Source organism: Roseovarius bejariae, assembly GCF_009669325.1.
In the GTDB taxonomy this organism is placed as follows: Bacteria; Pseudomonadota; Alphaproteobacteria; order Rhodobacterales; family Rhodobacteraceae; genus Roseovarius; species Roseovarius bejariae.
In genome coordinates, this window is record NZ_SZWE01000001.1 from 679,851 (window position 1) to 904,367 (window position 224,517).

Genomic DNA, 224,517 nt, shown 5'->3' on the forward strand with positions numbered 1-224,517 from the left:
CGCCATCTTTTTCCTCGGCCTGCGTCAGGATATTGTTGGCCCGCTTGAACCCCTGAACAAGGTTTTCCCCGTCCTCGGTCTTCAAAATCTCGCTGAGGGCTTTCGCCCGGGTGGCAATGAGCCACAGATCATCGCCGCCATCCAGCATCAGGCAAGCGTCGATCACATCATACTTAAGCCCTTGATCTTTAAGGTAAACCTTCAACCGATCATGGAAGAAGGCCAGCAAATCGGTACTCAGATCCGGCACCAGGTCGCCCACGGTGCGCAGCAGACTCCCGTCGCTGGTGTCCGGCGCGCCATCACCGTCTTGCAGCTTGTCCACCACGGCCCGGAACGCCGCCCCGAAAACGCCAAATTCTCCAATCTGATCAAGTACTTCTTCCAAAGTGTCGATCTCGCCTTCGCTGGCTTTTTTGCGGTTCAGGCTGATCTTGTGGCGCAGTAATTGGCTATCGATAAAGCGGTCCAGATGCACCCGAAGGCCATTGTCCAACACGATGCGGATCACCCCCAAGGCCGCACGACGCAGGGCAAAGGGGTCTTTCGATCCCGTAGGCTTTTGATTTATCGCCCAAAATCCGGTCAGCGTGTCGATCTTGTCGGCCAGAGCAACGGTCAGGGAAACCGGCGCCTCGGGCACCGCATCGGACGGCCCGAGCGGCGAATAATGCTCCTCGCAAGCGGCAGCAACTTCGGCGGGCAGACCCGCCGCCTCGGCATAGTAACGCCCCATAAGTCCTTGTAATTCCGGGAATTCATAGACCATCTCGGAACTCAGGTCGGCCTTGGCAACCCGTGCGGCCTGCTCGGCCAGATCGGCATCGGCCCCCACCTTCGGCGCAATCTCCCGCGCCAGTGCCGCGATCCGCGAAATCCGTGCCGCTTGGGTGCCCAACTGCCGCTCGAAGGTGACGTTATCAAGCTGGTCGATCCAAGCCTGCATACCGGCCTTGGCTTCGCGTAAGTCATTCTCCCAAAAGAATTTTGCATCCGCCAGACGCGCCGACAGAACCTTCTGATTGCCCGCCAGAATGGTCGCGCCGTGATCTTCGGTTTCGATATTGGCGACCGTGACAAAACGTTCGATCCGGCCCGTTTTGGGGTTCCTGACCGAGAAAAACTTCTGATGCTCTTTCATCGAGGTTTGCAGCACCTCTGGCGGAAGTTCCAGAAACTCCTCGCCAATCTCGCCCATCAGGACCACGGGCCATTCCACCAGCCCCGCCACTTCGGCCAAAAGCCCTTTGTCTTCAACAACTTCCAACCCGGCGGCGAAGGCCTGATTGGTCGCGTCCTGCCAGATGTGATCGGCCCGTTCCTGCGGGTCAAGGATCACGAAGTCACGCTTCAACTTGGCTTGATAATCCTCGAACCCGGTGACGGCAAAGCGCCCCTTGCCCATGAACCGGTGGCCTTGGGTGGTGTTGCTGGCTTTGATGCCATCAATATCAAGGTCCACCACCGTCGCCTCGCCCGCGTCATCAGTGAGAATGCACAGGATCGAATGCAAGGGCCGCACCCACCGCAGGCTGCCCGCGCCCCAACGCATGGACTTGGGCCATGGGAAATTGCGCACCGTGTCTTCCAGCACTTGGGCCACGATCTCACCTGCCGGGCGGCCCGGTTTGGTGATCTTGGCGAAATAGACCTGACCCTTCTTTTCATCCCTGATTTCAAGGTCTTCACGGGAAACTCCGGCCCCGCGGAGGAAGCCTTCAATCGCCTTTTCCGGCGCATCGACACGGGGGCCCTTGCGCTCCTCGGTGACGGTCGGGCTTTCTGCCAAAACCCCTTCAAGCGCCAGCGTCAGACGCCGCGGGGTCGAGAAGGCCTGTGCATGGGCATAGGTCAGCCCCGCCTCGACCAGCCCGTTGGTCATCTTGGTCTTGAGGTCCTCTGCCGCGCGATGCTGCATGCGGGCGGGGATTTCCTCGGAGAAAAGTTCGATCAGAAGATCAGGCATAGGTCAGTACCCTTCGGGTGGTTCGGGGCAGTTTTCGGGGGCGGGTTCACCATCGAAGACGACTTCGCCGCAGTCGTTGATCTGGTGCCAGACATAACCGCGCCCATCTTCGGTGACGGCGACGATCCGGTCGATACCGTACTGGATATTTTTCTGTCCGAGAAAGGCCAGTGCTCGGCCTTCTTCAAGGGCGGTGCCGACGTCCACGGCATCAAAACAGTCAAACCAGCCGGGGGCGACCAGCGGTTCGGCCCCGTCATAAAGCTCATAGGTTTCGCTGAGCATGGCGTGGCTCATGGTGGTGGTGAAGCAGGCGCGATAGCGGATCGGGGAACTCTCGGCATCGATGGCTTCAAAGTTGTCATAAAGCACGGGTTCCGGCGCGCCGGAGACGAGCGACGTCATCTGCACGTCATCGGTTCCGGTGGCCTTCACCGGTTCGTAATAGGCGTATATCTGTTGGTAATAGAGGAACACGCCCGCGACAATTGCCACAACCACGATCGATCCTCCCAAAATTTTCCCCATCACGCCGCGTGCCCTCCGGCTTCGGTCTGCACGAAGGCATCGGCGCATTTCTTGGCAAGCGCGCGCACCCGCCCGATATAGGCCTGCCGTTCGGTGACCGAGATCACCCCGCGCGCGTCCAGCAAGTTGAACAGATGGCTGGCCTTGATACATTGATCATAGGCCGGGTGTGCCATGACGATGCGTTTGCCGGTTTTAGGGTCTTCATGTTCTTGGCTCAAGATCGCCTCGCACTCCGCCTCGGCCTCCTCGAACTGTTTGAACAGAACATCCGTGTTGGCCACGTCGAAGTTCCAGCGGCTATATTCCTGTTCGGTCTGGCGGAAAACATCGCCATACGACAGGGCAATCGGCGCGTCAGGATCGTTGAAGGGCATGTCCATCACGTGGTCGATGCCCAGAACATACATGGCCAAGCGCTCCAAGCCATAGGTCAGTTCGCCCGACACGGGGTGGCAATCATGCCCGCCGACCTGCTGAAAATAGGTGAACTGGCTGACTTCCATACCGTCGCACCAAACCTCCCAACCAAGACCCCAGGCGCCGAGCGTCGGGCTTTCCCAGTCATCCTCGACAAACCGGATGTCATGCAGGGCGATGTCGATGCCGATGGCCTTGAGGCTGCCAAGGTAAAGCTCTTGCAGGTTCGGCGGGCTGGGTTTGATCAATACTTGGTATTGATAGTAGTGCTGCAACCGGTTGGGGTTTTCGCCGTAACGCCCGTCGGTGGGGCGGCGCGAGGGCTGCACATAGGCCGCGGCCCAAGGTTTCGAGCCCAAGGAACGAAGGGTGGTGGCCGGGTGAAAGGTGCCTGCCCCCACTTCCATGTCATAGGGCTGCATCATGGCGCAGCCCTGTTCGGACCAGTAGGTTTGCAGCCGCAGGATGATCTCCTGAAAGCTGCGGGGTTTTCCGGTTTGTTGTACCATGGGTGTCTCCGGGGCTGGCGCCTGAAATCGCCGCTCTTACCTACGGCCCAGACCCGGCAGGGTCAATTGCACGACGAATGATAATTTGGGTGCATGCAGCCGCAGATTTGCTAAAAGATTCCGAAACAAGTCACATTCATCACAAAGGTACGGGCAATTGGGTCATATGACGCGCATACTAACCGCACTAACACTGGCACTTCTCATGTTGGCCCCTGCGGCACGGGCCCAGGACGATGGGCTTGCCTGGGTGCAGATCGAGGCGCAACCGAGCCTTGCGCAGGCCCGGGAAAGCATTCGTGGCTACGCTGCCGAATTGCAGGACGTGAACGGCTTTTCGCTTGGCGGGAACTGGTATGCCATCGCCCTTGGTCCATATACGCGGCAGGATGCCGAGCAGGTCTTGCGCGTGTTGCGCGCCGAAGGGGTGATCCCGCGCGACAGCTATATCGCCGAAAGCGGGGATTACCGGCAGCAGTTCTGGCCGGTCGGGGCATCGACACTGGCCGATGCCGCGCCCGAGGCGACCGAACCCGCGCCCGAGCCGCAAGAACAACCTGACGAAACGACCGAGATTGCGCCAGCACCCGAACCACAGGCCGTGGAACCGGACGAGACCCCGCGCGAGGCACGGGCAAGTGAGCGCGCATTAAGCCGTGACCAGAGGGCGGAGTTGCAAGAGGCCCTGAAGTGGGCGGGCTTTTACGGTGGGGCCATCGATGCAGCCTTTGGCCGGGGGACCCGTGGGGCCATGGCCCGCTGGCAAGAGGCGAACGCCTATGAGGCCACCGGCATACTGACCACCCGGCAACGTGCCGATTTGCTGCGCCAGTACAACGAAATCCTTGAAGGATTGAATTTGCAACTGGTCAGCGATGTGGATGCAGGCATCGAAATGATCCTGCCCACCGGAGTTGTCAGCTTTGACAAATACGAACCGCCCTTTGCCCACTACAATGCCTCCGGCGACATTGACGCCAAAGTGCTGTTGATCAGCCAGGAAGGCGATGAGGACACGCTGGCCGGTCTTTACGACATCATGCAAACGCTTGAGATCGTGCCGGAAACCGGGCCGCGCACCCTGAACCGCCGGGCCTTTACCCTGATTGGCGAGGGCGCTTTGACGATTTCGCATACGCAGGCGTGGTTGAAAGATGGGCGGGTCAAGGGCTTTACCCTGATCTGGCCCGCAGGCGACGAGGAACGTCGCACGCGCCTTCTGGGGGAAATGCAGGAAAGCTTTACCCGGCTTGACGGGGTGCTTGATCCCTCGGCTGGCCCGGAAACAGAACCCAGCATCGACCTTGTGTCAGGGTTGGAGGTGCGCAAGCCCAAGCTTTCGCGCTCGGGCTTTTATGTGGACGGTTCGGGCACGGTTGTGACGACCGCCGAGGCGACGCAGGGTTGTGGGAAAATCACCATAGACGAAGAATACGAGGCCCAAGTGGCCACGGTAAACGAAGACCTCGGCATCGCCGTCTTGCGCCCCACGGAAACACTGGCACCGATGAGTGTGGCCGCATTCCAGCAGGTCATCCCGCGTCTACAGGCCGATGTGGCCGTAGCGGGCTATTCCTATGGTGGCGTATTGGGGGCGCCGACATTGACCTTCGGCCAATTGGCCGAGTTGCAAGGCCTGAACGGAGAGGACACCCTGAAACGTCTGGCCCTTGCCGCGCTTGAAGGTGACGCGGGCGGTCCGGTGGTGGATGCTGGGGGGGCCGTATTGGGTATGCTGCTGCCCAATCGCGCAAAAGGTCGCCAATTGCCGGAGGGGGTCAGCTTTGCCGCCGATGCCGAGGCCGTGCAGCAGGTTTTGCAGGAAGCCGGCGTTTCGCCCTCGGCCACCAGTGAACAGGATCAGATCGCCCCCGAAGTCCTGACCAATCGCGCCGCGAACATGACGGTGCTGGTCAGTTGCTGGGAGTGACGGTGCGCCGTTAACAATTTGCTAAAACCCGATCCATAAACGGCCCCGCTCGATGCGGGGCCGTTAACATTTTGGCAAGACTTTATAGCCACTTTGAAAACCGTCGCCAGAACGGCAAATCCAACAGAACGTTATGGCCCAGATGTGTTCAGCATAGCGAGGGGCCGCCTTGCCTGCCCCGGGCCGAATGCCTTGAAGAAGGTATAATCCAGTTTCGCAAACAGCGTGGGGGCGCTGCCGGGTGACCGGCCTGTAAACGGAGTTTCATCATGCTCAAATCACCCCGACTCGCCCTTGGACTTGCGGCCATCCTGCTGACCGGTGGTGCAAACGCGCAAAACTATATCACCCCGAAGGGATTTCAGAGCCAAACCGCGGCACGCACCACAGCGACACGACCAGCTGCGGATCATCAGGGACAGTGGTGGACGCATCCCTTGGGCTGCGAATACTCCCGTGCCGGTTTGCCGGGAGAAACCGTTTGGTACATCATCGTCAACACGATGCGGAACGGCTGCCCCCACCGGATCGTGATCGAAAGTCACAGCGGTGTCTACTGACCCTCAGTGCAAGCCCGGCGTCATGTGAATAAGCGTCGGGCGGTCCGCCTTGAAGGCCTGCGCCACCACCTGTGCCAACTCTTCAAGCGAAGACGGGCGCGCGGCATGTGCCCCGTAGGCCCGCGCGACGGCCCCGAAATCAGGATTGCGGGCGATCACGGCATTGGGCGCGATCTGCGCGCCGGTCATGCTGTCTTCGATCGCGCCGAGTTTGCCGTTGTCCCAAAGCAGGATCGGCAAGGACAGCCCCAGCTCGACCGCCGCGCCAAGCTCGGCAATGGTGTACTGGATGCCGTAATCGCCGATGATGCAACAGGTCGGCAAATCGGGCCGCGCCGTGGCCCCGCCAATGGCCGCAGGAAGGCTATAGCCCAAGGTGCCGAAGCCCGTCGGGTGATGCCATTCCCCCGGCCGGTCCAACGGCCAGCTCTCCAAGGCGACATAAGCGAACTGCGTCATGTCGGAATAGACCACGGTCCGCTCTGGCAGGCATTGGCGCAACGTATCGGCCACAGGCAGGACATTGGGCGTTTCGGCATCGACCTGCGCGCGCCAACGGGTTTTCGCGGCGCGGACCTTTTCCGCATCCCATCCGTTTGTCGGCACATGCCCATCGAGCGCGGCGAGAAGGTGTGCGAAGAAGTCAGAGGCGGAAGACAAAACCGGCCATTCGCACTCTGGCAGGAAACCACCCGGATCGATATCAACCTGGATCAAGCGCCCACGAATGCCAGCATCCTCGCGCAGCAGGTCGGATTCGCTCAGTTCGGTTCCCACCAGAACAACGACATCGGCCTGCTCGACAACCGCCTGTGCCTCGGGCCGCGCAAGGTAGCTGCCATAGTTCAAGGCATAGGGCCCGGAAATTCCGCGCCCTGTCTGGGTTTCGAAGCTCGCCGCGCCAAGCGCCGTCAGGGCCTCACGTGCCGAGGTCGCGCAATCCCGCGCGCCTCCACCCAGAATAAAAAGCGGGCGCTTGGCCGACAAGATCGCCTCGGTGACGGCAAAATTCGGCGCGCCCTTGCGCTCAGACGACAGTACCGGGCAAGGACCGGGCGGCGGTGCGAGGGCTTCCAGAACCGAGATCGGGATCTGGATATGCCGGGGGCGCGGTCGCCCGGTGGCCATCTCGGTCAAAGCGCGGTCGATGAGAATATAGGCCGCCTCGGCGGTGCGGGCCTCTTCGGACCACTCACAAACCGTATCTGCCGCCGCGCGTTGATCCAGCATCTGGTGCAACTGGCCGCGGGCGCCCGCCGTTTCATCAAGGCAGGAGGAAATCACCAGCATCGGCACGCTATCGGAATAGGCCTGCCCCATGGGTGTCATGATATTGCACAGGCCAGGACCGGTGATCACATAAGCGACCCCCGGTTTGCCGGTGGCGCGGGCATAGCCATCGGCCATGAAACCGGCCCCCTGTTCGTGACGGGCAAGGACATGGGTGATGCCGGCCTCTTCGATCCCGCGATAGAGTTCCTGGTTGTGAACACCGGGGATGCCAAAGATCACGTCAACGCCCCGATCTTTCAGCATATGCGATATTTGCGCGCCAAGTGGTCTTTGAGTCATCATGCCCTCCAGAAGCTGATGGTGAAAATCGCGTAGACGGCAAGAAGCTCCAGCCGCCCGAGAAGCATCGCCCCGACCAACACCCATTTGGCAGTATCGTTGAGCGAGGCGAAGTTCCCCGCAGGTCCGATAATTTCGCCCAACCCGGGGCCGATATTTCCAAGCGCCGTGGCTGCCCCCGAGACCGAGGTGACGAAGTCGAGGCCCGTAAACCCAAGAACCACACTGATCACGCCAAGGGTAACGATGAAGAGAACGAAGAACGACATAACCGAGTTCAGGACATCATCGGCAATCGGGCGTCCATCGTAACGTGGCGTGAAAACGCCATGCGGTGAATAGATACGTCGCAGTTGTGAGCGGATCGAGGCAAATAGAATTTGATATCGGAAGATCTTGACGGAACAGGCCGTAGACCCCGCGCAACCGCCAATCAGCCCGATAAAGAAGAACAGGGTCACAGGCAGCGACCCCCACCCCATGTAATCGACACTCGCATACCCCGTTCCGGAGATGATCGACGTGATGTTGAAAAGCGCCTCACGAAAGGCCTGCTCGGGATGGTGCGGAAAGACATGAACGAGAAACGCCGCCATACCGAAAACCAACACAAAAATCGTCAGCAAGAAGCCATGAATTTGCGTGTCTTTCCAAAGCGGTTTTGCATTGCCGTTCAAAAGCTGGACATACCGCACGAAGGGAAGTGCCGCGAGCGTCATGAAAATGGATGCAACATATTCCGGCGGGCCACTAAAAGTACCGAAAGAGGCGTCGTAATTTGAGAATCCCCCGGTTGAGACCGTGGTCAGCGCGTGAACAGTCGCATCGAAGGCATGCATGCCGAGCACCATGTAACAAGCAACGCAAGCCAGCGTTATGCCGAGGTAGATAACTGAAATCTGCGATGCGATCGCACTGGCGCGGGGCAGAATTTTACCCATGGTATCAAAAGCCTCAGAGCGGAATATCTGCATCCCACCGACGCGCAGTTCGGGCAAAAACACCATGGCCACAACGATGATACCCACACCGCCGAGCCATTGCAGGATACCGCGCCAGAGCAAGATACCTTTAGGTAATTGCTCCAAGCCCGAAAAGACGGTGGACCCCGTGGTCGTCAGGCCCGACATGGCCTCGAACACGGCGTCGACCATACGCGCCTCGGTGGCCCCCAGAAGAAATGGGATCGCTCCGAAAAACGGCAGCGCAACCCAAACGCCTGTGGTCAACAAGAAGGTCTGCTGGATGGTCAGCCCTTCGCGAACCCCGTTGCGACAGGCAAGCGCGACCAGACCACCGATAAGGGTTGTGATGACCGCGCTTTCGGCAAAAACCGGCCAGTGACCTCGCGCTTCGGCGATGTCCACCAGCATCGGCAACACCATGGCCACCCCGAGGGCCAGCACCATGAGGCCGATCACATATCCCACGGGGCGCAGATCGATCATGGATGGCAGAGTTGGCCCGAGGTCAGCCGGGTGTCAAGCGACAGGCGCGACTTGGGACAGAATGGCCATGCAATGTGCTTTTTCCAAGATCGCCTCTCGCAGCGCCGGGCGTCATGCGGGCAGCGTGTCCCCCATGACATAGGGGATAATCTCTTGGCGGGAGATCCCCAGCAGGGCCAATTCCGGGTCTGTCATGGCATGGAGCCGCATGAGCCGCTCAAAATGCATCCGGCTGAGCATATAACCGTTCATGCCGTGGGCGTGTTCAGCCATGTACAGGTCAAGCGCCTTGCGCCATGTATCGGGGACGAATTCGATCTCGATACCTTGTGTCATCAGGAACCCCTTCCTTATCGAGGGTGGGCTCCTCCCATGTCGAAACAGTAGCACGAATCGTGCGTAAAATCATGGGGCACGACCCGGGCGGCACATGCTGTTGCACTCATGCCGCCCGTAGCGCATGGGATCAGGCGTAAAACAGATCGCGATAGACGTAGTGAACGATCTGTTCGCGCTTCACACCGATTTCGGCAAGTTCCGCGTCGGACTTCGCTTCGAGCGCTTCGATCTGGTCGCGGCGCGAAGCGAAATGTGCGTGCGCTTCGAGCGCGCGGGACAGCGATGTCAGGAAGCTCGCAAAACGGGTGCGCAAACCACGGTCAGTGGTGTGAATGTCTGTGGTCAGTGTCGTCATTGGAAACCTCGTTGCCTTTGGCTGCTACGGTTTGGTTTCCTCCCTGACCTCAAACTAGGTCAGCTAGACTGACATGACCATCGTTCATTCGGCAAAGCCGGGTTGCACCAAGTGCATCCCGGCTTGCAAGGCCCTCAATTCACTGGGGTTTTCGACTTCGGCGCGACGGCCTTGGAGGGGCCCTCCGGCATCGCCGGGGGCTTGGACGGGGCGCGTGGGCGTTTGACTTTTTCGGTGGGCTCTTGTGAATCCTCGACGGTGGGCGTTGTCGATTTGGACTTGTGGGCCGCCGGTTCGGTTGTCTTGGCCATCATACCGGGCTTTTCATTGGCTTCGGCTGAAGGTGTCGTCTTTACCTTGGCCTTGGCGGACTTGGGTGCCTTTGCTTTGGTGACGGGTTTGGCCTTGGCTTTCGGTGCCGGCACCTTTTCCGGGGTTTGGACTTGGGCCTTGAGGCCAGTTCCAACGGAAAAAGGATTGGTCTCAATCGCGGCCTGACCGATGACCTGCGCCACGCGCAGATTGGTTTCCATCATGTACCCGGCCACGCGCCATGCGGCGGCGGATAATTCAAGAGGCGTCGTGACATGTTGCATGAAAAGCTCCTTTCGCAATGCCTATGCTGCGGTAGCAAAGCAGTGTAACAAAGGCATAACTAGCGGCCTAATGGACATCCGCACTGTCTTATCACAGAGACAGCACGTCGCCCAACCCGCACGCGAATTCAGGCAACCTGCCGAAAAAAGAGGCGTTAGACAGAGGCCAAGGCCTATCCTACGTGGAACAATGTTGAGAACAACCGGGGGTCGATGCTGTCCGAGGCGAAGGTTTCACCTTCGGTCAGAATGCTAACGGCATCGTGGCTGTGCAAGCTTTCCTGATGGCTGGCCACCACGCTGAAATCACCCACCCGTGCGTCTTTCTGAAGGTGCTCACAGAAAAGCCGGGCCGCATCCTCCACGAAGATCGGATTGGCGGCATTCAATTCCGCAAAGGCTTGCTCATCCTCGCGCTTGACCATGACTTGAGTTTCCGTGGGAACGGCCCCCCGGGCCATATCGATGAGATCTTCGAACCACAGGACATCACCTTCAACCACCTCCACCGACAGCCGGGCCACCGAGCGTTGCGAATGCGGTGTCGCCAATTGGCCGCGTGCCTGACGCGCGTGTTCGCTTAGTTCAAGCGAGCAGGGGCAGGTCGAGGAGTAGACATAATCGATATGCATGTACTTGCGGCGCACACCGTTCTTCTCGACCAGTTCAAGCGCGATGTCATAATATTGGAACCCTTCCAGCCCCGAGCGCAGGGATTTCACCTTCATCGGGTAGGAAAAACGCATTTGAATCCGGGCATCGATACTATCGAGGTCGGTCATGTAATCGTTGAGCGCGGCCTCGATCACCTCGAAGCTGAAAGTCTTCTCGGCGTGTTTGTAGAAACTGCGCATGATGCGCGACATGTTGATGCCTTTCTTGTCGGCATCAAGGCTGACCGTCCCCGTGACCGAGGTTTCCAGCGTCAGATCGCCATTGTCACGGGTGTGAAAACTGATCGGCAGACGGAAATTGGAGATTCCGACATGCTGCAAGTGCCGTCGCGCCCCCCGGATGAGCGAACTGGGGCCGTTTTGCAGGTCAGGCATCGTGGCCTTATAGGCCGCATCCACCTCGAAATCATGCGGATACTCGCGAGAGAGCGCAGGGTAATTCGATGCCCCCTGCCCCGGCAAAAGACGTGCCACGGCGGGGTCCAGATCGGCCACCTCTTCAGGGCTGGCCGATTTCGCCCAATTGCGCAGCACGTCAAGCGCCGCCTCGGCCTCGTCCCGGTCGGGCGATTGCTCAAGATCGGTCGGTCGGATGTTCATGGCATGCTCCCTCGTCCGTGCTGCCGCACCTATACATAATGCACGCGGCGCAGAATTGCTATTCTCGGTATTGTTTACGCCGAAACCGACGCGACGGATCACTTATTGAGGCTTTCGCGCCGACCATCCCCAAAACCGGGCCATCATGAAAAGGGCTGCAAGGGCAAGGCCCGTGGCCAGCCCGAGCCAGACACCGACGCCGCCCATCTCGAATGTGAACCCCAAGAGGTAACTCGACGGGATACCAATCCCCCAATAAGTTATCGCGGCAATCACCATGGGCACGCGGGTGTCTTGCACCCCGCGTAGAAGCCCAAGGGCGATCACCTGTCCGGCATCGACCAGTTGGAACAAGGCGGCCGCGGCCAAAAGCCCCGTTCCAAGGGCCAAAACAGCGGCGCGGTCCGGCTCGTCGGGGCGCATAAAGGCGCTGATGATCGGTTCGGGCAACACGATGAAAACCAAAACGGTGACAAGGGCCGCCATGGTGGACAAAGCGATCACCACGCTGGCACCTGCGCGCAGGCCCTGCAAATCACCGCGCCCATGGGCATGGCCTGCCCGCACCGTCGCCGCGTTGCTTAGCCCCAGATGCATCATGAAGGCGACCGAGGCCGCCTGAAGCGCGATACCATGGGCCGCCAAGGGTAAGGTGCCAAGCCAGCCCATCATCACCGAGGAGGCGGCGAAAAGGCCCACCTCGGCCAGGTTCGTGACCCCGATAGGCCAACCAAGGCGGAAGACACGACCGAAGGCCTCCGCGTCCGGACGCCAAAGCCTTTGGAACAAGGCGTGTTCCGGGGTCGCGCGGACAACGTAGATGACAAGCGCCACAAGGGAAACAAGATGCACCGTGACCGAGGCCACGGCAGCCCCTCGAATGCCCATCTCGGGCGCGCCGAAGTTGCCGAAGATCAGCATATAGTTAACCAAGGCGTTCACCCCGGCGGCCAAAACCGTGATCCAAAGAACGATGCGCGTTCGCTCCAGTGCGGCCAGGTACGATTTAAGCACCATCACCAGAAGGGCGGGCCAGATGGCCCAGCCGTTGATCAGGTTATACGCGCCTGCAAGGCGTGCGACCTCCTCGGTCTGGCCAAGGGCGCGCAGAATATCATCGGTGAACAGCAATAAAGGCAAAGCGAAGCAGCCAAACAGAACCGAGGCCCAAAGCCCCATGCGGGTGACCCGCCGCACCTGCGCCCCCTCGCCTGCGCCTTGGGCCGCGGCCACCATCGGCATCACGGCCCATGCAAAGCCCGATCCCATGATGAAGAAGACGAAGAACATCTCACCGCCCAAAACACCGGCAGCCAAAGACTCCACGTTGTACCAACCCAGCATCGCCGCATCGGTCAGGGTGATCGCGAACTGCGCCAAATGGCTGCCCACCAAAGGCAATCCAAGGCCAAGGACGGCACGGGCGTGTTGGCGATATGTCAGGGCGTATTGCATGGCTTCGCCATAGGCGGACATGCTGAGCAGGGCAATCGAAATGATGTCAGAGTGCGGCGAGCATGAGTTGCCCCGCGATCAGCGCCACCAGGGCACCTACGGCAACCTCAACGAGAGGCAGGGCCCGGGCGGCCACCCCACCCTGCCCCGCGATCATACGGGCCAGCAGCCCTTCGCGCAGGGTGACGGCGGCAATGGCAACGGCAACAGTCACACTGGCCGTCCCAAGGCCCATGGCAAAGGCCCCCATGATCCCCGCCATATCGACCCCCATGCGCCATGTCAGGATCAGCAGGAACAAGGCCCCGGTGCAGGGCCGAATGGCAACGGCTGCGATAATGGCCAGCCCGTCGCGGACAGAGGTCACTTGGCTGGCCTCGTCTATACTGGGACCATGCTTGTGTCCGCAGCTTGAGCAAACACCATCTTCGGCATGAGGGTGGTCATGCAGGCCCACACGCCGAAAGCGCCGAAAACCACGCATCAACAACCATAGCCCAACAAGTGCGATGGCCCCATAACTGGCAGGGGCCATGATCTTGTCGGCCACCCCTTGCATGGCCTGCCGCGTCAGCCCCAACAGGAAGACACCGGCATAGACAAGCACCACCGCCGTTGCCGCCTGTGCGAGGCTTGAGGCCAAGGCCAGCACCGAGAGGCGCAACACGGGAACACGCGCCCCGACGCCATATCCGCCAATCAGGATCTTGCCATGTCCGGGCCCCGCCGCGTGAAAGAAACCATAGGCGAAACACAAGCCCAGAAGCCCGAGCAACGCCCCAGCCTCGCCTGCACGCAAGCCGCGCAGGTAGCCCGCCATGGATTGCTGTACCTCGCGTTGCCCCTCGGTGGCCCAACGAGCAACGTCAGCAGCCCCGCCAAAGCCCCAAAGCCAGACGGCAAGCGCCAGAATGCCGACCCCGGCGATCAGGAGGATGGCGCGCATGTGACCCTCAATTCGTCTGCATAATAGATGCCCACCTGCACCTCGTCGTAAACGGCTTCCATCCCCACGCCGCCGAGTGTCTCGACCTTTTGATCGGCGGCATCCGTATCGGGTTGGATAAGTTCGGTTTCACAGATCTCTGGCAGCCCTGTGACCTCGACCAGGTCAAGCGCCGCATAGTAGGAAGGATCATAGGGGCGCACCGTAAGGTGCATTGGGGCCAAGGCTTCAACCGGGCGAATATGGCGGGTCACGATCCGCCCGCCTTCCATGGTGGCATGGGTGGCCTTGGGTCCGCCCAAGGCCACTTTTTCACCCTCGTCATAGAGGAATAAAGCCCCTTCGAAACCCGGCTCCCAATACTCAAGATCAAACCCCATAAGAGCCGCCTGTTCCTTTTCGGTCAGTTGCATGTCGCCATCAGGGTCAAGCCCCCGATCTTCCAGAACCAGAAGCGAAAAGAAGTCATCATAGCTCCAGGTCACTTCAACCCCGGTAAGACGCCCTTTCGTATCACTCAAGAACCGCAGGCTTACATCCACAAATACATGCGGGTGCGCGCTTGCTATGGTCGCGGGGATGAGAGCCAAAAGAATGAGAAGTTTACGCAGCATGGCAAATGTTTAGGGCCGCCCTGCCCATTCGGCAAGACGGCCCCGAAACCGTGCGCGATTCCCCGCGCGTCAGCCTTTGCGAACGTCCGGATGCAGGGACTTTCCAAGAATATGATCTGTCTGGTGCAGCACGTGCTGTGCCGTTGACACGATGAGCGGATCAGGCGCCTGCGCGATTTCCGGGTCCTTGCCGGGATAATCCAGCGTGCTCAGGAAATGCTTCATACAATTAAGGCGCGCGCGTTTCTTGTCGTTCGACTTGATCACCGTCCAAGGTGCATCGGCAGTGTCAGTATAAAAGAACATCGCCTCTTTCGCCTCGGTATAGTCATCCCACTTGCCAAGGCTTTCCTTGTCAATCGGGCTAAGCTTCCATTGCTTGAGAGGGTCATTCGCGCGACTGTCGAAGCGGCGCTTTTGTTCTTCCTGGGTGACCGAGAACCAATACTTGTAAAGACGAATGCCAGAGCGCACCAGCATCTGCTCCAAGTCCGGCGTTTGGCGCATGAATTCGAGATATTCCCAAGGCTCGCAGAACCCCATGACGCGCTCGACACCCGCGCGGTTGTACCAAGAGCGGTCGTAAAAGACCATCTCGCCAACGGTCGGCAGATGTTCGATATACCGCTGGAAGAACCACTGGCCTTTCTCTTCCCACGTCGGCTTGTTGAGCGCGACGACACGGGCCTGCCGCGGGTTCAGATGTTCGGTAAAACGCTTGATCGTACCGCCCTTGCCCGCCGCATCGCGGCCTTCGAAGATCAAAACGAATTTCTCACCAGTCTCCTGCGCCCAATGCTGGACTTTCAAAAGCTCGGCCTGAAGCTTGGCCTTTTCTTCCTCGTATGGCTTCTTCTTCAGTTTTTCCTTGTAGGGATATTCACCGTTTTCAAAGGATTTGCGGAGATCCGCGATCTTGTCTTTGGCCTTTACATCCGGCTCGGCCTCGCGTTCGGCCATGGCTGCGGTCGCATGTGTCGAGGTCGTGGCTTTAGAGGCTTGTTGCTTTACTGCACTGGTACGGGTCGTCATGTTTCGCGTCTCCTTCACTGACAATGCGCGAAGGATAACCATTTCGTGAAAATTTCACCTTGATGCGGATCAAAACAGCCCTTGATCCAAGGGGGTTTCGGCCTCGGTGTCACAACACAGACACGGCCAATGCCATGCGTGTTCAAACACCTTCCACAGGTCGCGGATGAAAGATAATTGTGACGATGCCGTCTGGGGTGGTCAGTGGGTCCATGCCCCACGACGACTGGCGGCGAAATTCTCTCCATAGCCACCGGCCCGGATGTTCGGCTTGCGCTTGTGGGGATCCTGCACAACAGCGTCGATACCATGCTCCTGCGCATACTCAAGCGCGGCTTCCTTGCTGGAGAACCGAAGCTTCACCTGAGCCTGCGTATCGCTGGACGATGTCCAACCCATAAGCGGGTCAACATCGCGGGCCGTTTCGGAGACGAATTCCAGAACCCAGTGCTTTGTCTTGGCTGTTCCGGATTGCATGGCGTTCCGCGCGGGCTTGTAAATACGTGCAGGCATCAGGGTCTCCTTACTGACGAGGGTGTTATTCCAAATCTGCGCACCGGGGGCAAGTCGGCAATTGCGCGCGGGTCATTCCACCAGCCCCGGTTGCGCCCCAAGCACCATGTAATCGCCGAAGGCCGAGGCGCGTTCCCCCGCCTGATTGATCATCCCGCGCAAGACATTCACGGCCGCAGGCGAGGTGACCGGCACGAAATGGTTATACCCCTCGCCATCGGCAAGCGCCGTGAAATCAACGACCTTGACGTTCAGCCCTTTCACCTTGTCCGGCCCATCGATCAGGCCCAATCGCTGTTTGCGGCCAGTTATGAAGCCCGCGATCGACAACGCCCTGTCCTGCCGTGAGGTAAAGATGAGGAATGGTTGCGGCAAGGGGCCTATGGCCTCGGCCTGGCGGCGGAACAGGTCGGGGTCGATATCGGGCGACATAAGGACAACGCCACTGATCCGTGACAGAATCTCGGTGTCCCCTTGCAAAGCGGCCTGTCGCAACGCTTCCATCACCAGATGAGACCCCATGGAATGCGCCAGAAGGAACACCCGCTCCCCGGGTCGGGACGTCAGCCCATCCAGCATTTCAACGAAATCATCGCGCGAGAAAAGAACACTGTCGCGGTCATAGGCATAGCCACGCGGATCACCCGCCGAGAGCCATGAAAACAGGATCGTCGGCATTGTGATCTCGAAATCGGATCTGATCTGAGCCAGCCGGTACATGCTGTCCGAAAGGGTGTTGTTGTAGCCGTGCACGAATACAAGCGTTTCCTTGCCGGAATGGGCCCCGCGGACCGAGCGTAACAGCCCGGCCTGCCCCTTCAGAACCTGCGTGTCGGCCACCACGAAATCGGTGGCAGCGTCAGGCGTTTCGTCGGGCCATTCGATCTTGCCTGTCTCGTGCGTCGGCGGAACCGAGATACCGGCGCGAAAAAAGTTCATCCTGCGCGGGCGCTGTTCACCAAAGGCCTGCCCGGTCGAAGAAAGCGATCGCGGCGTGGCCACGAATATCTCTTCGATCTCGGCCGCCGGAACGGGCGCCGCGCGCTTTGCGGTCTGATGCGGGGCACAGGCCGTCAAAAGACCAACACCAACAAACAACGCCACCCGGCCAAGGCGAAACGTCAGGATTCCAATCGCGGCACTCACGGCACTCTCCATAAAAAAACTTCCCCCGGATTTGCGGGGAAAGTTACTTTCATTTTCCGTGATGTCCAAGATCAGGCTGGCGCAAGCATGCCTTTTTCTTGTGCAAGGGTGCGCATCCGTTTTTGCAGCTTCTCGAAGGCGCGCACCTCGATTTGCCGGATACGCTCGCGGCTGACGTCATATTGCCCGCTCAGATCTTCAAGCGTTATGGGCTTATCACTCAGGCGGCGTTGCGTCAGGATGTCCTTTTCACGGTCGTTGAGAACGTCCATGGCCTCGGCCAGAAGCTCACGCCGCGCGTCCAGTTCGTCGCGCTTTTCGTAATCGGCGGCCTGATCGGCGGTTTCATCCTCCAACCAATCCTGCCATTCCATGCTGCCCTCGCCTTCGGTGCCCACCTGGGCATTGAGCGAGGCATCGCCGCCCGACATGCGGCGGTTCATGGAAATGACCTCGTCCTCGGTCACACCCAGATCGTGCGCGATCTGCTTGACGTTCTCGGGGCGCAAGTCGCCATCCTCAAGCGCGCCGATGCGCGCCTTGGCCTTGCGCAGGTTGAAAAACAGCTTTTTCTGTGCGCTCGTGGTGCCCAGTTTCACCATCGACCAGCTACGCAGGATGTATTCCTGAATGCTGGCGCGGATCCACCACATGGCATAGGTCGCAAGACGGAACCCTTTTTCGGGGTCAAACCGCTTGACCGCCTGCATCAGGCCCACGTTGGCCTCGGAAATCACCTCGGCCTGCGGCAGGCCATAGCCGCGATAGCCCATGGCGATCTTGGCCGCGAGGCGCAGGTGGCTGGTGACCATCTTGTGTGCGGCCTCGGTGTCTTGTTCCTCGGCCCAGCGTTTGGCCAGCATGTATTCCTCTTCCGGTTCCAGAAGAGGAAACTTGCGGATTTCCTGCAAATAACGATTAAGCCCGCCTTCGGGTGACGGTGCCGGAAGATTTGCGTAGTTGCTCAAGCCTCTGTCCCTCCAATGTTTAGGGGCTTAACATCAATATGGGCCCGGATTTAAAGGATTCAAGGGTGATGCACCCCTAACCTTAACGCAATATGAAGATGGATCCGTTGTTTTACGACAATTGTGTCAGCGCGCTCACGCACCTGTGCTGTGCATGTCAATCAAGCGCGCAAAACTGTTATCAAATCCGCCATATCTGCGGGCATTGGCGACTCGAAGCGTAAATTTTCACCGCTGACCGGATGCGTGAATCCCAATGTGGCGGCGTGCAGGGCCTGTCGTGGAAAGGCGCGCAGGGCCTCGGCTGCCGCCTCGGAAACCACCCGTGCCGGCAGTTTTCGACGTCCGCCATAGACCGGATCGCCGATAAGCCCATGCCCCGCATGCGCCATGTGCACGCGGATTTGGTGGGTTCTGCCGGTTTCCAGCCAGCATTCGACCAGGGCCACGGCGGGAGGCCGACCATAGGATTCGACGATGCGGGCGCGCGTGACGGCGTGACGCCCCCCTTGGAACACAACCGCCTGTTTCTGGCGGTCGGTCTTGTGACGGGCCAGTTGCGTCGTGATCCGCATGATATTTCCGCTTTCGAAACTCACGCCTTTCACCCCGCGCAGGCGCGGATCGCCCGCATCCGGCACACCATGCACAAGTGCGCGGTAGTGCCGTTCGACGGTGTGTTTCTCGAACTGCGCGGCAAGCCCGTGATGCGCCCGATCGGTCTTGGCGACAACAAGTAACCCACTGGTATCTTTATCAATTCTGTGAACGATACCGGGGCGCTTTTCACCGCCCACCCCCGAAAGGGTCTCACCGCAATGCGCCAGAAGCGCGTTGACCAATGTGCCATCGGGCGTCCCCGGCGCGGGATGCACGACCATGCCAGCGGGCTTGTCGATCACGATCAGGTCGTCATCCTCGAAGATCACCGAAAGGGGGATGTCCTGTGCCACGATATGGCTTTCGTTGGCCTGTGGCACGGTGATTTCGATCAGGTCGCCCTCGGCCACCTTGCCTTTCGGATCTTGCACGGTTGTACCGTTCACGGTCACCGCCCCGTCCGATAGTAACCGCCCCAGGCGCGTGCGCGACAGGCTGGCGGCCTCTGGCGCATCGCGCGTCAAAGCCTTATCAAGGCGCGCAGGCGGATCGGCGGCGATCCGGAAGGACAATTGAGTGGATGACATGAGCGACAGCCCCGAGCCTCAGCCGATTGACGATGGCCTGTTACGTTTCCTGAAACTGCTGGTCACGGTGCTGACCGGCGTGATGATCGTGGGCGTTGTAGTGGTGATCTTTCTGCTTGTCACGCGCTTCACCGCCGAGGCCCCTGCCCTGCCCGACGAAATCGCCCTGCCAGACGGGGCCAAGGCAACGGCATTTACCCAAGGGGATCAATGGTTTGCCATCGTCACCAATGATAACCGCATACTTCTCTATGACCGCGTCACAGGCCAACTGAAGCAGACCATTACCATTGAATAAGGGGCTTTGAGAGAGATGGTACCGCCTCCCCGGCTCGAACGGGGGACCTCTTGATCCACAATCAAGCGCTCTAACCTACTGAGCTAAGGCGGCACTGGAGGGCCGTTTAACTAGGCGGGGCCGCGAATGCAAGCCTCTTCGCATGCGAAAATAGTGCTTTCTTACGCGCAAATGAAGGGGGTGGCCCGGTGGGGTTTCCGGCTTTGCGGCTTGCACTTGAAGGGGGAAAGCGTTACCTGCTTCTTTCGGTTTTCAGGAGGCCAAAATGGGCATCAACGACGAACGCGACATCGAAGCGAACCTGCAAATTGGCCCCACGGACCAGGGCATGGTGCGCCTGTTCGTTGCGGCGGAAGGTATTGAAATTCCAATGGATTTCGAGCCCGACGAAGCGCGCGAGATTGCCGAGGAAATGATGGCGGCGGCCAAGGCAGCCGAGATCAAGAAGGGCTGAGACCTAACGGTGTCTCTCGCCCGGGCCGATGAGTTCGAATTCGGTGATTTCGAATTCGTAATAGCCTGACAAATCACCTTTTTCCGCGCGTGCGATAAGCTTGCCGTCTTTGTCGTGAAACACGGCATGGACCGTTTGAATGGCCCGGTAACACCAATCGCCATCGGGGTAGTAAAACTTCACCATCATGATTTTTTCCTTTTCTTTCTATACCTTGGGGTCACGCCAGCCCTGAAGGCGCAGGGCGGCGTGGCGGGCGAAACGGCGGGTAAGGGCCGTTCGACGTGCGGCGGGTAACCGGGTTTCGGGCCCCATGCGCAGGATTTCGGCGTCATAGGCATCGGCAAGGATCAACCCCGTTCCCTCGGGCAGGATATCGACCGGGAACGCCGCATCCACGGCCCAGAAATAGCGATCACACCAGTCCAGATAGCCCTCCCATTTCGCGTCCGCGCGGAAATCGGCCAGCCCGGATTTGCATTCGATCACCCAGATTTCACCCTTGGGGCCAAGCGCCATGACATCGACACGCTTGCCGCGTTCAGGGGTAAATTCTTCAATGGAAACAAAGTCATGGCTTAGAAGGTGGCGGCAAACGCCGCGCGCCAGACGTTGACCGGGCTGTAGGGTATCGAGGGGTTTCGGCTCCATATCCACGATTATGAACAAAAGGTGAACTCATGCAACCCCCGCCTGCCCCCTTGTCGGATGGGCGCAAAAGGCCTAGGTGCGAGGGTGTGGCGGGTGCTGCCCTTCTCGTGAACGGTTGCATTCCGGTGGCCTTAAGCAATTCCGAGGGAGCTGGCTCTGTCCTGGTCCTGGCCTGGTTACCTGGCGCCCACCTGTACAAACAGGTCCTCGGGAATGAGAGAACCAAACGGTTGCGTGCGGGCCCGTCACACCCTTTGCCAAAACGTACGAGTCGTACGTTTTGTACGCGAGTTTCGTACAAAAATCAGCGCCCCGCCGAAGCGGGGCGTACGAGTTGTACGAAATTCCGGGATGTCGATCCGCTCAGAGGATCACTTTTTCGACCAGAACCCGCGGGCGCCGTCATCCGCCGGAACGGGGATGGTGGCATGTTCGCGCCGCATGACATGCTGACCCAGACCGCCGTGGTGATCGTCGTCATCGTCATCCTTGAGGCGCATGACCGCGATGCCGAATTGAACCCCGGCGAAAATGATCCCGTTGGAGATCCAGAGGATCAGTACGGCAAGCCAGCCCTTGTCCGAACTGGAAACCAGATGCCAGAGATTCGCGATATTGAACCAGAGCAGAAGCCCGACGAAGACCGCGGCGAGTCCGAAGCCGATGGCGACGTTCACGATATAAAGGCGGATCAGTTTGGGCATGGGAGACTCCCTTCTGCATCAACATGCCAAGTGTAACACAATTGAGATGCCTCTCAAGGGTGTGGACTGACATTGGTCGAAAGGTCGCGGCGGACAACCAGCCGGGCCAAGCCTGATTTCTCCGGGATTTCGTGCTATACTTTCCTATATCGGAGGTCCGTAAATGTTCGATAAAGACGAATTCATTTCTGACTGCCTTGATGCGGTCAAGCGGGAAACAACGCACAAGGCCGCAGCTGACGTCATGCGACGGGCCATGTCCGACCCGTCGGCGATTCTTGCAGCACTGGGTGAGCCGACGGAACCCGGGATTACCCCGCTCTACCAGTCTTCCGAACTGACGATCGTTAATCTCGCCTGGAAACCTTCAACGACGATCCCCCCTCACAACCACGAAATGTGGGCTGTCATAGGTATCTATGGCGGTCGGGAGGACAATATTTTCTGGCGGCGCGTCAAGGATCACCCGGACGGCTTGATCGAAGCCGCTGGCGCGAAGGCGTTGTCAACCGGCGATGTCTGCCCCATGGGGCCGGACATCATCCATTCGGTGACCAATCCCATCCCTCGCCTGACAGCGGCATTGCATATCTATGGAGGAGACTTCTTTGATACCGAAAGAAGCGAATGGGAGCCTGAGCGTCTAACCGAACATACACTCGATATCGAGGATCTGCGCGCGCGGTTTTCGGACTGAGGTCCAGGCGGTCACCGTCCTGTCCTGCTCCGCATCCCTGCCACGTCCTGCAATGTGTAGAGGTGTGGCGTACTGTCCATGTCTTTGCGCGCCACCGCACCAAAGCACCCTACCCTGCCACCATATCGCCTCTGGTCAAGGCAAGCGGGCTGCGCTATCCCGCCGCGTGAACGATGAAGGGAACGCCCGATGTCCGAAAGTCAGCCATTCGAAAAGCCCGGCCCCGTGGAAGAGGGGCTTCGCGCCGCGATTTCCCCCACCGAGGAGATCATCGCCGCGGCACGCGCCGGCGAGATGTTCATCCTGGTGGATCACGAGGATCGCGAGAACGAAGGCGACCTGGTGATCGCGGCGGAGTTTGCCACGCCGGAGGCGGTGAACTTCATGGCGACCCATGGCCGGGGCCTGATTTGCCTGCCGATGACGGCCGAGCGGATCGGGCAACTGGGCCTGCCGATGATGGCGGTGAACAACTCGTCGCGGATGGAGACCGCCTTTACCGTCTCGATCGAGGCGCGCGAGGGGGTGACCACGGGCATTTCCGCAGGCGACCGGGCGCGCACCATCGAGGTGGCGATCAACGAACAGAACACGGCGGCCGAGATTGCCACGCCGGGGCATGTCTTCCCGCTGCGGGCGCGCAATGGCGGGGTTCTGGTGCGTGCGGGCCATACCGAGGCGGCGGTGGATATCGCGCGGCTTGCGGGATGCAAGCCTGCCGGGGTGATCTGCGAGATCATGAAGGAAGACGGCTCCATGGCGCGTCTTCCCGACCTGGTGGAGTTCGCCAAGCAGCATGGCATGAAGATCGGCACGATCTCGGACTTGATCGCCTATCGCCACAAGCACGACAACCTTGTGCGCGAAGTGCGCCGTGAAACCGTGGCGTCCAGCCATGGCGGCGATTGGCAAATGCGCCTTTTCTCCGATCAGATCAGTGGCACCGAGCATGTCGTTCTGACCAAGGGAAACATCACCGATGGCGCGCCGGTTCTGGCGCGGACCCATGCGTTGAACGTTCTGGAGGATGTCTTGGGCGTGGGCCTGACCGGGGATGCGGGCCAGCCCACCGGCAAACTGGCCCGGGCGATGGAAATCATCGCCGCCGAGGGACGTGGTGCGGTGTTCCTGTTCCGCCAGCCCCGACCCAGCCTTGCCAGCGAGATGGAAGAAGACGAAGGCCCGCGCACCGTCAAGCACACCGGGCTTGGGGCGCAGATCATGTCGACCATGGGCCTGCATGAATTGATCCTGCTGACCGACAGCCCCGACACGCGGTATCTTGGGCTGGATGCCTATGGCATTTCGATCACCGGCACCCGCCCCATCAGCGAAGGATAACCCCATGGCCGATAGTGAATACACCCTGCCCCGCCCCGAGTTCGACCGCCCCGTGAAACTGTTGATCGTGGTGGCCCCGTTCTATCGGGACATCGCCGATATGCTGATCGAGGGGGCGCAGGCCGAAGTGGAGGCCGTGGGCGGCACCAGCGAGGTGATCGAGGTGCCCGGCGCGCTTGAGATCCCCACGGCCATCGGCATGGCCGAGCGGCTGAGCAATTTTGACGGTTATGTCGGTTTGGGCTGTGTCATCCGGGGCGAGACCACGCATTACGAGACCGTCTGCAATGACAGTTCGCGGGGGATCACGCTGCTTGGGTTGCAGGGCTTGAGCATCGGCAATGGCATCCTGACCGTGGAGAACCGCGAGCAGGCTTTGGCACGCGCTGACAGCACCCGGATGAACAAGGGCGGCGGCGCGGCGGCTGCGGCCTTGCATCTGATCGCGCTCGCCCGTAAGTGGGGCGGCCAGCGGTCCGGCGTGGGGTTCAAACCCGCCCGCGATGAATACCGGCTGGCCGGTGATTTGAAGGACACACCCACGGCATGAGCAGCGACGAGACCCAACTGTCTGGCAACATGAAGCGCAAGATGCGCTCGACCGCGCGGCTTTATGCCGTGCAGGCGCTTTTCCAGATGGAGCATTCCGGCCAGACGGTCGAAAAAGTGATTCACGAGTTCGAGGATCACCGTTTCGGCGCCCATTATGACGAAGGCGACATGGCCGAGGGCGACCAGCCGCTGTTCGAGCGGCTGATGCGCGATGCGGTGAACTGGCAATCCAGTATCGACCAGATGACCGACCGGGCCTTGGTGGCGAAATGGCCGATTGCCCGGATTGATCCCACGCTGCGGGCCTTGTTCCGGGCGGCGGGGGCAGAGCTGACACAATCGGACACGCCGCCGAAGGTGGTGATCATGGAATTCGTGGATATCGCCAAGAGCTTCTACCCCGAAGGCCGTGAGCCGAAGTTCGTCAATGCCGTGCTGGACCACATGGCGCGCGAGGCGAGGCCCGAAGCGTTCTGAGGGGTGAGGGTATCGCCCCGTAAGACTTCTGGTTTCGACTGAATTTGCTGGGTGGCGGGTTTGAGCCCGTGTTGGGCAACCAATCGCGAAGGTCCAGCGCGGAATCAAGGCCGCAGGCCGCCGCGCATCGCCGCTTTGTCATGCAAAGCCGCCCCTAGACCTGCACGCTTTGCTGTGAGACCTGAGCCAGCGCTTGCAGGACCAATTCAGGCCCCGCGCCGTCCCGCGTGGCCCCTTCGGACAGCACCCGCCGCCAGCCGCGTGCGCCCGGGCGGCCTGCGAAGAGGCCCAGCATGTGACGGGTGATCTGGTGGAGTTTGCCGCCCTGTGCGAGGTGATCCTCGATATAGGGCAGCATGGCGTGGACCACGGATTCGGGGCTGTCATGTGGCGGGCTATCGCCAAAGATAACGCGATCCGCCTGTCCCAGCACATCCCATGGCTGATGATAGGCGGCGCGGCCGAACATTACGCCGTCAAAGCCGGCCTCCAGCCAGTCGCTTGCCTGATCGAGGGTGGAAAGCCCGCCATTGAGGCTGAGGTGCAGGGCCGGGAACAGGCCCTTCATCCGCAGCGCGAGGTCATGGTCGAGCGGCGGGACATCGCGGTTTTCCTTGGGGCTGAGGCCCTGGAGCCATGCCTTGCGGGCGTGGATGGTGATGCGCCCCACCCCGGCGGCGGCGATGCGCGACAGGAATTCGGGCAGGACCTCTTCGGGGTCCTGATCGTCCACGCCGATGCGGCATTTCACGGTGACGTCGCGCGGTTGTGCCTCGATCATGGCGGCGCAGCATTCGGCGACAAGCCCGGGGTCTTTCATCAGCACGGCACCGAAGGTGCCCGATTGCACCCGGTCCGAGGGGCAGCCGCAGTTGAGGTTGATCTCGTCATAGCCCGCCTCAAACCCCAGCCGGGCGGCCTGCGCCAGTTCGGCGGGGTCCGAGCCGCCCAGTTGCAGGGCGACGGGGTGTTCCGCCGGGTGGTAGTCCAACAGGTGCAACGCACCGCCGCGCACCAGCGCCGGGGCGGTGACCATTTCGGTATAGAGCAGCGCGTGGCGCGAGATCAGCCGGTGCAGGTAGCGGCAGTGCCGGTCGGTCCAATCCATCATGGGCGCGACCGAGAGGCGCGCAGCGGTGGTGAGATTGGCGTGGTTCACAGTATTCATCGCTTGGGTCCGGTGGCTTGCGTAGGCACGGGACCGGCCCGATGCCTGGCGGCCCCCCAGAGGGGGCCGTTTGGCGGGCCTTTTACTGTGGAATGCCAGGGCAGGCAATCGGGTGCTAGACCTGACTGGGCAACCAGAGCACGATCCACGGGAAGGCCACCAGCCCGGCGATGGTCAGCGCGTCGGCGATGAAGAAGGGCATCACGCCGCGGAACACGTCCTGCACGCTGAGGTCATCGCGCACGCCCGCAACCACGAAACAGTTGAGGCCGATGGGTGGGGTGATCAGGCAGAACTCGGCCATTTTCACCACGAGGATCCCGAACCAGATGGCGCACATCGGGCCGGACATGCCGAAGGTGCTGTCGGCGGCGGCGACGTTCATGCCACCGTTGAGCGCCATGACGGCGGGAAAGACCACCGGCAGGGTCAGCAGCAACATGCCGATGGCATCCATGAACATGCCCAGCACGGCATAGGCCAGCAGGATGCAGATCAGGATCAACATGGGCGACATGGTGAGCGAGGTGATCCAGTCTGCGAAGGCGCCGGGCAGGTCGGCAAAGCCGAGGAACCGGACGTAGATCAGAACCCCCCAGATGATGGTGAAGATCATCACGCTGAGTTTCGCGGTCTCGACAAGGGCCTCGCGGAACTCGCTCCAGCGCATGCCGCGATAAAGCGCCATGAGGAAAACGATGAAGGCGCCGATGGCCCCGCCCTCGGTGGGGGTGCCCCAGCTGTCGCCGCCAAAGGGGATGTCGATCACGCGGCTTCCGAGGGTAATTTCGCCGGGGATCGGATTGTAGACAAAGAACAGGATGATCACCACGACCGCCACGATGGGCAGTGCGGGCACCAGCGCCGAGAAACGTTCGCGCCATGTAAAGCCGCCCACGGCGGGGCCGAAGTTCTTGAGGGTCATGGCAAGGCCGATGATGATCGAGCCATAGATGACCGCGGAAAAGGCCCCCGGCACGAAGCCCGCCAGCAAGAGCATACCGACGTCCTGCTCGACGATGATCGCGTAGATCACGAGAATCGCCGAGGGCGGGATGAGCGAGGCCAGCGTCCCGGCGGCGGCCACGACGCCCGCGGCGAAGCGTTTGTTATAGCCGATTTCCAGCATTTCGGGGATGGCGATCCGGGCAAAGACCGCCGAGGTGGCCACGGATGCCCCCGAGACAGCCGCAAAGCCGGCGGTGGCGAAGACGGTGGACACGGCCAAGCCGCCGGGCACCCAAGCGATCCAGCGTTTCGCGGCCTCGAACAGGGCCTTGGTCAGGCCCGCGTAATAGGCCATATAGCCGATCAGGATGAAGGTTGGGATCAGGCTCAGCGCCTGACTGGAGACCTTGGCGTGGGGCACCTGCCCCGCGATGCCGGTGGCGACACTGACGGCCCAGCCCAGTTCATCGCCCGAGAAATCCTTTTTCTCCCAGAAGATCAGGACCAGCCCGACCAACCCCGCCAATGCGGCGGCAAAGGCCACGCGCATACCGAGGATCACCATGACCAGCAGAAAGCCGGTCACCCAAAGCCCTATTTCGAGTGCTTCCATCGTCCCGCCCCCTTTAATCGTCATGCCCGGAGACCTGTTCGGCCTCCATCGCGGCTTGTGTGGCCACGTCGGCCATCAGCGGGACGGCGACAGGCGTTTCGGTATTGCGCAGGAAGGCGCGGGTAAACCCCCAGAGTTGGAGGCAGAGCCGCGCCGCAAGCACGGTCAGCGCCATGGGCACGACCAGTTTGGCAGGCCAGATCGGCAGGCCGATGTCCATGGAGCTGTCACGGCTCCACATCGGTTGGCCGAAATCGAAGCTGCGGAGGAAGTGATCCCAACTGCCCTGAAGCAACAGGACCGCCACCAGCAGGATACCCAGCGTGGTCAGGATTTCCACGGCCCAGAGCGCACGGCCCCTGAGCGCGCCGACGACGATGTCCATACGGATGTGCGCGCCCTCACGGCTAACGTAAGACACCCCGAAAACCGCGATGACCGGCATGAGTTGCTCGATCCAGTCGACGTATCCCGGCAAGGGGGCGTTGAAGAAGTTGCGCCCGCCCACCGAAACGACCGCCAGCAACATCAAGCTGAACACGGTCAGACCGCAGATCAGGATCATCAGGTATTCAACCCGCAACAGCCCGCGGTCGAGTTTCGACAGCGTGCTGTCATCGGACAGGACAAGAGAGCCTCCGGCCATGGCGCACCTCCGTTTTTTCAGGACGAATCCAGGAAATTTGCACAGTTACGCGGCGCGCCGGGATGGCGCGCCGCGCATCGTGTCACATGCGGCTTAGTTGCCTTCGGCGATCATGCCTGTGACGAAATCGTAGAGTTCCTGTGCGGGCAGCCCGCGTTCGGTGTTCTCTTCGATCCATGCGGCGGCGGCCGGGTCAGCGGCGGCCTCACGGAAGGCGTTGATTTCCTCGTCGCCGAAGGTCACGCGTTCAATGCCGCGTTCGTCGAGGGCCGGGCCCCATGCCGCCATGGTTTTCTCGTTGTAGAAGGTGACGTAGTGATCCAGCGCGTCGTCGACCGAGCCCATCAGGGCCTCGCGGTTTTCATCGCTGAGGTCGGCCAGCGCGTCGGAGTTGACCACGACCGGGCAGTTCACGGTGCCGGGGTTGAGGTTGGTTGTCCACCATTCGCCGATCTCGATGGTGCCAAAGGCCATGTGGGCGTGGGGCGCGAAGCTGACGGCGCTGACGACGCCGGAATCCATGGCCTGACGCACTTCGGTGGCCGACATCGAGGTGGGCACCGCGCCGATGGTTTCCATCGCGGCGCCGATTCCGCCGGTGGCGCGCACGCTCAGACCTTCGAAATCGTCGAGGGTTTGCGGCGCATCGCCCATGCCGACAAGGTTGTACTGCGGCAGCGGCGAGGGCATCAGGAGCGTGGCGTTCCAGCGCGCGAGGTCTTCGACCGCGGCCGGGTGTTCATAAAGCGCTTGCGAGATTTTCACCTCTTGTTCAAGGCTTTGCACACCGAGGAACGGCAGTTCCAGAACGGTGATCGAGGGGTTCTTATCGGGGTGATACCCGGCGCAGAACTGGGCCATCTCGAAGGCGCCGATGGAGATGCCATCGAGGTTTTCGCGGTTCGTGCTGAGCCCGCCGTAGGAGATGTTCAGGGTGAAGTCGCCACCGCTGCGTTCCTCGACGAGTTCGGCCAGTTTCTCGACATGTTCGGTGAAAGCGCGGCGCTTGCCCCAGAGCGAGACGTTCCATTCGGTGGCCATGGCCTCGGTGCCGATGGTCAGGGCGAGCGTGGCCAGAGCCGTGCGGCTTAGAAACTTGTGCATGATTACCTCCCTAGTTGTCATGCGTATGTATGATGATCGGGAGTATCGGCCCTCGGGGCAAGCCTGTTTATGAAGAATTCCGCGCCTTGGCCCGCATTGGCCCTGCGGATTTCCGCAGGGCTATAGCAGGGCGTCCTTGTCGAGGCCCAGCTTGACGATCTTCTCGTTCAGCGTGCGCCGCCCGATGCCCAGCGCCTCGGCGGCATCATCCATGCGTCCCTGATGGGCGGTGATGGCGCGGGCGATCATGTCGCGTTCCAGCGCGGCAACGGCGGTGCGCAGGCTTTCGGGCAGGTCCGTGGGGTGCTGTCCGGGCGTGATCGCCTCGGCGATGGAACCCGCCCCCTGCCGCGCCGCCAGCAGGCGCCGCTCGGCCACGCTGCGCAGTTCGCGCACGTTGCCGGGCCAGTCGTGGGCCAGCAGGGCCGCCATGTCCTCGGCGGTGATCTCGGGCGGGGGAACCTCGTAGACCTGCGCCATCTGGTGCAGGAAGTGCATCAGCAGCGGGTGCAGGTCGTCGCGGCGGTCGCGCAGGGGCGGCAGGTGCAGCGCGAAGGTATTGAGGCGATAATAGAGGTCTTCACGAAAGCGCCCTTCGGCGACCGCGGTCTCGACATCCTCGTTGGTGGCCGAGATCACCCGAAGCCTGACCGGCACCGGCGCGGAGCCGCCTTCGGGCGTCACGGCCCCTTCCTCCAGCACCCGCAGGAAGCGCGCCTGCACATCCGGCGGGCAGGCGCAGACCTCATCGAGGAAAAGCGTTCCGCCGTCGGCTTGCAGGATGCGGCCATCGGGGCCGTCCGTGGTGCCGAACATCTCGGCGGCGAACCCCTCGGGTGACAGAAGCGCGCAGTTCACGGCCACGAAGGGCCGGTCGGACAGCGGGCCGATGTCATGCAGCGCGCGCGCCACCAGATCCTTGCCGGTGCCGGTCTCGCCCAGGATCAGGACCGGCGCGGGGGTTTCGGCCAGCCCCAGGATATCGCGGCGCAGGGCACGTACGGCGGGGGTGTCGCCGATCAGCACCCGATCAAGCCCCGACAGTTCCAACAGCCGCGCGCGCAGGCGGGCATTGCCCCGGCGCATCCGGTTCTGATCGGCGGCGTGGCGCAGGATCGACAACAGGCGGCGCGGTTCATAGGGCTTTTCGACAAAGGAATAGGCCCCGCTTTGCATCGCCTCGACCGCCATGGGAATGTCCCCATGGGCGGAGATCAGCACGAGGGGAATGTCGCTTTGCGGTGTCAGGTCGCGCAGCAGGTCGAGCCCCGACATACCCGGCATCCGCACATCCGAGAGGATCACATCGGCCTCGAATGTCTCAAGGGCATTGGCCACGCGTTCGGCGCGGGGCACGTCCATCACCCGCCATCCCCCGGCCTCCAGCAGATCGACCAGCGATTGGCGCATGCCCTTGTCGTCCTCGACGACAAGCACGCGCAGGGCTGGATCTTCGGGGGTCATTGTGCGGCCACCTCCCTTTTGCTGATGCGGGCCTCGGGCAAGGGAAGCACCATGCGGAACACCGCCCCGCCATCGGCGCGGTTCCGGGCCTCAAGCCGCCCGCCGTGATCCTCAAGAATGCCCGAGGAAATGGCAAGGCCAAGGCCCATCCCCTGCCCGCTTTCGCGCGTGGTGACGAAGGGTTCGCGCAATTCGCTCAGCGTGGCATCGCCAAGGCCGTGCCCGGTGTCGGCCACCTCGACCCAGACCGAGGTATCGTCCTGCCCCATACGGATGGAAAGCACCGCTGCCTGTGTTTCGTCCATGGCATCCAGCGCGTTGCGCATCAGGTTGGTCAGCACCTGTTCGATCCGAAGTTTCGCACCGCGCGCCATCATCGGTGTATGCGGCGGGTCATAGGCCACCTCGACCTCACCGGCGGCAAGGCTGGGCGACATGAGGTCCAGCACCGCCGTGACGCAATCGCGCAAATCAATGTCTTCGAAGACTTCCCCATCGGAGCGGGCAAAGAACTTGAGTTGCCGTGTGATACCCTCCATCCGCTCTACCAACCCGCCGATGATCCCCGCCAGACCGCTGTCGCGGCCGGTCATTTCGGCGGCGGCCAGATGGTTGCGCATGGCCGCGATGGGTTGTCCCAACTCGTGGGTGACCGAGGCCGAAAGCTGCCCCAGAGCGGCAAGGCGGCTGGCGCGGCCCAGTTCCTCGCGGGTTTCTTCAAGGCGGCGTTCGGCGCGGCGGCGGTCTTCGATCTCGCGCGCGAGGGCCGCGTTGGCCCGCCGAAGGGCTTCCTCCTCTTCCTCCGAGCGGCGCAGGGCCGCACCCAGACGCTGGCCACGTTGATAAAGCGCGAAGAGCAACGCGATGGCGGCCAGCCCGATCACCGCCCCTGAGGCCAGCGACGCACGTGTCACCGCGCGGTCGTCCGAGGCGAGATAATGCAGCCGCCAGCCGTGCGGCAGGTCGTCACTGACCCGGTGGAGCCGCTCGGCCCCGTCGATCCGGGCGCGCGCCTTTTCTGGGCTTGCCGACCAATTCAGCGGATCGAGCGATTGGCCGGGAAACTGTCGTGCCTTCGCGATCTGGTCACGCTCGGCTTGGGTCAGGGGATCGAGGCTCCGGTATCGCCAGTCGGCGTCGGAGGCCAGAAGCACCACGTCCTGCCGGTTGGCAAGGAAAACCTGTTCGCCTGCGTCGCGCCAGCTTTGCTCGAAGGTGCCAAGGCTGATCTTGAGGGCCACGACGCCGATCACCGTGCCGGTCTCGTCGCGGACCGGGTCGGCGATGAAATATCCCGGCAGGCCGGTTGTCGCGCCGATGCCGTAGAAGGTACCGCGTGCGCCGGTCAGGGCCTGTTGGAAATAGGGGCGGAAGCCGTAATTCTCGCCCACGAAGCTGTTTGGCAGACCGGCATTCGAGGCGGCGATGGTTGTACCGCCGGGGCGCATCAGGAAAATCGCATCAAGGCCAGCGGCGGCGGCGAAATCGGCCAGCCGGGCATTGAGGGCGGGCGTCGCGGCGGCGTCGAGTGCGCGGATCACGAAGGGATCGACGGAAAGGACCTGAGTGAGGTGTTCGAAACGTTCAAGTTCGGCCAGGACCGTGGAACGGTAGAGCGACAAACGCGCCTCGGCGCGCTGCACTTCCTCGGACACGAAATACTTGTAGGAGGCGATCCATGCCGCACTGCTGAGGGCCGCGACGAAGGCCAGCATTAGGACCGTCCCCAGACGGCTGCGCAGGCGCGGGGGGCGCCTGTGCGGTGGTGGGGTCTGGGCCGTCATGTGGTGCGCTCCGGGGTCATCGGGCCACATTAGGCGCAGGCCACGTGGTTATACAAGGTGGCTAGAACATCACCCCGGGCAGCCATGTGGCCAGCGCCGGCCAGAGCCAGACCAGCGTCACCCCGATGGCCTGTAGCACGATGAAGGGCATGACACCGCGGTAGATATGGCCGGTGGTGACCTCCTCGGGGGCGGCGCCGCGCAGGTAGAACAGCGAAAAGCCGAAAGGCGGTGTCAGGAAGGAGGTTTGCAGGTTGATCGCAAGGATGATGCCCAGCCAGACCGGATCGTGCCCCAGAAGGATCAGCGTGGGGGTGACCAGCGGCAGGACAATCACCGAGATTTCCACGAAATCGAGGAAGAACCCCATGAAAAAGACGATCACCATGGTCACCAGAAGCGCGCCGGTCGCGCCGCCCGGCAGGTTTTCCAGCCAATACGCCACCCGCTCTTCCCCGCCGAGGCCGATGAAGACGAGGCTGAACATCCCCGCCGCGAGGATCGTGGCAAAGATCATGGCGGTCATGGTCATGGTCGAGGTCACGGCCTCGTGCACCACCTTTTCGCGCAGCACGTTGCGCAGGGCGGCCAGAAGGCCGATCACGCCGATCGCCGCAAGCGCGATATAGGCCGCGCCCGCCGCGTAGGAGCCGGCCCCGAGATCGCCGCGTTGCAAGCGCACCGGGAAAATCCCCGCCGCCACCGCCAGCAGGATCAGCGCCGCGGCGGAGGCGACGATAACACGGCGATAGCGGCCAAGGCGCGCGCCCGCCATCAAAAGCGCGCCCACCGCGCCCACCGCCGCCGCCTCGGTCGGGGTGGCAAGCCCGCCGAGGATCGAGCCCAGCACCGCGAAGATCAGCAGGACCGGCGGCACGATGGCACCCAGCACCTCGGAACGGGCGGGTTTCGGCAGGCTGGCATCGGCAGGCGGCATATCCTGCGGGCGCAGGGCGCCGCGGGCCAGCACGTAAATCAGGTAAAGCGAGACAAGCACGAGGCCGGGGATCAGGGCGGCGGCAAAGAATTGCCCCACCGACAGGGCCTCGACCGCGAATTTGCCCTGTTCGTACTGCGCCTGTTGATAGGCGTTCGACATCACGTCGGCGAGGATGATCAGCAGGGTCGAGGGCGGGATGATCTGGCCCAGCGTCCCGGCGGTGCAGACGATGCCCGAGGCGACACGCGGATCGTATCCCGCTCGCAGCATGGTAGGCAGGGCGATCATTCCCATGGCGACCACGGTGGCGCCCACGATCCCCGTGGAGGCCGCCAGAAGCGCACCGACAAGGACGACGGAAATGCCAAGTCCGCCGCGCAACTGCCCGAATGTGCGGCCCATGGTATCGAGCAACTCTTCGGCGATGCGGCTTTTTTCCAGAAGCGCGCCCATCAGGACGAACAGCGGAATGGCGATCAGAACCTGGTTTGAAATAAGGCCGAAGACACGTTGCCCGAAGGCCCCCAGAAGCGAGATGTCCATCACCCCCGCAAGCCACCCCACATAGGCAAAGATCACCGCCACACCGGCGATGCTGAAGGCGACGGGAAAGCCCGAAAGGATCGCCACGACAAGGGCGGCGAACATCAGAAGGTCGAGATGGGCGCTCATGCGCTGTCCTTTCCGGCCAGAAGGCGCAACAGGATGGCCAGCGATTGCAGCGCCACCAGAAGGCAAAACAGCGGGATAAGCGATTTCAGCAGGAAGACCGCCTCGATCCCGCCCACGGATATCGGCCCCTCAAGGATTTTCCACGAATTGCGCACCGAGGGCCATGACCACCAGGCCAGCGCCGCCATGGCGGGCAGGAGCAGGACAAGATGCCCGGAGATGTCGATGCGGCGGCGGGTTGCGGGGCTGGCCTTGGCATAGAAGATGTCGACGCGGACGTGTTTGTCCACCAGCAGGGTAAAGCCCGCCGCAAGCATGAACAGGGTGGCGTGCAGGTACAAAACGCTTTCCTGCACCCAGATCGAGTTGACGCCAAAGACATAGCGCCCGATCACGATTCCGAACTGGATCAGCACCATGGCCAGCACCAGCCAGCGCAGGCCCATGGCGACCGCGCGGTTGAGCGCGTCGATATACCCGGCAAAACGCAGCATCCTGTCCCTCTTTCCGGTCCGGTGTTGTACGCGCGGGGGCCTTCCCGCGCGTACCCTTTGCTTAGTAGCCCATCACATGGGCGCGGGCGTTCATCTGCCCGTTGTCGGCATAGGTCATATAGCCCCCGACGCTGTCGCGATAGGCCACGAAGCTTTCGGTGATGCGGCGGACAAGCTCATCCTCGTCCTGGCGCAGCTCGTCGATCACCTCGGCGGCGGCGCTGCCCATGGCGTCGATCACCTCCTGCGGGAACTTCTTGACCTGAACGCCGTCCTCTTTCACCAGCTTGGCAAGCGCGGCGGCGTGTTTGGTCGTGTACTCGGTCCAGACCGGGTTGTAGAGGCTCTCGCAGGCCAGCGTGACCACCTGTTGCAGGTCCTCGGGCAGGTTGGCGAAGACCTCGGCGTTGACGCCGCATTCCTCGGCCGAGGAGGGCTCGCCCACACCGGGCCAGTAGTAGTTTTTCGCGACCTGCTGATAGCCCAGCGCGCTGTCGGTCCATGGGCCGATGAATTCGCCCGCGTCCAAGGCGCCGGTTTGCAGGGCCTGGAACATGGCGGGGCCGCTCATGGCCTCGGCGGCCATGCCCAGCTTGGCGCACATTTCCGAAGCAAGGCCGGTGGTGCGGAACTTGAGGCCCTTGAGATCCTCGACCGAATTGATCTCGTTGCGGAACCAGCCGCCCCATTGCGGGCCGGAGTTGCCGCAGAGGAAGGGCTTGATGCCGAAGCGGCCATACATCTCGTCGTAAAGCGCCTGACCGCCACCGTGGTAGAGCCAGCCGACCTGTTCATCGGCGCGCAGGCCGAAGGGTTGCGAGCCGAACAGCAGGATGCCCTTGGATTTCGAGCCCCAGTAGGCGGGCACGGCATGGTAAAGCTCGGCCGTGCCTTCGCTGACCGCGTCAAAGACGCCCTTGCCCGGCACCAGTTCGCCGGCGGCGAACAGCTTGACCTCGATCCGCCCGCCCGACAGCGTGGTGATCCGGTCGGCCAGCATTTGCGCCGCAACCCCCGGCCCCGGCAGGTTCTTGGGCCATGCGGTGACCATCTTCCATTGCTGCACGTCCTGCGCGATGGCCGGGGTCGCGAGGGGCGCCGCCGCGGCACCGACGGCCGCCGTTGTCATGAATTTCCGTCTGTCCATGGTCTTACTCCCTTGGTTGGTTGGCTTGGTTAATTTCCCAGTATCCCGGGCAAGCGCAGCCCGTGATCCTTTGCGCATTCAATCGCGGTGTCATAGCCCGCGTCGGCATGGCGCCAGACGCCCGAGGCCGGATCGTTCCACAGGACACGCTCAAGCCGCTTGGCGGCTTCGGGCGTGCCATCGGCCACGATCACCACGCCCGCATGTTGCGAAAAGCCCATGCCGACGCCGCCGCCGTGGTGCAGCGACACCCATGTCGCCCCCGAGGCGGTATTGACCAGCGCGTTGAGAAGCGGCCAGTCGCTGACCGCGTCCGAGCCGTCCTTCATCGCCTCGGTCTCGCGGTTGGGCGAGGCGACCGACCCGCTGTCGAGGTGGTCGCGCCCGATCACGATGGGGGCCTTCAACTCGCCATTGGCGACCATTTCGTTGAACTTCAGCCCCGCACGGTGCCGGTCGCCCAGCCCGATCCAGCAGATGCGCGCCGGCAGGCCTTGGAATGAGATCCGTTCCTTCGCCATATCCAGCCAATTGTGCAGGTGTTCGTTTTCGGGGAAAAGCTCTTTCATCGCCTGGTCGGTCTTGTAGATGTCTTCCGGGTCGCCCGACAGGGCGCACCAGCGGAAGGGCCCGACGCCCTTGCAGAAAAGCGGGCGGATATAGGCGGGCACGAAGCCGGGGAAGGCAAAGGCGTTGTCCAGCCCTTCCTCTTTGGCCACCTGCCGGATGTTGTTGCCGTAATCCAGCGTCGGCACCCCGTCGTTCCAGAAATCCACCATCGCCTTGACGTGCACCTTCATCGACGCGCGCGCGGCGGCCTCGACGGCCTTGGGATCGCTTTCGCGCTTGTCGCGCCACTGAGCCATGGTCCAGCCCTGCGGCAGGTAGCCGTTCACCGGGTCATGCGCGCTGGTCTGGTCGGTGACCATGTCGGGGCGCACGCCGCGGCGGTGAATCTCGGGGAAGATGTCGGCGGCATTGCCCAGCAGCGCCACCGATTTCGCCTCGCCTGCCTTGGTCCAGCGGTCGATCATCTCGAGCGCCTCGTCGAGGCTGTCGGTTTTTTCGTCCACGTAGCGGGTGCGCAGGCGGAAATCGATGCTGTCGGGGTTGCATTCCACCGCCAAACAGCAGGCCCCGGCCATGACGGCGGCAAGGGGCTGTGCGCCGCCCATGCCGCCAAGGCCACCTGTGAGAATCCATTTGCCCGTGAGGTCGCCGTCATAGTGTTGGCGCCCCGCCTCGGCGAAGGTTTCATAGGTGCCCTGCACGATGCCCTGACTGCCGATGTAGATCCATGACCCGGCGGTCATCTGGCCGTACATCATCAGGCCCTTCTTATCCAACTCGTTGAAGTGATCCCAGTTGGCCCAATGCGGCACGATGTTGGAATTGGCGATCAGGACGCGCGGTGCATCGGCGTGGGTCTTGACGATGGCAATGGGTTTGCCGGATTGCACGACGAGGGTTTCATCGTCTTCGAGGTCTTTCAGCCCCTCGACGATGCGGTCGAAATCCTCCCATGTGCGGGCGGCGCGGCCGATACCGCCATAGACCACCAGTTCATGGGGGTTTTCGGCGACATCGGGGTGCAGGTTGTTCATCAGCATCCGCATTGCCGCCTCGGTGAGCCAGCCCTTGGTGCTGATCTCGGGGCCAGTGGGCGGGTAAATGTCGCGCAGGTTGTGGCGAGGATTGGCCATGTCGTTCGTCTCCCTCAATGCGCCAGCAGATGGCCGGCAATGATGTTGCGTTGAATTTCGGATGAGCCCTCGTAGATGCGCATGATCCGCAAATCGCGGGTGATACGCTCGACTGGGAAATCGCGGGTGTAGCCATAGCCGCCGTGGATTTGCAGGGCGGTGTCGGCCACCCGGTCGGCGGCCTCGCTGGCGGTGAGCTTGGCCATGGCGGCGGCCTCGCTGAAGCGGGTGCCCAGATCGCGTTGCCGGGCGGCTTCCAGTGCCGAGAGCCGCGCCCCCTGCATATCAAGCGCCATATCGGCCAGCATCCAGCGGATGCCCTGTTTCTCGCTCAGGGCCTCGCCACCAATCACCCGGTCCCTGGCATAGGTCTTGGCCGCATCCAGTGCCGCCTGTGCCATGCCGATACATTGCGCGGCCACCTCGACGCGGCCATTGTCGAGCACCTTCATCGCGGTCTTGAAGCCCTGCCCCTCGGCGCCCAGAAGGGCATCACCGGGCAAATAGCAATCAAGGTTCAGGGTAAAGACATGCCCGCCCTTGAGGCCCATTGTCCGCTCGGGCGGCCCCGGCTCGAACCCCGGTGTGCCCTTTGGCAGCAAAAAGGCGCTGATGCCCCGGTGCGCCGCCGCTGGATCGGTGACGGCATAGACCACCACCAGATCCGCAACCCCACCGTTCGAGATGAAGCACTTGGTCCCTTTCAGGCGCCAGCCATCGCCCTCGCGGGTGGCGCGGGTTTTCATATCCGCCGGGTCGCTGCCTGCGGTGGGTTCGGTCAGGGCAAACGCGCCCAGCACCTCGCCGGTGGCAGCCTTGGGCAGCCAATGCGCCTTTTGCGCCTCGGTTCCGCCGATCAGGATGGAATCGGTGGCAAGGTAATGCGCCGTCAGCGCCGATGCGGTCGAGCCACAGCCGCTGGCCACGATCTCGACCGCCCGCAAAAGCGCCGCCGCCGAGACCCCGGCCCCGTCGTAGTCCTCGGGCAGGTTCGCGCCCAGCATTCCGGCCTCGGCCAGAACACCCAGTTGGTCATGCACGAACCGGGATGTTTCATCCACCTGCGCCGCCTTCGGGGCGATCTGTTCGGCCACGATCCGCTCCAAAAGATCGCAAAACAGGCGTTCTTCCTCGCTCAGCATATGAAACAGGCCCGTCATGCCACCACTCCCTTGTCCTTCAAGGCGGCCAGTGCCGCATCGTCCACGCCACAGAATTGCGACAGTATCTCGCCTGCATCATTGCCCAGACCGGGCGCGCCCGTATCCGCCACGGGCTTGCCCCCGTCGAACCAGACGGGTTGCCCAACCATCGGGCGGGGCCCGGGCCGGACCAGTTCGCGGGCCTCGGCCTGTGCGCTGCTGCTGGCTTGTGCGATGTCCCAGATGGGCGCGCTTGGCAGCTGAGCCTCGGCCAGTGCCACCATCGCCTCTTCGGTGCTGCGCGCGCGGCTCCAGCCCTCGATCAGGGTGCGCAATTCGGGTTCATGGGCAGTGCGGGCCTCATCCGTGGCAAAGCGCGCCTCGTCCGGCAGGCCCGGATGCCCGATCAACTCGGACAGCCGCGCGAATTGCGCGGGCGTCAGCACGGCGATCACCACCTGCCCGTCGGCGGTATCGAAACAGCCAAAGGGCGTGGACAGCGGATGGCGGTTGCCCACCCGCTGCGGGGTCTGCCCGGCATAGAGATGCAAGGCATGGCTGGTGGTCAGCAGGGAATACAGCGCGTCGTACATCGCGATATCCAGAACCGCGCCCCTGCCGGTGCGCGCCTTGTGTACCAGCGCGGCCAGTATCCCCCAACTTCCGAACAACCCGCCCATCAGGTCGGCGATCGACTCGCCGGTTTTCAGGGGTGCGCCGCCCTCTTCGCCGGTGGCGGCCATCAGGCCAGACATGGCTTGTACCACCAGATCGTAGGCGGGCAGGTCGCGAAACGGCCCGGTCTGCCCGAACCCCGAGACACGGGCATAGATCAGGCCGGGGTTGTCGTGGCGCAACTCCTCGGGGCCGAGGCCGATTTTCTCGGCCACACCGGGGCGGAAGTTTTCGACGACCACGTCACAGCCCGCCGCGATCCGGCGTGCCAGCGCCAGCCCTTCGGCATCCTTGAGGTTCAGGGCGATGCTTTTCTTGCCGCGATTGTTGAGGGAAAACAGCGCGCTTTCGCCGTCGAGAAACGGGCCGATGTGGCGGTAATCATCGCCGCGCTGCGGTTCAAGCTTGATGACCTCGGCCCCCAGATCGGCCAACAGGGAGGTGCAGTAAGGCCCCGCCAACACGCGGGTCAGGTCCAGCACCCGGATTTGATCGAGCGGTTTCATAGCTGCCCCTTTCGCGCCAGTGCGTCGAGCCGGGAGAGGATATCGGCCAGATGCCCGCGCAGGCGTTCGGCCTTGTCGTCGTCATAGGGCCATGGGGCCGCTTCCGCCGTCAGGTAGGTGGATTGCGCCAGTTCCATCTGGATGGCATGCACCCCGTCGCTTGGGCGGCCATAGTGGCGCGTGGTCCAGCCGCCCTTGAAGCGACCGTTGAGAATGCTGGTATAGCCCTGCGCCGCCTCGCAGACCTGGCGGACCTCGGATTCCACCGCTGCGGCACAAGTGGTGCCATTGTTGGTGCCGATGTTGAAATCGGGCAGCGTGCCGTCGAACAGGAACGGTATTTCAGAGCGGATCGAATGGCAGTCGTACAGCACGGCGAAACCATGCCGCGCCTTGACGCGCTCAAGTTCGGCGCTCAGCGCCGCGTGATAGGGCGCGTGATAGGCCAGCCGCCGCCGTTCGGTTTCCGCCGCGTCGGGCGCCTGCCCCTCATGATAAATCGGGTGCCCGTCGAAATCGGTGACGGGGCAAAGCCCGGTGGTGTTCTGCCCGGGATAAAGGCTGATGCCTGCGGGGTCGCGGTTCACGTCGATGGCGTAGCGGTGAATACGGGTGCGAACCGAGGTCACCCCCTCCAGCAGACCCTCGTAGAGGTCATGGATGTGCCAATCGGTATCGGCCAGCGCGCGGCCCCCGTCGTTGAGCGCATCGTCGAGTCCGTCGGGCAGTTCGGTGCCGGTATGCGGCAGGCCCAGAACGACAGGGCTGTCGCCCCGGGTGATCTCAAGGAAACTCATAACGTCACCTCGACACCCGTCGCCTGCGCCAGCGCATCGGCGCGGATCAGCCCCGCCGCCGCCTCAAGATCCGGGGCCATGTAGCGATCCGCGCCCAGCGCGGGGATCGTGTCGCGCAGGGTTGCAAGGCCCTTTTGCAGGCGCTCAGAGGTTTTCAACGGCGCGCGTGCCTCGACGCCCTGTGCGCCACAAAGCGCCTCGACCCCGAGGATCACCGAGAGGTTGGCGTTCATCCGCTTGAGGCGGCGCGCGCCATGGGCGGCCATGCTGACGTGATCCTCCTGATTGGCGGAGGTGGGCGTTGAATCGGTCGAACACGGATTGGCGAGGTGCTTGTTCTCGCTCATCAGGGCGGCGGTGGTGACCTCGGCGATCATGAAGCCCGAGTTCAGCCCCGGTGCGGGCGTCAGGAAGGGCGGCAAATCGAAGCTGAGCGTCGGGTCCACCATCAGGGCCACGCGACGTTGCGCAATGGCGCCGATTTCCGACAGGGCCAGCGCGATCTGATCGGCGGCAAAGCCCACCGGCTCGGCATGGAAATTCCCGCCTGAGAGGATGCCCGCCTCGGTCACCAGAGGGTTGTCGGTGACGGCGTTGGCCTCGATCTCAAGCGTCTGCGCGGCAAAGCGCAGAAGGTCCAGCGCGGCACCCGCCACCTGTGGCTGGCACCGGATGCAATAGGGGTCTTGAACCCTCGGGTCGCCCTCGCGGTGGCTTTCGCGAATTTCGCTACCGGCCATCAGGTCGGACATGGCCTGCGCCACGTCGATCTGTCCCGGCTGGCCGCGCAGGGCGTGGATGGCCGGTTGCAGGGGTTGGGTGGAGCCCATGATCGCATCGGTCGAAAGCGCCGAGGTGACGACAGAGGCCCGCAACATTCGCATCGCGTCAAACAGTGCCGCCAAGGCGCAGGCGGTGGAAAACTGTGTGCCGTTGATGAGGGCAAGGCCCTCTTTCGGGCCAAGCACCACGGGGGCAAGACCCGCCTGTTCCAGTGCCGCGCCACCGGGCAGGCGAGTGCCGTTCAGCCACGCCTCGCCCTCGCCGATCATCACGGCGGCCAGATGGGCCAGCGGCGCCAGATCGCCCGAGGCCCCGACCGAGCCTTGCGCCGGGATCACCGGAGTCACGCCCGCGCCGAGCATCCCCTCAAGCTGCGCGCAGATATCCCAGCGCACGCCCGAGGCCCCCCGCCCCAGCGAGACAAGTTTCAGCGCCATCATCAGGCGGGTGGTGTCCGGCTCCACCGCCTCGCCCACGCCACAGCAATGCGACAGGATCAGGTTGCGTTGCAGGGTCTCGGTATCCTCGGGCGAGATGCGCACCGAGGCGAGTTTGCCGAAGCCCGTATTGACGCCATAGATGGGCACATCGCCCTGCGCCGCCTCGCGGACCACTTCGGCCGCCTGATCGACGGCCGCGCGGGCCTCGGGGGCCAGCCGTGCCGCGGCCCCATCGCGCCAGATCGCCTCGAAGGTGGCAAGGCGCGTGGCGCCGGGTTCAAGTGTCAATGGCATGTTTGCCCCCCGAAAATCCGCAGTTTGAGTGAATTGATCCCGATCCGGTACGACAGTTCCGCCGGTGTCTCGACATCCCAAAGCGCCAGATCGGCGCGCTTGCCCGTCGCGATCACGCCGCAATCGTCCAGCCCCAGGGCGCGGGCGGCATTGCGCGTGGCCCCGGCCAGCGCCTCGGCGGGTGTCAGGCCGAAGAGGGTACAGGCCATGTTCATCGCCAGCAGCACCGACCCCATGGGCGACGATCCCGGGTTCCAATCGGTGGCGACGGCCATCGGCACCCCATGGGCGCGGAAGGCATCAACGGGCGGTTTTTGCGTTTCATGCAGGGTATAGAAGGCCCCCGGTAAAAGCGTGGCAACGCTGCCCGCATCTGCCATGGCCTGCGCGTCGGCCTCGCCGGAATATTCCACGTGATCCACCGACAAGGCCCCATAGCGCGCGGCCAGGGGCGTACCGCCGAGGTTCGACAGTTGATCTGAATGCAGCTTGACCGGCAGGCCCAGTGCCTGCGCCGCGTCGAAAACGCGGGCGATCTGGGCCGGGGTAAAGGCGATCCCCTCGCAGAACCCGTCGACCGCATCCACCAGCCCTTCGGCATGGGCGGCCCTGAGCGCGGGAATGCAAACCTCGTCGATATAGGCATCGGCATCCATGCCCTTGGGTGCCGCATGGGCCCCGAGGAACGAGGTCACGACCCGCAGCGGGCGGGCCTGTTCGATGGCCCGTGCCACGCGCAGCATCTTCAATTCGGTGTCACGATCCAGACCATAGCCCGATTTGACCTCGACCGTGGTGACCCCTTCGGCAATCAGGGCATCGGCACGGGTCAGGGCCTGCGCCAGCAACTCGGCCTCGGGCGTATCACGGGTGGCGGTGACGGTCGAAACGATCCCGCCCCCGGCGCGCGCCACCTCCTCGTAGCTGGCCCCTTGCAGACGCATCTCGAATTCCCGCGCGCGATTGCCGCCATGTACGATATGCGTGTGGCAATCGATCAGCGCGGGGGTCAGCAACCCGCCCTCGCCGTCGATGTCCTCGGCATCGGTCGGTGCCGGGTCAACCTCGGCCATCGGCCCGACCCAGGCGATCCGATCCCCTTCGACAAGCAGGGCGGCGTCACTCAGCAGGTCATACCCCGCCCCTTCATCAGCCATCTGCGCGACAGACACGTTCTTGATCAGCAAGCGGTGCGTCATTCATCCATCCTTGCGAATTAACCTACATAACGGTAATATGTAGGTACATATTTTGTCAATGGAGTCGACCAATGCAGGAAATCCATGCGCAACAGGCACTTATGCCGCAAGGCTGGGTCAGTGATCTTCGGCTGACCATCGACGCGGGCCGCATCGCGCGAATCTCTCATGGGGCAGCAGAGGGCCTGCCATCGGTCGATATGCTGCTGCCTGCGCCGGTGAACCTGCACAGCCACGCCTTTCAACGCGCCATGGCAGGCCTGACCGAAACCCGCGGCCCCGACCCGCGCGACAGTTTCTGGACATGGCGGCAGCTCATGTACCGCTTTCTCGACCGCCTCACGCCCGATCATGTGCAGGCCATTGCCGAACTGGTCTTCATGGAGATGCTGGAGGCCGGGTACGGCGGGGTGGCCGAATTCCATTACCTGCACCACGATATCGGCGGCGTGCCCTATGCCAACCTGCCCGAGATGGCACAGCGGATCGCCACGGCGGCGCAGGGTGCGGGGCTGGGCCTGACCCTGCTGCCGGTGCTTTACATGCAGGGCGGATGTGACGGGCGGGCCTTGCAGGGCGGGCAACGGCGGTTCGGATGCGATGCCGAGTTGTTTGCACGGCTGCATTCGGACAGCGCCGCGATCATCGCCGAGGGCCCCGAGGATTTCGGCATCGGTATCGCGCCGCATTCCCTGCGCGCCGTCACGCCCGAGGCCCTGGACAGTGTGCGTGGCATCAGCCCCATCGGCCCGATCCACATGCACCTTGCCGAACAGGTGGCCGAGGTCGAGGAAGTCGAGGCGCATCACGGCGCGCGGCCCGTGGAATGGCTTTTGAACCATACGGATGTGACCCCCGACTGGTGCCTGATCCACTGCACGCAGATGACCGACGCAGAGACCAAAGGGCTGGCCGAAACCGGCGCCGTGGCCGGGCTGTGCCCGATCACCGAATCCAGCCTTGGCGACGGTATCTTCAACGGCACCGATTACCGCGCCGCCGGGGGGCGTTTTGGCGTGGGGTCCGACAGCAACATTCACATCGCCCTGTGGGAGGAACTGGCGACGCTGGACTATTCGCAGCGCCTGCGCGACCGAAGCCGCGCCGCCATGGCCACCGCCGAACAGTCCACCGGCCGCGTGGTGTTCGACGCCGTCACCCAAGCCGGGGCACAGGCCGCCGGACGCGCATCGGGGCGCATTGCCGAAGGCCGGTTCGCCGATCTGATCGGCATCTCCACCGACAATGAATTCCTGTGCAACCGCCGCGGCGATACCGCCCTCGACAGCCTCATATTCACCGGCCGGGGCCGCGCCTGCGTCACCGATGTCTGGAGCGCCGGGCGCCACATGGTAAAGGAGGGTCGCCACATTGACCGTGATCGCATAGTAAGGGATTTCATCAAGGTGACCCAGCAACTCGGGCAAGAGATATGACGACATCGAGCCGCCTGTCATGGAAGGACGTGCGTGACGAGATTCACGACGCGATCCTGACCGGGCGCTATGCCCCGGGCGACCGCCTGCCGCGGGATGCGGATATCGCCGAGGATCTGAACTGTGCCCGGTCGACCGTGCAGCGCGCGATGCAGGACCTCTCGGACAGCGGCCTGATCGAACGCCGCCGCAAGGGGGGCACCCGTGTCCGCCGCGATCCGGTCACGCGGGCCACACTGGACATTCCGATCACGCGCCGCGAGGTCGAACAGAAAGGTGGGCGGTATAGCTACCAGTTGCTCCACAGCGCCGAGGAACCCGCCCCGCGCGAGGTTCTGGCCGCGTTCGAACTGGGCACCGCGCCGCGCCAGATGCAAAGGGTCGAGGCCCTGCATTTGTCAGACGGCAAACCCTATCTTCTCGAAGATCGCTGGATCTGTCTGGAAACCGTGCCCGAGATTCGCGATCTGGACCTCCAACGCGAAAGCGCGAACGAATGGCTCGTCGTCAACAAACCCTATAGCCGCTGCGACGTTAAATTCTACGCGATCTCGGCGGATGATCACGTGGCCGACGTGCTTCAGACGGCCCCGGGCGCGGCGCTGTTCGTGATCGAGCGGACCACCTGGATCGACACCGCACCGATCACCACGGTCAAGGGGATCACCGCACCGGGGTATCAACTCCTGACCACGACCTGAGGGCGCGGCCTGTCGAGTGGTTGCCACGGGCCCAATGTTCAGCGTATCACGGCATCAACCCTGCCCGGGCCCGGCCCGGTCGCAACACTGGACGATCACATGACGAAAACCGCCCTCATTACAGGCATCACCGGTCAGGATGGCTCCTACCTTGCCGAGTTTCTTTTGGAAAAGGGATACGAGGTGCATGGCATCAAGCGCCGTGCCTCGCTGTTCAACACCCAGCGGATCGACCATATTTTCGAAGACCCGCATGTGGAACATGCCCGGCTCAAGCTGCACTATGGCGACTTGACCGACAGTTCCAACCTCACCCGCATCCTGTCGGAGGTGCGCCCCGACGAGGTGTATAACCTCGCCGCGCAAAGCCATGTGGCCGTCAGCTTCGAGTCGCCGGAATACACGGCAGACGTGGACGCCATCGGCACCCTGCGCCTGTTGGAGGCGATCCGGTTTCTGGGCATGGAAAAGACCTGCAAGTTCTATCAGGCCTCGACCTCGGAACTTTACGGCTTGGTGCAGGAAACGCCCCAGACCGAAACAACGCCCTTTCACCCGCGCAGCCCCTATGCGGTGGCCAAGCTGTATGCCTATTGGATCACGGTGAACTACCGTGAGGCTTACGGCATGTATGCCTGCAACGGCATCCTGTTCAATCACGAAAGCCCCCGGCGCGGCGAAACCTTCGTGACCCGCAAGATCACCCGCGGCATGGCCAATATCGCCCAAGGGCTGGAGCCCTGCCTTTACATGGGCAACATCGACGCGCTGCGCGATTGGGGCCACGCCAAGGATTACGTGCGGATGCAGTGGATGATGCTGCAACAGGACACACCCGATGATTTCGTCATCGCCACGGGAAAACAGTATTCGGTGCGCGAGTTCATCACCTGGTCCGCCGAAGAGCTTGGAATCACGTTGAAATTCGAAGGTGAGGGTATCGACGAGGTCGCCAAGGTCGAGGCCGTGACCGGCAACATGGCGCCCGGCCTGAAACCCGGCGACGTGGTGATGCGCATCGACCCGGGCTATTTCCGGCCCGCCGAGGTGGAAACCCTGCTGGGCGATCCGGCCAAGGCCAAGCGCGACCTGGGCTGGGTGCCCGAGATCACCGCCCGCGAGATGTGCTCCGAGATGGTGGCCGAAGACCTGCGCGCGGCACAGCGCGCCCGCATCCTGATGGATCACGGCCACGGTGCGCCCATTTCCCGCGAGGACGGCAACAGATGAGCGATACCCCCCGCCTTCTTCTGACCGGCGGCGGCGGTATGGTGGGGCGCAACATCCGCGCCCATCCCACCGCGCAGGGATGGGAGGTTCTGGCCCCCACCCGCGCCGAGCTTGACCTTACGCATCCGCAAGCCGTGGCCGAGTATATCGCCGCGGCCAAGCCCGACCTGATCATTCATGCGGCAGGCCGCGTTGGCGGCATTCACGCCAACATGGCCAACCCGGTGGCCTTTCTGGACGATAACGCCATGATCGGGCGCAACGTGATCATGGGCGCATGGCGCGGCGGGGTGCGCAACCTTCTCAACCTCGCCTCCACCTGCATGTACCCGCGCGCGGCGGAAAACCCGCTGCGCGAGGAGATGATCCTGACCGCGCCGTTGGAGCCCACAAACGAGGGCTATGCCTTGGCCAAGATCATGGCCATGCGCCTTTGCGAATACATCCGCCGCGAGGATATGGACGCACAGTACAAGACCTTGATTCCCTGCAATCTTTACGGGCTTTACGACAGTTTCGACCCGGCCCGCTCACACCTTGTTCCGGCGATCATTCACAAGGTGCACGAGGCCCGCGAAAGTGGCGCCGAGAGCGTTGAGATTTGGGGCGACGGAACCGCCCGGCGCGAGTTCATGTTCGCCGGTGATCTGGCCGATGCGATCTGGACCGCCGCCGGGGATATGGCAGCCCTGCCCGACGCCATGAACATCGGCCTTGGTCATGACCACACGATCAACGACTATTACGCCACGGTCGCCGACGTCATCGGCTGGACAGGTGATTTCACCCATGACCTCAGCAAACCCACCGGCATGAAACAAAAGCTGTGCTCGGTAGAACGGCAAACGGCATGGGGTTGGAGCGCGCCAACCAGCCTGCGCGACGGGATCGCCCGCACCTATCAGCATTATCTGGAGCAACTGAGCACATGAGCGCCAAGTACCCCCTCGCCACCTCGACATGGGATCAGGCGGAATATGACGCCCTGAACCGCGTGATCGCCTCGGATATGTTCTCGATGGGACCCGAGGTGAAAGCCTATGAGGAAGAGTTCGCCGCCCATTTCGGCACCCGCTTTGCTGTGATGGTGAATTCGGGCAGTTCGGCCAACCTTCTGATGACGGCGGCCCTGTTTTACACGCAGAACGACAAGTTGAAGCTGCAACCGGGGGACGAGGTGATCGTGCCTGCGGTCAGTTGGTCGACCACCTATTACCCGCTGGGCCAATACGGGTTGCGGATGAAGTTCGTGGATATCGACGCGGGCACGCTCAATTACGATCTGGACGCCCTGCGCGAGGCCGTGACGGACAAGACCCGCGCGATCATGGTGGTGAACCTGCTTGGAAACCCAAATGATTTCAACGCGATAAGTGAGATCATTGGTGACCGTGACATCGCCGTGATCGAAGACAACTGTGAATCCATGGGCGCCACGTTTGATGGCAAACAGGCGGGCACCTTCGGGGTCATGGGCAGCTATTCGTCCTTCTTCTCGCACCATATTTCCACCATGGAAGGCGGCATGGTGGTCACCGACGACGAGGAGCTTTACCACGTCATGCTGTCGCTGCGCGCCCATGGCTGGACGCGCAATTTGCCCAAGGAAAACCACGTCACCGGCACCAAAAGCGACGATCCCTTCTACGAAAGCTTCCGCTTCGTCCTGCCGGGCTATAACCTGCGGCCCTTGGAAATGTCAGGGGCCTTGGGGCGCGAACAGATCCGCAAACTGCCCGGGTTGATCGAAGGCCGCCGCGCCAATGGGGCCATGGTGCAAGAACACCTCTCCAATCACCGCCTGTTCACGATCCAACAGGAAATCGGCCAATCAAGCTGGTTCGGGTTTTCGCTGGTCCTGCGCCCCGAGGCCGGGATCACCCGCCCCGAATTCGTGGCTCAGCTTGTCGAAAAAGGCTTTGAATGTCGCCCCATCGTGGCCGGGAACTTCGCGCGGAGCGAAGTCATGCGGTTCTTCCCGCATGACATTCACGGCGCGTTGCCGAATGCCGATTACATTGATGAAAACGGCCTGTTCATCGGCAACCACCATTATCCGATTACCGAGGCGGTCGAGGCGCTTTCAGGCCTCTGACCGCCCGCCGCACGTTCAGCTGCCGCCCGCGCCCGGGCCTGTTGGCTTGAACTCGACCTTGAGAACGCCGCTTACGTCGGGTTCATAGACGACGATCTGTTGCGGAATGCGGATGGCAACCTGCGCCCCGGTATCGCTGGTCGACCAGGGGCGTTCGGTTCGCATGCAGGTGGCTTGCGCCCCGGCGTAGTCGCCCATCGGGGCCACTTCGGGCATGAATTGCAGACCGCGAACAACGGTTTCGCCGTTCACCGTGACAGACCCGGTTTCGACCACCCGCGCCGCCTTGAACTTGGTCAGAACCGATTGCCGCTCGCTTTGCGCCCAAACGCCGCAAACCGCCGTCCGCCCGGCACTTTCACGAATTTCGGCGGCCACGGTCAGGCCGCCGCCACTGCTAAAGGTGCCGCCATCCAGAACCGGGTTGGCCCCCAGCGTGGCGTTGCCCGCCGGTTGCACCGTGGTGCACGCCGCCAGACCAAGGGTCAGGGCGCTGGTGATGATCTTGGGTGTCGTCATGGTCGCTCTCCCGTCAATGGTTTTGGCTCAAGGCCGGACCTTCAAGACCCTAGCCTGCTGTATCGCCCGCGGCAAATGCCGCCGTTTCCTTGAGCATCTCAGGATACCACCGTTCCAGCGTGGGCAAAAACGCTTCGCGCAGGCGCGCCACCTGTTCGGGCGTCAAATCCTCTTTCCACGCCCCGGCCTTGCCCTTGGCGAAAAAGCTCTCCATCCCCTCGGGACGCTCGCGGAAGCCAAGGCTTTCCTCTTGCTTCTTCATCGCGTCAAAGCTGGTGGATTTGATGGCATAGGCCAGCTTGGGCTTGTCCACCTGAACCTTGAGGAATTTCTCCAACAACGCCCTCACCGTGGGCGCCGGTTTGGCCAGCATATCCTCGTAACGGATAACGTGCAGCGGCAGGCCCGGTGCATTGGCCCAAGCCTCCACATGATCGTCCCAACGGCCCAACAGCTCATATATCCCGGTCTCGGTGCCCATGACCATATCGGGGTTGGTCATGCGATTGATCGCCTCGTCCAGATCACAGCCCTGGTGGCGCGCAAAACTGGGCGCAAGGTCAAAGGGATTGCGCAGGATATAGATCGCCGCCGCGGTGACCTCGGGCGGGATCACATCCACCCCCTCCGTGCGCACCACCTGACAGTGGGTCTTGACGAAATGATGGTTGGGCTTGGAGGCCGCGATGCGCCGCAGGGCGGCGGGCCGCACCTTCAACCACTCCTCGACCGTCCGGCCCGTATAGGTGCCCCCTGCCGCCGCGTCGAAAAAATCGCTGCGCACGTCGCCGGTGGTGAACTGGCGCAGGTTGTTGATATCCGGCGCCTGCCCTTTCGGCATGAAGTAATGCGCCAGAAGGCTGCGCATCCACGTGTTGCCCGACTTGGGGTAAGAGGCCAGCCAGATGATCCGCTGTAGATTACTCATCCAGATACCCGAAACGTTTCATGGTCTGACGGTTGGCCTTGATTATCTTGTCGATCAGTTCGGGGGGAAGCTCATCCTTCCAATGGCCGCTTTGACCCTTGGTGAAGAAGCTTTTGCTTTTCTCCGGTCTCTCGACAAACCCTGTCGACTTCTCCTGCTTTTTCAATTCTTTGAAACTGGAAAAACGGATGGCACGGTCAAGGCGCTCGGGGTCCACGGTCATGCCGAAATGTTCGACCACCTTCGAAAATTCCTCTTCTGGACGTTCGAGCATATCCTCATAGCGCAAAACCAATGTCGGGTAGGGTTTCTTTGCCGTCCAGCTATTCACGTGATCTGACCATGTACCAAGGAACGTCGGGACAACTGAATCGTCAGCACCCAGAAAGTTGTTTTCACTGCAAATAGAGGTCGCGGCACCTTCAATGCTTAAAGCAAAATGCCGGGCATAAGACATTACCATGTCCAAAGGGTTCCGCATGACATAGATAGCTGATCTCGTGTACTGGTATGAGATCAAGTGGACACCGCGCGCAACTTGGCAAATACTATGCGTCTTTACGAGGTTCACATCCGCGTTGTTGTTTGAAATGCCCCGCAAGACACCCTCGCGCAACTGCAAGGTTAGCGGCACATCATGCGTATCAATGCGGCGACCGGCAACACGGTGATACATCTCGGCGCCGACATCGGCGATCCCGAAATGTCGGGCCTGATTGATCGAAACTGGCTCTTGTGAATTGGTCAGGTAATTGGCCAGAAAAATCCGCGTCCAAGTATTGCCGGACTTGGGGTAAGAGGCCAGCCAGACAAGATTTTTCTTCATTTCACATAGCCTCGCGTTCACACGGAAGAATTCGTTTCGCACATAAAACAACGAGGGGGGGATGTACATCCCCCCCTCGCCGTTTCAGCAATCAGCCTAAACTTAGAAGCTCAGGTTGATCGAGGTGCCGATGATGGTTGCGTCGCGGTCGTTGTTCGCAACGTTACCAACGTTCTGGTTTTCGGCGTAGATGGCATAGACATCCCAGCTCACGCCGGTGCCCAGCTCACGCGAGCCAGCCAGTTTGTAGGCGTTGTATTCGACGTCCGGAACACCTGCGCCACCGTCGGTCTGACCGTTGAAGCCTTGGAGGCCAACCGACCACGGACCAGCGATGTCGTAGGTTGCACCGAGGCTCCAACCTTCTTGGTCGCCTGCGCCACCGATTGCGCCGTTGTCGTTTTCAGCGTAGTGACCGCCAACGGTGAATGCGCCGAAGCCAACCTGCATGCCGATACCCCAGGTTTCGGGGTCGCTTGCGGTGTTGGGGCCGGTGACTGCTGCAACATCGTCGGCAGTACCGTCGAGGCCATCCGGACCAGCGGTAGCAGGCGTGACAACGGTCAGAGCCGCAGCATCGCCGGTGCCGTAGCGTGCACCAACAGTCAGGTCAACGGTGCCGAACGACTGGCTGTAGTTCAGGCCGATATCAAAGATGTCGGTTGCATAGGTGTTGTTGCGGTTGAAAGCACCAGCGTTGGACGCGTTGGTGTTGTTGCCCGGAGCATACGAAACGCCAACGGTCAGGCCGTTGAACGACGGGGTGAAGTAGCTGATACGCTGCACGTCGTTGTTGCCGCCAACTTCAGTCCAGGGCGAACCAGCGGCCTGACGGAAGGCGTGAGCGATCGGAGCGACGGTCGAAACCGAAGCCGACATGATCGCGAAGGAGCCAACGCCCGGTGCGCCGACCATCGATTTGTAACCGGCCGAGTTTTCGCCGCCGATTTCGATGCGACCCAGCGAGTCACCCGAGATGGTGATGTAGGATTCGTCGATGCCGTCAGCACCGCCACCACCGTTCTGGGCTTCCATCTGAACGTTGATGCCGAAGGTCAGGCCGTTGTCCAGGGTCACCGAGGGGGTGAAGATGATTTCGCCGTCGCCGACGATGTTGATGCCGTCGAAGTCAGCGCCGGGAGCGATTGCGGTGCCGCTCACGTCCGAGTAGGCGATGTGGGTGTTGTAGTAACCGCCCCAGTCCAGGTTCCAGTCCTGGGCTGCTGCGGGTGCAGCTGCGACGCCAAGTGCGATCGCGCTGGTTGCGAGAAGATGCTTTTTCAAGGTGTCCCTCCATCAAAGCAGAGTTTCGTTTCCGCCGCCTCCAGCGCTGGACACGGCTTGAGGATGAAATGGGGCAAACAGGCCCTTGGTGTCAACGAAACCCCCTACGTGCGGTTGCATGTTGGAAAAGTTGTGACGAATTAATCACACACCATTTCGGCCCATTGGCGCAAAACCCTATAAAACACTGTGTCACGCGTTTTTTTCGGCGTATTCGCGCCGATGGCTGGCGCGGATCACCTCTTGCACCACGGCCCGAGGCTCATCGGGGGCGGACAAAGAATCGCCCGCCCCCTTTGGGGGCAAAATGCCCCCGGTTCTCTGTCCGGCCTCATGCCTTCATTTTGATCGCGACATTCTTGGTCTGAACATAGTTCCAAAGCGCCTCGCGCCCCTTTTCACGGCCATAGCCGGATTTGCCGAAGCCGCCGAAGGGGGTTTCCACGCCGCCCGCGAACCATTCGTTGACGAAGACCTGCCCGGCCCGCATCTGCCGCGCGGCGCGGGTGGCGCGATCCAGATCGGCGGTAAAGACCCCGCCGACAAGGCCGTATTGCGTGCCGTTGGCGATCTCCATCGCCTCCGCATCGTCGCGGAATTTCAGCACCGACAGGACCGGGCCGAAGACCTCTTCTTGCGCGATGGTCATGTCGGGGGTGACATTGGCCAGTACCGTGGGGTCAAGGAACGCGCCCGGAATGTTCATCTTGCGCCCGCCGGTGGCCACCGTGGCCCCCTGCGCTTCGGCGTCCGAGACCATACCGGCGGCGCGATCGCGCTGTCCTTCGCTGACCATGGCGCCCATGTTGGCGCCTGCCTCGGTCCGTTCCATCCCCGGACCGACCGAAAGGGATTTGGCCACCTTCACCGCCCGTTCCACCAATTCATCGTGCCGCGATTCGTGCACGATGACCCGGCTCATGGCGCTGCACACCTGCCCCGCGTTGAAATAGATGCCCCAGCGGATGTCATTCTCGAAGGCCTCCAGGTCGGCGTCGTCATGCACGATGGCCGCCGATTTGCCGCCCAATTCCAGCACGCAGGGCACCACGTTCTGCGCCGCCGCCGTGGCGATGGCAACGCCGGTGGGCACCGAGCCGGTAAAGACGATCTGGTTGACGTCCCCGTGCCCCGACAGGGCCGCGCCCGCCTGATGGCCCCAGCCACACAGGATATTCACCGCGCCCTTGGGCAGGCCAACGGCCTCGGCCGCATGGGCGAAGATGTAATTGCTCAGCGGGGTCAGTTCGGGGGTCTTGATCACACAGGTGTTGCCCGTGGCCAAGGCCGCCGACAGCGACCGCGCGGTCATTTCCACCGGGTAATTCCAAGGGATGATCTGGGCCGAGACGCCATAAGGCTCGCAATCGGTAAAGTCGTAGTATCCAGCGCCCAGCGGGATCGACTTGCCTTCGACCGTGGCGGCCTGATTGCCATAATATTCGAAATAAAGCGCCGCGCCGCGCACCTCGATCTCGGCCTCCCATAGGGGTTTGCCCTGTTCGCGAGTCAACACATTGGTCACCTCGTCGAGGTTATCCAGCAGGTATTGCCCCATGGCCTGCACCAGACGGCCCCGCTCAAGCGGGCGCATGTCGCGCAGCGCGCCCGATTGGTGCACCCGTTTGGCGGCCTGCACCGCGCGGTCCACATCGGCCTCGTCGGCGAGGGCCTGTTCCGCCAGCATCTCGCCCGAACCGGGGTTCACCACCTCGACGCGGCCCGCACCGCCATCGCCCCAAGCCCCGTCGATATAGTTCTGCCAATAGTCTTTCATCGCGCATTCCTTCCTGACCTGGCCCGCACGTCGGGCCGTTCCGCGCCCACGTCGCAGGCCGCAGGCTCCGCCGTCTGTTCGGAACGCACCAATCACTGTCTTGTATGCGACAAAAAATGTGCGTTCTACGGCCTCGGCCTACCCGCGCCGCGCGGCGCGGTTTTCCATCCGGTCCACCCAGTTGCGGTAATAGACATCCGCCGCCTTGAGGAAATGTGGCCACTCGAAAGGGTGGAGCACATGGCGCGTCAGGTGGGTATCAGCATAGGCCGTCTGCCCCCGCGCATCGCCCATCGCCTGCCACGCCGCCTTGGCCCCGAGGTAGGGCGCCATCACCGTGCCCGACCCGGAAAAGCCCATGGCATAATGCAGCCCCCGATCCTCACCCACATGCGGCATATGGGTGAAACTGTACCCGGTATAGCCTTTCCACGCATGCGACAGCTTCACATCGCGCAACTCGGGCCAGACCTCGCACATGGTTTGCTTCTGGCGCTCTGCCGCCTTGTCCATCGGCAGATCCCGCATCGAGGCGCGGCCGCCGAAAAGCACCCGCTTGCCATCGGGCGACAGGCGGAAATAGCTGTGCCGCGCGCGGGTCTCGACCATCATCCGCCGCCCCGGCGCGATATGGCCCAGCAGGTTCGAGGGTAGCTCCTCGGTGGCGATGATATAGCTGGGCAGCGGAAAGACCCGCGCCACGTGCCATTTGAACGGCTTGCGGGTATAGCCATTGGTCGCCAGCATCAGCTTCCCCGCTTTCACCCGGCCCTTCGCGGTCTCGACCACGAATCCGCCACCATCCCGCTCATATCCCGACACGCCCGCATGTCCGACAACCGGAATCCCCCGGCGCAACGCGGCCTGCATCAGGCCCGCGTGATACTTGGCCGGGTGCAACGCGCCATGTTCGGGGAACAACAGCCCGCCGTGGTAATGCGCGCTTTCGATCTCGGCGCTCAACGCGTCACGGTCCAGCAACGTGACCTGTACATCGCTTTTCTCGCGCACATGCCCGGCCAGCCGCTTTTGCGTTTCGGCGTGGGCCGGTGTCCACGCCAGTTGCACCCGGCCTGTCTGTTGAAAATCACAGTCGATGGATTCGGTTGCGATCAGGGCCTTGACCCACTCCAGCGCCGGTTTCGCCTCGGCAAACAGGGCATCGGCCACGGCAGGCCCGAATTTCGTGGCCAGATCATGCCACCCCAGCCGGGGATGCGCCCCCACCATGCCGCCATTGCGGCTGCTGGCCCCCTCGCCCGGCACGCCCGCATCTACGACCACCACCTTGGCGCCGCAGTCATGCGCGGCAATCGCCGCCGACAACCCGCAGTACCCCGCACCGATAACCAGAAAATCGCAAACCCCGGGCAGGTCCTGCCCGGGGTCTTGGGGGGCGGCGGCCTCCCACCAGTAAGGTGTTCCAAGCTCCGCTTCGCCCGTCCAGTTCGTCATGCTGTTTATCCCTGCATCTCTGCGCGGCTACCCTCCGTAGACCAGCCGCGGCAACCACGTGATGATCGTCGGGAACAACATACACATCACAAGGCCCACGATCTGCAAGAAGAGAAATGGCAAGGCCGATTTGAAAATGTCACTCATCGGGATGTGTGCAGGCGCCACGCCCCGCAGGTAGAAAAGCGCATAGCCGAACGGCGGGCTGAGGAAGCTCATCTGCATGTTCACGAGGTACAACACCCCGAACCACAGCACCAAATCCCCTTCCGAGCCAAGCCCGAAGGCCTGCGCGCCCAGCGCCTTGATGATCGGCACGAAGATCGGCACCGCCAGCAGAAGGATGCCCACCCAGTCAAGGAACATGCCCAGCGCCACAAGGATCACCTGCATCAGGATCAGGATCCCCCAAGGCCCAAGGCCAAGGCCCGTCATGGTGCTTTCCACGAACTCCTGCCCGCCTTCCAGAACGTACAGGCCAACAAAGATGGTCGCGCCGAACATGATCCAGATCACCATGGCACTGGCCTTGAGCGTGGTCATGCAGGCCTCGCGCACGGTGGCCCATGTCAGCTTGCGGTGGATGGCGGCCACGATGAAGGCCCCGAAGGTACCGATGCCCGCCGCCTCAACCGGCGTGGCAACACCTGCGAAGATCACCCCAAGCACCACGAAAATCAGGGTGATGGGCGCGGCCATGTTGCCCAGAAGGCGCATCTTCTCGGCAGTGCTCACCCGGTCCTCGACCGGGATGGGCGGGCCTTTCTTGGGGTCGGCATAGCACATGACGGTGACATAAAGGATATACATCCCCGACAGCAGCAGGCCGGGCAGGACCGCCCCGATGAACAGCTCGCCCACCGATTGCTCGGCCACAACCGCGTAAATGATCGCCAGAATCGAGGGCGGGATCAGGATACCCAGCGTCCCCCCTGCCATGATCGAGCCCATGGCGATCTTGGGGTCATAGTGCCGTTCCAGCATCGCGGGCAGCGCGATGATCCCCATGGTCACCACGGCGGCACCGATGACCCCCACCATGGCGGCAAGGATCGTCGAGGCAATGATCGTGGCCGCGGCCAGACCGCCGCGCACCCCGCCCAAGAGCTTGTAGATCACATCGAACATCTCGTTGATGATCCCCGCCCTCTCCAACATGGCCGCAAGGAAGATGAACAACGGGATCGCCGATAGCTGATAGTTCGTCATCAGCGGGAAAATCCGGCTTGGCACGATGTTCAGGGTCTGCGCATCGCCAAGGATGAACAGGAACACACAGGCCAGACCGCCGGTGACGAAGGCCAACGGAAGCCCCGCCATCAACAACACCATCAAGCTGCCGAACATCAGGGCCGTCAGCCAACCGATTTCAATTTCGATACCCATGCCCTCAGGCCCCTTTCATTGCATTGCCGACGGTGGCCAAGTCTCGCAACAGCTTGGCAACCCCTTGCAGGATCAACAGGACAGCGCCCACGACGATGGCCCATTTGAAGGGCCAATAGGCGATGGTCCACTCCGAGAAGGAAATCTCGTTCACCACGGTCGCATCCATCGCGAAAATCCACCCGGTCACCAGCAGCGTACCGGCGAAGATGAAGAAGAAGATCGAGGTGAACAGATCGACCAGCGCTTTGCGCATCGGCGACCATTCGGCATAGAAGACATCCACCTTCACATGCGCATCGGTCAGCGCCGCATAGGCCCCGGCCACGAGGTATTGCATCCCGAACATCAGGAACATGCCCTCGTGCACCCAGATCGTGGGCGAGTTGAAGACATAGCGCGCCACCACCTCGAAGTAATAGGCGATGACCGCGATCACCATCCAATAGCTGACGAACTCGCCCGCATAGTATGACAACCGGTCAATCGCGCCGGTAAACCCGGTGCCGATATGCGCCTCGTCCCCCTCGGCCTCTTCGTGCTCCACCTCTTCAAGGCGATGCTCGGCGGGGGTCTCCTCGTCGCCCTCGGCCTCAAGCCGCGCCTGCGCACGCTTGACCAGACCGGGCAACAGCACCGCGTCGATAGCCATCAGCACGCAAATCAGCAGAAAAGTGTAAAAGGCGAAATTCGACCAGAAGGCTCGCCCCTCACCGGCCTCTACCAATCCCGGTCTGGCGGCTTCAAGGTCGGCCTGTGCCTTTGCCAGACGCTCGGCGTCGGCCACCTTGGCGTCGCGTGCCTTGTCCAGCATCTTTTCGGCCCGGATCCGGGCGAAACTGCCCTCCTCGGCCTCGGCCAGATCGGCCTCCAGCCCGGCGATCTTGTCATCCGCGCCCGCCACCTTGGGTTCCAGCCGCCCGATCACCCTCTCGGCGCTGCTCACGACATTGGCCGCCTCGCTCTGAAGCTCGCGTGCCTCGCGCCCCTGCGCATTGGCAAAGAGGATCGCGAAAAACAGCGGGATAAAGATCAGCCCCCAAAGATTACGCAGGTACAGCCGGTGCAGGCCCAAAAGCCCCCCGGTCAACAGGATCATGTAACCGATTGAGAGCGAATAACCGCGTGTCTGCGTACGCCGCGCCATCACCATGGCAATCAGCGGAAAGACAAACAGCGTTCCCCAATACAGCCAATGCGGCAGGATGAAGTTGATGCTGGGCATGGAATGTCGTCCATTCTAAGCGGAAAAGAAGGCCACGCCCCCGGCATGATGGCGGGGGCGCAGCGCGTTACAGTCGATCAGTTGCCGATCAAAGATCCAGCGTCTGACCCTCGACCATTTCAGGCGATACATAACCAAGCGAGCCGGACATCATGTAATCCAGTTGCGTCTTGAAGACGCGCGCGGCGTCCTTGTCGCGGTTGGCGTATTTGAACCAGATCGGCACGGCGACCTCGGTCATGATTTCCACGTCGGTCTGGCTCAGACGGGTGACTTCTGTGCCGTCTGCCTCGAACTTCTTCCAGGCCTCCTGGTCGGCCTTCTGGATCGCCGCGTGGTGCATGTCGGAGTAGGAATGCACTTCCATCTCGACGAATTGCTTCATCTCGTCCGACAGGGCGTTCCAGCTGTCCATGCCGACGGTCAGGTCCATGATGTCCACCGGCTGATAGACCGACATGAAGCCCGGAGGGCCCATCGAGATGTAATCGGTGACCTGGCTGAAGCCCAAGGCATAGTTCACCGCCGGCCCCACGTAGTCGGCCACGTCGATCGTGCCCTTTTCCAGCGCCGGGAAGATTTCCGAACCGGGCAGCAGCGTGGTTTTCGCCCCAAGCGCCGAGAACAGTTCGGCCACCATGCCGCCGGGCGCGCGCATCTTGCGGCCCGCGAAGTCATCGACCGAACGGATCGGAACCTTGGAGTGGATGATGTTCGGCCCGTGGTGGATCGGCCCGACGAAATACATGTTCTGCTTGGCATAAAGCTCGCGCGCCATCTCAAGGCCGCCAAGGCCATAATAGAAGGTGTCGAACTCGTGCGGGTTGCGCAGGCCCAGCGGATAGCTGGTCAGGAACATCGCCGCGGGGATGATACCCTGCGCGTAGATGGTGAAGGGGTTCACCGCGTCCAGAACGCCGTTCTTCACGGCGTCGTAAAGCTGAAAGTCGCCCACGACGTCCTTTGCGCCGAAGGGCTCGAACGCCAGTTCCCCGCCGGTTTTCTCAACGATGGAATTGGCCCAGTCCTTGAAGATTTGCAGGCCGATACCACCGGGCCAGCTTGTCTGAATCTTCCACGTGGTCGTCTGCCCCTGTGCGGTGGCAAGCGACGGCGCGGCAAGGCCGGCGGCCCCCGCCGTGGCCAGCCCGCTCAGGGCGGCGCGGCGTGAAATCGGTTTGTTGGTCATGGTTTCTCCTCCCTTTGGATGCTTTCCAAACGATGGGCGGGGCCTCCTTCCCGACCATCGTACATGCAACAGGGCGAATATTAAGGGATGCGCAGTATTGGTAAAGATATTTTTCCAATTTTGGGGTTGCGAAATACTCCATGCAATAATGAGATTACTATTTTCATTTATTATTCAGGTAGTTAAGTGAATTTTCTGCCATGCAATCAAATCATCGGTTTTGGTACATGCACAGCGCCTGCGCTTCACCAACGCGGCACGATTCGGCAGGTTTGCCTCAAAGCGTGCAACACATCTTGCCCTACGCCACCTGCTTGTGATGATCTGGGGCAAACCCTCTGCACCCGCCGATGACGCGAAAGGGAAAAAGATGCGCTATGTGGTTCTGCTCCTTGGTCTTTTGTCCCTCGCCCCCCTCCCCGCCAGCGCCCAAGACCGCGCCCGTATTGAGGCGCAGTTTCAAAACTGGCTCTCGCAAACCGTCTGGCCCCGCGCGAAAGCCAAGGGTGTGTCGCGCGGCACGTTCAATGCCGCCTTCAACGGCGTCCGCCTCAACTGGGATTTGCCCGATCTGGTGCCGCCCGGCAGCCGCACCACGACCCCCAAGCGCCAAAGGCAGGCCGAATTCGGCGCGCCCGCCAAGTATTTCAATCGCGGCTCGGTGAACGGCGCCACCGCCACGGGCCGCAAACTGGCCCGCCAGTATGCCAATACGCTGGCACGGGTGGAACGCGCCACCGGCGTTCCCGGCCATATCATCCTTGCCATCTGGGGCCGCGAAAGCGGTTATGGCCGGGTCGCCATCCCACATAATGCCTTCGAGGTGCTGGGCACCAAGGGGTTCATGAGCACCCGTGCCGAATATTTCACCGATGAACTCATCGCCGCCCTGCAAATCGCCCAAGCGGGCCACGCCCCCAGCGGGGCGATGAAAAGCAGTTGGGCCGGGGCGCTGGGACAACCGCAATTCATGCCCTCGTCCTTCCTGAAATACGCCGCCGATGGCAATGGCGACGGGCGCGCCGACATCTGGCGCTCCGAGGCCGACACGCTGGCCTCCATCGGCAACTACCTCGCGCGGCATGGCTGGGTGAAAGGCCGCGACTGGGGGTTCGAAGTGCGCGTTCCACCTTCGGTTTCCTGCACGCTGGAAGGCCCCGACCAAGGCCGCCGGATCACCCAATGGGCGGCCATGGGCATCACGCGAGTCAACGGCAAAGCCTTCCCGAGCCACGAAGCACGCGGCGAAGGGTTCCTTCTGATGCCCGCTGGCCGAAACGGCCCCGCCTTCATCGTGACGCCCAATTTCTATGTCCTGAAGGATTACAACATGAGCGACCTTTACGCGCTGTTCGTCGGCCACGTGGGCGACCGCATCGCCTATGGCATGGGCGATTTCGAAGGTCGTTGGGGCAACGTGGGCCGCATGTACCGCTCGGACATCGCCGCCATGCAACGCGGGCTTCAGGCCATGGGCCATGACGTGGGCGGCGCCGATGGGTTGCCCGGCTTCAAAACCCGCCGCTCCATCGGCCGCTGGCAAGAGGCCAGGGGCGGGCGCGCCACCTGCTTTCCCGAACCGGGCATGAAAGCGGTGCTGGGGCGGTGAGCTCGCAAAGAAAAACGGCCCGCCGATCCGGCGGGTCGCTCGATTTCCAAACCTGACAGAGCTTTAGGCCGTGACCCAGCGACCCTTGAAATCAAAGGCCGCGTCATAGCCAAAGAGCGCCGCAGCCCCGCCGGTGTGCAGGAAGACAACCCGCTCACCCTTCTTGAAATGCCCCTTACGGATCAAATCAATCAGGCCCGCCGCGCCCTTGGCCGAATACACCGGGTCCAGCAGGATCGCTTCCAACTCGGCGAACATGCGGATCGCTTCCAAACCGCTCTCGGTCGGGATGCCATAGCCCTCGCCGACGTAATCGGTGTTGGCCACCACGTCCTCGCGCTTCACGACCCCGGCACAGCCCAGTTTCTCGGCGGTGGCACAGGCCAGGTTATAGACGTTCTCTTCCTGCTTGGGCTTGGGCGCCCGCACGCCAATCCCCAGAAGCGGGATTTGCGCGTTCATCGCCTGTAAGCCCGTGATCAGCCCCGCCTGCGTGCCCGCACTGCCGGTGGCATGTACCAGATGGTCGATCTTCAGGCCCGTGCTATTCACTTGGTTCAGAAGCTCAAAGGCACAGTTCACATAGCCCAGCGCGCCCGTGGGGTTCGAGCCACCGCCGGGAATGGTGTAAACTTTCTTGCCATCGGCGCGCAGCTTGTCGGCCACCGCTTCCATCTCGGCGTTCATGTCGCCGCCGCCGGGGCGTTTCTCGGTGGTGGCCCCGTGCAGATGGTCCAGCAACACGTTGCCGTTATAGTTATAATTCGGATCGTTCGATCCGGTGCGATCTTCCAACAGGATATGACACTTCATGCCCAGCTTGGCAGCAAAAGCCGCCGTTTGCCGCGCGTGGTTCGATTGCGTGGCCCCTTGGGTCATCACCATGTCGGCGCCCTGCGCCTCGGCCTCGGCCATCAGGAATTCCAGTTTGCGGGTCTTGTTACCGCCGGTGGACAGACCCGTGCAATCGTCGCGCTTGATCCAGATCTCCGGCCCGCCCAGTTCCGCACTCAGGCGGTCCAGACGCTCAAGAGGCGTGGGCAAATGGGCAAGGAAGTGGCGGGGAAAGCGGGCAAGATGCATGTTGGAAATCCTCTCATGTTGATTAATTCGACTGATACACCCTGCATTCCCGCAAACCAAATGCGAATGCCGCATTATAAAATGCACATCTTGCATTTTATAGTGCTATAGGGCACAGCAAGACATGCGACTCGATTGGCTCGAAGACATCCTTGCGGTTCTCGATACCGGCTCCTTCGTGCGGGCCGCCGAGCGGCGCAATCTCACCCAATCGGCCTTCACCCGCCGCATCCGCGCCATCGAAGACAGCCTCGGCGCACCGCTCTTTGACCGAAGCCGCAAACCCGTGACCCTCTTGCCCGCGATCCGCGAACAAGAGGCCCAGATGCGCCGCCTCGCCTCGGACCTGCGCGCGCTTGGCGATAGCCTCCGGGGCGCGGCCTTGGGGCAAGACCGGGCCATCTCGCTGGCCTGTCAGCACGCGATCACGACCACGGTCTCCCCCGCTCTCGTGCGACAGTTGACCGAGGCGACCGGGGCCTCGGTCCGCGTCCGCTCGGGCAACCGCGACGAATGCCTGCTGATGTTGCTCTCGGGCGAGGTTGATCTGGTGGTCAGCTACGATCTGGCCGGGGTGGATGCCGCCCCCACCCCCGCCTTTCATGACCATACACTGGGTCAGGAAACCCTGCGGCCCGTCTGCACCCCTGCGGTGGCAAAATCCCTGCGAACCGGCAACCTGCCGGTCATCACCTACCCCCGCGATGTCTTTCTGGGCCAAGTGATGGACTCTCAGGTCTGGCCCCGCCTGCCCTCCGGAACCCACCTGCACCGCAAGGCCGAAACCGCCCTGACGCTGGCGGCATATCACTATGCTTTGGATGGCATCGGGGTGGCGTGGCTGCCGGGGTCCCTTGTGGCGAACGATCTGGCAAGCGGCGCACTGGTCGATCCCTTCAGCGGCAGCTTCGGTATCACGCTGGAAATCCGCCTGCTCCGCCTGCGCGACGTAACACGCCCCGGCGTGCGTGAGGCATGGGACATCCTTGTACAGGACGGGGCCTAGCGCCTTGCACCTGACGCAAGGGGCGCAACCGTCGGCATTTTCAATAAAAGTTCAATCGCCCGAGGTGCGCGGGGATTGAAGTTTGCGACGTTTGGGGCGTTTCCTGACAGCGGCCGGTCGTCTGACGTGCAGCGAAGGACGGGTTGGAGCCCTTGTTGGACATTCGATCGCGAAGGTCCAGCGCGGAATCAAGGCCGAAGGCCGCCGCGCATCGGCGGGCCGCCCCCCGGCACGGCGATTTGGCAAAGCTAAGCACTCCGCTCATAGGTTTTTCGGACTTGGCTGAGATAAAGTGCCATAAACCAATCGTTGGATCGCCGCACCGCGGCCCGCCGATGCGCGGCTATTTCAATGTCCGCTCCGTCCCGCATCTCGGTCACTCAACAAGCGTAATGCGAGCATCTGCTTGTTCCTACCCTTTCACGCCTTGGCGTGACGATCAGCCCATTACCCCGCGCGCTGCAATATCTGAACCAAACACTCCACATCCAGCTCCACCGGATTGCCCTTCATCGACGACGATCCAACCGCCGCCTCGGCCACCGCGCCAAACTGCGCAGGCGTCAACCCCATGGCCTGCAACCCCGGCAGGCCCGCCGCCAGCGCCCATGCCTCCAGCGTCGCGGGGGCCTCATCCGGGTCCCCGCCCAAGGCCTCGGCGATCCAGCCGCGCACCTCGCCCAGGCGCGCCGCCGTCACGCCCTCGGCCCGACGCGCGTTTTCCTCCAGAACAAAGGGTAAAAGCCGCCCGCAAACCGCCCCGTGCGGCGCGGGTGAGACACCCCCAATCGGACCGGCCAACCCATGCACGGCCCCCAGCCCCGCATTGGCCAGCGCCAGCCCGCCCGACAAGCTGCACCATGCCAGCTCATCCCGCGCCGCCTTGTCCTCGCCCTCGTCCACCAAGTACCGCAAGGCCCGCAGCCCCGGCGCAATCACCGCGCGGCAAAGGGCATCCGTCAGCCGGTTGGCCTTGGAACTCACATAAGGCTCAATGACTTGCGTCACCGCATCCAGCCCACTGGCCAATGTCACGGCTTTCGGAAGCCCATCGGTCAATCCGGGATCAACCAGCGCCAGATCGGCCAACATCCGCGCATCGCGCAGCGAGACCTTCCGCCCCGCCTCGGGCACGCCAATCACCGCGTTCTTGGTCACCTCCGCCCCGGTGCCTGCGGTTGTGGGCAGGGCAATGAACGGCAAGGGGTCCGCCTCCAGCGGCGCCCCCTGCCCCACAACCTCAAGATGGTCCAGCATCGACCGCGTGGCGGGCACCAATGCGGCAATCGCCTTGCCCGCGTCGATCACCGCCCCGCCGCCAAGGCTGACGACCACCTGCGCCCCATGGTTCCGCGCGGCGGCAACGCCTGCCTCGATCAAGGCCACATCCGGCTCCCGCCCACAGGCGAACCCCGCCACCTCGGCCCCCGCGTCGCGCAGGGCCTCGGCCAACCACTCGGCCCGCGCCGCCGTGGCCCCATGCACCAGCAAAACCCGGCGGCCAAAGCCCATGGCACGGCTTGCCGCCTCCCCGGCCACCCCCCGGCCAAACCGAATTTCCCCTGCGGTCTGAAAACTGAACATCGCGCCTACTCCGGTTTCCATTTCAACACCTCATCGCGCAGCCGTCCCACATGTTCAACCAGATGGGCGCAAAACGCCTCGGACATCCTTGAGGCCGTGGCATGGGCCGGTGTCAGAACCGACACCCCGCTTGTCACCGTGGGCCGGAAAGGCCGGAACACCACCCCGCCGGTCTGCGCGCCAGTGTTATGCACATAGGTATGCGCGGTGATCAGATCGCAAATCATCGTGCATAGCCCGGCCTCGACAAAGCGTATCCCCGGCAGGAAGGTCTGCAATTCGAACACCCGTTCAAACCCGCACCCCGCTTGCGCGAACACCTCGCGGGTCTGGCGGGTGACCACATGCTCGTCAAACAGCATCGCCAACCCCCGCCCTTCCAAATCCGCAGGCGTCACGATATCCCGCGCCGCCAGCGGATCACCGGGCGGCAGGGCACAGACGCATTCCAACCCGAAATCCTCCTGCCGGATCGATTCCCGCGGCTTGGGCGTTTCCGCAAAGCCCAGATCGAACTGCTGCGAGGCCACCAAATCCTCGATCACCGCCGAAGACCGCATCATAAGCGAAACCTCCACCCGCTCCCGCCCCTTCAGGAACGAGGTCAGAACCCGAGGCAGGAAAAACCCCGAGGCCGCCGGGTGACAGGCAATCCTGAGCCGCCCGCGCTCCAGCTTGGCCATCCCCGACAGGGTCCGCTTGGTCTGTTCCAACCGCGCCAGGATCTCCTCGCATTCCTCGAAGAAATACCGCGCCTCGGGCGTCGGCATCAGCTTGCCCTGCTCGCGCAGAAACAGGGCAAAGCCCAATTCCTCCTCCAGCCCCGCGATCATCGCGCTGACCGCCGGTTGCGTCCGCCCCAAGGACCGCGCCGCCTGACTGATCGAGCCGGCAAGGATCACCTCGCGGAAACATTGCAATTGCCGAAACGACAGGTTCATCGTCACCCCATAAAGCCACTCTATGGTTTTATCGCATTTTCCAATTTGATTTTATACCCCCTCCCCCGTCAAGCTAGTCCAAATCCAATCGACACCGCGACTCGTCGATCCAAGGGGGGACAATGGACACTTTCGCCAAATACCTGCTGACGGCGCTGATCTGCATCGTGGCCCTTGGCCAATTCGTGCAGGTCATCACCCGCTACGTGTTGCAAGTGCCGGTCATGGGGCTTGAGGAAACCATGCTCTACCCCACGCTCTGGCTTTACATCCTCGGCGCCGTGAACGCCTCGCGCGAAGATACCCACATCCGCGCCAACGTGCTTGAGATTGCCATCAAAACCCAGCGCGGCCACACCATCCTTGCCATCGTCGGCGAGGTGATCAGCCTCGTCGTCGGCCTCTGGTTGCTGACCTGGGCCTGGGATTTCACGCAATACGCATGGCGGGTGTGGAAAGAAAGCCCGACACTCTACATCCCCACCTTCTATTCCGATGTGGCACTGGTCGCCGGTCTGGCCCTGATGATGGTCTATACCGCCACCCACCTTCTGCGCCACATCAAGGCCCTCAGCACCGGAGGCGACCAATGATCGAGATAGCCCTTCTCGCCATCGCCATTCTGGTGATCACCCTGACATTGGGCGTGCCGCTGCCCTACTGCTTCGGCGCGGCGCTCATGGTGATGTATTTCATCGGTGACGTGACCATGAAGGGCATGATGCTCTGGGGGTTCCAGCAATTGGGCAACCCGGTGCTTCTGGCCATCCCGCTTTTCGTGCTGGCCGGCACCATCATGTCGGCCAGCGGCATCGCCGCCTCGCTTTTGAACTTCGTCAATGCCTTCATCGGCCATATCCGCGGCGGGCTGGGCGTTGTGGCGGCTGTCTCCTGCGCGGTCATCGGGGCGATCTCGGGCTCGGGCCTCACCGGCATCGCCGCCATTGGCCCGCTCCTGATCCCGGAAATGGAAAAACGCGGCTACCCGCGCGAATACGCCACCGCGCTTATCGCCAACTCCTCGATCCTCGGCCTGCTGATTCCACCTTCTGTCACCATGATCGTCTACGGCTGGGTCACCGATACCTCGATCCTCGCCTGCTTTCTGGCCACGCTGGGGCCGGGCCTGTTGATCATGTTCAACTTCTCGGTGGTGAATCTCTGGATGAGCCGCAAGTTCGACCTGATCCTCGACGACACCCCCAGCTTTTCGGAATTCACCTCGAACGTCGCCAGTAAAGGCTTCAACGCCACGCCGGCGCTGCTCATGCCGATCATCATCCTTGGCGGCATCTACGGCGGCATCATGACCCCGACCGAGGCCGCCGCGATCTCGGTGATCTACGCCCTGCCCGTCGGTTTCTTCATCTACCGCGGGCTGAAATGGGGCACCTTCCTTGAGGCCGGCAAAGAGGCCGCAACGGCGGTGGGCGCGATCATGCTGATGATCCTGTTCTCCATGATCCTCAGCCAGATGTTCGTCTACGAGGCGATCCCCCAGAAAATGGTCAGCGCCATCTTCTCGGTCACCGAAAACAAGGTCCTGTTGCTGATCTTCATCAACATCCTGCTGTTTCTGGTGGGCATGGTGGTCAACGACGTGACCGCCATCATCCTGATTGCCCCGCTGCTCTTGCCGCTGATGCAGGCGATCGGTGTCTCGCCGGTGCAATTCGCCGCCATCATGGGCGTCAACACCGCGATGGGCGGCGTCACTCCGCCCTATGCCTCGATCCTCTATCTCGGCGCGCGCATCGGCAACGTGAAGGTCACCAAGGTGATCCCGCCCGCCATGATCCTGATCCTCACGGGCTATGTGCCCGTGGTCTTCCTCACCTCTCTTTGGCCGGACCTGTCGCTCTTCTTGCCAGCGCTCTTCGGCTACTGACCCCGCTCACCAAAAGCACATCCAATCCAACGGAGGAGATCCAAGAATGAAACGCTTTATGACAACCACCGCCGCCGTGGCCCTGATGACGCTGGCCAGCGCCGCCAATGCCGCCGACTTCAAGATGAGCCACGTACGCCCACAGGACGCCACCATCGACAAGGAACTGCGCGCCTTTTCCGAAACCGTGGCCGACGCCACCGATGGCGACGTGATGATCAACATCTTCCCGGCCTCGGCCTTGGGCGATTACACCACCGTGCAGGAACGCATCAGCGTGGGCGCAATCGAAATGGCCACCCAACCGGCCGCCACCGGCGCCGACCGCAAAATGCAAATCAGCTCCTTCCCCTTCCTCGCCAACAGCTGGGACGAGGCCCGCGCGATCTATGGCCCCGACGGCCCCGTGCGCGACGTCATGGCCGAACTTTACGCCAAGCAGGACATCACCATGCTGGCCGCCTACCCGGTCTACTTCGGGGGCATCTCGCTCAACACCGATCCGGTGAACCCCGGCGACCCCTCGCAGTCGAACGGCATCAAGGTCCGCGTGCCGGGTATCAAAAGCTTCCAGTTGACGGGTGAGGCCTTGGGCTACATCCCCTCGCCCATTCCCTTCTCCGAAGCCTTCACCGCCATTCAGACCGGCGTTGTCGACGGCGTCATCGGTTCGGGCGCGGAGGGCTACTATGCCTCCTTCCGTGACGTGACCAAGGCCTATATCCCCGCCAACACCCACTTCGAGGTCTGGTACATGATCGCCTCGAACGAGGCGCTGGCCGGGTTGGACGAGGACGACAAACAAGCCCTGATGGAGGCCGCGTCCGAGTTCGAAGCCACCCGCTGGACCGTGGCCGAAGAAGACCAGGGCAAATGGGAACAACGTCTGGCCGACGAACTGGGCGCCACCGTGGTCTCCCTCACCGACGAAGAGCGCGCCGCCATGGCCGCCAAGGTCCGCGCCGAAGTCTGGCCCGAGGTCCTCAAGGACGTGGGCGAGGACTGGGGCCAAGGCATCCTCGACCAGATCGGCAAATAAGCCGCTCTCGCCTGCGTTTCGTACGAAACTTTTTCCGGCACCCCGGATTTTCGTACGAAACGCGCCCTTCTCCCGTACGACTCGTACGATCCTCCGGGGCGGCGTTCGCCGCCGCCCCGCGCCTTGAACCCACCCTCGGAGGACCCGATGCAAGCGGATTACGCGATCATAGGCGGCGGCGTTGTCGGCCTCTCCGTGGCTTGGGGACTTCTGAAAAAAGGCCGCAAAGTCATAGTGTTAGATGGCGATGACGGCTCGTTCCGGGCCAGCCGAGGCAATTTCGGGCTGGTCTGGGTGCAATCCAAGGGCATGAACCAACCCCGCTACGCCCAATGGTCACAAACCTCCGCCGCCCTCTGGTCCGACTTCGCCAATGAGCTTTCCGACAACACCGGCAAGGGTCTGGGCCTTGAACAAAAGGGCGGTTACGACCTGCATTTTTCCGAAGACAGCTTGGAAGAAACGGTCGCTAAGTACAATGAATTAAAGGAAAAACTGGGCGGCGATTACCCGTTCGAGGTGCTGGGGCACAACGCCCTGCGCCGCGAGGAACCGGCCATCGGCCCCAAGGTCGTGGGCGCGATTCTTCACCACCAAGACGGCCACGCCAACCCTCTGCAACTCCTGCGCGCGCTGGCCCAAGACACCCGCCGCATGGGCGGCGAGGTGCTGACCGGCAAGCAGGTGACCGATGTTGAAAAACCGGGGCAAACCTTTGTTGTCACCTGCGCCGATGGCACCCGCGTCGAGGCGCAAAAAGTCATTCTTTCCGCGGGCTTAGGGGCCATATCCCTTGGCCCCAAACTGGGCTTCAAAGCGCCCATCCGCCCGCAACGCGGCCAGGTCTTGATCACCGAAAAACTGCCCAAGATGATCAACCGCCCCTCCCTCATCGCCCGCCAGGTCGACGAAGGCGGCATCCAGATCGGCGCCACCAACGAAGAGGTCGATTTCGACGATCACGTCACCCAACCGGGCCTCTCATCCCTCGCCGCCCAAGCCATCGCCGCCTACCCCGATCTGGCCCGCGCGCAGCTTGTCCGAAGCTGGGGGGCGCTGCGGGTTCTGTCGCCCGACGGCCTGCCGATTTACCAAGAAAGTCCCACCATGTCAGGGGCTTACCTTGTGACCTGTCACAGCGGCATCACCCTTGCAGCCGCCCACGCCCGGCATTTGCCCGACTGGCTGGAAGGCCATGCCGAGGCCCCGAATCTGGAGGTATTCAGTGAAGACCGCTTCGTTTGAAACCCTGTCCGAAAGCCGCGCCGAGGTGCCTGTCACCTTCGCCGGGCAAGAGCTCATGTTACCCGAAGGCGCCAACCTCGCTGCCGCCCTGCTCGCCGCTGGCATCACCACCTTCCGTCACACCCCGACCTCCGGCGCGCCGCGCGCCCCCTTTTGCATGATGGGCGCCTGCTTCGACTGCGTGGTCGAGGTGGATGGCATCACGCGACAAGCCTGCATGCTCACCGTCACGGAAGGCCTGACCATCAGCATGCCGCAGGAGGGCGCCGATGGATCATGATCTTGCCATCCTCGGCGCGGGCCCCGCAGGCCTTGCCGCCGCGCGCACCGCTGCGGAATGCGGTTTGAGCGTTGTTTTACTGGACGAACAGTCCACTCCGGGCGGGCAAATCTACCGCGATGTGGATCGCGTCGCCCCCCTGCGCGGCGACATTTTGGGGCAGGATTACACCGAAGGCCGCACCCTCACCCAAAGCCTCACCACACCCGGCATCACCCATATCACCGGGGCCACCGTCTGGGCCATCGAGGAGGGGCAGCGTATCTCCTACACCCGCGAGGGGCGCGGCGCGCAACTCAGCGCCGGGCATATCCTCATCGCCACCGGCGCGCTGGAACGCCCCATGCCCCTGCCCGGCTGGACCCTGCCGGGGGTGATGACGGCGGGTGCCGCGCAAATCCTGCTCAAGCAATCGGGCACCCTGGCCCGGCGCGCGGTGCTGGTGGGGTGTGGCCCGCTGCTCTACCTCATCGGCGCGCAAATGCTGCGCGCGGGCACCCCGCCACTGGCCTTGGTGGAAACCCAAACAAGGGGTGACAGCCTGCGGGCCCTTCGCCATGCACCGGGAATACTCCGCGGCTGGCGCTATGCCCTCAAGGGGTTGAAAATGCTGGCAGACTTGCGCCGTGCAGGCGTGCCGCGCCACACGGCGGCCCATGACATCCGCATCACCGGCACAGACCGCGCCGAGGGGGTAGAGTTCACCGCCAAGGGCCAGACCCGAACCATCGCCTGCGACACCGTCTTGCTGCACCATGGCGTCACGCCCAACACCCAAGCGGCCCGCTCCATCGACATCCCCCACCACTGGGACGCTCGGCAAGCCTGCTATCAACCGCAAACCGACGCATGGGGCGGCACGACCCTACCTACAGTGCATATCGCCGGCGACGGCGCGGGCATCGGCGGGGCCAAGGCAGCGTCCCTCGCGGGCCAGATTGCCGCCCTCGACATCGCCCACCACGCGGGACGCCTGCCCATTGGTGACCGCGACCTGAAGGCCCGCCCGCTCTTGCGCCGCCTCTCTGCCGAACGCGCCCCCCGCGCCTTTCTCGATACCGCCTACCCGCCCTTCGCCCAAGCCCTCACCCCCGACGACAGCACCATCGTCTGCCGCTGCGAGGAAGTCACCGCAGGCGACATTCGCCGCTTTGCCACCATGGGCTGCAATGGCCCCAATCAGGCCAAGGCCTTTGGCCGCGCCGGGATGGGCCCCTGCCAAGGCCGCTATTGCGGGCTGACGGTTTCGGCGCTACTGGCCACGGCCAACGGGCAAGACATGGACGAGACCGGCTATTACCGCATCCGTCCACCGCTCAAACCCGTCACCCTTGGCGAACTGGCCGCGATGGACACGGCTCAGGACGCCGCCGAATAACCGAAGGTAAAAGGACGCACCCCATGATCGAACGCATCGACACCGCCACCCGCATGAGCAAGATCGTCAAGCACAACGGCGTGGCCTACCTCTGCGGCCAAGTGGGCGACGGCGACTCCGTGGCCGAGCAAACCCGCGATTGCCTGTCGCGTGTCGATGCCCTGCTGGAAAAGGCCGGCACCTCGCGCGACCGTATCCTGCAGGCCATCGTCTGGATTTCCGACATGAAATACTTCGCCGAGATGAACGAGGTCTGGGATGCATGGGTGCCCGAAGGCCACGCCCCCGCCCGCGCCTGCGGCGAGGCGAAACTGGCCCGCGATGTGCTCAAGGTCGAAGTGATCGTCACCGCCGCTTGCGACTAAGCCTTCAAACCATGCACCAAGTGGCCGCCGTCGGATTTGGGTATTTTTGCCAAGAAAAAACCACACCCGCTTTTTCTTGGCTTAAATACCCCATGTCCGTTGGCTCAGGCCGGGTGCGCCGCCAAGGCATGAGGCGCCTGCGCTAAAACTCCTCGACCGTGACCACCCCGGTCAGGCTTTTGATCGCGCCCTTGATCTGCGGGTTGACGGGAAACTCGTCGCCCGCGTCGATCTCGACCTCGCCGGGCAAGCCCTGCGCCATCAGGCAAAACTGCACCGGCCCGCGCGCACCCTTGGCGGCATCTTGGGCGTTCTGCAAAAGCTGCGCGACGGATGTGATGGCGCTTTCCGTGTCCACGAAAATCCGCAGGCCCATGGTGCCCGCATCGGCGACCACGCCATCGATGGGCGAGACCGACCGGCCCAGAAGCTTCAACTGATCGCTTTCCATCGTCGCCTCGGCGGTGACCACCACCTGTGAGCCTGTCTCCAGAAACTCGCGCGATTTTTCCAAGGTTTCGGAAAACAGCGTGATCTCGTAGCCCCCCGTCGTGTCGGACAGTTGCGCAAAGGCGAAACGGTTGCCGCGCGCCGATTTGCGTTCCTGCCGTCCGGCCACGACCCCCGCCATCTTGACCACCACCGCGCCCTTTTGTTCGGCCAGTGCGGTGACCTCATCCAGCGTCTTCACGTCCTTGCGCTTGAGCGCACCCATGTAATCATCCAGCGGATGCCCCGAGAGGTAAAAGCCCACCGCCTTGAACTCCTCGGTCAGCCGTTCGGCGGGCAACCAATCCTGTACCGGGCTCAGGCGCGGTTCGGGCAGGTCATCGCCCGCCTCGCCAAACAAGGACACCTGGTTCGAGTTCTTCTGTTCGTGAATGGCCGCCGAGTAATTCGTCAGCGCCTCGATACTGTCAAAGACGCGGCGGCGGTTGGTATCCAGCTCGTCAAAGCCACCCGCGCGCGCCAGCATCTCCAAGGGCCGCTTGCCGATCTTCTTCAAATCCACCCGGCGGGCAAAGTCATACAACGTGGCAAAGGGTTTCTCACCGCGCCCTTCCACGATCAGGCGCATCGCCTCGACGCCCACGTTCTTCAAGGCGCCCAGCGCATAGTGCAGTACGCCGCCCTTCACCTTGAACACCGCGTCCGAGCGGTTCACGCAGGGCGGCGCATAGGGCAGCTTCAGCCCCTTCTTCACCTCTTCGAAATAGATGGCCAGCTTGTCGGTGAGGTGAATATCGCAGTTCATCACCCCGGCCATGAACTCTACCGGGTGGTTGGCCTTGAGCCACGCGGTTTGATAGGACACCACCGCATAGGCCGCCGCGTGCGATTTGTTGAAACCGTAGTTGGCGAATTTCTCAAGCAGGTCAAAGACCTCCTTCGCCTTGGCCTCGTCCACGCCGTTTTCCATGGCGCCCTTTGTGAACTTGGGCCGCTCGGCGTCCATCGCCTCCTTGATCTTCTTGCCCATGGCGCGGCGCAACAGGTCGGCGCCGCCCAGGCTGTAGCCCGCCATGACCTGCGCGATCTGCATCACCTGTTCCTGGTAGACGATGATCCCTTGGGTTTCCTCAAGGATATAGTCGATCAGCGGATGCACCGATGAAATCTCGCGCAGCCCGTTCTTCACCTCGCAATAGGTGGGGATGTTTTCCATCGGCCCGGGCCGGTAAAGCGCCACGAGCGCCACGATATCCTCGATACAGGTGGGCTTCATGCGTTTGAGGGCATCCATCATGCCCGAACTTTCCACCTGGAACACCGCCACCGTCTTGGCCCGGGCATAAAGCTCATAGGTCTTTTCGTCATCCAGCGGGATTTGCCCGATGTCGTTCTCGGCCCCCTCGAAGGGCTCGTAAATCGTGCTGCCGTCCTGCGCGATATGCAAATCGCGCCCCTCGTTATGGATCTGCTCAATCGCATTCTGAATGACGGTCAGGGTTTTCAGGCCGAGAAAGTCGAACTTCACAAGCCCCGCCTGCTCCACCCATTTCATGTTGAACTGCGTGGCGGGCATGTCGGATCGTGGGTCTTGGTAAAGCGGCACCAGCTCATCCAGGGGCCGGTCGCCGATCACCACCCCGGCGGCGTGGGTCGAGGCATTGCGCAACAGCCCCTCCACCTGCATGCCGTATTTGAGCAAGCGGTCCACCACCTCTTCGCTGCGCGCCTCCTCGCGCAGGCGGTCTTCCTGTTTCAGGGCCTGTTCGATGCTGACGGGTTTCACACCCTCCACCGGGATCATCTTCGACAGGCGGTCCACCTGCCCATAAGGCATCTGCAAGACCCGGCCAATGTCACGCACCGCGGCCTTGGACAGCAAAGCGCCGAAGGTGATGATCTGCCCCACCTTGTCGCGGCCATACTTCTCTTGCACGTAATGGATCACCTCCTCGCGGCGATCCATGCAGAAGTCGATATCGAAGTCGGGCATGGAAACCCGTTCGGGGTTCAAAAACCGCTCGAACAGCAGGCTATAGCGCAGCGGGTCGAGGTCGGTGATCGTCAGGGCATAGGCCACGAGAGACCCCGCGCCCGAGCCCCGCCCCGGCCCCACCGGGATGTCATGCTCCTTGGCCCATTTGATGAAATCCGCAACGATCAGGAAATACCCCGGGAATCCCATCCCCTCGATGATGTCCAGCTCAAAGTCCAGCCGCTTGTGATAGTCCTCGACGCTGGTGGCATGCGGAATCACGGCCAGACGCGCCTCAAGCCCCTCCTTGGCCTGACGGCGCAACTCCTCCACCTCGTCATCGGCGAATTTCGGCAGGATCGGATCGCGCCGGTAGGTGCCAAAGGCGCAGCGCTTGGCAATTTCAACGGTGTTCTCGATCGCCTCCGGCAGATCGGCAAACAGCGTCGCCATCTCGCCCGGCGTCTTGAAATAATGCTGTGGCGTCAACCGGCGGCGCGGCTCGGATTGATCCACATAGGCGCCATCGGCCACGCACAGCATGGCATCATGCGCCTCGTACATCTTCTCAGCCGGGAAATAGACATCGTTCGTCGCGACAAGCGGCAGTTCCATGGCATAGGCCATCTCGATGAAACCTCGCTCCGTCAGACGCTCGGCCTCGGGCGCGCCGTCTTCCCCCGGATGACGCTGCAACTCCACATAAAGCCTGTCCCCGAAGGCCGCCTTCAGCCGCTCCATCAGGGCCTGCGCCGCGGGCCGCTGACCGGCCTGCAACAGCCGCCCCACCGGCCCGTCCGGCCCGCCCGTCAGGCAGATGACAGACCCGGCATAGCGCTCCAACTCCTCGACCGTGACATGCGCCAACTGCCCGTCGCCACGCAGGTAGAGGCAGGAATTGAGCTTCATCAGGTGCTCATAGCCTTCCTCGTTCTGCGCCAACAAAACCACCGGCGCGGGGGCTTTCGGCCGCTCACCGGGTTGCACCTGCACATATTCCACATCCACCTGGCAGCCCATGATCGGCTGCACACCGGCACCCTGCGCCGTCACGGAAAATTCCAAAGCCGCGAACATGTTGTTGGTGTCGGTCACCGCCACGGCGGGCATCCCCGCCGCCTCGCACAGGCCGGGCAGCTTTTTCAGCCGCACCGCCCCTTCCAGAAGCGAATACTCGGTATGGACGCGAAGATGGATGAATCGGGGGTCACTGCTCATTCTTGGACATTAGCCCGAGCCGCGCGCGGGCAAAAGAGGCCAGCGCATGAGCTGCCGAAAAACCGGGCATTCCTTTCCGTCATGCGTGGAAAAGCGTCACAGCCCCATTGCCCATGGCCCCGCCCCTGCGATATTGGGTGGCAACCCTGCTCAAGACACCATCGGAATATCGCCGCGTGACCACGAACTTGCTTACCATCTCGGGACTGACCAAGGCCTATCCCGGGGTCGTGGCAAACGATGACGTATCTTTCGACATTGCACCGGGCGAGGTACACGCGCTTCTGGGTGAAAACGGCGCGGGCAAATCCACGCTGGTCAAGATGATCTATGGCCTCGTGAAACCCGACAGCGGCCGAATGACCCTGCACGGCAAACCCTTCAGCCCGCCTGAGCCGCGCGCAGCCCGCGCCGCTGGCGTCGCCATGGTGTTCCAGCATTTCTCGCTGTTCGATGCGCTCAGCGTGGCCGAGAACGTGGCACTGGGAATGGAAAACCCGCCCCGCCTGCGTGACCTTTCGGGGCAAATCCGCCGCGTGTCGGAAACCTATGGCCTGCCGCTCGATCCGCACCGCATGGTGGGCGACCTGTCCGCCGGCGAACGGCAACGGGTGGAAATCATCCGCTGCCTGTTGCAGGACCCCCGCCTTCTGATCATGGATGAACCCACCTCGGTGCTGACCCCGCAAGAGGTGGACATCCTGTTCGAGACCCTGCGCAAGCTCACTGCCGAAGGGGTGGCGATCCTCTATATCTCGCACAAGCTGGAAGAGATTCGCGCGCTTTGCGACCGCGCCACCATCCTGCGGCAGGGGCGCAACGTGGGCACTTGCATTCCACGCGACACCTCGGCGCGCGACATGGCGCAGATGATGGTCGGCAGCAGCTTCGAGGCTCCCATCCGCGAGGGGCGCACGCCCGGCGCGGTGGCGCTGGATGTCACGGGGCTGTCCCTGCCCGCGCCCTCGGCCTTCGGCACGCCGCTGCGCAACATCCACCTTGCCGTGCGCGAGGGGGAAATCCTCGGCATCGGCGGCGTGGCGGGCAACGGTCAGGACGAATTGCTGGCCGCGCTCTCGGGTGAGGCGCGCAGCCCCGCCCGCTCGATCACCCTGCGCGACCACCCCATTGGCCGGCTCGGCCCCACGGCACGGCGCCGCATGGGGCTTCTGACCGCCCCCGAGGAACGGCTGGGCCACGCCGCCGCCCCGGACATGAGCCTGACGGAAAACGCCCTGCTCACCGGGGCCGACCGTGAAAACCTGCTGAGCCGCGGTTTCATCCGCTGGCCCGCCGCCCGTGCCTTCGCCACCCGCGTGATCGACCGTTTCGACGTGCGCACACCGGGGCCCGACACCGCCGCGCGCGCCCTTTCGGGCGGCAACCTGCAAAAATTCGTCATCGGCCGCGAGGTGCTGCAACGCCCCGAGGTTCTCGTCGTCAACCAGCCTACATGGGGCGTCGATGCCGCCGCCGCCGCCGCGATCCGGCAAGCCCTGCTGGACCTCGCCGCCCACGGCAGCGCCATCCTCTGCATCAGCCAGGACCTCGACGAACTGATGGAAATCTCCGACCGCTTCGCCGCCCTCAACGAAGGCCGCCTCTCCGAGGCCCGCCCCGCGCAAGACCTGAGCATCGAGGAAATCGGCCTGATGATGGGCGGCGCGCATGGCATGGAGGTGGCACATGGCTGATCCCTTGCACCAAAGATTTCATGCCTCCGGCGGGGGTATTTTTGCCAAGAAAAAGCCGACGTTCCTGGTTTTTTCTTGGGTCAAATACCCCGGGGGAGGCGTTGAAAGCCGCAGGGTTTCAACGTCGGGGGCAGCGCCCCCATTCCACGGCCGCGAGGCGCACCCATGCTGAAACTCGAAAAGCGCCCCCAGCCCTCGCGCCTCTGGACATGGGCGGCGCCGCTTCTGGCGGTCGTGCTCACCATGCTTCTGGGCGGGGCGATGTTCGCCGCCCTCGGCAAAGACCCGATTGAGGCGATCGCGACGATCTTCTGGCAGCCGCTTTTCGGGGAACATGCCTTTTATTACCGCCCGCAGCTTCTGGTCAAAGGTGCGCCGCTGGTGCTCATCGCCACCGGCCTCGCGCTGGGCTTCCGGGCGGGCATCTGGAACATCGGCGCCGAGGGGCAATATATCATCGGTGCGCTGACCGGCGCCGCCGTGGGGCTTGCCTTCTACCCGCTGGAGGCGTGGTATGTCTTTCCGCTGATGATCATCGCGGGCGCGCTCGGTGGCTGGCTCTGGGCGATGATCCCGGCGCTGCTCAGGGTGCAGTTCGGCACCAATGAAATTCTCGTTTCGCTGATGCTGGTCTATGTGGCCGAACAACTGCTGGCCGCCATGGCGCTCGGGCCGATGAAAAACCCCGATGGCTACGGCTTTCCCGGCAGCCGCAATTTCCAGGAATACCCGGCGGCCCATAACGCCGAGATTTTCGCCGGCACCGGCATGCATTGGGGGGTCGTCGCGGCCATCATCGCGGTGATCTTCGCCTATATCCTGCTGGGCCGGCACATCCTCGGCTACCAGATTCGCCTGACCGGACAGGCCCCGCGCGCCGCGCGGTTCGCCGGTGTCTCGCCGGCGCGCCTCGTGCTCGTGTGCCTCGGCACCTCCGGCGCGCTGGCCGGTCTGGCGGGCATGTTCGAGGTCTCCGGCCCCTCCGGGCAGGTCAGCATCGATTTCAACGTGGGCTACGGGTTCACCGCCATCATCGTCGCCTTCCTCGGGCGGTTGCACCCGGTGGGCATCGCGCTGGCGGGCCTCTTGATGGCGCTCACCTACATCGGCGGCGAGATCGCGCAATCCAGCCTCGGGTTGCCGGCCGCCGCGATCCAGATGTTCCAGGGCATGTTGCTTTTCGTCCTGCTGGCGGTGGACCTTCTGACCAACTACCGCATCCGGTTCAAATCGGCGGAGGTGGCCTGATGGATCTCGGCTCGATCAACCCTGTCCTGCTGCTGGCCTCGCTCATGGTGGCGGCCACCCCGATCCTGATCGCCGCTCTTGGCGAACTGGTGGTGGAGCGCGCGGGGGTGCTGAACCTCGGGGTCGAGGGGATGATGATCACCGGCGCGATCTGCGGCTTTGCCGCGGCGGTGGGCACCGGCTCGCCCGTACTGGGCTTCATCGCCGCCGCCGCGGGCGGCGCCGGCCTGTCACTGCTCTTTGCCTTCCTCACCCAGTTCGCGCTGGCCAACCAGGTGGCCTCGGGCCTTGCCCTCACCCTTTTCGGCCTCGGCATGAGCGCGCTTTTGGGCCAAGGCTATCAAGGGATCAAACCGCCCCCCACCGACAAGCTGGACATCCCCCTGCTTGCCGACATCCCCGCCCTCGGGCCGATCCTGTTCAACCATGACATCATGGTCTATTTCGGCCTCGCCCTCTGCGCCGCGGTCTGGGCCATGCTGAAGTACAGCCGCGCGGGCCTGATCCTGCGGGCCGTGGGCGAAAACCACGACGCCGCGCATGCGCTTGGTTACAAGGTGGTGCGCGTGCGGGTGCTGGCCATCATGTTCGGCGGCGCCTGCGCGGGCCTTGGCGGGGCCTACATCAGCCTGATCCGCGTGCCGCAATGGACCGAAGGCATGACCGCCGGGGCGGGCTGGATCGCGCTGGCACTGGTGGTCTTCGCAAGCTGGAAAGCGGGCCGCGTCCTTCTGGGGGCATGGCTCTTCGGCGGGGTCACGGTGCTGCAACTCAACCTGCAAGCCGCCGGAAGCGCCCTGCCTGTCGAATACCTGTCGATGTCGCCCTACTTGATCACCATCCTCGTGCTGGTCATCATGTCGGCCGATAAATCCCGCGCGCCCGCCTCGCTGGGCCGCATCTTCCGCGCCTCGCAATGAGGCCGTGACACACAGAAACCGAAACGAACCAACCACCTGGGAGAGTGAAACCAAATGACCCTTCTGCGCAAACTTGCCACGGCTGCCGTGGCGCTTGGACTGGCCAGCTCGGCCATGGCCGAGGACACGACCAAGGTCGGCTTTATCTACGTCGGCCCCGTGGGCGACGGCGGCTGGACCTATGAACACGAACAAGGCCGCCTCGCCCTCGAAGAGCACTTCGGCGACAAGGTCGAAACCGTATTTCAGGAAAGCGTGAAAGAAGGCCCCGAGGCCGAGCGCGCCATCCGCAACATGGCACTTGAAGGCGCAGACCTGATCTTCACCACCTCGTTTGGCTTCATGGAACCCACGCTGGCCGTGGCCAAGCAGTTCCCCGACGTGAAATTCGAACACGCCACCGGCTTCAAGACCCTGCCGAATGTCTCGACCTACAGCGCCCGCTTCTACGAAGGCCGCGCCGTGCAGGGCCACATCGCGGGCAAGATGACCGAATCGAACATCATCGGCTATATCGCCTCCTATCCCATCCCCGAGGTGATCCGCGGCATCAACTCCGCCTATATCCACGCCCGCAAAGCGAACCCGGACGTCGAGTTCAAGATCATCTGGGCCTACACATGGTTCGACCCCGCGAAAGAGGCCGACGCCGCCACCGCGCTCATCGAGCAGGGCGCCGACGTGATCCTGCAACACACCGACTCCACCGCGCCACAGGCCGCCGCCGAGAAAGCGGGCAACGTCATCACCTTCGGGCAGGCCTCGGATATGGCCGAATACAAGCCCATGCCGCGCGTCAGCTCCATCATCGACAACTGGAAGCCCTACTACATCGCCCGCACGCAGGCGGTGATGGACGGCACCTGGGAAAGCCAGCAGACATGGGACGGCATCGGCCCGGGCATGGTGGGCATCGGTGAAATCACCGACGCCGTGCCCGAGGACGTCAAGACCGAGGCGCTGGCCCTGAAAGAGGCCATGGCCAATGGAGACTACCACCCCTTCACCGGCCCGCTGAAAAAACAGGACGGCTCCGATTGGCTGGCCGAGGGCGAAGTGGCCGACGATGGCACGCTTCTGGGCATGGACTTCTACGTCGAAGGCCTGACCGGCGACATTCCCAACTGATCCGCGCCACTCGGATCGAAAGGCCCCGCCCCGCGCGGGGCCTTTTTGTTGGGCTCCACAGGCCCACCCCGCCGCAGGATGCGCCGTCATGCGCACCACGCCCCCTGAGCCGCGCATCGTCGACTGACCGGCTGGCAATCGTGCGATCAAACCCGAGCCATACGCGGCCCCCTCGAATCCGGGCGCATGATCTTATCCGTTCACCCCTTTTCAAAGAACCCGTAATGGGGTTGGGAATGCCCGAAGGACACGGTGTCAGGGCCGAACCGCCGGTTCAGATTATCGACCACCTTGCCAAGCGTCTCACGGTCTGTCCGCGAGGCTTGCGGCAAGGGAAGGAAAAGGTCGGGCACACGATCCGCAAGACTTTGAATATCTCCCAATTGCACCCCGACCGACAGATAAGTCCGGCATCCGGTCCGCTCATAGAACCGCCGCCACAAGGCTTTGTGCAACGCCAGGAAATGCATCGTGTCCTGACTGGGAAACGTGCTGAAGCCGTCTGTCCACCGCCCGTTCGGGCGACAGGACACCTGGATGGAAAAATACCGCGCCAGATACCCATCCCGGCGCAATCGGGCGACAGCCTTTTCCACCAACCACCGTGAGACGTAATAGGCATTCGGCAGGTTGCGGTTTTCCGGGGCCAGAACCTTGGAGTTCCCATAGCTGTTGCGCCGCGTGGCCGTAAGCGGAATGTCCTCGCCTTGCAGGGCCCGCACGAACCGCTCCCCTTCGACGGAATGCCAGATCATGCGCGCATGTCGCGGGTCGAGCCGATAAAGGTCCGGTATGGTCCGTACCCCTGCGGCCTCCAGCTTCCGGTGAATGCCTTTGGCTATCCCCGGCAACTTATCAAGCGGCATATCGGCCAACCGATCCGGCATGTTATCGGGCGAGAGCCACGACAGCCCATCCGGCTTTTCAAGTTTCCCGGCAATTTTTGCCAGAAGGTGATTGGGGCCTAACCCGACAGAGGCGACAATGAACGGTCCGGCCTCTGCCGTAATACGGGCCTTTATGCGCTTCGCCATCGCAATCGCGCGCTCCAGATCATGATCGACGGCAGACAGGCGGATTTGAAATTCATCGACCGACCGTATGCGCTCAACTTCTGCGATCTGGTCTATGGCCTTGGCGATCTTCTGGTTCATGCGAACATAAACACGATGACGCGCCCCCACGAGCGCGATTCCGGGGCAAAGTTTCTTGGCCTCGTAAATCCGTGTCCCGACACCGATCCCAAGGGCCTTCGCGTCATAAGAGGCCGCAACAATGGCCCCGGCGTCATGGTCAACCGCCGTTATGCCAATTGGCCTGCCCCGCAACTCTGGGTTCAGTTGCTGCTCAACAGAGGCATAGAAACTGTCCATGTCGATATAGAGGGTCCGGAACTTTGCCATTTCAGAATCGCCGTTTGTTCTCTATTTGTTCTCATATGGACATGAAAGGCAAACTCAGCAACGTTTCTTTTGGCGGCAACTGGAGTGAAGACCTGTTCACCAGTGATCAGCTATATAGCGTCCTTGATTTCCTCGACCTCGCCGCGACCGAATGTGCCGACCGGGAAGTGCGGGGAAAGGACATGGAGGCCGCCTTGTCTTATGTGGAGGAACATATTGAGAAAGGCACAATGCTCACTACGGCACTTCGTCAGGCCCTTGCACAGCCCGAGGCGTGGATGCGGCGCGACTCGGCCCTCAGGATTGTGGCCCAGATCAGGAAAATGGTGGGGGGCTAAAAGGCCAAGGCTCAGAACCCGAACCGTACAAAACTCGCGTACGTTTCGTACGAAACCCACCGTGCGCCCTGTTCACCCACGGGGTTTCGGGAAAAAATACCGACGCGATACCGACGTTTTACCAATCTGTTACAGACAGGGGTTTTCCCTGTTAACTCAACCCCTTACCCTCGATTCGCGCTCGTCCCCTTCCAAAGCCTCCCGAACCATGCCAGTTTCCGCCCCATGACACAGATCACCTCCCCCAACGGCACCCCCGTCAGCCGCTTCGCCTTTGGCACCATGCAATTCGGTGGCCGCGCCGACGAAGGCGAAAGCCGCGCCATGTTCGAAGCCTCTCTGAAAGCCGGGATCACCCATTTCGACACCGCCTATGTCTATAACGACGGCGCCTCGGAAACCCTGTTGGGCCGCTTCGCCGCGCCCCACCGCGAGGACCTCGTGATCGCCACCAAGGCCGGGTACACCGGTGGCGCAGGGCGCGATAACCTCTTGTCACAGTTCGATATTTCCCGTCAGCGGCTCAATATGGACATGGTGGACATCCTCTATCTCCACCGCTTCGACCCCGACACCGACCTACGCGAAACGCTGGGCACACTGGCCGAACTGCGCGACGCGGGCAAGATCCGCTATATCGGCCTGTCCAACTTCGCCGCATGGCAGGTCATGAAGGCCGCCTGCATCGGCGCGGATTTCGACCTGCCCGTGGGCATCCTGCAACCGATGTACAGCCTCGTCAAACGTCAGGCCGAGGTCGAGATCCTGCCGATGTGCGCCTCCGAGGGCATCAACGTGGCCCCCTATTCCCCCTTGGGCGGCGGCCTCCTGACCGGTAAGTATGCCCAAGGCCATTCCGGCCGCCTCACCGAGGATGACCGTTACGCCGCCCGCTATGGTCAGGACTGGATGCACGAGGCCGCTAAGCACTTGAAAACTATAGCAGATGATCTTTCCGTGGCCCCGGCCACCCTTGCCGTGGCATGGGCCGCGCGCCATTCCGCCAACCCCATGCCGATCCTTTCGGCCCGGTCTGTTGAGCAACTCGCCCCGTCGCTGGCGGCACTGGATTTCGCGATGGATAACGTGCTCTACGACCGGCTTACCGCGCTTACCCCAACACCGGCCCCCGCCACCGACCGGCTTGAGGAGGGCTAACCATGCCGCGCCGCCTCAACCTGCCCGACAGCGCCTCCACCGCCACCCCCGGAGAGGATGGCCGCCTCTACGCCCCTTCCTCCGAGCGCAACGCCGCGCCGATCCTTGCGCTCCTCAAGCACCATGGCCCCACCGAGGGCCGCGCGCTGGAACTGGCCGCAGGCACCGGGCAACACGCGGCAACCTTCGCTGCCGCCCTGCCCGGCCTGCACTGGCACCCCACGGAAATCGACCCTACCCGACGCCAAAGCATTGATTCCTGGGCCAAAACCGTCACCGCACCCAACCTGCAACCGGCGATCGAGCTTGACGCAACCGCCCCCGGTTGGGGCGCAAAACATACCGGCCAAGACCTGATCCTTCTGGTCAACCTTTTGCACCTCATCTCAACGCCCGAGGCGCGAACCCTCATCACCGAATCCGCGCAGGCCCTCGCCCCCGGTGGGCGCCTGATCCTTTACGGCCCCTTCCTGCGCGATGCCGAAGCCACCTCGGAGGGCGATGCGCAATTTCACGCCTCATTAACCGCCCAAGATCCCGAGATCGGCTACAAGGACGATTTCGACGTCATCGACTGGCTGCACGAGGCATGGCTGGAGCTTGTCGATGTGGTCGAAATGCCAGCAAACAACCTCGCCTTCGTCGCGAAGCGCCCGGGCTGATCTGCATCAAAGACGCGGCTTGTCGCCCTGCTAAGGACCACCCGGAACACACATTCTGGAGTCACGATATGAGCTGGAACGACAAACTCAAAGGCACACGTAACCAATTGCGCAGCCTCAATAAATGCATCCCCGACACCGCCCAGGCCTTCGGCGCACTCGGCAAGTCGGTGAAAGAGGGCGGCACACTCGATTTCAAATCGAAAGAGTTCGTCGCCCTCGGCATCGCCGTGGCCACCAAATGCGAGGCCTGCATCGCCATCCATATCGAAACCCTGGTCCGCTGCGGGGCCAGCCGCGAAGAGGTCGGCGATGTACTGGCCATGTGCATCCAGATGGGCGGCGGCCCTTCGATGATGTATGCCGCCAAGGCGCTGGAGTGCTTTGACGAACTGAGCGAAAAGGCCTGATTTCGCAGCAATGCAGCCCAAGAAATGGATTTCCCCTTAATTCGTACGTGGATTCCGGTTTCACTGACCGGGACCACGTACATTTAAAGGGGATACCGCATGTCGATCATGAAATTGCTTGAACAGGCCCAGGGCGGCCAGGGCCTGTCACAACTGGCCAGCCAATTCGGCCTTGATGAGGCCAAGGCGCAGGAACTGACGCAAATGCTGGCCCCGGCCATCGGTCAGGCAGCCAAGAAACGCGCCGAAGAGGGCCAGATGGAGAACGTCCTCGGCGCGATGAAGGGCGAAGATCAGGCCGCGTTCTTCGATGATGCCGCGACCGCCGCGGCGCCCGAGGCACAGGCGCAGGGCCAGAATTTCCTTGAAAACCTGCTGGGCGACAGTGCAGCCACCGAGGGCCTTGCCGCAACGCTGGCCGAAAAGGTGGGCCTCGACCAGGATACCGTCAAACAATTCATGCCCTCCGTCGCGGCCATGGCCCAGGGCGGTCTGCAAAAGCAAATGCCGGACGACCAGATTGACGGCATGATGCAAGCGGCCCAACCGCAGCAATCCGGCGGCGGGATCATGGGCATGATCGGCGGGTTGCTGGGCGGCAACAAGGGCGGCGAGGCGCAAAACGACACCCTCGGGATGCTCAACCAAATGCTCGACGCCGATGGTGACGGCAACGCCATGAACGACATCCTCGGCAAGTTCATGCGCTGAATCTCGCTTTGAAGTCCCGCAAAAGGGCCACGCTCCGCCGTGGCCCTTTTGCGCTTCATCCGACAGCTTGACAACACGCGCCCCGCGCCCGACGCTTCGTGCCATACACGCTATCCAAGGGGGCACTCATGCGCGCGGTTCTTGCCCTTGCTTTCATCGCGATCACCACCTTCGGCCTGCCTGCCCCGGCGCAAAACGCCTTTGGTGACAGTGACCCGGTCGATTTTCCCCGCCCCGCACCACAAGACTTCCCCATCCACGGAATCGACGCCGCCCGCTTTCAGGACCACATCGACTGGCGGCGGGCCAAGCGCGCGGGCACCCGCTTTGCTTTCGTCAAGGCCACCGAGGGCGGTGACCTTCTGGATGCGGAATTCGCCACGCATCTCAATGGCGCACTACGGGCGGGTGTGCCGGTCGGGGCTTATCACTTCTACTATTTCTGCACGCCGCCACGGGTGCAGGCCCGCTGGTTCATCCGCCACGTGCCGAAACGGCGCGGCATGTTGCCCCCGGTGCTGGACATGGAATGGAACCACCACTCCCCCACCTGCCAACACCGCCCAAATGGCGCGCAGGTGCGCAAATCTGCCAAGATTTTCCTTCGAATTCTCGAAAACCACTACGGCCAACGCCCGATCGTCTATACCACCCCGGGCTTTGACCGCGATACCGGCCTCACCCGGCTCAGGGGCTATGATTTCTGGCTGCGCTCCACCGCCGAAACCCCGGCACAGACCTTTCCGGGGCAAGGCTGGCGTTTCTGGCAATATACCGGCACCGGCCTTGTCCCCGGTATCACCGGCCACGTCGATATCAACGTCTTCAACGGCAGCCGCGCCGACTGGCGCCGCTGGTTGTCTCAAAACTTAAACTGAGGAATACCCATGCTGTTTCGCCTCGCCCCCCTCGCCCTTTCCTTGCTGCCGGCCCTTGCACAGGCCGAATCCCTTGGGATCAGGTTCAACGAAATTTCGCCGGGCACCGAGTTTTACTATGAAGGTCACGGCAAGCTCGGCGTGGACAAGATGGACCGCTATGTCGGCGTGAGAAACGGCAAGCACGAATTTCAAAGTTTTTTCCCGCGCCAAGGCAGCTACGGCAAACTGTTCCGCATCTCTCGGTATGACAGCCAAGGCCGTTTGGTTGAAATTGAAAAAATCGGCGTCGGCACGCTTACCCGCTTTGTCCCCTTCCATTGCGACAGGTCCGGCCAATGCAAATGCACACACGAACGCATTGTCATCAACCCCAAGCGCGGCACGCGCAAGAGCACCCGAAAACACTTCGAAATCCGCAAATCCGGGCGCAAACTCAACATCATCAGCAATGCGAATACCAACCGCCTAGAATCCTCGATCACATTGGGCGACCACAACATCGTTGTGAAAAACACAGAGGCCACGGGCAATGAAAAGGGTGGCTCGAAGCTGGTCGAAATACATAAACCATAACGCTAATTCTTGTGGGCAAACTGCCGCCCTACATCCCAAAATGAAAAGCCCCGCGGCCATCTCTGGACGCGGGGCTTTTTGATTGTGACGCGCGGGGCTTACCCGTCGACGCGGATCACCTCGTTTTTCGGGTCATAGGGGCTGTCCTCAACCACTTCGGCATCCCAAAGCTGATCCATGATCTTGACCTTCAGCTTCTGACCGACCTCGGCCATATCGGGGCTGACATAGCCCATGCCGATGGACTTCCCGAAATGCACCGAGTACCCGCCCGAGGTCAGGCGGCCCACCTTGGTCTCGCCATCGAACAGGGCCTCCGACCCCCAGGGATCGGCATCTTCCGGCCCGTCGATCAGAACGGTCACACATTTGACCCGAACACCCAGATCATTCATCGCATCCTTGCCGTGGAACTCCTTGGACTGGTCCACGAAACGCGGCAGGTCGGCTTCAAGCGGCGTCGCATCGCGGCCCAACTCGTGGCCAAAGGCGCGATAGGACTTCTCTTGACGCAGCCAGTTCTGCGCACGTGCGCCCACCAGCTTCATACCGTGCTTTTCACCGGCCTTTTCCAGCAGGTCAAAGAGGTAGTTCTGCATCTCGATCGGGTGATGCAGCTCCCAACCCAACTCCCCGGTATAGGCCACGCGGATCGCCCGTACCGGGCACATGCCCAGCTCGATGTCGCGCATCGTCAGCCACGGGAACCGCTTGTTGCCAAGCACGGTCTCGGGGTCGACGTCTTTCACGACCTCTTTGAGAACATCGCGCGACTTCGGCCCGGCGATGGCGAAAACGCCCCACTGGGTGGTCACGTTCTCGACCGAGATATAACCGAACTCAGGCGCTTTATCCTCGGCGCATTTGCGCAGGTAGTCACCATCGTAATCGGTCAACGCCCCGGCGGACACGAGGTAATACTCATCCTCGGCCAGACGCACGATGGTATACTCGGTGCGCGTGGTCCCTGCCGAGGTCAGCGCATAGGTCAGGTTGATGCGCCCCACCTTCGGCAGCTTGTTGCAGGTGAACCAATCGAGGAACTGGGTGGCACCCGGCCCCTTGACCACATGCTTGGTAAAGGCCGAGGCATCGATCAGGCCCGCGCCCTCGCGCACGGCCTTGGCCTCGTCCACGGCATATTGCCACCAGCCGCCGCGCCGGAACGACCGCGCGTCGTGGTCGAAGGTTTCGGGCGCATCCAGCGGGCCGAAATAGTTGGGCCGCTCGAACCCGTTGACACAACCGAACTGCGCACCACGCGCCTTCATGCGGTCATAGCTGGGCGCGGTCCGCAGCGGGCGGCAGGCCTCACGCTCTTCGTCGGGATGGTGCAGGATATAAACGTGCTCGTAAGCCTCTTCATCCTTGCGCGCCGACCATTCGGTTGTCATCCAGCTGCCAAAGCGTTTCGGGTCGAGCGAGGCCATGTCGATCTCGGCTTCGCCTTCCACCATCATCTGCGCCATGTAATAGCCGGTGCCGCCCGCGGCGGTGATGCCAAAGCTGAACCCCTCGGCCAGCCACATGTTGCGCAGGCCCGGTGCGGGACCAACCAGCGGGTTGCCATCGGGGGTGTAACAGATCGGACCGTTGAAATCGTCCTTCAGACCCACGGTTTCCGACGACGGAATCCGGTGGATCATGCTCATGTATTCCTCTTCGATCCGCTCCAGGTCCAGCGGGAAAAGATCGGCGCGGAAGCTGTCCGGCACACCGTATTCGAAGCGCGCGGGCGCGTTGCGCTCGTAGGGGCCCAGAATCCAGCCGCCGCGCTCCTCGCGGACATACCACTTGGCATCGGCATCGCGCAGAACCGGATGCTCGCCATGGGTCTTGCGGTACTCGACAAGCGCGGGGTCGGGTTCGGTCACGATGAACTGGTGCTCCACCGGGATGGCCGGGGTCTTGATGCCCAACAGCTTCGCGGTGCGCTGCGCGTGGTTGCCGGTGGCAGTGACCACATGCTCGGCGGTGACGACCATCTGCTCCTCGGAGGGCACAAGGTTGCCACCCTTCTCGACCATCTTGGTCAGGGTCACTTCCCAGGCTTCACCGTTCCAGTGATAGGCATCCGCCTGCCACTTGCGCTCGATCGTGACACCACGCTGGCGCGCGCCCTTGGCCATCGCCATGGTCACGTCGGCCGGGTTGATATAGCCATCGGTCGGGTGATAGATCGCGCCGACCAGATCCTCGCAGTTGACCAGCGGCCAGCGGTCCTTGATCTGCGCCGGGGTCATCCACTCGTACGGCACGCCCACGGTGTCGGCCGTGGCGGCATAAAGGCGGTACTCGTCCATCCGCTCTTCGGTCTGCGCCATGCGCAGGTTGCCCACCACGCTGAAGCCCGCGTTGAGGCCGGTTTCTTCCTCGAGCGACTTGTAGAATTTCACCGAATAATCGTGAATGTGGGTCACGGCATAGGACATGTTGAACAGCGGCAACAGGCCAGCCGCGTGCCATGTCGAGCCACTGGTCAACTCATCACGTTCCAACAACACCACATCGTCCCAACCGAACTTGGCAAGGTGATAGGCAATCGAGGTGCCGATGGCGCCACCACCGACGATCAAGGCTTTGACTTGGGTTTTCATGACCGACGACTCCTTGGGTCCATGCATTAGGAGATATCTATCACGCCTGTCACACGGCGAAGGGTTCAGCCGACACAAGAAAGCATAAAACCGACGCGCGGGGGCGTCGGTTTTCTCTAAATCAATCCGATGAAGGGTCGGCTGGGCGTCAGCCCCGGATCACCTTGGCGAACTTGTCGAAAATCGCCTCGTTCGAACAAATGACCTCACCATCCTCAAGGATGTCGCCACCCTCGGTCAGCGGTTCGATCAATCCGCCCGCCTCGCGCACGATGATGATCCCCGCGGCCATGTCCCAAGCGTTCAAGCGACGCTCCCAGAACCCATCGTACCGGCCCGCCGCCACATAGGCCATGTCCAACGCGGCCGACCCCCAGCGCCGCACCCCGGCACATTCCGGCATGATCCGGGCAAGGTCCTGCAAGGTCGCGGGCAGGTCGCTGCGCCCCCCAAAGGGAACGCCCGTGGCAAAGATCGATTCGATCATCCGGCCCCGGCCCGACACGCGCAGGCGGCTTTCATTCATCCAGGCGCCCTCACCCTTCTCGGCAAAGAACAACTCGTCCTTGGCCGCGTCGTAAATGACCCCGGCCACGATCTTGCCCTTGTGCTCAAGCGCGATGGACACCGCCCAATGCGGCAGGCCATGCAGGAAGTTGGTGGTGCCGTCCAGCGGGTCCACGATCCAGCGGCGGGTGGGGTCTTCGCCCGCTTCCTCGCCGCCTTCCTCGGCCAGCCAGCCATAGGTGGGACGCGCGCCGCGCAACTCCTCCTTGAGGATCGCCTCGGCGGCCAGATCGGCCCGGCTCACGAAATCGCCTGCGCCTTTCATGCTGACCTGAAGGTTCTCGACCTCGCGGAAGTCCTTGACCAGGGACCGCCCCGCCTTGCGCGCGGCTTTCATCATGATGTTGAGATTGGCACTGCCCGGCATCGGATGGCTCCTTTGATTCAAACCGCGCGTATACGCCCAGCCCGCCCGCGCTGCAAGGCCCTCGCCGTCCAATCAAGCGGAGCGGCTGCGCCGCACAGGTTTGTTTGAGAATGGGGGCTCTGCCCCCGCCGCCCTACGGGCGACTCCCCCGGAGTATTTCGGGAAAGATGAAAGGGGGTGGGAGTGGCCCCTTTCCCTTGGGCTGCGCATTGGGTAGATGACCCTGGAAGACCGATCAGATCACGGGGACCGCGCCATGGGCATGGACAAGACATTCAACGCCGCCGAGGCCGAAGAGCGCCTTTACAAGGCATGGGAAGAGGCCGGGGCCTTCAAGGCCGGGGCCAATGCCAAGCCGGGGGCCGAGCCGTTTTCGATCATGATCCCGCCGCCCAACGTGACGGGCAGCCTGCACATGGGCCATGCCTTCAACAACACGCTTCAGGATATCCTGATCCGCTGGCACCGGATGCGCGGGCACGACACGCTGTGGCAGCCCGGGCAGGACCACGCCGGGATCGCCACCCAGATGGTGGTGGAACGCAAGCTTTCCGAGGAAGGCCAGCCCGGTCGCCGCGAGATGGGCCGCGAGGCGTTCCTCGAAAAGGTCTGGGAGTGGAAACAGGAATCGGGCGGCACCATTATCAACCAGTTGAAGCGCCTCGGGGCTTCCTGTGACTGGTCGCGCAACGCCTTTACCATGTCCGGCGCGCCGGGCGCGCCCGAAGGCGAAGAGGGCAATTTCCACGATGCGGTGATCAAGGTTTTCGTGGATATGTACAACAAGGGCCTGATCTATCGCGGCAAGCGCCTTGTGAACTGGGACCCACATTTCGAAACGGCGATCTCCGACCTGGAAGTCGAGAACATCGAGAAGCCGGGCCACATGTGGCATTTCAAGTACCCGCTGGCCGGGGGCGAGACCTATACCTACGTCGAGAAGGACGAGGATGGGAATGTCGTGCTCGAAGAAGAGCGCGACTATATCTCGATCGCCACCACGCGGCCGGAAACCATGCTGGGCGATGGTGCGGTGGCGGTCCATCCGGAAGATCAACGCTATGCGCCAATCGTCGGGAAACTTTGTGAAATTCCGGTCGGCCCGAAAGAACACCGCCGCCTGATCCCGATCATCACCGATGAATATCCCGACCCCGAGTTCGGCTCGGGCGCGGTGAAGATCACCGGCGCGCATGACTTCAACGACTACGAGGTCGCCAAGCGCGGCGGCATCCCCATGTACCGCCTGATGGACACCAAGGGCCACATGCGCGACGACGGGGCGCCTTATGATCAGGCCGCCACCCGCGCACAGGCCATCGCCAACGGCGCCGAGTTCACCGTGGAGGAGGTCGACACCCTCAACCTCGTTCCCGACGACCTGCGCGGATTGGACCGCTTCGAGGCCCGCAAGCGGGTCGTCGATCAGATCACCGGCGAGGGCCTTGCCGTCATGGTTGAAAATGATCAAGGCGAGCCCGAGCCGCTTGTGGATAACAAGCCGATCATGCAGCCTTTTGGAGATCGCTCCAAGGTCGTGATCGAACCGATGCTGACCGATCAATGGTTCGTGGACACCTCGAAAATCGTTGGCCCCGCCCTTGAGGCAGTAAAATCCGGCGAGGTCACCATCATGCCGGAAAGCGACCGCAAGGTGTATTTCCACTGGCTGGAGAATATTGAGCCCTGGTGCATCTCGCGGCAACTGTGGTGGGGGCACCAGATTCCGGTCTGGTACGGTTTTGACCTGAGCAACCCCGACTTCCATGATGACGAAGGCGACGGCACTCTTGATCTTGTCGAGATGCAGAACCTTCTGATCGAGGGCCACAATAGCCCGCTGATGGAATGCGGCCCCGATTTCGACGCGATTTCCGAGGCTTACCACGCAAAGCTCGCGCAACTTCCGGTGCCTTTGCAGGCGATGACGGTGGTCGAAGCCGCAAGCCGCGACGATGCCCTGCACAAACTGGCCGCGAGCCTTGCCGAGTATACGGCCACGCAGGACCCCACCCACCTGATCTACCCGGTCTGGCGTGACCCGGACGTGCTTGACACCTGGTTCTCTTCCGGTCTTTGGCCGATCGGCACACTGGGCTGGCCGGAAAACACCGCGGAGCTGGAAAAATACTTCCCCACCAGCGTACTGATCACCGGGTTCGACATCATCTTTTTCTGGGTCGCCCGGATGATGATGATGCAATACGCCGTGGTGGGCGAAAAGCCCTTCTCCCATGTCTACGTCCACGCTCTCGTGCGCGACGAGAAGGGCAAGAAGATGTCCAAATCGCTGGGCAATGTCCTCGATCCGCTGGAACTGATCGACGACTATGGCGCCGACGCGGTGCGCTTTACCCTTACCGCCATGGCCGCCATGGGTCGGGATCTGAAGCTATCGCCGCAACGCATCGCGGGCTATCGGAATTTCGGCACCAAGCTCTGGAATGCCGCCCGTTTTGCCGAGATGAACGGCGCCACCGGCTCCGACGGGCAGATCCCGCAGGCCACGGCGACCGTCAACAAGTGGATCATCGGCGAAACCGCCCGTGTCCGCGCCGAGGTGGATACCGCACTGGAGCAGTTCCGCTTCAACGATGCGGCGAACGCGCTTTACGCCTTCGTCTGGGGCAAGGTTTGCGACTGGTACGTGGAATTCTCCAAGCCGCTTTTGATGGATGGCGACGAGGCTACCAAAGCCGAAACCCAAGCCACCATGGCCTGGGTCATCGACCAGTGCCTCGTGCTGCTGCACCCCATCATGCCCTATATCACCGAAGAACTCTGGGGCACCTTGGGCAGGCGACAGAAAATGCTGATCCACGCCGATTGGCCCGTTTATGGCGAGGTATTGATCGACAAAGACGCCGACCGCGAGATGAACTGGGTCATCGATCTGATCGACTCCGTGCGCTCCGCCCGGGCACAGGTTCATGTGCCGGTGGGCCTTCACATTCCCATGCTCTGCACCGAGCTTGACGACAAGGGCCGCGCCGCGTGGGAGCATAACGAGGTGATGATCAAGCGCCTCGCCCGGATCGACAGCCTCACGGATGTCGACGCGTTGCCCAAGGGCTGCATCACCATTGCCGCCGAGGGCGGCAGTTTCGCCCTGCCGCTCGCGGATGTCATCGACGTGGCCGAGGAAAAGGCCCGCCTCGAAAAGACCCTCGGCAAGCTGGAAAAGGAACTCGGCGGGCTGCGCGGACGGCTCAATAATCCCAAGTTCGTGGCCAGCGCGCCCGAAGAGGTGGTGGAAGAGGCCCGCGAAAACCTGCGCGCCCGCGAAGAGGAAGAAGGCAAACTGCGCGCCGCATTGGAGCGTCTGGCCGAACTGGGATAGCATCGCGAAAAGCCGGGTAACCCACCATTTTTATTCGATAAAAATGGTCCGAAGCTTAACGCGCCCGGAAATTGTTGCCCGCCCCGGGGGATTGGTGGTCGGCCGCCCCGGGCGTGGCCCGGGGCCTCGCGATACATGCGCCCTTCCAACTCGGCGGTCGTGCAAGCCGACGCCCCGGATAAACGGTGTAGGATCGCCCTCCCCTTTACCAACCTTGCATCCCGCCACGCTTTGCCCTTACCTGCGCCCATGACCGGACCACGTTACACCGACCTCATCCAATCGCTGCCCTCCACCGTGCCCTTTGTCGGCCCCGAGGAACAGGAACGCGCCCGCGGAGCGCCCTTCCGGGCGCGGTTGGGGGCCAACGAAAGCCTTTTCGGCCCCTCGCCCAAGACCATTGCCGCGATGCAGGCCGAGCTTGCCGACATCTGGAAATATGGCGACCCCAGCAGCCATGAATTGCGCCATGCACTGGCCGCACATATGGCCTGCGCGCCGGAAAATATCCTTGTGGGTGAAGGGATTGACGGGCTTCTGGGCAACCTTGTCCGCTTGCTGATTGCGCCGGGGGATGCCGTGGCCACCTCCGACGGGGCCTATCCGACGTTCAACTATCACGTGGCCGGATTTGGCGGCGTGCTGCATAAAGTTCCTTATGTCGAGGACCACGAAGACCCCTCCCTTCTTTTTGCCAAGGCGCATGAGGTCGGCGCAAAGCTTGTCTACCTCGCCAATCCCGATAATCCGATGGGCACATGGCATGACGGGGCGAAGCTCACCGTGGCGCTGGATGACCTGCCCGAGGGCTGCCTATTGTTGCTTGATGAGGCGTACATCGAATTCGCCCCCCATGGCACCGCGCCCACGATCGATGCCGAAGATCCCCGGGTGATCCGGATGCGCACCTTCTCCAAGGCCCATGGCATGGCGGGCGCGCGGATCGGATATGCCACGGGGGCCGCTGGCCTGATCAAGAGCTTCGACAAGATCCGAAACCACTTCGGCATGAACCGCGTGGCCCAGGCCGGAGCGCTTGCCGCGCTGGAGGATCGCGAATGGCTGGCCCATGTGCAGAGGGAGGTCCAGAGCGCGCGCGACCGCATCGACCAGATCGCCCGCGACAATGGTTTGACCACCCTGCCCTCGGCCACCAATTTCGTCGCGGTCGATTGCGGCGGCGACGGGGATTTTGCCAAAGCCGTGCTCGATGCGCTGGTCGCCCGCGACGTGTTCGTACGTATGCCCTTCGTCGCGCCGCAAAACCGCTGCATCCGCATCAGTTGTGGCCGTCCGCAAGATCTCGATGTCTTGGCCGAGGTACTGCCCGAGGCCTTGAGTGAGGCCCGCGGCTGACCAAACCACATGCCGCATAGCCTGCGCATTATCCGCGTTATGAGTCGCCCAAAGGTCATAGGCGCAGGATGACAGACACGGGTTAAATGAGGGTTAAACCAAGCGTCCTCTGCCCGATTTTCGTACGACTCGTACGCTTGGCTTCCAAAACCCCCGGATTTTCGTACGAAACTCGCGTACGAAACGTACAAGTCGTACGAAACTTTCCGCCCATTCCAAGGCTCTCCGCAAATTTACCTGATTTTTGCAGAATCCGCGCTAAACTGATTTTCATGCGACGCGGAAATATGCCATCCGCCCCGGATTACACCAATGCCGCCTTGGTGATGGGATTGGTGAATTTACTGTGGGTTTTCATGGTCTTGTGGGCCAGCTTCGGGTTACCCGCAGTCTTGGCAACAGCCTACGGATTGGACCGGCTCATCGTTTGGCTGTCCCGCCGCCAATGAATTTCCCTTTTCTGCCAATACCTTAGCCGCAGCATCCAATGCACCGGCCCCATGCGGCACGCCCAGCGCCTGCAACCCCGTATTGACCGATGCCAGCATCCCCAGAACCATGTGCGCATTCACATGTCCCATATGCCCCATACGGAAAAACCCATGCCACGCCGGATCACCCGGTTCCGCCATGCCAAGCCCGATACCCAAAGTCACCTCCGCCTCGCGCTCCAGCCAGGCGCGCAGCTCGGTTCCATGAGGCGCACCGATCCGAAGCGATGTAACCGCATGGCTTCGATGCGCCTCATCCACAACATTTAGAGCCAATGGGCCACCCTGCCCCCATATGTCGCAGGCCACCCAGATCGCCCGCGCCAAGCGCTCATGCCGGTCCCAAACCGCCTCAAGCCCCTCGGCATGGATCATATCCAAGGCCGTGCGCAAGCCGTACAAGTGATGCGTGGGCGCTGTCCCGCCGAAATACTGATAGAACATCTCCGGCTCGGCCCGGAACGTCCAATCCCAATAGCGACTGACCCGCGCCATCCCCCGGCGAACCTCTGCCGCCTTGCTGTTGAAAAACACGAACCCGAGCCCCGGCGGAACCATCAGCCCTTTCTGGCTGGCCGCAACCATCACATCGACGCCCCATGCATCCATTTCGAACCGGTCACACGCCAGCGACGCGATGCAATCCACCATCAAAAGCGCCGGGTGCCCTACCCTGTCCAAAACCGCGCGCATCGCTTTGATATCGTTGCGGATCGAGGTTGATGTATCCACATGTGTTGCCAATACAGCTTTGATTTCATGCGATTTATCGGCCCTCAACGCAGTCTCCAGCCGCTCCATGTCCACCGGCGCCTGCTTGCCGAAATCCAGCAAGTCCACCTCGGCCCCAAGACCGTCGGCAATCTCTCCCCAGCCATGGCCGAACCGCCCGGTAGCGGGCACCAGAACCTTTTCCCCGGGGGCCACCACATTGGCCAAAGCCGCCTCCCACGCGCCATGGCCGTTGCTGATGTAGATCGCCACATGGCCATCGGTCCGCGCCACACGACACAGGTCTGCCGTAAGGCCGGGCATCATCTCGACCAGCTCTCCCTCGTAGATATTGGGCGCGCTGCGGTGCATGGCGCGCAAGACCGCCTCGGGCATCACCGAGGGGCCGGGAATGGCAAGATAAGGGCGGCCAGTGGTTTCATTCATGGGGTGTCTCCAAACATACGACGCCTAACACTACGCGCCTCCCGCGCGCCGTCAATCTGCGATCCCCGCCTTGCCATGAGCCCGCCCGCCGCCTAAATGGGGCACGCCCGATCAATGGGCAACTGGAACGGAGCGCAGCCACCCCATGCCCATCTTCAAACGGATTTCCGATTGGGAACGCAAGTTGCGCGCCTCATACAATACCGATCTCTCCACGCCCGAGAACCGCCGCCGCGCGCATATCTATAACCTGTGGTTCGATCACGCGATTCTGCGGAAGGTCTGGACCAACTTTTTTCCTGTAGCACCGGGGGTTTACCGCTCAAACCAACCCACGCACGAGCGTTTTGAAAAGCTCAAGGCCATGGGCGTGAAATCAGTGCTGAACCTGCGCGGTGCGGCCGGGGCGGCACACTACCTGGTCGAGGAGGAAAGCTGTAGGCAGTTGGGCCTGACCCTCGTCAATGTCTCGCTCATGGCCCGCAACGCAGCGCCCGCCGCGAACATCCTGCAAGTGATCGGGGCCTTCCGCAGCATCGAGAAACCCTTTGTCATGCACTGCAAATCCGGTGCGGATCGGGCGGGCTTTGCCTCGGCCATTTACCTTTTGGCAATCGAGGACCGCCCCATAAGCGAGGCGCGCAAGATGCTGAGCGCCAAGTATATCCACTTTCGATGGACAAAGACCGGCGTACTGGATTTCATCCTTGATCGCTATGAGGAGCGCCAGAAGGAAACCGGGATAGGATTCGAGGATTGGATCAAGACCGAATACGACCACCTGCAAATGCAGGCCGATTACGAAGCCCGGCACAAACCGCTGGTGTAAGCGTCAATACCGCTTGGCCAAACGCGCCGGGTCCGCCCCCAAGAGGTAACGTAAAAGCAACGACAGATTCCGCGCTCCGCGCCGCAACCACCCGCCCCGTTGGTATTTTTTCGCGCTTGTCGTGATCGCCACGGGCAGCAGCGACAACCGCCGCCCAAGGCGGCGCGACAGGGCCACATCCTCCATCAGTGGAATGTCGGGATAACCCCCGACGGCCTTATACTCCTGCCTGGATATCAGCAGGCCCTGATCCCCGTAGGGCAGATGAAACAGCCGCGAACGCAGGTTCGCCCACCCCGCCACCAATTGCGGCGCAACCCCCTTGGCATCGAAACGAAGGCGAAAGGCCGCGGGCCTGCCGTCTTGCATCTGCGCCGCCACAAGCGCGGGCCATCCCGGCGGCAAAATGCTATCGGCATGCAGGATAAGCAGCCACTCTCCCTGTGTGGCCTCCACCCCGCGCCGCAACTGCCCCCCGCGCGAAGGGGGGCCGCCCACCACCATCGCACCGGCCATATCCGCAATCTCAAGGGTTGCATCCTTAGATCCGCCGTCGGTGAACACCACTTCGCGGATCAAACCGGCCTCCAGTCCTTTACCAAGTGCATCAAAGCAAAGCGGTAGCGTCTCGGCGGCATTCAAGGTCGGAATTACAATCGACAATTTCGCGCGCATCTTCACCCCCTGTTGCCTGCCCTGTCATGACCTATATTACAGGCAATCAGGCGATTGGAGGGACAATGACGCGCGCGATCCTCGAAATAACCGGTTCAGAGGCCCAGGACTTTTTGCAAGGGCTGGTGACGAATGATGTCAAAGCCCTTGATAAGGGCTTGGTTTATACGGCTATCCTGACACCACAGGGCAAGTATTTGGCAGATTTTTTCCTGTGTCGTCAGGGGGAAACCATTCTTCTGGATGTGGATAAAGACCTTGCTCCCAACCTCGTTCAGCGACTGAACATGTATAAACTGCGTGCCGATGTGCAAATCACCGAATCCGACTTGAAACTGCGGCGCGGAACAGGCCCCGCGCCCGAAGGCGCCCTGCCCGACCCGCGCCACCCGGACATGGGCTGGCGGCTATATGGCGTAGAGGATGGAGACGACGGCACCGATTGGGAGACGATCCGCGTCGCCCATTGCATCCCTGAAACCGGTGTCGAACTCGGCCCGGATAGTTTCATTCTCGAGGCGGGATTCGGGCGGTTGAATGGCGTGGACTTCAGGAAAGGCTGCTATGTCGGACAAGAGGTCACCGCCCGCATGAAGCACAAGACCGAACTCCGCAAAGGCCTTGTTACTGTCGAGGTCGAGGGCAGCGCCCCAGTGGGCACGGATATCCTTGCCGATGGCAAACCCGCAGGCACGCTTTTCACCCAGTCCGACGGGCGCGGTATCGCCTATCTGCGCTTTGATCGCGCCAAAGGGCCGATGCAGGCAGGCGAGGCCACAGTTATCTATACCCCATGACCACCTCCTCGCAGATCGCAAACCTTGCCGGTTCCGCGGTGACAACGCGTGTTTCCCTGCATGGCGGCGATCTGTCAGTGGTTGAGTGTGTCGAACTGGCCGATGGGCGCAGTGTCGTTGCCAAACATGGGCCTCAGGCCCTCGCCGAAGCCGGAATGCTTTATGCAATGGCAAAGACAGGCACGCCCGTTCCCGAGGTTTTGGGGCAAACACAGGGTATTATTCTTCTAGAGTATCTGCCAGAGACCCCGCCAAGCGCCAAAGGCTGGGCCGCGCTCGGGCGATCCCTGCGACAGATGCATGACAGCCAAGGCGATACCTACGGTTGGCCTGAGGACTATGCCTTCGGTAAAGTCATCATTTCCAACACCCAGATGACGAATTGGCCGCAGTTCTGGGCTGAAAACCGGCTTTTGAGCGAGGCCGAAAACCTGCCACCCGACATCTCAAAACGTTTGCAAACACTGGCGCAACGCTTGCCCGAGATTGTCTCGCATGATCCACCCGCCGCTCTGCTCCATGGCGACCTTTGGGGCGGGAACATCCTGTTTAGTGATCACTCGGCCTATCTGATCGATCCTGCCTGTTATTACGGCGACCCGGAGGTCGATCTGGCCATGCTCACCCTCTTTGGACGCCCCCCGGCCAGTTTCTTCGAGGCCTATGGCCCCCTCCGCCCCGGCCACGAAAAACGCCGGCCCGTTTATCAACTCTGGCCGGCGCTTGTTCACCTGCGCCTATTCGGCGCCGGGTATCGCGGAATGGTAACCGGGTTGTTGGACAGCCTCTGCGCCTGATGGTCAGGCGCGCTCGGCATAGTCCATGGTTTCGGTGTTGACGATGATGTCCTCGTCCTGTCCCACGAAGGGCGGCACCATGACCTTTATGCCATTGTCCAGAACCGCGGGCTTGAAGCTGTTGGCGGCGGTCTGTCCCTTCACCACCGGCTCGGTCTCGACCACCTTGCAGGTGACTTTCTGCGGCAGTGTCGCGTTCAGTGCCTCGCTTTCGTAATATTCGATCTGAACGGTCATTCCATCCTGAAGGAACGGGCGGCGTTCCCCCAGGATATCAGCGGGGAGTTCGATCTGTTCGAATGTCTCGTTATCCATGAACACCAACATTCCGTCAGTCTCATAAAGAAACTGCTGATCTTTTTGTTCAAGGCGCACCCGCTCGACCTTGTCGGCGCTGCGAAACCGCTCGTTCAGCTTGGAACCGTTTCGCAGGTTGCGCAACTCGACCTGGGCAAAGGCGCCCCCTTTGCCAGGCTTGACGTGATCGACCTTCACAGCGCTCCAAAGGCCGCCATTGTGCTCCAGAACATTGCCCGGGCGAATCTCATTTCCGTTGATTTTCGGCATTGTCTCAAAACCATGTCAAAAGGTTGATAGAAGATTGACCGCCCCTATATCTGGTAAGGCATGGCGGGGCAAGAAAACGATATATCGTGCTGCACTTGCAGAAAGATATGAGCAAATTGCATAGAAGCTATGCATTTAGGCTCTATCCGAATCGTTTAAACTCAGCCATAACCATCGTCACGCCCGAAACACAAGAGCAATAAAATCAAGGACGAAACATGAAGGATTTCGTTGACGGCACGGCCTTCAATGCCGAACAGGGCAACCGTGCACGCAAACTGTTTGCCGCTGTCGTATTGGCCGCATTGGATGATGCTATTTCCGACGACAAGAAATACGGCAACGGCCCGGAACAGATCGCCCGCTGGGCGCGCTCGCGCGATGGCCGCGAGGTGCTGTCCTGTGCCGGGATCGATCCGAACGAACGTGTGGTCGAAGGCCTTATGGAATTCGTCGGCAAAGGCGTTCGGACCTCTGTCGCCCTCTCGCGCGAAGAAAGCGAACGCCGCAATGCCGCGGCACAGGCCGAAGCCGCCTGAATCTCTTTTCAAGCTGCCAAGAAAAAGCCCCGCCAAATCGGCGGGGCTTTTTCTTTGGGGCTTTCCTGATAGCGCAAGGCTCAGTATCACCTCCCGTGGCAAGGCAAAGGAGCGGCATGACCAAGGCCATCATGATACAGGGCGCGGGCTCGAACGTGGGCAAGTCCATGGTTGTTGCAGGGCTCACGCGGGCCTTTGTAAAGCGCGGATTACGCGTGGCCCCGTTTAAGCCGCAAAATATGTCGAACAATGCGGCCGTCACTGAAGACGGCGGCGAGATTGGCCGCGCGCAGGCACTTCAGGCCATGGCGGCCCGTCGCGCGCCGCATACCGACATGAATCCCGTTCTGCTCAAGCCCGAAACCGATACCGGCGCGCAGGTGATCGTACAGGGCCAGCGTGTCGCCACCCTTCGGGCCCGTAAGTATGCACAAGCCAAGCCACAGCTTCTAGAGGCCGTGCTGCAAAGCTTCACCCGGTTATGTGGCGACAGCGATCTGGTGGTTGTCGAAGGCGCCGGAAGCCCCGCCGAGATCAACCTGCGCAAAGGTGACATCGCCAACATGGGCTTTGCCGAGGCAGCTGGCGTGCCGGTGATCCTTTTGGGCGACATCGACCGTGGCGGCGTTATCGCGCAGATCGTCGGCACCCAGACCATCCTGCCCCCCGAGGACGCGGCCCATATCAAAGGTTTTGCCATCAACAAGTTTCGCGGGGACGTCAGCCTATTTGACGACGGCCTGACCGAGATCACCAAACGCACCGGATGGCCTTCACTTGGCGTTCTGCCGTGGTTCCGCGACGCATGGCGCCTTCCCGCCGAGGACGTGATGGACATCACCTCGACCCCCGGCGGCAGTTACAAGGTGGCCGTACCACGCCTGCCCCGGATCGCCAATTTCGACGACCTCGACCCGCTATCGAGTGAACCCAATGTCAGCGTTGAAATTATCGAACCCGGTCGCCCCCTCCCCGGCGACGCCGATCTTGTGCTGATCCCGGGCAGCAAATCCACCATTGCCGATCTGGCCGATTTCCGCGCGCAAGGCTGGGATGTGGACCTGCACGCCCATATCCGCCGCGGCGGGCATGTCATGGGCATTTGTGGCGGCTATCAAATGCTGGGCCGTGACATCGCCGACCCCGAAGGGATAGAGGGAAAAGCAGGTCGTGTTCCCGGTCTTGGGCATCTCGATGTGATCACCGTGATGAAACCCGAAAAGCACCTGTCCCTGACTGAGGCCACTTACCTACCCACCGGCGATCCGGTGACAGGTTATGAAATTCATCTTGGGGCAACCACAGGCCCCGACTGTGCCCGCGCATGGTTGCGGGTCGGGGAACGTACCGAAGGCGCAGCATCCCCTTCAGGCCGGGTACGGGGCTGCTATTTACATGGGTTATTCTCGTCGGATGCCTTCCGTGGCGCTATTCTGGGCGATCTCGGAGTGACATCCGACCTCGCATTCACGGACAGCGTAGAGACGACGCTTGATGCTCTCGCCGAACATATCGAAAGTCATCTCGATCTGGATCTGCTTTTGGAGCTGGCCAAAACACCCAGATGCTATTCGAACTCCTGACTGGCAAGCGCACGGTGAATTTCCCGCCGCACCAGCTTGCGCACATTGCGGGTGATCCGCTCCCCCAAAGCGCCCTGAAGTTCCTGACGGACGATCTCGCTCACCATGTCGCGCAGGGCGTCTTCGTCCAGCACATCCGCCTGTAGCTGCCAATCCTCCTCGGCCTCTTCGGGGGCCTCGGAATTTGCATTATCCAGATGGTCATCTTGCTCGGTTGCCGACGGGGTGACCTCATCCGAAAGCTCCTCGGCATCCGGCTCGAATCCTTCGTCATAAGCCGCCTCGAAACGCATATCCACGGCCTCTGAAGCATCATCCACCCCGTGGTCTTCCCACTCCAGCGTCGTGACCTTACCACCGGCATAGGCACTCTCACCTTCACCATCGGGTTCCCATTCGTCGTCACGCCCGGCAAGAGCCGCCTCGACACTGGCAATCCGAGCCTGCAAATCGGGGGGGGCCTGCTTTTCGATCTGGGGGGCCTCGTCCTCTACCTCCGCGTTCCCCGATACCGCTTGCACAGGCTCGTCTTCAGGCTCATGGCGGACATCATCCTCTGCGACCTCCTCCTGCGCTTCGGATTGATCAATATCTTGATGCTTGAACTCGGGTGTCCAGGCCTGTTCCTCTGCCGTAAAATCTTCAGAGTATTCATCTTCGCCCTGCGCCACGTCCCCGGACGCCTCTTGTGGCTCGGGTTCCGCCTCGGAGGCACCCGATTCGGCCTCAGGCTCAATGGCATATTGCTCAAGGCTGGCCACCGTATCGGTCACATCAGGGGCCTCCCCGGTCGCCTCGGAATCAAAAACACCGTCCTCTTGCGGCGCCTCGTCCACCCGTTGCGATGGCGTCAAAACCAGCTTGTCCTGTTCATTGTGCACAGCTTTAGTCGCACCTGTTTTCTCCCGGTCATCGGTAGAAACAAGACGACGAATTGAGGACAGAACATCCTCGATTTCCGCATTGGTAACGGGATTGGACATATTTGGACACCACTCTTGCCTCACCCCAGTTTACCCTTGAGCGCAGTTTCACACAACAAGTTAGCGGACCTGTTTCGAGTTAAACTTGAAGCAGCACTCTACCCCGATGGGCGTCGCCCAACCTATTGCTTGCCCAAAGCCTTCAATACACGATCCAATTTCCGGCCCTGTGCACTCATCTCTGCCGGGGCGGTCTTGACCATGTTGTAATAGGCTGCGGGATCATAGGTCGGCACGTTCAGGTTCAGGTCCTTGGCCGTCAACTGCCCGATCGCGCCCAATACCGCATAAGCGGCGATGTAAACATCGACCTCGGCAGAAATCAGGTTCGTACGCGCGTCGAGAAGGTTTTGCTCTGCGTCCAAAACATCCAGCGTGGTCCGAGCGCCCAGCTTGGCCTCCTCCCTCACACCACGAAACGCGACACGTGCCGCACGCACGGCCTCTTGGTTTGCGGTTCGGCTGGCCCGCGCAGCTTCAAGCGTGGCATAGGCGTTACCCACATCCTGCGCCAACCGCAGGTTGGTCGTCAGAAGCCGTGCGCGAGTTTGGTCACGCACGGCCATGGCCCGGCGCTTTGCCGAACTGAGCCGACCACCTTGATAGATCGGGCCACTCATCTGCACGCCGACTGATCCCGAACGCGAATTGTCACTGTCCGTAACAGATTCCCCCACACGCAGCCCTGCGGTCAAGCCAATGGTTGGCTTCATTGCGGCCGCTGCGGCCTTCACCGTCAGCTCAGAGGAGGAAACTTCATGCCGAACCTGCAAAGCATCAGGGTGATTACGTAGCGCCAAGCCCTTGGCTCCCTCGGCGCCTCTCTTGAGCGCGGGCAGGCGCTGCGGTGCGCGCAATTGGCCCGGGGCGCGCCCAACAGCGGCGCGGAATTCCTCGATCGCCTGCGCCAGATTGCCCCGCGCAGTCGCCAGACCACTCCGCGCAAGTGCAAGGGCCGCCTCGGCCTGAGCCACATCTGTGCGGGTCACTTCTCCGACCTCAAATCGGTCCTGAGCCGCACGAAGTTCTTGCTGCAAAAGGCGCAGATTGTTTTCACGCAGCGATACGAACTGGCTGTTTCTGCGCAGGTTCATATAGGCTTGTATGGCCCGAAACAGCACTTGCTGCTCAACGCTGCGCAATCCTTCACGGGTGGCAAGAACGGTTTCCTTGGCAGCTTCGATGCGCAGGGGGGTCCGTCCGAAATCATAAAGCAGCAAATCAAGCGACACCCCAATATTCGCGGTCGTACTCGATATCGGCTGCCTGATTCCGTTGGTGCGTGTCTTTCCGAAATTGCGCGTGGCATCCGCCGTCCAGTTGATGATCGGGCGCAGTTCGGAAACGATCGAGGCCACATCCTCATCCGCCGCGCGCAAAAGCGCCCGGTTCTGTGCGATCAATCCGCTGTTCTTATAGGCATCCGCAAGGGCATCCGCCAAGTTCTCGGCCTTGGCCGCCACGGGCGTCACGACCGCAAGCCCGATCGCCACGACCGCTGTTTTGATAATCCGTGCCTTTGACTTGCGCAATGAACCGTCTCCGTCTTTACGCGGACTGAAATTACAGGGTGAAGGCCGCGTGCCGTTCGAACCCCGGCAAGACCGGCGCCCCCGCGTTGAACGCGAAGCGCCAGTTGATATGCCCATCAATCTTGTATCCCACACGCACCGCACCAAGGGCGCCTTCCATGAACAGGCAAGCAATGCGCCCGCCGTCCTTGAGTTGCCCGGTCAGCCCCTCGGGCAGATGTTCAACCGCGCCTTGCAAAAGGATCACATCGTAGGGGCCATGTTCTGCCGCGCCATCGGCCAAGGGGCCTTCATGCAGGATGACATTGTCGGCGCCATGTTCGATCAGCAGGCCCTGTGCCTCGCGCAGCATCGCACCATCTTCCTCGACCGCGACAACCGCCTCGGCCATCCGCGCGATCACCGCCGAAGAATAGCCAAGCGCAGATCCGATATCGAGAACCAGTTCATCCCCCTGAATATCCAGTGCATCCAGCATCTTGGCCAAGGTTCGCGGCTCCAGAACCACACGTCCGCCGCCAAGATCGACATTCTCGCCAACATAGGCCGCCTCACGCAGTTCACGCGGCACGAAGGCCTCACGCGGGACCGAAAGCATCGCATCGATGATTGGAAATTTCGTGACGTCCGAGGGGCGAACCTGCGTATCCACCATCATCGTTCGGCGCGCGGCATAGTTAGTCATGGGCTAAACTCATCTGTTCAGAATCCTGTTCTCCTATAGTGGCACAATCCAAAAACGGGAACAATGCCGATAGCGACGGCCCCGCCCACCGCGCTGACGCCGGATTGCTCCGGGAATTTCACGTCATACGAGCATGCCAATCTGGGCAAAGCGGTCATTGACAGGCCGCAATAAAGCGACTCATCGCACCCCGCGCGATGCTTCCAATAACAGCTTGACGCCCCCGCCCAGAACCCCTAGATGGAACTCCACTTCGGCGAGTTGGCGGAGTGGTGACGCAGCGGATTGCAAATCCGTGTACACCGGTTCGATTCCGGTACTCGCCTCCACATTTTCTGACATATCTGGCCTTGAAGGCAATGACTTCATCCGTGTGATCCGGACGGTAATGCGCTGTGGTTGCCTTGCAACGCGAGAATTTGTGTGCCGGCGCAATACCGACAGGATACCGACGTTTTGCAGGTCATGGTTCTCCTGCCTTTTCAACCGGTTACCCCTGATTCGATCCGACTGAGGCCATGACGGCCTTGCGCACCATCTGCCAGTAGATTTCCTCGACCTCGGGGAGGCTCAACCGCCCTCCCTCGCGAAACCAAGTGTTGACCCCGGTCAGCATCGCGATCACAGCCATCGTCGCGATCTTGGGTTCGGTCACGTCGAAGGCCCCGCTGGCCACCCCGCGCCTGAGAATATCTTCCAATTGATCCTCGTACTGCCGCCTGAGCCCCTCAATTACCTCGAAGTTTTCCGGCGTCAGATTGCGCAGTTCCATGTAGGAAATGAACACGGCCTCGGGTCGCTCGTGGTGAAACCGAATGTGAAAGCGGGTAAATTGCTCCAGGGCACGGGCCGGATCGTCCGGCGCAGGGGTCTCTGCACGCGCCCCCAACAATTCCTCCATATGTCCCTTGAGCAGATCGAACAACAATGTCTGCTTATCGGGGGTATAGTTATACAACGCCCCCGCTTGCACACCCACCTCAGTCGCAATTTTCCTCATGGAAACAGCGGCATAGCCGTTTTCAGCAAAGAGCCGTATAGCCGCTTCGCGCACCTTGGGGCCAGTTATGCCGGAGTGGGATCCTTGGGTTCGTGCCATGGGGCCATCCTTATCTGAACATGCGTTCAAATCAATGCCCCGCTTGCCCCTCCCACCCAAAGAATGGCAATAGAGAGACACATGCCCCGAAAGGCCCCCGTGTTCATGCGTAAACTCGCCATATCCTGCCTGACCGCCGCTGCCACCCTGGCCGCCTGTAGCCAGTTCCCCGAACTGCAAGACGACGCCGACCTTGGCTCACGTGACGCGCCCTACCCTCAACTGGTTCCCGTCGAGACACTTCGCGCCCAGGCCCCACAAACTGCCGTCACCCCTGAAAGCCAAGCCGCGCTTGAGGCTCGCATCACGCGTCTGCGAAACCGCGCCATGCGGCTCAAAGGTACCGTCGTCGATGGGGGAACGCGGGCACGGATGTCACAGGGTGTGAACCAACCCTGAGCGTGTGAAAAACCCGCGTTGCAAGGGCCGCGTGAACCCGTTACATCGCGCTTCCAGACCCATAAATAAACGATGATCGGAGAAGCCCATGTCTGACCCCCTGCGCCTTGGTATCGCCGGATTGGGCACCGTGGGCACCGGTGTTGTGAAGATCATTCGCCAGAAAGCCTCGCTTTTGGAAGACCGCGCAGGACGTGCGGTCACGCTTAGCGCGGTTTCGGCGCGTAGCCGCGACAAGGATCGTGGTGTCAACCTGTCGGATTACGCGTGGGAAGACGACCCCGTGGCGCTTGCCACGCGCGATGATGTGGACGTTTTCGTGGAGCTCATGGGCGGGTCGGATGGCCCTGCCAAGGCCGCGACCGAAGCCGCCCTCAAGGCCGGCAAACACGTGGTCACCGCCAACAAGGCGATGCTGGCGCACAACGGTCAGGCACTTGCCGAACTGGCCGAAAAACAGGGGCGATCGATCCGCTACGAAGCCGCTGTCGCCGGGGGCATCCCGGTCATCAAATCCCTGATGGAAGGGCTGGCAGGCAATGAGATCACCCGCGTCATGGGCGTGATGAACGGCACCTGCAACTATATCCTGACAAGGATGCAGGCCACCGGCCAAGGCTATAACGCCCTGTTCGAGGAAGCCGACAAGCTGGGCTTCCTCGAAGCGGATCCCAACCTCGATGTGGGCGGCATCGACGCAGGTCACAAGCTGGCCATCCTGTCGTCCATCGCCTTTGGCACGCAGGTCGATTTCGACGCCGTGGAACTCGAAGGCATCCAGTCGATCACGCTGGAAGACATCAACCACGCCGCCGACATGGGCTATCGCATCAAGCTTCTGGGCGTGGCGCAGCTGACGGGACGTGGACTGGAACAACGCATGTCACCCTGCCTCGTCCCCGCCAGCAGCCCCCTGGGCCAGCTCGAAGGTGGCACAAATATGTGTGTCCTCGAAGGCGACATGGTCGAACAGATCGTGCTGCGCGGCCCCGGCGCGGGTGAAGGCCCCACCGCAAGCGCGGTGATGGGCGACGTGATGGATATTGCCCGTGGTGTTCACTTGCCCACCTTCGGCAAACCGGCTGACAAACTTGAAAAGGTCAAACCGGCCCGCGCGGTCACGCCCGCTCCCTATTACCTGCGCATGGCGCTTGAGGACAAACCCGGCGCGTTGGCCAAGGTCGCCACCGTTCTGGGCGAGGCCGGGATTTCCATTGACCGGATGCGCCAGTACCGCCACGACGACAGCACCGCTCCGGTGCTGGTCGTGACCCATAAAACCACCCGCAGCGCACTGGATACTGCGCTTGAAGCCATGTCGAAACTTGATGTCATGGCCCAAAGCCCCGTCGCCCTGCGGATTGAAACCGTTTGATCGCGCCCTTGTGCGCAAGACCCCGGGCCGCTAATGCTGACGCGGCTTGAAAAGAACAAGGATTTGCCATGACCGCCCCCGTGGATTTCAATGACCGCTCGCTGTCTCTGGGCTTGGCCCGCGTGTCCGAGGCCGCAGCCCTCGCCTGCGCCGACCTCATCGGGCGCGGTGACGAAAAAGCCGCTGACCAAGCGGCGGTAAACGCCATGCGTGAACAGCTTAACATGCTGGCGATTCAGGGCGTCGTGGTCATCGGCGAAGGCGAACGCGACGAAGCCCCGATGCTCTATATTGGCGAAGAAGTGGGCACGGGCGACGGCCCCGGCGTGGACATTGCCCTCGACCCGCTCGAAGGCACCACCCTGACGGCCAAGGCGATGCCCAACGCCCTGACCGTGATCGCCATGGCGCCGCGCGGCACCCTGCTGCACGCGCCTGACGTTTATATGGACAAGCTGGCCATCGGGCCGGGCTATGACAAAGACGTGGTTTCCCTCGACATGAGCCCCAAGGAACGGGTCGAAGCACTTGCCAAGGCCAAGGGCTGTGCCCCGCACGAGATTACCGTCTGCATCCTCGAACGCCCCCGCCACCAAGAGATGATCGACAGCGTCCGCTCCACCGGTGCCGCGATCTACATGATTTCCGATGGCGACGTGGCCGGTGTCATGCACTGCGCCGAACCCGGCCTCACCGGCATTGACATGTACATGGGCGCCGGTGGCGCCCCCGAAGGCGTGCTTGCCGCCAGCGCCCTGAAATGCATGGGCGGGCAGATGTGGGGCCGCTTGCTGTTCCGCAACGACGATGAAAAGGGCCGTGCTGCCAAGGCAGGGATCACCGATCTCGATCGTGTCTATTCGCGCGACGAAATGGTCACCTGCGACGTTATCATCGCCGCCACCGGCGTGACCAATGGCTCGGTCGTATCGGGCATCAAGCGCCGCCCGGACTACGTTGAGACCGAAACCGTGCTGATGCGCTCGAAAACCGGATCGCTGCGCCGCATGACCTACCGCAGCCCGCTGCGCTGACGCGTGGCCGAGGGCTTTCTTGGCATCACACACTCCCTGACGGGGCGGCATTGGATCGGCCCGTCTTTGGAGGTTGAGCGGCAGGCCGAAGCCATGGCACAGGCCACCGCCCTGCCCCGCCCCTTGTGCCAAACCCTGGCCCGGCTGGGCGTGGCAACCGAAGACACCCAATCCTACCTCGCCCCACAACTGCGCGACCTGCTGCCCGATCCGCGCAGCCTAAAAGACATGGACCCCGCCGCCACCCGCTTCCTGCAAGCGGTAGAGCGACGCGAGGCCATCGCGATTTTCGCCGATTACGATGTCGATGGCGGCACCTCTGCCGCGCTGTTGATCGACTGGTTGCGCCAGATGGGACAGCAGGCCACGCTTTATATCCCCGACCGGATCGACGAGGGTTATGGCCCGAACGAACCCGCCATGGCCGATCTTGCCGCCAAGCACGACCTGATCATCTGCGTCGATTGCGGCACGCTCAGCCATGACGCCATCGCCGCCGCCAAAGGGGCCGATGTGCTGGTGCTCGACCACCACCTCGGCGGCGAAACCCTGCCTCCCGCAGTTGCCGTGGTAAACCCCAACCGACAGGACGAACCCGGCGATCTGGCTCATCTCTGCGCAGCCGCCGTGGTGTTCCTGATGCTGGTCGAGGCGGGCCGCCAGTTGCGCGAGGCGGGCAAGCGCGGCCCCGACCTCATGGCGATGCTTGATCTTGTGGCACTGGCCACCGTCGCCGATGTTGCCCCGCTCAAGGGCGTCAACCGCGCCTTCGTGCGTCAGGGCCTGCGTGTCATGGCCCGGCGCGACCGTCCGGGGCTTGTGGCACTTTCGGATATTTCCCGGCTCGATACGGCCCCAGCCGCCTATCACCTGGGTTTCGTCCTTGGCCCCCGCGTGAATGCGGGCGGGCGCGTGGGCCGTGCCGATCTTGGGGCGCGGCTCCTGGCCAGTGATAATCTGGCCGAGGCGAAATCCATGGCCGAACGGCTGGACCAACTCAACACCGAACGGCGCGAGATCGAAGGGCTGGTGCGCGCTGCCGCCCTTGAGCAAGCCGAAGAACGCGGGTTGGACGCCCCGCTTGTCTGGGCCGCCGGCGAAGGCTGGCACCCCGGCGTCGTTGGCATCGTCGCCTCGCGCCTCAAGGAGGCCACGAACCGCCCCGCCATTGTCATCGGTTTTGACGGGGATGAGGGCAAAGGATCGGGCCGCTCGGTCTCGGGCGTCGATCTGGGGGCGTCTATTCAGAGGCTCGCCGCCGAAGGGCTTTTGATCAAGGGCGGCGGGCATAAGATGGCCGCCGGCCTGACCGTGGCCCGTGATAAGCTCGACGCCGCCATGGCCCGCCTGTCTGATCTGTTGGCCAAGCAAGGGGCGGGCACCGCCGGGCCAGCCGACCTGCGCCTTGACGGTGTACTCATGCCCGGCGCCGCCACGGTGGAGCTTGTCGAACAGATCGAAGCCGCAGGCCCATTCGGTGCAGGGGCCCCCGGCCCCCGCTATGCCTTTCCCGACATGGCGATCCAATTCGCAAAGCGTGTAGGGGACTCCCACCTTAAACTGCGCTTTGGCGACGGTCTGGGGGCAAGCATGGAGGCGATAGTTTTCGGTGCTTACGATGGTCCGCTTGGCCCCCGTCTGGAAAACCACGGCGGTGCGCGTTTCCACCTTGCCGGACGGCTGGACATCAACACTTGGGGCGGGCGGCAGTCCGTTCAATTGCGCCTTGAAGACGCTGCCGAAGCAGGTTGAGGCACGGCATCTAACGGCGTCGCGAAAAGAATGGTTTGCAGGAGGTATTTTTTGCAAAAACCCTCTTGCGCGCACCGCCGCTTTTGCCTAGTAACCGCCTCACGCCACGGTATGGCCCGTTCGTCTATCGGTTAGGACGCCAGGTTTTCAACCTGGAAAGAGGGGTTCGATTCCCCTACGGGCTACCACACACCCCTTCAGGTCATTGTTTCCAAACGCCTTTCATGAGGGGCGCGAACAACGCTGCCCTACAATCCGCCCTTGAGATTTGCGACATTTCGGGCACGACGCAACCGGGGCGTATGGCCCTTGGTCAGGTGGTGGATTCGCGGATGGTCGGGATTTCGCCATTTCCCGGATTTTCGGATGAAAACACCCTTCAATTGAACGGGAATGGCATACACCTCGCGGATGAGGAAAAGATCTGCGTGGCGTGATCCTCAAGGTAAATCCGCAGCCACGGGGTGTAGATATTGGGGGTCTCGCGGGTTTGTGCCACAAGATCATCCATCGCGATCCATGCCACATCCATGACTTCCTCGGGGTTGGGGGTGACAGGGATGCGGTGTTCGACAGGGGCCAGGAATATATCGACCACTTCATGTTCGATCAGCCCCCCACCGACATCGGCGCGATATTCGACCTGATCGCGATAGTTGAGGTCTAACCCATTGATTCCCAACTCTTCTTCCAGACGGCGATGCGCACAAGCCTCGGGGGCCTCATTCCAATGGGGATGGGTACAGCAGGTGTTCGCCCACAGCCCCGGCGTGTGATACTTCCCCAAGGCACGGCGTTGTATAAGCACTTGATTTTCATGCAGAACAAAGACCGACACCGCCTTGTGACGCAGCCCTTTGCGATGCACGTGCAGTTTATCCACGGGCATCAGGGTGCCATCGACCCATGCGGGGATAAGAGAGTGGTCTTGGGCGGTCATTCTGGCCTGAAAAGGTTAACGCGGATCATGGTCTGGCTGCCGGTTGTAACGCCCTCCCCCAACAAAGGCCAGCGTACGAGTCGTACGTAAATAGCCCGCGTTTCGTACGAAAATCACGCGGTCATCCACCCCTTTCGTACGAGTCGTACGAAACCACGCTCAGGCATTGACGCGATACGTCAGATCCGCGTCGTCATCCGCCTGTCCCAACATCGATACAACGCGGTGATGATCGGGGGATTTTATACAAACCGGATCGGTCGCCCCGGCATCGCCGGCAAGCGCCAGAGCCTGACAGCGGCAACCGCCGAAATCGATCTCTTTACGCTCACAACTCTGGCACGGTTCCGGCAGCCAATCGATGCCGCGATAGGTGTTGAAGGCGGCGCTGTTGTACCAGATGGATTCGAGCGGCGTTTCGCGGACGTTTTCAAACTCCAGATGCGGGATGGTCTGGGCCGCGTGGCAAGGCAGCACCGTGCCATCGGGGGCCACGTTGAGGCCCGCCGACCCCCAACCGCCCATGCAGGATTTGGGATAATCGGCATAGTAATCGGGCGGCACGAAATCGAAGGCCAGCACCCCGCGCAGGCGCTTTGACGCCTCGGCCACCTTCTCCTTGGCGGCCTCGGTCTGCTCCCGCGTGGGCAGAAGGGCGGCGATATTCTTGGTGGCCCAGCCGTGGAATTGGACGCAAGCCACTTCCAAACGCCGCGCGCCCAGTTCCACCGCCATTTCGATCGTGCGGTCCAGATCATCAAGGTTCTGGCGGTGCATCACCGCATTGAGCGTCAGGGGGATGCCGCGCTTGGCGATGTCCTCTGCGGCCTGCATCTTGCGGTCAAAGCCACCGCGATAACCACCGATGCGGTCGGCAAGGTCGGCATTGGTGCCTTGCAGCGAAAGCTGGATATGATCCAGCCCCGCCGCCTCCAGCGCGTCCAAGCGGCGGGGCGTCAGGCCAATGGCCGAGGTGATCAGGTTGGTATAAAGCCTCGCCTCATGCGCGGCGCGGGTCAAATCCACAAGGTCGCGGCGCGAGGCCGGTTCCCCGCCAGACAAATGAAGTTGTAAAACGCCCATTTCGGCAGCTTGGCGGAAAACATCGGCCCATATCTCGGTGTCCAACTCAGCGTCCTTAGCCGCCATCTCCAAGGGGTTGGAGCAATAGGGGCAGCTGAGCGGGCAGCGGTGGGTGAGTTCCGCCAGCATGGCGATGGGGGGTGGCACGGGCATCAATGCACCATCAGGTAAAGCCGCGCCCGCAGGCCGACAAGGAAGCGTTGCACGTCCTCTTCGATCTGGGCGGCGGGGGCGTTGTAGGTTTGGGCGAGGTCTTCGATAATCTGGGCAAAACTGGCATCGCCGGTGACACGGGTCAGGATCGCCACACCGATTTGATCCAGTTCCACCGCTTTCTCGGGGGCCAGCAAAACAGTGCTACCCCGCACCCTATCGTCATGCAGGCGCACGCCGCGCGGCAGGTAGGGGCGATCATCTGGGATCAATGCAAGGCTCATGCCAGTCCCTCGCCGGGGTGCCATGCGCCGGGCGGGATGCGGCCCGGTTCGACATAAGCCGAATGCAGCGCGTCCAGTTGTGCCCAAAGCACGTTGGTTTTGAAAATCAGCGCCTCGGCGGCCATGTCTTCCTTTTCCGGGGTGTCGGCGTGGGTCAGCACCCATTCAAGGCCAAAGGCCACGTCCTTGGGGGCCTCGGTCAGACGTTTGCGAAAATAGCTGAGGCTTTCGGTACTGGCGAAATCGTAATGTTGCAGCAGCCCTTCGATGCGCTGTTCGTGAATCTTCGGTGCGAAAAGTTCCGTCAGCGATGAGGCCACGGCCTGCAAGAGCGGCATGTCGCGGACATAGCGGATATAGGCATCCACGGCGAATTGCGTGGCAGGCAGCACCCCGCGCCCCGAGGCGACAAAATCGGGGTCCAGCCCCACCGCCTCGGCCAGTTTGAGCCAACGGCGGATGCCGCCGCCTTCTTCCACCCCGCCGTCGTGGTCCTCGATCCGCGAGCGCCATTCGCGGCGCATGGCCGGATCGGTGCAGCGCGACATGAAGGCGGCGTCCTTCATCGGGATTGCCGCCTGATAGGCCCAGCGGTTGATCACCCATGCGCGCACTTGATCAGGGGTGCAGCCGCCGGAGTGCAGCAGGTGATGGAAGGGGTGCTTGTCATGGTATCGTTCGGCCCCGATCTGGCGCAGGCGGGCCTCAAGGCTTTCGCGGCTCATGGCGTGATCTCCTGCCCGTCCTGGGCGATGGTCCACCCCGCGGCCAGAACCTTGGCGCGTTCCGGGCTGTCGGGTTGCAGGATGGGGTTGGTGTTGTTGATGTGGATGAAGGTCTTGGCGGCTTTGAGATCGGCCAGTTGGGCGATGGAGCCCTCCGGCCCGCTGACCGGGATATGCCCCATGCGGCGGCCGGTCTTGATGCCGGTGCCGGTGCGGATCATCTCATCATCATCCCAAAGGGTGCCGTCAAAGAACAATTGATCACCGTCTTTGAGTTGCGCCAGAAGATCAGGCGTCACCGTGGCGCATCCGGGGATGTAATAGGCCACCCTGCCGCCCCCTTCGAGGCGCACACCCACGGTTTGTTCGCCGATCAAATCGGTTTGCACTGTGTCACCTTCCATGAACAAGGGCACCTTGCCCGGCACCGCGAAAAGCCGCGCGGTGAGGCCCGGCAGAAGCGGGATATCGGTGTCGAGCGAGACAGGCGCGCGCGTCACCTTTTCGCGGTTCACGGCATCGAAAATCCGGTTTTCGGCCAGCAGGTCGAGGATGTCGCCGGTGGCGTAGAGGGTAAAGGGCGTCTGTTCACGCAAGGAGAGCAACCCGGCAATATGATCGATATCGCCATTGGTCAGCAGGACCGAAGCCACCGGCGTATGCCGCAGATCGCGCGGGTGCATCGCAGGATTGTCCAGCATCTGCTGGCGGATGTCAGGCGAGGCGTTGAGTACCGCCCAATCGCGCCCATCCAGCGAGACCGCCAAGGACGATTGCCCGGAGGCCGGGATGTTCCCAGCCCGGGCGTCGTTACAATTCCGGCATCCGCAATTCCATTGCGGCAGGCCCCCACCGGCCGAAGCACCCAAGACAAGAAAACGCATCCCGGGCCCTCCGACCTGAGCGATCAAAACAGATCGTGCTCGTAATCGCGGCCCTCATCCTCGGCCGGAGAATACATGTTGATCTCCATGCCGCAGTTGACTTCTTTCAGTTTCGGGGCGGTCCAGGACATGTGCTTTCCTCCCATAGCTGTCTGGTTCACCAATCACGGTAGCGGCTGCCCCTGCGCCGCGAAATGCTGCTTTGGTCGTAGCCGTGAGGCGCGCGCGTTAGACCTTTGTCGAATGTCCCGCGCGGGGGCGCGCGCCTACGCTGCGGGTATGGGAGGATTGGTCACAAGATGCGCGCTTCTGGCGCTGGGGCTGCTTTGCGCCCTGCCCGCTTGGGCCGAGTTGCTGACGCGCGAGGCCTTGGGCGACTACGTGCGCGCGCCCTATTCGGTGGGTGAAAAGCTCAACGACAAGGGGGTTTACAGCCTTCTGAACTCCGGCGGGGCCGAGGCGGGTTATGTCTTCGAGACCGAGCCGCTGGCCCCCCTGCCCGGCTTTTCCGGGGCGCCGATCAACGTGTTGGTGGTGCTGGACCTCGAAGGACGGTTCATCGACGTGCAACTGATCGAGCACAACGAGCCGATCTTTGTCTCGGGGCTGGGCGAGGCGCCGTTCCATGCGTTTTTCGAACAATATGGCGGGCTGTCGATTTCCGATTCCATCGTGGTCGGCACGCCCTATGGCGAAACGGCGGGCGGATCGTCGCTCAAGTACCTCGACGGGGTGACCAAGGCCACCGCCAGCGTCCGCATCGCCCATGAATCGGTGATGGGCGCGGCGCTGGCCGTGGCGCGCGAAAAGATGCAGGGGCTGGCCAGCGGGCCGCCCGCTTTCCCCGATCCGGCGCATGACGAGGCCCTGACATGGGATGACCTGGTGGACCAGGGCATCGCCACGCACCACGTGGTAACCAATGCGCAGGTTGACGCGCTGTTTGATGGCACCCTGTGGGAGGACGATGACCCGGAGGCGCAAGACACCCCCGACGCGGCCTATCTCGACCTTTGGGTGGTGGACCTTGGCCCGCCCGCCATCGCCCGCGCGGCCCTGTCCGGGGACACCTTCCAAGAGCTGCAAAACTTCACCGAAATATCCCCGGATGATGAGCCGATCCTGCTGATCGAGACCGCCCGCCATGGGCTGGTCAGCGAGGATTTCGTGCGCAACACCGCGCCCGATTGGATCTCGGCCGAACAAGACGGGCTGCCGGTGGCCCTACGCGATGCCGATCTCTTCGTCGAACTGGCCGAAGGCGCGCCCATTGATGCCACCGCGATGATCCTGCGCACCGACCGCCGCCTTGGCTTTGACCCCTCACGCGACTGGACGCTCAAGGTGCTGGCCACCCGCGAGCACGGCATGTTCCAGCCGCAAACCGGCTCAGTCACCCTCGACGTCCCGCACAGCACGCCGGAGCGCTTTTTTACCCGCCCCGAACAGATCAAACCCGTGCCGCCATGGCGCGAGGCCCTGCGCAACCGACAGGCGGATTTGATCGTGCTTGGGGTTTTCCTGACCGGGCTGATCACCCTCCTGAGCCTCGGCATGACCCGCTTTGCCGGCGCGCAGAATTTCACCCCCCTGCGCCTGACCATCCTTGCCGTGGTCACCGGCTTCATCGGCTGGTGGGGGCAAGGGCAGCTTTCGATCGTCACGGTGCTGGGCGTGATCCGCACCGCGTATGAGGGAGGCAGCTATGCCTTCCTGCTTTACGACCCGTTTTCCCTGTTGATCTGGGGTGTCACCATCTCCGGGTTCGTGGCTTGGGGGCGTGGATTTTTCTGTGGCTGGCTTTGCCCCTTCGGCGCGCTACAGGAATTCGCCCATCACGCGGGCCGCGCCCTGCGCCTGCCCCGGATCGAGCCATCGCCGAAATGGGACAACCGCCTGAAATACCTCAAATACATCCTGCTGGCGGGGCTGGTGGCGGTGGTCTTCCTTGCGCCGCAGAACATCGACAAGGCCGCCGAGGTAGAACCCTTCAAGACCGCCATCACCACCTTTTTCATCCGCGAATGGTACTACGTGGCCTATGCGGGGTTCTGGCTTCTGCTGTCCATGGTGCTGTTCAAGGGCTTCTGCCGCTACCTCTGTCCGCTCGGGGCTTTCATGGCCATCGGCGGGCTCCTGCGCGGGCGCGACTGGATCGCGCGCCGGGCCGAATGCGGCTCCCCCTGCCAGTTATGCCGCGTGAAATGCAACTACGGCGCCATCAAGCGCAGGGGCGAGATCGACTATTCCGAATGCTTCCAATGCCTTGATTGCGTGGCGATCCACGACGACGCCAGCCGCTGCGTCCCCTTGGTCTTGAAAAACCGCGGGCGCAGGTCCGCCCAAGCGGAGGTCGCCGCCGAATGATCACCCGCCGCCGTTTCCTTGCCATCTCCGCCGCAGCACTTGCTCTGCCCGCCCGGGCAGAACCTGTCCACTGGCAAGGGCGCGCCATGGGGGCAGAGGTCTCGCTGACGCTGGAGGCGCCCAAGGCACAGGCCCAAACAGCCCTTCAAGAGGTGAAACAGATCCTGCGCAAGACCGAGGCGCTTTTCAGTCTCTACGAGCCTTCCTCGCGCCTCTCACAGCTTAACGCCACCGGGCGGCTGGACCGGCCAGAGGCCCGCTTTACCGAACTCCTGAAACTCTGCGATCAGGCCCACCGCCTGACGAACGGGCGCTTTGACCCAACGGTCCAACCGCTCTGGCAAGCCCTCGCACAAGGGAAGACTCCCGACCCGACCCGCCGCTTGATCGGCTGGGACAGGGTGACCATAGGCCCGCAGGCCATAACCCTCGCCCCCGGTCAGGCGCTGACCCTCAACGGCATCGCCCAGGGCTATGCCACCGACCTGGTCAGTGCCGCCCTCAAACACGCGGGCCTCACCCGCGTCTTGGTCAATATCGGCGAGTACCATGGCACGGGCCACGACTGGCAGGTCGGCGTGGCCGATCCCACCCATGGCCTTGTGGCCACCCGAACGCTGAACGACCGGGCGCTGGCCACCTCCAGCCCCGGCGCGATGCGCCTTGGCCCGGATCAGCCCCATATCCTCGACCCGCATGGTGCCCTGCCCAAATGGTCCACCGTCACCGTCGAGGCCGACACCGCGGCCATGGCCGATGCCCTCTCCACCGCTTTCTGCCATACCAGCCACAAGGACATCCAGCGCATCCTAAAGGCCGCCCCGGGCCACTCCAAAGCCCTCTGCGTCGCGCCAAGCGGAACACTCCACCACTTCAGCACCTGACCCTTCATCTTTCCCCAAATACTCCCGCCGGAGGCTCCAACAGCTGCCACCCAACGCAGCCTCTGCTCAATGCGTCGCGCCCGCCAAACGCGCGAGGGCCCGGGGGTTCCCCCGGGCCCGAGATGTCATGCGCGCGGCCCCGCCGGGGCCGCGCTCCTTTTGGTCAGACCCGTTCAGGCCGCCTCGACGGCGCGCTTGGTCATGACCTTGACCAGATGCGCGCGGTAATCGCCCGACCCGTGCAGGTCATTGATCATGCCATCGCCCGACAGGCTGAGCCCATCGAGGGCCGCCCCCGAGAAATCCGACGACAGCGCCGCCTCGGCCTTGGACCAGCGGAACACGCCTTCTTCCGAGGCGCCAGTGACGGCCACGCGGACCCCATCGGGATATTTGGCCACGAAGACGCCCACCAGCGCGAAGCGCGAGGCGGGTTGCTCGAACTTCATGTAGGCGGCTTTTTCCGGCACCGGGAATTTCACCTCGGTGACGATCTCGCCTTCCTCAAGGGCCGTGGTGAACATGCCCTGGAAATAGTCATCCGCGGCAATCTCGCGCCGGTCGGTCGTCACCGTCGCCCCCGAGGCCAGCACGGCGGCGGGGTAACAGGCCGCCGGGTCGTTGTTGGCCACGCTGCCGCCGATGGTGCCGCGATTGCGCACCGCCGGGTCACCGATCTGGCCCGCCAGCGCCGCCAGCGCGGGGTATGTCCCCGCGCCGGCCGCCACCTCGGCGTGGGTGGTGCTGCCACCAATGCAGAGCCGGCCATCATCGTCCTCGCAGATGCCGCGCATCTCGTCGATGCCCTTGAGGCTGACCAGAGCCGACGGCATGGCAAGGCGCTGCTTCATGGTGGGGATCAATGTCTGCCCCCCGCTCAGCGGCTGCGCATCCTCTTGTTTGAGGGCTGCGACCGCGTCTTTCACCGTCGAGGGTGTCTCGATATCGAAGTTGTACATCGTCTTGTCTCCCTTTCCGGATCAGCTGTTCATCGCGGCCCAGACACGCGCGGGCGTGACGGGCATGTCGATGTGTTCCACGTTGGTGTAGCCGCCCCGGTGCAGGGCGTCGATCACCGCATTGACCACCGCGGGCGGTGAGCCGATGGCCCCTGCCTCGCCGCAGCCCTTCACGCCCAGCGGATTGTGGGTACAGGGCGTCTGGCAGGAATGGTCGACGTCGAACATCGGCATGTCATCGGCGCGCGGCATGGTGTAATCCATGTAGGACGCGCTCAGAAGCTGGCCGTTCTCGTCGTAAACGCAGTTTTCCAACATGGCCTGACCGATGCCTTGCGCCACGCCGCCGTGGACCTGGCCTTCGACGATCATCGGGTTGATGACATTGCCGAAGTCGTCGGCGGCGGTGAAGCCCAGCACCTCGACCTTGCCGGTCTCGGGATCCACCTCCACCTCACAGACATAGGCGCCCGAGGGGTAAGTGAAGTTCGACGGGTCGTAGAATGCCGTTTCCTCCAGCCCCGGTTCGATCTCTTCCAGCGGGTAGTTGTGCGGCACGTAGGCGGCCAAGGTCACATCGCCCCAGGCCACCGATTTGTCGGTGCCTGCAACGCTGAACTGCCCGTCCTTCAGCTCGATGTCGGACTCGGAGGCTTCCATCAGGTGGGCCGCGATCTTCTTGGCCTTGTTGATGATCTTCTCGGTCGCCCGCACCATGGCCGAGCCGCCCACCGCGATGGAGCGCGAGCCATAGGTGCCCATGCCCATCGGCGTATTGGCGGTGTCGCCATGTTCGATCTCGATCATGCCTTCATCGATCCCGATCATGTCGGCCACCACTTGGGCGAAGGAGGTTTCATGCCCCTGCCCGTGGGAATGCGAGCCGGTCATCACGGTGATGCCGCCGGTGGCGTTGACCCGCACGGTGGCGGATTCATACAAGCCCGCACGTGCACCCAGCTGCCCCACGAGGTTCGAGGGCGCGATGCCGCAAGCCTCGATAAAGTGGGCAAGGCCATAACCGCGCAGCTTACCGCGCGCCTTGGACTCTTCCGCGCGCTTCTCGAAACCGGCGTAGTCGGTCATCTCCAGCGCCTTGTCCAGCGTGGCGTGATAGTTGCCGGTGTCATAGGTCACGGCGACCGGCGTGTCATAGGGGAACTCCTCGGGTTTGATGAAGTTCTTGCGCCGCAGTTCCGCGGGATCCACGCCCAACTCGCGCGCGGCCTTGTCGATCACGCGTTCCAGCTGGTACGTCGCCTCGGGGCGACCCGCGCCGCGATAGGCATCGACCGGCGTGGTGTTGGTAAAGACCGCCTTCACGTTCACGTAAATGACCGGCGTCTTGTAGTTGCCCGCCATCAGCGTGCCGTGCAGCCACGTCGGGATCGACGGAGCAAAAGTCGACAGATACGCGCCCATGTTGGCGTAGGTGTCGGTGCGCAGGGCGGTGAACATGTGGTTTTCGTCCAGCGCCAGTTCGATCTTGGTCTTGTGGTCGCGGCCATGCGCATCCGAGATGAAGGCCTCGGAGCGGGTCGAGGTCCATTTGACCGGACGGTTCACCACCTTGGAGGCATGGGTCACGAAAGCCTCTTCGGCATAGTGATAGATCTTCGAGCCGAAACCGCCGCCCACATCGGGCGCCACGACCCGCAGCTTGTGCTCGGGGATCGACAGCACGAAGGCCCCCATCAGAAGCCGGATCACATGCGGGTTCTGCGAGGTGGTATAAAGCGTGTATTCATCGCGCGCCCGGCTGTAATCGGCCACGGCGACGCGCGGCTCCATCGGGTTGGCGACAAGGCGGTTGTTGGTCAACTCTAGGGTGACGACATGGGCGGCGGATTTGATCGCCTCGTCCACGGCCTCCTTGTTTTCTTCCACGAAACCCCAGTCGTAGCAGAGGTTCGAGGTCAGCTCGTCATGCACCTTGGGGGCGCCATCTTCTAGCGCGGCTTTCATGTCGAGAACCGGCTCAAGTTCGTCGATGTCGATCTCGACCGCTTCGGCGGCGTCGCGCGCCTGCTCCAGCGTTTCGGCGACGACACAGGCGATGGGATCGCCGACGTGACGCACCTTGCCTTCGGCCAGAATGGGGTGCTTGGGCTCCTGCATGGGTTCGCCATGCCGGTCGGTCACCTGCCAGCCGCAGGGGATGCCGCCCGCACTTTCGAAATCGGCGGCGGTAAAGACCTTCAGCACGCCGTCCATCGCCTCGGCGGCGGATGTGTCGATGCTGTTGATCGTACCATGGGCCACGTCCGAACGGACGAACCACGCGTAGGTCTGGCCATTGACGTTGATGTCGTCGGTGTAATTGCCGGCCCCGGTCAGGAACCGGACGTCTTCGCGCCGCTTGCTGCTGGCGCCGATGCCTCCATCTTTGGGCATTTTATTCCTCCTCAAAATCCATGATCGCGCCTTGCGGGGCCATGCGCCCCACGCGCGACAAACGCCCCTGCAAGGGGCGCGTGATGCGCGTTACTCGGCAGCGACCGCGGGCACCTCTTGGCCGCTGGCGGCCATGATCGCGCGAACGATGTTGTGGTAGCCGGTGCAGCGGCAGATATTGCCTTCGAGATATTCGCGAATCTCGGCTTCGCTCGGTGTGGGGTTGTCGCGCAGCAGGGCGGCGGCACTCATCACCATGCCCGGCGTGCAGAAGCCGCATTGCAGCCCGTGATAATCCTGAAACGCCTGCTGAATCTTGTTCAGCGTGCCGTCAGGTGCGCATTGCCCTTCGATGGTGGCCACATCGGCCCCGTCGCATTCGGCAGCGAACATGGTGCAGGATTTCACATCCTTGCCATTCACATGCACCACGCAGGCGCCGCATTGGCTGGTGTCGCAACCGACGTGGGTTCCGGTCAGGCCCAGTGTCTCGCGCAGAAAGGTGGACAGAAGCGTCCGGCCCTCTGCTTCGCCGGTCCGGGTTTGCCCGTTGACCGTCATTGTCACTTTCATGGATTCTCCTCCCTTATTGAGTCTCTCAGCTACTGAAGGCGCGCTTCAGCCAGCCTTTCTTTTCACCTTCGCCATCGGCCTCCTCCGTTTCGGCGGTGTCGGCCTCGGCGTCGGTTGCATCCTCGCCCGGCCCTTCGACCGCAGCCTGAAACCTCTCGAAGAACTGGTCGGCCATCTTCTTGGCGAACCCGTCGATGATGCGGCTGCCAAGCTGTGCCAGCTTGCCGCCGACCTTTGCCTCGACATCGTAAATCAGCTTGGTGCCTTCGGGCACCTCCTCGAGGCTAACATCGGCCCCGCCCTTGGCAAAGCCCGCGGCCCCGCCCTTGCCCTCACCGGCAAGGTGCAGGCTTTCCGGTTCGGTCATATCCGACAGGGTCACCTGCCCTTTGAAGGTGGCCTTTACCGGGCCGACCTTCTGCACGACGACGGCCTCGAAGCCATCGTCGGGGCTGCCGGTCATTTCCTGGCACCCGGGCACGCAATCCTTGAGGACCTCCGCCGAAAGAAGCGCCGCCCAGACCTCATCGCGCGGGGCGGCGATTACGCGGGAATCGGACAGTTTCATTGTCTTGTCTCCATTCTTTTGTCGTTACGCTACGCCCTTGTCCGGCGGCTGCCTAGTAAGACCTTGGTGGGGTCAGCGGTATTTCGGCGCCACATGGGTCAGACCGTAGCGGGTGAATATTTCAGTCATGCGACCATCCTGCATGGCCGCGTAAATCGCGTCATCGACGGCATAACCAAGTGCACGATACGCGAAATGCACCGCCACGCCACTCACCCATTTGCCGACGGCAAACCCCGGAAGCGGCGGGTTGTGCAGGTCGAGATCATCGGTCAGGCCGAATTCAAGCTGTGCGCGCGGGCCCATGGCGGCCTTGGTCTTGCCCCCGGCCAGCGCCTGCATGGCCTCGGCAGTCGTGGCAAAGCGGCGAATCTTGCCGTTCAACTGCCCCCCCGCCAGCGACGACAGGTAGAAGTCGGCAATCGAGTCGTTCTCGACCGCCACCGTATCGAAGCGGAAATAGGCGGGCACCGGGGGATCGTCGGGATAAGCCGCGCGCCGATAGGCAATCGCCACTTCCTCCTGATGGTAGCGGCCGGTGAAGACGACCTGCTCCACCCGACAGGCGAATTCGCTGTCATAGGGGATGTGCAGCATCACGTTGGCCACGCGCCCGCCCACGATGGGGCCTTTCCAGATCCAGTTGCGCAGATCGGCCTGTAGGTTCTCGCCCGCCGCGACCAGCCGAAAGCGCGGTTCGACGCCGAGGTCTTCGGCGATCAGGCGGGCAATGTCGATATCGACGCCCTTGATCCTGCCGCCTTCTTCATAGGACCACGGCGGGAAATCCTCGTAGGCCGCGAAGGTGATATAGCCCCGCTCGACAATAGTATCGAGGTCGGCGCCCACGATGTCGCGGCTGGCGTTCTGGGGTTTGGGTTGGGGCACATAATCGGCGCAACGGGCCAGCGCGGGGCCGGTAAAGGCCACCGCCATGATCAGGGAGAAGAGGATCGTGCGCGCGGTCATGTGCCCCAGCCTGCCGCGTTATTGGGCGGCAGACAAGCCGATGGTCAATTGCTCGGCGGCGGCGGAGGGCCTTGGCGTATCCCCTTGCAACAGGATCGCCGCGCGCATCGCCGCGCTATCGGCCACCGGCGCGCCCGAGGCGGTTTCCACCTCCTGCGCGATCTTGCTGAGTTCGGCGCGCAGGGCCTCGATGTCGCCGCTCGCATCACTCATGGCGTCCAGATCATCGCGAATTTCCTTCAACCGGTCCGAGTGCTCGTCCAGCGCGCCATCGTCGGGGCGGGTTTCGATATAGGTTCGGATGGCCCAGGCCGCCTTTTGGCCCAGAAGCTCGCCGAAGGCAGGCATCTTGGTGGTGCCGTTCTGGGTATAGCCGTGGCGGAAGCGTTCGACGAACCATTCATCGCCGTATTCCTCGGCCTCAAGATAGCGCAGGTCAGGGGCCAACCCGCCCGATACCGCGCCAAGGCCATGGCAGCGTGCGCAGTTCTGGTTATACCCCGAATCGCCAATCTCGATGGCCTTGGCCCATGTCTCCTCGCCGACCTTGTCGGCGCGATAGGGGTTTTCGATCAACCACTCCTCGCCCACATCGGGCAAACCTTCGGTATCGACAGGTTGCGGGGCCGCATCGCCGTGGGCCAGTGCCATACCGCCGATCACGATCAATGCGGTTGCGGTGCTCCAATTCTTCAGGTGCATGGGGTCCTCCTCCGTCATGCGTTCGGCTTTGGTTGTAGCGCAGCGCCTCCGCGCCCCGATATGCGACCTTGGTTGAAGGTGCCCTGGAGAGAGGCCCACCAGCACCCCGACCTTGGTCTAATACACCGCCTGCGCCGCCCACGATTTACTGCATGGCAACGGGAGGACATCTTTATGTTGCGAAAGCTGCTGACGCTGGCCGCTGTGGGCCTTGCCCTGCCTGCTTGGGCGGAGGTGGAGTTGCCTGTCACCTACCTGAAACTTGAGGTGCCGCGCCCGCCGGTTTTGTCGAATCTTGACCCCGTGCCGGATGATCTGGGCGAGGCCGGGGCGCAACTGGGCTTGGCCGACAACAAGACCACCGGCAAGTTCCTTGGCCATGACTATAGCCTGACGGTGACCCGCGTGCCGGAGGGGGGCGAGTGGCTGTCCGCCGCGCGCGAGGCGCTGGCGGCCTCGCCCTTCGTGATCCTTGACGCGCCCGCGCAGGCGCAACTGGAACTGGCCGATCTGCCCGAGGCGCAGGGCGCGGTGCTGTTCAATGCCACCGCCCCCGGTGCCGCCCTGCGCGACGGGGCCTGCCGCGCCAATCTGCTCCACACCCTGCCGTCCAGTACCATGCGCGCCGATGCCTTGATGCAGTTCCTGGTCAAGCGCCGCTGGACCGACCTTGTGATGATTGCGGGCGACCATCCGGGTGACAAGGCCTTTGCCGGGGCGCTGAAGCGCTCCATCACCAAGTTCGGCCTGACCCTCAAGGCGGAAAAGACATGGGTCTTTGACGCCGACATGCGCCGCAACGCGGCCCGGGAGGTGCCGCTGTTCACGCAGGAGTTCGGCGATTACGACATGCTTCTGATTGCCGATGAGTTGGGCGATTTCGGGCGCTACATTGCCTTCAACACGTGGCAAGCGCGGCCCGTTGCAGGCTCCGAAGGGTTGAAGCCCGTGGCGTGGTCTTGGGTCGTCGAACAATGGGGCGCGGCGCAGATGCAAGGCCGGTTCGAAGACCTTGCAGGCCGCGATATGCGCTCGGAAGACTATGCCGCATGGGCCGCCATCCGCAGCTTGGGCGAGGCCGTGACCCGCACCCAAAGCGCCGATCCTGCCACCCTGCGCGCCTATATCCTGTCGGATGAGTTTGAACTGGCAGGCTTCAAGGGCCGCAAGATGAGCTTCCGCGACTGGAATGGCCAGTTGCGTCAACCCATCCCGCTGGTCACCCCCCGCGCCGTGGTGGCCAAGGCCCCGTTGGAAGGCTTCCTGCACCAACGCACCGAACTGGACACCCTTGGCATCGACCAAGGCGAGACCGAATGCACCGCTTTTCAGGAGTGACACCGATGAAACACGCCCTTGCCCTTGCCGCCACGCTTTGCGCCACACCCGCGCTGGCCGATGAGATCTGGGTCAGCAACGAAAAGGACGACACCCTGTCGGTGATCGACATCGACACGCTTGAGGTCACCCGCACGATCGAGGTAGGCGAACGCCCGCGCGGCATCACCTTTTCCCAGGATCATTCGGTGCTTTATATCTGCGCCTCGGACAGTGACGCGGTGCAGGTGATGGACCCCGAAACCGGGGAGATCCTGCATGACCTGCCCTCGGGCGAGGACCCCGAACAATTCGTCCTGCACCCCAACGACCGGCACCTTTACATCGCCAACGAAGATGACGCGATCACCACCGTGGTCGATACCGAAAGCCACGAGGTGATCGCCCAGATCGATGTGGGCATCGAACCCGAGGGCATGGCCGTCAGCCCCGATGGCAAGATCGCCATCACCACGTCGGAAACCACCAACATGGCGCATTGGATCGACACCGAAACGCGCGAGCTTTTCGCCAATACGCTGGTCGATGCCCGCCCCCGCCACGCCGAATTCGTCAAGGGCGGCAGCGAGCTTTGGGTGAGTTCCGAAATCGGCGGCACGATCACCGTGTTCGACGTGGAAACCCAAACCGAGAAAGCCAAGATCGATTTCGACGTCAAGGGCGTGCACCCCGACCGGGTGCAGCCGGTGGGGTTCGAACTCTCCGCCGATGAGGCCACGGCCTTTGTCGCGCTCGGGCCGTCCAACCACGTCGCCGCCGTGAACCCCGAGACCTACAAGGTGGAGGAGTATATCCTTGTCGGGCGGCGTGTCTGGCACATGGCATTCAACGCCGACAAATCGCTTTTGTTCACCACCAACGGCATTTCCGGCGACGTCACAGTGATCGACGTGGCCAGCCGCGAGCCGGTCAAGACCATCAAGGTCGGGCGCTTCCCGTGGGGGGCGGCCTACCGCCCGTGACACCGACGCAATACCGACGTTCTACAGACAGGAGTTTCACCATGTTTCGCACCACTGCAATCGCCACCATGTTCGCCCTTGCGCTTCCCGCCGCGGGCCTTGCCGACGATGACGACGACGGCCCCAGCTTTGGCATGGCCGGGGTGCTGTCCTCGGGCAACAAGGAAGACCTGCCGCCGGTGATCCTGTCGGCGGGGATGCCGCTTGCGGACGCGCCTTGGGTGCTGCAATCGGGCACCTATTACGAATTCGAAATCCAGGGCGATGGCAGCCAGGAACTGGCGCTTGTCGGGCCGGAGTTCTTCCGCGCGATCTGGATCGACGAGATGGTCGTCGAGGGGCTGGAGATCCGCCCGCTGGGGTTGGATTCGGTGGAGTTCGACGAGGCGGGCGAGATGGAGATCGGCTTTGTCGCGATCAAGCCGGGGCGCTATTACATGAAGGTTCCCGGCAGCACCGGGGAAACGCAACGCTTGGAGATTACCATTAAGTGACAGGGCTTTACGTCCAGAACCTCAGCTATGCCTACGGGGCCAAACAGGCCCTGCGGGATGTCAGTTTCGCGATCGAGCCGGGGCAGTTCTGCGCCCTGCTCGGGCCGAATGGTGCAGGAAAATCGACATTGTTTTCGCTTCTGACGCGGCTGTTCACCACGGCGCAAGGGCGCATCGAGGTGGCCGGGCATGACATGGCCCGCAGCCCCCGCGCGGCGCTGGCACGGATGGGGGTTGTGTTCCAGCAACCGACGCTTGACCTGGACCTGACGGTGCAGCGCAACCTGAGTTATTTCGCGGCGCTGCATGGGTTGTCGGGGAAGGCCGCCGAGGCGCGGATTGCCGCCGCGCTGGACCGCCTGAACATGGCCGAGCGCGCGGGCGAACGCGCCCGCGATTTAAACGGCGGCCACCGCCGCCGGCTGGAGATCGCTCGCTGCCTGATCCATGACCCGGCGGTCCTTCTGCTGGACGAACCCACCGTCGGGCTTGACGCCGCCGCCCGCCGCGCGATCACCGATCACGTGCATGACCTGTCACGCGACGATGGGCTGACGGTGCTATGGGCGACGCATTTGACAGACGAGATTTCCGAGACGGATCAAGTGGTTATCCTGCACCAAGGCGAGGTTCTGAAAGACGCGCCCTGCCATGAGATCACCCGGGGTGCAGGCCTTCAGGATGTGTTCCTGAGCCTCACCGGGGCGCCCGCATGATTGCCGCGCTGACCGCCCTGCGGGCCATCGTGATCCGCGAGGCGCTGCGCTTTGTGCGGCAACGCTCGCGCTTTGTGGCGGCGCTGGTGCGGCCCTTGGTCTGGCTGGTGGTGTTCGCTGCGGGGTTCCGCGCCGCGCTTGGCTTGTCGATCACCCCGCCTTACCAGACCTATATCACCTACGAGATTTACATCGTGCCGGGGCTGTGCGGGATGATCCTGCTGTTCAATGGCATGCAAAGTTCGCTCAGCCTGGTTTACGACCGCGAGATGGGCTCGATGCGGCTTTTGCTGACAAGCCCCCTGCCCCGGTGGTGGCTCTTGATCTGTCGCCTGCTGGCCAGCACGGTGATTTCCGTCTTGCAGGTCTATACTTTCCTGATCGTGGCGGCACTCTATGGCATCGACTTTCCGGCGATGGGATACCTTTACGCCCTGCCCGCGCTGATCGTGGGCGGTGTGATGCTGGGCGCGCTAGGGCTTGCGCTGTCGTCCACCATCAAGCAGTTGGAGAATTTCGCAGGCGTGATGAACTTCGTGATCTTCCCGATGTTCTTCCTGTCTTCGGCGCTTTATCCGCTGTGGAAAATGGCCGAAAGCTCGGCGCTGTTGCGCGACATCTGCGCGGCCAATCCTTTTACCCATGCGGTCGAGCTCATCCGCTTTGCTTTGTATGGCGAGTTCAACGCCGCCGCCTTGGGCTGGACCCTGTTGGCGGGGGCGGTGTTCATCGCCCTTGCGCTTTGGGGCTACGACCCGGCGCGCGGCATGAAACGGCAGAAGGGCTGACCGAACATACGACCATGCGGGCGGTGAAAAAGGCGCGGCATTGCGCTATGGTCCCGCCCAAGGAGGCCCCATATGTTCCGCATCGCAACTGCCCTTCTGCTGGCCAGCGCCCTGCCCCTTGCCGCCGAGACCCGCACCGTCGAGGACGAGCACGGCACACTGAACCCGCAGGATACCGGATTTGGCCGGGTCATGAGCAATATCGACAAGGGCGTGGTGGATATGCCGACCTGTGCGACAGGCTATTACATCACCAAATCGGGCCGACACGCCGCCGCACGGCAATTGTTCGAGGCCTGCGCCGCCGCCGGGTACACCGGCGCGATGACATGGATGAGCCAACTGGACAACAACGGGCTGGGCGGCGACTACAACCCCGACCGGGCGGCGGATTGGGACAAGCGCGCCGCCGACTTGGGTGACCCGGTGGGCAAGTTCAATTACGGACTGGACCTGATGCGCGGGCATGGCGTGGCGCGCGACAGGGACCTTGGGCGCGCCTATGTGGATGCCGCCGCCAAGGATGGCCTGCCCATCGCCCGGCGGTTGCAGGGCGCGGATTATGACCTTGATGAGGTCACCCCGGATGCCGACACCTGGAAATACGCGCCGCTGTTCTGACGCCTACGACCAAAGCACACCCCGGTTTTACGACCAAAGGATAAGGGCCGCACCCTTCCCTGCGGGGCCTGCGTCACGCACCATTGGGGCACGCGCGGCACAGACTTATGCCGTTTATTGGAGGACCCCATGAAACACGTCATTCACGCCCTGGGCCTTGCCGTTCTGGCAACCGGCACAGCCCCGGCCATGGCCGAAACCACCTTTGACCAGATCAAGGTCGAGGCCGGAGAGAAACTTTACGATGCCGAATGCCGCCGCTGCCATGCGCCGGATTCCGAGCACGACAGCTATGGCCCGCCGCTCAACAACGTGATCGGGCGCGGGGCCGGGACGGTGGAGGATTACGATTATTCCGTCGCGCTTGAAGCCTCGGGCATCGTCTGGACCCCGGCCGCCCTGCGCGCTTGGATGGAGGATAACGACGGCTTCATGCCCGGTACCAAGATGCGCCATGTGGGCATCGAGGATCGCACCGTTCAGGATTTCATCCTTGCCTATCTGGACAGCATCACCACACAGGACAATTCCGCGATATCCGACTAAGGTCTAACACCGCGTGAAAGCCCGGCGCGCCACAGGCGGTGCCGGGCTTTCGCACGTTTCAGCCCATGCTGAGCGCCAGCCAGGCCAAACAGGCATAAGCCACTGTCATCGCAAGAGAAATACGCGTCAAACGAACTGGCTTTCGTTGCATGGTTCGCCCTCCTTTCGCTTGGTGCTTTGTTGGCAATCATACATCGAACAGGCAAACGCCCCCCTACGACCATTGTTCAATTTCGCGCCGTCCCTGCGCACCCAATACTCGTTGTCAGCCAATGATCCCGGCACGGTTCGGGATTCGGGCTGAGAGGACAAAAGTCTAGGGAGGACACCTATGAACCGGTTCATCATGGCCACCGTGGCCGGGGTGCTGGCCACCAGCACCGCCCACGCGGAGGTAAGCGAAGAGGATCTGGCCAACGACCAGACCATCACGAGTCAGATCGTGACCAACGGCATGGGGCGTCACCTGCAACGCTACAGCCCGTTGGACACGCTCAACAAGGACAACATCGACAAACTGGTGCCCGCCTGGGCCTTCAGCCTTGGCGGCGAAAAGCAACGCGGGCAGGAAACCCAGCCTCTGGTCTACGACGGGATGATGTATATCACCGGCTCGTATTCGCGGCTGTATGCCATCGACATCGAGACCGGCAAGGAAGTCTGGCAATACGATGCCCGCCTGCCCGAAGGCATCCTGCCGTGCTGTGACGTGGTCAACCGTGGCGCGGCGATCTATGGCGACAAGATCTATTTCGGCACGCTGGATGCGCGCATCGTGGCGCTGGATCTGAAAACCGGCGACGTGGTCTGGCGCGACAAGATCGCCGATTACAAGGCGGGCTATTCCTATACCGCCGCACCGCTTATCGTCGATGGGCTTGTGGTCACCGGCAACTCGGGCGGTGAGTTCGGGATCGTCGGCGAAGTACAGGCGCGTGACGCCGAGACAGGCGACATGGTCTGGACCCGCCCGGTGATCGAAGGGCACATGGGCACGCTCAATGGCGAAGAAAGCACCATGACCGGCGAGTTGAACGCCACATGGCCGGGCGACATGTGGAAAACCGGCGGCGGCGCCACGTGGCTTGGCGGATCGTATGACGCCGAGACCGATACGCTGGTCTTTGGCGCGGGCAACCCGGCGCCTTGGAACAGCCACCTGCGCGGCGCGGGGGAACCCAGCGACGATGGCATGGGGGACAACCTGTATGCCGCCTCGCGTCTGGGGATCGACCCAAAGACCGGCGAGATCAAGTGGCACTTCCAGACCACCCCGCGCGAGGGTTGGGATTATGACGGTGTGAACGAGGTCGTGGCCTACGAGGACCGCGAAGGCAACAAGCGTTTCGCCACCGCCGACCGCAACGGGTTCTTCTACGTGCTGAACCGCGAGGACGGCGCTTTCGTCAGTGCCGCGCCCTTCGTGAAGGATATCACATGGGCCGAGGGCATCGATGAAAACGGTCGCCCGATCTATAACGAGGACAACCGCCCCGGCAACCCGGCGGATGCCGCCGACGGCAAGAAGGGCGAGGTGGTCTTTTCCGCCCCCGGTTTCCTTGGTGGCAAGAACTGGATGCCGATGGCCTATTCGCAGCGCACCGGCAATTTCTATGTGCCGTCCAACGAATGGGGCATGGATATCTGGAACGAGCCGATCACCTACAAGAAGGGCGCGGCCTACCTCGGATCGGGCTTTACCATCAAACCGATATACGAAGATCATATCGGCAGCCTCAACGCGATCGACCCCGACACCGGCGAATGGAAGTGGGAATACCAGAACGACGCGCCCTTGTGGTCGGGGGTGATGACCACCGCAGGCGGCCTGGTGTTCTTCGGCACGCCCGAGGGCGAGTTCATCGCGCTGGATGACGAAACGGGCGAGAAACTCTGGTCGTTCCAGACCGGCTCGGGCATCGTCGGCCAGCCGGTCACCTGGGAACAGGATGGTGAACAGTATGTCTCGGTCATCTCCGGCTGGGGCGGGGCTGTGCCGCTCTGGGGTGGCGAAGTGGCCAAGAAGGTGAACTACCTCAATCAGGGCGGGATGCTCTGGACCTTCAAATTGCCCAAGGAACTGGCCTCGGCCAACTGATCCCCTTTGCAAACCCTCACAAAGCCCCGCCCCTCCGGCGGGGCTTTCCTGTTGTGCCCCCTCTACGACTTTCGGCCACTAGGCGGCGGCGGCACAGCTTGCTAGGCTTGGGACAAAGGCTGACGCATAACAACAAAAGGCCGCGGACCATGCTTGCACAGACACAACAGGGGTGCGATTTCCAGACCGTCCTGATCGTCGACGACCACCCGTTGTTTTGCGATGCCCTGTCGATGACCCTGCAAACCGTGGTGCGCATCGGGGATGTTCACACCGCTGACCGGCTGGAAAAGGCGCTTGAGCTTCTGGCCGGGGGGCTGCGGCCCGATGCCGTCATGCTGGACCTGAACCTGCCCGATGTGGATGGGCTGGACGGGTTGATCCGGCTCAAGGCCGCCGCCAATGCGCCGATCATCGTGGTGTCGTCACTGGCCGACAACCGCGTGGTCAGTCAGGTGATCCGCGCGGGCGCCGCCGGGTATGTCCCGAAGCATAGCCAGCGGGATGTGTTCCGCACGGCCTTTGACGCGCTGCGCCGGGGCGAGACCTTCCTGCCCGAGGGCTGTATCCTGATGGAAGAGGACGACACCGACGATGCCGTCAGCCGCCTTGCCACGCTGACCAACCAACAGGCGCGCATCCTGCAACTGATTTGCGAGGGCAAGCTGAACAAGCAGATTGCCTATGACCTGTCGATCGCCGAAACCACCGTCAAGGCGCATGTCACCGCGATCATGCGCAAGCTGGGCGTGCAAAGCCGGACGCAGGCAGTGTTGATCGCCAAACAGGCCTCGTTCGCCAATGTCTTGCAAGAGCCGGGGTAACTTGGCAGGGTAAATACGCGTCGCGCTTTAGGGAGGAAGCACGATGGATCAGGCAATCGGCCTGAGTGCGGGTTGTACCCGCGCGCCGGGCATCGTCCGAACCGCTTGCGTTACCTATGACACCGCCGATCCGGCGGATGAATTGCTGCGGGCGATTGGCCCCGGTGACATGGCGCTTGTCATTCTCTTCGTCACCTCCGGCGCCGATGCCGCCCGCCTGATCGCCGAGGCCGCCACGCGGTTTGCCCCCACCCCGGTTGTCGGCTGCACCACCGCCGGGGAGCTGACCGACGCGGGCTATACCGAGGATCACATCGTCGCCATGGGCCTGCCCGCCTCGCATTTTCTGGCCAAAACGCGGCTGGTGCCCGATCTGGACCATGTGAACGCGCAGGACCTGATCGACGAGATGATCCGCAACCGCAACGCCATGATGGAGGAGGCGCCGGACTGGCACCACGAATTCACCTTCCTGATGATCGACGGGCTGTCGACGAAAGAGGATTCGCTGACCTCGGAACTGGCCGTGGGGCTGGGGCCGGTGCCGCTTTTCGGTGGCTCGGCGGGCGATGGCGAGCGGTTCGAACATACCTATGTGCTCTACGACGGTCAGGCGCTGGAGAATGCCGCGATCCTGACGCAGGTGCGCACGCGCTGCCCGATCAAGGTGTTCAAATCCGATCACCTCGTCCCCGCCTCGCAGCGCATGGTCGTGACCGACGCCGACCCGGCCCGCCGCATCGTGCGCGAGATCAACGCCGAACCGGCGGCGCGCGAATATGCCCGCATCCTCGGCAAGGACCCCGAGCAACTGACCACCTTCACCTTCGCGGCGCATCCCGTGGTGGTGCAGATCGGCGGGCAGCATCACGTGCGGGCCATTCAACAGGTGGCCGACAATGGCGATCTGGTGTTTTTCTCGGCCATCGACGAGGGGCTTGTCCTGACATTGGCCGAACCGCGCAACATGGTCGAACACCTGCAAGAAGAGATGGCGGCCCTGACCCGCAGGGCCACGCCCGATACCATCCTGGGCTGCGATTGCATCCTGCGCCGCATGGAGGCGCAGGAAAAACAGATGACCGGCGCGCTGTCGAATATTCTGGCGTCGAACCGCGTGGTGGGCTTTTGCACCTACGGGGAACAGTTCAACTCGATCCACGTCAACCAAACCCTGACCGGCGTGGCCATCTACCCGCCCGAGGACAGCGCCGCGCATGACCCCCTCGCTGATTGACCCCAACGATCCCGTCGAGCGGCAGAACGAGAAGCTGCTCAAGATCGCCGAGTCGCTCATGCGGCGGGTCGAGGAATCCACCGATGCCTCGGGGGCCGCCTATGCCCAATTCCAACGCGCCGCCATGCTGGAACAGGAGGTGCGCGCGCGGACGCTTGAACTGGAACGCGCGCTTGACCTGCTGAACGAACCCAACGCCCGCCTTGCGCAGGCCAACCGCGAGACCGAGGCCGCGCGCTCGAACCTCGCCAATGCCATCGAAACCGTGCAGGAGGGGTTTGCCCTTTTCAATTCCGACGAGGAACTGGTCATGTGCAACAGCCGCTTCGGCATGCACATGCCCGATATCCGCAGCGCCCTCGTGCCCGGGCTGACCTTCACGCAATACGTTGAACTGGTCAGCGAGTCGCAATTCCTGGCGCTGCCCGACTCGGAAACCCCGCAACAATGGGCGCAAAAGCGCATGGCGCGCCATGCCGACGAGCATGTGATTTTCAACGCGCGCATGATCTGGAACCGCTGGGTGCAGGTCTCTGAACATCGCACCCCCGATGGCGGCACGGTGATCCTGCAAACCGATGTCACCGACATCATGCGCATCGAGCGGCAGGAACGCGACCGTATGCTCGACGATCAGGCCCGCCTGATCCGTGCCACGCTGGAACATATCGACCAGGGGCTTTGCATATTCGACAGCAAACTGCGGCTGGTGGGCTGGAACAAACGCGCCAGCGAACTTCTGTCGCAACCGGCCGCGCGCTTCCAGATGGGGGCACAGTTTGCCACGCTGTTCAACCGCTTCCGCGCCGATGTGACCTTCAACGACGAGATGAGCGCCGCAGACATCGAGGCCTGGGTAAGCAGCGACGGCAACCGCCCGCCGCTCAGTTTCGAAATTCACCGTGGGCGGTCGCACATCCTGTCGGTCTTCGCACAGGAGATGCCCGACCGGGGCTTCGTGATTTCCTTTACCGACGTCACCGCCGAGCGGCAGGCGGCACAGGCGATCATCGAGTCCAAGGAGCAACTCGAACAACGTGTTGCCGACCGGACCGAGGAACTGGCCCGCGCGCTCAAGGATGCCGAGCGCGCCAATGCCACCAAATCGCGTTTCGTCGCCGCCGCCAGCCACGATTTGCTGCAACCGCTTTCGGCGGCCAAGCTCTATGTTTCCTCACTGGAAAGCACCGTCGAGGACGATACCGCCCGCAACGTCGCCCACAAGGCCGGCAGCGCACTTGGCAGCGTCGAACATATCCTCGAAGCCCTGCTTGATATCTCCAAGCTGGATTCGGGGCAGGCCTCGGTGCATGTCTCGGCCGTTCCCCTTGGCCCGATGCTGATGCAGTTCGGCGATGCCTTTCGCCCGGCGGCACATGCCAAGGGGCTGGATTTGCGTATCCTGCCAAGCGCGGCCTTGGTGCAAAGCGATGCCACCTACCTGCGGCGCATCCTGCAAAACCTGATTTCGAACGCGATCCGCTATACCGACCGGGGCAAGGTTCTGGTCGGGGTGCGCCGCCGGGGCGCGCACCTTGTGATCGAGGTCCACGACACCGGCCCCGGCATCCCCGAGGCCGCGCGCGACACCATCTTTCAGGAGTTTCAGCGCCTCGATGCCGCCGCCAGCGCCGCCGAGGGCATGGGCCTTGGCCTTGCCATCGTCGAACGCGCCTGCGCCCTGCTGGATCATTCGCTGTCCCTGTCCTCCGAGGAAGGGCGCGGATCGGTGTTTTCGGTCCGGGTGCCACTGGCCCGTGCCGCCGGTCAGGCCGCCCCCCACCCCGAGCTTCCGGCCACGGGGCAAAGCGGTGACCTGCACAGCCTGATCGCCCTGATCATCGAAAACGAAGACAACATGCGCGCCGCCCTGACCATGGCGCTGGAAACATGGGGGGTGCAGGTTCTCGATTGTGCAAGCGAGGACGAGGCGCGCACACTCCTGACCGAGATCGGCGTCAGCCCGGATGTCATCATTGCCGACTACCAGTTGGACAATGGCCGCATGGGCACCGATGCGGCCCAACGTCTGGGGGTCGAATTCGGATCGCCCCCTGTCTGCATCATCTCGGCCAATCGCTCGGTCGAGTTGTCAGAACGTTGCGCAAGTGAAGGCTTCGGGCTTATCCACAAACCCATAGACACCAACAAGCTGTTGCACTTCCTTCTGAACTGTACGGCCCATCAGGACGCGGCCCCCTCCCCTTGATCCGTTATGTTGCCCCGCGCTCTTCGATCCGGGGGTCCGAACCGATTGCCTCCAGATGCCCCATCAGCGCCTCGCGCCATGCCGATTTGAGCGACAGGGCGACTTGGCTCAGCGGGCGCAACATCGGGGTCAGGATCGCGTATTCATAGCGCAGCGGGTCCTGCAAGGGGCGGAAAACCACCTCGTCGGCAAGGTTGCGGGTAATCTCTTCCGAAACCACCGCCAAGGGGCCGACGATGGCAAGGCACCGCCCGGTGCGCACGAAATGCATCAAGGGCGAAAACGTCTGGCTTTCGACGGAGACCTCGAAAGGCAGGCCCTCGCGCTGGAACCGCTCGGCGATATGTTCGCGGTGCGTATGCCCGGCCTGAAGCGCGCCCATGGGGTGCCCGACCAGATCGCCCAGCGTGATACGCGCCGTATCTGCAAGCGGGTGCCGCCGCGGCAGGGCGACATAACTCTCGGCGGTAATCTTTTCCGTTTCATATTGCGCATCGCGGCCCGTGGCCGATGGCGCATCGCAAAATCCGAAATCGATGCTTTGCGTGCGCACCAACTCCTCGATCTGCATCGAACTGCGCGACGTTATATTGACGTTGAATTCCCCCTCCTCGCCCAGCCAATCGGCCACGAAGCGCGGAAACAGGAAAGACGACGGCCCGGGCATGGCCGAAATCCGCAGCGAGCCCGCCCTTCCAGAAGCCAGGCTTTGCATGGTGCGCGACACGGTGGTCAGCCGGTCCAGAACCCTCTCGGCCTCGACAAGCAGGTATTGCGCCTCGGGCACCGGCACCAACTGCCGTCCGCGCCGCTCGAACAGTTTCATGCCAAGCGTGTCTTCCAGCGAACGGATGGCAAGACTCACAGCGGGTTGCGTGCGGCCCAGTTTGCGCGCGGCCTCGGAAAGCGAGGCCGAGGTCATGACCGCACGAAAGGCTGAAAGTTGTACGAGATTCATTGGCGCTCCATAAGCCAAACTTAGAATAACAAAAGTTATTCAAATTTGCCTAAATCTATTCCTCTGTTACGGTCAAAGGCAAGTGACGGCGAAACGTCACGTTTCAACCACCACAAACGGGGAGCTTTCCATATGACATTACTCAAGAAAATCACCGGCGCGGCGCTTGCGCTCAGCCTTGGGGCGGGCACCGCCCTTGCCCAGGATCCCACCTTCTTCCGAATCGGCACCGGCAGCGCCGGGGGCACCTATTTCCCCATCGGCGGCACCATCGCCAACGGGATTTCCGCCCCTCCCGGATCGCGCCCCTGTGACGAAGGCGGCCAATGCGGTGTGCCGGGCCTGATCGCCATCGCGCAATCGACCACGGCCTCGGTCTTCAACAACACCGCCGTACAGAACGGCGAGCTCGAGGCAGGTATGGCCGCCGCCGACGTGACCCGTTCGATGTACATGGGCAGCGGCAAGTTCGACGGCAAACCGCATGAAAAACTGCGCATCGTCGCCAACCTCTATCCCGAGGACCTGCACCTTGTGATGCCGAAAGGCACCTCGATCGACAGCCTTGCTGACCTCGAAGGCAAGCGCGTCGGTATCGCGCAGGCCGGATCGGGCACCCAAGTCGCCGTGCTTCAGATGTTGGAAAAATGGGGCATCACCCGCGACAACATCGACGAGGCCGAGCTGAACAACTCGCAATCCGCCGAACGCCTCGCCGATGGGCAACTTGACGCTTACTTCTACGCCGCGGGCTGGCCGGTCTCCGCCATGGTGCAACTGGCCACCACCAAGGGGATGGAACTGCACAGCTTCACCGACGAAGACCTTGCCACCATCAACGAGGCCGTCCCGGCCTATATCCCCTCGACCATTCCCGCCAATGTCTATGAAGGCATTGATTACGAGGTGAAAACCCCCGCCGTTTCGGCCCTTCTGGTGGTCTCCTCGGATCTGGACGAGGAACTGGTCTATGGCATCACCAAGGCGCTGTGGAACGACAACACCCGCAAGCTTCTGGACAACGGCCATGCCAAGGGCAAGCAGATCACGCCCGACACCGCGCTGGACGGGGTCGAAGCGCTTGGTGTGCCGCTGCATCCGGGCGCCGAGAAATTCTACAAGGAAGCGGGCCTGCTGGAGTGATCCGGCCCTGACCTGACCACACCCAAGGGGGCGGTGCCGTTCGCCGCCCCCTTGTTTTCCGTCCGGCACCACAATCAAGAAACATTCGGGGGCACCATGACCGAGGGGCAACACGAGGCCACGCGCGACCTGAGCGAGGACGACCTCAAGGATATCGAACGCAAGTACGACGAAGGCGCCGCCACGCGCACCGTGGCGCCGGGCTTTACCGCCTTCCTGCGCTACGTCGCCCTTGCCTTCGCGATCTATCACTACCTCACGGCGGGCTTCGCCCTGCCGCCCGATTTCTGGCACATGGGCTGGCACCTGTCGGGGTTGTTCATCCTGACCTATGCCTTCTTTCCCGCCTTCAAGACTTCCATCGCTTTCGACCTGAAAACCGGCTGGCTGCGCATCGGCGGCGTGCCCATCATCGACATTATCGCCATGGTCCTCGGCGTTGCCTCGGCGCTTTACCTTGGCCTTGCGTGGCGCGGTATCCCGATGCTGGGGATCGAGGAACAGACCTTCCGCATGGGCAACCCCAATACCTATGACATGGTGTTCGGCTGTATCCTCATCGTGCTGGTGCTGGACATCGCGCGCCGCACGCTGGGCTGGGTTCTGCCGCTGATCATCTGTCTGTTCATGTCCTATGCCCTGTTCGGGCCGATCTTTCCCGGCATCCTTCAACACCCGGGCGTGAAGTTCAAAACCTTCGTCTCGTCGATGTATTTCCCGCAGGAAGGCATCTTTGGCGTCACCCTCTGGGTGGTTTCGACCATCGTCTTTCACTTCGTGCTGTTCGGCGTCATCGCCCAGCGCACCGGGCTGGGACAGCTTTTCATCGACAACGCCACGATCCTCGCGGGCCGCTATACCGGCGGCCCGGCCAAGGTTTCGGTCGTGTCCTCGGCCTTTTTCGGCACGATCTCGGGTTCTTCCGTGGCCAACACCGTCTCGACCGGCGCGCTGACCATCCCCAACATGAAGCGGCTGGGCTATCCGGGCCATTTCGCGGGCGGGGTCGAGGCCGCGGCCTCGGCGGGCGGTCAGATCACCCCGCCGATCATGGGGGCGGCGGCCTTCATCATGGCCGAATTCCTTGAGGTGCCCTATACCACCATCGTGATCGCCGCGATCTTTCCGGCGCTGCTGCACTACGTCGGGGTCTTCGCCGTGGTGCACCTGATGGCACGGCGGTTGAACCTGCAAGGGCTGGCCAAGGACAAGCTGCCGCAATTCGCCGCCGTCTGGCGCGATGGCTGGGCCAATATCGTGCCCCTCATCGGCCTGCTGCTGGTGCTGTTTTCCGGTTACACCCCCTTCATGTCGGCCTTCTGCGGCATTTCCCTGTCGCTGGTCGCGGGGATGAGCCGGATCAAACAGCCCGTCACGCTGATCTACGCGGCGGCCTTCATCGCCTTCGTGGTCTGGAAATACATGGGCGGCGGCTTCGATTTGTCGATGTCGCTCATGCTGATCGCGGGCAGCGTCATCGCCACGTTCAACCCGCAAGACCGGATCACAATCCCGGAAATGGCCGTCACCTTCGAGACGGGCGTGAAATATGCCCTCGCCGTGGGCGCCGCCGCCGCCGCCGTGGGCATCGTCATCGGCGTCATCAACACCACCGGCGTGGGCTTTCGCATCGGGTTCATGGTGACCCAGGCGGCCACCGCGCTCGGCTCGGACCTGCACTGGCTGTTCACCTACGGCGATTGGGAGCTTTTCTCGACCTCCGACCTCACGCTCTTCATCAGCCTCGTGTTCATCGCGCTGGCCTGTATCCTGATGGGCGCGGGCATTCCCACCACGGCGCTTTACATCATGCTGGTCTCGGTCGCCCAACCGGCGCTGGCGCAACTGGGCATCCCCCCCATCGCAAGCCATATGTTCGTTCTCTACTACGGCGTGGTGGCCGAGATCACGCCGCCGGTCTGTACCTCGGCCTACGCGGCCTCGGCGATTGCCAACTCAAACCCCTTCCGCACCGGCATTTCCGCCTTCACGCTGGGTCTGGGCAAGGTGCTGGCGCCCATGGCCTTCGTCTATGCGCCGGTGCTGCTGTTCGTGTCGGAAACCGGCTTTGATCTCTGGGAGTTCAGCTATACCGCGACAAGCTGCATTATCGGGGTGGTCTCGCTCTCGGCGGCGGTGGTGGGCTATTGGCTGACCCCCATGGGGGCGCTGTCGCGCTGGCTTCTCGCCATCGCGGGGCTTGTCTTTATCGCACCATCGCTACAGGCCGATCTGGTGGCCGCGATCATCGCCGCGCCGGTGATCCTTAGCCAAGTGATCGCCCGGCGGCACGCCGCCTCGACCGCGGGCTAGGCCCATGTCGGAAACGGTCACGATCCTCGGCGCCGGCATTGTCGGCATCTGCTCGGCGCTGTCGTTGCTGGAGCGCGGGCAGCGCGTGCGCCTGATCGACAGGGGCGACCCGGGGCAGGAAACCTCCCTCGGGAACGCGGGCGTTGTCTCGCCATGGTCGATCATCCCGCAATCCACCCCGGGCCTCTGGCGGTCGATCCCCGGGATGATCCTGTCGCGCAACAAGCCGCTTTCGGTGCGTGCCGGAACATGGCCCCGGATGATCCCATGGGGCCTGCGCCTTCTGGCGCAGGGCACCGAGGCGCGAACGCGCCGCGCCGCCGAGGCGATGGACCATCTTTGCGCCCCTTCGATCGACCTTTACCACCGTCACCTTGCGGGCACCGGGCACGAGGGGTTGATCCGCGACAGCCACTATATCCACGCCTTCCGCGATGAGGCCGCCGCGCGGGATGCGTTCGACAGCCTCGGCTATCGCATCCGCGCCGAGAAAGGCGCGCCGATGGAGGTCATCGACCATGCCGCACTCAAACGCATGGAACCGGCCATCGGCCCCGCTTATCGCGCGGCCATCACCATCGGCGCACAGGCGCGGTGCACCAACCCGGGACGCATGGGGCAGGTTCTGGCGCAAAAGGCCCGTTCCATGGGGGCCGAGATCATCCGTGACGAGGTGCAGGCCCTCACCGAAACCGAAACCGGCTGGCATATCACCGGGCAGGCCCAAAGCTATGACGCCGCACAGGTCGTCATCGCCATGGGCGCTTGGTCGGCGGCGCTCTTGCGGCCGCTGGGTTATCGCCTGCCGCTGATGGCCGAACGGGGGTATCACATCGAATGCGAAAATCCGGGCGTCAGCCTTGAAAACTCGATCATGGACATGGACGGAAAATTCGTGGCCTCCAGCATGGAGGGCGGGGTGCGCATTGCCGGTCAGGCCGAATTCGGCCCCGCCGAGGCGCCCCCCGACCCGCGGCGAAAAGGCATCCTCGCGCGACAGGCGCGCGAGGTCTTTCCCGACCTGAACGTTGCGCAAGCACGCTTCTGGATGGGCCGCCGCCCCTCCTTCCCAGACAGCCTGCCGGTGCTCGGCCCGTCCGGGCGGCACAAGGGCCTGTACTTCTGCTTCGGGCATTCCCACTACGGGTTGATGATGGCGCCCAAATCCGGCGAGGTGCTGGCCGATCACCTGACCGGCACACGCCCCAACCTGCCGCTTGCGGCCTACAGCGCCTCACGATTCTGAGGGCGCTCTGGGTCCGATCCCCTGCGTGTGGCGAAGTGTGGGATCATAAACTACGTAACGCCCCCGCCCCCTGTCCTTGGCGGCATAAAGCGCGACATCGGCATCCTGCATCATCTGCTCGGGATCGACCCGGGCATATTCACAACTCAGGCTCGCGCCGATGCTGGCCGAGACCCGGCATTCTTTTTCGCCGAAAGGGATGGGCCGCTCCAGCCGCGCGATCAGCCGCCCGGCGATTTCGGCCACGCGGTCGCGGTTGGTCAACCCGTCGAAGATCAACACGAATTCATCGCCACCCGTGCGGATGATCGTATCCTCGCCGCGCGTTTCGCTCACGATGCGGCGGGCCACCCGCTGCAAGACATGATCCCCCGCAGCATGGCCCAGCGTGTCGTTCACCGATTTGAAATAATCCAGATCAAGCGCCATCAGGACGAAATCATGCTCGGTTTCCATCAACCGCTCCAACACGGGTTGCATGGCCCGGCGGTTCTTGAGCCCGGTCAGCGTATCGGTAAAGGCCTGTTCCTCGGCGGCGATCTTGGCGCCCTGCAATCGCAGGTTCAGCTTGCGCGACGCCTCCATCGCCGCCGATTTCGCCTCGATCAGGTAGAGCATTTCGATGGCAAGGTCGGTGGCCGCGAAATCGGCGCTGGTGAGGGTGAAATCGCGCACCGCCTCCATCACCGAAATCCCGAACGACAGGTTTACGACGGCACCGCCAGCCGGACCGAAACCGCCCTGCTCGGGCAGGCACACCAGCGTTCCTTTCAGGTCCGATTGCGGCCCGGTGCGCAACTGAAAATGCAGTTTCGCGCCCTCCGCCCGGCGCAGGGCCTCCATGCTGTCGCCCAGCTTGGGGCGCTTGAGCTCCAGCAGCTCCAGAAACCGCCGCCCCTCGGGCGGGGTCTCGGCCGCAAGCTTGGCAAAGGTCGGTCCGACATGCACCACATGCCCCGTGGCATTGAGCACCGCATGCATCGGGCACAGCACATCCAGAAGCGCATATAGCGCGGTCTCGTTCTGCTCATCTTTCATCGCAGCTGCGCCCCCAGGTCAAAGGCCCGCCCCGAGGCAAAGGCCGCTTCCACCACCCGCACCTCGATGATTTCCCGATCCGCCCGCGTGCCCTTGTGTTCCAGAAAGACCAGCGCGCCATAATCATCGGCCATGGCCCGCAAAAGCCCCATCATCACGCGCCCGAAGGCAATCCGTCCCTCCGGCATCGGCCCCACCGTCAGGCTGTAGTGGCCTCGGGCATGTTCCTCCAATTCCAACGGCGGCAGCACGAGGTCCGGCACCGCCAGCCGCGCGCGCCCCGGCAGATCATCCAGTGAATGCAGGAACTCCACGAAATCCAACCCGCCAAACCGCAACAAGCGGCGCAACGCCTCAAGGTTGGGATGCGATACCAGATAGGTTCCGATATCCTCCAACACCTCGCCCAGCGGCTTTTTTAGCGTCAGCGCCAGTTCGCCCAGCACCTCAAGCGTGATCGCGTCGTCATAGGTCAGCATCGGCTCGAACTCGACAAACCCGAGGTCAAGCCTGTGCATGATCCCGTGCCATGTCTCGCGCCCATATGTATCGCGGGTGAATCGCTCCACCGCGCGGTTGGCCAAACCGTGCATTGCCCTCTCCGTACTGGCTGGCCCATCTTGGGCATGGCCCGGTTAAGAACTGCTGAACAAATAAAATCCGCCGCGTTTTCCTGCCCCCTTGCCGGGGCCAAGGCGCGCTGTTACACATCTGCCATCCGTTGGGGTGCCCCCGTGATCCGGGGGCTGAGAGGCCACGCGCCAACCCACCGAACCTGATCCGGTCAGTACCGGCGGAGGGAACGGAGCATGTCACAAGGGCCCATGGCCCCGTTGCGCCCCCTTCATCGCCTGACCCCAAGCCAAGGAGGCCACGATGAAAGCCGCACTCACCCTCGCCGCCAGCCTGCTCACCGCCCTGCCCGCCATGGCGCAGGACCAGATGACGCTTGTTCTGGACTGGTTCGTCAATCCCAACCACGGCCCGATCATCGTGGCGCAGGAACAGGGCTATTTCGCCGACGAAAACCTCGAGGTCGAGGTGATCGCCCCCGCCGATCCCTCCGCCCCCCCCAAGATGGCCGCCGCGGGCAAGGCCGATCTGGCCATCTCGTACCAGCCGCAACTGCACCTTCAGGTGGCCGAGGGCCTGCCGCTCAAGCGTGTCGGCACCCTCGTGGCCTCGCCGCTCAACTGCCTTCTCGTGCTTGAGGACGGCCCCATCGACAGCATGGCCGACCTCAAGGACGGCAAGGTGGGCTTTTCGGTCGCGGGCGTGGAAGAGGCGCTGCTCTCGGCGCTGCTTTCCGATGCCGGGCTGAGTTTCGACGACATCGAGTTGATCAACGTCAACTGGTCGCTCTCACCCTCGCTGATGTCCGGCCAGGTGGATGCCGTCATCGGCGCCTACCGCAACTTCGAACTGAACCAGATGGAACTGGAAGAGGTCGAAGGCCGCTGCATGTACATCGAGGAAATGGGCGTCCCCGCCTATGACGAGTTGATCTATGTCGCCAACCCCGAAACCGCCGACATGGATCAGATCGCCCGCTTCCTGCGTGCCACCGAACGGGCCACGCAATATATCGTCAACCACCCGCAAGAGGCGTGGGAGGTCTTCTCGGGCACTTCGACCGAGCTGCAGGACGAGCTGAACGAAATGGCATGGGCCGACACGATCCCGCGCTTCGCCCTGCGTCCATCCGCGCTGGACCATGGCCGTTACAAAGCCTTCAGCGCCTTCCTGGCCGAGGCCGGGTTGATCGACGCACCGCAAGCGGTCGAAGACCTGGCCATGGACCCCGCGCAATGAGCGATTACGGCCAAACCTTCGCGCTCTGGCGTGACGCAGCGGGCCAGCATTGGCCCGCCTACACACGGCACCGCTTTGTCGAGGGTCTGGGCGACGGCAGCCTGCCGCGCGCGGCCTTTCTTGATTACATGGTGCAGGATTACCTGTTTCTGGTGCATTTCTCCCGAGCTTGGGCGCTGGCGGTGACCAAGGCCGAAACCGTGGATGAAATGCGTCTCTGCGCGGCAACGGTGAACGCGCTGATCAACGACGAAATGGCCCTGCACATCCGCACCTGCGCCGATCTGGGCCTGACCGAGGCCGACCTCTTCGAGGCCGAGGAAAAGCCGCAGAACATCGCCTATACGCGCTACGTGCTGGATGCCGGGCACGCAGGCGACCTGCTTGACCTGCTGGCGGCCCTCGCCCCCTGCGTCATGGGATACGGCGAAATCGGCGCGCGCCTGAAGGGCGAGGCAACCTCGGAGAGTTACGCCGACTGGATCGCCACCTATGCAAGCGAGGACTATCAACAGGTTTGCCGCGAGGTGGGCGCCCTGATCGACGCCGCCATCACCCGCCGCCTTGGCACGACACCACAGGACAGCCCCCGCTGGACGGCCCTGACCCAGCGCTTCACCACCGCCACGCGACTTGAAGTGGGGTTCTGGGACATGGGGCTGGAGGCGGCATGACCGCCCCGGGCCTGACACTCTCGGGCAGCGCCAGCTTCGGCGAGACGCCGGTTTTCGGCCCGCTCACCCTCAACGTGCCAGCCGGGCAATGGACCTGCCTGCTCGGCCCGTCCGGCGTGGGCAAGACCACGCTCTTGCGCCTCGTCGCGGGGCTCGATGACCTGACGCATTTCGACGGCACGATCACCACAAGCGACGGCGCCCCCCTGCGGGGCCGCATTGCGCTCATGGCGCAGAGCGATCTGCTGATGCCGTGGCTTTCGGTGCTGGAGAATACCCTGCTGGGCGCCCGTCTGCGGGGCGAGACACCGGACAGGGACCGCGCCCGCGATGTGCTGGCGCGGGTGGGCCTGACCGACCATCAAGGCAAACGCCCCGGCGCCCTGTCCGGCGGGCAACGCCAGCGCGTGGCGCTGGCCCGCACCCTGATGGAGGACCGGCCGGTCGTCCTGCTGGATGAACCCTTCTCGGCGCTCGACGCCCGAACCCGCGCCGACATGCAGAACCTTGCCTGCGAACTTCTGACAGGCCGCACCGTCCTGATGGTCACCCACGACCCGGGCGAGGCCGCGCGCCTTGGCCACCGGATCACGATCATGGAAACCGGCGGCCTCTCGCCGGTCACGCCCCCGCCCGGCCCCGCGCCCCGCCCGGTGGACGATCCCGCCACCCTGCAAGCACAGGCCGCCCTGCTGAACCGCCTGCGCGACAGCGCCGCCTGAAGGAGACACGCCCATGCGCCCCACCGACCACCTGCGAAGCCTTGCCGCCGACGATTGGCAGGCCGCCACCCGGCACGGTTTCACCGATGCGCTGGCCGATGGCAGCCTGCCAAAGGACAGGATGCTGACCTACCTGCAACAGGATTACCTTTTCGTCGAAGGCTTCGTGCGGCTGCTCGCCTCGGCCATCGCCCATGCCCCCAGCCTGCCCGACGCAATCCCGGCGGCGCAGTTCCTTGGCCTGATCTCGGGGCCGGAAAACACCTATTTCCTGCGCGCGATCGACACTTTGGGCGGCGATCCGGACACCCCCGCGCCCGCCGCCCCCGTCACCGCCGAGTTTCAGGCGCTGATGGCCCGGGCCGCGGGCTCGGGCCGCTACGAACAGATGCTCGCCGTGCTGGTCGTGGCGGAGTGGAGTTACCTCGACTGGGCCAGCCCCCATGCCGGGAAGGCCGCCGGCCTGCCGTTCTGGTTCGGCGAATGGATCACCCTGCATTCCGGCGCGGGTTTCGAAAGCGTCGTGGCCTACCTGCGCGACCAGCTCGACACTGCATGGCAAGACCTCGACGACACCGCCCGCCGCGCGGTGGAAGACACTTTCCGCCAAGGCGTGGCACTGGAACGCCGGTTCTTCGACGCGGCCTTGGCCGGGTTCGGGGCCGCATGAAACAGGGGCTGTCGATCCTCGGCTCGGCGCTTCTGGCCATCGCGCTCTGGCAGGCGGTGGTCAGCCTTGCCGCGCCGCCCTCCTATATCCTTCCCGGACCATACGACGTGGCCGAAACACTCGTCACCCAGCGCGGGCAGATCTGGCACCATACATGGTACACGCTGGCCGAGGTGGTGCTTGGCCTCGCGCTCGGCGCGGGCCTTGGCGCGCTTTCGGCCATCGGCCTTGCCGCCTCGCCCCTCGCCACGGCGCTTTTGCGTCCGATGATGGTGTTTTCGCAGGCGATCCCGGTGTTCGTGCTGGCCCCGATCCTGACCCTCTGGCTGGGCTACGGCATCTGGCCCAAGGTGATCATGGCGCTGCTGATCATCTATTTCCCCGTCACCTCGGCCTTTTTCGACGCGCTGATGCGCACCCCGCAAAGCTGGCTGGATCTGGCCCGCGTCATGGGGGCCAGCCGCAGGCGCGTGATGCGCCACATCCGTATCCCCGCCGCCCTGCCGGGGCTGGCCTCGGGGCTACGGCTGGCGGCGGTCTATGCGCCCATCGGGGTGATCATCAGCGAATGGGTCGGCGCCTCGCAGGGGCTGGGATACCTCATCCTGCTGGCGCTTGGCCGGGTCAAGGTGGATTTGATGTTCGCCACCACCATTGCCCTGGCGCTGATGACCCTGCTGGTCTATGCGGGCGTCGACCGCGCTTGTCGCCGCTGGCTCGACCGGGCCGAGTAGAGAGCGATCAAGGGGGCGCTGCCCCCGCCGCCCTTCGGGCGTCTCCCCCGGAGTATTTCAGGAAAGATGAATATAGGCGGTCAGCCCGCGTGGATCGCCGTGCCCATCTTGGCGCTGCGCTTTCCCGTGCTGTTGTCGCGCCCCAGCGTGCGGCACAAGAGGGCCACCGGGATGAGGCCGAACCCCACAAGAACCAGCGACGGCACCGCCGCCTGCGCCAGCCGCTCGTCCGAGGCCAGCCTGTGGGCCTGCACCGCCAGCGTCTGGAAGTTGAAGGGATGCAGGATCAGGGTGGCGGGAAGCTCCTTCATCACGTCCACGAAGACAATCAGCAGCGCGGTCATGACACTGGTTTTCGCCACCGGCAGATGCACCCGCCACAGCAGTTTCGGCCCCGGCTGGCCCAGAGAGCGGCCAATCGCGTCGTAATGCGCGGGCACCGTGGCCATGCCGCTGTCATAGGCATTGAGCGCCGCGGCCATGAACCGCGCCATGTAGGCCACCACCATCAGCCAGATCGACCCGGTGATCAGAAGCCCGGTGTCGATCCCGAAGCTGGCCTCCATGATGTCGTCGATCAGGTTGTCCAGCGCCGCCATCGGCACCATCAACCCCACCGCGATCACCCCGCCCGGCACCGCGTACCCCAGCCCCGCGGCAATCACCATGCCCTTGGAGCGCCGCCCCGGGTTGGTCCTCGCCCGGAACCCGATCAGCACCGCGCCGATCACCGTCAGCACCGAGGCCACCGCCGCCACCGTGACCGAATTCTGCATGAACCCAATGTATCGCGGCGACAGAAGGCTTTGCCCCGATCCATGGGCCATCACCCCCAGCATCGCCACCGGGATGACAAAGCCCAGAAGCACCGGCAGCACACAGATCAGCGTGGCCATCCACCCCACGCCCCCCGTCAGGCGGGGCTTCTCCATCGTCTCGAAGCGCGCGCCGCGCCCGGCGGTACGGGCCTTGCCGCGCTGTGCCCGCTCCAGCCCCGCCAAAAGCAAAGCGAAACTCAGCAGGCACAGCGAAAGCTGCGCCGCAGCCCCGCGGTCGCCCATGGAAAACCACGCCTGGTAAATCCCCGTGGCAAAGGTCTGCACGTTGAAAAAGGCCACCGTGCCGTAATCGGCGATCGTCTCCATCACCGCCAGAAGCGCCCCGCCCGCAATCGCCGGGCGCGCCATCGGCAGCGCCACGCGCCAGAAGGCCCGGATCGGCGACCGGCCCAGCGTACGCGCCACCAGGAAGGCATTGGACGACTGCTGTTTGAACGAGGCCCGCGCCAGCAGGTAAACATAAGGGTAAAGCACGATGGTCAGCATCAAGGCCGCCCCCCCGAGGCTGCGGATCTCGGGGAACCAGTAGTCGCGCGGGCCCCACCCCGTCACCTCGCGCAGAAGGGTCTGCACCGGGCCGGGGTGATCCAGCAGATGGGTATAGGCATAGGCCAGAACATAGGCCGGAAAGGCCAAGGGCAGCGCCAGCGCCACCTCCAGAACCCGCACACCGGGAAAGCGGTAAACCGTGACCAGCCACGCGGTGATACTGCCCAGAACGGCGGTCGAGACCCCGACGATCACCACCAACGTCAGCGTCGCCCCCGCATAGCGCGGCAACACCGGCCCCAGAACATCGCGCCACGTCTGCCAATCGCCGGTCAGCGCGGCCAGACCCGCCGCCGCGATGGGCGCCACGCAAAGGGCCACCACGAGCCAGGCGAGGCGATGCAAAAACTGTTCGGACATGGGATCAGGCCACCGGCGGTTTCGATTTCCGCCCATGGCTGCCACAAAACGCCGCCCTGCGCCAGCCATTCCCGACAAAAACTCTACGGCATAACCGCGCAGGGGCGCCACCTGCCCCCCTGCACCTCCCGCCTGACCCGCTGCCTTACTTCGTCAGGATCAGCTTGCCCGCCCGCGTGATCCGCAGGGTATAAAGCTTGCCATCCAGAACGATGGTCGCCGTCGCCCCGCCCATGGTCAGGCTGCGGGCATCGTGGCACGTGGGGTCGGGGCGCAGCTCGGGCGCAGCCTTGCTTTGGGCCCGGATCATCGCCCCGCCTCCACCCGGTCCAGAATCACGTCAAGCCAAGGCATCCCGGGCCATTGGCCCGCCATGGCCTCGCGCAGAAGGGTGTCGCGCCGCGGCGCGCGCCCCATCTTGGGGATAAGCATTGATTGAGTGCCTGTTCGCATCGCACTGTCTCCCGTTGCTGTCTTGGGCTGCACCGGGCTGACCGTATCGGTTGGCTGGGTATTGACTCGATAGATGACTTTTTTAGTCAGGTTTGTCAATTCAAAACCCCGGACCAACGATAAATCTGGCGTGACACCACAATATCCAGTATGCTCAACCCATGTTTTGGGCAGAGAAGCGCAAGGGAAAGGCCCGCATGACGCTTCATACGATTAAACAGTTGCCGATTTCCCTGCGCACGCAGCACAAAAGTGACGTGCGCACGCAGTTTGCCGCCCTGTGCTACCGAATCCGCAAGGACAAACCCGAAATCCTGATGATCACCAGCCGCGCCTCGCGCCGCTGGATCATCCCCAAGGGCTGGCCGATGGATGGCAAGACCCCGGCGCAAAGCGCCATGACCGAAGCCTGGGAAGAGGCTGGCGTGATCGGCAAACCGATCGACCTGTGCCTTGGGCTTTATTCCTATCGCAAGTGGATGGGGCCAAAACAATTCCTGCCCTGCGTGGCGCTCGTCTATCCGGTCAGGGTGAAATCGCTGGCCGATGACTTTCCCGAAAAAGGCCAGCGCAAGCGCAAATGGATGCGCCCAAAGAAAGCCGCCCAACGGGTGTCCGAGCCGGAACTGGCGCAAATCCTGCGCAATTTCGACCCGCGCATACTGGGCCGCAAAACCTGACGCGCGCTTGATCAATCCGTGTAAAGGCATAAATATCACGCGGTATTCGCAACAGGACGACCCATGATTCAATTCACGTTGAAATGTGACAAGGATCACCGCTTTGACAGCTGGTTCCAATCCTCCGACGCCTTCGACAAACTGAAGGCGGCGGGCATGGTCGCCTGCACGCACTGCGGATCAACCAATGTGGACAAGGCCATGATGGCCCCAAGCGTACAGGCCAGCCGCGGCAAACCCGAGGCCCCCGGGGCCGCAGCGCCTGAAACCGCGCCCGGCCCCCTCAGCACCCCGGCAAACCCGGCGGAACAAGCCATGACCGATCTGCGCAAGAAGATCGAGGACAACGCCGATTACGTCGGTATGAACTTCGCCCGCGAGGCGCGAGACATCCACGATGGCCTCTCGCCCGAGCGCGCGATCTATGGCGAGGCCAAGCCCGACGAGGCCCGCAAACTGATTGAAGACGGCGTGCCGGTGGCCCCCCTACCCTTCGTGCCGGGGCGCAAGGCGAACTGACCACCTGTTGACAATTCGCCGCCGCTGGGGCCGCATAGGGGCCTTTGGTAACGGGCGGAAAGGATCAGGGATATGCATATCGTCATCACCGGCGCGAACCGTGGGATCGGGCGTGAACTTCATGATCGCTACACCGCTGCGGGCCATGACGTGACGGGGACCTCCCGCCAAGGCGGTGAATTCGCCACGCTGGATGTCACAAACCCCGACAGCCACGCGGCCCTTGCCCGGGAACTGGATGGCAGGCCCGTTGACTTGCTGATCTGCAACGCGGGCGTTTACCTCGACAAGCACGAAAACCTTGCCGATGGCTTTCCCGCCGCGATGTGGGCCGACACCTTCGCTGCCAATGTGACCGGCGTGTTCCTGACCGTGCAGTCGCTCTTGCCCAACCTGCAAATGGACCCGGGCGCGAAACTCGCGATCATCTCAAGCCAGATGGCCAGCCACACCCGCGCCCCCGGCGGCAGCTATATCTACCGCGCGTCCAAGGCCGCCGCGTTGAACCTCGGGCGCAACCTCGCGGTCGATCTCGCCCCCTTGGGCGTCTCGGTGGGCATCTATCATCCGGGGTGGGTCAAGACCGACATGGGCGGCGACGCCGCCGCGATCACGGTCGAAGAATCCGCCGCCGGGTTGATCGACCGTTTCAACGAGCTCGACCGCGACTCCACCGGCTGTTTCAAAACCTACGACGGGCAGGATCACCCCTACTGACCGGCGCCTTTCGTACGACTCGTACGATCCATGCCTGCCAGTCCCCGATTTTCGTACGAAACGCAGGGGGCAAACGTACGACTCGTACGAAAATTTCAGGCTCGTTTGACCGGGCTGTGGGTGACCATGGCGCGGAACTCTTCGACCAGTTCGGCATGGTCCCGATCCGCGTCGATGGCCAAACGGCGCAGCCCGAAATGCACCTGCGCCATCTTCTGGTAATAGCTTGTATAGGCATAATTTGTGGCCGCCCCGGCCGCCGCCCCAAGAATTGGTATGGTCTGCGCGGCCAGTTTCTGGCCCAGCACCGTGGCCAAGCGCGGCGCCACTCGTGCGATCACCGCATGAACGCTCGCGCCGGTCACCGCCACCCGCGTACTCAGAAAGGCCAGATCCGCCCCATCGTCATGGTCCAACGGTCCGGCAGCCGCGAAAACCTGCAGGCAATCATGCCTAACCCCTTGTTCTTGAGCGGAAAATCCATGCTCCACGGCAACATCCTGAATGGCGCGCAACAGCACTGTCGTGGTCACCGGAAGCTCCGCCATGGCACTCGGAAGGCCGCCAAATCCACCCGCCGCACCCATGGCCGTGGTCACCGCACGGGTCATCCATCCGGGGCTTTCCCCCACCACATCGCGTGACCGATGCGCCGCCTCCATCGCGATTTTCAAAGCGTTTTCAGTACCTTCGCCCAAACGCCCCCGCACTTGCGGCGGCAGGCGGTCCAGCAGGCTTTCGGCCTGCCCACCGATCAGGTTGAGCACCTGAATGCCCGCGTTCGAGGCCCCGGAATGCACCTGCGCCAAGGCGTGCAAGCGGCGCTGCACCTCGTCGCTATCTATCTGTTTTTCAATGATTTCCAAGGGAGCCCCCAAAGCTGACACCCTCTATAGATCAGGCCAAAGCGCCACATTTTCAAGCGTCACGTTCCACCACGCCCCTTACGCCATCCCATGCGCCAGGCACCAGCTCCAGCCCCAAAACCCGCTCCGGATTGGTGGGTGGCGGCATCTGCACAGCTGTCAATTTGGAAAACCCGAACCGTCCATAGTAAGGCGCATCGCCCACCAGCAGCACCCGCTGCCAGCCCTGCGCCTCGGCCAGATGCAGGCTCTCGCGGATCAACCCGCCGCCAAGCCCCTCGCCCTGCCGGGTCGGGTGCACCGCAACCGGCCCCAACAAAAGGGTTTTTTCGCCTGCCACCCGCACCGGCCAATAGCGGATCGCCCCCGCCAGAATCCCATCGGGGTCGCGCGCCACCATGCTCAACCCGGCAACGGGCGGCACGTCATCGCGCAACCGGTACGAGGACAGCGCCTCACGTCCCGGCGCGAAGCAGAGGTCGTAAAGCGCCTCGACCTCCCACCAATCCTCACCTGTTTCTGGCCGCAAATCGAACACGGGGACCCCTGCGAAACCCTTGTGAATAAAACTGGAATTGCGCCTAGCACGGCGTTACCTCTGGCAAAAGCCGGAAAAAACAGGAAGCACGCGCAATGTTCTACACTCCCGATCAGGGCCACGGCCTGCCCCACAATCCGTTCAACGCCATCGTGGCCCCCCGGCCCATCGGCTGGATCTCCACCCGTGACGCCGAAGGCCACGATAACCTCGCCCCCTATTCGTTCTTCAACGCCGTGGCCTATGTCCCGCCACAGGTAATGTTCGCCTCCACCTCGGCCAAGCCCGACCGCGACGGCACCAAGGATAGCGTCGCCAATATCCGCGAAACCGGGGTGTTTTGCGTCAATATCGTTGGCGAAGCCCTGAGCGACGCGATGAACCGTACCTCCGGCCCATGGCCCCGCGAGGTGGACGAATTCACCGATGCGGGCATCGCCAAAGCAGATTGCGAAACCATCGCCTGTTCCCGGGTGTCCGAGGCGCCCGCCGCCCTCGAGTGCCGCCTGACGCAGATTGTCGAGCTTCCGGGCAAGGCGAATTTCGTTGTTTTCGGTGAGGTCACGGGCATTCACATGCGCGACGATTGCCTGCGTGACGGGCTGTTCGACCCCGCCGCATATCGCCCGCTGGCGCGCATGGGCTATCAGGATTACACCGTGGTACGCGATACCATATCGCTCAAACGCCCGGAATGATCACGGTTCGTGGAAGGCTTCCTGGCTTTTGTAAAGCGGCTTGAGAAGGTATTGCAGCACGGTCTTTTCCCCGGTGTGTAACTCCACCTGCGCCTGCATCCCGGGGCGAATTTCGATGCGTTCCTGCCGGGGCGTCAGGTTGGCGGTGTCCACCTTCAGGGTGACCTTGTAATGCGGGTTTCCATCGGGGTCGCGGGCGTTCTCATCTTCAAATGTATCGGCCGAGATAAAATCCACCACACCCTTGAGTGATCCAAAAATCGTATAGTCATAAGCGGTTAGCTTGATGGTCGCCTCTTGGCCGTGGCGGATGTTGGCGATGTTTTCCGGGGCCACCTTGGCCTCGACGAACAATTCCTCATCCAGCGGGATGATCTCAAGAATTTGCTCACCGGGGCGTACCACCCCGCCGATTGTGGTGACGTTGAGGTTATTGACGATCCCGCGCATCGGGCTTTCCAACACGGTGCGGTTCAACTGGTCCTGACTGGATTTGAGGTTCTGCTTGAGCGTGCCCAATTCCTTCAATGTCTCGGAATATTCCTTGGCCCGCTCCAATTCGGTCTGGGTGACGATCTCGTCATAACGGGTCTTGGCATCGGCATAGGCCCCGCGCGCGCGGGTCACCTCGATCAAGGCCACGATCTTTTTCTTCAAAAGGTTTTCCAAAAGGCGCATTTCCTCGCGCGCCTGTTCCATCACCTGTTTCGCGCCTTCGCTGCGCTTGACGAAATCTTCCTGCCGCGCCTTGAGCAGGGCTTTTTCCGAGGCCACCATCTCGGGGCTGCGCAGGGCCATGTCGTCGGGTACGGTGAATTCATACTGCCCGGCCAATTCGGCCTCCAACCGCAAACGGCGAATTTCGAACGCGGTGATCTGATCGCGCAAATCCTCGACCGAGGATTTGAACTGCGTGCCATGCAGGCGCGCCAGAACATCACCGCGCTGCACGATATCGCCCTCCTGCACCATCAGTTCCGACAGGATCCCGCCTTCGAGGTTCTGGATGATCTGCGGGCGCGACGACGAGATGAACGAGCCTTCGGCGCGCACGATCTCATCCACCCATGCAAAGGCGGCCCAAAGGATGAACAGCCACACCGTGATCGCGCACAGCCAAATGGTCAGGCTTGGCCCCCGCAAACGGTCATTCAACTGCGCGGCAAGGTTCGTGGCACTCACAGACATCTCAGGCCCCTCCCTTGCCGCCCTGCGCCAGATGCGCCAGCACCTGATCGCGCGGCCCATCCACGGCCAGACGCCCGTTTTGCAAGATCATCGTCCGGTCGGTCAGTTGCAGGATCGGCACCCGGTGGGTGGCGATCACCGCCGTGCGCCCCTCCAGCCAGCGTTCCAAACGGCTGACCAGCGTTTTTTCCAGCGTCTGATCAAGGGCTGCGGTGGGTTCATCCAACAGGCACACCTTGGGGTCTTGCAGCCACAGCCGCGCCCAGCCGATGGATTGCCGCTGTCCTTGGCTCAACCCTTGCCCGCCATCGCGAATTTCAAGGTCCAATCCCTTGGGATGGCTTTTGACGAATTGCCCCAACCCGGCAAAATCCAAAGCCTGCAACAGACGGTCGTCGTTGCGTTCCAAAAGCGTCAGGTTCAGGTTCTCGCGCAGGGTTCCGGTGAACAGGCGCACATCCTGGCCCAGATAGCCAATCAAGCGGCGCAAATCGCGTGGCTCGATCTGGTGCATATCGGCCCCATCCAGCAAAACCCGGCCTTTCGTGGGCGCATAAAGCCCTGACAACAGCTTCAGGAAGGTGGACTTGCCCGATCCATTGGCCCCCAACACGGCCAGCTTCTGCCCCGGTTGCAGCGACAGTGCGGGAATGTCCAACACGGGCGCCGCCCCTTCGTCATAGCCAAACTGCACCTCGCGCAGCTCGAACCCGCCTTCGATGGTCTCACGCCTCAGATAGGTCCGGTCGGGGGCGCTGTCCTGTTCGGCCTCGGCGATGCTGTCCAGCCCATTGAGCGCCGATTTGACATTGCTCCACCGCGCCATGGTGCCCGAAAGCTGCGTCAGCGGGGCCAAGGTCCGGCTGGTCAGGATACTGACCGCGATGATCGAGCCCACGGTGAACTCCCCCGCGAACACGAGGTAGGTGCCAGTAATCACCGCCGTGATATAGGTCGCTTGCTGCACCGCCTGGCTCCAGAAGGTCAGCGTCGAGGCCAGCTTGCGCTGATCGCTGGATTTCACCGCCTGAAGCGTGGTCAGTTCCGTCCACAAGCGGCGAAACCGATCCTCGGCGCGTTGGGTCTTGAGGGTGTCCAGCTCGAAAATCGCCTCGTGCAACAGGCGCGAGGACTTGGCACTCGCCCCCTGCATTTCCTGCGTCAGACGGATCATCTTCTTTTGCAAGAAGAACCCCGGCAGCACCATCAGGATACCGCCCAAGACCAGCACCCAAACCACGTTCCCGGCGATCGAGGCCACCAGCAGCAGGAAGATGAAGATAAAGGGCACATCGGCGAGCGTGCCGATGGCCGAAGCGGTAAAGAACTCCCGCACCGATCCGAACTCGCGCATGGAGCTGAACAACTGACTTGGCGCTTGGCCCGCGCGCTCGGACCGCATCCCAAGCACCCGGTTCATCAACAGGCCCTGCACGTTCAATTCGATCTGCCGCCCGGCCCCATCCATCAGGCGCGAGCGCGCGATTTTCAGGAAGGCCTCCATCATGATCGCCAGTCCCGCCCCGGCAGCCAACACCCAAAGCGTGGCCTCGGATTGATGCGGGATCACCCGGTCATAGACCTGAAGCGCAAACAGCGCGACCGCCACCGCCAGAAGGTTCGCCACGAAGGACCCAAGGACGATCTCGCCGATGTGCCGCCGGAACCCCGCGAACTGCCCCCAGAACCAATGCGGCGGGGCCTGTTCCTCGGTGTGGGTCTTCGAGATCGCCTGCAAGGGCGCCTCGGCGCGCACCAGAATGCCGGTAAAATATGGCTCGAACTCGGCCAGTGGCACATGGGCGCGGTTATCCGTGCAGGTGGTGTCATAGATCACCACCTCCTGCCCCTGCTGCGCCAGAACCAAAACGAATTGCCCGCTGGTCATCTGCGCCAAGGCGGGCCATTGATGCGCCATGCAATGCGCAACGCTTTCCACCTCGGTCAGCAACCCCACTGCGGCCAATCCTTCGGCCAGTGCCTCGGGCTGAGGCTGATCGTCGGTGCGCTCGCTGGCCATCATGGCCTCAAGGATGTCGCGCGGCATGACCTCCTGGCCCAGCACCGCGGCATAGGTCGCGCCCAGCTCCGCCCGTGCCACCGCCCGTTCGCCAAAGCGCGATTGCAAAGGCACTTGCGCCGGGGCCTCGGCCGCCGGCGCATTGGGGTCGTTCACCGGGCGCAGCTTGGCCCCGGCTCCAGAGGTGATCGTCAAGGCGACGGGGGATTTCGTCAAATGCTACTCCCATCCGCCAAAAGGCCACGCTCGCGGGCGACCTGCAACCGCGCTTCGGCCAGTTCATACTTCAAATCCAGCCGCGCCGCCTGCCGCGCGGCGAAGGTCTCGTAAACGCCGACCACATCCATCACCTGCCGTTGACCGGCATCGTACTGCCGCTGAAACAGGTCCAGATTGGCCTTTGCCTGCTGGGTCAGAACACTGGCCTCGCTCACTTGCCGGGACAGCGCGCTCAGACGGGTTTCCAAACGGCGCAAGCGGCGGTTGGCGTCTTCCTCGGCCTGCCCCACCCTGCGGTTGGCGGCCTCACGCGCCACGTCCAGCGCCTTCATGCTGTCCACGGTACCAAGACCAAGAAGCTGATCGGATTTCACGTTCACCCCGATGCCGCTTCCGTTGTCCCCCAGCGTGCCACCGGCGGTGACCCCCGGCAATAGCCCCGCGCGCTCCATCTTGGCGCTGGCGATCTCGCGCTCTTTCTCGGCCTCGGCCTGTAAGACCGAGAGAGGCTTGGCCACGGTACCCGCCACCGCCACGTCGCTTACGCCTGTCACATCGTTCAAGGGCCGCGCCGACATGGCGTTCAATTCGGCCAGCGCCGTGGCCTCTTCCTCCTGCTTGGCCGAGAGGGTGGATTGAATCTCGGCCAGCTTTTGGCGCAGCACGTTCAAGTCCGACATGTCCGAGACACCGCCCTTGACGCGCTCGTTCATCACCCACTCGAAGTGCTGCATGTCCTTGAGCGTCGCTTGTTCAAGCGCGATCCACTCCCGTGCCTTGGCCCCTTCAAGATACAGCGTCAGCGCGGTGAACACGCGCTCGTTGGTATCCTCGGCCAGCGTTACCGCCGCGGCCTCCACATCGGCCTTGGCAAAGGCCCGCTCGGCCTTCTTGCGCCCATTGTCGAAAAGCACCTGCTCCACCACCAACTGCGCCACGACATCGCTCAGGCTGGTCAGGCTGATGTTCGGCCCAATCCGCGGCAGCCAGTTCTTTGACGCGGCCTTGGCCCGCAACCGCGCGCTGCGCAACTCCGCCTCGGCGGGGCGGCTGTAGGCCTCCAGAACGGGGCCGGCCACCTGCGCATAGGCACTGCCCGGGGGCAGCAAAGATCGCCGGGCCTGCAAATCGGAAATGATGATCGACTCGGCGGCCTCTTTCTCGGCCTCGGTCATTTTCGGGGCGGGGTCTTTCGACATGAAGCGCGACACCTCGCCGCCGTCCGCCGACATGCACCCCGTCACCCCAAGCAGGGCCATCAAACCCACTGCCCGGATGCCTGCTCTGTACCTCTGCCCCATGACCGCCCCTTGACCGGTAGCTTGTCTTTCAAACCCGGCGCGCACCTCGTTGGGCGCGCGCCGCACTCGCACTGTTAAGTCACGATGTCGATTTCTTCATCCACCACGAGGGTGGCATCGTCGCCCAAGCTGTAGATGTCGTAACCTGCGGGCTCATCGGCCCCACCATCCACCTTGGTCGCGCCGGTGATGGTCACCGTGTCGTCGGCGCCACCTTCCACGACCAGCGTGTCGGTATTGTCCGACAGCGCCAGAAGCTGCTCTTCGGTGATGGTCATCTCCGAATGGTCGCCAAAGCGCAGATCGACGGTTTCGACCTGGAAATCGCCCAGATTGCCGTTCGACAGGTCCACGACCGAGGTGGTCACCTCGTCCAGCACCACGTAGGTGCTTGAGGCATTGCCCGCATCATCGGTGTTGGTCACGATAAGCTGCGACCCATCGGGGATCGAACTCGCCTGTCCTGCATCATTCAGGAAGAAGTGATCGGTTTCCCCGGTGAAGGTGCTGACATCGTCATAGATCGACAATTCATTGATCGCGCCACCGCCCTCGACCTCATGGATGGTCACATCGTCCTCACCGGTCATGGTGGTGACATAACGATATCCACCGCCCTCGCGGAAGTACCCCACGATGTCGGGCTGATCGGGTGCCACCATGTCAAAGGTCACGCTGCCGGTCGTGGTATCCTCGTTGCCATAGATATCCGTCGCCAGAACCGAGATCTGCGCGGTGCCGTCCTGATCGGGAATATCGCCGCGCGGCACGGTCAGGGACCAGTCGCCATTGGCATCGCCGACCGTGGTATAGGTCTTGCCAAAGATCGTGACCTCGACACTCGACCCCGGCTCGACCGTCCCGGTCAGGTCCATACCGTCGCGGGCCGCGTCCAGACCGACAAAGCCATTCACCGTCTCGGGGGAATCCGTGCTGGCCAGATCGTCCACCACCGTATCGATCAAGACACGGCTCGGAATCTCGTCAAGGTTTCCGACGCTGTCGCGCACCTCGACCACCATGTCCACTTCGCCCTGATGGCCGTCCATGGCCCCGGATTCGAAACTGGCACTCCATTCGCCGGTGTCTTCGTCCACCTCGGCCTCACGACGTACCCCGTCAATCACCACCCAGACGGAGGATCCGGTTTCCACGGTGCCGGTGATCTCGAAACCACCGTCGGCCTTGTCCTGATTGATGACGCTCAGGCCCTCGGCCGTCGTCGGCATCCCTTCCGGTGCATCCACCGACAAATCCTCGACGATCGTGTCGACATCAACCGCCTGATCGACCGAATAGGAGTTACCGTAAGCATCGCCTACCGTCGCGGTGACCTGCGCCTCGTAGTCGCCCGACGGCAGTTCGCCGGGTTGATAGGTCGTCTGCCACTGGCCGCTGCCATTGGCGGTAACGGTGTGAACCACACCGTTGAAGTTCACCTCGACCTCGGCATTCGGATCGGCGGTGCCGGTCACCGTGACTCCCGCGTCATAGGCATCGGAGTTGACCACGCCATTGTCGCCGATCGCATTCATGGTCAGGCTGCCCGGGTCGGTATCCACCCGCACGGTATGTTCCAGTTGCTGCACGTTGTTGGCGGCATCCGTGGCGGTGATGATCACATCGCTGGAATAATCGCCCCCCGGAACCTGCGCCCCGCTGAAACTTGCGGTCCAATCACCGGTCACCGGGTCCACATCGGCCCAGACCGTGCTGCCCTCGAATTCCAGCTTTACGGTCGAGCCGGGCTCGACCGTCCCTGTCATGGTAAAGCCCTCGCCGATTTCGCTGCCGCTGATCACCTGATCAGCCCCGCCAATGTCAGCTTCATAGGCAAAGTCCTGCACCACGAGGTCAATCTCGACCGTGCTGCTTTTCGTCGTGGTATTGCCCGCCTCATCGGTCGTCGTGGCCGTCACATTCGCTTCGAACTGCTGGCTCGGCAGGTCGGCGGGATCGAACGTGGCCTCCCAATGGCCGCTTCCATCCGCCGTGACCTCCTGCGAAAGTTCACCGATGGCCACCGTCACGGTCGCCCCCGGCTCTGTTGTACCAGAGATAACGACACCGCCCTCGTCCTGCACCGCGTCCGAGTTGATCAGGCTGCTGGAACTGCTCGACCCGGTCGTGATCTCAAGCGCGTTATAGATCGTGTCAATCGACACCGTCTCGGTGATCGTGCTGGAATTCCCCGCCTGATCAGTCGAGACGACACTCATCTCCGTCTCGTAATCACCCTCGGGCAGATCCGAAGGGTTGAAGGTCACGCTCCAGGACCCGTCCTCTTGAACGGTGGTCGTCTCGGTGTGCCCTTCGATGGTCACCTCGATGGTGGCCCCGGCCTCGCCGGTGCCCGACACATCGACCCCATCCTCGAAGTCATCCGCATTCACGATACCCGAGGTGTCCAGCGTCCCTTCCGAGACCTCCGCGACCGGCGCCGTCGTGTCGATCGAGATCGACGGCCCCTCCAGATCGGTTTCCGTACCATCCGGCTCGGTCACGGTCACGTTGACCGTATAATCACCGTCCTCGGGGAAATCATCCCCCTCGAAAGTGACCTCCCACTCCCCGTCCTCGTTGGCCGTGGTGGTCTGCGACTCGTCGCCAATCTCGACCGTCACCTCAGAGCCCGGCTCGGCCTCTCCGCTGATGGTGATCGACTTGTCTTCGTCGGTGGTATCATCCCCACCAACGACAATCGGCTGATCCTCGTTGACACTCGGCGGAATGCGCGACGCCCCACCAACGCCACCGCCGCCGTTCTCATCCGCGGCCACGACAGACGCCGCAGCGACACCGGCCGCGCCAAGACCCAAGGCACTCATCAGGCCGGACCCGCCCAGCAGGCCCGCTCCCAGCATCGACACTTCCTCTTCAGCCGCGGTCGCCGGGGCCACCTCGCTGCCACCCAGGAATATCAGATCGTCCGAGGGGCTCCATTTGCCCCACATCTCGGTCGGGCCGTACTGGGCATAAACCGCCCCTTCGCTGCCCTCGATCAGCGTCACTTCGTTGAGGTAACCATCGGCACTGATGAACAAACGGCTTTCCGCCGCGCCATCCTCGCCGAAATACCCTTCAAGGATAACGAGCCGGCCATCGGCCAGATTGATCACCAGATTGCTGCCATCACGATCATAATTCGCGATGTCGATCTGCCGAAGATTTAGGGAAATTTCCTGTCCGTTACCTGCCGGGATGACACTTACATCACTGCCTTCAGAAACCGAACCACGCTGCGAAATGCCCGCATCTGTGCGGGCGACATAATCAATCGCCTTCATAACAACACCACTCTACCTCAGATAGCGACACTTTAGCGTGCCGCTTTGTTTTTCTGCCTTTTTACTACCTTCATTTTGACACATTCGCTAGAATTTTTTGCACGACATTCGTCAAAACGCAGCGCAAAGCATCGAATTCGCGTCTGACGTGAATATCGCCACAAGCACAGGTGAATTCTGAGTCTTTTCTGCAACATGGCCTTTAGCCGCCCACTCGCCAACTGCCCAAAAACGACCCCGAATGTCGGTTTCAAACAGCCACTCAAACCAGAAACGAGGTTGTAACGCGACAAGACCTACTTCGCGCTTGACGGGGCGCACCCGACCCCACAAGGTCACTCAAACCCCGAAAATCAAAGGACGATCGCGCCGTGACGACACAGCTATCCGATACTGTTGCCCTTCTGGGGGAGCTGATCGCATTTCCAACTGTTTCCGAGCTCAGCAATCTCGACATGATTGCCTATCTGGCCCACCAACTGGAAAGTGCGGGTGCGACCGTCGATATCTTTCATGATGAAATCGGCCACAAGGCCAACCTCTTTGCCACCATTGGCCCGGAAACCGATGGCGGGATCGTGCTGTCGGGTCATTCCGATGTGGTCCCCGTGGCCGAACAGGATTGGGTCAGCTATCCCTTCGAGATGATCGAACACGAAGGCCGTCTCTACGGGCGCGGCAGCTGCGACATGAAAGGCTTCATTGCCGCCGCAACCGCCATGGCGCCCTATTTCGCCGATCAAGTGAAGGACCGGCCCATTCACTTTGCCTTCACCTATGACGAGGAGGTCGGCTGTTTCGGCGCACAGGCGCTTGTCGACAGCCTCAAGCGCAAGGGGATCCGCCCCGGCGTCGCCATCATCGGCGAACCCACCTCGATGCGCATCATCGAAGGGCATAAGGGATGTTATGAATACACTACACATTTCTGCGGCATGGCGGGCCACGGCTCGGCCCCGGATCGCGGGGTGAACGCGGTGGAATATGCGGTTCGGTACGTCAATCGCCTTCTGGAACTCAAGGATGAGCTTCGCGCCCGTGCCCCCTCCGGTAGCCGTTTCGACCCGCCCTGGACCACGATCAACACCGGCAGCCTGAAGGGTGGTGTGGCCCATAACGTCATCGCCTCCAACGCCACGCTGGAATGGGAAATGCGCCCCGTACAGGCCGCAGACGCCCAATTCGTCAAGGACGACCTGCGCCGCTATTGCGAGGAAACCTTGCTCCCCGCCATGCGCGCCATCTGCCCCGAGGCCGAGATCACCACCGAGGTCATTGGTGAAGTCGAAGGCTTGGAGCCCGCGGATTTGAACGAGGCAAAGGACATCCTGATGGAACTCACCGGCGCGAACCGGGCCGATGTGGTGCCCTTCGGCACCGAAGCAGGGATTTTCCAAAGCTACGGCATGTCGGCAGTGGTCTGCGGCCCCGGCTCCATCGATCAAGCCCATAAACCCGACGAATATGTCTCTATCGACCAGCTTCAACAATGCGTCGACATGCTGGGCCGTCTGGGCAACAAGCTGGCGAGCTGAAGTAAGCCGAGGGCGGCAATTCGCACAACAAAGCCGAGAGTTGCCGTTGGTGATTGCCAAATCGCATGGCTATTTCCGGCCCGACGTCACCTCGTCACGTCACGTGATGTTCGTCGCTCTGCTTCAATCGACTTGTAGGACCTTCTCGAGTCTTGGAGACAATGCACGCGCCGCTGCGGGAGATATATGGTCGGCATCGAAATAAAGCAGTTTATCGTCGATCATCCAAGCATACCGCCCATCGCGTTCAAAGAATGCGTTGACCGACATAACCTCGGCGCCCAGTGCGCGGGCAACCTCCATGAGAATATCTCGCGACACGCGGACGAGGGCTTCATGCTTTTCGATCGTTATAAAACTATTGGTAATTTCGACCTGAATATCGTCCTTGGAAAGGCCCCTGAGGATCGCTTGAGCAATCACGGTTTCGGGAAGCCGCACTTGCTGTGGGACCTGGTCCATTAAGACAACCCGCAGGCCGGCCTCCTCGAAATAGGTGATCGTGTTGATCAGGCCCGCCTTGAAGCTGGCAAAATAATCGGCGTCGCTCATGCGAGGCATAGCGGGATCGATCGATAGCAGAAAAGGGTCAGATTTGCGTGTGAGATCGCCCTTGACATAGAGACTCCAGCGCGCGGCGATGAAGACCGTATCGACCCCCTGCGCGACGGTATCGGCCGCAAATCCCTTAACAAGGTCATGGCATTTTCGCGACGCGGCGCCCCCTTTCACGAGATAAACACCCAGCAACGGCGGGCAGGCCGGGTGGATGCCCTGCATAACGCGCAGCGAACGCCCTTCCGTGATTTGCTCAAAGGCCGGCAGGATAGCGGCGGCGTGACTGTCACCCAGAACCGCAATCGTCGAGGCCGCCGTCTCGGGCCCATAGGCCCTGCAAAGCTTGTCGGACACCGGGCGTGGCCCATCGGCACACATTCCTGACAGATTCACCGCCCTGTCGGCTGTGATCAGCTTGTGAAACGCTTGCTGGTCTTTGCCCTCAAGCCGCTGTGGCACACCCTCCCAGGCCACAAGGCTGAACCCAATGGCACCAAGCATGACGCTTCCGCCAAGGCTTGCGCCAAACACCGCCTTGCGCTCCCGCAACCAGACACGCGTCCGGAAGGGGCGTTCAATCAAGGCCCATGTGATTGTCGCCAACACCATGGAAAGCGCGATCAACAGCCAGATCATCCCCGGCAAGGCCTCCTCCCACCCGCGGATACGCGACAGCGCAAAGACCGGTTGATGCCAAAGATATAACGAATAACTGATCAGGCCGATGGCGACCAACGGGGGTGCCGAAAGAAGCCGCCCGGTCATCGTGTCGCCTGAAGCAAAAAGGATGACAAACATCGCCCCCAGAACCGGGGCAGTCGTGTACAGTGATGGCGAAGGATCGCCGGGCCTTAACCACAGCACGCTGCCAAGAATAAGGACCAGTCCAAGCGCGGCAAGCCCTTCATGGCGCATCTGGGCTCGGTTCAACAGCAAAGCCGCGCAGATCGACCCCGCCAACAACTCCCAAAGGCGCGACGGCGTGAAAAAGAAATTCTCCGCCGGAAACTGAGACGCCCCCCAGACCGCAAGCGCCAAGGACCCCGCCGCGACGGCGATAAAGGCCGCTATGTGCCGGGCGCGCACGAAACGCCCCAAGGCCCACAAGAATGCGGGAAACACGATATAATACTGTTCTTCGACCGCCAGGCTCCAGGTGTGCAGCAGCGGGCGCAGTTCGGACTGAACGTCAAAATAGCCCGAATGTTCGATGAAATGCAGGTTCGAGATGAACATGACCGAGAAGGCGAGACTGCGGGCATAATCTTCAAGGGCGACGGGCGGAATCCACAGCCAGGCAAACGGGATCGTACAGGCCAGAACGACGAAAAGGGCCGGCAGGATACGCCGTGCGCGGCGTTCGTAAAATCGCCAAAGGCTGTATCTGCCAGCCTCGCGATCTGTAATCAGGATGGTCGTTATCAGATAGCCGGAGATGACAAAGAACACATCCACCCCGATATAGCCACCGCCAAAGGCGGTGAAGCCTGCGTGAAACAGGATAACTGGCACGACGGCAATAGCCCTCAGCCCATCTACTTCACGCCTGTATTTCATACCGTCCCGCCCATACTCATCGACCGTGCTCGTCGCATAGCGCTACCCGGATCGGAAATAAAGAGGACAGTATGGGCTTGCCCCCTCCGGACACGAGACACACGAGACAGACGCGGCCCGCCTTGAAGCGCGGCGAGGGGATGAATGTCGGTTATGCGCAGGGAGCGGGCTTTGCACACTCCGCCACGCCCGGTCATGCAAAAAAGCGCCCAACCGTCTCTTTGCCGACAGTCATGACAGGCGCAGGGTATGACCAGAAGCACGCCACCAAAATTCAGTTGCCTTTCCAATGCGCTCTTGTCGTTCCAAAACTTTACGGCAGGCTGAGAGGATATTTTTGCATCCCCGCAGCTCAGTTGACTAAGAACGGGATTGGCACACCAAAGGTTTGTGCGAGTAGAACAAAATTCAGCGACAATACGGCCGTTGCTCCGAGGATCGCCAGCCCCCGCATGGCCGGTCTGATCGTGAAAGCGCCCATGATATTGCGCCGTGAGGTGAAGATGACCAATGCAATCATAGGAACTGGCAGGGCAATCGATAGCACTACTTGGCTCATCACCAGCGCATCGGTGGCGTTGTAGCCGAGGGCGACCACCGCGAAAGCAGGCGCCATTGTCACCAGACGTCGGATCCAGATTGGCACGTAAATATGCAGGAAGCCCTGCATGATCATCTGTCCGGCCATCGTGCCCACCACCGAGGAAGAGACGCCCGAGGTGATCAGGGACACCAGGAAGACAGCCGCCGCCGCCGACCCCAGAAGCGGCGTCAGCGTGTGATAGGCTGTTTCGATCTCGGCCACGTCACTGTAGCCCTGATGAAAAGCCGAGGCCGCCATCATCACCATCGCCATATTGACCATTCCCGCAATGGCAAGCGCGACCACCACCTCGATGTTCGAGAACCGCAACACTTTGCGCCGGTCTTCGTCGTGGCGGATCAGGGCACGGTTTTGCGTCAGGCCCGAGTGCAGATAGACCGCATGGGGCATCACCGTGGCACCAATGATCCCGACCGCAATGGTCAACGCGGTCGCGTCTGGAAGGTTGGGGGTCACCAGTCCGACGGCAGCAGAGCCCCAATCGACCGGCGCAATGAAAATCTCAATCAGATAGCAAAGAGAAATGATCGCAACCATCGCCCCGATGATCAGCTCCATCGGCCGGAACCCCTGGCGCTCAAAGATGAGGATGCCGTAGGTGACGATGGCGGTCACCACCATGCCCCAGACCAGAGGCATGTTGAACAAGAGCGCCAGACCGATTGCACCGCCGAGGAATTCGGCAAGATCCGTGGCCATCGCGGCGATCTCGCTGACCGCCCACATCGCACAGACGACATGCCGTGGAAAATTGTCACGCGAAATTTCTGCAAGATTCTTACCAGTTACGATCCCCAGTCGCGCCGACAGCGACTGGAACAGCATCGCAATCAGGTTGGCCAGCAGAACCACCCAGAGCAGCAGGTATCCGTAACCGGCGCCCGCCTGGATGTTGGTCGCGTAGTTGCCCGGGTCGACATAAGCGATCGAGGCGATCACCGCAGGTCCCACAAAAAGAAACTTGCTGCCAAATCCCCGTCGTTCTCCCGAGAGAACGGCGCTCATGTTCTGGCGGGTTCGTTCCGTATTGATCATCAGATCACCCCATTGTGCCTTAGGTGCGAAATATAGCCATGGCTTTATTTTCTGCAATTGGAAAATTTTTTCAGGCCAGGCAGGAAAATCAAAGGCGCCTCGGTCTGCTGTTAAATCAAGCCAAGGCTTTATTGATTTCCCTTCCTTCAAAATGGTACATCGCCAGTTACACCCCATGACTGAGGCCAGACCGTGATGACCGAGCAGAACATCCCCCCGGCAGAGACTTCGCCGTCGGAACAAGCCGGTCGTTTCGCCCGTGCCCGGGAAAAGCAGTCGATGGCCATCCTTGAGGATTACGTCGAGATGATCGGCGACCTGATCGCATTGCATGGCGAGGCGCGGGTGGCCGACATCGCAGAGCGCATGGGGGTGGCCCACCCCACCGCCACCAAGGCGGTGGCCCGGCTGAAGCGGGAGGGGCTGGCGACCTCACGCCCGTATCGCGGAGTCTTCCTCACAGAGCAGGGCGAAGAGCTGGCAAACTGGGTGCGCGCGCGCCATCGGACGGTGGTCGACCTCCTCGTTGCTGTCGGGGTGCCCCGGGATACGGCCGAAGCGGATGCAGAGGGGATCGAACACCACGTCTCACGCCGCACATTGAATGCCTTCGAAGCATTTCTGGCTGGCGAATGAAGTTGTCAAAAAATAAAGATTTCCTGTTCGGTCCCTAGACGACATCTGAGTGAGGATTAATTCGCATCTATTCAGACTGCCACTTATGTTGCTGCCGGTCATGCATCGAACAGCGAATGGCTGCGTTCCTAGCCCTTACGTAGGCACCTCACCTCATCCTCAGCGCCGTTCAAATGTCGAGTTTGGGGGATGACTCCTGCCATTCCCCCCAAAAATTAAACCGTACGAAACTCCCGTACGTTTCGTACGAAACTCACCGCGCGGCCTGTTAATCCGCCGGGGTGCGGTAAAAAATACCGACGCGATACCGACGTCATACCGACGCGCTACAGATCGGTATTTTTTCCGTTAACCCAAGGACTTAGATCAGATTCGCATCAGAAGTCCGTTGGCGCGCCGCCCTCCGCCTTGCGCCGCTCCACGAAAGCGGCCAGTTCCTCGCGGATCGCGGGCTCCATCGGCGGTTCTTCATAGTTGGCAAGAATGTCGCGATAGGTCTGATGCGCGCGCTCGGCGGTCCAGATGCCGCCCGCCGCTTCCCATGCCTCGTAATTGCGCCAGTCGCTCAGGAAGGGCTGATAGAAGGCTGTAGTATAGCGGTCCTGCGTGTGCTGGATGCCAAAGAAATGCCCTTGGTCGCCTACTTCGCGAATGGCCTCGATGGCGATGTCATCGGGGGTCGTGGCGGTGATCATCGGATCCATATACCGTTGAATATGCTGCAAAATTTCGCAATCCATCACGAACTTTTCCGGGCTGGCGATCAGCCCGCCCTCCAGCCACCCGGCGGCATGGTAGATCATGTTGGCCCGCGCCTGCACCGCCGACCACAGGCTGTTCGAGGTTTCCCACATCGCCTGCCCGTCCGGCACATTTGCCGCGCAAACGCCCGAGGCCCGCATCGGCAGCTTGTAGAACCGCGCCAACTGTCCGGTCATCTGCGTGGCGCGCATGTATTCCGGCGTTCCGAAGGCCGGCGCGCCCGATTTCATATCGACGTTGCTGGTAAACGTCCCGATGGCACAACAGGCCCCGGGCCGGATCACCTGCGCCAGCACCACGGCACAGAGCGCCTCGGCCAGCGATTGCGACACCGCCCCGGCCATCGTCACCGGCGCCATGGCCCCGGCAAGGGTGAAAGGCGTGACAATAAGTGCTTGATTTCGCCGGGCAATTCTAATCCACCCATCCAGCATCGGATAGTCGTGCTTCAGTGGCGAGGTGGAGTTGATGTTGGTGAACATATGCGGTTTCGCTTCGAACTCCTCGTGGGTCAAACCGCCCGCGATCCGCACCATTTCCATCACGTCCTCGACCCGCTCCTTGCCGAGGCAATAGGCGTGCGAAACCTTGTCGGTCAGGGTCAGCTTGTCATAGAGCACATCCAGGTGCCGCACGCTGGCGTGGATGTCCTGCGGCTCCACCGGGTAGCCGCCGACGAAGTGGATACAGTTGAAATACTGGCTTAATTTCAACAGGTTGCGGCACATCTCGCGGTTGCCCGTCACCTTGCGGCCCGTGGTCAGGTCCCAATAGCTGGGCGGGGACGAGACATTGCCGAAGTTGAAATGCGGCCCGCCCATGGTGATTTCCCGCGCGGGGTTGCGCGGGGTGATCGTCCATTGCTCGGGGGCCTTGCCGATCATCTCCATGACGAAATCGCGCCCCATGCGGACGTTTTCACCGTCAATCGTACAGCCCCCCGAACCCCGCAGAATCTCAATCGCTTCGGGGTTCAGGAACTCGATGCCGATCTCTTCGAGAATGCGCATCGCCCCGTCATGGATGGCCTGCACGCCCTCTTCGGTGAGAGGTTCCACCGGCCTGTCGATATTAACGGGCGGGCTCCATGGCATCTGTTCGATCGCCGCCGTGCCGCGCCGTTCGGCATTGCCTGCGCGGCCCCCGCCGCGTCGTCTGCGTTTCGCCTCTGCTGCCATGGGATACGAACCTCCTGATGCGTCTTGCACCTAGGAAACACTGGATTCGCCAAAGGGTTTGCCACTTTGCGACCGATCTTGTCGCTTTTGAAATCCTACCCGGCCGAAGCGATGCCGCGGCGCGTTCGTCCTGTCCAAAGGATGTAGCCAGCAAGGCTCACCACCACGATCCCGCCCCCCAGAACCATCATCGGTGTCGGGGCCTCGCCCACGCCCAGCCACACCCAAAGCGGACCCAGCACGGTTTCGAGTAGCATCAAAAGGCTCACGTTGGAGGCATGGGTGTGGCGCGAGGCCAGCGAGAGCAGGAAAAACGACACCGGCAACACGATCATGCCCGTGGTCGCCATGGCCCAGACATGGCCATCGCCCATCCGGTCAACCCCGGTGACGACCAGCCCGAAACACCCTGCCAGAAAGGCCCCCACCCCGATCACCAGCATGATAGGTAGTTGCCGGGCCGAGCGGATGACCACGAAATTCAACGCCAGAACAAAGGCCACCCCAAGGCCGAACCCCGCCCCGGCAAGGGCCGCAAGATTTAGTTCCACGCCCTCTCCTTCGCCGCCCAGAACGGCAATCCCGATCCCGGTCATGACCGCCGCAATGGTGATCCACGTGGCAAACCGCGTCGCCTCGCCCAGCAAAATCCATGCCAGAAGCGCCGCCCAGACAGGCACCGTGGCCAGTCCGAACAGGACAACCGCCACCGGCGCGATGGCGATGCCAAGGCAAAACAGCAGCGAGTTGAAAAACTGGCACAGGACGATCACGCCCCCCGCGCGGGTGAACATATGCCGCAACTCACCGCCACGGTCCCGGCTCAGGATGGCCCAGAGCCCCACCATGACACAGCCCATCAGCAACCCGCGCCACGCGGTCATCTGGAAACCGTCCATCCCGGACAACCGCATGAACAGGGAATCCGGCGTCAGAACCAGTGTCCCGATCCCCGCCAGGGCCACACCATAAAGTGGATGCTGCCTCATGGGTCCAACCATGCGGGGATATGGCCAATATCGGGCAAAACCGCATCCGCAAGCGGCGCAAGCTCCGCCTCTTCCGCCATGCCGGTCAGCACGCCAAGCGTCTGCATCCCCGCCCGCCGCCCGGCGATCAGGTCATGGGTGCTGTCGCCCACCATGACCACCCGCCCGGGCGCAAGGCCCATCTGCCGCGCAAAAGCCAGCAGCGGGCCGGGCGCAGGTTTGGCGCCATGGCCTGAATCGAACCCGGCGATGAAATCGAACTTTGCCGCGATGCCGGTGTTTTCCAGATGGCTGCGCGCGCCATATTCGCTGTCGTTGGTCATCACGCCAAGGGCCAGCCCCCGCGCGGCCAGATCGGCCAGATAGGGCGCCAAAGGCACGGCAGGGGCAAGGGGGGCGTTGGCCGAGGTGATCATCAGGAACCGCTCGATCTCATCGGTGCTGCGCCCCGGCAGGGCACTGGCCACGCATTCGGCGGCCTCGCGATTGGTTCCCGCAATGACCGGGCTGGTCGGGCGAAAACGGGCCGCCGCAAGATCGAAGTCGATGGCCGCGGCGATCCGCGTCATGACCTGTGCCTCGCCACCTGCCAGCTCGCGGATCGTCTCGGCGGCCCAGACATTCCATGTGGCGTGGAAATCGAACAGGGTGCCATCCTTGTCGAACAGGATGCCATCAACCTTTCTTGACGCGACGTTCATCATGTCCAGTTCACCTGCTCACCGCCCGGCAGCGCCGCGCGGGCCTGCATCGGCAGTTGCGGATCAAGCCCCTGCGCCTCGCAACAGGCGATGATCCAGGCATCGTCCATCAACAGGAAATCAAGGACAGAGCCAAGGAAAACAGGGTCTTGCGCCTGCTCGCGCAGCTCGGACTCGGACACCCCCGTGGCCCCCATGAAGACCGGCAGCAAGTCCTCGTTCCCGGCCAACCAAGCCAGACATTGCAGCGCCACAGTCTCGGCGGTTTCTCGCGTGATATTCAAGAGTGTTACGCTCCCGGAAAGGATTTCTTAACCAATGCAATGGATAGTCGTCCCATTCGAAAGAGCAAGTCGGAAAGGCATGTGCGTATGCCCCGGAACGTATTGATCGTCGATGAACTCGCCACCAACAGGATTGTCCTCAAGGTCAAACTGTCGGGGGCGCGCTATGGCGTCATCCAGGCTGCATCGCTGTCCGAAGCGCGCAAATGCCTCGATCGGGATCCCCCCGATCTCGTGCTGGCCTCCGCCGACCTCACCGGGGCCAATACCGCGCAGATCGTGCAGGCCCTCCGCGGCACGGCGCGGACACGGGACATACCCGTGGTATTGCTCCTCGCCCACGACAACGCCGAGGCTCGGCTCGATGCCCTGCGGGCGGGCGCAAGCGACGTTCTCACGAAACCCGTGGATGACCGGTTCTTTCTGGCTCGCCTGCGTAGCCTTTTACGTCAGCATCACACCAGTCAGGCGCTCAACCTGCATTCCGGAACCGCCCATGCGCTCGGCTTTGCCGAGCCCCCCGCCAGCTTCCAAGTAACCGGGCGCATCGCCATCGTCGCACACCCCGCGGCCGCCGCCATGAAATTGCGCGCCGATCTCATGCATCGCATCCAGCATGATATGACCCTGCTGACCTTCGATGCCCCCGAGGTCGCGTCGGATCTCGCACCGCCACCCGATGTGGTGGTGCTACGCATCGCGACCGCAGACTGCGAACGAGGGCTGCGCCTGATCGCAGATCTCAAAGCAGACACGGCCACTCAAAACAGCCGCATTCTCGTCCTGCTGCCCCCGGAAACCATACCGCTTGCCAGTACCGTCCTCGACATGGGCGCGCATGATATCCTGTGCGGGGCGACCGAAACAGGCGAACTCGCGCTTCGCCTGCAAAACCAGATACGACGCAAACACCAGGAAGACAGCCAACGCGCCAAGCTCAAGACGGGCCTGCAAGCGGCTGTGACTGACTCCCTTACCGGGCTTTACAACCGCCGCTACGCCCTGCCCTACATGACACGCACCATAGCCGAATCTGCCGGCTCGGGCCGGCCCCTTGCGGTGATGGTGGCCGACCTTGATCATTTCAAGAAAATCAATGACAGGCTGGGACATGCGGCCGGAGACGAGGTGTTGCGGCGCGTGGCCGGGTTACTGCGCGATACCCTGCGTGACGATGACCTTGTCGCGCGTATCGGCGGCGAAGAATTCCTGATCGTGCTGCCCGACACCCCCCGGGAACGCGCGAAACAGGTGGCCGGACGTCTTTGTAAAACCGTGCGCGACACACCGATCGCGCTGACCGGGCAAAAAGCACCGGCACATGTCACGCTCAGTATCGGTGTTTCTCCGGTGCACCTGCCCACGCACGACCCCCTGCCGGATGCCGAAACCCTGATTGCACAGGCCGATCGTGCGCTCTACGGGGCCAAAGCGGGCGGGCGCGATACCGTATCCTTTTGTGCAACGCGCCCGGCCGCCTGAGCGATTACTCCCGGTCTTTCCAGCGGCGTTTCATGGCCTCCTCCAGACGCCCGGCAAAGGCATGCCGCGCCTCCGGCTCCATCTGTGCCAGATGCTCAAGCAAAACCTGCTGGCCAATCGCCACGCGCCGTCCCAACATCTCGCGCATCCGCGCCATCTGCGTGGCGACCGGCGCAGGGTCAAAAGGCTCGGCCCGAAGACCCTCGACAAGCTGCTGCATCGCCGCGCCATAGGCCGCACGCCCGTCACGGCCTTGCTCTCGGTAATTGCGCCGCATCTCGCGGGCCACGACGCGCTTGTCCTCCTGGCTCAGTGCGCGGGTCATCGGCCCACCCGCCATGTGATGGTGACGCCCGTCAAACCCGCCGTGCCGCAGGGCCACCCCCCCGACGACCCCCAGCACCAGCAGGTTCAGGGCAAGGGACAACGCGAACACCACCTTCAGCCAAGGGCGCATACCGGCCTTCTTTTCCATGCGTTCCCCCATCACAACGCCCCCTCATCCCAAGCCAGCCCCAGTTCCGCCCCGGGCATGACGTCCACCGTATAAGAGGCCGTGTCGCCCGCGCCCAGATAACTGGCCAATGCATCCGACAGCCCCACATCCGGGCTCACGCCCAACCAGATCCCGGCAACCCCCGCCGCCGTGAGGCCCGCCATGGCCGGCCAGCCGCCCAAGGTCTCGAAGAACTGCCGCAGATACCCGGACCGCGGGCGCGGTGCGGGTGCGGGGGCAAACCCCGCCTGCGCGGCCTCGGCATCGGCCAGAACCCGGGCCATCAGCTCCGCCGACGGCTCGGGGCGGGCCGCGCGGGCCGCCTCGAAGGCCGCCTCCAACCGGGTCTCTTGTCTGTCATCATCCGTCATCGGCATATCCCAACTCCTCGCGCCGCCCTTCAAGGGCCGCGCTCAATGCCCGTTTTCCCCGCGCGGTCAGGCTTTCCACCGCTTCCACGCTGATTTCCATGACATCGGCGATCTCGGGGTTGGCCAAGCCCTCGATATGGCGCAACACTACCGCCTGACGCTGCCGGTCGGGCAACCCGTCCAACGCCTCTTGCAAGGCGTCGACCCGTGCCTCGGCCTGCATCTTGTCCAGAGGGCCGCACGCCTCGTCTTCGGGCTCGGGCACCGCATCAAGGGCCACGCCCCGCCCTGACCGCCGCAGCCGGTCGGTACACAGGTTGGCCACCACCCGGTAAAGCCAGGTGGTCACCTTCGCTTCGCCCTGCCGCCACTCCGGCGCGATGCGCCACAGCCGCAACAAGGCCTCCTGCGCCACATCCTCCGCCTCGGCCGCGTTGCCCAACAGGCGCAGCGCATGGCCAAAGGCCTTGGGTGTCAGACGCAGGGTCAGGGCCCGTGCCGCCGCAGGCTCACCGTTGGCAAAAAGCACCAACAAGGCTTCGTCGGTTACATCCTGCATCACATCCAGCGGCATGACCCCTGTCCCAAGAGCGGCGCTTAGTCGTCGTCGCTCATACGGCCCCAGCCTTTACCCATCATGCCATGATGGCCCCAACGGCGACCGTTGCCAAACTCGTCCTTCGACAGGGCGCCATCGCCATCCTTGTCCATCCATTCGATCATGCGGCCCATACGCTTGCCGCGCATCTGCTGCATCTCGGCCTGGGTCACCTTGCCATCGTTATCGGCATCCATCCAGTCCATCCTCCGATCGACACGGGCTTCGACCCGGGCCATGGCCCGCGCCATCATTTCTTCACGGCTGATCGCCCCGTCACCGTCGCTGTCGGCCTCGCCAAACCGGGCCGCGGCGCGGGCCTGCATCTCGTCGCGGGTAATCTTGCCGTCACCGTTGGTGTCGACCTCTTCGAAAGACGGGCGGTTACCGTAGCCACCTTTGCCCTGCGCCACCGCGAAACCAGCACTTGCCACCATGGCTGCGCCCACGACACTCAGAATCATCGTCTTGCTTTGCATCTGCTCTCTCCGTGTTTCCTGGGCACGCATCCCGCGGGCCCTTCATCTCGGTGTCAGGCAAGCGCCCATCTGCGCCGTGCTGACCCACTTGATACGTGGGGTCGCGGCCGTTCCGTCGCATCCCTGTTGGTTTTTTGATCACAGGGACGTGACCTTCGGCAAATACTTTGCGACATCCCGCCGCAAGGACGCGGTGACACCTTTCAATCTTCCGTCCCTTCCCCCAATTTACCTCGATCATCAGGCAAGAGGTACACCATGTCAGGCACGACGCATCACGGCGAAGACCGCGCCCTCGGGCCCGCCGTTTGGAAAGGATTTCGGCGCAAGTGTCCCAATTGCGGCAGCGGCCCTTTGCTCAAGGGCTACCTCAAACTGCGCGACAGCTGCACCGTCTGCCGCGAAGACCTCAGCCACGCCCGCGCCGATGACGGCCCGGCCTACCTGACCATCCTGATCGTCGGGCACCTCATGGCCCCACTTCTCCACATCGTCTTTGTGGCATGGCGGCCCGAGCCTCTGGTGCTGTTCACCATTTTCGCGGTTGGCTGCGTCACCCTCTCGCTATACCTTCTGCCCAGATTGAAGGGGATGATCGTGGGCTTCCAATGGGCGCGCCTGATGCACGGCTTCGGCGAAGTCACCTGAGTCCCTTCGCCGCGCCATACCGGCGCCAAGGGATTTGACATGAGCAGCGACCAGACCATCGATAAAACCGCCATCCGCAACGCCGCCACGGTGATTGCCCTGCGCGACAGGCATAACGATCCGCATGTCCTGATGGGTCAGCGCGGCTCGAAAGCCGCCTTCATGCCCAACAAGTTCGTCTTCCCGGGCGGGGCCGTGGATGCGGGCGACGCATATATTCCGCTGGCCCGCCCCCTGCCCGCGCTGTGCGCGCAACGCCTGACCGAGGATTGCACGGGCGATCTGTCGCACGCGCTCGCCGCCGCGGCCATCCGCGAGCTTTGGGAAGAAACCGGCCTTCTGCTGGGCACACCCGGCGAATGGTCTGGCGAGGTGCCGCACGATTGGAAAACCTTCGCCGCCCGCGGCTTCCTGCCCAGCGCCCATGCCTTGCAATTCGTCTTCCGCGCCATCACGCCACCGGGCCGCCCCCGCAGGTTCGATGCGCGGTTCTTCCTCGTGGATGCGGATGAACTGTCTTCCGACCCCGATGACTTCTCCGCCGCCTGCGAGGAACTTTCCCACCTGCAATGGGTGCCCTTGGCAAAGGCACGCGAATTCGACCTGCCCTTCATCACCGAGGTCGTGCTGGCCGAAATCACCGCCCGCGCGGCCGAGGTCGGACCGCCCACATCGGTCCCATTCTTCCGCAACGACGACGAAGAAAGCCTCTTTCTGCGCCTTGCCGGCCAAAGCCCTCTGGCCTAGGCACCGATTTCTTCAAAAGAAATCGGACCGAAATCTTTTCAAGATTTCGGCCACCTGCCTTCAAGCGCCGAGTCTCAAATCAAGACGAGCACAAGAATACTCACCGTCAAAAGGCCCATCCCCCACACCTCGCGCCCCGTGATCCTCTCGCGGAACACCAGAACCGAGGCAAGGATTGAAAAGATCACCTCGATCTGCCCGACGGCAAAGACCAAGGCCGCCGATTGCAAGGTGAACGCCGTGAACCAGCACAGGCTGCCGCCCATGCTCATCACCCCCATCCAGACCGCCACGCGCCGCGCTTGCCACACGGCGCGCACCTGCCCCGCCTCGCGCCACGCAAGCCACAGGCCAAGGCCGATGGCCTGCGTGGTATTGACCACCGCCACCGACACCCCCGCGCGCAACAAGGCATCGGCGCTCTCGATTTCCAGGGTCGCCCCGCGATAACCCACCGCCGACACGGCGAACAAGGCGCCCGACAAAAGACCCAAGGCCGCGCCCTTATTGGCCACCCGTCGCAGGCTCAGCCCCGGCAAGCCCGCGTTGTCCGACAGGATCAGAACGCCGACCAACCCCAGCACGATCGCCGCCATGGCAGGCGCGCTCACCCGGTCGCCCAGCACGACAAAACCAACCAGCGCCGTTTGGATCACCTCGGTTTTCTTGAAGGTGATGCCCACCGCGAAGGATCGCGCGGCAAACAGGGCCACCACGCACCACGTCGCCAAGACCTGCGCCAGGGCCCCGCTCAGGGCATAGGCCCAGAAAAGCCCACTCAACCGGGGCAAGCCCGCGCCCTGCAACAGCATATACCCTGTGACCAAGGCAACCACGAAAGGCGTCGAATAGGCAAAACGTGCCAAAGTGGCCCCGCCCGCGCTCAGCGTGCCAAGGCTCAACTGTTTTTGCAGCATGAAGCGCAGCGTCTGAAACGCCGCCGCCGCAATCGAAAGGATGATCCAGGCCTCCATGAGGCCCCTCATGCCCCGATTTTACGGCTTGGGCCAGAGCGGATGCGGCACCGGGTCTTTCGCGCGCAGGAAATGCCGCGCGAAAATCTCCCGGTAGGAGGCATAGCGATAGCCATCGTTGCGCTCAAGGTAATGCGCGCGCTGCTCGCGATAAAGCGCCGGCAGGCGATACCACGGCACCTTGGGGTGCATGTGATGCACGACGTGAAAGTTGTTGTTGAGAAAGAGCAGCGCCAGAATGCCCCGGTCCTCGATGATCACCGTCCTCCCCCGCGCCTTTTCGTGGGCCCGATGTTCAAGGAAGGTGCGGATTTTCAGGATTGAAATCGCCATATAGGCCGAGATCACATAGGCCCAGACCGGCATCGCCGAGACGCTGACGATCCACCAGATCACCACCGCCACCGCCGGAACATGCCACAGCCACGCGCGTAGCACATCCCGCGCGCCCGCCCGGATCAGCCGCCAGTCGCCCTGCATGAAGGCCACTTGCGATACCACCGGCCCAATCACCATCCGCCCCAAAAGGGTGTTGTTCATCAACAGGATACGCCGCATCCAGCCCGGCAAGCGCCCCCATACGGCGGGGTCCATGTAATTGCTTTCCGGGTCGTCGTACGGGTCGGTCAGAAACTCGTCGCGGTGATGCGCAAGATGGGTGTCGCGGAATCGCTGATACGGAACGAAAAGGCTCAGCGCCGGAAAGACCAGCGCCTCGTTCACCCGGTCATACCGCGTGGGATGGCCATGTAGAACCTCGTGGCACAGCGACGAATGCAGCGCCGCGAAAACCCCGGCGGCGACGATCCCCAAGGGCAGCCACAGTGCGGCCAACCAGATGGTCGCCACGGCCCAGCCGCCGTAACAGACCGCCAACAGAAGGATCGTCGGCCACTCCTCGCGCAGCCGTGCCATGCCTGCTTTACCCATGGAGGCGCCCCCAGTTGACCCGCGCCCAGATCCGCTCGTAAAGGACATACATGGTCAGCCCGATCAGCGTGTTGATCACGGCCATCGCGCCGCCCACCGCCGCCGACCCGGTCATGGCCAACCCCACGAGGGACATCACGGTCAACCCCATGACATTCCATAAAACAGCTTTGACCAGCGTGCGCCGTGGCGTCTCCATGTCGTCCCTCCTTTGTTCGATTGCAGGCACAGGGCTAAGCCAAAACCGCGCGTCCGCGCAGTCCGAATGTAGTTAACATTTTTTTGCATTGATGATATTTATCACCAATGATGGAAAAAACAGACAAACGCCTACGCGCAGACCTTTTCCGCACCCGCCTGAGCGACGCGATGCGGGATCGCGGCACCAATCAAAGCGCCCTCGCCCGCGCCGTGGGGGTGGATCGCTCCACCATCTCGCAGTTGCTCAAGGGCACGGGGGCACGCCTGCCCAATGCGCAGGTGGTGGGCGAATGCGCCCGTGCGCTCGGGGTGTCCGCCGATTGGCTTCTGGGCCTCACCGATCGGCCCGAAACCGCCGCCGACATTCTCGCCAACACCATGGCCATGACCGAAGCCTCCCGCGCGCTTGTCGATGAACAGATCTTCCGATGGCATCAGGAAGCCGCGGGTTTCAAGATCCGCCACGTCCCGGCGGGCCTGTCCGACATGCTCAAGACCCAAGACATGCTGGAATGGGAATACACCCCGCATCTGGGCCGCAGCACCCAACAGGCCATCGGCGCCTCACAGGACCGGCTGGAATGGATGCGCAGCGCCCAATCGGATTACGAGATCGCCATGCCGCTTTACGAGGTCTATTCGATGGTACGCGGCGAAGGCTACTACGCCGACCTGCCCAAAGAGATTCGCCTGGCCCAGGCCCGGCGCCTGATCGACGTCAGCCATGATCTCTACCCGCGCCTGCGTGTCTATCTCTACGATGCCCGCCGCCTCTATTCGGCGCCGATTACCATTTTTGGCCCCCAAATGGCCGTGCTTTATATCGGACAAACCTACATGGCCTTCCGCGATACCGAACGCGTGCAGGCCCTCACCCAACACTTCGATCATCTGGTCCGCGAGGCCCAGGTCACCGCGCGGCAATTCCCCGACCACCTGCGCGACCTCATGGCGGATATCTAGCGGGCACCGATTTCTTCAAAAGAAATCGGACCGAAGTCTTTTGAAGACTTCGGCCCAGCTGACACCGACGTAAGTCCGCCAAAGTACCGACGTATTGCAGACAGCGATTTTAGCGCCTTTTCAGCACCTTATCTACAAATCCTCAGAACGGCATTGGATGCGCCCGATGCGCCGCGTCGATCTCTTCCAGCACCTCGTCCGACAGGCTCACATTCCCAGCGCCCAATGCCACGTCCAGTTGCGTCACCGAGGTTGCCCCGAAGATCACCGACCCCATGAAGGGGCGCGTCATGCACCACGCAATGGCCATCTGCGCCGGGTCCAGACCATGCCGTGCTGCGATCTCCAGATAGGCCCCGACCGCATCAAGCGCCCGCCCGGTCTTGCGCCCCCCGAGCGTCTCGTTCAGCGTCATACGCGAGCCTTCGGGCACGGCGCCCCCTTGATATTTGCCGGTCAACAGCCCCGCCGCCAGCGGCGAAAAGGCCAGCAACCCGACATTCTCGTTCACGCTCAGCTCCGCCAGGTCCGTGTCATACAGGCGGCACAGCAGGGAATATTCATTCTGGATACTGGCGACACGCGGCAGGCCCTTGTCCTCGGACATCCGCAACCACTGCGCCGTGCCCCATGCGCTTTCGTTCGACAAGCCAAAGGCGCGGATATTGCCCTTGTCCACCTGCTTTTGCAGGGCCTCCAGCGCATCTTCCATATGCGCCAGCGTGGCCGTCTTATCCTGCCCCGACGGGTCATATTGCCAGTTTTTCCGGAACATGTAGCTGCCCCGGTTCGGCCAATGGAATTGATACAGATCGATGTAATCGGTCTTGAGGCGCCGAAGCGACCCCTCCACCGCCTCGGGAATGGTCTTTGAAGAAATCGGCGCCCCCTCGCGCGCATGTTTCATGCCCTCGCCCGAATGCTTGCTGGCCAGAACCACCTCATCGCGCCGCCCGCTCTTGGCAAACCATTCGCCGATCACCTCCTCGGTCCGGCCAATGGTTTCCTTGGCGATGGGATTCACAGGGTACATCTCGGCGGTGTCGATGAAATTGAGGCCGCGCTCCAGCGCGCGGTCAATCTGCGCATGGCCTTCTTCCATGGTGTTCTGGCTGCCCCATGTCATTGACCCAAGGCACAGCGCGCTGACCTCGATCCCGGTCCGCCCCAGTCGGTTTTTCTTCATCATTTGCGCCTTTCCTTGTCCCTCGCGCTCGGCGCAAAGACTAGCGGTTTTCCGGCCCGCGTCACCCCCCGGGTCTTTCACTGGATCTGCGGCGGGCATAGCTTAGGGTCAGGACCCATTCATCCCACACCACTGGCGCCCTATCGTCGAACCGGGGCTCTGGCGTGTGACGCAAAGTTGAGTGGCCAGTCCGGTGCATTCGCCCTACCATAGTTCGATGCGTTATCTGTTTGCCCTCACCTTCAGCCTGGTCGCCACGCTCAGCATGGCCGCACCACAGGCCTACCGCCTCGACACGGCCCGCTCCAGCGTAGGCTTCACCTATGCCATCGAGGGCAGCGCGGCACAGGGCACCATGCCGGTCAAATCCGCCGAGGTTCTGCTCGACCTCGACAACCTGCCCAACAGCCGGGTGCACGTCACGCTGGATGCTGCCGCGGCCCGCGCGGGGTTCATCCTTGCCACGCAGGCGATGAAAGACGCACAGGTCCTCAATACACGACGCTTCCCCGAGATCACCTTTCGCTCCACCACGATCAACGGCGATCTGTCCGGCGCGACCGTCACCGGCGATCTGACTGTGCGCGGCGTCACCCGCCCCGTTACCCTGACCGCCGGGCTTTACCGGCAACGCGGCACGGACCCGCGCGATCGACGGAACCTGCTGGTGCTGCTCACCGGGCAAATCAGCCGGGCGGCCTTCGGCGCAACGGGCTATGCGGGCATGGTGGATGACACCATCGGCCTGCGCATTCTCGCCCGGATCACCCGTTAGGGGCCTGCCCCTCGGCCTCTTCAGCCGCCTCTTCGGCCTGCTCGACGTACCATTCCTGCGCCGCTTCCACCGCCACCGGCGAGGAGGTCGGCAAAACCCCAAGGTAGCTGCCGGTTTCATCCACCGGCACCCCGGGGCGCCGCGTCATACGCCAGCCCGCGTAAAGGGTGATCGCCGCAAAGACCACCGCAAGAAACAGCCAGAACCCCTTGGGCCCGGCAACATCCATGACCTGCCCCGTGGCCATCGGCCCCACGACCGCGCCCACGCCATAGGCAAAAACCAACCCGCCCGACGCCGCGGCCATATCATCGACCTCCAGAAAATCGTTCGTATACGCGATGAACAGCGCATAGAGCGGGTTCGCCACGCCCCCCACGATAAAGGCCAGAACAAGCAGCGTTTCGAACTGCGCCCCCACGACAAAGCCCACCGCCGTCGCCGTCGCCCCGATCGCCGCCAATCCAAGGATCAGCAACCGCCGGTCCATCCGGTCCGACAGCCACCCAACCGGGATTTGCCACACCAGGGAGCCGGTGAAAATCGCCGCGACGAATCCGGTGATCTGCCCCACGCTCAATCCCGCCGCCGCGCCATAAACCGAGGCCATGCCGAACTGCGCCGCGAAGGCCCCGCCCAACAACAGCGTGCCCACACTGGCCAAGGGGGACTTGTGGTAAAGCTGCATCAGGCTCATCGGTTTGGTGGTGTCCGAGGCCGGCGTCGGCGTAATCGACAACAGGATCGGCGCGAAACTCAGCGAGACAAGGATCGACGGGATCACGAACAGGAAAAACCCGCTCGCCTCGCCAAGGTTCATCAATCCCTGCGCCGCGATCAGGCCCAGCATCTGCGCCACCATGTAAACCGACAAGACCTGCCCGCGCGTCTGGTTTGTCGCCGCATTGTTGAGCCAGCTTTCGGCGGTCACGTAAACGCCCGACAAGCAGAACCCGAGGATCACCCGGATCAACGTCCAGCTATAGGGATCGGTCAGGATCGGAAAGGCAATCAACCCCGCCGAAATGAACGAGGCCAAGGCCGCAAAGACCCGCACATGCCCCACCCGCCGGATCAACTCCGGGGCAAGACGACTGCCCACCAAAAATCCAAGGAAATACCCCGATGTGATCACCGACAGTTCCAGCGTGCCAAAGCCCTCCATGGCCCCGCGCACCCCCATCAGGGTGGCCTGCATGCCATTGCCGATCATGATCAGGACCATACCGAGCAGCAGGGCCCAGACGCTGGCAAGTACCTGGAACATCGCGCGGCCCCTCTGCCCTGGTGTCAGGACAACGCCTACCAAGGCAAAAAACGACGCGTCAAACCGGAACGCGACAGGATTGTCGAAATTGACATATCCACCGCGCGCCCTCTGGTCCTTCGCGCCCAAGGGCTTTAAACCCCCCGCAACACGGCACGGCGCGAAAGGCGGGAAAGTAACAATGGCACGGCACCTGGTCACCTCGGCAATCCCCTATATCAACGGGATCAAACACCTGGGCAATCTCGTGGGCAGCCAATTGCCCGCCGATCTGTTCGCGCGCTTCCAGCGGGCGCGCGGGCACGAGGTTTTGTTCCTGTGCTCCACCGACGAACACGGCACCCCCGCCGAACTGGCCGCCGCCAAGGCAGGGGAACCCGTGGCCGAATACTGCGCCCGTATGCACAAGGTGCAGGCCGATATCGCCCAAGGCTTCCGGCTCAGCTTCGATCACTTCGGGCGCTCCTCCAGCCCGCAAAACCACGCGCTGACCCAACACCTTGCCGGCAAGCTTTACGAGGCCGGGCTGATCGAGGAAGTCACCGAAAAGCAGGTCTATTCCAACGCCGACAAACGCTTCTTGCCCGACCGCTATATCGAAGGCACCTGCCCCAACTGCGGCTACGACAAGGCGCGCGGTGATCAATGCGAAAACTGCACCAAGCAGCTTGACCCGACCGACCTTCTGGACCCGCGCAGCGCCATTTCCGGCTCCACCGACCTTGAGGTGCGCGAAACCAAACACCTTTTCCTGCGCCAAAGCCAGATGCGCGACACCCTGAACAAGTGGATCGACAGCAAAACCGACTGGCCGGTCCTGACCACCTCGATCGCCCGCAAATGGCTCAATGATGGCGACGGCCTTCAGGATCGCGGCATCACCCGTGACCTCGATTGGGGCATCCCCGTCAAACGCGGCGACGAGGACTGGCCCGGCATGGAAGGCAAGGTCTTCTACGTCTGGTTCGACGCGCCGATCGAATATATCGCCTGCGCCGCCGAATGGGCCGAGGCCAACGGGCTGGATCAATCCGCGTGGGAACGCTGGTGGCGCACCGAACGCGGCGCCGACGACGTGCGCTATACCCAGTTCATGGGCAAGGATAACGTGCCCTTCCACACCCTGTCCTTCCCCGCCACGCTAATGGGCTCGGGCGAAGACTGGAAACTGGTGGATTACATCAAATCCTTCAACTACCTCAACTACGACGGCGGCCAGTTCTCGACGTCCCAAGGCCGCGGCGTCTTCATGGATCAGGCGCTTGAAATCCTGCCCGCCGACTACTGGCGCTGGTGGCTGCTCAGCCACGCCCCCGAAAGCTCGGACGCCGAATTCACATGGGAAAACTTCCAATCCTCGGTCAACAAGGATTTGGCCGACGTGCTGGGCAACTTCGTCAGTCGCGTCACCAAGTTCTGCCGCTCCAAGTTCGGCGAGGCGGTTCCGGAAGGCGGCGAGATGGGCGCGCGGGAAACCGCCCTCATCGACACCCTCACCACCCGCATCCGCGCCTATGAGGGCCATATGGAGGCGATGGATGTCCGCAAATCGGCGCAGGAGTTGCGCGCCATCTGGGTGGAAGGCAACGAATACCTGCAAGAGGCCGCGCCATGGGCCACCTTCAAGGAAGACCCGGAAACCGCGGCGATGCAAATCCGCCTCGCCCTCAACCTCATCCGGCTTTACGCGGTGCTCTCCAGCCCCTTCATCCCGGATGCGGCGAAAACCATGCAAGAGGCCATGCAGACCAGCAATGACAGCTGGCCCGACGATGTGCCAACCGCGCTTGCCACGCTCCAACCCGGCCACGCCTTCACCGTACCCGAGGTGCTTTTCGCCAAGATCACCGACGACCAGCGCGAGGATTGGCAGGCCCGCTTCTCCGGCACCCGCGATTAAGCGGCGCGCGCCAAAGGCGCGCACAGGGTATCTCGCCCGTGCGCCTCTGGCGCCCGGCTCGCGCCTATGTCCAATCTGACGCTTCAATTGCAGCCACATGCGAAACCAACCGGTGTTTTTGGGTATTTTAGCCAAGAAAAAACCAGAGCGCGCCTGCCCGTTTTCTCCTGTTCAAAAATATCCTGGGGTGAGGTGAAAATCCCATTTTCACCGAGGGGCAAAGCCCCTCATTGGCGCGCGTAAGCGCGCTCAGACCTGCGTGGCGCAGCCACTCCTTTTGGCACGTCAATCAGGAAAACCGCTGGTACCCGCGGCCGGACTCGAACCGGCACGGCCTTTCGGCCTGGAGATTTTAAGTCTCCTGTGTCTACCATTCCACCACGCGGGCCAGCGGCGCGGACAATATCCGATGTCATGGTGGTGTAAAGGCGCGAAGCGGGTCATCAGACCCGATAAACGCTAGAGATCGTCTTCGCCGGTCTCCAGCACCGGCAAAAGATGCCGCTCCCCCAGCCACGGGTTCATCTCCAAGGCCGCCCGCAGCTCCAATGCCGCCTCGGCCTTGCGGCCCAATGCCATAAGCGTCAGCGCGCGACCGGCCCGCGCCGCCACATGCCGTGGCTGACGATCCAGCGCTGCATCCAGTTCGGGCAGGGCTTTTTCGAAATCTTCCCGCAGGAAATGGATGAACCCGCGTTGATTGTACCCTTCGGCATAATCCGGGCAATAGGCCACCAAGGCGTCAAAGGCCTTCATCGCCGATCCATAGTCATACATCTCGCGCCGTGACACGCCGGAATCCAACAGGTCCTGGGCATGACCGTCAGGTGCTTGCGCCCAGATTTCCCACATCCGGCTGGCCAAGGCCCGCCCTGCCGCCTCATCGGGCGCGGTCCGGGCCTGTGCGATCAACCCGTCCAGAGCATCGGCATGATCCGGCGGGGCGGGGCAATCGGCCCAACCCGGCGTGGCAAGGACAATGGCAAATGCAAGAGCACGTATAGACATGTAACGAAGGGTACAGACCCCCTCACCTCACGGTCAAATCACATCCGAGAGGGCATTCTCCTTCACCGCCTGCATCGCCACATAGGTCGAGGTGTTCGACACATAAGGCAGGGTCGAGATATGATCGGCCAGAACCCGGCGATAGTCGGTCATGCTATGGGTCCGCACCTTCATCAGGTAATCGAAATTTCCCGCGATCAGATGCACCTGCTCGATCTCGGGCACCCTGGCCACCGCCGCATTGAACTCCGCCAGCGCCGCCTCGCGCGTATCGCTCAGGCGCACTTCGACGAAACTCACGTGATCCATGCCAAGGCGGATGGGATCGAACAGCGCGCGATACCCGGTGATGATTCCCTCCTTCTCCAGCCGCCGCAGCCGTGCCTGTGTGGGCGACTTGGACAGGCCGATGGTGCGCGCCAGATCGGTGATCGAAATACGACCATCCCCCGCCAGCGCCTTGAGAATCGCACGGTCGAAACGGTCAAGCTCCGGGTGGTCATTTTGCATTGCGTTTAGCCATTTTTATACTCAATTTCACTATGTATACATACATTTTTAGGAAAAACAACTCGCAGAACACTGGTATGCTTGGACGAAATGCCTTTTCGGGAGGACCCACCCATGCCTTATGATACCGACATCCGCCGCGCCATCGACCTTGCCACCTATGCCGACGAGGGGCAGACCGTGGCCCGCCTCACCGAACTGGCCGCCCTTTCGGAAACCGACCGCGCGCGCATCGTCGAACGCGCCGCCGATCTGGTGCGCGACATCCGCGGCCAATCCAGCCCCGGACTGATGGAAGTGTTCCTTGCCGAATACGGCCTGTCAACCGAAGAAGGTATCGCGCTGATGTGTCTGGCCGAGGCGCTTCTGCGCGTGCCCGACGCCGACACCATCGACGCGCTGATCGAGGACAAGATCGCGCCATCCGACTGGGGAAAGCACATGGGCCATTCCGCCTCGCCACTGGTCAATGCCTCCACATGGGCGCTGATGCTGACCGGCAAGGTGCTGGAGGATGAAAAACCCGGGCTGGTGGGCACCCTGCGCGGTGCCGTCCGCCGGTTGGGCGAGCCGGTCATTCGCACCGCCACGGGCCGCGCCATGAAGGAAATGGGCCGACAGTTCGTTCTTGGCGAAACCATCCAATCGGCCATGGACCGCGCCGCAGGCATGGAGAAAAAGGGTTACTCCTATTCCTATGACATGCTGGGCGAGGCCGCCCGCACCGATGCCGACGCCACCCGCTATCACCTTGCCTATTCGCGCGCCATCACCGCCATCGCCAATGCCTGCACCAATGCCGATATTCGCGACAACCCCGGTATCTCGGTGAAGCTCTCGGCGCTTCATCCCCGCTATGAAGTGGCCCAGCGCGAACAGGTGATGGATGTCCTCGTCCCCCGCCTGCGCAGCCTCGCCCTTCTGGCAAAATCCGCCAAGATGGGCCTCAATATCGACGCCGAAGAGGCCGACCGCCTCTCGCTTTCGCTCGACGTGATCGAAACCGTGCTCTCGGAACCCGCGCTTGCCGAGTGGGACGGTTTCGGCGTGGTGGTGCAGGCTTACGGCCAACGCGCCTCCCACACGCTGGATTTCCTCAACGATCTGGCCACGCGCCTCGATCGCAAGATCATGGTGCGGCTGGTGAAAGGCGCCTATTGGGACACCGAGATCAAGCTGTCGCAGGTCGAAGGCGTCGATGGCTTCCCGGTCTTCACCTCCAAGGCGGCCACCGACATCAGCTATATCGCCAATGCCCGCAAACTCCTGTCGATGACCGACCGGATTTACCCGCAATTCGCCACTCATAACGCCCATACGGCGGCGGCGATCCTTGAGATGGGCAAGGACCAGAAGGATGAATTCGAATTCCAGCGCCTGCACGGCATGGGCGAAGCGCTGCACGACATCATCCTGAAAAACGAAGGCACCCGGTGCCGCATCTATGCTCCCGTGGGCGCGCACCGTGATCTGCTGGCCTACCTCGTGCGCCGCCTTCTGGAAAACGGTGCCAACTCCAGCTTCGTCAACCAGATCGTGGACGAGGATGTCCCCCCCGAGGTGGTCGCCCGCGATCCCTTCGAGGCGATCAACGATGAAAAGCCCCACCTGCCCACCGGGCCGGACCTCTTCCTGCCCGAGCGCAAGAACTCCAAGGGCTTCGATCTGGCGCACCAGCCGACATTGGATGCCATCGACGCGGCGCGCGGCCCCTTCGTCAATCACACGTGGGATGTTGGCCCGATCCTTGCCGGCAAAGCCTCCCCCGAGGCCCCGCGCCCGGTGATCAACCCCGCCGACCCTGCCGACCAGCCCGGCACCGTCGCCACCGCCAGCGCGAAGGACATCGAAACCGCCCTCGCCTCGGCCAAACCATGGGACGCTAGCCCCGAGGAACGCGCCAAGGTGCTCAACAAGGTGGCCGACCTCTACGAGGAAAACTATGGTGAGCTTTTCGCCGCCATCCACCGCGAAGCGGGCAAAATGGTGCTCGATGCCGTGGCCGAACTGCGCGAGGCCGTCGATTTCCTGCGCTACTACGCGGCCAACGCTCCTGAAGGGCAAGCCGTCGGCACCTTTACATGCATCTCGCCATGGAACTTCCCGCTGGCCATCTTCACCGGCCAGATCAGCGCCGCCCTCGCCGCTGGCAATGCCGTGCTGTCGAAACCGGCCGAGCAAACACCGATCATCTCGGCCCTTGCCGTCGACCTGATGCACAAGGCTGGCGTGCCGAAAGAGGCGCTGCAACTCCTGCCCGGCGGCGGCGAGGTGGGCGCGGCGCTGACCTCGGATGCCCGCGTAAACGGCGTGGCCTTCACCGGCTCCACCGCAACGGCAATGAAAATCCGCGCCGCCATGGCCGAAAACCTCGCCCCCGGCGCGCCGCTCATCGCCGAAACCGGCGGGCTGAATGCCATGATCGTCGATTCCACCGCCCTGCCCGAACAGGCGGTGCAGGCGATCGTCGAATCCGCCTTCCAGTCGGCGGGGCAACGCTGTTCCGCCCTGCGCTGCCTCTACGTGCAGGAGGACATCGCCGACAGCTTCACCGAAATGCTCACCGGGGCCATGGATGCGCTCAACATCGGGATGCCCTGGGATCTGTCCACCGATGTCGGCCCGGTGATCGACGAGACCGCCCGCGCAGGCATCGCCGAGCATATCCAGACCGCCCGCGCCGAGGGCCGGTTGATGCATGAGCTCAAGACGCCGAACGCGGGCACCTATATCGCGCCGACGCTGATCAAACTCGGCGGGATCGAGGATCTGGAGCGCGAGATTTTCGGCCCTGTCCTGCATCTGGCCACCTTCAAATCCACCGAACTGGACAAGGTGATCGACCGGATCAACGGCACCGGCTATGGCCTGACCTTCGGGTTGATGACCCGGATCGACGACCGCGTGCAATATGTCACCGACCGGGTTCATGCGGGCAACATGTACGTCAACCGCAACCAGATCGGCGCCATCGTCGGCAGCCAACCCTTCGGCGGCGAGGGCCTTTCCGGCACCGGCCCCAAGGCGGGCGGCCCACACTACCTTGCCCGCTTCACGGCCCACCCTGCCGCGCAGGCCAAGGGCGACTGGCCCCGCGACATGGGCGCGGACGACCTGCAAGGCGCGCTCGACAAGGCCAATACGCATCAGGCCGAACGCCGCGATGCGCTTGTCCTGCCGGGGCCGACGGGGGAATCGAACCGCCTGACCACCCACACGCGCGAGGCTGTGCTCTGCCTCGGCCCGGGGCCCGAGGCCGCCGCCGAACAGGCCCGCGCGGTCGAGGCACTTGGCGGCATCGCCGTACAGGCCACCGGCCACGTCGCCCCCGAAGCCCTGACAACCATGGGCGCCCTGTCCGGCGTGATCTGGTGGGGCGATGACACCACCGCCCGCGCCTATGCGCAGGCGCTGTCGCGCCGCGCCGGGCCGATCCTGCCGCTGATCACCGGGCAACCCGACACCGGCCACGTCCTGCACGAACGCCACGTCTGCGTCGATACCACCGCCGCAGGCGGCAACGCCGCCCTGCTGGGCGGCATGGCCTGACACACGCCCGTTCCGGGCTTACCCCGGGACCCGGCAAAATTCCCGTCCCCCCGCGCTTGACGCCGGGGGACGGGCGGGCCAACTATCCTCCATGCTGCCCATTCGCGATCATAACCCGTCTCAACAGACCCCATGGGTCACCTACGCCCTGATCGCGGTGAACGTGGCGATCTTCCTCAGCTACTGGGGCCTCTTCGCGGATCAGCGCGCCCTGACCATGTTCTTCCTCGACTGGGGCATGGTCCCGGCCCTCGTCACCGAACAGGGCACATGGGGCACCATGCTCAGTTCCATGTTCCTGCACGGCGGGCTGATGCACCTTGGCGGCAACATGCTGTTTCTGTGGATCTTCGGCGACAACCTCGAAGAAGAGATGGGCCACCTGCGCTACCTACTTTTCTACCTCGCCTGTGGCGTGGGCGCGGGCCTTGCCCATTACTACGCCGCCCCCTACAGCGAGGTGCCCACCGTCGGCGCCTCGGGGGCCATCGCCGGGGTCATGGGCGGTTACCTGCTGCTCTACCCCAGGGCGCAGGTCGATATCCTGATCTTCATCATCTTCATCATCCGGGTGATCGCCGTCCCGGCCTGGCTCATGCTGGCGCTGTGGTTCGCGATGCAGCTTTTCGGCGGCTTCGGGGCCGACCCGATGAGTGGCGGCGTGGCCTATTGGGCGCACGCGGGCGGCTTCGTACTGGGCGCGATCCTGACCCTGCCGGTCTTCCTGCGCCGGGGCGGCACGCAGTTCTGGAACCGCACCCACGGGCAGCCCCCGCACCCCGAGGCCCGCTATGCCTATCAGAAAACCCACATCCCCCGCGTCCGGAGGCACCGCAAATGAAAACCAAGGCCACCTGTCATTGCGGCGCGGTCGAGCTGCACCTCGACCTGCCAAACGGCATCACCGGCGCCCACCGCTGCGACTGTTCCTTCTGCCGCCGTCGCGCCGCGCCCAATGTCTCGGTGCCGCTTGCCGCGCTGACCGTCGCACGCGGGGCCGACAACCTCACGCTCTACACATGGGGCACCGGCACCGCGCAGCACTACTTTTGCAAAACCTGCGGCATTTACACCCATCACCAACGCCGCTCGAACCCGAACGAATACGGCGTCAACCTTGGCTGCATCCAAGGCGTAAACCCCGCCGATTATGAGCCGATCCCGTGGAGCGACGGCATCAACCACCCCTCGGATCGTTAAAGCCCCGAGTCATCCGACTGGATCAACCGGCGGCGCAACCACCCCGAGATCGTATCCATCGCCATCACCATCAGCACGATCAGGACGATGTAGTAAGTCACCTCTTCCCAATCCTTCTGGGTGATGATCGCCTGCGTCAGCAACAGCCCGATCCCACCGCCGGTAATCGCCCCGATGATCGTGGCGCTGCGGGTGTTGGATTCAAGGTAGTAAAGAAGCTGGCTCAACAGAACGGGCGTGATCTGCGGAATGACGCCAAAGCGATAGCGCTGCAACGGCTTGGCCCCCGTCGATTGCACCCCTTCGATTTGCTTTTCATCCACGTTTTCAAGGGTTTCCGAGAAAAGCTTGCCGAAGGTCCCGGTATCGGTCAGCAGGATCGCCAAGGCCCCCGTCAACGGCCCCGGCCCAAAGGCGCGCGCCAGAACCACCGTCCAGATCAGGGCATCCACCCCGCGCACGAAATCGAACACCCGCCGCACGCCGAACCGCACCGCCATGAAGGGCGAGAAATTCCGCGCCGCCATGAAGGCCAGCGGCAGCGCCAGCATCGCCGCGCCAAAGGTACCAAGGAAGGCCATCAGGATGGTCTCGAACACCGCCCACATGACCTCGGAATGCCGCCACATGGCATTGCCCCAGAAATCTCGCCACATGGCCGTGATGTTCGATACCTCGGGCCTCACCCGCTCACCCGAAACGGCAAGCCCCACCAAGTCAGCAAAGCTCTTGCCATGAAACGGGCTGTCCAGCGTGAAGAAGAACAGCTCCCAACCCATATCGTACTTGAACAGTTCCGCCCGTGTCCGTGTTATCGTCAAACGGCCCCGGTCCGTGGTCACCGCCAGCCGGTTTTTCGAGGCATTGATCCACTCGGGCTGATCTTCCATCCCGCCCTGCGGAAACACCATCTCGACCCCGCTGCGCGACGGGCGCGCCTCGATCACCCCATAGTCGGGGATGTCATAGCGCACCCAGTCGCCCTCGTAGGTCACAACATGGCCACGCCCCAGTTGCGCCACCATGCCCGTGTCGGTCAGGGTCACCCACTCGGGCGCGGTGCCCTCGGCATAGGTCCCCTTGCGCTCGCCCTCGATGGCGATCTCGATACTCTCCGACCGCGCATCGTACAAAACATGCGTCTTGTGGCTGTAACTGTCGGCCACAAGGGCGCGGGCATTGTCGATGCTCGCCCGCTCACTCAGCCCCGGAATGTCAAAGGCAAAGAAGATATAGACGAAATAGGCCAGGATCACCGCAGGCAGGCCGAAATTGAACAGGCGTTTACGCCCGAACAGACGGCTTGCCTCGCCCTTGAAATCCGCTGTCGCTGTCATGCTCATTGCTGCGCCCCCTTGGTCAGGCGATCCCGGAAATAGGATGAAATCTGGTCGAAAAAGACGATGGTCAGGAACAGCAGAATGAAAATCGCCGCCGCCTCGTCGAACTTGCCCTGCCCCCATGACATGGCGTTCTTGAGCTCGTACCCGATGCCGCCCGCGCCGACGAAACCAAGGATGGCCGAGGCGCGGATATTGATCTCGAACCGCAGCAGCGCGTAACTCAGGTAATTCGGCGCCACCTGCGGGATGATGCCCAACAACATGCGTTGCGACCATGTCGCGCCCACCGATTGCAGCCCCTCCACGGGCTTGAGCGAGGCATTCTCGTTCACCTCGGAAAACAGCTTGCCCAGCGCGCCGACGGTATGCAGCGCAATCGCGATCATCGCGGGCACCGGCCCGCCGCCCAGCACGAAAATCAGGACAAGCGCGATCACGATCTCGGGGATCGCCCGCAGAATATCCATGATCCGCCGGAACACCGGGATCATCCGCGGCCAGCGCGCCATGCCGCGTGTCGACAACAGCGACATGACAATCCCAAGAAGCGCCCCCAGAAGGGTCGACGCGGCGGCGATATTGATCGTCTCGATCAGCGCCGGGAAAAACGTCACGAAATGTCCGGGCAGTTCATGGGCCTTCTCGAAGGCCTCGCTCCAGACCTGCGCCGGAAAGTCCAGAATATTGTGCCAGCCGTCCCAGAACCCCCCGGCATTGCGGCTGTCGGCAAGGTTGAACCCCGCCACCATCAGCGCCACGAAGATCGCCAGCATCGCGCCCGAATACAGCCGCTTGCGGCGCGTCATCGCCATGTAATTGTCGCGGATGCCATCCGTCGTGATCGGCGCCTGCGCGCTCAGGTCTGCCATGCCCTAAGTCCCCCGGATACTTATGAAAAAGGGCCCACCCCACGGGCGGCCCCCCTTCGTCAAAACGCTGTCTTAGTTCGATTTGGCCTTACGGGCCTCGATGATCGACAGGTAAGCGTCATGGGTGATCGGCATGAAGCCTTTCGCGTCCCCCTGAAGCACACCATAGGCACAGTCTTCGTCCATCGATTTGAGCGATGCCATCAGCCCGGTCATCTTCAACTTTACGTCCTCGGGCAGCGCAGACCGCAGAACGACAGGGCCCTCCGGGATCGGCTTCGATTGCCAGATCTGGACAAGATCGTTCATGTCCACCAGACCGGCATCAACCGCCTTGCGCAGCGCGCCCGAGTTGTACCCGTCTTCCCAGTTGCCCAGGCCGTCGGCCCATGTCACGCCGCCGTCCACGTCGCCGTTGTTCACGGCAACGATGGTTTGCTCATGGCCGCCGGTGAATTTCACTTCGCCGAAATAATCGCCCGATTGCATGGTGGCATTGATCTCGGCAGGAATTTCGATCGACGGGATCAGGTACCCGCTGGTCGAGTTCGGATCACCGAAACCAAAGGTCTTGTCCTTCATATCGTCCAGCGAGGTGATTCCGCTGTCTTTGCGGGCAAACCCGATGGAGTGATACCCATAACCACCATCAAGGTTCACCTTGACCAGAACCGGCTCAACCGCGTCGGGGTTTTCCAGATAGGTCTTGGCATAGCCCGAGGCGCCCAGCCACGCCATGTCGATGGTGCCGCCCAGCAGGCCCTGGATCACGCCGTTATAGTCGGCCGGCGCGAACAGCTTGGTTTCGACACCCAGCAATTCTTCGGTCTTTTCGCGCAGGCACTCGTTCGAATTCATCCGGTCCTGTGCGTTTTCGCCCCCCAGAATACCGATGCGGAATTCGCTGATCTCTTGGGCCAGCGCAGGGCTGGTCAGGGCCGTGGTCGCCACGATGGCAGCAAGCAGTTTTTTCATGGTTTCTCTCCGATTGGATTGAGTTGATTTTCGATTGAAGGCTCGGGGAAGTCTCAAAGCGCGGCCTCGGCCTGCCGGATCGCGGCAACGCCGGGGCGCTCGATTGTCTCGATGGAGGTCGAGGTGCTGGCCTCGGAAAATCCGGCATCCGCGCCATAGATGTCGCGCGCGACGCCGGTGGTCAGCTGCTCGGGCGTGCCGTCGAACACCACCCGGCCATGCAGCATCCCGATCACCCGATCGCAATAGCGCCGCGCGGTATCCAGCGTGTGCAGGTTGGCAATGACGGTGCGCCCGTCTTCCTCGTGAATGCGGCGCAGGTCGTCCATCACCACCTGCGCATTCATCGGATCAAGGCTGGCAATCGGCTCATCGGCCAGAACGATCTTGGGGTCCTGCATCAGCGCCCGGGCAATCGCCACCCGCTGCTGCTGCCCCCCCGACAGCGCCTCGGCCCGCTTGGGGGCATGCTCGGCAATGCCCAGACGGTCCAGAATATCGATGGCACGGTGAATATCCGCTTCGGGATACAGGTTGAACATCGTCGACATAGTCGACCGCCGGTTCAGCGTGCCATGCAGCACGTTGGAGACCACATCCATGCGCGGCACAAGATTGAACTGCTGGAAGATCATCGCGCAATCGGATTGCCACGCGCGTTTCTCGGCCCCCCGCAGGGCCGTCACATCGCGCCCCTCGAAGGCGATCACCCCCTCGCTGGCATCAGTCAGCCGGTTCAACATCCGCAAAAGCGTGGATTTCCCGGCGCCCGATCGGCCGATGATCCCGATCATCGCGGGCCGCTCCACCTCGAAAGACACGGCATCCACGGCCGTGTTCTTGCCAAATCTGCGCGTCAGATTGCTCACTGTCAGCACTGCACATCCCCTTGCTGTCTTGGCGCCCTCCTACGCGCCGCGCCTGACAGCTCTGCGACAGTTCGTTGAAAGTTTTGTAACGTGAGCGATGGGCGAAAAGGCACCACCCACCGCCCTGCCTCACCGCAGCTCTTGCCCAATATCGCCACCGGGCGTAGGACAATGCCCATGACATCCGCCGCCAAACGCCTGCACCGTGACGACTGGCTCACCGCCGGGCTCACTGCCCTGCGCGCCCAAGGCCCCGAAGCCCTGAAAGCCGAGCCGCTGGCGCGCAGCATGGGCACGACCAAAGGCTCATTTTACTGGCATTTCGAAGATGTCCCGCACTTCCACCGCGCCCTTCTGGCCCGCTGGGAGGAAACCGCGCAAACCGCCCTCTCCAAGGCACAGGCCGGGTCCGGCACCGCCACAACCCGCCTGCGCCACGCCGCCCAAAGCCTCGCCGATCAGGCCGGCGCCGATGCCGCCATCCGCGCATGGGCGCGCGGGCATGCGGGCGCCGCCGAAACACTGGCCCGGGTCGATGCCGCCCGGCTCGATTGCCTGCACGCGCTTTTGTCCGAGGTCGGTATCTCCAATCCCGAAATGGCCCGGATCATCCTGGCCAGCGGTGTGGGCATGGCGCAACTGGACGAGGGGCAAGAGGCCCGCAACACCCAGTCCATGGGCTCCCTCGTCGATCTGGTGCTTGCCCTTCGCTAGAGCGTTTTCAGTTTACCTTGAATCAAAGTGTATCACTAATGTCCCGAGAAGGCCGTAGGCCTGGCAGGGTATTGGTGATGCAACAATAACTGGAAACGCTTTAAACCACTTCGCCCGCGTCCAGCCGGTCCAAGATACGCCGCGCGCCACTTAGCACCGCATCGCGCTTGTCCTCGTCCATCCGGTCCCATGTGCGATACATCTGGCCCATCCGCGGATTGCCCTCGAACCGCTCCCGATGCCGCTGCATGAAATCCCAGAAGAGCAGGTTGAAGGGGCATGCCCCCTCGCCCACCTTGTCCTTCACCGAATAAGCGCAGTTGCCGCAATAGTCCGACATCTTGGCGATATAATTGCCCGAACTCACATAAGGCTTGCTGGCGATGATCCCGCCATCGGCAAACTGGCTCATGCCGATCGTGTTGGGCGCCTCCACCCACTCAAAAGCATCGGCATAAACCGCCAGATACCATTCATGCAGCTGCCCCGGATCGACCCCGGCCAACAGCGCGAAATTGCCCGTCACCATCAGCCGCTGAATGTGATGGGCATAGGCCTCCTCGCGGGTCTGCGCCACCGCATGGCCCACGCAATTCATCCGTGTCTCACCCCCCCAATACATCCACGGCAAATCCCGATCATGGCCCAGCGCATTGCGCGCGGTATAGTCCGGCCCCTCGCGAAAATAGATGCCCCGCACATATTCGCGCCAGCCGATCACCTGCCGGATGAACCCTTCGGCGGCATTGATCGGCACGCGCCCGGCTTTCCATTCCTCTTCCACACGGGTGCAGATTTCCACAGGATCAAGCAATCCGATGTTCAAATACGGCGACAGCACCGAATGATGCAGAAACCTGTCCCCCTGCAACATCGCGTCCTGATAATCACCAAACCCCGCCAGCAAGTGCTTGGCGAAATGATCCAGCGCACGCAGGGCCTGCCCGCGGGTCACGGCAAAATGAAAGGGCCGCAACTCGCCGAAATTGTCGCCAAACCGCGCCTCGACCAGATCAAGCACCTCTTCGGTGGTCTCATCCGGCGTGAACTGCATCGGCGCGGATCGCAGCATATCCTCCGAGGCCGGTTTGCGGTTGTCATGGTCGAAATTCCACTTGCCCCCTGCCGGTTTTTCGCCCTCCATCATCAGGCCCGTCTTGCGCCGCATCTCGCGATAGAAATACTCCATCCGAAGCTCTTTGCGCCCCTCGGCCCAAGCGTCGAACGCCTGAAGCGAACAGATGAACCGATCATCCGGCAGAAGCGTCACGCTCAACGGCGCATTCTCCAGCGCCTCGATCAACCGCCATTCGCCGAGCCGGGTGGCCAGAACCTCGCTCACCTCATGTTCTTGGCCCCGGCGCATCAACTCTCCCACGATGGTTTTTGACGCGCCCTCATCATCCAACCGCGTATAGGCCACGCGCCAGCCATCCGCCTCCAAAGCCGCCGCGAAATGCCGCATCGCCGACAGCACCAGCGCGATTTTCTTGGGGTGATGCGGCACATATCCCGTCTCGTCCAGCACCTCGGCCATGACGATCAGGTCACTGTCCATGTCGGCCTCCCGCAGCGCCGACAGCCCCTCGCTCAACTGGTCCCCAAGAACCAGAACCAACCGGTTCACCATTGCACGCGCTTTCCCGCCCAATCATAAAATTGTCCCGTGTCCTCGATGGTGAGCCCATCAATGACACGCAAAAGGTTAACGGCGGCTTCCTGCGCCGTGACGGTGGGGTGGCCCTTGGCATATTTCTCGGTCAGCGGTGTTTCCACCGTGCCGGGATGCAGCGCCACACAAATCGCTTGCTTGTGGCTGCGGCCAATCTCAATCGCCCCGGTGTGGATCATCTGGTTCAACGCGGCCTTTGCCGTTCGGTAACTGTACCACCCACCGAAACCGTTATCGCCAATCGACCCAACCCGCGCCGAAAGCGCCGCGAAAACGCTGCGCCCCTCCTTGGGCAGCAACCGTACCGCGTGTTTCATCACCAGTGATGGCCCCACGCAATTCAACATGAACTGTGCCTGCATCGCCTCGGCCTCCAGATGCTTGAGGGATTTCTCCGGCCCCCGGCCCTCCAACTCCAGCGCCCCGGTCGCGACGAACACCAAATCGAACGGTCCCTCCAACCGGCCCAATGCCGCCTCGACCGACCCTTCATCGGTCACATCCAACCCATCGTCTCGCCGCGACAGCCCCGTGACCGCCACACCGCGCTCCGCCAAAGCCTCCGAGATGGCCGTGCCAATCCCGCCCGAGGCGCCGATGATCAATGCCTGTTTCATGGCTTGTGACCTAGCGGGGTCAACGCTATGTTCAAGCGCCGATGACCCGTCCGAAAGGTGCGATTTTCGTACGACTCGTACGAAAGGTTTTCCACTTCTGCGGATTTTCGTACGAAACTGGCGTACAAAACGTACGACTCGTACGAAAATTTCCGGGGTTTTCATCGGCGGTCATCATGCATATACTTTTGCCCATGATGACGCAGGACCATATCCTTTTCGGCCAGACGCCCCGCAATGCGGGTTGCGTTTCCGTCCTGCTACTCCTAAGCCGCCTCTGAGCGTGCCATCATCCGGCGCGACCGCTCAGAGGGTGTGCTTTTTCTCTTTCGCGCCAATGGCTTAGGATAACGAACGAGACCCGACATGACTGATACTTCCAAAGACCGCGTGGTGATTTTCGACACCACCCTGCGCGACGGCGAACAATCCCCCGGCGCCACCATGACCCACGATGAAAAGCTCGAAATCGCCGCCATGCTCGATGACATGGGGGTTGATATTATCGAGGCCGGTTTTCCGATTGCGTCCGAAGGTGACTTCCGCGCCGTTTCAGAGATTGCCAAAAATTCCACTAACGCAACGATCTGTGGTCTGGCCCGGGCCAACCCCAAGGATATCGACCGTTGCTGGGAGGCGGTGAAACACGCGAAAAGCCCGCGAATTCATACGTTTATCGGCACATCCCCCCTGCACCGGGCGATCCCGGACCTCACGCAAGACGATATGGCCGAGCGGATTCACGAGACGGTGACACATGCCCGGAACCTCTGTGACAACGTGCAATGGTCGCCCATGGATGCGACTCGCACCGAGTGGGATTACCTTGCCCGTGTCGTCGAAATCGCCATCAAGGCCGGCGCCACCACCATCAACATCCCCGACACCGTCGGCTACACCGCCCCTGTCGAATCCGCCGAGTTGATCCAGCGCCTGATCGCCGAGGTGCCCGGCGCCGACGAGATCGTCTTTGCCACCCACTGCCACAACGACCTGGGCATGGCGACAGCCAACGCGCTTGCCGCCGTGGCCGGTGGCGCACGTCAAATTGAGTGTACTATCAATGGCTTGGGTGAACGCGCGGGCAACACGGCCCTGGAAGAGGTCGTGATGGCCCTCAAGGTGCGCGGCGATATCATGCCCTATTACACCGAGGTTGACAGCCGCAAGATCATGAACATCTCGCGCCGCGTCGCCACCGTTTCGGGCTTCCCCGTGCAGTACAACAAGGCCATCGTCGGCAAGAACGCCTTCGCCCATGAATCCGGCATCCACCAAGATGGCATGCTGAAGAACGCCGAAACCTTCGAAATCATGCGCCCCGAGGATGTGGGCCTGACCGAGACCAACATCGTTCTGGGCAAACACTCGGGCCGCGCCGCCCTGCGCGCCAAGCTCAAGGACCTTGGCTATGACTTGGCCGAGAACCAGTTGAACGACATGTTCGTGCGCTTCAAGGACCTCGCAGACCGCAAAAAAGAGGTTTATGATGAAGATCTTATCGCCCTGATGCGCGCGGGCGAGGACGAAGCTAAGGATCGGCTTGTCGTCAAATCCCTGCGCGTCGTCTGTGGTACTGGCGGCCCCGCCGAGGCCGAATTGGTCATGACCATCGACGGCGAGGAAAAGACCGCCAAGCAAACCGGCGACGGCCCCGTGGATGCGACCTTCAAGGCCGTGCGCGAGTTGCACCCCAACTCCGCCCACCTGTCGCTCTATCAGGTGCATGCCGTGACCCAGGGCACCGATGCACAGGCCACGGTGTCCGTCCGGCTGGAAGAAGACGGCAACATCGCCACCGGCCAATCGGCAGATACCGATACCGTGGTTGCCTCGGCCAAGGCCTATGTCAACGCGCTCAACCGTTTGCTGGTGCGGCGCGGGCGTGTTGGTGAGGATCAAAAAGAGATCAATTACAAGGACGTATCGTAAATACGCCCGCTTGATCGCGACCAAAGCCCGGCCCTTTCGGCCGGGCTTTTTTCATGCCTCGCCCGCCCGTGACCGCAGCCGGTCAACAAACCTCTGCCGCGCACCGGGCAACGGCGTGTTGCCCATCTCGGGTGCAAGGTGATTATGCAGGAAATGGCCAGTGACGCGAAACGCCTCGACCAGTTCCGCGTCCGGCGCGGGCCCTTCCCCCAACAGGCAGGGCGGCAGCGGCAAGAGCTTATCGGCCCATTCCCCGGCCCCGGCCCGCGACACCGCGCGCCCGGTTCGCGGCGAGACAAAGCTCAGGTCATTGGCCTGTCGCCCCAGCACCGCACAGGTCGTCAGGTCGAGACCAAAACCCATGTCGTCCAGAAGGGTCAATTCCCACCTAAGATAGGCCAGCGGCCAGATTTCGGATTGCCCCAATAGATCAAGTAATTGCTCGGTTTGTTCGTAAAGACGCGCATGCGCTTCCCGCTCGGGCAGGCAAAACAGCAAAAGCGCGGTCACCGCATTCAACCCCGCCAACGAAAGCCTGTCCCCCATGGACGCCGCCGCACGTGAGCGCAAAGGCTCTACCGTGAACGTCCCGATGTGATCCTCCAGACGCGCCCGCCACATCAGGTCAAGCTGCGCGCCCGGCTGCAAGACCGGGGCCAACTTACGAGAGGTCCCCCCCCGCACGACCCCCGCATGCCGCCCGCGCGCGGGCGTGAATACCTCGATAATCGCCGAGGTTTCTCCATGCGTTCTGCTGGATAGAAGTATACCCTGATCGCGCCATTCCATGAGCGCATAGGACACCAGCCAGCGGGCAATGCCAAGGGGACAAGTTTCTTGTAGCTGGCAGTTCCATTTGCACATGACCTGCGGCATAGTCGCGTGGTGTTTCATTCGGTTTCGCGGGACGCTTTCGGCCATGGTCAACACCACATGCCCCAACTGCGGCAACGATGCCGCACCCGCATTGGAGAGCCTGCGCATGACCACCTGCGCCTCTTGCGGGACCACGCTTTTCATTCACGACGAGCGTATGGAACTGGCCGGGGAACAGGGCGTCATGCATGAGGCGTCGATGTTGTTTGGCCTCGGCGACAGGGTGATCCTGCCCCGCGGTCACTTCACCGCCTTGGGGCATGCTCGCTATAGCTATGGGCGCGGGGTCTGGGATGAATTCTGGGGACTGGACGAGGAAGACATGCCTTGCTGGCTGAGTGTGGATGAGGGCGATCTTGTCTTGCAATATGCCCTCCCCACGAAACGATACCCCGATGTGAACAGGGTCCCCCTACTCGGTCATGTCTTTGAATGGGACTATACGCGGTTCACTGTCTCCGAGTTGGACGAAGCCAGTTGCGTCGCCCTGCGCGGATCATTTCAGGACGTTCCCGAGGTCGGCGAGACCTACACGTTTTTCAATTGCACAGGCGACGATATGCGCCTGCTGTCCGGTGAATTCTGGACAGGCGGTCAAGCATGGTACATCGGCCATTGGCACGATCCCTTCGAGGTCCGGGTGGAGCGCGCCGCATGACCCGTCTGGACGGCCCGAGTGCGATCAACTGCCCCTCCTGTGGCGCGGGTCTGGACATCTTGGGCGGCGGGCGTGTCGTTGTGCAGATTTGCAGTTATTGCGGCACGGAACTGGATGCACTGAACGACTATCGCGCCCTTCGGAAATTCACCGAGATGGAGCGCCCTGAAACCCCGTTTTCCATCGGCATGCAAGGTATCATCGACGGAGTGGAGTACACCATCATCGGGACGCTGGGGATGATGGAACGCTGGCGCGGCATGACCTGGCGATGGGTGGATCATCAGCTTTATTCACCGACGCATGGTTATGCCTGGCTTACCTTCGAGAACGACCACCTGATCTTTACGCGCCGGTTCCGCCGCCCGCTGAACCCGTCGTGGATGTCGACCCGTTGGGTCGAAACCGCCGAGGCACCCCCCGTGGTTTTCGACGGGCGTGAGCGGTATAAATACTATGAAACCGTCACATCCGAAATCACCTTCGCGGAGGGCGAATTCACATGGGTCCCGAACATCGGGGACAAGGCGACAACGGTCACGGCCATGTCGCACAAGCATATGCTGGGGTTCAGCGACACGGGCCGGGAACGCGAGGTCGAACGGTCAAAGTACCTGCCACAGGATGAGACATTCACCTCCTTCGGCGTCGTGCCCGAGTATATGCCCGGCAAGGTACATCCATTGCAGCCCTACAAAGCCGGGAAGAATGATGCATTCCTGCGCAATTCGGCCCTCGTCTTTTGTGTATTGGCCTTGGTCGGAATGATCTTTGTGAAAGGCACCGAAAGACGACATGTCGTCCTGCCGCCTCGGACCTTCCAGATCACGGAGCTGCCCCAGGAGGTCAGCTTTGAGATCACCGATACCGAGAAACTCTCTGCCCTCAGTTTCCAAACTGATGTCGACAACAGTTGGGCTTGGCTTGAGGTTGCCCTCTATGGCCCGGATGGTGCCCCCCTGTTCGACGCTGGGCGCGAGGTGGGGTATTACCATGGGCGCGACGCGGATGGTCGTTGGACCGAAGGATCGCGGCGTACGACACTTCTCTTCCGCGCCGAAGAAGCGGGCCAACATACGGCCGAGATTTCCGTGCCGGAAAAGGGCACTTGGTATGGCAGCGCACAAGAGATTTCCCGCCTCAGCGTTTCTGCGGATCAGGGGCGTTCCAGCATTCTCTGGCTTGGCCTTTGTGCCCTTCTTTTCGGATTGTTTTTTGTCTGGCGGGGGGCCAAACCCGCCTTGCACAAAAGGGCCCGTTGGCGCGGGTCCGACTGGACCGATGAGGATTGAGCCCCGATGACACCCTTTCGCGTCATATTCCTTTTGGCCTGCGTGCTGATCCTTGGGGGCAGCGGTTACCTGTCCTACTTTGGCATCTGGCGCGAAAGTTCCGATCTCAACACCTCCGTGCGCGCGGGCAGCGGGGGTGGGTATTATTCGAACACCCGTGTGAAATAACGCAACGAGGATACAATGGATCTTTTTTCCGCCATAGCCCTGCCCGAGGTGGTGAGCACCATCGTTTACACCCTGTTGGGCGTCGTCTTGATGTGGGGATGCTGGAAGGTGATTGACCTGCTCACGCCCTTCTCGATCGTCAAGGAAATCGAGGACGGGCACAACATGGCCCTTGCCGTCCTGATCGGGGCTTTGTTCATTTCGCTGTCGATCATTATCGCGGCTGTCATCCTGTCATGACACAAGCCGCCCCCGCCACACGGCGGCGGGAACTCTGGCTTTTGGCGGCGACCTTCCTGGTGGCGGTCGCGGGCCTGATCTATGAGTTGGTCGCCGCGACACTGTCGAGCTACCTGCTGGGCGACTCGGTACGCCAGTTTAGCCTTGTGATCGGGTTGTTCTTGTCCTCCATGGGTCTTGGTGCGTGGCTGTCGCGGTATGTGGATGAGGCCCTGACAGGGTTCATATGGGCTCAGATCGGGCTTGGCGTCATTGGCGGGTTCATGGCGCCGCTGCTTTTCTTTGCCTACGCGTTTCTGGGCCATGTGGGCCTTTTACTTTACAGTATGCTGGGGCTTGTGGGCATTCTGGCCGGTATGGAAATCCCGCTGATCGCGCGGGTTCTTGAGAGTGAAGGTGCGCATCGTTTCCGGTTCGAGAATGTCCTGACCGCCGACTACCTCGGGGCGCTGATCGCCTCGGTCGCCTTTCCGATTATCGTGGTGCCCTTCCTTGGGCTGATGTCGGCAAGCCTTGTATTCGGGTGCCTGAACCTCGGGGTGGCGGGTTTCACACTTTGGCTGTTTCGTGAACGGCTTAAACGCGGTGTATGGCTGATTTGGGCCATAGCGCTTGTGGCATCGCTAGGGGCGCTTGTTCAGGCCGAACGTCTGGTCAATGTCGTCGATACCAATCTTTACGAGGATGACATTATCCTCAATGAGGCCACTTCATACCAACAGATCACCGTGACCCGGTTTCGCGATCGCGTCCGCCTGTTTCTGGATCGGTCTATCCAGTTCGACACACTGGATGAGCACCGCTATCACGAAGCCTTGGTTCACCCCGCGCTGTCACTAGCCCCGCGCAAGGCGAAGGTTCTGATCCTGGGTGGCGGGGACGGCATGGCCGCACGCGAGGTGCTGAAGCATACAGAGGTCGAAACCGTCACGCTGGTTGACCTCGACCCAAGGGTAACCGAACTGTTTCGGGATCACCCCAAACTGGCACGGCTGAATAATCATGCCCTGAGCGACCCTCGCGTCACGATCCATAATATGGATGCCTGGAAGTTCATCGAAAACAGCGACGCGATCTACGACATCATCATCGCCGACCTGCCTGACCCACGTACGATCCGCCTGTCGAAACTCTATACCCGTGCCTTTTACAACCTGATGGCACAACGTCTGTCGGCGCAGGGGGCCTTCGTCACACAAGCGGGATCGCCCCTTTTTGCGGGAGATGCCTATTGGTCCGTGGTTGAAACATTGGAAGCCGTCGATAACCCTGCTGCGGTTGACGGTGAGCTATCAACCCTGCCCTATCACGTGCATATCCCCAGCTTCGGCGACTGGGGGTTCGTATTGGCGACACCCGACGCGCTTCGGCAGCATTCCCTTGTCTTATCCGAAGGGCTGAAGTTCCTGACGCAAGACGTCTGGCAGGCTTCCCAAGTATTTGGTGTGGACGTTGCGCGCCGTCCGGTCGATGTCAACACGCTGCAATCCCACCCCTTGGTAGGCTACTACAACTCCGGTTGGGATCACTGGTTCCGCTGAGCCGAACGTGCGACTTCGGTCAACTTGACGTCATCAGGTTCGAGCAGCTTTGAAAGATGGTCAGCAGCAAGACGTGCGTCTGCGGCCCCGCACATGAAAATATCAATCGCCGCATAATCCAACTCGGGCCATGTATGGATCGAGATGTGCGACTCGGCCAAAAGCAAGACACCGGTAACCCCGCCCCCCTTGCCGAAATGATGAAACCTGGCGTCGATCACCTGCGCGCCCGCCTGTCTTGCCGCATCGCGCAAAACTTCCTCGAGGCGCACGGCGTCTTGCGCGAAGCGCCCACCGTAATGATCAAGGATCAGGTGGCATCCGGGCAGATGATCGTTGGTTATCATGCAATTTGTCTAGCCGAGGATGCCGGGCGGTGGAAGGTGCGATCACACGCCCCAAGCCGCACATTTCCGATCAACCGTCTTACGTGACACCCCAAGCCTGCGGGCTGCTTCTGCGCGGTTGCCGTCACAGGCGTCCAACACATTCAGGATGTGTCTTTGTTCCACCAGTTCGAGCGTTTCGACCGCCTCGGCTCCGGTGACGGTACCTGCACCCGCGAACTCCTCGGGAAACTGTCCAAGAATGACGGAGCGTTCGATCAGGTTACGCAACTCCCGCACGTTTCCGGGCCAGTCGTAGCGGCTCAGCTTCAGGAGAACCTCTTCGTTCATGTCGAGCGCAGGGAGGCCAAGAACGCGGGAAAATTCGCTCATGAACAGGGTCGCAAGTTCGACGATGTCCTCGGTGCGTTCGCGCAAAAGGGGCATCTCGATATTCATCACGTTTATTCGATGATAAAGATCTGCCCGAAACCGCCCCGCCGCCACTTCGGCTTCCAAATCCGAGTTTGTGGCAAAGAAAAACCGCAAATTCAGGGGTATGTCCCGCTCGGCCCCGGTTGGACGGATGCGGCAATCCTCCAGAACACGAAGCAGGCTGGCTTGAACCTGTTCCGGCAATTGCGCCACCTCATCCAGGAAGAGCGTTCCGCCATCAGCGTGCAGAAACAGACCATCCTTGCGAATCCTGTCTGACTGAATCACCCCAAACAAATCATCGGCAATGCGATCAGGTGCAATTGCCGCGCAATTCACCGCAACAAAGGGTTTTTCCGCCCGGTCGGACATTCCATGCAGGGTGCGTGCGGCGATTTCCTTGCCCGTCCCACTGGCCCCGGTGAACAAGACCGAGGTCGGCAATGGGGCCATGCGTTCCAGCATATCACGCACCTTGGCAATGGCCGGAGAATTGCCCAGTAAGCGCCCCCGCGCCGTCTGGCCGATCTCTGACAGTTCATGTTTGAGCAGGTCGTTTTCGCGACGAAGATACTTGCGATCAAGGGCACGTGACACCGCATTGAGGATTTGGTTGGCGCGAAATGGCTTCAGCACGAAATCCGCCACACCTGCGCGCAATGCGCGAATGGCTGTATCAAGATCGGCATAGGCCGTTATCAGGATTGCATCCGCGAAAAGGCCGATGCGTCGCTGTTCAGCCAGCCAATCCAGACCCGTTATATCGGGCATGATATTATCAAGAATGACCAGGTCAAAATGCGTATGGTCGAGATACTCGGTCGCCTGTTTACAAGAGGCCGCCTGCTCGACCCGTTTGCAGTGCGGCTCCAACACTTTGGTCAGGAAATTGCGCATTCCCGGTTCGTCATCGATCACCAAGATCGAAGCAACGGCCAGATTTTCACCGTATTCGCTACTATCGCCGCGCGCGCTATCCTTGAAGGGTGCGGTCATTCGGAGGCGTCACCCAGTCGCACGGCGTCTCCTGCCGAGACATCCTGTGCAGAAAAACCGGCCTCATTTAGTCCGTAGTAGGCCCCGACCATGATGATAACGGTCGCGGCGAATGCGGTGTACATGGCTTTCATCTCAGTTCTCCTTGGTGGCCGTTGCCTTGCGTAGATAAGTGATCAGATCCTGCCGGTCGCTCTTGGCCGTAATACGCTGCATCGGCATCTTGGACCCGGGAATATAGTGATCGGGCCCCATATCGAACAAGGCATCGATCGTTTCGTCCATCCAGATGATATCGGCATTTTCCAAGGTTGGCGAATAGGCGTAATCCGACAAGCTACCGGCCTTTCGACCGAAAAGCCCATAAAGACTCGGTCCCGCCTTGCGGGATGGCGGCGGGGTCAGTGCATGACAGATGGAACATTTACGCATGAACTGCCGCTCTCCGTTCGGCATGTCATCAGGGTCGCGCAGGAAGCTACGCTCCATGCCACCGGCAGGCTCGAATGCGTCCAGAAGTTCCACGGGCCACGAGTAGACGACATCGCTCAGGCCCGCTGCGAGAATGTTTTCACCCGTGGCATTAAAGGCAAGAGCCCAGACCGGCCCACGCTGCATGGCCCGAAAATCACGGGTGATCTGCCAGTCGTTGGTGTCGATCACCATGATATACCCATGCCCATCCCCCACAGCCAACTGCCCAGTTTCCGCATGATGCGCCATGGCAAGAATCGGACGCCGGTCCAATGAGAAATCCCAAAGTTCCATGCCATCCACTGGATCAATCACCCTTGTCACGCCGTCCACGGCGCCATAGGCCAGCCAGTCATCTTCGGGTCCAAGCACGATCCGGTTAATGCCGAAGCCCTGATCGATCAGTATCCGATGATTGCCGGTTTCGAGGTTCCAAATGCGGACCGTGCCATCGGCGGATGCCGAGAACAGTCGCCCATCATGTCCGAATGCAACCGCGTTGACCGGCCCTTCATGCCCTTGAAGAAAGGCGGGGGTACCGCCCTCCGAGGGCCAGATACCGATGCTGCCATCCCAACTCGCCGAGGCCAGAGTTCTGTAGTCGGGCGACAGTGCAAGGCCCATGACCTTGCCTTGATGCCCCTCAAGGCGCTTGTGTCCGGCGCGCTCCAAATCCCACAAAAAGATCGAGAAATCATCTGCGGCCGAGGCCAACCACCCATTGCCCAAGAATATAACGGTGTTCACCGCCGCATCATGGCCTTCCAGCCATGTCGGTGTCCGAGCCTGCCACAAGCCGACGGAATTGTCGAAACTCGCCGTGGCCACCTGATCGGTTGCATGGTTCACCGCAATCCCCATGACCGGGCCACCATGACCCTTCAGGGTCGTGAATTGCTGACTGGCCGCCGGAAGGGCGGCCAACAGCAGGATGAGGCAACTGGCACCAAGAGCGCGCATTATTCCGCAGGGCTTGAGGCCTTGCCGGGCGTGGGGGCCCTGTCTTTTTCCTGCAACTCTTCCAGCCACAGCGAATGGTGCTCTCGCGCCCATTGCTCTTCAACCTCACCCGATCCCATGGCATCGAACGCACCTTCCATCCCGACCGAACCGATATAGATATGTGCCAGTATGATCGCCATCAGGACAAAGCTGATGATCGCATGCCAGGATTGGGCCAGTTGCATTTCCTCATGCGGCGCCAGATCGGTTGGCAAAGCCCCGTAGCCAACCAATTGCGGCAGGCCCAGATCGTTGAGGATCGCGAATGTCTTGGCAAACATCGGGATCTCAAAAGGAAAGAGAAGCGACAGCCCCGATGCCGAGATTGACGCCCCCAAAAGGATAACTGACCAGAAGATCACCTTCTGCCCTGCATTGAACTTCTTGGCAGGTGGATGAACGCCTTTCTTGAAGATACCACCGCCGACAGCCAGCCATTTGAGGTCAGTCTTGTTGGGAATGTTGTGCACGACCCAAAATACGAAGGCGAGGACCAGGCCCAACATAAAGGCCCAGGAGATGTTATTGTGAATCCATTTTCCAGATACCGCGATTGTCGCAAAGGCCTCATGCCCGAAGGCCGGAATCAGGAACTTGCGCCCCAGAAGCGAGATCAGACCGGTAACCCCCAGAACGACAAATGACCCAGCCATCAACCAATGGGCAAAGCGTTCCATGAATTGAAACCGCGTTACGGTGCGTCCGGTCTTCTCACCGTCGATCCGGATACGCCCACGAAACAGATAGAACAGCACGAGCACACCAAGCGTGCCAATCAGGCCCCACCCGCCATAAGTGGTAAGCGGCCCTTGCCGGAACTGAAGCCAGGCCATGCCGCCATCCTGAACAAGGACCTTGGCCTTTTCCCCTCCCGCAGAGACCTTCACATTGGCTTCGTTGAACCGCAGGTCGCGCCAGACTTCGGCATCCGAAGCGCCGCCAAGCGGCCCCAGACCCGGCGCGTAGGTTTCCGGTGCGGGTGCTTCATCTGCCGTGTTGTGGCGATAGCTGTTATCGACCTTCTCGCCGCGCTGACGGGCAAGGATATCTTCCAGCGTGGTCGCCCCACCCGTGGCGGAGCGGTCGGTTTGCGGGACGTCCGTTGCCTCTTGCGCGGCAACGGGGGCCGCCAGCAGCAAAGACAGGATAAGCGTGTACAGAAGACGGGTCATGACGATCTGTCCAGTATATCAGGTGAATGGCGATACGGTCGGGCGGCCAATTTGCCGCCCGACCGCATGTCACAAAGCAGGGAAACGCAGCAGCGTTTCCAAGACCGAAAGGTCAGCCGCCTTTTTGCTCATATGCGGTTCCCCAGCCCCAGGCACCGGTGCCGAACCCGCGCGCGACGACACGCTCGCGGTAGATCGCCGACACGACGTCGCCATCACCGGCCAGAAGTGCCTTGGTCGAGCACATCTCGGCGCAGATCGGCAGTTTGCCTTCCGCGATCCGGTTGCGCCCGTACTTCTGGAACTCGGCTTGGGAGTGGTTTTCTTCGGGGCCGCCGGCGCAGAAGGTGCATTTGTCCATCTTGCCGCGGCTGCCAAAGTTGCCTGCTTGCGGGTACTGCGGCGCGCCGAAGGGGCACGCGTAGAAGCAATAACCGCAACCGATACAGAGGTCTTTGGAGTGCAGAACCACCCCATCCTCGTTCTGGTAAAAGCAGTCTACAGGACAGACCGCCATACAGGGTGCATCTGAACAGTGCATACAGGCGACCGAGATCGACCGTTCGCCGGGCTTGCCATCTTCGATGGTGACAACTCGACGGCGGTTGATACCCCAAGGCACCTCATGCTCGTTTTTACAGGCAGTGACACAAGCGTTGCATTCAATGCAGCGTTCGGCGTCACAGAGGAATTTAGCTCTAGCCATTTCCGTTTCTCCTTATGCTGCGCTGATCTTGCAGAGAGTCGCTTTGGTCTCCTGCATCTGTGTGACCGAGTCATAGCCATATGTCTGGGCGGTGTTCGTCGATTCACCCAAGACATAAGGATCAGCCCCTTCGGGATATTTGCTCCGAAGGTCCTCGCCCTGATAGTGGCCCCCGAAGTGGAAGGGCATGAAGGCAACGCCTTCTCCCACCCGTTCGGTGACCATGGCCATGACCTTGACCTTGCCGCCCTCGGGCCCTTCGACCCAGACATCGCTGCCGTCCCGAACACCAAGGTTATTGGCATCACGCGGGTTGATCTCGACAAACATGTCCTGTTGCAGCTCGGCCAGCCACGGGTTCGACCGGGTTTCGTCCCCGCCGCCCTCATACTCGACCAGACGACCAGATGTCAGGATAATCGGGTAGTCTTTCGAAAAGTCCTGCTTCTGGATCGACGCATAGAGAGTGGGCAGACGATAGTCGTGCCGGTCCTCGTAGGTGGGATAATCCTCGACCAGATCGCGCCGGTTTGTATAAAGCGGCTCGCGGTGCAGCGGCACCGGATCGGGGAAGGTCCACACGACGGCACGGGCCTTGGCGTTGCCGAAGGGTGCGCACTCATGCTTGATCGCCACCCGCTGGATGCCGCCCGAAAGGTCGGTTTTCCAGTTGGTTTTGGGGCCAGCAACCGCATCAATCGCGGCACGCTCCTCATCGGTCAGGTCGCCATCCCATCCAAGGTCCATCAGCATTTGCATGGTGAACTCGGGATACCCGTCCTGAATTTCCGAATTCTGGCTTGCAACGCCCTCGGCCAGAAGGTTGTCACCATCACGTTCCACACCAAAGCGGGCGCGGAAGGTCAGGCCACCCTTCGAGACGGGCTTGGACATATCATAGAGGTTCGGCGTACCCGGATGCTTCATCTCGGGCGTGCCCCAGCTTGGCCACGGCAGACCATAATAGTCGCCATCGGCAGGCCCACCAATCGCTTGCAGCGTCGTGCGGTCGAAGGTGTGCTGGTTCTCCATGTGCAGCTTGAGTCGCTCGGGCGACTGCCCGGTATAACCGATCGTCCACATACCGCGGTTGATCTCGCGCAGGGTGTCCTCGATGTTCGGGGTTACCCCGTCATCTTCAAGCGCGATGTTGCGGAACATACGATCATGGAAGCCGAACTTCTTAGAAAAGAGGCCGATGATCTCGTGATCCGACTTCGACTCGAACAGGGGTTCGACAACCTTGTCGCGCCACTGGAGCGAGCGGTTTGATGCCGTGACCGAGCCCTTGGTCTCGAACTGCGTGCAGGCCGGAAGCAGGTACACGCCGTCTTCCCGGTCATGCAGCACCGCCGAAACGGTTGGATAAGGATCGACCACGACAAGCATGTCGAGCTTTTCCATCGCCGTTTTCATCTCGGTCATACGGGTCTGCGAGTTGGGAGCGTGGCCCCACAGAACCATGGCTCGAACGTTGTTCGGTTGGTCAATGTTTTCCTTGTCTTCAAGGATACCATCGATCCAGCGGCTGACGGGAATACCCTTCAGGTTCTGGAGCGATTTTTCCTTGCCGTCCGCACCCGTCAGCGTGTCGAACTGACCGGCAAGCCATTCGGGGTCTTCACCCCAAACACGAGCCCAGTGACCCCAAGCGCCTTTCGACAATCCATAATACCCCGGCAGGGTATGGCTGAGAACACCAAGGTCCGTGGCGCCTTGCACGTTGTCGTGGCCGCGGAAGATGTTGGTGCCGCCCCCCGAGGTGCCCATGTTGCCAAGAGCCAACTGCAAGATGCAGTAAGCACGGGTGTTGTTGTTGCCGTTGGTGTGCTGGGTGCCCCCCATACACCAGATCACGGTACCGGGGCGGTTGTTCGCCATGGTACGCGCCACACGCTCAAGCTGGCTACCGGGGGTGCCGGTCACCCGCTCGACTTCCTCGGGCGTCCATTTGGCCACTTCTTGCTTGATCTGGTCCATCCCCCAGACACGGGTGCGGATGAACTCCTTGTCCTCCCAGCCGTTCTCGAAGATGTGCCACAGGATACCCCAGACAAGCGCCACGTCACTGCCCGGACGGAACCGGACATACTCATCGGCATGTGCCGCCGTGCGGGTAAAGCGCGGATCGCAGACGATGAGGGGTGCGTTGTTCTGTTCCTTGGCCTTCAAAACGTGCAACAGCGAGACAGGGTGCGCCTCGGCCGGGTTGCCACCGATGATGAAGATCGCCTTGGATTTGTGGATGTCGTTGTAGCTGTTGGTCATGGCGCCGTAGCCCCATGTATTGGCAACACCCGCAACAGTGGTCGAGTGACAGATCCGCGCCTGGTGATCGACGTTGTTCGTTCCCCAATAGGCGGCGAATTTGCGGAACAGGTAGGCCTGTTCGTTATTGTGCTTGGCCGAGCCCAGCCAATACACGCTGTCGGGGCCGCTTTCCTCGCGGATGTTCATCATGCCGTCGCCGATCTCGTTGATCGCCTGCTCCCAGCTGATGCGCTTCCACTCACCACCCTCTTTCTTCATCGGGTATTTCAGGCGACGCTCACCATGGGCGTGCTCGCGTACCGATGCCCCTTTGGCGCAGTGCGCACCAAGGTTGAAAGGGCTGTCCCAACCGGGCTCTTGCCCGACCCAGACACCGTCTTGCACCTCGGCCACGACCGTACAACCGACCGAGCAGTGCGTGCAGACAGATTTCACAGTTTCGACAGCGCCGTTCGCTGCCGTGGCCGCATTGGCCTTGGTTACGGTGCCACCTGTGGCCCCGATCGCGGCAAGGCCACCAATGGCCAGACCGCTGCCGCGCAAAAAGGCACGGCGGTCGACGGATTTCCCGGCGACCTCAGACAGGATACTTGTCCGCTGGGGGCGTCTCGCAACCCCGTTGGTCTTTTTCCTAAGCATGTTTTCATCTCCTCCCGAGCGATCCCCAAGAAACGGGCGTGCTGGGTACTAAGGTTATCCACTGAACAGTCGGGCCAATCGCAACCAGTCGTCAGCGGGTCGGGTTGATATCGTCCGGTCAGAACCGGGCGCTATCGAGGTAGGCGCGCGTATGCGCGGTATCTTGCAATCTGGTCGATGCAAGATCGGGTTCGGCCGCTTCAGCCTGCCCGCTGGTCGCTGCCGTCACGACCGCAACCGCGGGCGCACCGGTGGCGGCCATCTTGAGAAAATCGCGGCGGCTTGTGCCGTCCTCAACTTTCTTTGACATGAGAGTCCTCCTCTCTGGTTATGACGGGCATGCCCGCCAGTTAATGCGGATTACTCCGCGCTCATCCGGAAGCCTTCGGCCTCGATTTCCATAAACACCCGGCCAACAGCGCCGACCGGGGCATAGAAGACAGAGTTCTTTGCGGCTTCCAAATCCGTGAAAAAATGTCCGGCCCAAGGGCCGATATGCTTGTTGAAGAAGGTTTTCTGATCATGCAAAGGCGCGGGCTGTCCGAACCGCCCGCGGATCAAGCCCGCCATCATTTCCATGCACGAGGCGATATTATCCTCGGGTTCATAGACGTTTTCGGCACGGGTCATGCCCCGCGCGGCCATGTCCCGGCGCAACGTTGCCAAGGGCTTCTCGTTCAGGAACCCCGTCAGGTAATAACTGGCGTAGGGCAGAAGCTCTCCCCGCCCCAAGCCAATGAAAAGGGCATTGAATTCGCGTTCGACCGCAGGGGGTTTGATATGCTTTGCCACCCGTGAAAGTGCACCGATTGCAGTTCCAAGCTCACCTTCATCTCCGCTCAGCGCCTTGGTCTTGTCCAACAGCGCCTGATCGGGTGGACCAGACAGCAGGACACCAAGAAAATCATAGAGATCCGCGCGCAATTGGTCTTCAACCGCAATGTCCTGTGGCACTTTGGGCTGCTCCATCGTGACATTCTCCATCGTCATACTTGCGCCCCTTGTGTCGTTTCGAAGGAAAACCGCATGCGGCGGCGAGGTCGGGCCGAGGGCTCGTCCGACGACGGGTCATCATAGGCCAATACGACCGTTTCCGCCGGGGATACATCCAGAACGGCAAGTCTTTCATCCAGAACGGCAATGCTTTCATCCGCCTCCGGGTCGGGGCCGGCATCCTGCTGACCATCCTCGCCAGCCTCTGCCGACGCCTCTTTGACCTCGGCTTGTCGCGCCAATTCTTCGACATGCTTCAACATGCCCTTGCCCACCTGATAGGCCGTTTGCAGGTTTTCGACGACCGTGGCCCCATTGGTAAAGTCTTCGCCATAGTCGAGCAAACCGTCGAGATTGGCGAGCGCCGGGTTGGACGTCCAAAGCCTGCGTAGCGCACGGCGCCGAATCCGGTCAGGCACGGCCTTGGCCATGAATGCCTTGACGTCATCGCCCGGTTGAAGGGTGTCAGGATCGGGTAACCCCAATTCCTCCAACACCTCGTCGTCCGTTTTCTCTTCAAGCGCCGCCTCTCTCTCAGCGGCCTCGCGCGCCTCAACGGCACGCGTCTCTTCGTGCTGTTCTTCCAGCACCTTGGCCTTGCGGCGGGACCAGAAATCATTCGGACGGCTCAATTCATCCTCCCTTTGCGGACCTGTGGGGCGGTGTAGACATCATTCAACTGGTGAATACGCGGGTCGCCGATGCTGTGTTCGACACGATCGGTCCGCACCCTGTCACGGCGGCGTTTCTTGAACTCCTCTTCCACGTGATGGGTATCGACAAATCTTTGGACAAAGGCCATCAAGCCATCGGTCATGGGTACCTTTTCGATGATCTCTTCACCACTGTCGGCATAATCCTGTGCCTCGTAGGGTGAGGCCGTGACCAGCACCGCGTCCAGCGGCGGGCCATCCACCTCGTCGCTTTCTCGTAAAACGACATAGATCGACGGGGTTCGCGCCGCCAAGCCATGCAGATATGCATCGGTCTCCGCGCCATGCAGTTCAAGCGTCAGAGTCGCGGCATGGTATTCCACGGCATCCCCCTCCCGACGTATCTCACGCCAATCGGCATCCGCAGCACCCGGCAAGACGGCGATCGCCTTCCACGCCCACTTTGCCCATCGGGTCGCACCCGGCGTGCGCCGAATGACCACGCCAAGCGGCATTGCCTCGTACCGTGCCGGATTGTGAACCACTCCGAGCCTCCCCAGTTTCGGATGTATCCAGACTGGTACAGTTTTCAGACCACTCAAAGTAAAAACTGCATCCCGCGGCACACAATCAACAGACAGGGACAGTTTGGGCAGTCACGATCCAGACAATTCACGTCTTCGGTCAAAAAGTCCTCACAACCTGACGAAGCGAAACAAAGTGAGCTGGACGGAAACGCTCGAAATGAGAATCAAGTTCTCCCGGAATTCGGCATGGCGTGACCATTATCACCGCTCAAATCTTGTTTACGACTGGAACGAATCATGCGTACCTTTGTCTTCCAAAGGCGTCACGCTACGCCCCGAAAACACTCAAACTCCAACAGGAAAACCATGGCTAAGCGCTTGATTCTGTGCAATTGTTCCGGAACCCAAAAGCTTGACTCAGAGGCGATCGAACAGGCGGTTGGCTTGCCCTGTTCACAGGTACACTCAGCCCTTTGCACCGGGCAAATCGACCGGGCCATCGAGGAAATTGGGCAGGGAGACTCCATTATCTGCTGCCAACAAGAGCAACGTATTTTCGAGGAGATCGCGGTCGAGTCCGAGGGCAAAACACCGGCATTCACAGACCTGCGGGATCGGGCCGGATGGTCGGATGACCCCCGCCCGAAACTACCCAAAATGGCCGCTCTTTTAGCCGAGGCCACGCTAAATGCGCCGCCCGAAAAGACCGTCGATGTCATTTCCGAAGGGTTGTGCCTGATCATTGGCGGCTCGGATGTAGCGCTTGACGCCGCCGAGAAACTGGCGCCAATTCTGGGCGTCACCGTTCTTCTGACCGATGACATTCCGCCTCCCGAAAGCCGCGATTTCGATGCGATCCGCGGCGACCTGAAGCGTGCAGAGGGGGCACTGGGGCAATTCCGGTTGCGCATAGACCGCCTGCAACAGGTCGATCCCACGGGGCGCGGACCGCTCACGTGGACAGAGGCGCGGGATGGTGGCCAGACCGAGTGTGATGTGATCCTTGACCTCACCGGCGAAACGCCGCTGTTCCCTGCCCCGCAAAAGCGCGAGGGCTATCTACGCGCCGACCCGGGCAGCCTGCCCGCCGTTGCGGATGCCGTGTTGCAGGCGTCACAGCTGATCGGCACCTTTGAGAAACCGCTTTACGTCGCCACCGAGCCGCTGCTTTGCGCCCACTCCCGGGCGGAGAAAACCGGCTGTACCAAATGCCTCGATCTCTGCCCAACCGGTGCGATTAGCCCCGATGGCGACCACGTCACGATTGATCCAATGATCTGCGCCGGATGTGGGGCCTGTTCGGCGCGCTGTCCATCGGGGGCGATCACCTATGACGCACCGGCCCCTGACATGATCTTTCGCCGCATTCATACCCTTGCGTCGGCCTATCGCAAGGCAGGCGGTGAGGCGCCGCGCCTCTTGGTACATGACACCGGGTTTGGCCGTGAGATGATCTCTCTCGCAGCTCGCCATGGCCGCGGTCTGCCGGCCGATGTGATCCCGCTGGAGGTGCCTGCCTTGTCCGGTTTCGGGCATGCCGAAATTCTGGCCGCGCTTGCCTCGGGGTTTGCGGATGTTACGCTCCTGCTCGCACCGACCACGGAACGGGACGCACTGGATCAGGAGGTTCCACTCGCTCAAGCCATGTCGGAGGATAGCAAGGTCGTGGTTCTCGACGTGGCCGAGCCTGACGCGCTGTGCGATGCTCTTTACGGGGCCAAGGATGCGCCGCAGCCTTGCGAGGCCCCGATCCTACCCATGGGGAGCCGACGGCAGGTGGCACGACTGAGTGCCAAGGCCCTCCATCAAGACGATACCACCGCCCTGCCCTTGCCCGAAAACGCCCCCTATGGCGCCGTTCTGGTCAATGCCGACGCCTGTACGCTGTGCTTGTCCTGTGTCTCGCTTTGCCCTTCGGGCGCACTGGTCGACAACCCGGACATGCCGCAATTGCGCTTTCAGGAGGATGCCTGCCTGCAATGCGGGCTATGCGCCAATGTCTGCCCCGAAGACGCGATCAGTTATGAGCCACGCATGAACCTTGCCGACGAAGCCCTGACGCAGGTCGTCCTGCACGAGGAAGAGCCCTTTGCCTGTATCGAATGCGGCAGCCTCTTCGGGGTAAAATCCACGGTCGAAAATATTACCGAGAAACTGGCCGGCAAGCATTCGATGTTCGCCAATGACAACGCGGCGCGAATGATCCAGATGTGCGACAATTGCCGCGTCAAGGCGCAGTTCCATTCGCAGGACAATCCCTTTGCGGGCGGCGAGCGCCCGCAAACCCGCACCACGGACGATTACTTCAGCAAGCGCCGGGATCACTGATGCTGCAACGGAGCGCCCAGATCGGCGGGTTCGATCGCCGAAACATAGGCCAGGATCGCCTCAAGATCCTCCAGCGTCATTTCGACGGGGATGATCGGCGACGGGCGGTCGATGGGAAATGGCGGTGTGACATCTGCGATCTGGGTAAAGGCGGGATGCGGGTTGAGGGCGAAAAACGTTTGAAACCGCTGGTCCCAGTTCCGCATGGCGCGCAGCACGAAAAACGACGGCGTGGAGCCGATATCGTTCATGCGTTCGGCGGCATCCACGACATGGCAGCGTCCGCAAAGCTTATCCGACAACCGCTTGCCAAGCACTGCATCGCCGTCGAAAGAAACCGCCACCACCTCGTCCTCTCCGGTTTCGGGCAGGGTAAAGGGCGCACTGCCATCAACCTGAAAACTGGTGATCGTACGCTTGCCGATGTCACCGCCAAGCCACGCATCAAGGCGGCTGACCCCTTCGATGTCGTTCAGAACCATCAGGTTCCACGTGGTGTTCGGGCCTTTGAACACGGCTTTACCCACGTTCTGGCTGGTCAGCACCAGATCGGCTTCGGCATCCTCTGGGACGATCTCGACACGCACACCGGTTTTAAGGGAAAACCGCGGCAGAACATACTGCAACAACCCGCTATCGACCAATCCCGGCGGGGCCGACAGGCGCAGTCCCTCAGCCGCCTTTCCCTTGCCCGCCGCAAGGTGCAGGATAAGGGCGAAGATACAGAGGCTAACAAAAAACCGCATGGCGCCTAGAGTAGAAACTCAAAAGTGCCTGCGTCAACGATCATGAAGAAAGGAAACTGAAATGAGCGATGATATCGGCGATTTCAATATGTCCATGCGCAAATTCCTCAAGCAGGTCGGCGTGACCTCGCAGCAGGCCATCGAAGACGGACTGCGCAATGCGGGGGACCTTGAGGGGCGCGAGTTCAAGGCCAAGATTACATTGACCGTCGAGGGCCTGGATGTGGATCATGAAGTAACTGGCATCATTAAGGGACAAGGCTGACCGTGGCAGTAACAAGAGAAAGCGTTCTTGAGGCGCTCAAGCAGATCACAGATCCGGTCAGCGGATCGGATGTTGTCTCAGCCGGGATTATCCGAGGTCTGAATGTCGAAGGCGAAACCGTACGTTTTGTGCTGGAGATCGACCCGGCCAAGTCGCAAGCCTATGAACCTGTGCGCGATGCCGCCGAGGCCGCGGTGAAGGCGCTCGGGGCCTCCGAAGTGTCGGCGGTTCTGACGGCCCATAGCGCCAAGGCCCCGCCCGACCTCAAGCCACAAAAGAAGGCTGAGCCACAGGGCCCAGAACGGGTGCCGGGTGTCCAGCACATCATCGCCATTGCCAGCGGCAAGGGCGGCGTGGGCAAATCCACAGTTTCGGCCAACCTGGCCTGTGCGCTTGCCGCCGAGGGGCGGCGCGTGGGGCTTCTGGATGCCGATGTTTATGGCCCCAGTCAGCCGCGTATGCTTGGCGTGTCCGGCCGTCCAGCTAGCCCCGATGGCAAGACCATCCTGCCGATGCGCAACCATGGGGTTACCATGATGTCCATTGGCCTGATGACCAACGAGGATCAGGCCGTCGTCTGGCGCGGGCCCATGCTCATGGGCGCGCTGCAACAGATGCTGATGCAGGTGCAATGGGGGGCACTTGACGTACTTCTGGTTGACCTGCCACCCGGCACGGGCGACGTGCAGATGACCTTGGCACAGAAAACCGTTGTCGATGGTGCCGTGATCGTCTCGACCCCGCAGGACGTGGCCCTTCTGGACGCCCGTAAAGGGATCGACATGTTCAACCAACTGAATGTGCCGGTTCTGGGCATGATCGAGAACATGAGTACGCATATCTGCTCAAGCTGCGGACATGAGGAGCATGTGTTCGGTCATGGCGGGGTCAAGGCGGAATGCGACAAGCTGGGCGTGCCGCTTCTGGCCGAGGTCCCCTTGCATATCGACATTCGGATGGCCTCGGATGGGGGCGCCCCCATAGTGGTGTCGAAACCCGATGCACCACAATCTCAAGCCTTCCGCGACATCGCGAAACAGATGGTGGCACAGGGGGTCGCATGAGCACACCGGCCTTCCCCCCGCTGATGTCGGGCCACCCGGTGGACGCAGGCATTGATCCCTTCGAGAAGGCCTGCGCCATGGCCTCGCTTGGCTGCGACGCGGGGCTGATTGTTTACAACGTGGCGGCCAACCGGCTGGCTGCTGCGCTTGTCATGGCGCCCGAAGTGCCGCTTGAAAAGGCCATGGCCATGTTGCCCGCCTGTGGCGTGGGGTTCCAGAATGCGCTTGGCGCTCTTGGGCCGCCCGAAGTGGCGGTGCACCTGGAATGGGCGGGCGGTCTGCGCATCAACGGGGCCGCTTGTGGAAGGCTGCGGGTGATGGCCAGCACCGATGACCCCAAGGAACAGCCCGATTGGCTGGTCGTGGGGCTGGAGCTGCCTCTCGTGCTCGCCGGGGGGCAGCCGGGGAAGCGCCCGGATGACACCGCCCTTTACGAGGAAGGCTGCGCCGATGTGGATGCCACCGACCTCCTTGAGGCATGGGCACGCCACACACTCAATTGGATCACCCGATGGGACGATGAAGGCCCGCGCCCTTTGCATTCGGAATGGCGTGGATTGGCCCATGGCATCGGCGAGGACGTTACGCAAAACGGCCAAAGCGGTGCGTTCCTTGGCGTCGACGAAGATTTTGGCATGTTGCTACGGAAGGATGATCAAACCATGCTGATGCCGCTTAGCACCGTATTGGAGCACGATAGATGAAACTCGCCCGCGCCATCCATTTCGACGAAAGCGATATGCGTGTTTACGCCAACCCTGCCCGCACCGGCGAATGGTGCATCTCGGGCGGGTTCGAATTTTCCAACTGGTCCGAAGGCGACTTGGCAGGCAAGCAACGGCAGGCCTTCGCCAATGGCTGGCTCGGGTGTGATACATTTGGCCGGGTGACATTCGTCGCCGTCACCCAGATCGAAGAGGCAGAGCGCGGCGCACTATCAGCCGCCCTTGCCCAGCATTTCGTCGAGATCTACGGCGCCCCGAGTGTTGAGGCCGCCCTGCCCGTCGCGGACGACGAAATCGCTCATATGCTCGATTTGTGCGAAGATCACGCGCCGAACACATTGTTGACCGTTGCACGAGAGTTGACCGAATCCGGCGTACGCGAGAGCTTTCGCATGATCGAAGCGCAGGACGCAGGGTTAGAGCAATTCGCGATTCACGGGTCTCTAGACGAATAGGTCATTCGCGAAGATACGACGGGCGCAGAACCATGATCGTCGGGTCATCCGGCAGAGTGCGCAGCGAAACCGTCATCGTGCTTTCCCCTGTCTCGACGATGCGGAACTCATCCTCCATCCCGGCAAGGAACCGTCCAAGTGACCCATCCGCGAACCAGTGCATCGGGATCACGATCCGCGCCTTGAGACGGCGCAGGACGTTCATCATGTTCTCAAGCGGCATGGTATAGCCACCATCCACCGGGGCCATGACCACATCCATACGGCCAAGAGCGGCATATTGCGCGTCGCTTGGTTCGTGATGCAAGTGCCCCAAGTGACCAATGCACAGGCCCGCCGTCTCGAAGACGAAAATCGAATTGCCTTTGGGCTCCACCCCGCCATAAGAGCGGATGTCTGTCGGAACATTTCGGATCACCATTCCACCCAAATCGACATGATGATCGGCCCCCTCCCCGAAATCGCCCCAGCCCCGCAAGACATGGGGAATGGCCGGATCGGGATGGGCGGTCCAATGGGTGGAATGAGCATGATTCATCGTCACCACATCAGGGATGAAATCCACATTGCCGATGAAGCCCGTGAAATCCGTCACCGCCGAAAGTCCATCCTCGGCCTGGATGAGAAAGGAGGCATGGGCGATATACTGCAATCGCACCGAGAATTCCGGCACCGGCGCACGGAAACTGGCCTTGTGCAGATATTGCAGACCCGGCACGCTATCGGCGATGGCGATGCAATGACTTGGTCGGCGGTCTTGCGCCTGCACCCCCGTGGCGATCGTCAGCAAAAGCAAGACAAGACGGATCATGGCTTTCCCTCCTTTGACGCAAAGGAAAGGTAGCACATGTTAACGATAAGTCAGCTTTTTCCGCCCTCGATCACGGTGCTGGGCGGCACATTCCCTTGATCGTTGCGACGTGGATGGCATCGGCCCCAAGAGTATCCTCAGCAATCTCACGCACGCTCGGCATGAGTTCTTCAGCCGGCACAACCCGGTCAAACAGCCCCCAAGACAGCGCCTCTTGATCGGTGACCTTCTGGCCACCCATCAAGATCATCTTGGCCCTGGAGGGCCCGACAAGTCGGGTCAGACGGCCGGGATCGGATGGTTGCGGCAAGAAACCCAGCTTCATCACTGGATAGAAGGCCTTGGCCCCTTTTGCCGCGATGCGCAGATCACAAGCCAGAACCATCCCCATGGCCCCACCCGCGACAGTGCCATTGAGCGCCGTAATCGACAGCCCCGGAAAGCCGGCAATGGCCGAGGACAAACGCTCCCATACCGCTGATGTGGCAAGGCCCGCGCGCGCGGCCTCAAGGTCGGCCCCTGCCGAGAACACCTTGCCCTCGCCAGTCAGAACGAACACACGCGCATCCTCATGCGCAGCCTCGGCGATACGGGCCAGTTCCACCAACATTTCCTCGGTCAGCGAATTGGCCTTGTCCGGGCGGTTGATCGTCACGATCCAAAGCCCGTTATCTTTTTCCAAATTGATCATGTAAGTCCTACCTTTTTGCGAATGCCCTCATCCCGAAGGCTGATTTCCTCGCCCAGATAATCATCAGCATCCGGGCCACACATCCACAATAGCGCCTTGGCCGGCCATTCGGGCGGGATGTGGTCGGACCAATCCAATTGGCTGACCGGGTTGATACCGCTCTGCTTGATCTGGTGTTGCATGTCGGTGGCGACGGTCCCGGGCGACAGGCCCATGACGCGCAGGCCCTGACCGGCCGCCTCCTTGTGCGCGCACATCGTCAGCATGGCGGCGCCCGCCTTCGATGCGCAGTAATGGCTCCAGCCCTCAAGCGGGTTATGCGCCGCGCCGGAACTGATCGTGATGATCGTCCCGTGCCCGGCCTCTTGCATGACGGGCATGGCCGCGCGCATCCCGTTGTAAACGCCCTTGAGGTTGATATCGATGGCATGGCCCCAGCCCTCGGGATCGGATGTAGCCAGCGGGGCAATCGGTTCGATGACACCGGCGTTGCCAATCAGAACATCAAGCCCGGCAAACGCCTTGAGGCACGCCTCCACAGCCGCCTGCATCTCCCAAAACCGGCTGACATCACAAGGGATCGCAATTGCATGCTGGCCGATCTCGCCTGCCAGATGGGCAATCGCGTCTCCATTGCGCGCCACAAGTGCCACATTTGCCCCGGCCTCAGCAAAAACGCGGGCCGTGGCCGCACCGATGCCTTTGCTTGCGCCCGTGATAAGAACCGTCTTTCCAGTGAGTTTCATGAATCCACCTCTGGCTTGCTGCTGGCCAAGTGGTACCTGCACGCGCCGCTGGGGTCCAGTCAGATCGCCTCTTGACCCTGTCCCGCGTAAAGCCGAAGCTGACGCCGATATATTGTTGGACAAGAGGCCACCATGAAAGCTTTGATCAACTCGACCGCGTCCGCGGCAACAATGGCATTTTTCACAACGGGATCCGTAGCTTATGCCGATGTCACGGCGTCTGACGTATGGTCGGACTGGTCCAGCTACATGGCCGGGTTCGGCTATCAAATGTCGGGCGACGAAACGCAATCAGGCGATATTCTGACGATTGAAAACCTGAAGATGACGATGGAGGTGCCCGACGGTGACGACAATGCAGTCGTTGTCGTTTCTCAATTGGGGCAGTTACAATTCCAGGAAAACGGGGACGGTACCGTCTCGGTCCTGCTTCCCGACGTCATGCCAATCACCGTTTCGGTCGAAGGCAACGAAGATATCCAAAGCACCGTGGCCATGGAATACCGGACCTCGGGGCTAGACTTCATCGTGTCAGGAAACCCTGGTGCGATGACGTATGACTACACGGCCGACCAAATGACAATCGCGCTTGTCGATATCGAGACCGCCCCCAATGATGTAGACTTTGGCACGGCGGAGATGACCATCAACGACATCGCGGGGACGGCTGATGTTACGGTCAACGACGCTCTGCGCGAGACTCAAGGCAACATGACCAGTGGGCCTGCGACCTACACGCTGGACATGACCGACAGCAAATCGGGTGAGCGGGTGCAGGCCTCTGGCGAGTTCAACGATTTCGCCTACAGCGGGACTGCCATGACCCCGGTGGTGCGCTCGGCCATGGATATGGCGGCCCTGCTTGAAGCAGGGCTCGACATGTCTGGCCGGTTTGAGCATGGCGGCGGGTCCTCGACCTTTACGGTTCAGGATGGCGACGACACCATGAGCGGAAGCAGCCGCACCGACAGTGGCGACCTTGAGTTCGCGATGAGCCAAGAACAGATCCGATATGGCGGAACGGCCAATGGAATGGCAATGTCCTTCAGCGGTGCCGAAGTCCCTTTTCCCATTGAAATCGCTATGGAAAAATCCGCCTTCGGCCTGACCATGCCGATCAGCGAAAGCGAGGACCCGCAAGACTTTGCCCTGTCCATCACCTTGGGCGATTTCACCATGTCCGACATGATCTGGGCGATGTTTGACCCTGCGGGCGCCCTGCCGCGCGATCCGGCCACGGTGGCGATCGACCTTGCGGGCAAGGCCAAGATGTTCGTCAACATGATGGACCCCGAACAAATGGCCGAGATGGAAACCGGCGATGAGATGTTCGGCGAACTGAACGCGCTGACGATCAATGATATCACGGTCCGCCTGGCGGGTGCTGAACTGACCGGGGTGGGTGACTTTACCTTCGATAACAGCGACTTGGTAAGCTTTGGCGGCATGCCCGCGCCCGAGGGCGAAGCAGACTTGAAACTGGTGGGCGGCAATGGCCTTCTGGACAAGCTGGTGGAAATGGGCCTTGTCCCCGAAGATCAGGCCATGGGCGCGCGGATGATGATGGGCCTCTTTGCCGTCCCCAGCGAGGAAGAGGATGACACCCTGACCTCGAAGATCGTGGTCAATGAAGAAGGTCATGTTCTGGCCAATGGTCAGCGGCTCAAGTAACACTTTCGCGGCGCGGTCCCGGAGACCGCGCCGCGAATCGCCTCTAACCCATTGGTTAACAACGAATTCCCGTTTCTGTATCACCTCGGCATAACGTCGGTATCGCGTCGGTATTCTTTCCCGCAAACCGGCAATTTAACAGAGCGTACGGTGAGTTTCGTACAAAACGTACGTGAGTTTCGTACGCTCCGGCGCACCAAGCAGCACGGCACAGGCCGACACAAGCCACTCCGAACAACGAACCCCCGAAATGGCTTAT

At 62.2% G+C, this 224,517-nt stretch carries 214 protein-coding genes, 4 tRNA genes and 1 riboswitch (1 of these 219 cut by a window edge); of the genes, 95 read left to right on the forward strand and 123 right to left on the reverse strand.

The genetic code is table 11. The features are described from left to right. The 3 genes in view from glyS to FDP25_RS03290 are tightly spaced (at most 3 nt apart) and all read right to left on the reverse strand, a layout consistent with a single transcriptional unit that may run on beyond the window. Window positions 1–1,966, reverse strand: partial view of a glycine--tRNA ligase subunit beta gene (glyS, locus tag FDP25_RS03280; RefSeq protein WP_154148900.1) — the 5' portion only. It extends 290 nt beyond the left edge of the window; the window shows 1,966 of its 2,256 coding nt (coding positions 1–1,966); it begins with the start codon at window positions 1,964–1,966; the stop codon falls past the left edge of the window. Between the two features lie 3 nt (window positions 1,967–1,969). Next, on the reverse strand, window positions 1,970–2,494 hold the full coding sequence (locus FDP25_RS03285) for a DUF6446 family protein (RefSeq protein WP_154153053.1): 525 nt from the start codon (window positions 2,492–2,494) through the stop codon (window positions 1,970–1,972). Beyond that, entirely contained in the window at window positions 2,494–3,423 is a 930-nt protein-coding gene (locus FDP25_RS03290) for a glycine--tRNA ligase subunit alpha (RefSeq protein ID WP_154148902.1), read from the reverse strand. Before FDP25_RS03290 ends, FDP25_RS03285 begins: the two co-directional genes overlap by 1 nt. 166 nt (window positions 3,424–3,589) lie before the next feature. On the opposite strand from FDP25_RS03290, the gene FDP25_RS03295 reads away from it, so the two are divergent. Together FDP25_RS03295 and FDP25_RS03300 are read left to right on the forward strand one after the other, a co-directional pair. Continuing rightward, a complete protein-coding gene (locus FDP25_RS03295; protein ID WP_154148904.1) occupies window positions 3,590–5,353 on the forward strand; it encodes a trypsin-like peptidase domain-containing protein in 1,764 nt (587 codons plus the stop codon). Between the two features lie 269 nt (window positions 5,354–5,622). After that, window positions 5,623–5,913 carry a hypothetical protein gene (locus FDP25_RS03300; RefSeq protein ID WP_154148906.1) on the forward strand — a complete coding sequence of 97 codons (291 nt, stop codon included), beginning with the start codon at window positions 5,623–5,625 and terminating at the stop codon, window positions 5,911–5,913. Between the two features lie 3 nt (window positions 5,914–5,916). On the opposite strand, the gene FDP25_RS03305 is transcribed toward FDP25_RS03300, so the two are convergent. The 14 genes from FDP25_RS03305 to FDP25_RS03370 form a co-directional block, all read right to left on the reverse strand. After that, entirely contained in the window at window positions 5,917–7,485 is a 1,569-nt protein-coding gene (locus FDP25_RS03305; protein WP_154148908.1) for a thiamine pyrophosphate-binding protein, read from the reverse strand. Next, window positions 7,485–8,933 (reverse strand): TrkH family potassium uptake protein, encoded by a 1,449-nt coding sequence (locus FDP25_RS03310; protein ID WP_154148910.1) that lies wholly within the window; start codon window positions 8,931–8,933, stop codon window positions 7,485–7,487. Before FDP25_RS03310 ends, FDP25_RS03305 begins: the two co-directional genes overlap by 1 nt. 111 nt (window positions 8,934–9,044) lie before the next feature. Next, the gene (locus FDP25_RS03315; protein ID WP_154148912.1) at window positions 9,045–9,269 is read right to left on the reverse strand and encodes a DUF1127 domain-containing protein; all 225 of its coding nucleotides are present in this window, start codon (window positions 9,267–9,269) and stop codon (window positions 9,045–9,047) included. 130 nt (window positions 9,270–9,399) lie between these two features. Further along, window positions 9,400–9,627 (reverse strand): hypothetical protein, encoded by a 228-nt coding sequence (locus tag FDP25_RS03320; RefSeq protein WP_154148914.1) that lies wholly within the window; start codon window positions 9,625–9,627, stop codon window positions 9,400–9,402. 134 nt (window positions 9,628–9,761) lie between these two features. After that, window positions 9,762–10,223 (reverse strand): hypothetical protein, encoded by a 462-nt coding sequence (locus FDP25_RS03325; protein ID WP_154148916.1) that lies wholly within the window; start codon window positions 10,221–10,223, stop codon window positions 9,762–9,764. A gap of 173 nt (window positions 10,224–10,396) precedes the next feature. After that, on the reverse strand, window positions 10,397–11,497 hold the full coding sequence (folE2, locus tag FDP25_RS03330) for a GTP cyclohydrolase FolE2 (protein ID WP_154148918.1): 1,101 nt from the start codon (window positions 11,495–11,497) through the stop codon (window positions 10,397–10,399). A gap of 102 nt (window positions 11,498–11,599) precedes the next feature. Continuing rightward, the gene (locus FDP25_RS03335) at window positions 11,600–12,952 is read right to left on the reverse strand and encodes an MATE family efflux transporter (RefSeq protein WP_154153056.1); all 1,353 of its coding nucleotides are present in this window, start codon (window positions 12,950–12,952) and stop codon (window positions 11,600–11,602) included. Window positions 12,953–12,998: 46 nt separating this feature from the next. Then, complete coding sequence (locus FDP25_RS03340) at window positions 12,999–13,898, reverse strand: nickel/cobalt transporter (RefSeq protein WP_154148920.1); 900 nt, start codon at window positions 13,896–13,898, stop codon at window positions 12,999–13,001. Beyond that, on the reverse strand, window positions 13,880–14,512 hold the full coding sequence (locus FDP25_RS03345; RefSeq protein WP_154148922.1) for a DUF1007 family protein: 633 nt from the start codon (window positions 14,510–14,512) through the stop codon (window positions 13,880–13,882). The genes FDP25_RS03340 and FDP25_RS03345 overlap by 19 nt, the downstream gene beginning before the upstream one ends. Window positions 14,513–14,581: 69 nt before the next feature. Next, complete coding sequence (gene ppk2, locus FDP25_RS03350; RefSeq protein ID WP_246175865.1) at window positions 14,582–15,472, reverse strand: polyphosphate kinase 2; 891 nt, start codon at window positions 15,470–15,472, stop codon at window positions 14,582–14,584. 273 nt (window positions 15,473–15,745) lie between these two features. Continuing rightward, entirely contained in the window at window positions 15,746–16,057 is a 312-nt protein-coding gene (locus tag FDP25_RS03355) for an ETC complex I subunit (RefSeq protein ID WP_154148926.1), read from the reverse strand. A gap of 72 nt (window positions 16,058–16,129) precedes the next feature. Continuing rightward, window positions 16,130–17,203 (reverse strand): alpha/beta hydrolase, encoded by a 1,074-nt coding sequence (locus FDP25_RS03360; RefSeq protein ID WP_343031947.1) that lies wholly within the window; start codon window positions 17,201–17,203, stop codon window positions 16,130–16,132. 71 nt (window positions 17,204–17,274) lie between these two features. Then, entirely contained in the window at window positions 17,275–18,171 is an 897-nt protein-coding gene (gene rpoH / locus FDP25_RS03365; RefSeq protein WP_154148930.1) for an RNA polymerase sigma factor RpoH, read from the reverse strand. Window positions 18,172–18,332: 161 nt separating this feature from the next. Beyond that, a complete protein-coding gene (locus FDP25_RS03370) occupies window positions 18,333–19,358 on the reverse strand; it encodes an RluA family pseudouridine synthase (protein WP_154148932.1) in 1,026 nt (341 codons plus the stop codon). Between FDP25_RS03370 and FDP25_RS03375 the strand changes: the two genes are divergently transcribed. Continuing rightward, on the forward strand, window positions 19,357–19,656 hold the full coding sequence (locus tag FDP25_RS03375) for a DUF6476 family protein (protein ID WP_154153059.1): 300 nt from the start codon (window positions 19,357–19,359) through the stop codon (window positions 19,654–19,656). The two genes, FDP25_RS03370 and FDP25_RS03375, sit on opposite strands and share 2 nt — an antisense overlap. A gap of 16 nt (window positions 19,657–19,672) precedes the next feature. On the opposite strand, the gene FDP25_RS03380 is transcribed toward FDP25_RS03375, so the two are convergent. Continuing rightward, window positions 19,673–19,749: transfer RNA gene (locus FDP25_RS03380), tRNA-His, on the reverse strand. A 172-nt stretch (window positions 19,750–19,921) separates the two neighbouring features. Here FDP25_RS03380 and FDP25_RS03385 point away from each other — a divergent pair. After that, complete coding sequence (locus FDP25_RS03385) at window positions 19,922–20,110, forward strand: DUF6324 family protein (protein ID WP_154148934.1); 189 nt, start codon at window positions 19,922–19,924, stop codon at window positions 20,108–20,110. 3 nt (window positions 20,111–20,113) lie between these two features. Here FDP25_RS03385 and FDP25_RS03390 read toward each other — a convergent pair whose 3' ends face one another. The 3 genes from FDP25_RS03390 to FDP25_RS03400 all read right to left on the reverse strand — a co-directional run bounded on the left by FDP25_RS03390 (window position 20,114) and on the right by FDP25_RS03400 (window position 21,465). Next, complete coding sequence (locus FDP25_RS03390; RefSeq protein ID WP_154148936.1) at window positions 20,114–20,299, reverse strand: hypothetical protein; 186 nt, start codon at window positions 20,297–20,299, stop codon at window positions 20,114–20,116. Between the two features lie 18 nt (window positions 20,300–20,317). Then, a complete protein-coding gene (locus FDP25_RS03395) occupies window positions 20,318–20,761 on the reverse strand; it encodes an MmcB family DNA repair protein (RefSeq protein WP_154153062.1) in 444 nt (147 codons plus the stop codon). 371 nt (window positions 20,762–21,132) lie between these two features. Then, window positions 21,133–21,465, reverse strand: coding sequence for a hypothetical protein (locus FDP25_RS03400; RefSeq protein WP_154148938.1), 333 nt, complete (start codon window positions 21,463–21,465; stop codon window positions 21,133–21,135). A 163-nt stretch (window positions 21,466–21,628) separates the two neighbouring features. Here FDP25_RS03400 and FDP25_RS03405 point away from each other — a divergent pair, with 163 nt between their 5' ends. The 4 genes from FDP25_RS03405 (at window position 21,629) to nusB (ending at window position 24,532) form a co-directional block, all read left to right on the forward strand. After that, window positions 21,629–22,162, forward strand: a complete 534-nt coding sequence (locus FDP25_RS03405) for a cysteine dioxygenase family protein (protein WP_154148940.1) — start codon at window positions 21,629–21,631, stop codon at window positions 22,160–22,162. Window positions 22,163–22,351: 189 nt separating this feature from the next. Beyond that, complete coding sequence (gene ribB / locus FDP25_RS03410) at window positions 22,352–23,503, forward strand: 3,4-dihydroxy-2-butanone-4-phosphate synthase (RefSeq protein WP_154148942.1); 1,152 nt, start codon at window positions 22,352–22,354, stop codon at window positions 23,501–23,503. Window positions 23,504–23,507: 4 nt separating this feature from the next. Then, window positions 23,508–24,053, forward strand: a complete 546-nt coding sequence (locus FDP25_RS03415) for a 6,7-dimethyl-8-ribityllumazine synthase (protein ID WP_154148944.1) — start codon at window positions 23,508–23,510, stop codon at window positions 24,051–24,053. Beyond that, a complete protein-coding gene (gene nusB, locus FDP25_RS03420; protein WP_154148946.1) occupies window positions 24,050–24,532 on the forward strand; it encodes a transcription antitermination factor NusB in 483 nt (160 codons plus the stop codon). Before FDP25_RS03415 ends, nusB begins: the two co-directional genes overlap by 4 nt. Window positions 24,533–24,686: 154 nt before the next feature. Here nusB and dusA read toward each other — a convergent pair whose 3' ends face one another. From dusA to hutI, 15 genes are all read right to left on the reverse strand, one after another. Then, complete coding sequence (gene dusA / locus FDP25_RS03425) at window positions 24,687–25,700, reverse strand: tRNA dihydrouridine(20/20a) synthase DusA (protein ID WP_154148948.1); 1,014 nt, start codon at window positions 25,698–25,700, stop codon at window positions 24,687–24,689. A gap of 115 nt (window positions 25,701–25,815) precedes the next feature. Continuing rightward, window positions 25,816–27,261, reverse strand: coding sequence for a TRAP transporter large permease (locus FDP25_RS03430; protein WP_154148950.1), 1,446 nt, complete (start codon window positions 27,259–27,261; stop codon window positions 25,816–25,818). Window positions 27,262–27,274: 13 nt separating this feature from the next. Continuing rightward, entirely contained in the window at window positions 27,275–27,907 is a 633-nt protein-coding gene (locus FDP25_RS03435; protein WP_154148952.1) for a TRAP transporter small permease subunit, read from the reverse strand. A gap of 93 nt (window positions 27,908–28,000) precedes the next feature. After that, complete coding sequence (locus tag FDP25_RS03440; protein ID WP_154148954.1) at window positions 28,001–29,011, reverse strand: C4-dicarboxylate TRAP transporter substrate-binding protein; 1,011 nt, start codon at window positions 29,009–29,011, stop codon at window positions 28,001–28,003. 120 nt (window positions 29,012–29,131) lie between these two features. Continuing rightward, on the reverse strand, window positions 29,132–30,475 hold the full coding sequence (locus FDP25_RS03445; RefSeq protein WP_154148956.1) for a sigma-54-dependent transcriptional regulator: 1,344 nt from the start codon (window positions 30,473–30,475) through the stop codon (window positions 29,132–29,134). Further along, a complete protein-coding gene (locus FDP25_RS03450) occupies window positions 30,472–32,259 on the reverse strand; it encodes a sensor histidine kinase (protein WP_154148958.1) in 1,788 nt (595 codons plus the stop codon). Before FDP25_RS03450 ends, FDP25_RS03445 begins: the two co-directional genes overlap by 4 nt. A 61-nt stretch (window positions 32,260–32,320) precedes the next feature. After that, entirely contained in the window at window positions 32,321–33,871 is a 1,551-nt protein-coding gene (locus FDP25_RS03455; RefSeq protein WP_154148960.1) for a TRAP transporter large permease, read from the reverse strand. Continuing rightward, complete coding sequence (locus FDP25_RS03460; protein WP_154148962.1) at window positions 33,868–34,365, reverse strand: TRAP transporter small permease subunit; 498 nt, start codon at window positions 34,363–34,365, stop codon at window positions 33,868–33,870. Before FDP25_RS03460 ends, FDP25_RS03455 begins: the two co-directional genes overlap by 4 nt. Window positions 34,366–34,426: 61 nt before the next feature. Then, window positions 34,427–35,512: a TRAP transporter substrate-binding protein gene (locus tag FDP25_RS03465; protein ID WP_154148964.1), complete on the reverse strand. Its 1,086-nt coding sequence runs from the start codon at window positions 35,510–35,512 to the stop codon at window positions 34,427–34,429. 29 nt (window positions 35,513–35,541) lie between these two features. Further along, entirely contained in the window at window positions 35,542–37,215 is a 1,674-nt protein-coding gene (gene hutU / locus FDP25_RS03470; RefSeq protein ID WP_154148966.1) for a urocanate hydratase, read from the reverse strand. 14 nt (window positions 37,216–37,229) lie between these two features. Further along, window positions 37,230–38,375, reverse strand: a complete 1,146-nt coding sequence (locus tag FDP25_RS03475) for an acyl-CoA dehydrogenase family protein (protein WP_154148968.1) — start codon at window positions 38,373–38,375, stop codon at window positions 37,230–37,232. Then, window positions 38,372–39,538, reverse strand: a complete 1,167-nt coding sequence (locus FDP25_RS03480; RefSeq protein WP_154148970.1) for a CaiB/BaiF CoA transferase family protein — start codon at window positions 39,536–39,538, stop codon at window positions 38,372–38,374. The genes FDP25_RS03475 and FDP25_RS03480 overlap by 4 nt, the downstream gene beginning before the upstream one ends. Continuing rightward, window positions 39,535–40,335, reverse strand: coding sequence for an N-formylglutamate deformylase (gene hutG, locus FDP25_RS03485; protein ID WP_154148972.1), 801 nt, complete (start codon window positions 40,333–40,335; stop codon window positions 39,535–39,537). The genes FDP25_RS03480 and hutG overlap by 4 nt, the downstream gene beginning before the upstream one ends. Further along, window positions 40,332–41,852: a histidine ammonia-lyase gene (hutH, locus tag FDP25_RS03490; RefSeq protein WP_154148974.1), complete on the reverse strand. Its 1,521-nt coding sequence runs from the start codon at window positions 41,850–41,852 to the stop codon at window positions 40,332–40,334. The genes hutG and hutH overlap by 4 nt, the downstream gene beginning before the upstream one ends. Then, on the reverse strand, window positions 41,843–43,009 hold the full coding sequence (gene hutI / locus FDP25_RS03495; protein WP_246175867.1) for an imidazolonepropionase: 1,167 nt from the start codon (window positions 43,007–43,009) through the stop codon (window positions 41,843–41,845). Before hutI ends, hutH begins: the two co-directional genes overlap by 10 nt. Window positions 43,010–43,122: 113 nt before the next feature. Between hutI and FDP25_RS03500 the strand changes: the two genes are divergently transcribed. The 5 genes from FDP25_RS03500 (at window position 43,123) to FDP25_RS03520 (ending at window position 48,513) form a co-directional block, all read left to right on the forward strand. After that, window positions 43,123–44,487: a formimidoylglutamate deiminase gene (locus FDP25_RS03500; protein WP_154148978.1), complete on the forward strand. Its 1,365-nt coding sequence runs from the start codon at window positions 43,123–43,125 to the stop codon at window positions 44,485–44,487. Further along, window positions 44,484–45,188 carry a histidine utilization transcriptional repressor HutC gene (locus FDP25_RS03505; RefSeq protein WP_154148980.1) on the forward strand — a complete coding sequence of 235 codons (705 nt, stop codon included), beginning with the start codon at window positions 44,484–44,486 and terminating at the stop codon, window positions 45,186–45,188. Before FDP25_RS03500 ends, FDP25_RS03505 begins: the two co-directional genes overlap by 4 nt. A gap of 99 nt (window positions 45,189–45,287) precedes the next feature. Next, a complete protein-coding gene (gene gmd, locus FDP25_RS03510; RefSeq protein WP_154148982.1) occupies window positions 45,288–46,418 on the forward strand; it encodes a GDP-mannose 4,6-dehydratase in 1,131 nt (376 codons plus the stop codon). After that, entirely contained in the window at window positions 46,415–47,350 is a 936-nt protein-coding gene (locus FDP25_RS03515) for a GDP-L-fucose synthase family protein (RefSeq protein WP_154148984.1), read from the forward strand. Before gmd ends, FDP25_RS03515 begins: the two co-directional genes overlap by 4 nt. Continuing rightward, the gene (locus FDP25_RS03520) at window positions 47,347–48,513 is read left to right on the forward strand and encodes a DegT/DnrJ/EryC1/StrS family aminotransferase (protein ID WP_154148986.1); all 1,167 of its coding nucleotides are present in this window, start codon (window positions 47,347–47,349) and stop codon (window positions 48,511–48,513) included. Before FDP25_RS03515 ends, FDP25_RS03520 begins: the two co-directional genes overlap by 4 nt. A 15-nt stretch (window positions 48,514–48,528) precedes the next feature. Here FDP25_RS03520 and FDP25_RS03525 read toward each other — a convergent pair whose 3' ends face one another. The 9 genes from FDP25_RS03525 to dctP (FDP25_RS03565) all read right to left on the reverse strand — a co-directional run bounded on the left by FDP25_RS03525 (window position 48,529) and on the right by dctP (FDP25_RS03565) (window position 59,102). Beyond that, entirely contained in the window at window positions 48,529–49,032 is a 504-nt protein-coding gene (locus FDP25_RS03525) for a hypothetical protein (RefSeq protein ID WP_154148988.1), read from the reverse strand. 49 nt (window positions 49,033–49,081) lie between these two features. Beyond that, window positions 49,082–49,960, reverse strand: a complete 879-nt coding sequence (locus FDP25_RS03530) for a sulfotransferase domain-containing protein (RefSeq protein ID WP_154148990.1) — start codon at window positions 49,958–49,960, stop codon at window positions 49,082–49,084. Continuing rightward, window positions 49,953–50,786: a sulfotransferase domain-containing protein gene (locus tag FDP25_RS03535; protein ID WP_154148992.1), complete on the reverse strand. Its 834-nt coding sequence runs from the start codon at window positions 50,784–50,786 to the stop codon at window positions 49,953–49,955. Before FDP25_RS03535 ends, FDP25_RS03530 begins: the two co-directional genes overlap by 8 nt. A 102-nt stretch (window positions 50,787–50,888) precedes the next feature. After that, window positions 50,889–52,070, reverse strand: a complete 1,182-nt coding sequence (locus FDP25_RS03540) for a porin (RefSeq protein WP_154148994.1) — start codon at window positions 52,068–52,070, stop codon at window positions 50,889–50,891. A gap of 331 nt (window positions 52,071–52,401) precedes the next feature. Then, the gene (locus FDP25_RS03545) at window positions 52,402–53,847 is read right to left on the reverse strand and encodes an aldehyde dehydrogenase family protein (protein WP_154148996.1); all 1,446 of its coding nucleotides are present in this window, start codon (window positions 53,845–53,847) and stop codon (window positions 52,402–52,404) included. Between the two features lie 138 nt (window positions 53,848–53,985). Beyond that, window positions 53,986–55,302: an NAD(P)/FAD-dependent oxidoreductase gene (locus FDP25_RS03550; protein WP_154148998.1), complete on the reverse strand. Its 1,317-nt coding sequence runs from the start codon at window positions 55,300–55,302 to the stop codon at window positions 53,986–53,988. 27 nt (window positions 55,303–55,329) lie between these two features. Further along, window positions 55,330–56,688 carry a TRAP transporter large permease gene (locus FDP25_RS03555; protein WP_154149000.1) on the reverse strand — a complete coding sequence of 453 codons (1,359 nt, stop codon included), beginning with the start codon at window positions 56,686–56,688 and terminating at the stop codon, window positions 55,330–55,332. A 4-nt stretch (window positions 56,689–56,692) separates the two neighbouring features. Continuing rightward, window positions 56,693–57,913 carry a TRAP transporter small permease subunit gene (locus FDP25_RS03560; protein WP_154149002.1) on the reverse strand — a complete coding sequence of 407 codons (1,221 nt, stop codon included), beginning with the start codon at window positions 57,911–57,913 and terminating at the stop codon, window positions 56,693–56,695. Window positions 57,914–58,001: 88 nt separating this feature from the next. After that, window positions 58,002–59,102, reverse strand: a complete 1,101-nt coding sequence (gene dctP, locus FDP25_RS03565; protein WP_154149004.1) for a TRAP transporter substrate-binding protein DctP — start codon at window positions 59,100–59,102, stop codon at window positions 58,002–58,004. Window positions 59,103–59,472: 370 nt separating this feature from the next. On the opposite strand from dctP (FDP25_RS03565), the gene FDP25_RS03570 reads away from it, so the two are divergent. Then, window positions 59,473–60,711 carry a lytic murein transglycosylase gene (locus FDP25_RS03570; protein ID WP_154149006.1) on the forward strand — a complete coding sequence of 413 codons (1,239 nt, stop codon included), beginning with the start codon at window positions 59,473–59,475 and terminating at the stop codon, window positions 60,709–60,711. A gap of 63 nt (window positions 60,712–60,774) precedes the next feature. Here the strand turns inward: FDP25_RS03570 and cuyA are convergent, their stop codons facing one another. Beyond that, on the reverse strand, window positions 60,775–61,794 hold the full coding sequence (gene cuyA / locus FDP25_RS03575) for a D-cysteate sulfo-lyase (protein WP_154149008.1): 1,020 nt from the start codon (window positions 61,792–61,794) through the stop codon (window positions 60,775–60,777). A gap of 124 nt (window positions 61,795–61,918) precedes the next feature. On the opposite strand from cuyA, the gene FDP25_RS03580 reads away from it, so the two are divergent. After that, on the forward strand, window positions 61,919–62,800 hold the full coding sequence (locus tag FDP25_RS03580) for a LysR family transcriptional regulator (RefSeq protein ID WP_154149010.1): 882 nt from the start codon (window positions 61,919–61,921) through the stop codon (window positions 62,798–62,800). 447 nt (window positions 62,801–63,247) lie between these two features. Here the strand turns inward: FDP25_RS03580 and FDP25_RS03585 are convergent, their stop codons facing one another. Then, window positions 63,248–64,405 (reverse strand): iron-containing alcohol dehydrogenase, encoded by a 1,158-nt coding sequence (locus FDP25_RS03585; RefSeq protein WP_154149012.1) that lies wholly within the window; start codon window positions 64,403–64,405, stop codon window positions 63,248–63,250. After that, window positions 64,390–65,325, reverse strand: coding sequence for a LysR family transcriptional regulator (locus FDP25_RS03590; protein WP_154149014.1), 936 nt, complete (start codon window positions 65,323–65,325; stop codon window positions 64,390–64,392). Before FDP25_RS03590 ends, FDP25_RS03585 begins: the two co-directional genes overlap by 16 nt. Before the next feature lie 122 nt (window positions 65,326–65,447). Between FDP25_RS03590 and FDP25_RS03595 the strand changes: the two genes are divergently transcribed. From FDP25_RS03595 to FDP25_RS03625, 7 genes are all read left to right on the forward strand, one after another. Next, window positions 65,448–65,918, forward strand: a complete 471-nt coding sequence (locus FDP25_RS03595; RefSeq protein WP_154149015.1) for a TRAP transporter small permease — start codon at window positions 65,448–65,450, stop codon at window positions 65,916–65,918. Then, window positions 65,915–67,213, forward strand: coding sequence for a TRAP transporter large permease (locus tag FDP25_RS03600; protein ID WP_154149017.1), 1,299 nt, complete (start codon window positions 65,915–65,917; stop codon window positions 67,211–67,213). The genes FDP25_RS03595 and FDP25_RS03600 overlap by 4 nt, the downstream gene beginning before the upstream one ends. Before the next feature lie 46 nt (window positions 67,214–67,259). Then, window positions 67,260–68,252 (forward strand): TRAP transporter substrate-binding protein DctP, encoded by a 993-nt coding sequence (gene dctP / locus FDP25_RS03605; protein WP_154149019.1) that lies wholly within the window; start codon window positions 67,260–67,262, stop codon window positions 68,250–68,252. Between the two features lie 147 nt (window positions 68,253–68,399). Beyond that, window positions 68,400–69,497 (forward strand): NAD(P)/FAD-dependent oxidoreductase, encoded by a 1,098-nt coding sequence (locus FDP25_RS03610; protein WP_154149021.1) that lies wholly within the window; start codon window positions 68,400–68,402, stop codon window positions 69,495–69,497. Beyond that, window positions 69,478–69,777 carry a 2Fe-2S iron-sulfur cluster-binding protein gene (locus FDP25_RS03615; protein WP_343031948.1) on the forward strand — a complete coding sequence of 100 codons (300 nt, stop codon included), beginning with the start codon at window positions 69,478–69,480 and terminating at the stop codon, window positions 69,775–69,777. Before FDP25_RS03610 ends, FDP25_RS03615 begins: the two co-directional genes overlap by 20 nt. Continuing rightward, window positions 69,767–71,155 (forward strand): FAD/NAD(P)-dependent oxidoreductase, encoded by a 1,389-nt coding sequence (locus FDP25_RS03620; RefSeq protein ID WP_154149025.1) that lies wholly within the window; start codon window positions 69,767–69,769, stop codon window positions 71,153–71,155. The genes FDP25_RS03615 and FDP25_RS03620 overlap by 11 nt, the downstream gene beginning before the upstream one ends. Window positions 71,156–71,178: 23 nt before the next feature. Next, entirely contained in the window at window positions 71,179–71,520 is a 342-nt protein-coding gene (locus FDP25_RS03625) for a RidA family protein (protein WP_154149026.1), read from the forward strand. Window positions 71,521–71,662: 142 nt separating this feature from the next. Here the strand turns inward: FDP25_RS03625 and dnaE are convergent, their stop codons facing one another. Further along, on the reverse strand, window positions 71,663–75,163 hold the full coding sequence (gene dnaE / locus FDP25_RS03630) for a DNA polymerase III subunit alpha (RefSeq protein WP_154149028.1): 3,501 nt from the start codon (window positions 75,161–75,163) through the stop codon (window positions 71,663–71,665). Window positions 75,164–75,339: 176 nt separating this feature from the next. On the opposite strand from dnaE, the gene FDP25_RS03635 reads away from it, so the two are divergent. The 4 genes from FDP25_RS03635 to FDP25_RS03650 all read left to right on the forward strand — a co-directional run bounded on the left by FDP25_RS03635 (window position 75,340) and on the right by FDP25_RS03650 (window position 80,153). Then, window positions 75,340–76,857, forward strand: coding sequence for an ABC transporter ATP-binding protein (locus FDP25_RS03635; RefSeq protein ID WP_343031949.1), 1,518 nt, complete (start codon window positions 75,340–75,342; stop codon window positions 76,855–76,857). A gap of 165 nt (window positions 76,858–77,022) precedes the next feature. Beyond that, window positions 77,023–78,105: an ABC transporter permease gene (locus tag FDP25_RS03640; RefSeq protein WP_154149033.1), complete on the forward strand. Its 1,083-nt coding sequence runs from the start codon at window positions 77,023–77,025 to the stop codon at window positions 78,103–78,105. Beyond that, window positions 78,105–79,025, forward strand: coding sequence for an ABC transporter permease (locus tag FDP25_RS03645; protein ID WP_154149035.1), 921 nt, complete (start codon window positions 78,105–78,107; stop codon window positions 79,023–79,025). Before FDP25_RS03640 ends, FDP25_RS03645 begins: the two co-directional genes overlap by 1 nt. 54 nt (window positions 79,026–79,079) lie before the next feature. Further along, window positions 79,080–80,153 carry a BMP family ABC transporter substrate-binding protein gene (locus FDP25_RS03650; protein WP_154149037.1) on the forward strand — a complete coding sequence of 358 codons (1,074 nt, stop codon included), beginning with the start codon at window positions 79,080–79,082 and terminating at the stop codon, window positions 80,151–80,153. 200 nt (window positions 80,154–80,353) lie between these two features. Here the strand turns inward: FDP25_RS03650 and FDP25_RS03655 are convergent, their stop codons facing one another. Next, window positions 80,354–81,556 carry a Y-family DNA polymerase gene (locus FDP25_RS03655; RefSeq protein WP_154149039.1) on the reverse strand — a complete coding sequence of 401 codons (1,203 nt, stop codon included), beginning with the start codon at window positions 81,554–81,556 and terminating at the stop codon, window positions 80,354–80,356. A 35-nt stretch (window positions 81,557–81,591) separates the two neighbouring features. Here FDP25_RS03655 and FDP25_RS03660 point away from each other — a divergent pair, with 35 nt between their 5' ends. The 7 genes from FDP25_RS03660 (at window position 81,592) to FDP25_RS03690 (ending at window position 86,289) form a co-directional block, all read left to right on the forward strand. Next, window positions 81,592–81,894, forward strand: coding sequence for a hypothetical protein (locus FDP25_RS03660; RefSeq protein WP_172982740.1), 303 nt, complete (start codon window positions 81,592–81,594; stop codon window positions 81,892–81,894). A 225-nt stretch (window positions 81,895–82,119) separates the two neighbouring features. Continuing rightward, window positions 82,120–83,052 carry an aldo/keto reductase gene (locus FDP25_RS03665; protein ID WP_154149044.1) on the forward strand — a complete coding sequence of 311 codons (933 nt, stop codon included), beginning with the start codon at window positions 82,120–82,122 and terminating at the stop codon, window positions 83,050–83,052. A 2-nt stretch (window positions 83,053–83,054) separates the two neighbouring features. Next, window positions 83,055–83,714 carry a DUF938 domain-containing protein gene (locus tag FDP25_RS03670; RefSeq protein ID WP_154149046.1) on the forward strand — a complete coding sequence of 220 codons (660 nt, stop codon included), beginning with the start codon at window positions 83,055–83,057 and terminating at the stop codon, window positions 83,712–83,714. 68 nt (window positions 83,715–83,782) lie between these two features. Then, window positions 83,783–84,124, forward strand: coding sequence for a carboxymuconolactone decarboxylase family protein (locus FDP25_RS03675; RefSeq protein WP_154149048.1), 342 nt, complete (start codon window positions 83,783–83,785; stop codon window positions 84,122–84,124). A gap of 99 nt (window positions 84,125–84,223) precedes the next feature. Further along, on the forward strand, window positions 84,224–84,835 hold the full coding sequence (locus FDP25_RS03680; protein WP_218939965.1) for a DUF937 domain-containing protein: 612 nt from the start codon (window positions 84,224–84,226) through the stop codon (window positions 84,833–84,835). Between the two features lie 128 nt (window positions 84,836–84,963). Continuing rightward, window positions 84,964–85,713 carry a glycoside hydrolase family 25 protein gene (locus FDP25_RS03685; RefSeq protein ID WP_154149050.1) on the forward strand — a complete coding sequence of 250 codons (750 nt, stop codon included), beginning with the start codon at window positions 84,964–84,966 and terminating at the stop codon, window positions 85,711–85,713. A 9-nt stretch (window positions 85,714–85,722) separates the two neighbouring features. Beyond that, the gene (locus FDP25_RS03690; protein ID WP_154149052.1) at window positions 85,723–86,289 is read left to right on the forward strand and encodes a hypothetical protein; all 567 of its coding nucleotides are present in this window, start codon (window positions 85,723–85,725) and stop codon (window positions 86,287–86,289) included. A gap of 98 nt (window positions 86,290–86,387) precedes the next feature. On the opposite strand, the gene FDP25_RS03695 is transcribed toward FDP25_RS03690, so the two are convergent. Further along, window positions 86,388–88,886: a GcvT family protein gene (locus FDP25_RS03695; RefSeq protein ID WP_154149054.1), complete on the reverse strand. Its 2,499-nt coding sequence runs from the start codon at window positions 88,884–88,886 to the stop codon at window positions 86,388–86,390. A 148-nt stretch (window positions 88,887–89,034) separates the two neighbouring features. Further along, complete coding sequence (locus FDP25_RS03700) at window positions 89,035–89,820, reverse strand: inositol monophosphatase family protein (RefSeq protein ID WP_154149056.1); 786 nt, start codon at window positions 89,818–89,820, stop codon at window positions 89,035–89,037. Window positions 89,821–90,076: 256 nt separating this feature from the next. Here FDP25_RS03700 and FDP25_RS03705 point away from each other — a divergent pair, with 256 nt between their 5' ends. Next, on the forward strand, window positions 90,077–93,160 hold the full coding sequence (locus FDP25_RS03705; protein WP_154153068.1) for a valine--tRNA ligase: 3,084 nt from the start codon (window positions 90,077–90,079) through the stop codon (window positions 93,158–93,160). A 249-nt stretch (window positions 93,161–93,409) separates the two neighbouring features. Continuing rightward, window positions 93,410–94,516, forward strand: coding sequence for a pyridoxal phosphate-dependent aminotransferase (locus FDP25_RS03710; RefSeq protein WP_154149058.1), 1,107 nt, complete (start codon window positions 93,410–93,412; stop codon window positions 94,514–94,516). A gap of 380 nt (window positions 94,517–94,896) precedes the next feature. Here the strand turns inward: FDP25_RS03710 and FDP25_RS03715 are convergent, their stop codons facing one another. Next, window positions 94,897–96,165, reverse strand: a complete 1,269-nt coding sequence (locus tag FDP25_RS03715; protein WP_154149060.1) for a pyridoxal-phosphate-dependent aminotransferase family protein — start codon at window positions 96,163–96,165, stop codon at window positions 94,897–94,899. 145 nt (window positions 96,166–96,310) lie between these two features. On the opposite strand from FDP25_RS03715, the gene FDP25_RS03720 reads away from it, so the two are divergent. Next, entirely contained in the window at window positions 96,311–96,994 is a 684-nt protein-coding gene (locus FDP25_RS03720; RefSeq protein WP_154149062.1) for a tyrosine-protein phosphatase, read from the forward strand. A gap of 3 nt (window positions 96,995–96,997) precedes the next feature. On the opposite strand, the gene FDP25_RS03725 is transcribed toward FDP25_RS03720, so the two are convergent. Next, on the reverse strand, window positions 96,998–97,669 hold the full coding sequence (locus FDP25_RS03725) for a TIGR04283 family arsenosugar biosynthesis glycosyltransferase (RefSeq protein ID WP_154149064.1): 672 nt from the start codon (window positions 97,667–97,669) through the stop codon (window positions 96,998–97,000). Between the two features lie 65 nt (window positions 97,670–97,734). Here FDP25_RS03725 and ygfZ point away from each other — a divergent pair, with 65 nt between their 5' ends. Beyond that, window positions 97,735–98,466: a CAF17-like 4Fe-4S cluster assembly/insertion protein YgfZ gene (gene ygfZ / locus FDP25_RS03730; protein ID WP_154149066.1), complete on the forward strand. Its 732-nt coding sequence runs from the start codon at window positions 97,735–97,737 to the stop codon at window positions 98,464–98,466. Beyond that, a complete protein-coding gene (locus FDP25_RS03735) occupies window positions 98,463–99,263 on the forward strand; it encodes a fructosamine kinase family protein (protein WP_154149068.1) in 801 nt (266 codons plus the stop codon). Before ygfZ ends, FDP25_RS03735 begins: the two co-directional genes overlap by 4 nt. Before the next feature lie 3 nt (window positions 99,264–99,266). Here the strand turns inward: FDP25_RS03735 and efp are convergent, their stop codons facing one another. Continuing rightward, window positions 99,267–99,830: an elongation factor P gene (gene efp / locus FDP25_RS03740; protein WP_154149070.1), complete on the reverse strand. Its 564-nt coding sequence runs from the start codon at window positions 99,828–99,830 to the stop codon at window positions 99,267–99,269. Between the two features lie 218 nt (window positions 99,831–100,048). On the opposite strand from efp, the gene FDP25_RS03745 reads away from it, so the two are divergent. Continuing rightward, the gene (locus FDP25_RS03745) at window positions 100,049–100,369 is read left to right on the forward strand and encodes a DUF6280 family protein (RefSeq protein ID WP_154149072.1); all 321 of its coding nucleotides are present in this window, start codon (window positions 100,049–100,051) and stop codon (window positions 100,367–100,369) included. A 116-nt stretch (window positions 100,370–100,485) separates the two neighbouring features. Beyond that, window positions 100,486–101,952, forward strand: a complete 1,467-nt coding sequence (locus FDP25_RS03750; RefSeq protein WP_154149074.1) for a cobyric acid synthase — start codon at window positions 100,486–100,488, stop codon at window positions 101,950–101,952. Here FDP25_RS03750 and FDP25_RS03755 read toward each other — a convergent pair. The 3 genes from FDP25_RS03755 to FDP25_RS03765 form a co-directional block, all read right to left on the reverse strand. Continuing rightward, window positions 101,937–102,935, reverse strand: a complete 999-nt coding sequence (locus tag FDP25_RS03755; protein WP_154149076.1) for a hypothetical protein — start codon at window positions 102,933–102,935, stop codon at window positions 101,937–101,939. The two genes, FDP25_RS03750 and FDP25_RS03755, sit on opposite strands and share 16 nt — an antisense overlap. 122 nt (window positions 102,936–103,057) lie before the next feature. Beyond that, window positions 103,058–104,428 (reverse strand): TolC family outer membrane protein, encoded by a 1,371-nt coding sequence (locus FDP25_RS03760; protein ID WP_343031950.1) that lies wholly within the window; start codon window positions 104,426–104,428, stop codon window positions 103,058–103,060. A 70-nt stretch (window positions 104,429–104,498) separates the two neighbouring features. Further along, on the reverse strand, window positions 104,499–105,152 hold the full coding sequence (locus FDP25_RS03765) for a protein-L-isoaspartate O-methyltransferase family protein (protein ID WP_154149080.1): 654 nt from the start codon (window positions 105,150–105,152) through the stop codon (window positions 104,499–104,501). Between the two features lie 255 nt (window positions 105,153–105,407). On the opposite strand from FDP25_RS03765, the gene FDP25_RS03770 reads away from it, so the two are divergent. Continuing rightward, window positions 105,408–105,481, forward strand: a tRNA-Cys gene (locus FDP25_RS03770). A 161-nt stretch (window positions 105,482–105,642) separates the two neighbouring features. Here the strand turns inward: FDP25_RS03770 and FDP25_RS03775 are convergent. Continuing rightward, the gene (locus FDP25_RS03775) at window positions 105,643–106,251 is read right to left on the reverse strand and encodes a TetR/AcrR family transcriptional regulator (RefSeq protein ID WP_154149082.1); all 609 of its coding nucleotides are present in this window, start codon (window positions 106,249–106,251) and stop codon (window positions 105,643–105,645) included. Between the two features lie 81 nt (window positions 106,252–106,332). Between FDP25_RS03775 and FDP25_RS03780 the strand changes: the two genes are divergently transcribed. The 5 genes from FDP25_RS03780 (at window position 106,333) to FDP25_RS03800 (ending at window position 110,999) form a co-directional block, all read left to right on the forward strand. Beyond that, entirely contained in the window at window positions 106,333–106,650 is a 318-nt protein-coding gene (locus FDP25_RS03780) for a hypothetical protein (protein ID WP_154149084.1), read from the forward strand. An 88-nt stretch (window positions 106,651–106,738) separates the two neighbouring features. Next, window positions 106,739–108,025 (forward strand): homoserine dehydrogenase, encoded by a 1,287-nt coding sequence (locus FDP25_RS03785; protein ID WP_154149086.1) that lies wholly within the window; start codon window positions 106,739–106,741, stop codon window positions 108,023–108,025. A gap of 68 nt (window positions 108,026–108,093) precedes the next feature. Next, window positions 108,094–109,059 carry a class II fructose-bisphosphatase gene (gene glpX / locus FDP25_RS03790; protein ID WP_154149088.1) on the forward strand — a complete coding sequence of 322 codons (966 nt, stop codon included), beginning with the start codon at window positions 108,094–108,096 and terminating at the stop codon, window positions 109,057–109,059. A gap of 3 nt (window positions 109,060–109,062) precedes the next feature. Then, window positions 109,063–110,811 carry a single-stranded-DNA-specific exonuclease RecJ gene (recJ, locus tag FDP25_RS03795; protein ID WP_343031951.1) on the forward strand — a complete coding sequence of 583 codons (1,749 nt, stop codon included), beginning with the start codon at window positions 109,063–109,065 and terminating at the stop codon, window positions 110,809–110,811. A gap of 113 nt (window positions 110,812–110,924) precedes the next feature. Continuing rightward, window positions 110,925–110,999: transfer RNA gene (locus tag FDP25_RS03800), tRNA-Glu, on the forward strand. 191 nt (window positions 111,000–111,190) lie between these two features. Here the strand turns inward: FDP25_RS03800 and idi are convergent. The 6 genes from idi to pqqA all read right to left on the reverse strand — a co-directional run bounded on the left by idi (window position 111,191) and on the right by pqqA (window position 115,011). After that, window positions 111,191–111,751 carry an isopentenyl-diphosphate Delta-isomerase gene (gene idi, locus FDP25_RS03805; RefSeq protein WP_154149090.1) on the reverse strand — a complete coding sequence of 187 codons (561 nt, stop codon included), beginning with the start codon at window positions 111,749–111,751 and terminating at the stop codon, window positions 111,191–111,193. 159 nt (window positions 111,752–111,910) lie between these two features. Continuing rightward, the gene (gene pqqE / locus FDP25_RS03810) at window positions 111,911–112,987 is read right to left on the reverse strand and encodes a pyrroloquinoline quinone biosynthesis protein PqqE (protein WP_154149092.1); all 1,077 of its coding nucleotides are present in this window, start codon (window positions 112,985–112,987) and stop codon (window positions 111,911–111,913) included. Continuing rightward, window positions 112,987–113,271 (reverse strand): pyrroloquinoline quinone biosynthesis peptide chaperone PqqD, encoded by a 285-nt coding sequence (gene pqqD / locus FDP25_RS03815; RefSeq protein WP_154149094.1) that lies wholly within the window; start codon window positions 113,269–113,271, stop codon window positions 112,987–112,989. The genes pqqE and pqqD overlap by 1 nt, the downstream gene beginning before the upstream one ends. After that, window positions 113,268–113,996 carry a pyrroloquinoline-quinone synthase PqqC gene (gene pqqC / locus FDP25_RS03820; RefSeq protein WP_154149096.1) on the reverse strand — a complete coding sequence of 243 codons (729 nt, stop codon included), beginning with the start codon at window positions 113,994–113,996 and terminating at the stop codon, window positions 113,268–113,270. The genes pqqD and pqqC overlap by 4 nt, the downstream gene beginning before the upstream one ends. Beyond that, window positions 113,993–114,880, reverse strand: coding sequence for a pyrroloquinoline quinone biosynthesis protein PqqB (pqqB, locus tag FDP25_RS03825; RefSeq protein ID WP_154149099.1), 888 nt, complete (start codon window positions 114,878–114,880; stop codon window positions 113,993–113,995). Before pqqB ends, pqqC begins: the two co-directional genes overlap by 4 nt. 23 nt (window positions 114,881–114,903) lie before the next feature. After that, the gene (gene pqqA, locus FDP25_RS03830; RefSeq protein ID WP_154149101.1) at window positions 114,904–115,011 is read right to left on the reverse strand and encodes a pyrroloquinoline quinone precursor peptide PqqA; all 108 of its coding nucleotides are present in this window, start codon (window positions 115,009–115,011) and stop codon (window positions 114,904–114,906) included. Window positions 115,012–115,159: 148 nt separating this feature from the next. On the opposite strand from pqqA, the gene FDP25_RS03835 reads away from it, so the two are divergent. Both FDP25_RS03835 and FDP25_RS03840 read left to right on the forward strand, forming a co-directional pair. Then, window positions 115,160–117,247 carry a 4Fe-4S binding protein gene (locus tag FDP25_RS03835; RefSeq protein WP_154149103.1) on the forward strand — a complete coding sequence of 696 codons (2,088 nt, stop codon included), beginning with the start codon at window positions 115,160–115,162 and terminating at the stop codon, window positions 117,245–117,247. Beyond that, window positions 117,244–118,131, forward strand: coding sequence for an FAD:protein FMN transferase (locus tag FDP25_RS03840; protein WP_154149105.1), 888 nt, complete (start codon window positions 117,244–117,246; stop codon window positions 118,129–118,131). The genes FDP25_RS03835 and FDP25_RS03840 overlap by 4 nt, the downstream gene beginning before the upstream one ends. Window positions 118,132–118,304: 173 nt before the next feature. On the opposite strand, the gene FDP25_RS03845 is transcribed toward FDP25_RS03840, so the two are convergent. The 6 genes from FDP25_RS03845 to pedF form a co-directional block, all read right to left on the reverse strand. Next, window positions 118,305–119,090 carry an FAD binding domain-containing protein gene (locus FDP25_RS03845; protein WP_154149107.1) on the reverse strand — a complete coding sequence of 262 codons (786 nt, stop codon included), beginning with the start codon at window positions 119,088–119,090 and terminating at the stop codon, window positions 118,305–118,307. A gap of 21 nt (window positions 119,091–119,111) precedes the next feature. Next, window positions 119,112–121,484, reverse strand: coding sequence for a xanthine dehydrogenase family protein molybdopterin-binding subunit (locus tag FDP25_RS03850; protein WP_154149109.1), 2,373 nt, complete (start codon window positions 121,482–121,484; stop codon window positions 119,112–119,114). A 90-nt stretch (window positions 121,485–121,574) separates the two neighbouring features. Further along, window positions 121,575–122,057: a (2Fe-2S)-binding protein gene (locus FDP25_RS03855; RefSeq protein ID WP_154149111.1), complete on the reverse strand. Its 483-nt coding sequence runs from the start codon at window positions 122,055–122,057 to the stop codon at window positions 121,575–121,577. Between the two features lie 25 nt (window positions 122,058–122,082). Next, entirely contained in the window at window positions 122,083–122,625 is a 543-nt protein-coding gene (locus FDP25_RS03860) for an SRPBCC family protein (protein ID WP_154149113.1), read from the reverse strand. Window positions 122,626–122,697: 72 nt separating this feature from the next. Continuing rightward, a complete protein-coding gene (locus tag FDP25_RS03865) occupies window positions 122,698–123,594 on the reverse strand; it encodes a substrate-binding periplasmic protein (protein ID WP_154149115.1) in 897 nt (298 codons plus the stop codon). An 18-nt stretch (window positions 123,595–123,612) separates the two neighbouring features. Continuing rightward, entirely contained in the window at window positions 123,613–124,296 is a 684-nt protein-coding gene (pedF, locus tag FDP25_RS03870; protein WP_154149117.1) for a cytochrome c-550 PedF, read from the reverse strand. A 174-nt stretch (window positions 124,297–124,470) separates the two neighbouring features. Between pedF and FDP25_RS03875 the strand changes: the two genes are divergently transcribed. From FDP25_RS03875 to FDP25_RS03925, 11 genes are all read left to right on the forward strand, one after another. Beyond that, the gene (locus FDP25_RS03875; RefSeq protein WP_154149119.1) at window positions 124,471–125,634 is read left to right on the forward strand and encodes an ABC transporter substrate-binding protein; all 1,164 of its coding nucleotides are present in this window, start codon (window positions 124,471–124,473) and stop codon (window positions 125,632–125,634) included. 5 nt (window positions 125,635–125,639) lie between these two features. Then, entirely contained in the window at window positions 125,640–126,596 is a 957-nt protein-coding gene (locus FDP25_RS03880; RefSeq protein WP_154149121.1) for a YVTN family beta-propeller repeat protein, read from the forward strand. 41 nt (window positions 126,597–126,637) lie between these two features. After that, window positions 126,638–127,090: a hypothetical protein gene (locus FDP25_RS03885; protein ID WP_154149123.1), complete on the forward strand. Its 453-nt coding sequence runs from the start codon at window positions 126,638–126,640 to the stop codon at window positions 127,088–127,090. After that, window positions 127,087–127,806 (forward strand): ABC transporter ATP-binding protein, encoded by a 720-nt coding sequence (locus FDP25_RS03890; protein ID WP_343031952.1) that lies wholly within the window; start codon window positions 127,087–127,089, stop codon window positions 127,804–127,806. Before FDP25_RS03885 ends, FDP25_RS03890 begins: the two co-directional genes overlap by 4 nt. Further along, window positions 127,803–128,594, forward strand: coding sequence for an ABC transporter permease (locus FDP25_RS03895; RefSeq protein ID WP_154149125.1), 792 nt, complete (start codon window positions 127,803–127,805; stop codon window positions 128,592–128,594). Before FDP25_RS03890 ends, FDP25_RS03895 begins: the two co-directional genes overlap by 4 nt. Window positions 128,595–128,666: 72 nt before the next feature. Then, a complete protein-coding gene (locus FDP25_RS03900; protein WP_154149127.1) occupies window positions 128,667–129,215 on the forward strand; it encodes a tetratricopeptide repeat protein in 549 nt (182 codons plus the stop codon). A gap of 129 nt (window positions 129,216–129,344) precedes the next feature. Further along, entirely contained in the window at window positions 129,345–129,761 is a 417-nt protein-coding gene (locus FDP25_RS03905; RefSeq protein WP_154149129.1) for a c-type cytochrome, read from the forward strand. A 331-nt stretch (window positions 129,762–130,092) separates the two neighbouring features. Continuing rightward, the gene (locus FDP25_RS03910; RefSeq protein WP_154149131.1) at window positions 130,093–131,859 is read left to right on the forward strand and encodes a PQQ-dependent methanol/ethanol family dehydrogenase; all 1,767 of its coding nucleotides are present in this window, start codon (window positions 130,093–130,095) and stop codon (window positions 131,857–131,859) included. A 149-nt stretch (window positions 131,860–132,008) separates the two neighbouring features. Continuing rightward, complete coding sequence (locus tag FDP25_RS03915) at window positions 132,009–132,683, forward strand: response regulator (RefSeq protein ID WP_154149133.1); 675 nt, start codon at window positions 132,009–132,011, stop codon at window positions 132,681–132,683. Between the two features lie 43 nt (window positions 132,684–132,726). Next, entirely contained in the window at window positions 132,727–133,920 is a 1,194-nt protein-coding gene (locus FDP25_RS03920) for an FIST N-terminal domain-containing protein (RefSeq protein ID WP_154149135.1), read from the forward strand. After that, window positions 133,901–136,129, forward strand: a complete 2,229-nt coding sequence (locus FDP25_RS03925) for a PAS-domain containing protein (RefSeq protein ID WP_154149137.1) — start codon at window positions 133,901–133,903, stop codon at window positions 136,127–136,129. The genes FDP25_RS03920 and FDP25_RS03925 overlap by 20 nt, the downstream gene beginning before the upstream one ends. A gap of 4 nt (window positions 136,130–136,133) precedes the next feature. On the opposite strand, the gene FDP25_RS03930 is transcribed toward FDP25_RS03925, so the two are convergent. After that, window positions 136,134–137,087, reverse strand: a complete 954-nt coding sequence (locus FDP25_RS03930; protein WP_154149139.1) for a LysR family transcriptional regulator — start codon at window positions 137,085–137,087, stop codon at window positions 136,134–136,136. 132 nt (window positions 137,088–137,219) lie between these two features. On the opposite strand from FDP25_RS03930, the gene FDP25_RS03935 reads away from it, so the two are divergent. The 3 genes from FDP25_RS03935 to FDP25_RS03945 all read left to right on the forward strand — a co-directional run bounded on the left by FDP25_RS03935 (window position 137,220) and on the right by FDP25_RS03945 (window position 141,789). Continuing rightward, entirely contained in the window at window positions 137,220–138,230 is a 1,011-nt protein-coding gene (locus FDP25_RS03935; RefSeq protein WP_154149141.1) for a TAXI family TRAP transporter solute-binding subunit, read from the forward strand. 96 nt (window positions 138,231–138,326) lie between these two features. Then, the gene (locus tag FDP25_RS03940; RefSeq protein ID WP_154149143.1) at window positions 138,327–140,543 is read left to right on the forward strand and encodes a TRAP transporter permease; all 2,217 of its coding nucleotides are present in this window, start codon (window positions 138,327–138,329) and stop codon (window positions 140,541–140,543) included. A gap of 4 nt (window positions 140,544–140,547) precedes the next feature. Beyond that, window positions 140,548–141,789, forward strand: a complete 1,242-nt coding sequence (locus FDP25_RS03945) for an NAD(P)/FAD-dependent oxidoreductase (protein WP_154149145.1) — start codon at window positions 140,548–140,550, stop codon at window positions 141,787–141,789. Here FDP25_RS03945 and FDP25_RS03950 read toward each other — a convergent pair. After that, window positions 141,778–142,827, reverse strand: coding sequence for a GGDEF domain-containing protein (locus FDP25_RS03950; RefSeq protein WP_154149147.1), 1,050 nt, complete (start codon window positions 142,825–142,827; stop codon window positions 141,778–141,780). The two genes, FDP25_RS03945 and FDP25_RS03950, sit on opposite strands and share 12 nt — an antisense overlap. Continuing rightward, complete coding sequence (locus tag FDP25_RS03955; protein ID WP_154149149.1) at window positions 142,824–143,420, reverse strand: heme NO-binding domain-containing protein; 597 nt, start codon at window positions 143,418–143,420, stop codon at window positions 142,824–142,826. The genes FDP25_RS03950 and FDP25_RS03955 overlap by 4 nt, the downstream gene beginning before the upstream one ends. Before the next feature lie 119 nt (window positions 143,421–143,539). Next, a riboswitch (TPP riboswitch) is annotated at window positions 143,540–143,646 on the forward strand. Between the two features lie 57 nt (window positions 143,647–143,703). Here FDP25_RS03955 and FDP25_RS03960 point away from each other — a divergent pair. The 5 genes from FDP25_RS03960 to FDP25_RS03980 are packed head-to-tail and all read left to right on the forward strand — an operon-like array spanning window position 143,704 to window position 147,439. Beyond that, entirely contained in the window at window positions 143,704–144,639 is a 936-nt protein-coding gene (locus tag FDP25_RS03960; protein WP_154149151.1) for an ABC transporter substrate-binding protein, read from the forward strand. Then, entirely contained in the window at window positions 144,636–145,313 is a 678-nt protein-coding gene (gene tenA, locus FDP25_RS03965) for a thiaminase II (RefSeq protein WP_154149153.1), read from the forward strand. Before FDP25_RS03960 ends, tenA begins: the two co-directional genes overlap by 4 nt. Next, the gene (locus FDP25_RS03970; RefSeq protein WP_154149155.1) at window positions 145,310–146,035 is read left to right on the forward strand and encodes an ABC transporter ATP-binding protein; all 726 of its coding nucleotides are present in this window, start codon (window positions 145,310–145,312) and stop codon (window positions 146,033–146,035) included. The genes tenA and FDP25_RS03970 overlap by 4 nt, the downstream gene beginning before the upstream one ends. Window positions 146,036–146,048: 13 nt before the next feature. Continuing rightward, window positions 146,049–146,705, forward strand: a complete 657-nt coding sequence (locus FDP25_RS03975; RefSeq protein ID WP_154149157.1) for a TenA family protein — start codon at window positions 146,049–146,051, stop codon at window positions 146,703–146,705. Then, window positions 146,702–147,439: an ABC transporter permease gene (locus tag FDP25_RS03980; RefSeq protein ID WP_154149159.1), complete on the forward strand. Its 738-nt coding sequence runs from the start codon at window positions 146,702–146,704 to the stop codon at window positions 147,437–147,439. The genes FDP25_RS03975 and FDP25_RS03980 overlap by 4 nt, the downstream gene beginning before the upstream one ends. Before the next feature lie 80 nt (window positions 147,440–147,519). Here FDP25_RS03980 and FDP25_RS03985 read toward each other — a convergent pair whose 3' ends face one another. From FDP25_RS03985 to FDP25_RS17300, 3 genes are all read right to left on the reverse strand, one after another. After that, a complete protein-coding gene (locus FDP25_RS03985; RefSeq protein WP_154149161.1) occupies window positions 147,520–149,187 on the reverse strand; it encodes an ABC transporter permease in 1,668 nt (555 codons plus the stop codon). Window positions 149,188–149,332: 145 nt separating this feature from the next. Beyond that, entirely contained in the window at window positions 149,333–149,497 is a 165-nt protein-coding gene (gene hemP, locus FDP25_RS03990) for a hemin uptake protein HemP (protein ID WP_154149163.1), read from the reverse strand. Then, window positions 149,494–149,619 (reverse strand): hypothetical protein, encoded by a 126-nt coding sequence (locus FDP25_RS17300; RefSeq protein ID WP_281350447.1) that lies wholly within the window; start codon window positions 149,617–149,619, stop codon window positions 149,494–149,496. Before FDP25_RS17300 ends, hemP begins: the two co-directional genes overlap by 4 nt. Before the next feature lie 218 nt (window positions 149,620–149,837). On the opposite strand from FDP25_RS17300, the gene FDP25_RS03995 reads away from it, so the two are divergent. From FDP25_RS03995 to FDP25_RS04005, 3 genes are all read left to right on the forward strand, one after another. Beyond that, window positions 149,838–150,320: an NUDIX hydrolase gene (locus tag FDP25_RS03995; protein ID WP_154149165.1), complete on the forward strand. Its 483-nt coding sequence runs from the start codon at window positions 149,838–149,840 to the stop codon at window positions 150,318–150,320. A 63-nt stretch (window positions 150,321–150,383) separates the two neighbouring features. Next, window positions 150,384–150,839 carry a DUF1178 family protein gene (locus FDP25_RS04000; protein ID WP_154149167.1) on the forward strand — a complete coding sequence of 152 codons (456 nt, stop codon included), beginning with the start codon at window positions 150,384–150,386 and terminating at the stop codon, window positions 150,837–150,839. 72 nt (window positions 150,840–150,911) lie between these two features. After that, entirely contained in the window at window positions 150,912–151,556 is a 645-nt protein-coding gene (locus FDP25_RS04005) for an SDR family NAD(P)-dependent oxidoreductase (protein WP_154149169.1), read from the forward strand. A gap of 95 nt (window positions 151,557–151,651) precedes the next feature. On the opposite strand, the gene FDP25_RS04010 is transcribed toward FDP25_RS04005, so the two are convergent. Continuing rightward, a complete protein-coding gene (locus tag FDP25_RS04010) occupies window positions 151,652–152,422 on the reverse strand; it encodes an EcsC family protein (protein WP_154149171.1) in 771 nt (256 codons plus the stop codon). 52 nt (window positions 152,423–152,474) lie between these two features. Beyond that, window positions 152,475–152,960 (reverse strand): GNAT family N-acetyltransferase, encoded by a 486-nt coding sequence (locus FDP25_RS04015; protein ID WP_343031953.1) that lies wholly within the window; start codon window positions 152,958–152,960, stop codon window positions 152,475–152,477. Window positions 152,961–153,055: 95 nt separating this feature from the next. Here FDP25_RS04015 and FDP25_RS04020 point away from each other — a divergent pair, with 95 nt between their 5' ends. Further along, window positions 153,056–153,658: a flavin reductase family protein gene (locus FDP25_RS04020; RefSeq protein ID WP_154149173.1), complete on the forward strand. Its 603-nt coding sequence runs from the start codon at window positions 153,056–153,058 to the stop codon at window positions 153,656–153,658. Here the strand turns inward: FDP25_RS04020 and FDP25_RS04025 are convergent, their stop codons facing one another. From FDP25_RS04025 to FDP25_RS04040, 4 genes are all read right to left on the reverse strand, one after another. Next, window positions 153,659–154,846 (reverse strand): beta-barrel domain-containing protein, encoded by a 1,188-nt coding sequence (locus FDP25_RS04025; protein ID WP_154149175.1) that lies wholly within the window; start codon window positions 154,844–154,846, stop codon window positions 153,659–153,661. A 1-nt stretch (window position 154,847) separates the two neighbouring features. Further along, window positions 154,848–157,082, reverse strand: coding sequence for an ATP-binding cassette domain-containing protein (locus FDP25_RS04030; RefSeq protein WP_154149177.1), 2,235 nt, complete (start codon window positions 157,080–157,082; stop codon window positions 154,848–154,850). After that, the gene (locus FDP25_RS04035; protein WP_246175753.1) at window positions 157,079–158,386 is read right to left on the reverse strand and encodes a TolC family protein; all 1,308 of its coding nucleotides are present in this window, start codon (window positions 158,384–158,386) and stop codon (window positions 157,079–157,081) included. Before FDP25_RS04035 ends, FDP25_RS04030 begins: the two co-directional genes overlap by 4 nt. 74 nt (window positions 158,387–158,460) lie before the next feature. Beyond that, the gene (locus tag FDP25_RS04040; RefSeq protein WP_154149181.1) at window positions 158,461–161,673 is read right to left on the reverse strand and encodes an Ig-like domain-containing protein; all 3,213 of its coding nucleotides are present in this window, start codon (window positions 161,671–161,673) and stop codon (window positions 158,461–158,463) included. A gap of 371 nt (window positions 161,674–162,044) precedes the next feature. On the opposite strand from FDP25_RS04040, the gene argE reads away from it, so the two are divergent. After that, window positions 162,045–163,208 carry an acetylornithine deacetylase gene (argE, locus tag FDP25_RS04045; RefSeq protein WP_343031954.1) on the forward strand — a complete coding sequence of 388 codons (1,164 nt, stop codon included), beginning with the start codon at window positions 162,045–162,047 and terminating at the stop codon, window positions 163,206–163,208. A gap of 123 nt (window positions 163,209–163,331) precedes the next feature. Here argE and FDP25_RS04050 read toward each other — a convergent pair whose 3' ends face one another. Then, on the reverse strand, window positions 163,332–165,323 hold the full coding sequence (locus tag FDP25_RS04050) for an acyltransferase family protein (RefSeq protein ID WP_154149183.1): 1,992 nt from the start codon (window positions 165,321–165,323) through the stop codon (window positions 163,332–163,334). 352 nt (window positions 165,324–165,675) lie between these two features. Next, window positions 165,676–166,962 (reverse strand): Nramp family divalent metal transporter, encoded by a 1,287-nt coding sequence (locus FDP25_RS04055; protein WP_154153081.1) that lies wholly within the window; start codon window positions 166,960–166,962, stop codon window positions 165,676–165,678. Between the two features lie 195 nt (window positions 166,963–167,157). Between FDP25_RS04055 and mntR the strand changes: the two genes are divergently transcribed. Next, window positions 167,158–167,598 (forward strand): manganese-binding transcriptional regulator MntR, encoded by a 441-nt coding sequence (gene mntR, locus FDP25_RS04060; protein ID WP_154149185.1) that lies wholly within the window; start codon window positions 167,158–167,160, stop codon window positions 167,596–167,598. 377 nt (window positions 167,599–167,975) lie between these two features. Here mntR and FDP25_RS04065 read toward each other — a convergent pair whose 3' ends face one another. The 4 genes from FDP25_RS04065 to FDP25_RS04080 form a co-directional block, all read right to left on the reverse strand. After that, a complete protein-coding gene (locus FDP25_RS04065) occupies window positions 167,976–169,538 on the reverse strand; it encodes a trimethylamine methyltransferase family protein (RefSeq protein ID WP_154149187.1) in 1,563 nt (520 codons plus the stop codon). A 95-nt stretch (window positions 169,539–169,633) separates the two neighbouring features. Continuing rightward, window positions 169,634–170,527, reverse strand: coding sequence for a DMT family transporter (locus FDP25_RS04070; protein WP_154149189.1), 894 nt, complete (start codon window positions 170,525–170,527; stop codon window positions 169,634–169,636). Then, window positions 170,524–171,231, reverse strand: a complete 708-nt coding sequence (locus tag FDP25_RS04075; protein ID WP_246175754.1) for an HAD family hydrolase — start codon at window positions 171,229–171,231, stop codon at window positions 170,524–170,526. The genes FDP25_RS04070 and FDP25_RS04075 overlap by 4 nt, the downstream gene beginning before the upstream one ends. After that, window positions 171,228–171,512: a DUF3572 domain-containing protein gene (locus tag FDP25_RS04080; protein ID WP_154149191.1), complete on the reverse strand. Its 285-nt coding sequence runs from the start codon at window positions 171,510–171,512 to the stop codon at window positions 171,228–171,230. Before FDP25_RS04080 ends, FDP25_RS04075 begins: the two co-directional genes overlap by 4 nt. An 87-nt stretch (window positions 171,513–171,599) precedes the next feature. Between FDP25_RS04080 and FDP25_RS04085 the strand changes: the two genes are divergently transcribed. Continuing rightward, the gene (locus FDP25_RS04085; RefSeq protein WP_172982742.1) at window positions 171,600–172,994 is read left to right on the forward strand and encodes a diguanylate cyclase domain-containing protein; all 1,395 of its coding nucleotides are present in this window, start codon (window positions 171,600–171,602) and stop codon (window positions 172,992–172,994) included. Between the two features lie 4 nt (window positions 172,995–172,998). On the opposite strand, the gene FDP25_RS04090 is transcribed toward FDP25_RS04085, so the two are convergent. From FDP25_RS04090 to FDP25_RS04105, 4 genes are read right to left on the reverse strand one after another with little or no spacing between them, the layout of a single operon-like run. Beyond that, window positions 172,999–173,469, reverse strand: coding sequence for a periplasmic heavy metal sensor (locus FDP25_RS04090; RefSeq protein ID WP_172982743.1), 471 nt, complete (start codon window positions 173,467–173,469; stop codon window positions 172,999–173,001). A gap of 11 nt (window positions 173,470–173,480) precedes the next feature. Continuing rightward, entirely contained in the window at window positions 173,481–173,867 is a 387-nt protein-coding gene (locus tag FDP25_RS04095) for a hypothetical protein (protein WP_246175755.1), read from the reverse strand. Then, window positions 173,851–174,435 (reverse strand): RNA polymerase sigma factor, encoded by a 585-nt coding sequence (locus tag FDP25_RS04100; protein WP_154149197.1) that lies wholly within the window; start codon window positions 174,433–174,435, stop codon window positions 173,851–173,853. Before FDP25_RS04100 ends, FDP25_RS04095 begins: the two co-directional genes overlap by 17 nt. Window positions 174,436–174,458: 23 nt before the next feature. After that, entirely contained in the window at window positions 174,459–174,938 is a 480-nt protein-coding gene (locus FDP25_RS04105; RefSeq protein WP_154149199.1) for an EF-hand domain-containing protein, read from the reverse strand. Window positions 174,939–175,196: 258 nt separating this feature from the next. Here FDP25_RS04105 and FDP25_RS04110 point away from each other — a divergent pair, with 258 nt between their 5' ends. Together FDP25_RS04110 and FDP25_RS04115 are read left to right on the forward strand one after the other, a co-directional pair. Then, a complete protein-coding gene (locus tag FDP25_RS04110) occupies window positions 175,197–175,586 on the forward strand; it encodes a DUF983 domain-containing protein (RefSeq protein ID WP_154149201.1) in 390 nt (129 codons plus the stop codon). 39 nt (window positions 175,587–175,625) lie between these two features. Next, a complete protein-coding gene (locus FDP25_RS04115; protein ID WP_154149203.1) occupies window positions 175,626–176,333 on the forward strand; it encodes an NUDIX hydrolase in 708 nt (235 codons plus the stop codon). Window positions 176,334–176,407: 74 nt separating this feature from the next. Here the strand turns inward: FDP25_RS04115 and FDP25_RS04120 are convergent, their stop codons facing one another. From FDP25_RS04120 to FDP25_RS04130, 3 genes are read right to left on the reverse strand one after another with little or no spacing between them, the layout of a single operon-like run. After that, a complete protein-coding gene (locus tag FDP25_RS04120) occupies window positions 176,408–177,307 on the reverse strand; it encodes a DMT family transporter (RefSeq protein ID WP_154149205.1) in 900 nt (299 codons plus the stop codon). Between the two features lie 21 nt (window positions 177,308–177,328). Further along, window positions 177,329–178,237, reverse strand: a complete 909-nt coding sequence (locus FDP25_RS04125) for a fatty acid desaturase (RefSeq protein WP_154149207.1) — start codon at window positions 178,235–178,237, stop codon at window positions 177,329–177,331. Beyond that, window positions 178,230–178,436, reverse strand: a complete 207-nt coding sequence (locus FDP25_RS04130; RefSeq protein ID WP_154149209.1) for a DUF2061 domain-containing protein — start codon at window positions 178,434–178,436, stop codon at window positions 178,230–178,232. The genes FDP25_RS04125 and FDP25_RS04130 overlap by 8 nt, the downstream gene beginning before the upstream one ends. 107 nt (window positions 178,437–178,543) lie before the next feature. Between FDP25_RS04130 and FDP25_RS04135 the strand changes: the two genes are divergently transcribed. Continuing rightward, window positions 178,544–179,401, forward strand: a complete 858-nt coding sequence (locus FDP25_RS04135) for a helix-turn-helix domain-containing protein (protein WP_154149211.1) — start codon at window positions 178,544–178,546, stop codon at window positions 179,399–179,401. Window positions 179,402–179,543: 142 nt separating this feature from the next. On the opposite strand, the gene FDP25_RS04140 is transcribed toward FDP25_RS04135, so the two are convergent. Beyond that, window positions 179,544–180,587 (reverse strand): aldo/keto reductase, encoded by a 1,044-nt coding sequence (locus tag FDP25_RS04140; RefSeq protein WP_154153090.1) that lies wholly within the window; start codon window positions 180,585–180,587, stop codon window positions 179,544–179,546. 217 nt (window positions 180,588–180,804) lie between these two features. On the opposite strand from FDP25_RS04140, the gene FDP25_RS04145 reads away from it, so the two are divergent. Beyond that, window positions 180,805–181,362, forward strand: a complete 558-nt coding sequence (locus tag FDP25_RS04145; RefSeq protein ID WP_154149213.1) for a YceI family protein — start codon at window positions 180,805–180,807, stop codon at window positions 181,360–181,362. Here FDP25_RS04145 and FDP25_RS04150 read toward each other — a convergent pair. Beyond that, the gene (locus tag FDP25_RS04150) at window positions 181,352–182,629 is read right to left on the reverse strand and encodes an MFS transporter (protein WP_154149215.1); all 1,278 of its coding nucleotides are present in this window, start codon (window positions 182,627–182,629) and stop codon (window positions 181,352–181,354) included. The two genes, FDP25_RS04145 and FDP25_RS04150, sit on opposite strands and share 11 nt — an antisense overlap. Window positions 182,630–182,810: 181 nt before the next feature. On the opposite strand from FDP25_RS04150, the gene metG reads away from it, so the two are divergent. Next, complete coding sequence (gene metG / locus FDP25_RS04155) at window positions 182,811–184,529, forward strand: methionine--tRNA ligase (RefSeq protein WP_154149217.1); 1,719 nt, start codon at window positions 182,811–182,813, stop codon at window positions 184,527–184,529. 302 nt (window positions 184,530–184,831) lie between these two features. Here metG and FDP25_RS04160 read toward each other — a convergent pair. The 3 genes from FDP25_RS04160 to FDP25_RS04170 all read right to left on the reverse strand — a co-directional run bounded on the left by FDP25_RS04160 (window position 184,832) and on the right by FDP25_RS04170 (window position 186,047). Continuing rightward, window positions 184,832–184,917 (reverse strand) — tRNA-Leu (locus FDP25_RS04160). Window positions 184,918–184,988: 71 nt separating this feature from the next. After that, window positions 184,989–185,537 carry a tetratricopeptide repeat protein gene (locus tag FDP25_RS04165; protein WP_154149219.1) on the reverse strand — a complete coding sequence of 183 codons (549 nt, stop codon included), beginning with the start codon at window positions 185,535–185,537 and terminating at the stop codon, window positions 184,989–184,991. A gap of 33 nt (window positions 185,538–185,570) precedes the next feature. Beyond that, complete coding sequence (locus FDP25_RS04170) at window positions 185,571–186,047, reverse strand: Lrp/AsnC family transcriptional regulator (RefSeq protein WP_154149221.1); 477 nt, start codon at window positions 186,045–186,047, stop codon at window positions 185,571–185,573. Between the two features lie 114 nt (window positions 186,048–186,161). On the opposite strand from FDP25_RS04170, the gene putA reads away from it, so the two are divergent. From putA to FDP25_RS04185, 3 genes are all read left to right on the forward strand, one after another. Continuing rightward, window positions 186,162–189,596, forward strand: coding sequence for a bifunctional proline dehydrogenase/L-glutamate gamma-semialdehyde dehydrogenase PutA (gene putA / locus FDP25_RS04175; protein WP_154149223.1), 3,435 nt, complete (start codon window positions 186,162–186,164; stop codon window positions 189,594–189,596). A gap of 91 nt (window positions 189,597–189,687) precedes the next feature. Continuing rightward, entirely contained in the window at window positions 189,688–190,437 is a 750-nt protein-coding gene (locus FDP25_RS04180; protein ID WP_154149225.1) for a rhomboid family intramembrane serine protease, read from the forward strand. Beyond that, complete coding sequence (locus tag FDP25_RS04185; RefSeq protein WP_154149227.1) at window positions 190,434–190,796, forward strand: GFA family protein; 363 nt, start codon at window positions 190,434–190,436, stop codon at window positions 190,794–190,796. The genes FDP25_RS04180 and FDP25_RS04185 overlap by 4 nt, the downstream gene beginning before the upstream one ends. Here the strand turns inward: FDP25_RS04185 and phnE (FDP25_RS04190) are convergent. From phnE (FDP25_RS04190) to phnC, 4 genes are all read right to left on the reverse strand, one after another. Next, window positions 190,793–192,133, reverse strand: a complete 1,341-nt coding sequence (gene phnE / locus FDP25_RS04190) for a phosphonate ABC transporter, permease protein PhnE (protein WP_154153093.1) — start codon at window positions 192,131–192,133, stop codon at window positions 190,793–190,795. The genes FDP25_RS04185 and phnE (FDP25_RS04190) overlap by 4 nt on opposite strands. Before the next feature lie 2 nt (window positions 192,134–192,135). After that, entirely contained in the window at window positions 192,136–193,008 is an 873-nt protein-coding gene (gene phnE / locus FDP25_RS04195; protein WP_154149229.1) for a phosphonate ABC transporter, permease protein PhnE, read from the reverse strand. A 72-nt stretch (window positions 193,009–193,080) separates the two neighbouring features. Next, a complete protein-coding gene (gene phnD / locus FDP25_RS04200) occupies window positions 193,081–193,983 on the reverse strand; it encodes a phosphonate ABC transporter substrate-binding protein (protein WP_154149231.1) in 903 nt (300 codons plus the stop codon). Window positions 193,984–194,036: 53 nt separating this feature from the next. After that, window positions 194,037–194,861 (reverse strand): phosphonate ABC transporter ATP-binding protein, encoded by an 825-nt coding sequence (gene phnC, locus FDP25_RS04205; RefSeq protein WP_343031955.1) that lies wholly within the window; start codon window positions 194,859–194,861, stop codon window positions 194,037–194,039. Window positions 194,862–195,029: 168 nt separating this feature from the next. On the opposite strand from phnC, the gene FDP25_RS04210 reads away from it, so the two are divergent. Continuing rightward, complete coding sequence (locus FDP25_RS04210; RefSeq protein WP_154149233.1) at window positions 195,030–195,566, forward strand: TetR/AcrR family transcriptional regulator; 537 nt, start codon at window positions 195,030–195,032, stop codon at window positions 195,564–195,566. A 100-nt stretch (window positions 195,567–195,666) separates the two neighbouring features. Here the strand turns inward: FDP25_RS04210 and FDP25_RS04215 are convergent, their stop codons facing one another. Both FDP25_RS04215 and FDP25_RS04220 read right to left on the reverse strand, forming a co-directional pair. Next, window positions 195,667–197,196 (reverse strand): cryptochrome/photolyase family protein, encoded by a 1,530-nt coding sequence (locus FDP25_RS04215; protein WP_154149235.1) that lies wholly within the window; start codon window positions 197,194–197,196, stop codon window positions 195,667–195,669. Then, window positions 197,190–197,855 (reverse strand): SDR family NAD(P)-dependent oxidoreductase, encoded by a 666-nt coding sequence (locus tag FDP25_RS04220; RefSeq protein WP_154149237.1) that lies wholly within the window; start codon window positions 197,853–197,855, stop codon window positions 197,190–197,192. The genes FDP25_RS04215 and FDP25_RS04220 overlap by 7 nt, the downstream gene beginning before the upstream one ends. A gap of 366 nt (window positions 197,856–198,221) precedes the next feature. Here FDP25_RS04220 and FDP25_RS04225 point away from each other — a divergent pair, with 366 nt between their 5' ends. Continuing rightward, a complete protein-coding gene (locus tag FDP25_RS04225) occupies window positions 198,222–199,787 on the forward strand; it encodes a 2-isopropylmalate synthase (RefSeq protein ID WP_154149239.1) in 1,566 nt (521 codons plus the stop codon). A 51-nt stretch (window positions 199,788–199,838) separates the two neighbouring features. Here the strand turns inward: FDP25_RS04225 and recO are convergent, their stop codons facing one another. Next, the gene (gene recO / locus FDP25_RS04230; RefSeq protein WP_154153099.1) at window positions 199,839–200,576 is read right to left on the reverse strand and encodes a DNA repair protein RecO; all 738 of its coding nucleotides are present in this window, start codon (window positions 200,574–200,576) and stop codon (window positions 199,839–199,841) included. A 73-nt stretch (window positions 200,577–200,649) separates the two neighbouring features. On the opposite strand from recO, the gene FDP25_RS04235 reads away from it, so the two are divergent. Genes FDP25_RS04235 through FDP25_RS04255 form a run of 5 tightly spaced genes read left to right on the forward strand, consistent with a single transcriptional unit; the run spans window position 200,650 to window position 204,562 of the window. Next, entirely contained in the window at window positions 200,650–201,321 is a 672-nt protein-coding gene (locus FDP25_RS04235) for a DUF4178 domain-containing protein (RefSeq protein ID WP_246175758.1), read from the forward strand. Beyond that, on the forward strand, window positions 201,318–202,613 hold the full coding sequence (locus tag FDP25_RS04240) for a DUF4178 domain-containing protein (protein ID WP_172982744.1): 1,296 nt from the start codon (window positions 201,318–201,320) through the stop codon (window positions 202,611–202,613). The genes FDP25_RS04235 and FDP25_RS04240 overlap by 4 nt, the downstream gene beginning before the upstream one ends. Window positions 202,614–202,619: 6 nt before the next feature. Next, window positions 202,620–202,781, forward strand: a complete 162-nt coding sequence (locus FDP25_RS04245; protein WP_154149244.1) for a hypothetical protein — start codon at window positions 202,620–202,622, stop codon at window positions 202,779–202,781. 15 nt (window positions 202,782–202,796) lie between these two features. Then, complete coding sequence (locus tag FDP25_RS04250) at window positions 202,797–203,021, forward strand: DUF350 domain-containing protein (RefSeq protein ID WP_154149246.1); 225 nt, start codon at window positions 202,797–202,799, stop codon at window positions 203,019–203,021. After that, window positions 203,018–204,562, forward strand: a complete 1,545-nt coding sequence (locus FDP25_RS04255) for a polyamine aminopropyltransferase (RefSeq protein WP_154149248.1) — start codon at window positions 203,018–203,020, stop codon at window positions 204,560–204,562. Before FDP25_RS04250 ends, FDP25_RS04255 begins: the two co-directional genes overlap by 4 nt. On the opposite strand, the gene speD is transcribed toward FDP25_RS04255, so the two are convergent. From speD to FDP25_RS04305, 11 genes are all read right to left on the reverse strand, one after another. Then, a complete protein-coding gene (gene speD / locus FDP25_RS04260; protein ID WP_154149250.1) occupies window positions 204,547–204,909 on the reverse strand; it encodes an adenosylmethionine decarboxylase in 363 nt (120 codons plus the stop codon). The two genes, FDP25_RS04255 and speD, sit on opposite strands and share 16 nt — an antisense overlap. A gap of 42 nt (window positions 204,910–204,951) precedes the next feature. After that, window positions 204,952–206,319, reverse strand: a complete 1,368-nt coding sequence (locus FDP25_RS04265; protein WP_154149252.1) for a sigma-54-dependent transcriptional regulator — start codon at window positions 206,317–206,319, stop codon at window positions 204,952–204,954. Then, on the reverse strand, window positions 206,316–206,453 hold the full coding sequence (locus FDP25_RS17030) for a hypothetical protein (protein WP_172982745.1): 138 nt from the start codon (window positions 206,451–206,453) through the stop codon (window positions 206,316–206,318). The genes FDP25_RS04265 and FDP25_RS17030 overlap by 4 nt, the downstream gene beginning before the upstream one ends. A 1-nt stretch (window position 206,454) precedes the next feature. Beyond that, entirely contained in the window at window positions 206,455–207,753 is a 1,299-nt protein-coding gene (locus FDP25_RS04270) for a c-type cytochrome (protein WP_154149254.1), read from the reverse strand. After that, a complete protein-coding gene (locus FDP25_RS04275) occupies window positions 207,753–208,967 on the reverse strand; it encodes a formate dehydrogenase subunit gamma (RefSeq protein ID WP_154149256.1) in 1,215 nt (404 codons plus the stop codon). Before FDP25_RS04275 ends, FDP25_RS04270 begins: the two co-directional genes overlap by 1 nt. A gap of 112 nt (window positions 208,968–209,079) precedes the next feature. Further along, window positions 209,080–209,673 (reverse strand): formate dehydrogenase FDH3 subunit beta, encoded by a 594-nt coding sequence (fdh3B, locus tag FDP25_RS04280; protein WP_154149258.1) that lies wholly within the window; start codon window positions 209,671–209,673, stop codon window positions 209,080–209,082. A gap of 12 nt (window positions 209,674–209,685) precedes the next feature. Then, a complete protein-coding gene (locus tag FDP25_RS04285; RefSeq protein WP_154149260.1) occupies window positions 209,686–212,583 on the reverse strand; it encodes a formate dehydrogenase subunit alpha in 2,898 nt (965 codons plus the stop codon). 118 nt (window positions 212,584–212,701) lie between these two features. Beyond that, window positions 212,702–212,893, reverse strand: a complete 192-nt coding sequence (locus FDP25_RS04290) for a ubiquinol-cytochrome c reductase iron-sulfur subunit N-terminal domain-containing protein (RefSeq protein WP_154149262.1) — start codon at window positions 212,891–212,893, stop codon at window positions 212,702–212,704. Between the two features lie 50 nt (window positions 212,894–212,943). Then, complete coding sequence (locus FDP25_RS04295; RefSeq protein ID WP_154149264.1) at window positions 212,944–213,573, reverse strand: TorD/DmsD family molecular chaperone; 630 nt, start codon at window positions 213,571–213,573, stop codon at window positions 212,944–212,946. Next, complete coding sequence (locus FDP25_RS04300) at window positions 213,570–214,208, reverse strand: DUF3306 domain-containing protein (RefSeq protein ID WP_154149266.1); 639 nt, start codon at window positions 214,206–214,208, stop codon at window positions 213,570–213,572. The genes FDP25_RS04295 and FDP25_RS04300 overlap by 4 nt, the downstream gene beginning before the upstream one ends. Next, on the reverse strand, window positions 214,205–214,744 hold the full coding sequence (locus FDP25_RS04305) for a DUF3305 domain-containing protein (RefSeq protein WP_154153102.1): 540 nt from the start codon (window positions 214,742–214,744) through the stop codon (window positions 214,205–214,207). The genes FDP25_RS04300 and FDP25_RS04305 overlap by 4 nt, the downstream gene beginning before the upstream one ends. Before the next feature lie 378 nt (window positions 214,745–215,122). Here FDP25_RS04305 and FDP25_RS04310 point away from each other — a divergent pair, with 378 nt between their 5' ends. Then, window positions 215,123–217,084, forward strand: coding sequence for a 4Fe-4S binding protein (locus FDP25_RS04310; protein WP_154149268.1), 1,962 nt, complete (start codon window positions 215,123–215,125; stop codon window positions 217,082–217,084). Here the strand turns inward: FDP25_RS04310 and FDP25_RS04315 are convergent. Next, window positions 217,078–217,830, reverse strand: a complete 753-nt coding sequence (locus tag FDP25_RS04315; protein WP_154149270.1) for a hypothetical protein — start codon at window positions 217,828–217,830, stop codon at window positions 217,078–217,080. The two genes, FDP25_RS04310 and FDP25_RS04315, sit on opposite strands and share 7 nt — an antisense overlap. Before the next feature lie 61 nt (window positions 217,831–217,891). On the opposite strand from FDP25_RS04315, the gene FDP25_RS04320 reads away from it, so the two are divergent. Genes FDP25_RS04320 through FDP25_RS04335 form a run of 4 tightly spaced genes read left to right on the forward strand, consistent with a single transcriptional unit; the run spans window position 217,892 to window position 220,339 of the window. Continuing rightward, window positions 217,892–218,095, forward strand: a complete 204-nt coding sequence (locus tag FDP25_RS04320; protein ID WP_154149272.1) for a DUF6494 family protein — start codon at window positions 217,892–217,894, stop codon at window positions 218,093–218,095. A 2-nt stretch (window positions 218,096–218,097) separates the two neighbouring features. Beyond that, on the forward strand, window positions 218,098–219,159 hold the full coding sequence (gene apbC / locus FDP25_RS04325; protein WP_343031956.1) for an iron-sulfur cluster carrier protein ApbC: 1,062 nt from the start codon (window positions 218,098–218,100) through the stop codon (window positions 219,157–219,159). Beyond that, entirely contained in the window at window positions 219,156–219,863 is a 708-nt protein-coding gene (locus FDP25_RS04330) for a biotin/lipoate--protein ligase family protein (RefSeq protein WP_154149276.1), read from the forward strand. Before apbC ends, FDP25_RS04330 begins: the two co-directional genes overlap by 4 nt. Continuing rightward, window positions 219,860–220,339, forward strand: a complete 480-nt coding sequence (locus FDP25_RS04335) for a DUF6505 family protein (protein ID WP_154149278.1) — start codon at window positions 219,860–219,862, stop codon at window positions 220,337–220,339. Before FDP25_RS04330 ends, FDP25_RS04335 begins: the two co-directional genes overlap by 4 nt. Before the next feature lies 1 nt (window position 220,340). Here FDP25_RS04335 and FDP25_RS04340 read toward each other — a convergent pair whose 3' ends face one another. The 3 genes from FDP25_RS04340 to FDP25_RS04350 form a co-directional block, all read right to left on the reverse strand. Beyond that, complete coding sequence (locus FDP25_RS04340; protein WP_154149280.1) at window positions 220,341–221,150, reverse strand: MBL fold metallo-hydrolase; 810 nt, start codon at window positions 221,148–221,150, stop codon at window positions 220,341–220,343. A 70-nt stretch (window positions 221,151–221,220) separates the two neighbouring features. After that, complete coding sequence (locus FDP25_RS04345) at window positions 221,221–221,841, reverse strand: enoyl-CoA hydratase/isomerase family protein (protein WP_154149282.1); 621 nt, start codon at window positions 221,839–221,841, stop codon at window positions 221,221–221,223. After that, window positions 221,838–222,587: an SDR family oxidoreductase gene (locus FDP25_RS04350; RefSeq protein ID WP_154149284.1), complete on the reverse strand. Its 750-nt coding sequence runs from the start codon at window positions 222,585–222,587 to the stop codon at window positions 221,838–221,840. Before FDP25_RS04350 ends, FDP25_RS04345 begins: the two co-directional genes overlap by 4 nt. A 171-nt stretch (window positions 222,588–222,758) precedes the next feature. On the opposite strand from FDP25_RS04350, the gene FDP25_RS04355 reads away from it, so the two are divergent. Further along, window positions 222,759–224,258 (forward strand): hypothetical protein, encoded by a 1,500-nt coding sequence (locus FDP25_RS04355; RefSeq protein WP_154149286.1) that lies wholly within the window; start codon window positions 222,759–222,761, stop codon window positions 224,256–224,258. Window positions 224,259–224,517: the final 259 nt, after the last annotated feature.

What these genes read in the sequence shown, in the direction of transcription:
- FDP25_RS03300 (WP_154148906.1), top strand. Translation starts at nt 5,623, where the DNA reads ATGCTCAAATCACCCCGACTCGCCCTTGGACTTGCGGCCATCCTGCTG.
- FDP25_RS04265 (WP_154149252.1), bottom strand. Translation starts at nt 206,319, where the DNA reads ATGACCGCACCCTTCAAGGATAGCGCGCGCGGCGATAGTAGCGAATAC.
- ygfZ (WP_154149066.1), top strand. Translation starts at nt 97,735, where the DNA reads ATGACGCGCGCGATCCTCGAAATAACCGGTTCAGAGGCCCAGGACTTT.
- FDP25_RS03405 (WP_154148940.1), top strand. Translation starts at nt 21,629, where the DNA reads ATGTTCGATAAAGACGAATTCATTTCTGACTGCCTTGATGCGGTCAAG.
- hutU (WP_154148966.1), bottom strand. Translation starts at nt 37,215, where the DNA reads ATGGCCAATCCTCGCCACAACCTGCGCGACATTTACCCGCCCACTGGC.
- FDP25_RS03445 (WP_154148956.1), bottom strand. Translation starts at nt 30,475, where the DNA reads ATGACCCCCGAAGATCCAGCCCTGCGCGTGCTTGTCGTCGAGGACGAC.
- FDP25_RS03400 (WP_154148938.1), bottom strand. Translation starts at nt 21,465, where the DNA reads ATGCCCAAACTGATCCGCCTTTATATCGTGAACGTCGCCATCGGCTTC.
- FDP25_RS03880 (WP_154149121.1), top strand. Translation starts at nt 125,640, where the DNA reads ATGAAACACGCCCTTGCCCTTGCCGCCACGCTTTGCGCCACACCCGCG.
- FDP25_RS03725 (WP_154149064.1), bottom strand. Translation starts at nt 97,669, where the DNA reads ATGCGCGCGAAATTGTCGATTGTAATTCCGACCTTGAATGCCGCCGAG.
- phnE (WP_154153093.1), bottom strand. Translation starts at nt 192,133, where the DNA reads ATGACAGCGACAGCGGATTTCAAGGGCGAGGCAAGCCGTCTGTTCGGG.
- FDP25_RS04170 (WP_154149221.1), bottom strand. Translation starts at nt 186,047, where the DNA reads ATGCAAAATGACCACCCGGAGCTTGACCGTTTCGACCGTGCGATTCTC.
- FDP25_RS03700 (WP_154149056.1), bottom strand. Translation starts at nt 89,820, where the DNA reads ATGCCGGGCAGTGCCAATCTCAACATCATGATGAAAGCCGCGCGCAAG.
- FDP25_RS03315 (WP_154148912.1), bottom strand. Translation starts at nt 9,269, where the DNA reads ATGACACAAGGTATCGAGATCGAATTCGTCCCCGATACATGGCGCAAG.
- tenA (WP_154149153.1), top strand. Translation starts at nt 144,636, where the DNA reads ATGAGCGATTACGGCCAAACCTTCGCGCTCTGGCGTGACGCAGCGGGC.
- dnaE (WP_154149028.1), bottom strand. Translation starts at nt 75,163, where the DNA reads ATGAGCAGTGACCCCCGATTCATCCATCTTCGCGTCCATACCGAGTAT.
- FDP25_RS03845 (WP_154149107.1), bottom strand. Translation starts at nt 119,090, where the DNA reads ATGTACAACTTCGATATCGAGACACCCTCGACGGTGAAAGACGCGGTC.
- FDP25_RS04220 (WP_154149237.1), bottom strand. Translation starts at nt 197,855, where the DNA reads ATGAAACAGGCATTGATCATCGGCGCCTCGGGCGGGATTGGCACGGCC.
- FDP25_RS03505 (WP_154148980.1), top strand. Translation starts at nt 44,484, where the DNA reads ATGACGACATCGAGCCGCCTGTCATGGAAGGACGTGCGTGACGAGATT.
- FDP25_RS04035 (WP_246175753.1), bottom strand. Translation starts at nt 158,386, where the DNA reads ATGGGGCAGAGGTACAGAGCAGGCATCCGGGCAGTGGGTTTGATGGCC.
- FDP25_RS04290 (WP_154149262.1), bottom strand. Translation starts at nt 212,893, where the DNA reads ATGTCAAAGAAAGTTGAGGACGGCACAAGCCGCCGCGATTTTCTCAAG.
- FDP25_RS03390 (WP_154148936.1), bottom strand. Translation starts at nt 20,299, where the DNA reads ATGATGGTGAAGTTTTACTACCCCGATGGCGATTGGTGTTACCGGGCC.
- FDP25_RS03755 (WP_154149076.1), bottom strand. Translation starts at nt 102,935, where the DNA reads ATGTCCAATCCCGTTACCAATGCGGAAATCGAGGATGTTCTGTCCTCA.
- FDP25_RS03535 (WP_154148992.1), bottom strand. Translation starts at nt 50,786, where the DNA reads ATGAAGAAAAATCTTGTCTGGCTGGCCTCTTACCCCAAGTCCGGCAAT.
- FDP25_RS03500 (WP_154148978.1), top strand. Translation starts at nt 43,123, where the DNA reads ATGCAGGAAATCCATGCGCAACAGGCACTTATGCCGCAAGGCTGGGTC.
- phnE (WP_154149229.1), bottom strand. Translation starts at nt 193,008, where the DNA reads ATGGCAGACCTGAGCGCGCAGGCGCCGATCACGACGGATGGCATCCGC.
- FDP25_RS04075 (WP_246175754.1), bottom strand. Translation starts at nt 171,231, where the DNA reads ATGATGAACGTCGCGTCAAGAAAGGTTGATGGCATCCTGTTCGACAAG.
- efp (WP_154149070.1), bottom strand. Translation starts at nt 99,830, where the DNA reads ATGCCGAAAATCAACGGAAATGAGATTCGCCCGGGCAATGTTCTGGAG.
- FDP25_RS03665 (WP_154149044.1), top strand. Translation starts at nt 82,120, where the DNA reads ATGACACAGATCACCTCCCCCAACGGCACCCCCGTCAGCCGCTTCGCC.
- FDP25_RS03855 (WP_154149111.1), bottom strand. Translation starts at nt 122,057, where the DNA reads ATGAAAGTGACAATGACGGTCAACGGGCAAACCCGGACCGGCGAAGCA.
- pqqA (WP_154149101.1), bottom strand. Translation starts at nt 115,011, where the DNA reads ATGTCCTGGACCGCCCCGAAACTGAAAGAAGTCAACTGCGGCATGGAG.
- pqqB (WP_154149099.1), bottom strand. Translation starts at nt 114,880, where the DNA reads ATGCGTTTTCTTGTCTTGGGTGCTTCGGCCGGTGGGGGCCTGCCGCAA.
- hemP (WP_154149163.1), bottom strand. Translation starts at nt 149,497, where the DNA reads ATGATCCGGGCCCAAAGCAAGGCTGCGCCCGAGCTGCGCCCCGACCCC.
- FDP25_RS04225 (WP_154149239.1), top strand. Translation starts at nt 198,222, where the DNA reads ATGACTGATACTTCCAAAGACCGCGTGGTGATTTTCGACACCACCCTG.
- FDP25_RS04340 (WP_154149280.1), bottom strand. Translation starts at nt 221,150, where the DNA reads ATGATCCGTCTTGTCTTGCTTTTGCTGACGATCGCCACGGGGGTGCAG.
- FDP25_RS03555 (WP_154149000.1), bottom strand. Translation starts at nt 56,688, where the DNA reads ATGGGTATCGAAATTGAAATCGGTTGGCTGACGGCCCTGATGTTCGGC.
- FDP25_RS03945 (WP_154149145.1), top strand. Translation starts at nt 140,548, where the DNA reads ATGTCGGAAACGGTCACGATCCTCGGCGCCGGCATTGTCGGCATCTGC.
- FDP25_RS04125 (WP_154149207.1), bottom strand. Translation starts at nt 178,237, where the DNA reads ATGGGTAAAGCAGGCATGGCACGGCTGCGCGAGGAGTGGCCGACGATC.
- FDP25_RS03325 (WP_154148916.1), bottom strand. Translation starts at nt 10,223, where the DNA reads ATGCAACATGTCACGACGCCTCTTGAATTATCCGCCGCCGCATGGCGC.
- pqqE (WP_154149092.1), bottom strand. Translation starts at nt 112,987, where the DNA reads ATGCCCGTGCCACCCCCCATCGCCATGCTGGCGGAACTCACCCACCGC.
- FDP25_RS03685 (WP_154149050.1), top strand. Translation starts at nt 84,964, where the DNA reads ATGCGCGCGGTTCTTGCCCTTGCTTTCATCGCGATCACCACCTTCGGC.
- glpX (WP_154149088.1), top strand. Translation starts at nt 108,094, where the DNA reads ATGACCGCCCCCGTGGATTTCAATGACCGCTCGCTGTCTCTGGGCTTG.
- speD (WP_154149250.1), bottom strand. Translation starts at nt 204,909, where the DNA reads ATGATAACCAACGATCATCTGCCCGGATGCCACCTGATCCTTGATCAT.
- FDP25_RS03695 (WP_154149054.1), bottom strand. Translation starts at nt 88,886, where the DNA reads ATGAAAACCCAAGTCAAAGCCTTGATCGTCGGTGGTGGCGCCATCGGC.
- FDP25_RS03875 (WP_154149119.1), top strand. Translation starts at nt 124,471, where the DNA reads ATGTTGCGAAAGCTGCTGACGCTGGCCGCTGTGGGCCTTGCCCTGCCT.
- FDP25_RS03610 (WP_154149021.1), top strand. Translation starts at nt 68,400, where the DNA reads ATGCAAGCGGATTACGCGATCATAGGCGGCGGCGTTGTCGGCCTCTCC.
- FDP25_RS04270 (WP_154149254.1), bottom strand. Translation starts at nt 207,753, where the DNA reads ATGCGCGCTCTTGGTGCCAGTTGCCTCATCCTGCTGTTGGCCGCCCTT.
- FDP25_RS03995 (WP_154149165.1), top strand. Translation starts at nt 149,838, where the DNA reads ATGACGCTTCATACGATTAAACAGTTGCCGATTTCCCTGCGCACGCAG.
- FDP25_RS03680 (WP_218939965.1), top strand. Translation starts at nt 84,224, where the DNA reads ATGTCGATCATGAAATTGCTTGAACAGGCCCAGGGCGGCCAGGGCCTG.
- FDP25_RS04310 (WP_154149268.1), top strand. Translation starts at nt 215,123, where the DNA reads ATGGCTAAGCGCTTGATTCTGTGCAATTGTTCCGGAACCCAAAAGCTT.
- FDP25_RS03530 (WP_154148990.1), bottom strand. Translation starts at nt 49,960, where the DNA reads ATGAGTAATCTACAGCGGATCATCTGGCTGGCCTCTTACCCCAAGTCG.
- FDP25_RS04085 (WP_172982742.1), top strand. Translation starts at nt 171,600, where the DNA reads ATGCCCCGGAACGTATTGATCGTCGATGAACTCGCCACCAACAGGATT.
- FDP25_RS03925 (WP_154149137.1), top strand. Translation starts at nt 133,901, where the DNA reads ATGACCCCCTCGCTGATTGACCCCAACGATCCCGTCGAGCGGCAGAAC.
- FDP25_RS03715 (WP_154149060.1), bottom strand. Translation starts at nt 96,165, where the DNA reads ATGAATGAAACCACTGGCCGCCCTTATCTTGCCATTCCCGGCCCCTCG.
- FDP25_RS03915 (WP_154149133.1), top strand. Translation starts at nt 132,009, where the DNA reads ATGCTTGCACAGACACAACAGGGGTGCGATTTCCAGACCGTCCTGATC.
- FDP25_RS03705 (WP_154153068.1), top strand. Translation starts at nt 90,077, where the DNA reads ATGGGCATGGACAAGACATTCAACGCCGCCGAGGCCGAAGAGCGCCTT.
- FDP25_RS04095 (WP_246175755.1), bottom strand. Translation starts at nt 173,867, where the DNA reads ATGCCGATGACGGATGATGACAGACAAGAGACCCGGTTGGAGGCGGCC.
- FDP25_RS04130 (WP_154149209.1), bottom strand. Translation starts at nt 178,436, where the DNA reads ATGGAGACGCCACGGCGCACGCTGGTCAAAGCTGTTTTATGGAATGTC.
- FDP25_RS03840 (WP_154149105.1), top strand. Translation starts at nt 117,244, where the DNA reads ATGATCACCCGCCGCCGTTTCCTTGCCATCTCCGCCGCAGCACTTGCT.
- FDP25_RS04210 (WP_154149233.1), top strand. Translation starts at nt 195,030, where the DNA reads ATGACATCCGCCGCCAAACGCCTGCACCGTGACGACTGGCTCACCGCC.
- FDP25_RS03640 (WP_154149033.1), top strand. Translation starts at nt 77,023, where the DNA reads ATGCTGAAACTCGAAAAGCGCCCCCAGCCCTCGCGCCTCTGGACATGG.
- FDP25_RS03670 (WP_154149046.1), top strand. Translation starts at nt 83,055, where the DNA reads ATGCCGCGCCGCCTCAACCTGCCCGACAGCGCCTCCACCGCCACCCCC.
- FDP25_RS04115 (WP_154149203.1), top strand. Translation starts at nt 175,626, where the DNA reads ATGAGCAGCGACCAGACCATCGATAAAACCGCCATCCGCAACGCCGCC.
- FDP25_RS03450 (WP_154148958.1), bottom strand. Translation starts at nt 32,259, where the DNA reads ATGACGGCCCAGACCCCACCACCGCACAGGCGCCCCCCGCGCCTGCGC.
- FDP25_RS04320 (WP_154149272.1), top strand. Translation starts at nt 217,892, where the DNA reads ATGAGCGATGATATCGGCGATTTCAATATGTCCATGCGCAAATTCCTC.
- FDP25_RS04055 (WP_154153081.1), bottom strand. Translation starts at nt 166,962, where the DNA reads ATGATCAATACGGAACGAACCCGCCAGAACATGAGCGCCGTTCTCTCG.
- FDP25_RS03980 (WP_154149159.1), top strand. Translation starts at nt 146,702, where the DNA reads ATGAAACAGGGGCTGTCGATCCTCGGCTCGGCGCTTCTGGCCATCGCG.
- FDP25_RS03920 (WP_154149135.1), top strand. Translation starts at nt 132,727, where the DNA reads ATGGATCAGGCAATCGGCCTGAGTGCGGGTTGTACCCGCGCGCCGGGC.
- FDP25_RS04255 (WP_154149248.1), top strand. Translation starts at nt 203,018, where the DNA reads ATGACACAAGCCGCCCCCGCCACACGGCGGCGGGAACTCTGGCTTTTG.
- FDP25_RS03835 (WP_154149103.1), top strand. Translation starts at nt 115,160, where the DNA reads ATGGGAGGATTGGTCACAAGATGCGCGCTTCTGGCGCTGGGGCTGCTT.
- FDP25_RS03780 (WP_154149084.1), top strand. Translation starts at nt 106,333, where the DNA reads ATGCCCCGAAAGGCCCCCGTGTTCATGCGTAAACTCGCCATATCCTGC.
- nusB (WP_154148946.1), top strand. Translation starts at nt 24,050, where the DNA reads ATGAGCAGCGACGAGACCCAACTGTCTGGCAACATGAAGCGCAAGATG.
- FDP25_RS03775 (WP_154149082.1), bottom strand. Translation starts at nt 106,251, where the DNA reads ATGGCACGAACCCAAGGATCCCACTCCGGCATAACTGGCCCCAAGGTG.
- FDP25_RS04140 (WP_154153090.1), bottom strand. Translation starts at nt 180,587, where the DNA reads ATGAAGAAAAACCGACTGGGGCGGACCGGGATCGAGGTCAGCGCGCTG.
- FDP25_RS04350 (WP_154149284.1), bottom strand. Translation starts at nt 222,587, where the DNA reads ATGAAACTCACTGGAAAGACGGTTCTTATCACGGGCGCAAGCAAAGGC.
- FDP25_RS04150 (WP_154149215.1), bottom strand. Translation starts at nt 182,629, where the DNA reads ATGTTCCAGGTACTTGCCAGCGTCTGGGCCCTGCTGCTCGGTATGGTC.
- FDP25_RS03885 (WP_154149123.1), top strand. Translation starts at nt 126,638, where the DNA reads ATGTTTCGCACCACTGCAATCGCCACCATGTTCGCCCTTGCGCTTCCC.
- FDP25_RS03570 (WP_154149006.1), top strand. Translation starts at nt 59,473, where the DNA reads ATGCGCTATGTGGTTCTGCTCCTTGGTCTTTTGTCCCTCGCCCCCCTC.
- FDP25_RS03475 (WP_154148968.1), bottom strand. Translation starts at nt 38,375, where the DNA reads ATGACGGGCCTGTTTCATATGCTGAGCGAGGAAGAACGCCTGTTTTGC.
- FDP25_RS03560 (WP_154149002.1), bottom strand. Translation starts at nt 57,913, where the DNA reads ATGCCCAGCATCAACTTCATCCTGCCGCATTGGCTGTATTGGGGAACG.
- FDP25_RS03285 (WP_154153053.1), bottom strand. Translation starts at nt 2,494, where the DNA reads ATGGGGAAAATTTTGGGAGGATCGATCGTGGTTGTGGCAATTGTCGCG.
- FDP25_RS04070 (WP_154149189.1), bottom strand. Translation starts at nt 170,527, where the DNA reads ATGAGGCAGCATCCACTTTATGGTGTGGCCCTGGCGGGGATCGGGACA.
- pedF (WP_154149117.1), bottom strand. Translation starts at nt 124,296, where the DNA reads ATGCACCTGAAGAATTGGAGCACCGCAACCGCATTGATCGTGATCGGC.
- FDP25_RS04005 (WP_154149169.1), top strand. Translation starts at nt 150,912, where the DNA reads ATGCATATCGTCATCACCGGCGCGAACCGTGGGATCGGGCGTGAACTT.
- FDP25_RS03690 (WP_154149052.1), top strand. Translation starts at nt 85,723, where the DNA reads ATGCTGTTTCGCCTCGCCCCCCTCGCCCTTTCCTTGCTGCCGGCCCTT.
- FDP25_RS03415 (WP_154148944.1), top strand. Translation starts at nt 23,508, where the DNA reads ATGGCCGATAGTGAATACACCCTGCCCCGCCCCGAGTTCGACCGCCCC.
- FDP25_RS04020 (WP_154149173.1), top strand. Translation starts at nt 153,056, where the DNA reads ATGTTCTACACTCCCGATCAGGGCCACGGCCTGCCCCACAATCCGTTC.
- FDP25_RS03480 (WP_154148970.1), bottom strand. Translation starts at nt 39,538, where the DNA reads ATGAAACCGCTCGATCAAATCCGGGTGCTGGACCTGACCCGCGTGTTG.
- metG (WP_154149217.1), top strand. Translation starts at nt 182,811, where the DNA reads ATGGCACGGCACCTGGTCACCTCGGCAATCCCCTATATCAACGGGATC.
- FDP25_RS03440 (WP_154148954.1), bottom strand. Translation starts at nt 29,011, where the DNA reads ATGCACAAGTTTCTAAGCCGCACGGCTCTGGCCACGCTCGCCCTGACC.
- FDP25_RS03585 (WP_154149012.1), bottom strand. Translation starts at nt 64,405, where the DNA reads ATGGAAACCGGAGTAGGCGCGATGTTCAGTTTTCAGACCGCAGGGGAA.
- FDP25_RS03595 (WP_154149015.1), top strand. Translation starts at nt 65,448, where the DNA reads ATGGACACTTTCGCCAAATACCTGCTGACGGCGCTGATCTGCATCGTG.
- FDP25_RS03895 (WP_154149125.1), top strand. Translation starts at nt 127,803, where the DNA reads ATGATTGCCGCGCTGACCGCCCTGCGGGCCATCGTGATCCGCGAGGCG.
- FDP25_RS04295 (WP_154149264.1), bottom strand. Translation starts at nt 213,573, where the DNA reads ATGACGATGGAGAATGTCACGATGGAGCAGCCCAAAGTGCCACAGGAC.
- FDP25_RS04335 (WP_154149278.1), top strand. Translation starts at nt 219,860, where the DNA reads ATGAAACTCGCCCGCGCCATCCATTTCGACGAAAGCGATATGCGTGTT.
- FDP25_RS04345 (WP_154149282.1), bottom strand. Translation starts at nt 221,841, where the DNA reads ATGATCAATTTGGAAAAAGATAACGGGCTTTGGATCGTGACGATCAAC.
- ribB (WP_154148942.1), top strand. Translation starts at nt 22,352, where the DNA reads ATGTCCGAAAGTCAGCCATTCGAAAAGCCCGGCCCCGTGGAAGAGGGG.
- FDP25_RS03930 (WP_154149139.1), bottom strand. Translation starts at nt 137,087, where the DNA reads ATGAATCTCGTACAACTTTCAGCCTTTCGTGCGGTCATGACCTCGGCC.
- dctP (WP_154149019.1), top strand. Translation starts at nt 67,260, where the DNA reads ATGAAACGCTTTATGACAACCACCGCCGCCGTGGCCCTGATGACGCTG.
- FDP25_RS04165 (WP_154149219.1), bottom strand. Translation starts at nt 185,537, where the DNA reads ATGTCTATACGTGCTCTTGCATTTGCCATTGTCCTTGCCACGCCGGGT.
- FDP25_RS03850 (WP_154149109.1), bottom strand. Translation starts at nt 121,484, where the DNA reads ATGCCCAAAGATGGAGGCATCGGCGCCAGCAGCAAGCGGCGCGAAGAC.
- FDP25_RS03525 (WP_154148988.1), bottom strand. Translation starts at nt 49,032, where the DNA reads ATGACGACACCCAAGATCATCACCAGCGCCCTGACCCTTGGTCTGGCG.
- FDP25_RS04090 (WP_172982743.1), bottom strand. Translation starts at nt 173,469, where the DNA reads ATGGAAAAGAAGGCCGGTATGCGCCCTTGGCTGAAGGTGGTGTTCGCG.
- FDP25_RS03860 (WP_154149113.1), bottom strand. Translation starts at nt 122,625, where the DNA reads ATGAAACTGTCCGATTCCCGCGTAATCGCCGCCCCGCGCGATGAGGTC.
- FDP25_RS03785 (WP_154149086.1), top strand. Translation starts at nt 106,739, where the DNA reads ATGTCTGACCCCCTGCGCCTTGGTATCGCCGGATTGGGCACCGTGGGC.
- FDP25_RS03935 (WP_154149141.1), top strand. Translation starts at nt 137,220, where the DNA reads ATGACATTACTCAAGAAAATCACCGGCGCGGCGCTTGCGCTCAGCCTT.
- FDP25_RS03950 (WP_154149147.1), bottom strand. Translation starts at nt 142,827, where the DNA reads ATGAAAGATGAGCAGAACGAGACCGCGCTATATGCGCTTCTGGATGTG.
- FDP25_RS04355 (WP_154149286.1), top strand. Translation starts at nt 222,759, where the DNA reads ATGGCATTTTTCACAACGGGATCCGTAGCTTATGCCGATGTCACGGCG.
- FDP25_RS03710 (WP_154149058.1), top strand. Translation starts at nt 93,410, where the DNA reads ATGACCGGACCACGTTACACCGACCTCATCCAATCGCTGCCCTCCACC.
- FDP25_RS03910 (WP_154149131.1), top strand. Translation starts at nt 130,093, where the DNA reads ATGAACCGGTTCATCATGGCCACCGTGGCCGGGGTGCTGGCCACCAGC.
- FDP25_RS04025 (WP_154149175.1), bottom strand. Translation starts at nt 154,846, where the DNA reads ATGTCTGTGAGTGCCACGAACCTTGCCGCGCAGTTGAATGACCGTTTG.
- FDP25_RS03765 (WP_154149080.1), bottom strand. Translation starts at nt 105,152, where the DNA reads ATGACTAACTATGCCGCGCGCCGAACGATGATGGTGGATACGCAGGTT.
- FDP25_RS04040 (WP_154149181.1), bottom strand. Translation starts at nt 161,673, where the DNA reads ATGAAGGCGATTGATTATGTCGCCCGCACAGATGCGGGCATTTCGCAG.
- FDP25_RS17030 (WP_172982745.1), bottom strand. Translation starts at nt 206,453, where the DNA reads ATGAAAGCCATGTACACCGCATTCGCCGCGACCGTTATCATCATGGTC.
- FDP25_RS04305 (WP_154153102.1), bottom strand. Translation starts at nt 214,744, where the DNA reads ATGCCGCTTGGCGTGGTCATTCGGCGCACGCCGGGTGCGACCCGATGG.
- FDP25_RS03550 (WP_154148998.1), bottom strand. Translation starts at nt 55,302, where the DNA reads ATGACGAACTGGACGGGCGAAGCGGAGCTTGGAACACCTTACTGGTGG.
- FDP25_RS17300 (WP_281350447.1), bottom strand. Translation starts at nt 149,619, where the DNA reads ATGCTTATCCCCAAGATGGGGCGCGCGCCGCGGCGCGACACCCTTCTG.
- FDP25_RS03600 (WP_154149017.1), top strand. Translation starts at nt 65,915, where the DNA reads ATGATCGAGATAGCCCTTCTCGCCATCGCCATTCTGGTGATCACCCTG.
- FDP25_RS04275 (WP_154149256.1), bottom strand. Translation starts at nt 208,967, where the DNA reads ATGACCCGTCTTCTGTACACGCTTATCCTGTCTTTGCTGCTGGCGGCC.
- FDP25_RS03720 (WP_154149062.1), top strand. Translation starts at nt 96,311, where the DNA reads ATGCCCATCTTCAAACGGATTTCCGATTGGGAACGCAAGTTGCGCGCC.
- fdh3B (WP_154149258.1), bottom strand. Translation starts at nt 209,673, where the DNA reads ATGGCTAGAGCTAAATTCCTCTGTGACGCCGAACGCTGCATTGAATGC.
- FDP25_RS04050 (WP_154149183.1), bottom strand. Translation starts at nt 165,323, where the DNA reads ATGAAATACAGGCGTGAAGTAGATGGGCTGAGGGCTATTGCCGTCGTG.
- FDP25_RS03370 (WP_154148932.1), bottom strand. Translation starts at nt 19,358, where the DNA reads ATGTCATCCACTCAATTGTCCTTCCGGATCGCCGCCGATCCGCCTGCG.
- FDP25_RS03310 (WP_154148910.1), bottom strand. Translation starts at nt 8,933, where the DNA reads ATGATCGATCTGCGCCCCGTGGGATATGTGATCGGCCTCATGGTGCTG.
- FDP25_RS03660 (WP_172982740.1), top strand. Translation starts at nt 81,592, where the DNA reads ATGGACATGAAAGGCAAACTCAGCAACGTTTCTTTTGGCGGCAACTGG.
- FDP25_RS04330 (WP_154149276.1), top strand. Translation starts at nt 219,156, where the DNA reads ATGAGCACACCGGCCTTCCCCCCGCTGATGTCGGGCCACCCGGTGGAC.
- FDP25_RS03305 (WP_154148908.1), bottom strand. Translation starts at nt 7,485, where the DNA reads ATGACTCAAAGACCACTTGGCGCGCAAATATCGCATATGCTGAAAGAT.
- putA (WP_154149223.1), top strand. Translation starts at nt 186,162, where the DNA reads ATGCCTTATGATACCGACATCCGCCGCGCCATCGACCTTGCCACCTAT.
- pqqD (WP_154149094.1), bottom strand. Translation starts at nt 113,271, where the DNA reads ATGAGCCTTGCATTGATCCCAGATGATCGCCCCTACCTGCCGCGCGGC.
- FDP25_RS03340 (WP_154148920.1), bottom strand. Translation starts at nt 13,898, where the DNA reads ATGCGCGCCATCCTCCTGATCGCCGGGGTCGGCATTCTGGCGCTTGCC.
- FDP25_RS03745 (WP_154149072.1), top strand. Translation starts at nt 100,049, where the DNA reads ATGAAGGATTTCGTTGACGGCACGGCCTTCAATGCCGAACAGGGCAAC.
- gmd (WP_154148982.1), top strand. Translation starts at nt 45,288, where the DNA reads ATGACGAAAACCGCCCTCATTACAGGCATCACCGGTCAGGATGGCTCC.
- FDP25_RS04000 (WP_154149167.1), top strand. Translation starts at nt 150,384, where the DNA reads ATGATTCAATTCACGTTGAAATGTGACAAGGATCACCGCTTTGACAGC.
- FDP25_RS04250 (WP_154149246.1), top strand. Translation starts at nt 202,797, where the DNA reads ATGGATCTTTTTTCCGCCATAGCCCTGCCCGAGGTGGTGAGCACCATC.
- recO (WP_154153099.1), bottom strand. Translation starts at nt 200,576, where the DNA reads ATGGAATGGCGCGATCAGGGTATACTTCTATCCAGCAGAACGCATGGA.
- FDP25_RS03865 (WP_154149115.1), bottom strand. Translation starts at nt 123,594, where the DNA reads ATGACCGCGCGCACGATCCTCTTCTCCCTGATCATGGCGGTGGCCTTT.
- hutH (WP_154148974.1), bottom strand. Translation starts at nt 41,852, where the DNA reads ATGCCATTGACACTTGAACCCGGCGCCACGCGCCTTGCCACCTTCGAG.
- FDP25_RS03295 (WP_154148904.1), top strand. Translation starts at nt 3,590, where the DNA reads ATGACGCGCATACTAACCGCACTAACACTGGCACTTCTCATGTTGGCC.
- FDP25_RS04065 (WP_154149187.1), bottom strand. Translation starts at nt 169,538, where the DNA reads ATGGCAGCAGAGGCGAAACGCAGACGACGCGGCGGGGGCCGCGCAGGC.
- FDP25_RS03590 (WP_154149014.1), bottom strand. Translation starts at nt 65,325, where the DNA reads ATGAACCTGTCGTTTCGGCAATTGCAATGTTTCCGCGAGGTGATCCTT.
- FDP25_RS03655 (WP_154149039.1), bottom strand. Translation starts at nt 81,556, where the DNA reads ATGGCAAAGTTCCGGACCCTCTATATCGACATGGACAGTTTCTATGCC.
- dctP (WP_154149004.1), bottom strand. Translation starts at nt 59,102, where the DNA reads ATGACCAACAAACCGATTTCACGCCGCGCCGCCCTGAGCGGGCTGGCC.
- FDP25_RS03905 (WP_154149129.1), top strand. Translation starts at nt 129,345, where the DNA reads ATGAAACACGTCATTCACGCCCTGGGCCTTGCCGTTCTGGCAACCGGC.
- FDP25_RS03955 (WP_154149149.1), bottom strand. Translation starts at nt 143,420, where the DNA reads ATGCACGGTTTGGCCAACCGCGCGGTGGAGCGATTCACCCGCGATACA.
- FDP25_RS03335 (WP_154153056.1), bottom strand. Translation starts at nt 12,952, where the DNA reads ATGCAATACGCCCTGACATATCGCCAACACGCCCGTGCCGTCCTTGGC.
- idi (WP_154149090.1), bottom strand. Translation starts at nt 111,751, where the DNA reads ATGACCGCCCAAGACCACTCTCTTATCCCCGCATGGGTCGATGGCACC.
- FDP25_RS03620 (WP_154149025.1), top strand. Translation starts at nt 69,767, where the DNA reads ATGGATCATGATCTTGCCATCCTCGGCGCGGGCCCCGCAGGCCTTGCC.
- FDP25_RS03290 (WP_154148902.1), bottom strand. Translation starts at nt 3,423, where the DNA reads ATGGTACAACAAACCGGAAAACCCCGCAGCTTTCAGGAGATCATCCTG.
- FDP25_RS04215 (WP_154149235.1), bottom strand. Translation starts at nt 197,196, where the DNA reads ATGGTGAACCGGTTGGTTCTGGTTCTTGGGGACCAGTTGAGCGAGGGG.
- folE2 (WP_154148918.1), bottom strand. Translation starts at nt 11,497, where the DNA reads ATGAACATCCGACCGACCGATCTTGAGCAATCGCCCGACCGGGACGAG.
- FDP25_RS03985 (WP_154149161.1), bottom strand. Translation starts at nt 149,187, where the DNA reads ATGTCCGAACAGTTTTTGCATCGCCTCGCCTGGCTCGTGGTGGCCCTT.
- FDP25_RS03520 (WP_154148986.1), top strand. Translation starts at nt 47,347, where the DNA reads ATGAGCGCCAAGTACCCCCTCGCCACCTCGACATGGGATCAGGCGGAA.
- FDP25_RS03460 (WP_154148962.1), bottom strand. Translation starts at nt 34,365, where the DNA reads ATGCTGCGTTTTGCCGGGTATATCGACGCGCTCAACCGCGCGGTCGCC.
- FDP25_RS04120 (WP_154149205.1), bottom strand. Translation starts at nt 177,307, where the DNA reads ATGGAGGCCTGGATCATCCTTTCGATTGCGGCGGCGGCGTTTCAGACG.
- FDP25_RS04245 (WP_154149244.1), top strand. Translation starts at nt 202,620, where the DNA reads ATGACACCCTTTCGCGTCATATTCCTTTTGGCCTGCGTGCTGATCCTT.
- mntR (WP_154149185.1), top strand. Translation starts at nt 167,158, where the DNA reads ATGACCGAGCAGAACATCCCCCCGGCAGAGACTTCGCCGTCGGAACAA.
- FDP25_RS03970 (WP_154149155.1), top strand. Translation starts at nt 145,310, where the DNA reads ATGACCGCCCCGGGCCTGACACTCTCGGGCAGCGCCAGCTTCGGCGAG.
- FDP25_RS03545 (WP_154148996.1), bottom strand. Translation starts at nt 53,847, where the DNA reads ATGAAAGACTATTGGCAGAACTATATCGACGGGGCTTGGGGCGATGGC.
- FDP25_RS04145 (WP_154149213.1), top strand. Translation starts at nt 180,805, where the DNA reads ATGCGTTATCTGTTTGCCCTCACCTTCAGCCTGGTCGCCACGCTCAGC.
- FDP25_RS03395 (WP_154153062.1), bottom strand. Translation starts at nt 20,761, where the DNA reads ATGGAGCCGAAACCCCTCGATACCCTACAGCCCGGTCAACGTCTGGCG.
- FDP25_RS04100 (WP_154149197.1), bottom strand. Translation starts at nt 174,435, where the DNA reads ATGCCGCTGGATGTGATGCAGGATGTAACCGACGAAGCCTTGTTGGTG.
- hutI (WP_246175867.1), bottom strand. Translation starts at nt 43,009, where the DNA reads ATGGCTGATGAAGGGGCGGGGTATGACCTGCTGAGTGACGCCGCCCTG.
- FDP25_RS04315 (WP_154149270.1), bottom strand. Translation starts at nt 217,830, where the DNA reads ATGCGGTTTTTTGTTAGCCTCTGTATCTTCGCCCTTATCCTGCACCTT.
- FDP25_RS03975 (WP_154149157.1), top strand. Translation starts at nt 146,049, where the DNA reads ATGCGCCCCACCGACCACCTGCGAAGCCTTGCCGCCGACGATTGGCAG.
- FDP25_RS03385 (WP_154148934.1), top strand. Translation starts at nt 19,922, where the DNA reads ATGGGCATCAACGACGAACGCGACATCGAAGCGAACCTGCAAATTGGC.
- FDP25_RS03375 (WP_154153059.1), top strand. Translation starts at nt 19,357, where the DNA reads ATGAGCGACAGCCCCGAGCCTCAGCCGATTGACGATGGCCTGTTACGT.
- ppk2 (WP_246175865.1), bottom strand. Translation starts at nt 15,472, where the DNA reads ATGGCCGAACGCGAGGCCGAGCCGGATGTAAAGGCCAAAGACAAGATC.
- FDP25_RS03645 (WP_154149035.1), top strand. Translation starts at nt 78,105, where the DNA reads ATGGATCTCGGCTCGATCAACCCTGTCCTGCTGCTGGCCTCGCTCATG.
- pqqC (WP_154149096.1), bottom strand. Translation starts at nt 113,996, where the DNA reads ATGAGCCGCGAAAGCCTTGAGGCCCGCCTGCGCCAGATCGGGGCCGAA.
- FDP25_RS03455 (WP_154148960.1), bottom strand. Translation starts at nt 33,871, where the DNA reads ATGAGCGCCCATCTCGACCTTCTGATGTTCGCCGCCCTTGTCGTGGCG.
- FDP25_RS03735 (WP_154149068.1), top strand. Translation starts at nt 98,463, where the DNA reads ATGACCACCTCCTCGCAGATCGCAAACCTTGCCGGTTCCGCGGTGACA.
- FDP25_RS03940 (WP_154149143.1), top strand. Translation starts at nt 138,327, where the DNA reads ATGACCGAGGGGCAACACGAGGCCACGCGCGACCTGAGCGAGGACGAC.
- FDP25_RS04135 (WP_154149211.1), top strand. Translation starts at nt 178,544, where the DNA reads ATGATGGAAAAAACAGACAAACGCCTACGCGCAGACCTTTTCCGCACC.
- FDP25_RS03345 (WP_154148922.1), bottom strand. Translation starts at nt 14,512, where the DNA reads ATGCTGCGTAAACTTCTCATTCTTTTGGCTCTCATCCCCGCGACCATA.
- FDP25_RS03580 (WP_154149010.1), top strand. Translation starts at nt 61,919, where the DNA reads ATGCGACTCGATTGGCTCGAAGACATCCTTGCGGTTCTCGATACCGGC.
- FDP25_RS04110 (WP_154149201.1), top strand. Translation starts at nt 175,197, where the DNA reads ATGTCAGGCACGACGCATCACGGCGAAGACCGCGCCCTCGGGCCCGCC.
- FDP25_RS04105 (WP_154149199.1), bottom strand. Translation starts at nt 174,938, where the DNA reads ATGCAAAGCAAGACGATGATTCTGAGTGTCGTGGGCGCAGCCATGGTG.
- FDP25_RS04185 (WP_154149227.1), top strand. Translation starts at nt 190,434, where the DNA reads ATGAAAACCAAGGCCACCTGTCATTGCGGCGCGGTCGAGCTGCACCTC.
- dusA (WP_154148948.1), bottom strand. Translation starts at nt 25,700, where the DNA reads ATGAATACTGTGAACCACGCCAATCTCACCACCGCTGCGCGCCTCTCG.
- FDP25_RS03650 (WP_154149037.1), top strand. Translation starts at nt 79,080, where the DNA reads ATGACCCTTCTGCGCAAACTTGCCACGGCTGCCGTGGCGCTTGGACTG.
- FDP25_RS03465 (WP_154148964.1), bottom strand. Translation starts at nt 35,512, where the DNA reads ATGGACAGACGGAAATTCATGACAACGGCGGCCGTCGGTGCCGCGGCG.
- FDP25_RS03515 (WP_154148984.1), top strand. Translation starts at nt 46,415, where the DNA reads ATGAGCGATACCCCCCGCCTTCTTCTGACCGGCGGCGGCGGTATGGTG.
- FDP25_RS03355 (WP_154148926.1), bottom strand. Translation starts at nt 16,057, where the DNA reads ATGCCTGCACGTATTTACAAGCCCGCGCGGAACGCCATGCAATCCGGA.
- FDP25_RS04180 (WP_154149225.1), top strand. Translation starts at nt 189,688, where the DNA reads ATGCTGCCCATTCGCGATCATAACCCGTCTCAACAGACCCCATGGGTC.
- FDP25_RS03675 (WP_154149048.1), top strand. Translation starts at nt 83,783, where the DNA reads ATGAGCTGGAACGACAAACTCAAAGGCACACGTAACCAATTGCGCAGC.
- FDP25_RS03435 (WP_154148952.1), bottom strand. Translation starts at nt 27,907, where the DNA reads ATGGCCGGAGGCTCTCTTGTCCTGTCCGATGACAGCACGCTGTCGAAA.
- FDP25_RS03960 (WP_154149151.1), top strand. Translation starts at nt 143,704, where the DNA reads ATGAAAGCCGCACTCACCCTCGCCGCCAGCCTGCTCACCGCCCTGCCC.
- FDP25_RS03900 (WP_154149127.1), top strand. Translation starts at nt 128,667, where the DNA reads ATGTTCCGCATCGCAACTGCCCTTCTGCTGGCCAGCGCCCTGCCCCTT.
- FDP25_RS04240 (WP_172982744.1), top strand. Translation starts at nt 201,318, where the DNA reads ATGACCCGTCTGGACGGCCCGAGTGCGATCAACTGCCCCTCCTGTGGC.
- FDP25_RS03625 (WP_154149026.1), top strand. Translation starts at nt 71,179, where the DNA reads ATGATCGAACGCATCGACACCGCCACCCGCATGAGCAAGATCGTCAAG.
- hutG (WP_154148972.1), bottom strand. Translation starts at nt 40,335, where the DNA reads ATGAGTTTCCTTGAGATCACCCGGGGCGACAGCCCTGTCGTTCTGGGC.
- FDP25_RS03320 (WP_154148914.1), bottom strand. Translation starts at nt 9,627, where the DNA reads ATGACGACACTGACCACAGACATTCACACCACTGACCGTGGTTTGCGC.
- cuyA (WP_154149008.1), bottom strand. Translation starts at nt 61,794, where the DNA reads ATGCATCTTGCCCGCTTTCCCCGCCACTTCCTTGCCCATTTGCCCACG.
- FDP25_RS03750 (WP_154149074.1), top strand. Translation starts at nt 100,486, where the DNA reads ATGACCAAGGCCATCATGATACAGGGCGCGGGCTCGAACGTGGGCAAG.
- phnD (WP_154149231.1), bottom strand. Translation starts at nt 193,983, where the DNA reads ATGAAAAAACTGCTTGCTGCCATCGTGGCGACCACGGCCCTGACCAGC.
- FDP25_RS03430 (WP_154148950.1), bottom strand. Translation starts at nt 27,261, where the DNA reads ATGGAAGCACTCGAAATAGGGCTTTGGGTGACCGGCTTTCTGCTGGTC.
- FDP25_RS04235 (WP_246175758.1), top strand. Translation starts at nt 200,650, where the DNA reads ATGACCTGCGGCATAGTCGCGTGGTGTTTCATTCGGTTTCGCGGGACG.
- FDP25_RS04285 (WP_154149260.1), bottom strand. Translation starts at nt 212,583, where the DNA reads ATGCTTAGGAAAAAGACCAACGGGGTTGCGAGACGCCCCCAGCGGACA.